The sequence below is a fragment of the Pararhizobium sp. IMCC21322 genome (assembly GCF_030758295.1).
GTDB lineage: Bacteria > Pseudomonadota > Alphaproteobacteria > Rhizobiales.
In genome coordinates, this window is sequence record NZ_CP132335.1 from 4033093 (window position 1) to 4263778 (window position 230686).

The following is a 230686-nucleotide window of genomic DNA, read 5'->3' on the forward strand; positions in this document are numbered from 1 at the left end:
CTTTCGGCCTTCCGGTCTGGACAGAAAACAACGCCACATCGGGTGCAATTGGTGAATCGTTGATTGGCGCTGGCTGGCTTCACAGCACATTTGCTTATCTTTCCTTCAACTTCAGCTTTTGCGGCTGAATCATAGTTGATGGCAAACCGCTTTTGGGCGGATTTGGCAATGCGAGTGAAATCAGTGTCACCTACACGGAAGAGCAGTCTGCAAGCAGACCGGCGCTGGGTGAGTTGATAAAGCGCCTCGCCAATCACGGCATTCACATCAACTATGATTGACCCGTCACTTCCGGCACGTCATCAGATTTGCGTCCCTGACGGATCGCAAACCAGATTGCACCAGCAATCAGCAGCAGATTGATGCCCAACAGTAACGCTGAAACCGGTCGATCCAGGAATATCCAGTATCCATCCTGAGAAATCAGCAGCGAGCGCCGCAGATTATTTTCTAATAATGGCCCCAGAATGATGCCAATCACCACAGGCGCTAACGGGTAAGACGCCGCCCTCAGCAAAATACCGACAAGCCCAAAACCAAGCATCACAAACAGGTCAAACACCGACGCCTGCAGCGCATAGGTTCCAATGGAACACAGCAGCAAAACCGTCGGGATCAGATAGACTTTTGGCACCCGCAAAACATAGACAAATAGTGGCGTTGCCAGAATGCCGGCAATCAACAGGAAAACATTGGAAGCCAGGTAAACCAGAAAAATACCGCCAACAATTTCAGGCTGTTGTTCAAACAAGGTTGGCCCGGGGAAATACCCCAAAATCAACAATGCTCCAATCAACACTGCGGATGACGCGTCACCGGGAATCCCCAACGCAAGAGATGGCACCAATGTGCCCCCCACGGTTGCATTGTTGGAACTTTCAGTCGCGACAACGCCGCCTTCGGCCCCTTCCCCATATTTCTCCTCCGGCTTTGCCATAGCCTTTGCCACCGCATAGGCCGTGAATGAGCTGATCACGCCACCTGCCCCCGGAAGCGCACCAAAAAAAGCACCGATGACAGATGAGCGCAGCAGGTTTTTCCAATGGCGCAGCGTTGTCAAAACGGACCGGAAACCAGGACGAGCCACCGTAATTTTGGGCTTTGCCAGCAGATCACCGCTCATGCACTGATAAGCCATCTCAGAAATGGCAAACAAACCAACCACAACTGCAACAATGTGAAACCCGTTCAGCATGTGGTGAGTACCGAAGGTAAAGCGATATCCGGTTGAAAATTCATCGGTGCCGATGGTCGCCAGCAACAAACCAAAGCCGCCGGATATCAATCCTTTTATGAGCGAGCCATCGGAAATAACGGCAATGGCGATAAGCCCTGTAATGGCCAAGGCGGTATATTCAGGCGGTGCAAAATTGCTGGCGACCCGCGCCAGTGCCGGCGCTGCAAAAATAAGCACAAGGCCGCCAAAAAGCCCGCCCAGCGCCGAGGAGGAGATTGCAATACCAATCGCATCCGACGCCCGTCCCTTTTGCGCCATCGGGTAGCCGTCAAACAGCGTGGCAGCCGCCAATGGAGTACCCGGAATACGCAACAAAATAGCGGAAATCGAGCCCCCACAGGAACCGCCAACAAAAATGGCGATAAGAAATCCCATGGCCGCAACAGGTGGCAGACCAATGGCAACAGGCAACAGCAGAATAATGCCCATCAAAGGGCCAAGGCCCGGCAAAGCGCCAACCAGAAGCCCAAACAGAACACCCAGCAAGGTCAAGCCCAGCGCCAGCGGCGTCATGAACAGACCAAAACCCGAGATGAGAGAGTCAACCAACATGGTCTAGATCACCATGGAATGTTGAGGCCATAAATGCCACCGGGCAACACGACCTTCAAATGGGCCTCAAAAAAGTAGGCCAATGTGAAGGAGATGAGAACTGCGATTACAAATATGCGCAAGGATGGGCGTGCGCCACAGACCAAAAGCAATGCAACAATCATGGGCGTTGTGGTCAAATGATAGCCCAGAACACCTAAAAGCCCCAGATAAAGCGCAAAAACCCCCAGCAGCGCCAGGGGCCGATAAGCCTGTTCAATTGGCAGCCTATCGGCATCTGTGTCAGCTGAACGTCCCTTGAACCCACTCACAGCAGCTTGAAGGATCAACAACAAGCCAATGAGAATGGCAATTGCACGCGGATACGCCGCTGCGTTGTCATAGGGACCGCCGGTTGCGATCCCCTGCTCTGTCATCGATGTATGAATCTGCTGGAAAACCACCGCAATGATGATGGCAAAGAACACGATCACCAGCCAGTTCAACTGCTTTTTGCCCAACATTGCGGTTGTTATCCTTTAACGCAGTTTCTTCAGTTCTTCTTCTTCCCAGGCCAGTGCATTGCTCATTGCACCAAGTTGCCCGGCAACAGGACCGACGATTTCTTCATATTTGGTATGGTCCCAATCCAGCGGCACAAAGCCTACGCGTGAAATCTGTTCTTTCACATCATCCCGGTTCATGGCCCGTTTCATGGCCGCCCTCAGAACATCTGCAACTTCATCTGGTGTGTCCTTGTGCACAAGCCACCATGTCCAGCCCATCGGTGCAAGCCCGGACAGGCCCAGATCAATTTTCAGGTCCGTAATGCTTGGGGCGCCATCATAAGAAGCCTTGGCACCTGGCAATTCAGACAGAACCAGCAGAATTTCAAAGCCTTCCTTGTCCTGCAGATACGCACCCACATTGACGAATGAGAAATCCAGAACGCCGGCTTTCAGATCTTTGCGTGCATCGCCATCGGTTTTGTAAGGGATGTTCTGCGCAACAACACCATAGGACTGCAATACTTTGGCAATCACCATATGCGGCAGATTATTGCGTGATCCTGATGAGTAACGCAGCTTGCCGGGATTGGCTTTGCCATAGGCCATCAACCCTTCGAAATCCGTCCACCGGGTCTCTCCTTTTCGCGCACCAATGGAAAATGCATTGGAAACTGCAGAATGCAGGGGTTTGAAATCCTCATATGTCCAATCAGCATTGCCGAGAACCGGCTGCAAAACCAATGGCGCAACGTAACCGTCAAAAATCGTGTAGCCATCTGCCGGGCGGTTCATGGCTGTAATGAAAGCCTTTGTACCTGCTGCACCCGGCGTGGAAATCACCGGCACTGATACACCCAGTTCCTCACCCATTGCCTTGGCAATCACCTGGCTTACAGACAGCGCGGTCCCTGCAGACCACGGAAAAATATTCTCCACCGTCCGCTCCGGAAATTCAGCATGGACCGGGCTGACCCCCAAAGTCATGGCCGCAAGTGCACCTGCGACGAATAGTTTTTTCAACATAAAATCCTCCCTTTAAAGTTGGCCGTTAAAACTACGACCGGTTCATCAACTAAGTCTGCACGTCACAGCGGTACGGCCATACGTGCTTCTTCCAATCCGTAGTGAGCGAATATTTCTTCCGGCGCATTGTGCAGCTTTAGATGATCAACAATGCACTGGTTGAGCCGCGCCACGGTGGCCGGATCGTCAATTGCGCTTTCCTGTTTCGGATCAGAAGCCAGATCAAACAGGCACGATCCCGCACCCCAATTGGCAACACAGCTCGCACCGGTTTCGCCAACATCAAGGTCTAGAGTATATCGCATCACTGGTGCGCCCTTGGTAAAATCAAAGGGCGGCACAAGCTCCACTGACTTCAATTCCTGCACAGAGAACAGTCGCTCCAGATGCGCTGGCATAACGGTGTAGGCCTGCAACGGTGCCTCTTGCGCCTCATCCGGGAACCGATAATAGCTGTAACGCCCATCAGTCACGCAGATTGGCCCTGCAAACATCCCAAGAATAGCTGATTCACGACCGCTAGCCTTGTCATCCAGAAGTGGCCTTAGGGAATGTGCGGTTACTTCTTTCGGGATCTCGACATCATGGAAATCCAAAATCGTCGGCATCAGATCAGTGGTTTGCGTCAGCGCATCGCAGCGACTGCCTTGCTCGCTGCCGGAATCCGGGTGCCAGATCATCAGCGGAATGTGAGAAATCTCTTCATAATAAGGCATCTTGTTCTTGGCCCACCACTCATGCTCTCCCAGCAGATAGCCATGATCTGTGGTCAGCACCAGGGCAGTATCAGACCAGGCATCTTCCCGGTCAAACCAGTCCAGAAGCTTCCCGAAATATTCATCGCACATAGCCACCAGCGCGGCATAGTTTGCGCGTATTTCAGCGACTTCTTCAGCAGAATCTGTCACTTTTTCGTAGAGCGGCCAGTCCAGAACCTTGCCTTTGTAGCCACTTTCATAGGCTTCGCGGAACCGCGCAGGCGCAGTGAATGGCTCATGTGGGTCAAAGCACTCCACCTGCAGAAACCAGTCATCAGAGGATTTGTTGTTGTCCAAAAATTCAAACGCACTTTTAAAGCATTTGGCGGTTGGATAATCCTCCTCCTCCTTCATGAACAGCGTGTTGATTGCATGCCGTGACCGGCGCCATCCGTCAGTGCCAGAGTTTCCCTTCGTCACACTGCCCGTCTTGGACAGGTCGGCCATTGGGTAATGACGGCCATCAAATTTTTCACGCAAACGCTCAACCGGCGGCTGGGACAATGCCTTGATCGTGTCATATTCCTGTCCACGAATGAAATCCCAACTGTCAAAAGCATTCACATAGCCGGTGCCGCCATTTTCAAAATAATGCAGATGGTCTGATACAATGTGGCTGTAAACACCGTTTTCGCTCAGCAGTTTGGCGAAGGAATTGTCAAAAGGCTCCAAAGGCCCCCATGGCCGGTGCATGAAATTAAGACGGCCCGTATGCATGTCACGACGCGCCGGCATACAGGGAAGCGAGCCGACATAATGCTTGTCAAACGTCTTGGAGCGTTTGGCAAAACGGTCGAAATTCGGCGTCGCAATCGCTTCGCCACCATAGGCACCAAGCGCTGCACGGTTAAGGGAATCAAACAGAACAAAAACTGTCCGCATACGCCACTCGTCCTCCCAAACGAAAATTCTTCTGGCAGAAGTTAAACAAATTTGCGAAATTCAAAAAATGAAAAGTTTTACCCTCATCCATAGAGAAATTGAATGGATCGCAATCTTCTGACATTTCTTACAATTGCTGAAACCCGAAACATCACGGCTGCGGCCGTGCAGTTGCACATCACCCAACCGACTCTCACCAAACGCCTTCAACAATTGGAAGCCCAACATAAATGCCGTTTGGTCGAAAGGCTCCCCCGCGGTGTGCAGCTCACCCCGTCAGGTCAACAGCTCTTGCCTTACGCACGTCGTATTCAGAACGAGTTTTTGCAGGCAACCGAAGCAGTTCGCTCATTTGAGTCTGGCCATCTGGATGAGTTGCGCATCGGGTCTGGCCCCCTCTTTCAGATGCGCTATCTTGCGTCCGCCTTGTGCAAGCTCATGTCCGAGTTTCCAAAAACCAGCATCACTTTGTCAACAGATCTGAACACCACAAATCTGCCAAAAATCCGCGAAGGCAATCTGGATTTGATGTTTGGAACAACTGAGCATCTGGGGGACGATGACCAGGTCACGTTCCTTCCTCTCACCACAGTTGAGCAGGGTATTTTGTTACGGGCACATCACCCGGCACTGAGCGAAACGCCGCTCCACCCACGCCACCTGGCCAACACAAAATGGATTTTCTATAGTGACGGGCTGGATAATGAAGAGATGATGCGGACCTATTTCGAGGCACAGGGATTGCCCGCTCCAAACATCATCATGCGCATCTCGACGTTCACCCTGGGGTTTCAACTGGTGGCCCAAAGCGACTATGCCATGATCCTGCCAGTCCAGCTGGAACCCATTCTCGACGCGGGCCGTGTCAGGCTGATAACCCCTGATCCGCCCATCAGTCGCAAGCTGGCCGGAGCCTATATGCGACGATCTTCCCGCCAATACCCTATCATCAACCGTCTTGTGGAAATCGTGGCAGACGCCACTCGGGAAGCTGGAGAACCCGCATAGGCTATTTGCAGATCGCATTCATAATCAAAGCTGCAATACCTTGACCAAACAACAGCGTAACGTTACGCTCTGTTAAAAACGTAACGTTACGCCGCATAGTATCAGACCCCCGGAAGTAGCAGTTGCGGTGTGTAGTCAAAAAGCGATGGAGGAAACACATGTATTCAAAACAAATCATTCGGTCCTTGAACACCAGGCCGGACCATATCTCGCAGGAGCAGAAAAACGCACTCGACGAAAATGGCTTCTACGCAGTGGAAAACGTTCTGACGCCCGAAGAATGCGCCACGATGGCGCAGGCGTTTGAAGATATTATCGCCAGCGAAAAGGACCAGGGCGGCCATGAGGTTCACATAGAACCGGGGGCAAGACGCATTTCCAATATCTTCAATAAATCAGATGCATTCGACAAATGTCTCGAAATCCCGGAAGTGCTCGCTGCGTCCAATTATCTGCTCGGTGAATTCAAGGTTCACGGCGCAAACCTGCGCGATCCCAACAAGGGTTTCGGTCATCAGGATTATCACACTGACGTCCACAAGAAATTTGCCGATGATTGGTGGGTGCTCAACGCTGTCGTCGCATTTGACGATATCACCCTGGAAAATGGTCCAACCCGGGTTGTCCCCGGCTCTCACAAATGGGTTCCAATCAACGTTCCTGTTGTAAATCAGGGGGATTGGGAACCGGATGACGTGCCAGCTGATCTGAAAAGCGACGTCCCGGAAGATCTCAGTGCCGCCCATCCTCAGGAAATCTTTGTCACTGCGAAAGCCGGTTCGGTGGTCCTTATGAATTCGTCCCTGTGGCACAGTGGAACGCTTAAACATTCCGATGCCCCGCGCCGCGTGCTGCACCTCACCTACACCCGCCGCGATCTTCCACAACAACTCACCCAGATAGATTACCTGACACCGGAACTATATGAGCGCATGTCACCGGAACATCGTTACCTTCTGGAAATCGAAGCTCAGGACAATAGCGGTCAGATTCTGCGGCAACCGAAACGTGAACAAGCCGGTTGGTGGAACTAGGATCGGACGAACTCTCTGCTTGCGCTGCTCTTTTGTGTAGCAAGCGGAGCCACTTGTCGTATATGCCAATTGAAACTCAACGAACTGCGAAACACAGGGTCCAGTCTCAATGGCAACCATGAAAGACGTCGCCCGCAGGGCCAAAGTCAGTGTCACCACTGTCTCTGCCACGCTCTCAGGGGTCACACCAGTAAGCCCCGAGTTGAAACAGCGTGTACTGACTGCAATTGAAGATCTTGGATATTACCGGAACTCAATTGCCAGCGGCTTGAAAAGTGGTCGCACGTCCCTGATCGGATTGATTGTGCCTGATATCACCAATCCCTTTTTCACTGAATTTGTTGAAGACGTTCAACGCCATGCCATTGAAAACGGCCAGACTTGCCTGTTGGGCATCAGCGATGCCGATACGAAGCGGGAGAAAAGCCTGCTGCGCCACATGCGATCCAATCAGGTCGCAGGCACAATTCTATGCCCCACCGGAGGCGCGCAGGACTACCAGACCTTGAGCGCTGATTGTGGCCCGATGAAACTTGTTGTCGCCAACAACGCCATACCTGGCATGGCATTTGATACAATCATGCTGGATAATTTTCAGGCAGCAATCATTGCCACACAGCATATTCTATCCTTTGGCCACCGGCATGTCGCAATCGTCAACGGCCCGATTGCGCAGGAGCCAGCAAAGCAACGTCAGAGAGGATTTCAACAAGCTATGGCAGGCGCTGGACTGACGATCCCCGCGAACTACATGGAGCACGGAGATTTTCGCGAACATACCGGTTATGTAGCGGGTCAAAAACTACTGGCCCTTGCCGACCGGCCGACCGCGATCTTTGTCGCAAACAACCAGATGCTGATCGGCGTCATGCGCGCAATAGCTGACAGCAACCTTGCTGTGCCGACGGATATTTCGGTTGTCAGCGTCGACGATTTTTCCTGGGCGACCGCATTCAGGCCAGCGCTTACAATTGTCCGTCAGCCCCTTGCGGCCATGGCGGCAACGGCTTTCTCAGTCTTGCAGGAGCGCATCGCTGGTAAGGGCGCAGAGCTACATCACGCAATCTTCCAGCCGGAACTGGTTATCCGCCAATCCTGCGCGTCCCCACCCTGAAATTGTGTTTCCAGCGCCCCCCTTCGTCAAGGAAGTGTAACTTGGTCCAATCGATCGAGCAGCCGGCTTAGCTCGCGCAGGGTCGTCTCATCCGGCATGCATGTCGGTGGGCGAACGATCGCAGTCTCAAACACACCTCGACGCTGCAAGATTGCCTTGTGGACGTGGTAAAACAGATCTCCGGACTGAAATCCAAGTCGACTAACCGGCAAAATACAGTTTTCAAGAAGTATCTCTGCATCATCCTCATTGCCTGCTTCCAGACAAGACCAAACAGCCATGAATTCCTTGGCCTGGCTGGCAAACGGCATGGTGCCACGCCCTCCCCGTCGATATTCTTCCACCAGTGTTCCACCACCAGCACCACCAAGCACAGACAGCCGCGTGCCCACAGCTGTGGCCATTCGCGCAGCCTGTGTGACCGTTGGTTGTGTTTCCACCTTGATCGTGTCGACCTGCGGCACCTGTTCTGCGATCGCAAGCGCGAGTGCGGGCGGGATCGGCGATTGCGGAACGTCCTGCAAAATAATTGGCAGGCTGGTTGCCGACGCAATTGTACCGATATGATTGGTGACCGCTTCAGCATCCATCGGGAAAAAGTCCGGTGGCCAGATCATGAGCCGGTCAGCACCAGCGTTCTCCGCATCCTTGGCCAGTTCTACAGCCAGCGCCGTTCCAGGTGCGGACGTGTTCATGATAACCGGCACACGCCCCGCCACCTTGTCGACAACGGCAGACAAAAGCTGGCGTTTTTCGTCTCGGTTCAGTTTGAGAATCTCACTGCCAATAGCAACGCCGATACCGTGAACACCGGCATCAAGCGTTTCTTCGATCTCACGCGCAAGGCTGTCAAAATCGATCTCATCCTCGGAGTCAAAAGGGGTTAGAAGTATAGGGACGATGCCCTGAAGGCCGCTCATCTATGTGTCCTTTCCCTGTCCAAAACGAAAACCTCACTCAACATGTCTCTAACCGGTCGGCCTTCATTGTCGCTTATCATCAACGGCTCCATCATGCGCCACCAACGCAGCATGGTTTGCGTTGGCTCAATGTCAACTCCGGGGAAAGGCGTTTTGCGTTGTTGAAAAGCAAAAACCTCCGGGCCATAGCGATAGATGGCAAAGGTTTCCACCCCGGCAGCGCGCATCTCGGCAATCAGCTCGGGCCACACCTGAGCGTGGGCCCTGTCATACGCAGCCTCGCTTCCGCCGCGTAACCTCATACGCCAGGCTTGCCGATAATCCGTCATGCCTGGAACCGGTTATCATCAATAAAGTCCCAGACAATATCATAGCCAAGGCCAGGCATGTCTGGAAGTACAATCTCGCCATTGGCATCCATGGGATCACAGTTCCGGCCCAAATAGGGATGTGGCGCATCATAATTGACACCGGGTGCCAGAAGACCCTTCTCATACCATTCACTGGTATCTTCCGATGTGGCCCCCATGACCTGAAGATTGCCCCAGCCAGCCATGTGAATCTCGCACCGTATGCCATAGGCTTCACAAACGATGGCTGTTTTCCGGCAGCCGGTGATGCCTCCCCTGCGAACATCCATACGGCTCATGTCCGAGGCCCCGCGCAAGATCCAGTCAGCGCGGGTGAAAACCCCTCCCGCAGCAATTTCAGGGGCCAGAATGGGTATCGACAATTCGCGACAAAGACGGACATAACTCTCGACCCGATATTCCGGCATCGGGTGTTCGAACCAATAAAAGTCGAGCTTTTCCAACTCGCGTCCGACTTTGATTGTCTCTTCAATGGTGTGGTAAGTGCCCCAAACGTCATACATAAGCACCATGTCCGGGCCCACGGCCTCTCGAACAAGATTCACCGTTTCGATGTCCGCGCGAATGTTCGACGGGCGCCCATTTGTCGGCTGTCCGGTATCCGGGTCCCAGAAATAATGCGGATGAATCTTATAGGCCTGATACCCCTCGGCCTGACAGGCCAAGGCATGTTCGGCATAGACTTGGGGCTTGCCGATGTTGGGATAGGTAGAGGCATAGGCCTTCACTTTGTCCCGCGCCCCACCCATGATTTTATAAACCGGTTGCCCGAAAACGCGCCCCGCCAGATCCCATAAAGCCAGATCAATGACGCTGGACGCGATCTCCGACAAATTAGCCACCCACATCCATTTCCAAACCGTTTCACGGTCAAACGGATCGGTCCCGATCAGCATATTGCGAATACGGCCCTCGATCAAAGCCTGTTCGTCACGCGTCATGCCATCCTGATCGCCATGCTTGCCACCACCGAAGAAGTAACCCGATACGCCCTCGTCTGTGTCAATGCAGGTAACGGTTTGAATGACTTCCGCATTTGGGATCAACTGGCCGTGGCCGATATCCCAACGGTCAGCATGGGTGCGAAAGCGGATAACGCGAACATCAGAAATTTTCATGGCTTGCCCTGCCCTACCAGATCGCAGCTTCGCTCTGCGTATCGAACAGGCGCAGCTTGCCCTCAGTCACGCGGATATGCACGGCATCGCCCGGCGACAGAGTTACACGGTCCCGCGTTGTCATCACAAGCGAAACGCCATCCATGCGCAGGGTCAGCTGTGTTTCCGCACCCGTGGGTTCAATCAGGCCGACTGTCGTTTCCGCCCCGCTGTCGGCCAGGACAATGTCTTCAGGCCTAATTCCTGCAGTGACAGCCGAACCGTCTGGCAGGCTATCAGGCGCAGGCCCCAAAGTGGCACCGCTTTGCGTAATGACAGTTCCATTCTGCACGGTCGCATCGATGAAGTTCATGGCGGGCGATCCGATGAACCCGGCGACAAAGACATTGACGGGCCTGTCATAAAGCTCGAGCGGCGACCCCATCTGTTCCACATGACCACCGCGCATCACGACAATTTTGTCAGCCATGGTCATGGCCTCAATCTGGTCGTGGGTAACATAGACGGTGGTCGTGCCAAGGCGCTGATGCAACTCCTTGATTTCCGACCGCATCTGCACTCTCAGCTTGGCATCAAGATTGGACAGCGGCTCATCAAACAGAAACACTTCAGGGTCCCGGACAATGGCCCGCCCCATGGCGACCCGCTGACGCTGACCGCCTGATAATTGCTTCGGGTAACGCTCCAACAGCGGCAGAAGGTCTAAAATCTCGGCGGCAGCACGGACCTTTCGATCGATCTCAGCCTTCGATTCCTTTGCCAGCCGCAATGAAAAACCCATATTCTTGGCAACCGTCATATGCGGGTAAAGCGCATAATTCTGAAACACCATCGCAATATCTCGGCGCTTGGGCGGCAGGTGATTGATAACCTGATTGTCCAGACTGATCTGACCGTCACTGATCGTCTCAAGCCCAGCAATAGCACGCAGGAGTGTTGATTTACCGCAGCCTGATGGACCGACCAGCACGGTAAACTCACCATCATCCACTTGAAGGTCGATGCCGTGCAAGACTTCCACAGCGCCATAGGATTTGCGTATATTATTGAGCGTGACGGATCCCATCTGTCGCTACCTGCCTTCCATATGTGCGCCTGCAATCACAGGCGCGAATTGATCTTCGACATCCGGTTGTGGCCGGTTGCCTGCAATATCGTTGGGAATTGTGACGCGGCCTTGGGAGAACACAGCCGGAGCCCCCATCAACCCATAAAGCTGGGATTCCGCACCCCGATCCACAAACTCCACCAGCGCATCCGCCTGTCGCGCTGCAGCCAGTGCCAAAGCCCAGGGCTGTTCGCAGGTATTGTGTAAAATCACTGGCACATTGGCAGCATCGGCCATGTCGAGAATGCGCAACGTCTCACTGATCCCGCCTGCCCAGGCGACATCGGGTTGCAGCACATCGACCAGCTTCTCTCGCAAAAGATCCGCGCAATCCCAGCGTGAAAACGCAAAATTGCCCAGAGCAAGCGAAACAGACGGGTCCATCTCGGACTTGATCCGCTTCATTCCCTCAATGTCGTAAGGCGGAATAGGATCTTCGATCCAGTGCAGGTTCAAATCATGCGCCGCATCCAGAAACCGCAATGTATAGTCAGCATCCCACGCCATGAAGGCATCAATCATGATCGGCACATCAGGGCCTGCCACATCTCGAAACTTGCGCATGTAATCGACATTGGCCTGCAAACCGGTCTGGCCGGTTTCGGGGCCAAATGGAGCTGCGGCCTTCAGGCCGCGCCAACCGGCTGCCCCATGAACTTCCGGCTGTGGCGTGGTGACATAGACCGGCAGCGTGCCCGAAAGCGTGCTTTGTGCCGTACCGCCCAACATCCCGACAAGCGATTGACCCTGCGTTTTCGCTGCCAGATCCCACAGCGCGATATCGACACCCGATACCGCCATCATCGAAAACCCCGACCTGTCGCAGGGCAGCAGAGAGAAGAACATCTGGTCCCAAAGCGATGCAATATCGCCAATCTGCTCACCCACCAAAAGACGCGACAGATGATCATTGACGATCATGGCCACGATCTCTCCGCCATTGGTGCAGGACCAGCCGGTCGTTCCGTCCTCGGTCACGACACGCACGAACACCTTCTTGGTCGGCCACATCCAACTGGAGCGCTTTTCGCCAAACCTTGGAAAACGCGACATCGGTGACGCAACGCGTGAGGTCTGCAGCACCTGTTTTTGAAAGCCACGATCTATGGCACGGGCTTCGATTGAGACAATTTTCATCCCTTCACCGCCCCAGCCAGAAGACCGCGTGTGAAATAGCGTTGGCCAAAGAAGAACACGACCATGATCGGCATTGCCACAAGCGTAGCGGCAGCACCCACCTTCTGGAATTCCAGCGTGAACAATTCAACGAAACTTGCCAGCCCGATTGTCACGGTCTTGTTTGCGCTTGATTCCAGCAGGATCGAGGCAAAAGCAAACTCAGACCACGCTCCGACAAAATGCCACATCGCCGCAGTAATCAGCGCGGGCGTTGCCAGCGGAAGCACCACCAAGAACATTGCCTGCAAGCGGCTGGCGCCATCCATCATGGCGGATTCCTCCAGCTCCACGGGAATTTCACGCAGGCTTGAGGCGATAATCCAGGTCGCAAAGGGCAGACCAAAAGCGGAGTAAAGCAAGATCAGACCAAGCAGGCTGTCCTGCAAGCCCAGGGTGTTCATCAGCCGATAGGTCGGCAGCAGCAAGGCCGCTCCCTGGAACATCCGGGACACCAGAAGACCACCCAGTATCAGGTCGCGTCCTGGAAACTTCAGCCGCGCAAAGGCATATCCGGCGAATGTTCCAAGAATGACGACGATAATGGTCGACGTCACTGCAACGGTGAAGCTGTTCGAAATCAGCGTCGGCCAATTCAGCAATTGGCTCGATTGAGATCCGCTGTCGAACAGGTCACGATAAGCTTGTAAGGTCGGCTCTTGGGGCCAGAACGCAATCGGCAACTGTGCCAGCTGGTCGGGCGTCTTGAATGACGCCAAAAACAGCCAGAAAATCGGAAACAGAACATATAAGGCGATAACGACACCGCACAGACTGATGAAAGCCCAGTAATACGGGCGCGAGGATTCGTTCATGATGCAGCTCCCGATGCCCAGGACCTGCGGTTGACGTAGAGATACAGCGCTACGATCACCATCAACATAACCAGGTTCACCACCGACATGGCTGACGCGACGCCCCAGCTGAAAAATTCAAAGCTTTGTTGATAGATATATGTGGACATGATCTGGCTTGCATTTGCCGGCCCGCCACCAGTCATGATCCAGGGCAGAGCGAATTCGGCAGTGATCCAGATCATTGAAATGACCGTCACAGCCGTCAGCGAAAACGCAATGTTCGGCATCACCACAAACCGGAAACGTTCAAAGGCGTTGGCGCCATCCATACGTGACGCCTCGATCTGTTCATTGGGAACCGCCCGGATTGCTGCACACAGGATCAGGGCCACCAGAGGCATCTTGCGCCAAATCAGCACCACCACCAATGTCCACATCACCAGATCCGGGTCACCAAGAAATGATATCTGCTGTTCGGTCAGCCCGACCGATTGCATAGTACTGCCGATCACACCAACCTGACCGTGCAGCATCCACTTCCACGCCATGGCAGTCACAACATCCGGCAACACCCAGGGCAACAGTATCAGCGCCCGAAGCCCGGTGGTCATCTTGCTGTCAATGGCCAGAAAGGCTCCCACTGCAAGTCCCGTCAGCACACATAAGACAGTGCCACCAAGTATCCAGATAGCCGTGTTCTTCAGCACCAACCCGAACATTGGATCAGCAGCCAGGGCACGAAAATTACCCAGCGTGCCGAACCCCCGCTCCTGCCCCATGACGACCTGCGTCAGGCTCAGTGTGGCAACATCCCAGGTTGGCCCAATGACAAACGCCAGAACGGCGGCAACCACCGGCAAGATCATGAAATAGGCGAGCCAGCGGTCACTTGAGCTGTTCATAAATGCCCCTCGGGATGGCGCGAAAAAGGGCTGCGCAGCGGTCAGCCGCGCAGCATGGTTAAGTTTTTACCAACCCGGCTTTAGCCGCGCAGCAAATCGATCTGCGCCTGAGCGGCAGTCGTGGCGTCATCCATGGCCTCTTGCGGGGTTTTCAGTCCCAGAACGGCCTCCTGGATCGCCGTGCCAAGCGCACTTTCGACAGCTGAAACGCCGATGAACCTTGGCATTGGTTCAGCCCCCTCAAACAGCGTACCTTCATTGAAGGACTCCACCCAATTCGGCCACGCGTCCGCCAGCCCCTGCTCACTCCAGGCGACCTTGCCTGCCGGTATGCGAGCGATTTCAGGGTTACCACCCCAGATTTTGAGCTGCTCATTCTGTGACCAGAAATCAATGTACTCGACCGCGGCTTCCGGATTTTTGGCGCGTGCCGAGACCATCAGAATGGCCGTCGGATCCATAATCGCTGCAACCGGCGGGAAAGCACCACTTGGCGTGTCCGGACGCGGGAACGGTGCACCTGTCCAATTCAGACCCTCAGGCGTGCCCCACGGTGTGTTCAGCCACGAAAGACCGATCCACATCGCCGAGCGGCCCTGTGCAAAAAGTTGGGCCGTATCGCGGAAAAATGTCTCCGTCAGCGATGTTGCCTGAGGTGTAGACCCATCTGCGATAAGATCGACATAAAGCTGCAGCGCATCGACCATGCCGGCATCGTTTAGCGTCACCTTGCCTGATTCTTCATCAAACACGCGGCCACCATTGGCATAGGCAATGCCCTGGAAAATATTGATGTCGACGGGCGCCGTTGTCGCCGGAAAGGCGATACCGGGACGGTCAGGTTTGGTCATGGCTTTGGCGTATTCACGCACTTCCGACCATGTCCGTGGCGGACGATCAAACCCGGCCTCTTTCATCATATCTACGTTGATTGCAAGGAAGCTGGCCATATCAACATAGGTCGGAAGACCATAAAGCTTGCCTTCATGCATGCCAGAAGCCAGAACCTCTGGCACGATCCGATCTTTCCATCCGGCCATACGATCGCCTGCAATATCGTCAAGCGGCTGAATCATGCCGAAACCGGCGAATTCTGGAATGTCCTGCCCGAATGCGATAACCACATCGGCCATTCGGTTGGTCTGGAACCCGGCGAGCAGTTTTTGTCGCCGTATCTGACCATTGAAATAGGAATAGTTCAGGTTGATATCGGGCTGCTCGCCTGTGAACGCTTCATTACGTTTGGCCCATTCCTCCACCTCGGCGGTGGTTCCACCAAACTTCCACACCGAAAGGTCTCCAGATGCAGCCTGTGCGGATGTCATAGGCAATAGAGCCGCAGCCCCCACGGCCGCCGATGTGCTGGCCAGAAATTTCCGTCTGCTAAGCTTGTAAGTCATTTTCACTCCTCCAATGGCACTTTCTAAAAACCACGCCCGATTGCTCGTTCGCAAGATGACACTCGTATATCATTCCCTATTGCGCGACGTTACGATCAATGATACTCGTATGTCAATGAAAAACCGTTACCCCTCTTGCCATCATTGTGCCAAACCCCAGCGAGGTCGTTTCAAAACCTCGGAAGGGTACATGACATGAGAACTGGCAAGTCCAAGGTCACCCTGAAAGACGTTTCCAAAGCCGCCGGGCTGTCGCTCATCACGGTGTCACGGGCGCTGCGTCAGCCGGACACCGTCCATCCGGATACCCGAGAAAAAATCCGCAAGACCATCGAGGACATCGGTTATGTGCCCAACCTGGTCGCGCGCGCATTGGTGTCGCAAAAGTCCGATATGGTCGGTGTGGTCGTGCCGGTCCTCTACAGTTCCCTTTTTGCCGATTTTACGCAGGGCGCAGCAGGTGTGATGCGGGCCAACGGGCTTCAGATGCTTCTCGGCGTCTCCGACCGCGCCACCAGCAATGAAGAAGAGGCTGTGCGGACTTTCATCGCCCGCCAGGCTGATGCGATCATTGTAACCGGGTTCACCCACACCGATGCGTGCCGAAAGATGCTGACCAATTTTAACGGCCCTGTTGTCGAAACCTGGAACCTGCGCGATGAAGCCATCGACATTGTCGTGGGATATGACAACTTCCGCGCTGCCGCTGAAATGACCCGCTATCTGATCGGCAAAGGCTATCGTGAGATCGTCATGGTGGGCGGCGCATTTGAAAACAACGATCAGGCAACCGACCGCCACGCCGGTTTCGTGGCCGCGATGCACGAAGCCGGGCGTGAGGTAAGGCCCGACAGTATCGTCGCCGTTCCCAACCCCACCACCATTGAAAGCGGGGCGGAGTTGATCATGTCGCTGCTGGATCGTCCCGTGAAACCTGACGCGGTTTTCATTCAGGCGGAACTGCCTGCACAAGGCGCTATGCTCGCTTGCCTCTCCCATGGCATCCGCATTCCCGAAGATGTCGCGATAGCAAGTTTTGGAGATCTTATCCTGTCCGCTTTGCTTCCGGTGCCACTGACCACAATCAAGGTACGCTCCTCCGAGATCGGCAAGCGCACAGCAGAAATGGTTCTCAAACGCCTTAAGGGCGAACACATCGAAGAAACCGTCCAGGATGTCGGATACGATCTCGTAATCAGGAAAAGTGCATGACTTTGAAAGCTGCTGTTGTTGGTGCCGGCCATTTTGCCTATCGAATGCATATACCCGTCCTTGCTGGTCGAGATGAAGTGACACTCGACAGTGTCTGCCGGCTTGGATCAAAGGAGCTTGCACTCATACGCGATGAGTTCGGCTTCGCCTTTGCCACCGAAAGCTGGCAGGATATTCTGTCCCGTGACATCGACATTGCGGTCATTTCATCACCCCACCATCTGCATTATGAGCAGGCCAAGGCCTTTCTGGAAAAGGGCTGTCACGTGCTGGTCGAAAAGCCGATGACGCTGGATCCGGCGCAGGCCTGGGATCTCGTTGCCACAGCCGAACGCGCCGGGCGTCAGTTGCTGGTCGCCTATGGCTGGAACTACAAGCCGGGGCTTGAGAGGATGCGCGACATGGTTTCCCGGATCGGGAACATTGAGCATGTGGTGTGTCACATGGCGTCGTTCACCCGCGCAATATTTACCGGCGGCGCGCTGGGACAATGGTCACATGTAGCGATCCAGCCCGAGCGGTCCACATGGGAAGCCCCCGACAGCGGCGGCGGATTTGCCCACGGCCAGTTAAGCCATGCCCTTGGCCTTCTTTACTGGCTGACAGACCTGCGCGCAGCCTCGGTGCGCTCCATCCTTGGAAACGCCCCTTCGGGAATAGACTTGCATGATGCAGCCACCGTGCGGTTCGAAGGCGGCGCGACGGGTGTTTTGTCAGGAAGCTGCGGCATACCAACAGGACACGGCTTCGAGGTTGATATCCGTATTTTCGGGTCGGAAGGCTCTGTCCTGCTGGATATCGAAACACAGCGACTGGTGCTAAAATTGCCCAACAGCAAAACCGAGACTGCAGATCCAGCGCCGGGCGCCTGGAAATATAGCTGCGAAGGGCCTGCAAGCATGCTTGTCGACATCGCACTTGGACGCGGCATGAATCATAGCCCGGGCCATGTCGGCGCAAGGGCCGTGGAAACGCTCCATGCGCTGGTTGCTTCAGGGCGAGAAAACGGCACGGAACACCAAATTACAAGCACCCATCAAAAGGCAGAAATCGCATGACAGCTTTTTCCGTTCAGATCGCAATCGTGACATCCCGCGCCCAAGGTATCGGAAAGCAAGGCATCGGAAGGGCCGTCAGTTGACACCCCTGCCCGACGAGCAGCCCGACATCATCCTGGTAATGTCGGATGAGCATTCCCCGCGCTTTTCGTCTGTCTACGGTCACCCGATCGTACGCACGCCGAATATGGAGCGGCTTGCAGAAGATGGCATGACCTTCGACGCTGCTTACTGCGCATCGCCGATCTGCGTTCCCTCCCGCATGGCATTCATGACAGGGCGCTATCCGACCCGCACGGAAACATGGGACAACGGCACGCCCCTTCGCAGCGATATTCCAACCTTTGCACATGTGATGCAGCTGGCAGGTTATGAAACTGTTCTGATCGGCAAGATGCATTTCATTGGCACTGATCAGTTGCACGGTTTCTCCAAGCGGCTGGTCGATGACAGCAGGGTCTGTGGAACATGGATCGAAACAAACGACTGGAACGAACCCGATTTGCCCCGCCCCAAAGCACGGCAAAGGCTCCTGAACGCTGGCGCGGGCCGCACTGCGCATATTGAACAGGACGAGGAGGTGTTGAGCGCCGCTCTGAATTATCTCAACACGCTTCCGCCACGCTCACAGCGGAGCCCCATTTTTCTCTGTGTTTCGTTCAATGCGCCACATTTCCCACTTCGTGCGCCAAAGCACTTCGACAGCTATTGGCCAGACAATGTGGATCTTCCGGATATCACCCAGGCCGAACTCGATAATCAGCACCCGTTTCACAAACGTCTTCGCGGATATTTCGATCTGAACAATGTTGATGCTGACAGCACAGCTCGGGCGCGCGCTTCGTTTTATGCACTCGTGACATGGTTCGACGAGTTGCTTGGTCAGCTAATCGACACCATCGACACAGCACCAGGGCTGTCCCAATCTCCTCCTCTTCTGGCCTACGTATCAGACCATGGAGATATGGCCGGAGAGCATGGGCTTTGGTGGAAATGCAATTTCTTCGAAGACTCGGTTCGTGTGCCCATGATCGTGCGATGGCCGGGACAGATCGAACCGGGGCAACGCGCGGCAACACCGGTGTCACTGATGGATTTGAGTGTGACAATCGCCCACCTCGCTGGCCCATCAAAAGAGGCGGATATCTTCTTTGATCAGGCTGATGGCTGCGACATGCGCCCATGGTTTGATGGCGGGCAAGACCCGGATCGAGCAATCATGTCAGAGTATTGTGGCCATGCCGCCGCGCTGCCAATACGAATGATCCGGCAGAGTCATTGGAAATACGTCTACTATCATGGCGAGCCAGACGAGCTTTATAATCTGGCCAGTGATCCCGGCGAGAAAAGCAATTTGGCCGAAGAGGGCAAATTCGCAGAAACAGTCAGGAGACTGAAAAAGCAGGTGCTTGATGGCTGGGACGCAGATGCCATTGACCGACGGGTGCGGATTCACCAGAAGGAACGCGCCTTGATCTCATCAGTCGAAGGTCGCGGTGTGTTCGAGTGACCGTCGATCTCTCTCAGGTTGAGATTGTTGATGCCCATCATCATCTCTGGGAATTGGGCCGTTTCCCATATCTCTGGCTTGCGCCGAACGCACCACCGGCCCGTTTCGGCGATCATACCTCGATCAAGCGGAATTACCTCCCAGCGGAATATCGAGCGGATTTTGCCGGATTTAACCTGCGGGGCAGCGTTCACGTGCAAGCGAATTGCGGGGCCAATGATCCGGTTGCTGAGACAAAATGGCTGCAATCGCTTTCCCAAAGAACCGGCACGCCGAACGCGATCGTCGCCGAAGTTGATCTTTGCAGAACTGATGCGCCTCAACTGATTGCACGCCATGCAGCATCTCCCCTGTTGCGCGGCGTGCGCGCCATGGTCGCATGGGATGCTGACGGACGCTGGCGCTTTGCAGATCGCCCCGGAATTCTGCTGGACCCAGCGTTTCGGCGTGGCACGCAGGCGCTTATCGAATGCAATCTGAGCCTCGACCTCGTGGTTGTACCCAGCCAACTAACCGAAGTTGCAGACTTGGCCTCAGCAATGCCGGATCTGCGTATTGTGATTAATCATCTGGGGCAGCCAGAATCCGGCGCAGACGAGTCCGGCCAAGCAGGCAATGAAGACATTTGGTACCGGGGTATTGAAAAACTGAAGCCTCACGAAAATGTCTTCATCAAAGCGTCTGGCCTCTGGATAATAGACAAAAGCTGGCGACCGGATCGGCTGCGCCCTTTCGTGACCCACGTCCTAGCTACTTTTGGCGCTCACCGGGTCATGTACGGCTCCAACCTGCCCGTTGAAAAGGTCAACACCCCTGCTGCAGTTCAAATCAGGATATTGGCCGAGATTCTTGCTGATTTCCCAATCGATGATCTGCAAAAAATCTTGTCAGACACGGCAAAAGAATTCTATCGGATTTAGGTGGTCACACCATCAGGGCCATGGCAGCTAGGGCAACGACTTCAAAACCTTCAGACCAAACCAGCATGAATATTTTAGATGGTTTGGCTGGTCTCCATCCACGCTATAGCTCATGACTATTATTCCAAGCGCTAACAAATGAGATGATCCATGAGCAAACGCGTTGTTTTTATTGCCACGGGCGGAACGCTCTCATGCATCGGCAAGGATTCGCACGACCTGTTGGACTACACGGAAACCGATAGAAAACTCGACGCACGGCAGATCGTTGAAAAAATTGGTTCCGTCGATCCAGATATTGAAGTCGACGCGCACGATTTTCGATCAGTGGACAGCACCGAAATCTCGCCCGGTGATTGGTTTGACTTGGCAATGCTTTGTAACGAATTCGCCGCGTCACCAAAGAATTATGATGGCATTGTTATCGGGCATGGAACCGGCAGTTTGGAAGAAACGGCCTTCGCACTCTCACTGGTTCTCGATCTCAAAATCCCGGTCATTGTCACAGGAGCCATGCGCCCATCCAATGGCATGTCGTCGGATGGGGATCGCAATGTCGCATCGTCCATTCGTGCATCTGCATCCAACACAACGCGTGGACTAGGTGTTGTCGCTCTTTTGAACGATGAAATTCATACAGCAAAAACCGTCACAAAAACTCACAGCCTGTCAGTCAACGCGTTTCAAAGCCCCGGCCAGGGTCCCATTGGTCACATGGTCGGAAACGACGTAAAGCTGCACACCGAAATCCCGGTCAGCAGAACAATATTCAACATCGATTGCCTGAAAAACTGGCCACGCATTGATATCACCTACAGCTACGCTGGTGCCGATGGAGCCGCCATCAAGGCCTATGTCGAAGCTGGAGCTGCCGGCATTATCGCTGCTGGCTTTGCACCCGGAATGGCAACGCCCGCTGAAATTCAAGCCCTCAAACAGGCAGTTTTGCAGGGAGTGACAGTCATCATGGCCCATCGCGCTGCCGCTGGACCCGCCACCAATTCCGCAGCACATCGCCGAAATGGTTTCATTCCCGGAGGACTATTTTCGCCTCTAAAAGCTCGAATTCTTCTTGGCCTCAGCCTGGCAAATGGAGATCAACCGGAAACCATTCGGCAGACCTTCAGTGTCTGATTGTACCATAGCAGTTATCGTCGATGGCTTTCAGGCTGCGAAGCAGAGCATATGGGAGGGCTAGAATTGATGACGGCTCTGGTGTTCAGGTCAACATTCTCCGAATGTTTGTATAAACTTGTGTCTAACCATCCTGCAGATCATTGAAAAAATTGGGTTTTCGTATCTGTCCGGCAACCTGATTTGAGAGGCGGTCTGGTTGCGCAGCAGTCCGCATTTTTACACGCGTCAATGATTAGGCGACTGTCGCCTTTCAGAAGGTCAGCCATTAGCGTTGTCTGTAAATTTTGGGGTGCGTAACTAGAGTTAGTCGAGCCGATCTGGATCGTAACCAAGGTTCAAAAAGTCGCTCATAAAGCAGCGCTTGACGATGCTTTGTGTGTCAGCGTTATAGAACTGGTGTAGTCGGTCAGATGCACTGGTTTTGTGATGCATTCCCTTGGCTGTAGAATCGTCAAGGCTGATCCTGTCCGCCGGCACACCAGAGCGCACCAGAAAGTCACGAATTTCGGCGTTGTAGTCTTCAAAACTGATAACAGTGTCGTAACCGTTGACCTCAAAACACATCTGCTTTTGCTGCAAATCCCAATGGCTGTTCTTTGATAGTCCGCCTTTATCCAACCAGCGCACGAACTCATGAAAACCAGCCGAGTCAAGGCTGAACTCGCGATGTCTTCTTTTGTATTTTTCTCTGGAGAACTTATCAAGGAATGCGGACAGAACCCTTGAATACGGATTGCGAACGACCACGAAATACCTGAACTCATGAAGCCTGGAAATATCCGCCCGACCAAGATCTCCGATTGACGGAACCGCTATTTTTGCCCGCTTGGCATCACGGTTGCCGCCGCTGATCTTGGCATCGCGATTGCCGCCGCTGATACTGTCCATCAAAATAACCGTGGTTGAATTGGCGTTCTTCTGGATGCGGTTGTAGCAAAGGCCAAACTCCGTATTTAAGACGAACTTGCGCAGCGCAAATTTATTGGCGACCCTGCCGTCGAGGCGCTTTATCGCCCCGCGATGCGCCGAGCGGACCTTCAGACTGTCAATGAGTTTAAGCGGGAGTTTTAACATATCCCTCTTTTACAATCCCATTTTGCAATGTCCAGACATCACCGCAACGAAACGCCGCTGAGTGATTTTTTCTTACCGCTGGAACTGAGGTCCACCTATATCGACCCGCAGCCAACTAGCTTTCATGGGCTGCGTCGATATACCGGGGACCTTCTGGATTAGTGTTGTGATTGAGCATTTCGCCAGAAGTCGAATCTACAGCGGTAGCGGAAAGCAGCCCAGTCAACCGATACTCCGGAACAGCGTCAAAGCATGTGCAGGCCTGCGCCGACTTGATGTTGCAAACCTGAAATGATCATGGGTACAGGATAGCAAAATCCCTTACCTAAAAAATAGACTCTCTCACTTTGGATTTTTATATTATATCACAATGGCTTAGAAGAATAATGGTAGGCCCGGAGGGACTCGAACCCCCAACCAAGCGGTTATGAGCCGCTGGCTCTAACCAATTGAGCTACAGGCCTACAATAAATGTCGCAACGGGCGACAAATAGTCAGGGTGCTTGGCTATCGCATCTTGGCGCATTGGGCAAGATGGTTTCGCGGCCCATGGCACTCTTTCCTCAACGACATCGCAGTTACAGCCAACTTTGGCCAATTGAGACCACAATTCGCCGGTAACGGTTTGACATAATTTGAAAGAATCGGAGACTTTCCATGCGGCTTTTCCCGGCTTTTGCCACATTGGCCATAGCAACCGTTCTGGCCATAGCGCCTTATACTCTAAGGGCAGAAGACAAAATCCCCACCTTGTCTTTGACCGGCACGGGCTCGGTTTCTGGAAGCCCGGACATGGCGATTATTACCATCGGCACAGTGAGTGAAGCAGAAGACGCTGTCGCCGCGCTGGAAAAAAACACGGCCAGTACCACAGCTTTCATCGATGCATTGAAAGCCGCCGGAATTGAAGGCAAGGATCTGCAAACCAGCAATTTTTCCGTTGAACCGAACATCGTCTACCCCAGCAGCAAATCCAGCACGCGGCCAAATCGACCTGCGATTGTCGGCTATACGGTCCGAAACATGGTTACCGTGCGCATCCGCGATCTGAAACTCATCGGCAATGTGCTGAACGAGGCAGTCACCCTTGGCGCCAATTCCATCAGCGGTCCACGCTTTGCTGTAGACGAACCGGCAGCACTGGAAGCTGAAGCCCGCCGTATGGCCATGACAGCCGCCCTCGCCAAAGCACAGGATTATGCAGATGCGGCAGGCATCGCCCTTGGTCCCATTCAAATGATCAGCGAACAGGGAGGCTTTCAACCCCGTCCCGAGGCCATGATGATGTCACGCAGCGCCGCCGACAGTTCACCGGTTCCAGTGGAGGCAGGTGAAGTCAGCTACAGCGCGACCGTGTCAGTAGAATGGGCGCTGAAGCAATAAACTTTTGCTTATCAGGAGCCGTCAAGACGGCTCCTTCTGGCGCAATAACACTGCCGCAACAACATTGCCGCAACACCAATTTCTGGATCCTCGGAACAAGTCCGAGGATGACGAATATGGGCTAACTTTCGTGGTTTACTGGATGATGGCGCTTACTTTCAAACCCGTCATCCTCGGACTTGTTCCGAGGATCCAACAAGCGCAAAATCTGAGCCAAATCTAAAGCACCGGCACTAGCCACAGTCGACATGAATCAGATTATCAAAAAGATGGCTCAAGCGCCTTTAAAGACTCAGGCTTTTCCCCAGTCATTCACATCTGCTTCCAACTCAATCAGTTGCTACCAGCTCAGGCAACGGCCGAGGCTTCCCGTCTTCGTCGATAGCGACGAACGTAAAGGTCGCATCAGTGACCTTATGGCGCTCGCCCGTAAGAAAGCGCTTTGCAAATGCCTCGACATGGATCTTCATGGAGGTTCGCCCCACCTTGTCAATGTCACAATAAACGCACAGCACATCCCCGACCTTCATTGGCTGAATGAAATTCATGCTTTCGACCGACACGGTGACCACCCGCCCCATGGCGCGTTCCACTCCCGCCATACCACCCGCCTGATCCATCCGTGACATGACCCAGCCGCCAAAAATATCTCCATTGGCGTTTGTGTCTGCGGGCATCGCCATCGTGCGCACCGTTAATGTACCGCGCGGTTCTGCAGATGTTTCGCTCATGATTTGCCCTCTCGGTTGTGGCGGCCATTAAGCCAGATGCAGCACGACCTGCCGTTGATGCGGTCGGCTGCGATGTTCAAACAGATAGATACCCTGCCAGGTTCCCAAGGCAAGCCGGCCATTCATCACAGGCACACTCAAATGCGTCTGTGTCAGCGCCGCCTTGATATGAGCAGGCATATCATCCGGTCCCTCTGCGGTGTGAATCATCCAGCGCATCGACGCATCATTCCCATCGGGAACCAACCGCTCAAAAAAGTTCTGCAAATCCACCTGCACATCCGGATCAGCATTTTCCTGGATCGTCAAAGAACAGGATGTGTGCTGACAAAACAGTGTCAAAAGGCCAGACTCAACCCCGGCATTTTGCACAAAAATTTCTGCTGCGTGAGTGAATTCATAAAGGCCAGGGCCATCGCTGGATAAGGTGAGAATGGTTTGGGTCATAAAGCCGCCAGTGAATTGTTTTGGTATAGCTTAGCTGGCCTTTTGCAACGTGGGAATATCGGAAACTCCGCCGCCAGGCTTTCACGCAGCAAAAGAAGAAGCTTGATGAGAAAGACCAGGCCAACTTGCAACTTCGAACCAAACGCCTATTGCTACGAGAATGAGCCAACACCCCGTCAGCCACCCCATCCTGTATTCCTTCCGACGCTGCCCCTATGCGATGCGCGCGCGACTGGCCATTCTGTCAGCCGGTTTCAAGGTTGAATTGCGGGAAATCCTGTTGCGGGATAAGGCGCCCGAATTCATTGCCGCTTCACCAAAGGCGACGGTGCCGGTTCTGGTCTTGCCCGATGGTACAATTATCGACGAAAGTCTCGACGTGATGCTGCACGTCCTGGGTCAATCTGATCCGGAAAGCTTGCTAACGCCCACCGAAGAAACTTTGGCAGACATGCTGGCATTGATTTCGGAAAATGACGGTTCGTTCAAACGAGCCCTTGATCGATACAAATATGCCAATCGTTACGAAGGTGCAGATCCGATATCAGAGCGCAACATAGCATCCAGCTTCCTGCATACGCTTGACAACCGATTGCGCACTAACAGCGGCGGCTTGTTCGGCGCTCGATTATCGCTGGTCGATCTCGCCATCCTGCCATTCGTGCGTCAGTTCGCAAATGTGGACAGGCCCTGGTTTGACAGCCAGGACTGGCCAGACCTGATGAAAGCGCTGGAAGCCTTCACAGCCTCAGGGCGATTTGCGTCCATAATGCTGAAATATACAAAATGGCAGTCAGGGGACGAAGTTATCTGGTTTGGTGAAGCGAAAAACTGATTTTCGCGGTGAGCGGTCATCAGACGGTCGTGTGTCAGGTCTGCGCTCAAGCGCAGACCTGACAAGGTGTTTTAGTAGAGTTTAATTTGAGCGAAGCCTACGGCAACATTAACGCCGCTGGCGCCGGAGACGCTAAGCGGCTGCAAAGCAAACGCTTCTGATGATCCGCCAACAAGCACGTTAGCACCGAGCCCAACTGCGAACGCAGCTGATGCAGTTGCACCACTATACGTACCGGCGAGCGCACGCGGGGCGTACTTTTCTTCTTCGGCAGCCACGACCGTCCACAGAATAACGGCGTCGCCGGTCACACCGATATCAATACCGTATTTATCGATCGTACCCGTGTAGACCTCGACCGGGTAGCTGTCATTGGCTGGCGTGAAGGTACAGGCAAGGTCTTTGGATGAGCCGAAAATAAAACCAATGCCCCCTTCTACGTCGCAGGCAAGTTGACCAAGTTGAATGCCGCTATCAGCATGGCCGGTAGAAGCTATAGGAGTAGCGGCCAGGAGCCCGCCAGCAGCAGCTGCAAGAAGTGTTTTTTTGAATGTCATGATGTTTCCTTTCGACTTACCTACAACGCACCAATTGATAAAGAGTTCCGTGTCCGAGGCAACAAAGAACACGCTAACAGACACACCACCTCTTCCGGTTGTGATCGTCGTCGAATTAGATGATTTGAATTAATGAGAACTCAAGCCCGTCCTTGAAGTTAAATGGCTTGCAATCAGCGGGTCTTCCCTCTCAGCCAGATAAATGAGCAAGCTGATATCCAATTTTGCACTGAGAGTCTAAGCCGCCTTAGTGCATCAGCAAAATATGGCTGGCATATGGATTTTTAGCAGGCGCAGAAGAGCGAAGCGAAAAGCTCGTCCCCAAGTAACATGTCTCGCGGCAACGGATGCGTCTCGAACTTCTTCTTAACGGCCGCGTACATAATTGCGTCTTTCACCTGTTCCCAATCGTCTCGCAGCGAAAACGCCCGTGTGCGGCCAAGGGTACTGGCGTTTTTGAGCTTGCCGCAATTCTGAATGCGGTTTTGGTACCCCGCATCCTCAAACTTCTGCGCCTGAAAATAGTGCTCTACAGTGGGCCACCATTCATCCTCGAAAGCCACGCCAAAGGGTGCAAAATTGGAGAACTCGGCGTAAGGATTTGTCTGTGCATAAAAGTAAATTGTCATAGTCTCAAAGCCGGTCATTTACTTTCATGGCATTTAAGGCCAATTTGGAAAGCAATCTTGACCATTTTACAAGTCTGAGCATTTACATATCCAGCCACTCAACCTAAAATATGTAATAAACAATCAAACAGAGTCGGTGCGCCTTCTATGATAAAACGTGAATTGCTAATCACAACCGCTTTGGTTTCGGGCGTCTTGCACAGCGCAACCGCATACAGTGCTGATCTGTATCTTGAGGGCACGCCTGCACTACCAACCATCATTCCCGCAGTTTCAGGCCTGAATGGTAAGCTTGCCCTCTCCGGCGGGCAATTCGAGGATGATGAATTCGGCGTCTTGACCGGTGCCATCAGCGTCCCGCTTGGTTTGCGCTATGGTCTCCAGGGAGATGGCATTCTCGGTGTTCGTGACGGTGAATTTGTTGGCGGCGGCGGCGCGCATCTTTTCTGGCGCGATCCATCGGTCGGCCTGCTGGGCCTCTATGGCTCTTACACCCACCGCGAAGATTTTGACGGCTCTGTAAGCCGCGTAGGTGTAGAAGGTGAATATTACTTCGGTCAATGGACGGCCAAAACCCTTTTGGGTGCCGAATTCATCGACGCAGGCGCAGGGTTTGCTGAGCCTGATGACGGCTTCTTTGCCTTTACAGATATCTCCTATTACGTAAACGATGATTTTCAAGTCTCGGTCGGACATCGATATACCGCTGAACGCAACGCATTGGCGTTGGGTGCAGAATATCAACTGGATCAGAATTTGTTCTCCAATGGCGTATCTCTGTTTGCTGAAGGCCGCATTGGTGAAGATGACTATCATGCTGTTTGGGGCGGAGTGCGCGTTTACTTCGGAGACGACAAAAGCCTGATCCGCCGTCATCGCGAAGATGACCCCGATGGTTATGGTGATGAAGATCTGTTCGATCTGGAAGTTGAACTGCAGGGGTTTGATTCAGGCGAAGGCCCCGGATAGAGCATTTTTATATTGGAAAGTATTTGCGAAGGTCACCCTTCGCAAGAAATTCTCTAAAGCGTTGATTTGAACTCCTCAAATTTCCCGCTTGAATCACGTGGGATGTCACAAACGAGCGTAATGTCCACGTCGACCTGCTGACGAAAAGCATCGCATATCGCCATGCGAAATGCATTGCGATCAAATGAAATATCAGTGTCAGGCAATATTAAACTTATGCTCAAATGGTCCTCGCGGTCCTGAACAATTTGCCATTGTTGGAATGGGACAATCGCCTGAAATTCTTCGATGCGAAGAGAGGGCCAGAAACTTGTCCCATTTCCAAATCGAAACAGATGTCGTTCCCGCCCCATAATCTTCGAAAGCGTCCGACTGGACCTGCCACAGGAACATGACTCAGCCGATAAAGTTGCGTAATCTCCGATGGCATAGCGGATTAATGGCATTGCGAAATTATAGAATGGTGTAACCACCACCCTGCCCGTCTGACCGGGCTGCACAGCACTGTTTTCTCCATCAAGAACTTCTATCAAACAGAATTCCTCATGAAGATGAAAGTTCTTGTATTCAGGGCAACACACAGCCATTCGTCCGCATTCTTCAGATCCATAATTATTGATCAGTATCTCGCTCAAACAAGCCCTCAAGATCGTTTCGGTATGGGGTGTCAACATCTCGCCACCCAGCATGAGTGCCTCATAGTGCGGCGGTTCCGACTGTGTGTTTTGCGCTTCGAGCACAATACCCAATGCGGTATTGGGAGAGGCTCCCAGATAATTTGTTGGGTTTCGGCGCAACCAGGCCAACTTCTGTGCGCTATCGGTTAATTTATGATCAAGCCAATAGCCGGTACCCTTGGGGGAACCTCTTTGCCATTCTTGTTGCGTCGTGCCATCGGGCAAGTCAGATGCACCGGGCACTGTAGCGGAAAAATGCGCACATGACTTATCTGGATCGACTTTGTACCAATCAAGGCTCCGAGCAGCAGCCGCCTGGTTAGCTACGCGCTGAAGTGCGCTTGTCCGATGACGCAGAGGCATTCCAGTAGAGCCGGAGGTCTGCTGCTCAAAGGATTCGCCGGCCTGATCCGGCACCTGCCTTGCATAAAATTCGTCGGCGCGGGCCTGCGCCTCCTGACGTGTCAGTACAGGAACATCGCTCCATCGCGATAAATCCGGTTGATCGTCAACTGAAAACAGCGGCGCCAGTCGCTCCCTGTAAGCAGGTGTCTGTTGCCAGGCATGTATTAGAATTCGTTGAAGCGCTTTTCTCTGAAGGGCCTCAATACGCGCCGGTTCCCACCATTGGCTGCGCGCAAGCATTTGGGTGAATTGCAAAAAGGGATCAGACATCAAGCTGTGCTTCCCACTGCAATTGAAACGCAGATGACAACGGCATCAAATTATAAGAAAACCCGCATGATAAAAACAACCATGCGGGTTTCAAAATTCCCATCAAACCGTTTTTCCAGGATTTAACTATCCAGGAAACTCCGCAATTTGCGTGAGCGGCTTGGGTGTTTCAGCTTGCGCAATGCCTTGGCTTCGATCTGGCGAATACGCTCGCGGGTCACGCTGAACTGTTGCCCGACCTCTTCCAGAGTGTGATCCGTATTCATACCAATACCAAACCGCATCCGCAGCACACGCTCTTCACGTGGTGTCAAAGACGCCAGCACACGGGTTGTTGTTTCGCGCAGGTTGGACTGGATCGCCGCATCAATTGGCAAAATAGCATTCTTGTCTTCGATGAAGTCACCAAGATGGCTGTCTTCCTCATCACCAATCGGTGTTTCAAGAGAAATCGGCTCTTTGGCGATCTTCAGAACTTTGCGCACCTTCTCAAGTGGCATCTGCAGTTTTTCAGCAAGTTCTTCCGGGGTTGGCTCACGACCAATCTCGTGCAGCATCTGGCGCGATGTGCGGACAATCTTGTTGATTGTCTCGATCATGTGAACCGGAATACGAATGGTCCGCGCCTGATCAGCAATCGAACGTGTGATCGCCTGACGAATCCACCATGTTGCATAGGTGGAGAATTTGTAGCCGCGGCGGTATTCAAATTTATCCACGGCCTTCATCAGGCCAATATTGCCTTCCTGAATGAGATCAAGGAATTGCAGACCACGATTGGTGTATTTCTTGGCGATGGAAATCACGAGCCGCAGATTGGCTTCGACCATTTCTTTCTTGGCAAGGGCAGCTTCCCGCTCGCCCTTCTGCACGCCGGACACAATGCGGCGATACTCGCCAATGTCCAAACCGGTGACCGTAGCAAGTTCCTGAATTTCGGACCGAAGACGGCCGATCGTATTTTCTTCTTTTTCCGCAAATGCCTGCCAGTTCTTGCTTTTCAATCCGGAAATGTGAGCAACCCAATTCGGATCCAGCTCACGGCCCTGATATTCGGACAAAAACTCGTCGCGTTTGACACGGTAGCTGATAGCAAGCCGCATCAACCGTCCTTCGCGAGTCATCAATTGCTTGTTAATGTCGTAAAGCTGCTCAACAAGACTTTCGATACGATTATTGTTCAGCGCCAAAGACTTAACATCTTCAATCACCGACAGAGTCAGTTCGTTGTGAGCCACATGCTCGTCATCGGAAAGCGCCTTGTCCCGCAATTGCAGATCAACTGATTTGTCATGCAGTCTGCGCATTTCCTCATAAGTGGTCGCGATCTTGTCAAACATTTCGACAACTTGAGGCTTCAGCTCTGCTTCCATGGCGGCAAGCGAAAGATTGCCCTCATCTTCCTCGTCGTCGTCTTCCTCGGCAGCCCGATCTTCAGCTTCCTTGGCTGCAGCTGCCTTGCGCTCTTCCTCAGCCTTACGTTCTTCAGGCGTCTTGGCGCTGTGATCTTCCTGCAGTTTTTTGGCATCCGGACCTGCATAAGTGGCGTCCAGATCAATGATGTCGCGCAGCAGAATGTTACCTTCTGCCAGTTCATCGCGCCAGATAATGATCGCCTGGAAAGTCAGCGGACTTTCGCACAGGCCGGAAATCATCGCTTCACGGCCAGCCTCGATGCGCTTGGCAATGGCGATCTCGCCCTCACGTGACAACAGTTCAACAGAACCCATCTCGCGCAAATACATGCGGACAGGGTCATCGGTCCGATCGGTAGGCTCTTTTGCGGTGGTCGCTTTGGCAACAGATTTATTGCTGTCATCCACTTGCGCCAGTTCGCTGCTTTCGGTCTCTTCGGCTTCTTCAGCTTCTTCCTGCTCAACCACATTAATGCCCATATCGGACAACAAGGACATGGTATCTTCAATCTGCTCGGAAGTGACTTCGGCAGATGGCAGTACGGAATTCAGTTCTTCATAGGTGACAAAGCCGCGCTTCTTGGCGAGCTTGATCATCTTTTTGACGGCGGCATTATTCAGATCCAGCAACGGGCCATCTGATCCCTCGCCGCTTGTAGCTGGCGGAGGCGTGGTTTTTTTAGGTGCTGTTTCTGCTGTTTTTCCTGCCAAGGACATGCAAACTCTCCAAACGAAACGCCGGGTTGGTGTATGCCAAAACCCGGCTGCTCGGTTACATTATAAAAGAAGCAGGCCGATCATCATAAGCCACAGCAGCGTTCACATATCGCGCCCGTGAATTATTCATGAAGCCACCTACTCCGAAAAATTGTTTACTCACACCAGATTGACCGACTATAGCGTTTAACCATTCAGATAATTTTGCTATTCCGGCTACAACTGGCAATCAAACTTACCTTTATCCAGAACCACAGATTCCGGAGTGACCGGCAGTCGATTCTGTTTTCACACCTCTGTCATAGATTTCGGAGATTAATCTCCGATTAACCCTGACATCCATTGTCGGTTTTACCGACATATTCGAGACGCTTTCGCAGCGTCTTAACAAGATAGGAACAAAGCCCGCGATTTGAAGCCTTTGCACAAGAAATTTGCCCACTTTTGCGACTCAGTTCCCCAAAACGCGTATTCTGAGGCAAGGACCAAAAAGTAACTGCAGCGAATCACGTCAAGTTTCAAGGGGAATCAGCGATTTTTGTTGATTCGGCGCATTGAACAGGTGATTCGATCAAGTGACTCTGAACATTCAACATTTTCTGCCGATGAACAGCTGGTGCAAACTACGCCCCTTGCACCTTTTCCACCAAGACCTTTATCTTCTCCAAATCCGAAGGCAGTACAAGCGCTTTTTCAGCCCGCGAAAATGCGCTTTCTGACTGGCTTTTGGCAACCTTGGTCAACTCAGCACTTTCCAATTGTGTCAGTGCAAGAAACGCTTTTTGAAGCCGGACACCAACTTCAACAATTTCAGCGCCATCCCTGGCGATCGCTGTGAACGCATCACTGAACATTTCATCACACGACAATTCGGGCACATAAACTCTATCGAACAGAATTTCCGCTTTGTCATCATCATCATCCAATGGGCGCGCCCATGACGCAAACAGGCGCACCATTGTTCCGACAATGGCAATCGCAGTGCCCGGGTCATTAATACCTGGCGACAGCGCTCTGGCTGCAATTTCGGAAAGCACAATCAGACCAAAACGGGGGTCCTCATCATAGGTACGTTGATTCCCAATCAGAAAGGCTTCTATAAGCTCCTCGCGTAATTCCGTATCAATCTCACCATCGTTTCCCTCCAGAAAAGCCAAAGGCTTGCCGGGGCCGATAAAACTACCTGGAAGGGAAGCAATTGTGATTTTCAGCCCGCTTTTCTCTGCAATATGTTGCAAGGCTTCCATCTCTAAATGCTGGATGTATCCAACCTTCGCTGTCAGCAAAGGCTTGCCGCTGCCAGCTACATCCCCGTCTGTATCCAAAGCCGACTGACCGCCCAAATTTGGACTCAGACGGCGCCTTTCAAGAGCTTCAGTTGCAGCTGCTTCAACGGTCTCGATGGTTGTGCCCATTCGTCCCAGCCTGGCAATGCTGTCAACCCAGCGAACAAACGTCACAATGACAACAGCGAAGGTCATCAAAACCATCAAAAACAGTACGAAGTGGCCTGCCTTCCCGTAATAGCCGGTGGTCACCGCAATGGTGGCCACAATGCTGAAGATGAAAGCTCCGATAAAGCTCGACAACGCCAACTGAGACGTGTCATCGGCCACCACAAGCGCAAATGCCCTTGGCGTCGCTGAGCGGCTGGCAGATGCATAGGCTGAAATCATGGACGCGACCGCAAACGTCGCAACAGCCAGCATTGTATTGGAAATGATTGAGAGCAGCGTTTTCAAAGTTTCAGTTGTGATTTCCGGAACAAAAGAAGCCAGTTTGGTAAAATCAGCAGCATGCGCCAACAGAGCGCCGATCACAGCGAGTATACAATAGGCAAGTGGCTTGACCCACAACCGCTCGCGCAATCGGCGTACCAGAAACTCAATACGGCTGGTAATCAACTGACGCTCCCAAGTGGCTTTTTAATTTCAGAAACCAAAGCCTATCAGCGAGGCACGATTTACACCAGAGACTCTATCGAGACTGGCAGCGTGCAGGAGCGAATGGCAACGCCTCTGAACTATCGATAGGTTTTGTTCACCAAATATAATTACGCTTTTTTGCCAATACCGGCTCATCATTTATTCAAACAAGACGTTCAGATTGTTGTGCTCAATTGAATGAAAGTCCTTGTCATGCACCAATTCTATAAAATTGCTCCGCTAATCGGTGCATTTTGGAGTGCCTGCTTATTGTCGGCAGATGCGGTCGAATTGAATACGCAGGTCCACGCTTTCGGTGGCCTCGTTGCGGTTGAACAGGAAAAGGAATCTCTGTCCAATATGGTTATGGGGCTTTGGGGCACCGTTACGATCACATCGGATGGCAAAGCCAACGGCAGCGGCATCATTCGCTACGAAGGCGTCGCGCCTTGCGCATGGACACCCCCGGCACCGCAGAACGGCCCTGCCCCCTATTGCAAATTAGAAAGCCTGAAGGACGGCGCATTCACGATAACCGGTGAAGTCTCGGGAGAATTGCAGACGCAGCATCTGCTTACAGGCCTTTCAGAAATGGTAACCGGAGATACAAAGGCTTCTGCGCAGGACATCATCGATACCACGCCCCCCACGCTCAAACTTCAACTGACAATGACAGATGCCCCGAAGGAATTGATAGACGTCTGGGGACTGTCCGGCGGCGGACGGGAGAAACGCGGAACCGACGTGGCAACAGGTGGTCTGCTTGTCTCAACACTTTTTGACAAACCCTTCTTCCTCTCCCCTGTACCCAACGAAGCCGGCGAACGCGATCGCTACGAATTCTCCGGCACTTATCCCGGTGACTGGCCGATCAAAGGTGCAGGTGCCGTCTATTTCCCGGATCTTCCACTGAACAAGCTACCCAATGAAACCGCGTATGAAGTCTTCATCAATGGCGGCGTTACGCCCAATGGTTCCAAACTTGGCGAAGACACGTTGAATCTCGACGTCCTAACCCCCTGGTTTGGCGGCGCTTACAATAAATACTGAAAATCCATAACCGAACTTTCTACTGACCGACTAAAGACCAAGGATACCGAACTCATGAAATCGCTCACTCTAAAAGCCCTGTCCGTCGGACTGGTAATGACCGCCAGCCTCTCTTTGCAGGCCGAAGCGGAGCCAACATCCATGTTCATTCTGGATGCTTCCGGATCCATGTGGGGCCGACTGCCCGACAATCAGATGAAAATTGTGGCTGCACGCGACGCCATGAGCGAGTTGGTGGGAGCGCTCCCGGACAGTATCTCAACCGGTCTGATTGCCTATGGCCACCGCCGCAAAGGTGATTGTGGCGATATTGAAGTCGTTCAGGAAGCAACCCTTGGGGGCAGTTCAAATATTTCAGAAATCATCGCAACGCTTCAGCCACGCGGCAAAACACCAATTTCAGATGCCTTGAAACTGGCCGGTGAAAAGCTGACGGGAATTGAAGATCAGACAACAATAGTTCTGGTCAGCGACGGCATCGAAACCTGCGAAGGTGATCCCTGTGCGGTCGCAGAAGCGCTGGCAACGTCACAGGCCAATCTCAACATTCACGTCATAGGCTATGCCGTTGATCAGCCAACCAGAACCCAGTTGCAATGTGTCGCTGACAAAGGCAATGGCCAGTATTTCACAGCAGATGATTTGAGCGGGCTAAAGAATGCTTTGGCCAAAGTGACTGAAAGCATCCGCACTGCAGAACCCATCGCAGCACCTGAGCCGATCGTCGTCGCCACACCCGAAGTGGCAGACACTGGAAATGCCATCACCATTCAGATTGCCGGTCCAGGCACCATTCGCCTCGATATGGCCGCTTGGACCCAGGCACCAAAATATTGGAAGATCCTGGATCCCGAAACGGGCGAGGAAATCGCCAAGACAAATGAGAATGAAGTCTCGGTCATGCCCGGCGATTATCAGTTGGCCTGGCGCCATCTGGAACATGGCGCAGAGGAAGTCATGCTGCCGCAAATTGTAACCGTGGAATCTGGCAAGGTAACTGATGCACCAATCAAGACCGGCCTTCAACTGGTTCCCCCTGCCGAAACCGAGCCCCCTTATTATTGGCAACTTCTGCCAGAAGGCGCAAAAGTCAAAAAGTCATTCCGTGGCCGCGATGCCGCTGCCTGGTATTGGGTGTGGGATGCAGTCCCTGTGCCTGCCGGAACATACACATTGCTCATTCGCCAAAGCGAGCATGACCACAGCGAAGCCAATCTGGGTCGCGTCGTTCTGGAAGAAGGCCAGTTGCAGCAACTTCCACTGGACCAGGGTGTCAATGTTGCCTGGAACAGCGCCTGGGGCGACGATGTCTACAACATCATCTTCACCCATGAAAATGGTGACCAGATCAAAACGGACGCCCAAGGCCCGCTCTTTCTTGCGCCCGGCAAATACAGTGTAGCCCTGCGCCTGACAGAACATGGCCACCGCGCAGCGCCGTTTGGTACTGTCGAAGTTACCGAAACAGGCTTTGCTGATGCCATGCTGACATCCGGCATCACATTTGAAACCGCCATTGAAGGCAAATTCAAACTGATCGCAACAGATCTGGATACAGGTGAAGAGGCCACAATGACCAACCGCTGGGGGCCAATGCCGCTTGGTGCCGGTCGCTACAGCTTTGACCTTCATCTGGAAGGCAACAAGCGTCAGACCATTCTCCCGGAACTTGAGATCAAGCCCGGCCAGTTCATCACCGCAAAAATGTAAGAAGCAGCGAGATCAGCGCCTCAACAACAGCTTCAAATCATGGCCCGGGTCTGCAATCAGATCCGGGTCAGCTGTTCGGCCCATCTCGATCAATTTTTTGCCCGCCATATAGGCGCGCCCGTCATTCACGGCATCTACAGCCAACAATTCGTCACCATGGAAATACCAGAAGGACGGAGCACTCCCGGTCCTGTTTCGGGTCACCACGCGGTCATACCCCATATTCAATCCGGCTATCTGCAATTTGGCATCATACTGATCTGACCAGAACCATGGCTTTGCGACGTAAGGCTCCGTTGCGCCAGTGATGCTGCCTGCCGCAGCCTCCGCCTGAGCAATGGCATTGCCAACACTCTCCAGGCGAATATGGCTGTCACCATGTGGAAAAGATGTACAATCACCTGCCGCAAATATGCTCGCATCCAAAGTTTGGCACTGCGCATCAACCACAATCCCGTTTTCCACCTCAAGGCCAGCGGCCCGGGCAAGCCCGGCATTGGCATCAACGCCAATAGCAACAACAACCACATCCACATCCAGTTCGGAACCATCAGATAATCTGGCACCACGAACCCTGTCTGTCCCGATCAGGTAATCAAGACCAACGCCCTCGCGCAGATCAACACCATGACTGTGATGCAAAGCCCGGAAAAAGGCAGACGTTTCTGTACCGGCAACCCGCTGCAAAATACGGTCTCCCATTTCAATCAGCGTGACCTGCAAACCGCGCTTGGTGGCCGAGGCAGCAGCCTCCAGGCCCAGATAGCCGCCGCCAACAATCAGAACCCGTCCGGGTTTGCCATCGGAGCGCTCCCCTGTTGCAAACAGGCTGGCTGAAATAGCGTCTACGTCCTGCGCACTGCGCAAGGTGAAGACTCCCTCAAGGGCGCCGCCAATTTCTGCAGGCAGCTTGCGCGCAGCGCTACCGGTGGTCAGTGCCAAAGCGTCGTAGCCATGGGTCGCACCATCTGAGAAATCCAGACGTTGATTGACCCGGTCGATTCCTGCGACCTGCTTGCCTGTCAGCAGATCAATGGATTGCTCTTCATAAAAACTGGCGGGCTTCAGCAGCAGGCTGTCAAAGCTTTTGTCACCCAATAGGTAATTCTTGGAAAGCGGTGGTCGTTGATAGGGCGCAACCGGTTCTTCGCCAATCAGAGTGATCGCTCCATCATGTTTCAATGCCCGCAGCCGGGTTGCCAGAGAAACACCTGCCTGTCCGGCACCAACAATTGCAATGTCCATTCCACACCTGATCAAACGAGAACATGATTTAGGTTTGCAGTGGACACGATCTCCACGGCAGACCGCTGTTTATTGCTTTTGCGCTCTATCCCGTCAACGCTGCATTTGCAGCTGATCGACCGCTTCCTGCCTCCAACCCATGCGACCGAAGCACGCGCCATCATCCATTCTCGCTTGAGGGCAAGATGGTCGCTGTCGGCCAAACTGGCCAGCACGCGGCCATTACCCCACAAATTACAGGCCGCGCCTGGATCACCGGAACCCACCAACACATGCACGATCCAGACGATCCCAGGCCACAAGGCTACCGATTGAACGATACCTGGGGTGCAGGATAAGCATTTCAGAATGCATCTGTTTCCAGCAGGATGCACGCCTTGACGGCCATTTGATTGAGGCTCAGTCTGAACCGGACTCAGAACACACCATGGCGCATAGAGGGGCAACATGATGGAATCACTACTACCGATTATTATTCAACTGGTCAGCGGAGCCATCGGCGGAAATGTCGCTGGTAAGACACTCAAAAACCTGGACCTTGGCACGCTCGGTAACTCACTTGCCGGGATCGTGGGCGGAGGTATCGGCGGCCAGTTATTGACTGCAGTTCTGGGCATGAGCAGCGGAGGCGGCCTCGATATAGGTTCGATCATAACTCAAATCGTTGGCGGCGGCGTTGGCGGCGGCGTTATGCTGGCGATTGTCGGTGTCGTAAAAGGCATGATTAAAAAATAGACACAGTCGAGCACTGAATTGCGTCATCCCGTTTGCAGCATTTCCAGAGCCCAGCTTTTCCACATGGAAATTGCAAATTTGGAAAGAAACCCACCTCTCCTCACTGGAGTAAACGGTGCCTCACTTGCACAAACATGCAATTTATGTGAAAATTCACTGAATTTGATCACTTAAGGCATCTCAGTCATTATGCAGCCAGCGGATTTCAGAGTTTCGAAACTGCCAATGTTCCACTTGAATCTGTTGGAACGGCAGCACCGGCTGAATGCAAAACGCGTCTTGCGCCGCCACGGCATTGATCATCGCATGTGGCGCATCATGGTGATGTTGCGCGAAGAGGATCACCAGTCCGTGCATGATCTGGCGGCTTTTGGCGGCTTTGATCGGTCCACCCTCAGTAAAATCGTCGATGCAACAGAGGAAAGCGGTCTGGTTGCACGCCAGGTTGATGCAATGGATCGCCGTCGGTCCACTGTTAGCCTGACCGATAAGGGCCGCGCCATGATTGACAGGGCAGCACCCGATATATTGAAATTGTTTGACGCTTACTTTGAGGACTTTTCACCAGCCGAGGTGGAACAGTTGATGGAAATGATCGTCAAGCTGAAAACGGCCGTGCAAACCCACGGTCTGGAACTCGAAAGGGGCCTTCTTAGGGAGACCGCGTAACAGCAAATGGCCCACTTGCAGGCTCGTTACGCAATGGAGGAAATTATGCGTCTAATCATCAAAACCCTGCTTCTGGCAGGTCTGTTCAGCAGTATTGCTGGCATTGCTAATGCAAACACCAGACTTCTGGTCAATTGCTTCTGGCCGCCGCAGCACTATGTCTGCCAATCGGTTTTGCCCACATGGCTTGCAGAAGTTGAAGAAGCCACGGAAGGGCGGGTTCGCGGCATCATTCCGCCGAAATCCGTCGCCGCACCACCCGAGCAGTTGAATTCCGTTGAAAAGGGCATCGCAGATGTTGCCCCGCAGTTTAACGGTCTCATCCAGGGTCGCGTCACCGGACCATTGGTGGCCATGAATCCGTTCATCGCAACAACCGATGCACCAGCTATGTCGGAAGCTTTGTGGGAAACCCGAAACAAGTTTTTCCCCGACGAATTTGATTCCGTACATCTCCTGTCCATGTGGGTTATCACGCCCGCTGAGTTGTACAGCCAGACTGACGAACCATTGAATTCGATGGATGATCTGGTCTCTCGGAAAATCTGGGCTCTGCCAGGCGCACTGGCAGCAACAATGAAAAAAATTGGCGCTGGCGTTGTATCCGGGCCCGCAGTTCAGGCGAATGAAATCATCTCGCGTGGCGTGGTGGATGCCCATATTGGCCTCAGCCCGACAGCGGTCCGCGATTTCCGTGTGATCCCCTACACAAAATCCATGACCCGCTTCAAGGATGCCATTTATTCCACCAGCTTTTCCCTGATCATCAACAAGGATAAGTGGATGGAGATTTCGGAACAAGATCGTGCGGCGATCACAGAGCTTAGTGGTGTGAAATTTGCCCGCATGGCAGCACAGCACTGGATGGAAGCGGATCAAACAGCGCTTGAAGAGTTCAAGGAAGCGGAAATCGAAATCATCGACGCCGATCCGGCATTTGAAGCTGCCCTGCGCGAAGCTTCCAGTTTCGTCGCTGAAAACTGGATTGCCAAAGCCAATGAGGCTGGCATCGATGGTCAAGGCGCATACGACTACTACGTTAAACGCGTTCAGGAACTGTCTAAGTGACCCAACGGCCAAAGTCCGGCTACAGAAAAATGGCAGCAGGAGCGCTCTCGCTCCTGCTGCCAACCATGAAATTCATGTCCGCCGCCCTGCTGTTCGCTATGATGATTCTGACCTTTGTCGACGTGGTTGGGCGTTATGTGTTCAGTGCGCCTATCTTTGGCGCTGCAGAAATGATCCAGTTTCTTCTGGCAATGACTATTTTCGCCGGTCTCGGCCTCGTCAATGCCTATGATGAGCACATTGCCGTTGAACTGCTGGAAGGCCCGCTTCAGGCCCTAATGCCAAAACTACGCCCGTTTCTCATCCAGCTCTTTTCACTGATTGGCATGGCTGTCATCGCCTGGCAATTGGCTGTGTTCGCCGAAGAATCCGCAGTAAACAATCGAATTACCGTGGTTCTGGAATGGCCCCTCGCCTATCTGGCAGCCATTATTGCCGGCCTGTCGGCCCTCAGCCTGGTGGCCCAGATTCTAGGGCTCATTGACCGCCCCAAGCCAGCTGCTGAGGCCGGTTCCGACAAGCCGATTGGACTGGGTGATCTATGACAAGCGCGCTTATTGGCTTTGCAATCTTGCTGGCCCTTTGTTTCTTCGGCTTCCGGGTCGGATACGCCACCCTGCTTGTCGGCCTGGTCGGCTTTGCCACCCAAAGGGGCTGGGAAGCGGCCTTTGCCATGACCGGACAACAGGTCATCGAAGACGCAATGAACTACAATCTGAGCGTCATTCCCCTTTTCATTCTTATGGGTGTGTTCATCTACCGCGCTGAAATCAGCCGCGATCTGTATGACGCCGCCTATGCCGGTCTTGGACGGTTTCGAGGCGGCCTGGCTTTGTCCACAGTCGTCGCCTGCGCCGGGTTTTCCGCTGTCTGCGGCTCTTCGCTGGCCACAGCCGCCACCATGACAAAAGTCGCCATGCCGCCCATGCGCAAATATGGCTATTCCGACTCCCTCGCCTCCGGCACCATCGCTGCAGGTGGGACGCTTGGCATCATGATCCCGCCCTCTGTACCACTGGTCATTTATGCCGTTGTTGCAGAGCAGGACATTGGCGAATTGTTCATTGCCGGTGTGTTGCCCGGCATCTTGCTGGTATCGCTGTTCATGGGAGCTGTTGCCATAACCGTGCGGTTCAAGCCTGAATCAGGTCCGGCAGGCGACCCACTATCCGAAGAAGACAAGAAGCGTGCTTTCAGGGCCGTCTGGCCAATCATCGGATTGTTTCTTCTGGTTCTCGGCGGCATCTACGGTCGGGTTTTCACACCGACAGAAGCCTCGGGCATTGGTGCGTTCGGTGCAGCTGTGATCGCAATCATGCGTGGGCACCTGCGCACTCCCGGAGAATGGATCGACGTGCTGGGAGAAGCCGGCAAAACCACTGCATCCCTGTTCATTGTAATATTTGGCGCACTCGTCTTTGCTCAATTCATCAATCTGTCAGGCATGCCTTATGATCTGGTTTTCTTCGTCGAAGACATGAACCTGTCGCCGCTGGGTCTGGTCATTGTCGTTGCCATTATCGCGGTTCTGATGGGAATGGTCTTTGAATCCATCGGCATTCTGCTGTTGCTCGTACCCGTCTTTCTTCCAACCCTGATTCAAGCGGACGTGGATATGGTCTGGTTCGGCATTGTGGTAGTTCTGGTCACTGAACTGGGGCTCATCACGCCGCCAATTGGCATGAATGTCTTTGTGGTCAAATCGGTGATGCCAAGCATTCGTCTTGCGGATATTTTTCGCGGCGTTACGCCCTTTATTGTTGCCGATGTGATTGCGCTCATCCTGGTCCTGCTCATCCCGGCAATTGCCACCTTCCTCCCCGGTCTCATGCGATGATGTCCGGCACTATTATCAAGGGTTAGCGACATGGCTAAAGTCAAAAATATCCTCTTCATCATGGCCGACCAATTGCGTTGGGATTATCTGTCTTGCTATGGCCATCCGTATCTGGAAACACCGAACATTGATCGCCTGGCTCAAAAGGGCGTTCGGTTTGACCGAGCCTATGTGCAGTCACCGGTCTGCGGACCATCTCGCGCTTCATGCTATACAGGCCGCACGACATTCAGCCATGGCTCCACCTGGAATCAGGTCCCTTTGCCAATTGGTGAATGGACCATGAGCGACTATCTCAAGCCGGCTGGAATGAGGACGGCCGTCGTCGGGAAAACTCACATGACTCCCGACAAGGAAGGCATGGAACGGCTAGGCCTGAAGGCGGACACAGCCATCGGCACCATCATGTCCCAGCCGGGCTTCGAACCGTTTGAACGCGATGATGGTTTACACCCGGACGCAGGATTAAGACGACGCGGTGGCAAACTGGCCTATAATGACTGGCTTCGCGAGCAAGGCTATGACGGTGAAAACCCCTGGCACACCTGGGCAAACTCAGCCGAAGGCCCGGATGGGGAAATCCTCAGCGGCTGGCATTTGCGCAACTCACATCTGCCCGCCCGCGTTGCTGAACCGCACTCCGAAACTGCTTATATGACAGACCGTGCCATGGAGTTCATTGCAGAAACCGGTGATCAGCCATGGTGCCTGCATCTGTCTTACATCAAACCGCATTGGCCCTATATTGCCCCTGCGCCCTACCACGACATGTATGATCGCAACCAGTTTTTACCGGTGCATCGCTCTCAAAAAGAGCGGGAAACCAGCCACCCGGTCATTCAGGCCTTCTATGAAGAGGCGGTTTCAAAAACCTTCTCTGACCGTGAAGCCCGCGAGCGGGTCATTACAGGGTATATGGGCCTTGTGAAGCAGATTGATGACCATCTGGGTCGCCTATTCGCACATCTGGAAGAATCTGGACGCATGAATGACACCATCATTGTGTTTACATCGGATCATGGCGATTATCTCGGCGATCACTGGATGGGCGAAAAAGAGCTGTTCCACGAAGCCAGTGTTCGGGTTCCGCTCATCATCTACGACCCATGCGAAGCTGCAGACAGCACCCGTGGACAGGTGGAGACCCGGCTTGTAGAAGCCATCGACTTGCTGCCGACATTCATCGAGACAATGGGTATGGAGCCGCCCTATCACCGGCTTGAAGGTCGCTCTCTCTCACCTCTGCTTCACGGCAAGGCACCTGATGACTGGCGTAAAGCCGCTTTCAGTGAAATTGACTATGCATTCTACAATGTCCGTGAAGCTCTCGACATCCCGGCCAGCAAGGCCCGAGCCTATATGATCCGCACGGAGCAATGGAAATACGTCTATTTCAAAGGGTTCCAACCGCAATTATTCGATCTTGAAAACGATCCCGATGAATTTGATGATTTAGGGACCTCACCCGATCATCAGGACATTCGTGCCGACATGCAGGATTTGTTGCTGGACCGTTTGACCGACCGTAAAAACCGGGTCACTCAGACCGATGAAGCTGTGCTGAAAATCAGAGCTGGCGAAGGATCTTCCGGGATTATGATCGGCGTCTGGTAGCAGATTACAAACTGCTTGCAAAACCCCACCGCCACGGCAACACTGATCAGATAATCGGTGCTGCCGACAAGGGAGAGAATGTGAGCGAAACGCAACTGAATATTGGTGTTCTGGGCTGTGGCCCGATAGCTCAGTCCGCCCATTTCGAAAGCTGCACCAAGGCAAAAAACGCTCGCCTTTATGCCATTTGCGATGTCGCCGACGACCTGCGCGAACGCATGGCATGGATTCACAATCCCGACAAAACCTTTGCCAATTATGACACTATGCTGGCTGACCCGGCACTGGACGCTGTCATCATAGCCACATCCGATGCCTTTCATGTAGATGCCTCAATTCTGGCGCTGCAGGCAGGCAAGCATGTTCTGTGCGAAAAACCGGTCGCCACAGGCCTGGAAGAGACAGAACGCCTGTCCGCCGCAGTGCGTGACAGCGGTAAAATCTTCCAGATAGGGCATATGAAACGCTATGATGCGGGGCTTCAGGCGGCGCACGAATTCATAAAGGATGAGATGGGCAGCATGGTTGCTCTGAAAGCCTGGTATTGCGACAGCACCCATCGTTACGCCATGACAGATGCAGTTCAGCCTCTCATCATCGCATCCGATCAGGCTCGTAAGCCGGATCACAACCCCAAGGCTGACCTGGAGCGGTACTACATGTTGGCTCATGGTAGCCATCTTGTTGACACTGCACGCTATTTTGGCGGTGAGATAATCTCGGTCAATGCGCGCATTTCAGACAAAAAAGGCATGTATTGCTGGTTCGTAGATGTTGAATTTGCAAACGGTACTTTGGGTCATCTTGATCTGACCGTGGCCGTGCGCATGGACTGGCATGAGGGCTTTCAGATTTACGGTGAGAATGGGTCGGTTATCGGCAAGACATTCAATCCCTGGTATTACAAAAGTTCCGAAGTCGACATTTTCCGAGAGCGGGATGGTGCCTCAACACGCGTCCTGGGCGCTGACGGGCATTTCTACCGCCGCCAGGTCGAAGGTTTTGCAGAGACAATTCTAAACAACACCCCAATGACCGGGGCTGATATCGAAGACGGTCTTGCAAGCGTGCAAGCCATGCTGGCAATCAGGGATTCAGTTCACACCGGAAAGCCGGTGCAACTATCCCAAGCAAAGGGAACACTGTGATGCAGCTTGGTATCTTTGCCAAAACCTTTCCGGCAGACAATCCGTTACAGGCGGTCAATGCCGTACAGAAGGCAGGTTTCGTCTGCACCCAATACAATATGAGCTGTTCTGGATTAGCGTCCATGCCGGATGAGATCGATGACGCAACGGCCAATGCAGTCCGGGCTGCAAGCGAAGAGACTAACATCCCGATTGTTGCCGTCTCTGCAACATTTAATATGATTCACCCAGATGTAAGTGTTCGGAAAGAAGGGCTCCGCAAGCTGGAAGTCATTGCAGCTAATGCAAAGGCAATGGGAACCGAACTGTTGACGCTTTGTACAGGCACCCGCAATTCCGATGACCAATGGCAAGGCCACCCTGATAATGACAGCATGCGGGCTTGGAGTGATCTATTGCTTGCGATGGAAAGCGCAATCAAAATAGCCGAGACCCACGATGTCCATCTCGGTATTGAACCGGAACTGGACAATGTGGTGAATTCAAGCGCGAAGGCAATCCGTCTGATCCAACAACTCAAAAGCGACAGGTTGAAAATTGTGCTGGACGCGGCAAACCTCTTCGAACAGACCAGCCTTGCAGAGCAAAAGCATCTCGTTTCGCAGGCCGTTGAAACCGTGGCGGAACATCTCGTCATGGCTCATGCAAAAGACCGTATGGCTGATGGCAGCTTCACCACTGCGGGCAAAGGCGTTCTGGATTACACCCACTATCTGCAGGCATTGTCAGATAGCGGTTTTGAGGGACCATTGGTCACCCATGGGCTGCCAGCAGAAGATGCGCCAAGAGTTGCAAAATTTCTGCGCAAAAAACTGAAGCAGTTGCGTTGATGGATAATTATTCCCCGCTGCCCCTTATGCGCAGCGGCCAAAAAATTGCAGCCTTCCGGGCCAACCAGAAAGGAGTGCCCGTGGTACTCCAGCACGGTCTGGGCGCAGACCCGCTTCAGACCGTCAATGTTGTGCCTCTCAATGGCACACACTGTCATTATCTGATGCACTGTCGCGGGCATGGCGCTTCGGAACCCGGCCCTGTTGATCAATTCTCAATCGCCACATTCGCAGATGATCTGATTGCCTTTATCGACCGGCATATTCAGGCACCTTGCATTGTCGGTGGCATTTCCATGGGTGCCGCTATCTCATTGCGCCTGGCAATCAAACGGCCTGATCTGGTTTCGGCACTCATTCTAGCGCGTCCCGCCTGGTTCACGGACCCTGCACCTGAAAACCTCAAACCTCTCGTCGAAATCGGTGACTTGCTGGCCACACAAGATATCGCTGAGGCTAAAAGACTCTTTCTCGCCTCCCCTTCGGCATCCATTTTACAGCAAGGCGCGCCGGGCAATCTGACGTCGCTGATGAATATGTTTGACCGGACACCACAAGTCGTCACAGCAGAACTGCTGCGCCGAATTGCAAATGATGGTCCAGGTGTCACGGTCGCCGAAATCACAGACATAAAGGTGCCAACCCTGATCATCGCGAATGATAAGGACTATGTTCATCCCGTCCATCTAGCCGATGATTTGGCAACCGCCATTTCAGGCGCAATACGCGTCAACATTACACCAAAAACCGTTGACGAAGGGGCGTATGTCTCTGAGTTCAGCGGTGCGCTTGATCAATTTTTGAAAGACCATTCCTGATGCCACAGCCACCAAAAGACTGGATTGAACTCCTTCCAACAGATCATTGCATAGCCGAATTCTCGATTTGGTCGGCCAATCTGATGAACCTGTCTGCTGATTTGGAGCGCATATCTCCCCATGCGGACATCCTCCATCTCGATGTGGCAGATGGCCATTTTGCACCAGCGTTGCTGATCTTCCCGGATATGGTGGGTGCATTGCGAGAACAGACCGGCCTGCCGCTTCATATCCACCTGATGGTTGCTGACAGTGTATTGCTGTCTCAGATAGAGCAATTTGCCGAGGCCGGTGCCGATCTGATCAGCTTTCATGTTGAAAACAAAGCAGTCGCTGAAGACGCCTTTGCGCTTTTGGAAAAATTGGATGTTCCTGCTGGCCTGGTGGCGCGGGTTGAAACTCCCGTAACCGCTTTTGCGCCCTTCATGGAGAATATCCGGTTTCTGACTTTGCTTGGCACAGCCATCGGCGTCAAAGGCCAGGGTCTCGATGCAGCAGCGCCTGCCAGACTGGGGGAAGCACAATCTTTGATCGCAAATCGCGAGAGCGGAAAACGGTGTGTTCTAGCAGCAGATGGCGGCATTCGTGAGCACACGGTCCCCAATCTGATTGCCGCTGGCGCAGAGACAGTTGTGCTCGGATCACTGGCATTTGGCGCCGAAGATCTGGAAGCGCGCATATCCTGGTTAGCCGGGTTGCAAGGCCCAGAATGATAAAAGCGCCGTTTGCAATCGGCGTTGATCTGGGTGGCACGAGGCTGCGCGCAGCATTAATCACAGCCGACGGCAGCATTGTGAAGCGGGCTGAAACCGCGACCCTTGCGTCCAGTGGCCCAGAAACTGTCTTGCAACAGATTGAAGCACTGGCAAAAGAAGTCGCCCAAAGCGTCGAACCGCAACAGATTTGCGGACTAGGCCTGTGCGCTCCAGGTCCACTGGATACAAAGGCCGGGCTTGCCCTCTCTACGCCAACAATTACCGGCTTCACTGACTTTCCAATTCAGGCTTTTCTGGCGCAACGCGTTCCCTGGCCGGTTTTGCTGGAAAATGATGCAATCGCAGCAACCTATGGGGAATGGAAGTTCGGGGCCGGTCAAACCTTGGAAAACCTGGTTTATGTAACAGCCAGCACCGGCATTGGTGGCGGCGCTGTGGTGGATGGCAATCTGCTTCACGGCCGTAAGGGCATGGCAGCCCATTTCGGCCATATGACCATCGCGCCAGACGGGCCACTGTGTGCCTGCGGCAATAAAGGATGCTGGGAAGCATTGGCGTCTGGGTCAGCCCTCGACAAAATGGCCAGAACAATAGGCCTATCCGATGCCCGCGCCGTATTCGCAGCCGCCACCAACGATAATAAGGAAGCAAGACTTCTTGTTGACGAAACGGCCCAATGGCTTGGCATAGGGTTAGTCAATTTAATGCATCTCTACAGCCCGGATTGCATAATACTGGGCGGCGGGCTTTCAAACGGCTTTGACCTTCTGTCCATTGGAATTTCACACCGCGTAAAAAGCGCTGCAATGCCGCCCTTTCAGAATATCCCAATCGTGAAAGCTGCGCTTGCTGACAATTCAGGTCTGGTCGGCGCTGGTGCTATGGTGTTCGATCAAAATTGAATTGTACCCTGCAATCGTGCTTGATAAGCAAACCGGACATTCAAACCCAAATATTTCAACCCAGACACTCCAACCCAGACCTTCCAAAAATGAAAATGGTCTTTCCAATGATTTCACGACTGACGATTATCCTTTGCTCAGCACTGCTGCTGGCCGCCTGTGGCGAAGATGAAAAGGATTCCAGCTCGGGACAGGAGGCCGTACGCGGCCTGAAAACTGTGTTGGTGGAGGATCAACAACAAACCACGTCGCGGCGCTTCCCAAGCGTTCTGCAACCGGCTGAAGTCACCACCTTGTCGTTTGAAACTGCTGGCAAGCTGGGGCCGGTTGATTTGAGCGTTGGGCAGACTTTCAATGAAGGTGACATTCTAGCCCAATTGGATCGGACAGCCCTTACCCTGCAATTGGATGCTTCAAAAGCTGCCGCTGAGCAGGCCCGCATCAATGCCGAAAACGCTGCATCAACTTTTGAACGCCTTAATACGCTGTTGGAACGAGGCGTGACCACAAAGGCACAAGTGGATGATGCGCGGGCTAATATGCAGGCAACGGCTGCCCAGTTTGCCCAGGCACAAAAACAGGCAGAAAGCGCAGAAGAAAACCTGTCCAAAACCGATCTGATGGCCCCATATGATGGCGTGATCAATTCAGTGGAAGTGGAATCTTTTGCCAATGTCACTCTGGGTGCTCCGGTAGCGACCATCTACAAGACTGATAGTTTCGAAGCTTCATTCTCCGTCAGTTACACCGTCTCCCAACAGCTTGTGGTTGGAAAAGCTGTGTCCGTTCGGTTAGCCGATAATCCTGATATTGTTCTGCCAGGCATCGTTAGCGAATTGGGTTCGCGGGCAGATACCGTGTCTTCTTTCCCGCTGGTCATCAGTCTTTCCGAAACGCGCCCTGAGCTGAAGGCAGGCATGGCTATCGAAGTCTCAATTGAATTTCCTGTGCCCACTGGAAACGGCTTCCTGCTGCCGCTCACTGTTCTGCCACTGAATGGCCAACTGGACCCCGATGCCGGTCCGGATAATCCGACAGGCACCACGGTTTTTGTGTTTGACGAAGCCACCAGCACGGTTAAAAAGCGCGACATAACCATAGGCGGCGTGCGCGAAAACCAACTGATTATAATTGATGGCCTTGCCATTGGTGATCGGGTTGCTTCAGCCGGAGTTTCCTTCCTGCGCGATGGACAGAAAGTCGTTCCGTTGACTGACAGCCAGTAGGAGATCAGCCATGAATTTCCTGACCGGCTTCGGCCTCAACAATTCACGTTTGACCATTTTGGTTATGATCGCACTCATCCTTCAGGGGCTGATTGTCTATTCCGGGCTTTCCAAACGTGAAGATCCTGCAATTACCATTCGTACAGCGGTGGTCACGGCCCAATTCCCCGGCATGGCACCCAAGCGCATGGAAGACCTGATCGTCACACCGATTGAGCGTAAGGCGCGTGAAATTGCCGAGATTGACGACATCAAGACCCTGATCACCACTGGCAGCGCGGTGGTCAATCTCGAGGTTTCTGACGCCGTTGCCAAGGCGGATGTAGATGCCGTGTTTCAGGACATTCGCAACAAAATGCAGAACCTGAATGATGAACTGCCTCAGGGAACCGAAGGCCCCTTCATCAACACAGACTATGGTGATGTGTCCATTGCCTCTGTCGCAGTTACAGGCGAAGGCTATTCCTATGCCGAAATCTATGACGCAGCAGACAGGCTGCGCAACCAGCTTTACACACTGGATGGCATTGGCCGCGTTACCCTCTATGGCGAACAGGAAGAACGCATCTGGCTGGAAATTGACTCTCGCAAACTGGCAGCAGTCGGCGTTCAGATTACACAGGTCCTGAATGATTTGCAGGCTCAGAATGTGATTCTGCCAGCAGGCGAAATTGATGCAGGCGGCACCACGCTTATTCTGGAAGCAAATGGCGATCTGCAGAGCGTTGAAGCCGTGGAGGACGTGCTGACAAAGGTCAGCGGCCTGAGCGGCTTTGTACGGCTGAAGGAGCTCCTCACCGTCCGCCGTGGCTATGTCGATCCAAAGGCAAAGCCGGTTTACTTTAATGGTCAACCCGCCGTCACTGTTGCGGTCGAGATGACCGATGGTGAAGATATTCAAAAACTCGGGCTCATCCTGAAAGAAGCAGTCATTGCTCATGAGCTGACCCAGCCCATCGGCATTTCTTATAATTTTGCCACCTATCAGGAAGAGAAGGTCACCAGCGCCATCAACAATGCGCTGGTCAACGTGGCCCAGACCTTCGCTGTCGTGCTGCTGGTCATGCTGGTGTTCCTGGGCTTTCGCTCCGCGTTTGTGATTGCCAGCATTGTGCCCTTTGCCGTCATGTTTTCCATGATCGGCATGCAATATCTGGGCATCGAGCTGCAACAGGTCTCCATTGCCGCCATCATCATTTCGCTGGGGCTTTTGGTCGATAATGGTCTTGTCATCGTCGAAGACATTCAAGGCAGAATAAGCAAAGGAATGGTCCCCAAAGAAGCTGCAATGGCTGCAGGCAAACAATTCTCAGTTCCGCTGGCCGTCGCCTCTGTGACAACAGTTTCAGCCTTTCTGCCGCTTCTCATTCTGGAAGGCACAGAGGGCGAATACGGTTTTTCCCTTGGCGCTGTCGTAGGCACCATGCTGGTTGGATCCTGGATTTCCGCGCTCTACATTCTGCCTGCCCTTGTTGTCTGGTTTTCCAAGCGCAACACAGTCCCTGCTGAGCCGAAGCCCAGTCGTCTGGTGCGCGTATATGGCGCTGTTCTGGAACGCACGCTAGGCCTGTCCCTCATTGTTGTGCTGGCCTCCTACCTGCTGGTTGTTTTGGCAGCGACATTGTTCGGATCAGTCAAAAGCGAAATGTTTCCGCTTGGCGCCCGCAATCAGTTTCTGATCTATCTGGACATGCCAAAGGGAACCTCCATCTCAGCCACGGAAGCTGAGGCCCTTGCTGTTGAAAAATGGTTGTCAGACGAAACAGCCAACCCGGAAGTCTCAAACACAGTTATTTATGTGGGCGATGGTGGTCCGCGCTTCTATCTCGCGCTCAATCCGGCTGATACCAACCCCGCAAGTGCTTTCCTGCTCGTCAATACAGTCGATTTTGACGGGGCAATCACCGCCTCTCAGCGTGCACAAGAGTACCTGTTGAGAAATCACCCATCCGCTCGTTTCAAAGTCAAACGGCTCGCCATGGGTGGCTCTGAATCCGGTATTGTGCAGATCAAGATCACGGGACCGGATGCGGATCGCTTGCTGTCACTCGCCGACGAGGTTGAAACTGCTTTTGCATCCGCCCCCGGCCTTGTTCAAAATGAGAATGACTGGGGCAATAAAACCCTGAAAATCATTATCAACATCGCGCAGGACAAGGCCCGCGAACTGGGCGTTACATCCGAAGATATTTCCGACATTATGGAAGCCTATTTTTCAGGTGCAAAAGTGTCCGACTTTCGAGATGGCAGCGATGCAATTCCCATTGTCGTGCGTGCTTCACCCGTCTTCCGCGACAGTCTTGAGGATTTGAGAGATCTCTCAATCACGGCAAATGGCCAGCTTGTTTCGCTGGACCGGGTAGCAACATTTTCGCCCATTCTGGAATACTCCCAGTTTCGCCGGGAAAATCAGCAAAGGTTGATTACAATTTCCGCCAAGAGCGACACTTTGAGCGCCGGTGAATTACTGGCGCACGCTCAACCCAAACTGGATGCACTGAATTTGGGTCCCGGCTACAAGTTGCGCATTGCAGGTGAAACCGCCGACAGCGCCGACGTGAATGCAAAACTCGGTGCGGGCGTTCCGGCTGCCCTTACAGTCATGTTGTTTGCACTCATGTTCCAATTCAATTCGGCCCGACGCGTGGCTTTGACCTTCATGACCATTCCACTGATTATCATTGGTGCGCCGCTCGCTTTGTTGTTTGCGGGTCAACCTCTGTCATTCTTTGCTATTTTGGGCATGATTTCTCTGGCAGGCATCATCATCAACAACGCCATTGTGCTCATCGATCAAATTGACATTGAGCGCCAGACACACGAACTGCGTACAGCAATCATTGAAGCTGCCAAAAAACGTCTTACCCCCATAATGCTGACCTCATTAACGACCGTGTTTGGTCTAATGCCCATGGCAATCGCCGGTGGTGCGCTGTTTGAACCCATGGCAACACTCATGATTGGTGGCTTGGCCGTTGCCTCCATCCTCACACTCTTTTTCGTCCCAAGCGGCTATTATCTGCTGTTTGGAGGATGGAAAAAATCAACGGATAAAGAGGCAACGAAGAACACAAAGGTGCAGACCGCGTGACATCAGGGCCGGTTGGAGCATTTACTGGCCTGACAAAGCGCCAAACCCTTCAATGAGTGCATGAATGTGTTCATTGCTTTCCAGATCATGCTGAATTTCGACCAGCCTCGCGAAATTGGCTTCTGTTGCCTCTTCATTCAGTGCCAATTCTGCCGCGCGCAACTCATCACGTAAAACCGCACCTTTTTCGTGAAGCGCGAGCGCCTGACGCCAGCCCTCCTCCGCGTCAATGGGGTCTGCCTGTTCCCGCGTCTGCCACAGCCCCACCGAAGCCAGAGTGTGTTCCAGTCGGCGCAAAAGCGTTTCATAGCCGCGCCGCACCAGCGCATCCTTGATTGCTGAAGCATTCTGTTCGGGGTCTTCTGCCAGAATACCGACTAGAACCTGATGCAGCTTGTTCAACTCGCCCTGATCAAATTGCAGCGTAGAAAAAGCATCATCATGCCGGTCCAGCAGCACCGGATGATTGATCATCGTCATCAGCAGCACCGCATTGCGTGGTGAAATGATGGAACTGCGGTTTCCAGCAGCAAAACTTGAAACCAACGGGCTCTGTGACAGGCTGCGGCTGACAGAAAACGCGGCTTTGCGCCCGCCTGCCTTGGCCTTGCCGGCAAAGCCACCAGCGCGTCTGTTAGAGCCCTTCCCGGACGAGTGACCGAAGAACGCCTGAAGCCGCTCACGAAATTCCTGCTCATAATGGCGTCGGATCGTATCATTGGTCATGATGCGCGTCAGACCGCGTATCCGGTCTTCCAGCTCGGCCCGGCGCTCTGGCGTATCAAATACACCGTTTTCGGTTTCGCGCGACCAGACCATGTCGCTGAGTGGTTTGGCGCTGCGAATAAAAGTGTCCATCGCATCACGTCCGGCACTGCGCAGCAGATCATCAGGGTCCTGTCCGTCCGGCAGCAACACAAACCGAACGGTTTTACCGGGTTTAAGATGCGTCATGGCCATATCGGCCGAACGACCGGCAGCTTTGAACCCTGCCCCATCCCCGTCAAAACACAGAACAGGGCTGTCATTCATGCGCCACAACAACTGCATCTGCTCCTCTGTCAGCGCAGTGCCCATGGGCGCGACAGCGCCATCCAGTCCATGCGCAGCACAGGCAATGACATCCATATAGCCTTCAACCACCAACAGCGGCGCGCCATGATGCACAGGCTCGCGGGCACGGTGGTGATTGTACAGAAGATAGCTTTTGGAAAAGAGCGGCGTTTCCGGAGAATTCAGATATTTGGCCGGAACGTCTGCTGAAAGCGCGCGCCCGCCAAACGCGATGCAGCGCCCTCTTGCATCCGCAATCGGAAACATAACCCTGTTGCGAAAGCGATCATAGGAAACAGAAATGTCAGGCCCGGCAATCAGCAGTCCGGCCTCCACCATATCATCCTGCGAGACATCTTTACTGGCCAGGAACTGCTTTAATGCATTGCGGCTGTCCGGCGCATAGCCGATGCCGAATTCCTGCTGGATAGCCTGCGAAAGCCCCCGATCCCTGAGGTAGCGCCGCGCTGCGGCACCATCTGCACTTTGCAGCGCCTGCTGGAAAAAGCCATTGGCCAAATCCATCACTTCATACAGCGAGCCGCGCCGCTTGGCCCGTTTCTCAGCTTCCGGGTCACGCTCGGGCAGCGACAACCCCGCGTCACCCGCCAGCCGCTCAACGGCCTCTGGAAAAGAAACCCCTTCAGTCTCGGTCAGAAAACGAAAAATATCGCCCGACTGCCCACACCCGAAACAGTGGTAACGGGCACGGCGATCATCTGCATGAAAGCTTGGTGATTTTTCATTGTGAAACGGGCAGCAGGCCCAATAATCGCCCTTGGAGGGTTGGGACTTCTTGCGATCCCAGGTCACACGTCGTCCCACCACATCTGAAATATTCAGGCGGGCGCGTATATCATCCAGAAATCTGTCATCAAAACGCATGGGCGGTTTTCGGGCTCAACAGCAAGTCAGAGGAAAGACGTCAGGTAGCATAACCCGACGCCTTGAAAAATGCTCTAGCTGTGAAAAACACTCAAAGTCCGCATGGACAGAGCCGTATTACTGCAAAAGCTCTTTCACCACACCGCTGGCCTGACAGAAATCCATCTGGCCCGGATAGCGCTTTTTCAACGTGTTGATACATTTACCCATGTCACGCAGGCTGTTGGCACCAATATCGGCCACAACATCCTTAACGGCTTTGCGCACTTCTTCAGCGGGCAATTGGGTCGGCAGGAAGGAACGAATGATTTCCATCTCCTTGCGTTCCCGCTCGGCCAAATCAAGCCGACCAGCATTTTCATACTGGCGGGAGGATTCTTCCCGCTGCGTGATCATTTTGACAAGCAGGCCCAGAACTTCGTCATCACTGACTTTGTCCTTGCCGGTACCACGCAATGCGATGTCACGGTCTTTAATGGCAGCATTGATAAGCCGCAAGGTACATACCTGCTTCTTATCCTGCGCCTTCACAGCTTCATTCAAAGCTTCAGCAATTTGTTCGCGCATGTAGATCTATGACCCTTTTTTGCACTCAATATCACGAAGGCGCTTTTTTCCCGGCAATTTGATTCTCTATGAAAACCGTGCCGGTACCGCCTCTATACCATTTTTCGACAGAATTTGAAGCAATTCTGACCATCTTCTTGACGCTTATGTGTAGATTTTGCGACCGTTTGACAAGGCTTTGTCCGTGCAAAGTGTGCATAGCAGGCTTGAATTTCCTGCAAAGACATGCGATCCGACCCTGACGTGAGGCTAGGAAATGCGCTGTGTAAGCCCCGCCTGAGCCCTCTGACAGACAAAATGACCAGACCTAAGACGATTTGCCGCGTCAAAACCCGTTTCTGAAAGCCTTTGGAGTGTTTCATGCAAGCCACCAGCCAGACCGCGCCTGACAAAAACTTGCAAGGATGGCAGGAACCAGTTCCTACGGCCGCTCTGGTCCTTGCAGACGGAACCATCCTCTATGGCATGGGTTGCGGCACTGTTGGTGAAGCCGCAGGTGAGGTTTGTTTCAACACAGCTATTACGGGATATCAGGAAATTCTGACAGACCCGTCTTACGCTGGCCAGATCATCACCTTTACCTTTCCCCATATCGGCAATGTTGGCAGCAATGACGAAGATTTGGAAAGTCTCAATCTTGCGTCAGACCATGGCGCACGCGGCTGTGTTTTGAAGGCGGATATAACCGCTCCCGCCAATTACCGCGCCGGACAGCATTTCGACCAGTGGCTGAAAGCGCGAGGCATTGTTGGCATTTGCGGCATCGATACGCGGGCACTCACATCCAAAATCCGCGAAGGCGGCATGATCAACGCACTCGTCGTTCACAGCCCCACCGGCAAATTTGATACGGCCGAACTGACAAACAGAGCGGCAGACCTGCCCTCTATGGAAGGCATTGACCTTGCGAAGGACGTATCCACCCTGCAAACCGTGCAATGGGACGAAACACCCTGGGTTTGGGGGGAAGGCTACGGCCAGCAGATCAATCCGGATTTGCACATTGTGGCAATCGACTATGGCGTGAAACGCAACATTCTGCGGCTTCTGGCCGGTCTTGGATGCAAGGTGACCATTGTTCCAGGCACCGCCACTGCAGAAACTATTCTCGGTCACAAACCGGACGGTATTTTTCTGTCAAACGGTCCGGGAGATCCGGCAGCAACCGGTTCCTATGCCGTTCCAACAATTCGCACGCTTATTGACAGCGGGCTGCCCATGTTCGGCATTTGCCTTGGTCATCAGATACTGGCTCTGGCCTTGGGCGCAAAAACCAAAAAAATGCATCAGGGACATCACGGCGCCAATCACCCAGTCATGGACCACACCACCGACAAGGTGGAAATTACCAGTATGAATCATGGCTTCGCGGTTGATGAGGCAACCCTGCCCGACGGCGTGGAACCCACACATACTTCGTTGTTTGACGGCTCCAATTGCGGACTTCAGGTCAAAGGCAAGCCGATCTTTTCCGTTCAGCACCATCCCGAAGCATCACCGGGCCCGCAAGACAGCCACTATCTGTTCCAGCGCTTTGTCGATCTGATGAAGTCTGCCTAAGCCAGACTGTGCTGGTAGGCCTCTCCGGGCCGCAAAGTAATGAATGAACTGTCTTGCAACCCGCGCTCAGCACGAGCAGCCGCGAGCCGTTCAATCGGCTCCTCAATAGGCTCGTTTGTAAGCTGAAATGTGCCCCAATGGTGGGCAATGGACACTTGAGCGTTGCACAATATGTGTCCTTCAACAGCTTCTTCGGGGTTCTGGTGCTGCGCTTCCATGAACCAGCGCGGATCATAGGCACCGATTGGCAGAATTGCTGCATCGAACCTGCCATGCTTTTCAGCGGCGGCCCTATAATTGATCCCACCGTGAAAGCCGGTATCGCCAACCACATAAACTTTGGAACCGGGCGTTTCCACCACAAAACCGGACCACAAAGCCATGCGCCGGTCACGCGCGCCCCGCGCAGACCAGTGATGAACCGGTTCAAAATGAACGTTTACCTGATCATTGACGGTGGCAATATCCCCCCAGTTACCGGTCTTGATCCGGGCATCAGCAATATCCTCGCGAATGATCGTATCATTCCCGTGGGGGGTGATGATCAGCGGGTCATGCGCATTTACCAGAGCGGTCAGAGATGACATATCCAAGTGGTCATAATGGTTATGCGACAGCAATACGCAATCAATTGGAGGTAAATCCTCCAGTGATACTCCGGGTTTTACAACGCGTTTGGGCCCGACAAAAGATACGGGGCTGGCGCGCTCCGAAAACACCGGATCGGTCAGGAAATTCAGGCCTGCGACCTGAATCAGAAGTGTTGCGTGACCAATCATGGTGATGGTCAAATCCTCACGCTTCTTTTCCGGCACAGCCCCTTCAAACGGGCTCGGATAGGCCTCAGGCCATTTCGCCTTCTCCTCTCCAAACTGCCATTTCAGAAGATCTCTCAGTCCAAGCGGCTCCTGTCCTTTTGGATTGAAGAACACACGGCCATCAAAATTGGATGCAGGTGGTCCGGAATAGTAGGCGTTCCCTGGCTTTACCGAGGCAAACCAGGATCCGCCGCCGACAGCAGCTGCGATACCGGACAATGAGAGATATTTGAAAAATTTACGACGTGTCATGAACCCCAAGATAGGGTTGAGACCACACTTTTAAAGACCGCCTATCAAGACGCAACACTGTCACATCACATTTTTTGATTTCAGCAAAAGATCGCAATGAAAAACGAACCCTGTCATTTCATCGTCCAAACCGGGCATCAATTGGCTTCTGCAGCGTATTTCATCACATGGAAAATGAAATTTTGTTCAATCGTTCCATCAAAAAGGTGTGCCCATGGGCCACGTGCATACACAGCAACGTCTTCGCCTGAATGCGTTTCTCCGGCCATAGGAATGAGCGCCTGCTGCAGATAATCAGGATCGGTCACTTCTTCCTGAGTAATTGCAGGGCGAACACCGGCATAATTCATGTCTTTGCGCAGAACAGAACTCGCGCCATTCAGGTAACCAACAACCGTGTAGGGCTGGCCGTCCTTTGCGGTCTTTGGCGTGTCCAGATGCTTGATACCGGCTTTGTCAATGCCATAGCACAGGCCGGTAATCGGCGTACCGCGACCGCAATAGCCATTGAACGCAATGGCGTGTTCATGATCCGCGGTAACAATGATTAAAGTGTCTTGCGCATTGGTCAGCTCAGCAGCTTTAGCGACCGCCTCAGCAAAGGCCACACCATCTGTCACCGCGCGATAAAGGTTGCCATCATGGAGTGCATGATCAACACGCCCGGCTTCAACTGTCAGGAAGAAACCGTTTTCATTGTTTTGCAGACCTTTAATGGATGCTTCCACCATCTCGGCAAGCGACGGCTCGCCGGTGCGGTCATGTTCAAATTTCATGTGGCTGGATTCAAACAAACCCAGCACAGAGGCATTGTCAGCCATGGGCAAAGCGGCAAATTCAGTATCATTGAAGACAATCTGCACACCGGCAGACGCTGCCTCTTCAAGCAGATTTCGACCATCCGTGCGCTGACCGGGCTCGCCTTCAGAATCAGTCACATTGCTTGGCAGGAAATGGCGGCGGCCACCACCCATGGCAATATCAACAGTGCCAGCTTTCATAGCATCGATCAGCTGATCCGCGATATCCTTGACGGAGCACCCCTCAGGCAATGAAGTATTGTCTTCAAAATCACGATCAGCAGAATGTGCATATGCGGATGCAGATGTGGCATGGGTCAGACGCGCCGTGGAAACTACGCCGACAGATTTGCCCATCTCGTCCATCACGGACACAATGGATTTGACCTTGTTGGCTTCAACCTGGCTGCAGTCGCCACGGTTCAGGCCCTCGGAAACACCGATCACCCCCGCTTTGGTTTTTACACCAGCGTGCATGGCTGTGCCGGTACCTGCTGAATCAGGGGTCTGTGCGTTCACATTGTAAGTCTTGACCAGCGCAAGGTTCGGGAAATGCTCTTGAGGAAGAACAGCTTCGTCACCAAATCCCCCATCCTTCTGACCGTAATAGAGGCGGGTCGCGTAGTTTGTGCCAACGCCATTTCCATCGGAAATCATAAGAATGATGTTTTTTGCTTTCGCAGTGTTTGGCTGTTCTGCAAGCTTTTCTGCAAGTGTAATTTGCCCGGCCTGATACCAGCTATTGCTGGCCTGCGGTACGGCATCCTGTGCCAGTGCGGCTTGAGCCAGTACCGTTGAGGCAGACAAGGCCAGCGCAAGCCCGGTCATGATTCTTGCCTTCATTGGAACGTCTCCTTAAATTTCTATTGGAAGGTCGTTCGAACGAATTAGAACAACTGTGTGAATGGCATGTTACTGGTCGATAAATATCTCTATAAATCCGGCAGCGGGCCCGACAATGTCTTCAGAAACTGCACCAGATCATTGACCTGCTCATCATTCAAATTGAGCGGTTTCAACAGCGCTTCACCATCAGCATGCAGGCGCAGGCGTTCCATATCGATATTCGAATAATGCTCCGCCACCGCGTCCAGAGCTTAAACTGCCATTGTGCATGTAAGGTGCGGTCTCCGCGACACTGCGCAGACTGGGAACCCGGAATGCGCCAAAATTGCTGTGCTGCGTGATCAAATTCCGACATTATCGTCCAATTCGCTGCATTTTGTTTGATAATCAAAGACCCTGTTACAAAATGCGATGTCGCGCCATTCTAGGAGAAATAGTGCGTGTTTATTTGAACGCAGACACAAAAAGTATGCGCGAATAATTTTCAGTATTACACAATCAGGTTACTTTGTATTTTCTGCGCTATTTCCGACATGACAATATTAATCATTCAGGTGGCTTCTTTTCACTTTGCGTCTACGGGCGCTTTTCCATGCGGGCAAAACGCTTGTCGCAAGCCCTGCTCATGGGCGGAAAAGTTCCACGGCAAAACCTCGGCATCTGGAATCAGGCACTTCCGAAAGGGAGGCAAAAAAAGCCCCGGAATGTCCGGGGCTTTTTTTAACATACGACAATCGGTTTAGTTGAAATGCCAACTTGCGCCAACACGCGCCAGCCATGTGTTCTGAATACCGCCATAGCCCGAATCGCCATTGCCGCTCTGTTCCTGATCAAACCAGTAATACATTCCTTCAGCGCGCAGGCTGAGTTTTTCTGTTGCCATCCATTCAAGACCAGCACCAGCAACTGGTCCGACAATAATCTCGGCTTTCCGATTGAGTTGCACGGTATAACCGCCATTGGCGGTTGAACTGGCAAACGCGACGCCACCGGTTGCATAAATCAGGCTGCGATCCATCTGGATACCCAACCGACCACGCAAAGATGCAATCCCAGAAAGCTGCCCAGATATAAAGTGCGTATCATTCTCGGGAACAATAGAAGCCCCCACCCAAGGGTTCAGGCCAGCGTCCGCTTCGACACCAGCAATTACCATATCAGCAACTTGCCAGTTATAGCCAGCATGAGCACTAATCATATATCCGGCAAAATTCGGCGATGCAGAGTAGTTGGCCGAAGAAGATGGATCAGCATCGCCCGCATAATTGGCAGAGCCGTAGCCAACACCGCCACCTACATAAAAACCACTGAAATCAGCTACAATTGGCTCAGCATCATCCCCAGAAGCTGGGTTGAAGTAGTAACTTGCCCCAACGCGGGCTATCCAGGTATCCTGAATTCCACCGAAGCCTGTGCCACCATTGCCACTTTGCTCTTGATCAAACCAATAATAAAGCCCCTCTGCCCGAAGTGCGACATTGTCTGAGACCATCCACTCAATACCCGCACCAGCCACAGCACCTGTAATAATCTCGGATTTTCTGTTAAACTGAACCGTATAACCGCCCGAGCCCTGTGAACTTGCAAACGCCACACCACCGGTCGCATAGATCAACGCCTGGTCTGCCTGGAAACCAAGTCGTGCCCGCAATGATGCTATGCCACTTAAATGGCCCGCTACAAATCGTGAACTTGTAGACGTACCACTAATAGCCCCATTCCATGGTGCAACTGTGATATCACCCTCAAGGCCCAGCACAAAATTTGAAGCTGTTTTCCAGTTATAACCAGCATGTCCACCAACCAGATAACCTTCATTGTCGAACGAGCGGATGGTTGGTTCAGTAGTGACCGGCCCCGCCCTGCCCTCATATTCAGCACTGCCATAGCCGGTGTGGGCACCCACATAGAATCCAGAAAAGGCATCACCGGCGACAGAATACATGTCGTCCATCGGCTTGGAGCCATCAAAGTACCAACTGGCACCAACCCGGGCAACCCAGGCATCCTGAATGCCACCATACCCGGAAAATTCATCCATATTCTGCTTTTGATCAAACCAGTAATACAAGCCCTCAGCTCGCAACGCCAAAGCAGGAGTCAGCAACCACTCGATACCGGCACCCGCAACACCACCCAAAATCAACTCGGTTTTGCTGTTGTGCTGCGCAGTGTCACCGCCACCGGCATTGGAACTCGCAAACGCCACACCACCAGTCGCATAGATCAGAGTTTCGTCGAGCACATAACCAAGTCTGGCACGAACCGATGCAATCCCGGTTAAGTGCCCGAACACAGCATATGTGCCGTCCTCGGAGTAGGACCCTTTCCAAGGCGCAACTGAGATATCGCCTTCGACACCCAGAAGCACATTCTGCATGATTTCCCAATTGTGCCCGGCGTGCAATCCAAACAACATTCCGCGATTGTCAAAACCCTCAATGGGCGACCCCGAGCTCCATCTACCCTCGTAGTCAGAACTGCCATAGCCAGTATGGCCACCAACATAAAAGCCGGTAAAGGGGGTGCCCGCCAGCGGCGCCTCACCAACCGGATCAGCCGCATTGGCCAAGCTCATCGAAGCAACGAGCAGCAATGCTGCTGGTGCCACACCACACATCATCAGTTTCTTGTTCATGTCTTTCAATGCCCCTGATCTTCAGTTCCCAACCGCAAACCAACCTTCACCGGTGGGACTGAATATTAATCATTCTAAAAATGCTCGAAATGCTCGCTCAATAAAACCAATTAGCCCTGTCCAGGTTAGACCTGTCCAAGGTCGCAGAATCGCGCAAATGCTTATGTTCTGTTTGAATTAGGTTCAGAATCGACGCAAAAGTAAACACAAAATCCACTGATCAAGTGGCAAATCGTCGCATATTGGTTTTTTTGGAAAACATGGTGCAAAAAAGTGACACAAGAATGCCACTTGCCTGATCTCTAAGTTGTGCCTAACGATCTGAAATACTATCGGTTGTTTTGTTCAAATATTCATCTGACAGTGCAGACGGATTCTTATGACCGCTTGATGACGTCTGCCGACGGAGGCGCATCTGAGTATTTGACTTGGTCTGACAGGTGCGAATAGTTTATCGCCCATAGCGCAACCAGCAACAACCCGCCCACAGTCTGGATCGGCACGAGGTCTGAATCGGCACAAGGGCAAGTGGGTTGTCAACATTCGAGACCCCATTGTGTCCCAAAAACCCTTCAAAACCGCAACTCTGCCAGGCAACGAGAAAATCACGCCATCCAATCCCTTGCAGGATGCATTCATCAGGCTGGATCAATCGGAGCGGCTGCGTCAGGCTGGCAAATTTGAAAAAGCCCGGAAAACCTGTCTGGCATTGCTTAAGGATCATCCCAATTACATGGCCGCCCTGCACACGCTCGGGCTGATTTACGCTGGCATGTCAAATTATGAGCAGGCGCTGAATTGCCTGGTCCGTGCTGCCATGCAGAACCCGCGCAGCATTGCCACTCTGACCGCATTGAGCGGCGTGTATCTGGAGTTGAAAGCGCCTGAAACCGCAGCCTATACGTTGGAACAGGCCAGAGCACTCGATCCGAAGGATGTCAATGTATTGGTCACACTCGGTGAAATCTACCGTGCCGAAATGGAATATGAGGATGCCAAACAGGTATTCGCCGAGGCTCGGACGATTGATCCTGATCTGGCACCAGCCACCGCCGGATATGGATGGGCCTGTTCATCCCTTGGGGAAAATCGAGATGCAATTGCCGCCTTCGAACGCCTGCTCACCGGTGGCGACAAACGCTTTGAACCTCTCGCTGCGCTCGCGGCCCTGCCAACCCTATTGCTGAAGGTTGATCTTCTGGACGAGCTTGATGCCTATCTGAAAGGGCCTGACCAAAGCGATTCTGACCCCACGATGATTGCCTTTATCCGTGCTGCCGCGCTGGACAAAGCCGGGCGTCACCAGGAAGCCTGGGACGCCATGATTCCGGCGAACAAGGCAATGCTGAAAATTTCAAGGGATAACGCCGAGCGCACGCGCGAACGTCAGAGCAAAACCCTGTCTCTGTTGCGCTCGAATTCAGTAAAACCCGCTACAGATGCACAGGGCGAAACCAGCCCGACAACTTTGTTCATCCTTGGTCCTTCGCGGTCGGGCAAGACATCAATGGAAACGATGGTGGCCAATCTGAAAGGTGTCAAGCGTGGTTACGAAAACCCGTGCGTAGATACGGCCATCCGCCAGGCCTTTCAGGGTGCCGGTCTGTTGACAAACCGCTATTTTGAAGTGCTGCCACCTCAGCTCTATCCCCAGTGTCGAAAAATCTATCTTGAGGAATTGAACAGGCGCGCAGGCACAGCCAAAGTGTTCACCAATACACACCCTTCACGGATCAACGATGCGGCCCTGATGTCGATTGTATTTCCCAATACAAAGTTTCTTTTTGTCAAGCGCAACGCGGATGATATCGCTTTGCGAATCTTCATGCGCCACTACCAGAACGAAAACAGTTATGCATATGATATGGACATGATCCGCGAGCACATAGACTGGTATCATCAGATGATGGATTTGATGGAGCAGAAGAACCCGGAAAATGTGCGCATCGTCCGGTATGAGGATATGGTTGAGAACCCAGCCGCCGCACTGAAGGTCGCAGCTGATCTTTGCGGACTTCCAATGCCGAAAGATCCTGTTCTGTCAGTTGGCGATGATCGGGGATGCGCCGAACCCTACAAAGACTTGATTGCTGCAGCTTGACCGGCAGTATTCTGAGAGACAGGTCGGCTGATACAAAATCAGCTTCTTTCACTTTGTGAAGTGGCAGGTCTTTTCAGTCTATCCAGCCGCGTTCAGCCGAGTGTTGTAACGCGGTGGGTAAACTCCGGTCAGACTGGCACACGTTTCAACTCCGGATTCTTTGGCTGCCTCCCGTCAGACCTGGTGATCAGCGTCAGGCTTTGCGCCTGCAATTTATTATTCTGCGCTGCCCGGCCGGACCAATGGTGGCGACGTAAATTGCAAGGAGCACGATTTATGAATGCCCACCGAGTTTTACCGAAAATTTGGTCTTTGCGCGTTCCAAAAGCCGTTTGACACGCCGTCTTGAGACCCAGGAAAACAAATCTGCTGCGGGCACCAGACTTCGGTCTTCAAGGAATTTCAAATCAAAACACATGAGCTGCGGAGAGTGGCCGGGGCGATCGAGAACCGCAAGGTTTTCAATTCCAAGGCCCACATTTGGAACATCTGTCATCACGAAAAACGCAATCAATTCATCATATTGTTCCAGGATTTGCTCTTTGGAGAGCAATTCAAGAGCGATCTTTTTTTGCTCAAGCACTTTCAAATCATAAATCTGCTCTTCGTGACCGGAGCCGAGCTTTTCAAACACCAGTCCTGGGCCAAGATTGGTCTCGATCGATCCGAAAAAAGCCGGAAAAAACCGCGAATCATACTGACCGGCATTTTTCAGCAATTCAATAGACCGCAACTCGCGCTCATTGCCGTCCATATCCAGACGCCGACCCATCGACCAGAACCGTTTTCGATTTCTGGCTCGCTCACGGCCCTTGTAATGAACGACTTTGATCAGCTTTGAGTCATCATCCGGGTGAGAATAAGTGCTGCGGTGCGCACCCCGGCCGAGTAAAAACCGGTCATCAAGGACCGCATCAAATACATTCATGTCTTTACCGGAACCAGAACAAAAAATCACGCAATTGCGCGGCAGCTGCTGCCACGATTTCCAATTGTTTATTGTCTAGTGGAAAACCGTTGGCTTCACAAACGCATAGCAAAATCAGGTGCAATAGCGCCTATATCCGCGTATCGTCAAAGGTGTTGCATTGTGACGTGTCGCCTGTATCAAAGCCTCGGCGGAACCAGTGCTGACGTTGCTCCGACGTGCCATGATTGAAGCTCTCTGGAACCACATAGCCCTGTGTTCGATTCTGGATCGCATCATCCCCAATCTGCGTTGCAGCGTTAAGGGCCTCTTCCAGATCACCGCGTTCCAGCAACCCACGCTTTTCAGCGTTAAAGCCCCATACGCCCGCAAAACAGTCGGCCTGCAATTCCACACGCACCGACATGGCATTCGCTTCGGTCTTGCTCATGGTTCGGCGTGCCTTGTTGAACTGAGGCAGAACACCAAGAAGGTTCTGCACATGATGCCCGACTTCATGGGCCAGCACATAGGCCTGGGCAAAATCACCCGGCGCATCGAAGCGCTTGCGCAGCTCATCATAGAAGGACAAATCGATATAAATCTGCTTGTCACCGGGACAATAAAACGGACCCGAAGCAGAAGAAGCAAAACCGCAGGCAGACTGCACCTGTCCGGTAAAGAGCTGAAGACGCGGCTCTTCATATTCGCGGCCACTGGCGGTAAAGATGGCGTTCCATGTGTCTTCGGTCTCAGCCAGAACCGTGGAGATGAAGGCCTTCATCTCGTCATTCCGTTCAGTACCAGTAGATTGTTGTGTGGGCCGCGATTGCTCAAACGGGATACCGCCTCCCGAGCCACCGGACAGGCCGCCCAGCAGCTGCATCGGGTTTATGCCGAACACAAACCAGGCAACGCCAGCGACAACAACAAGCGTCAAAATTCCCTTACCGGATCGTCCACCTTTGCCCGAAGGCAAGCGCATGCGCCGGGAAGATGCGCGGCGTGTGGGCAAGCGAAAACCGCCCCCGCCCGATCCACGTCGGTCGTCAACATTTGAACTTTTGCGACGGCCTTTCCAGCGCATGGTAATTCCTTGATCTATGGCTCATTTGAACTGAAACGCGAGATTGGCCCAGAGTGGACACAGGAACAACCAATAATTCTTGGGTCTCGCCCTTCCACACCGGGTTCTAATCGCTTATAGCAGCGTCAAACATCCCTACACATCCGGCATAGGTCGCGTCCGGCCATCCGCAACCACAGACTTGCTAGAAGATCCACCATGCCAAAACGCACAGATATCAACTCCATCCTCATCATTGGTGCTGGCCCCATTATCATTGGGCAAGCCTGCGAGTTCGATTACTCGGGAACCCAGGCCTGCAAGGCGCTGAAGGAAGAAGGTTACCGGGTCATCCTGGTCAATTCCAATCCCGCGACAATCATGACTGATCCGGATTTGGCAGACGCCACTTACATTGAACCCATCACACCCGAAATCGTTGCAAAGATCATCGAAAAAGAGCGCCCCGACGCGTTGCTGCCCACCATGGGCGGACAGACTGCGTTGAACTGCTCATTGTCTCTGCGCAAAATGGGTGTTCTTGAAAAATTTGGCGTGGAAATGATCGGCGCAACTCCTGAAGCCATCGACAAGGCTGAGGATCGCGATCTCTTTCGCAAAGCCATGGATAAGATCGGTCTGGAAAGCCCCCACTCCCGCCTCGCCCACTCCATGAGCGAAGCAATGGAAGCGCTGGAAGTCATTGGATTGCCGACCATTATCCGGCCCAGCTTCACCATGGGCGGCACCGGTGGCGGGATCGCCTATAACCGCGAAGAATTTCTGACAATCGTAGAAAGCGGTCTGGATGCATCGCCAACCACGGAAATCCTCATTGAGGAATCCATTGTCGGTTGGAAAGAATATGAAATGGAAGTTGTCCGCGACAAGGACGACAATTGCATCATCATCTGCTCCATCGAAAATGTGGATCCAATGGGAGTGCATACCGGCGACAGTATCACGGTCGCCCCTGCCCTGACACTGACCGACAAGGAATACCAGATCATGCGCAACGCATCCCTTGCGGTGCTGCGTGAAATTGGTGTTGAAACCGGCGGCTCAAACGTTCAGTTCGCGGTCAATCCGGCAGACGGGCGCCTTGTGGTCATCGAGATGAACCCGCGTGTGTCGCGCTCATCAGCCCTTGCGTCAAAAGCCACAGGCTTCCCGATTGCCAAGGTCGCAGCAAAACTGGCTGTTGGCTACACGTTGGACGAGTTGGAGAACGACATTACCGGCGGTGCGACGCCAGCGGCTTTCGAGCCAACCATTGATTATGTTGTCACCAAGATACCGCGCTTTACATTTGAAAAATTTGCCGGCGCACAACCAATTCTGGGCACCGCCATGAAATCGGTTGGCGAAGTCATGGCGATTGGCCGAACCTTCCAGGAATCCCTGCAAAAGGCGCTGCGTGGCCTTGAAACCGGCTTAACAGGCCTCAATGAGGTGGAGATACCCGGCCTAGGCCTGGGAGATGACAAAAACGCCATTCGCGCAGCTCTTGGCTCGCCAACACCTGACCGGTTGCTGAAAGCTGCACAAGCTATGCGCCACGGCCTCAGCGATGACGAGATTTTTGCAGCCTGCCAGATAGACCCGTGGTTTTTAGGGCAGATGCGCGATCTGATCAATCTGGAGGAGCGCGTGCGTGCCCACGGACTGCCGCAAACCCCTGGTGCCCTGCGCAGCTTGAAAGCATGCGGTTTTTCGGACAATCGTCTGGCAGAATTGGCAGGTGTAGCGCCAAAGGATGTTCAGGAACTGCGTCACAGCCTGAATGTACGCCCGGTGTTCAAGAAGATCGACACCTGTGCCGCCGAATTCGCCTCGCCCACCCCTTACATGTACTCCACTTATGAAGTCCCCTTCGGTTCTGAACCTGTGGATGAAGCAGAGCCGACAGATGCAAAAAAGATCATCATTCTGGGCGGCGGACCCAACAGGATTGGACAGGGCATAGAATTCGATTATTGCTGCTGCCATGCCGCTTTCGCGCTGCATGATGCCGGTTATGAAACCATCATGGTCAATTGTAACCCTGAAACAGTCTCGACAGATTACGACACGTCGGACCGCTTGTATTTTGAATCCCTGACAGCCGAAGACGTTCTGGAAATTGTCCATACGGAAACCTCAAATGGCAGTTTGCATGGTGTTATCGTGCAATTAGGTGGGCAAACACCGCTGAATCTGGCCCAGGCACTGGAAGATGCAGGCGTTCCCATTCTGGGTACTCCGCCAGATGCAATTGATCTGGCCGAAGATCGTGATCGCTTCAAAGCACTGCTGGATCAGGTGAAACAGAAACAACCGGAAAACGGCATTGCCCGATCCGGTGAAGAAGCCCGCGATATTGCAGAACGGATCGGTTACCCGGTTGTCATTCGCCCATCTTATGTTTTGGGTGGCAGGGCCATGGAAATTGTCCGCGATACCGCACATCTTGAGCGTTACATCACCGAAGCCGTGGTTGTCTCTGGATCATCGCCAGTCCTGATTGACAGCTATCTGTCTGATGCCATTGAAGTAGATGTGGACGCTATTTGTGACGGCAAAGACGTCTTTGTTTGCGGAATCATGGAGCACATTGAGGAAGCTGGCATTCACTCTGGCGACAGCGCCTGTTCCTTGCCGCCATTCTCTCTGGGTCCCGACGTTCTGGAGCAATTGGAACAACAGACAAAAGCCATGGCTCTGGCCATTGGTGTCGTTGGTCTGATGAATATGCAATACGCCATCAAGGACAATGACATTTATGTCCTTGAGGTTAATCCAAGAGCCAGCCGCACAGTGCCGTTCGTCGCCAAAACCATTGGCATGCCGGTCGCAAAACTTGCCTCGCGTGTTATGGCTGGCGAACGTTTGGCGGACATGGATCTGACAAAACCTGTCTACGATCACATAGCGGTCAAGGAAGCCGTCTTCCCGTTTGCGCGCTTTCCCGGCGTCGACACGGTTCTTGGACCGGAAATGCGGTCAACCGGTGAAGTTATGGGGCTGGACAGCAGCTTTCCAATTGCTTTTGCCAAAAGCCAAATGGGCAGTGGCACCAAAGTGCCGGTCGGCGGCAAGGTATTCGTCTCTGTGCGAGACAAGGACAAAGCACGCATTTTGGACACAATTTCCAAGCTTCAGCGCCTTGGCTTCTCAGTTGTCGCAACAAGCGGAACCGCCCGTTACCTGACCGAACAGGGCATCACCTGCACCAAGGTCAATAAAGTTCTGGAAGGGCGTCCGCACATCGTCGATGCCATAAAGAACAATGAAATCGCCTTGGTATTCAACACCACCGAAGGCGCACAGGCCCTGACAGACAGCCGTTCCCTTCGTCAGGCAGCCCTGATTAACAAGGTTCCGTATTACACCACTTTGTCTGGAGCAATAGCTGCAACAGACGGAATTGAAGCCTTTGCAAGCGGGACGCTTGAAGTTCGAGCACTTCAGTCGTACTTTAGCTGATGTAAGTATCCGAGCTGGACCGCCTATTCTTACCGGAATGGGCGGTCAGCTTTTCTTTTTGTCTGGGCTTCACTGGCGCATGCGCATGCAATGCCAGTGACCCATTATTTGGAAAGGGGACATCTATGGACAAGATCCCTATGACTGCCGGCGGCAATGCAGCCCTGCAGGAAGAATTCAGACAGCGCACTCAGGAAGGGCGTCCGCGTATCATCGCAGCCATTTCGGAAGCACGCGCCCATGGCGATCTTTCGGAAAATGCCGAATATCACGCTGCAAAAGAAGCGCAGAGTCACAATGAAGGCCGCATCGCAGAGTTGGAAGACCAGCTTGCCCGCGCCGAAATCATCGACATTTCCAAACTGTCCGGCGATACGGTCAAGTTTGGTGCTACCGTAAAACTGGCTGATGAAGATACTGATGAAGAAATCACTTATCAGGTTGTTGGTGACGCCGAATCTGATGTGAAGGCGGGCAAGATATCCATTTCATCGCCTATTTCCCGCGCCTTGATTGGTAAATCTGTGGGCGATTCCATAGAAGTGTCCGCACCGGGCGGTGCGCGTGGCTATGAAATTCTGAGCGTATCCTTCATTTAGAATCAAACCCGTTTGCTTAGGGGTAAATGATCGTGCAATTGACCGATATTTTTCGTTACCCCATAAAGGGTCTTGCACCGCAGAGCTTGCCTTTCGCTGATTTGGAAGCTGGCAGACCTATGGCTGGCGACAGAAAGTTCGCGCTCGCCCATAGAGCTTCCAAATACGATCCGGCTGATCCGGTTTGGGTAAAGCGCAACAATTTTGTGGTTGTCGCTCTCACTCCAAAACTGGCAACCATCGCCACGCAATATGATGATGCAAACGGCACCATTACGGTGACCGACCATGATGGCGCAGATCATAGTTTTGATGTGTCAAAGCCAGACGATATGTCCCGCTTCGGGTCTCTGATTGAGAACTACGGCGGAGCTGCTCAACCGGCACCCTACACGCTGGCACATGTTCCCGGCGGCACCCTGGCCGATCGAGACACGCAAACCCTGTCATTGCACAACCGCGCCTCTCATGAGGCCGTATCCGCAAGCAGCAATATTGAACTGTCGAGACGCCGTTGGCGTGGCAATCTGTGGTGCGACGGCCTGCCAGCCTGGGAAGAGTTTTCCTGGATAGGGAAAGACATCAGCATCGGTTCGGTACGCTTTGCAGTTACGGAGCGCATCGAGCGCTGTGCTGCCACCAGTGCCAATACGTCAACAGGCGAACGCGATATAGATATGTTGTCTCATTTGTCCACAACCTATGGGCACCGTGATTTTGGCGTGTTGTGCAAAATTGTCTCCAGCGGCCGCATCCAGCCAGGCGACCAAATTCAGGTTCACAACTGATCCATTTGTATGAGGGAGCCGGTCAGTGGTCTTACGGATACTTGCCTATTGCGCCCTGTTGGTTCCGATCACCTTTACCGGCCTTGCAATAACAGGTCGCTGGTTTCGTCCAATGGACAGCTTTTCGCATTTTTTTCATTATTACGCTCTGGCTTTCGCTGGAATTGCCATCCTCGCTGCCCTGCTGAAACTCAAGGGACCGGCTGTGACGGCTGTCGTGTCACTCATCTGCACAACGCTGCTTCTTGGCCCCGCAAAACCCTTCGCATTTGCAATGGCAAAGCCGGAAAATGGTGTGGAAACCGGCACTTTGAAAATACTGACCTTCAATCTACTTTTTGCAAATGATCAGATCGACCGGGTCACGGAATATGTTGAGTTGCAAAATCCGGACATTGTCCTCCTGCAGGAAGTATCACCTATAAATGGTAAGGTAATTGAATTGCTGGAAGGCTACAGATTTCACCAAAGATGCCGGGTTAGCCCCGTTATGGAAACTGTAGTCTTGTCAAAAATGGAACCTACGGCTCAGGGATGTCTCCCAAACGCCGAGGCGCCATGGATGGATTTATCCCTGAATGGCAAACCAATCCGCACAATGTCCGTACATTTGAACTGGCCGTGGCCGTTCGGCCAATGGCCCAAGATTGATGACTTCAGAAATGATTTGGCAGCGTTACCCGAAGAACGGCCCATCATTTTGGGCGGCGACTTCAATGCAGTGCCCTGGAGTCAGGCAGTAAGAACGGTTGAAGGCATCACTGGGTCGACCATTGTGCCAGGATTTCGCGTTACGCTTTACGGATATAATACGCCGTTCAAAGTCCCGCTTCTGGTTCCCATTGACCAGATATTGCTGCCTGATGGTGCAACGGCCCAAAGCGCAATTGTAGGGCCTGAACTTGGGTCCGACCACCGGCCTGTGTCTGTGACATTCACTTTAAATGACTAGGGTCCAGACCCTTTAACGGGATTCCCAATTGTTTTGTTATGTGATTCAATCCCCTTTTTTGGAGGATTGCAAATGTCTGATTTGTTTTGGTTTTCCGATGCACAATGGGCTCGTATTGAACCACTATTGCCAAGCAACACACGTGGCTTGAAACGTGTTGATGATCGCCGTGTTTTGAGTGGCATTGTCCATGTCATCCGCTCCGGCGGTCGGTGGGTGGACGCTCCTGCTGATTACGGTCCCAGGAAAACCCTGTATAATCGGTTCCAACGCTGGGCAGAACGCGGCATATGGGAAGATATTTTCTCCGCACTTGCGGGGCGTGAAGATGTTCCGGACAGGCTCATGATCGATAGTACAATCGTCAAGGCGCACCGCTCTTCAAGTGGTGCAAAAGGGGGGCCTTGGCTCATGGTATCGGCTTATCAAAAGGCGGAAGAACGACCAAAATCCACTGCGTGACCGATGGACGTGGAAGGCCGTGTGTTCTGGCGATAACTCCAGGAAACACCAGTGATCACAAGGCAGCGCATCAATGTCTGGCAGCCATGCCACCTGCAACACATCTTATCGCTGACAAGGGCTATGACAGCACGGCATTTCGTGATTGGCTGACGTCCCGTGGCACTATTCCAGTCATTCCGCCACGCTCAAATCGCAAAATCCAATATCACTACGACAGGAAACTCTACCGTGAGCGAAACATCATCGAACGCACCTTCAATCGCTTCAAGGATTTCCGACGAATAGCAACCCGCTATGACCGAAAACTCAAAACCTATATGGCTGCACTGTGCCTCATCGCATCCGTGGTATGGTGGCTGTAAAGAGTCCGGACCCTAGCAACTGTATCCGTCATTGCGGTTGATGTTTCCATATCTGCCGCAATGACGGATACAGTTGCTAGAGCCTTTCGCTGCATAAATACCGCAAGCAGTGATTAGGATCGCCTGCTCTCATCGATCAGATTCAACACACTTGCTGCGCGCTCTGCCGCGTCGATCAGAGACTGTTTTGGTGTCTCGAACCATTCATCAGGATGCAACTCGCGGGTGACACGAACATGCGAAATCGCGTCGCTAAGTGTCGGAAACAACTCGGGTTTCTGGCGATGAAGGAATAGCGCAACGAGAGCCACAGACCGGCTGCGTCCGCCACGGCAATGCACGAGAACATTCCCACGCTTGCGGGTCGGATAGGATGAGCGCTCTGGCAAAGTTTGATCGAGAGAGCCTTCCAGAATGAAATAGGCACCAAGCATCATGTCGGCCGAGTTGCCGCCCCCATCTATCAGGCCGACCTTGTAAGTCCTGACAGGTGCGCTTCCCGCGCCGCGCTTTCCTGATTCTGCGGCATGTGTAAGCGTATCTGCATAGTTGATATCCAGATTCACAGCGCAATTAATAACTGTCGTAATACCATGTTCGTGCAATGCGTCGATATCACGGGCGCCTTCGGTGCCACTTATAAACAACGAGACGCCATCCGGCCCAAGCCCATCAGCAATGTGGCTGATCATTGGACGGTCAATCACAGGTGCCAATTTGCTCACGGAAACTCCTAAAGTTCAGCCGGGCAACACGTCGCATATGCGGGATGATCTCCGTTGACTGTCTGATCATTCCGGCACACTGATATCAGCAGTTCTTTGCAACCTGTCGAGTATTGCAATGCTGTGCACGCTATTCAAGAAAAATCCAACTGAACAATTGGGTTTCCGTCAAAGAATCAAAATGATCATGTTTTCAGTCGGTTGGTAGATATGGACAGAGCCAATTATTTTACCTAGGATACTTCAAGAAAGAGGCCTTCGTGGTGTCTCGGACCTGGTCTTCTGGTCAGATTTTTGCACAGCCGTGCAATACACACCGAACTCGGGTTTAAAGCGTGAAGCAGCCACAATCCAAATCTTTTGTGAACGCGCAGCAGGTTGCGGACCTTGCAGGGGTATCACGCTCCGCCGTCTCGCGAACCTTCACTGACGGCGCATCAGTTTCTTCCCAGACCCGCAAGAAGGTAATGAGCGCCGCAGAAGAACTTGGCTACCAGGTCAACCATCTTGCACGCGGGTTGATGAACAGGCGTAGCAAGATCGTGTGTATCATCTCCAGCGATATCGATGCGCCATATCAGGGAAAATTTATTGAAACATTGACCCGCCAGCTTCAGGCAACTGGCAATGTCGCGATGCTCGTCAATGCATCAGGCGACACCGGTCTGGAAAACGCCATGAACCTGACGCTTCAGTACCGTGCAGATGCCTCAATCGTATTATCAGGACAACCCAAGCAGAAGCTGATCGAGAACTGCATCAGCAACAGGCAAAGAGTGATCGTTGTGAATCGCGATCAGGCAGTTCTGGGGACCGAAAATATCGTTGTTTCAAACCGAAGCTCTGCTCGGGAGGCTTTTCACATGCTGCACCGTGTGGGATGTCGCAAACTTGCGTTTGTGACTTCCAGCCTTGGAACTCCAAGTTTGATATTGCGCGAGACTGCCTTCGTCGAAGAGGCCCGCAGCTTGGGTGTCGAGGTGTCCATCGCACGGGAAGGATCTACGACATATGCAACCGGCGCTGAGATTGCCCGAAAGCTGTTTAGTCGCCAATCCCGTCCCGATGGCGTGTTTTGCGTAACAGATATTATGGCGTGCGGTTTCATAGATGTGGCACGCACCGAGTTCGGGATTTCGATACCGGACGAACTCTGCGTCGTGGGCTTTGACAACATCGAGCAATCCGGGTGGTCTGCTTACAACCTGACGACGTTTCGGCAACCCTTGGAGGATATTTCGACCTATATTGCATCTTTGGTTGGCGATGTTCCAAGCGAATATACAAATGAACCGGTCCAGTTTTTCGCCGAGCCTGTCTGGCGCAGGTCTGTGCGCGCCAAATAGACGAGACCACCAGTCCCCTCAGTCCCGATCAAATCGTCACCGGACTGCATGTGGCTTTGCTCGATTGACCGCATCAAACGACCCTGAATATGTACTGTTCCGGGGCCAGACCTAAGCCCGGCCCCGGAATGAATGCGTCATCGTTTGTAGTGAATCCGCCAAAGGTCCTGCCAATCCTGACGCTTGTCAAAATCATCACTACCTGTGGCAGCGATATGCGGCGTCAGACGATCGGCGTAGGTAACGACGCCCGATACCTCGTCGGGATGCGGCGGCACAGCCGAATTACCGGACATCTTGCCGTCCTGCGTCATGGGCAGGACGCCCTCTTCGGTCATCATGTAATGCAGAAAGAGTTTCGCTGCATTTGGACTGTCAGAGCCGGTCGCGATCAGACCATACCCTGGCACTGCAAATCCTATGGATGGTTTCATGTCCTTGCACAGTCCCATCGCAAGACCCTCTGGACTGACATCGCGGTATTTGGCACTCGCAACAAGCCCAAAGAACGGCTTGTCCTGTCCACGGGTTCCAATTGCTTCGGCGGCACCGGAGGAGGAATCTGTCAACAGAGGCGCATTGGCCGCCAGTCGCTGGACCCAGGTAGCTGTAGCGCTTTGCTCACCTCTATCCAGCACCTTGCCAAAGTGCTCCTTATAGGCATCTGCCATTTCGTCATCAAAGTGGGTCTCCATCTGGTTAAACCAGTCACTAAAGGACGGCTTGTTCAGCGGGTCCTCCAGTGCAATGCGACGGTTCCACTCGTCTTCGGTAACTTCCCAGATGTTGCTGACCGGGCATTCGCCGCCATTCTCGTTATTGTAGGTCCAGAGCGCCGGATCACGCCAAACAACGAGCGGGTCACTGGACAATTCGCCGATTGTGTCCGCCATGTCGGGCGGGGTCCAACTTGTGACCATCCCCTCTGCCAGAAGAAGCGCCGACGCAGCTGCCGCATCAGCCGCGATGATAACATCGCCCACGACGTTACCGGCCTGAGATTCTCGCACGACGAGTTCGATTTGGGCTGGGCCCTTCGCCTTTGTCCCAATCGCCTCAATTCCATACTTCTCTGAGAAACCGGCAGCTGCCTTCTTGATCTTGCTGGTGCTGGAATAGATGGTGATACCGTCTTCCGCTTTGGCTGCTGCGATCAGCGCATCAAGGTCAAAGTCCTCGGCTATCGCAGGCACCGCGGTCAATGCGTATGCCATCGCTGCACTGGCGCAGGTGGCCCTCAGCCAACCTGTTTTGAAATTTTTTGTCGTCTTCATAGTCTTTCCTCCTTGAGTTTAGATTTCAAACGGGGTCTTCACCCCGCCCTTTTGCTTTGGTTGATTGAATTGTCGTGTAAATCGTAGCGCAACCCTTCTTGATCAAATACATGAAGGGCCTCGCCTGCCGCGCTGAATGTCAGATCTTCGCCGACGGGCCACAACGGTGCGATGTGTGTGGATGCGTGCAGCTTTTGCTCACCACAGGTCAGCTCCAGTATCCAGTTGCCGCCGGTCGGCAGGACAGCTGATAACTTGGCGTGCCCTGTCAGATCCCCGGGTGATAATGCCTCCGCGTTTTTGGACAAACGAATGCTTTCCGGACGCAGACCAATCGAACTGACGGGATCAGCACCCGCGTCATGACCAGACAGGAACATGCGCGCGCTTTCCTGGAGGTGACCGGCATGTCCCTCCCCCAGTTCGATGATGTTGATTGGCGGATTACCAACAAATTCTGCAACAAAGCGATTTGCCGGACGATCGTAGATGTCTTCCGGTGTGCCCACCTGCTGCAACGTTCCTCTGCTCATCACTGCAATTCGTGTTGCCAGCGTCATCGCTTCCCATTGGTCGTGGGTGACAAAAACAATGGTGGTACCGAACTCTGCGTGGATGCGCTTCAGTTCCGTGCGCATCTCCAGGCGCAGTCGTGCGTCGAGATTGGACAAAGGCTCATCCAGCAGCAGGACTTCGGGATTGACCGCCAGCATGCGCGCCAGCGCGACCCGCTGTTGCTGTCCGCCTGACAGTTGCGAAGGATATCGGTCCCGGTATTCTTCGATCCCAAGCGTCTTCATGACGTGCGACACGCGCTCTTCACGTTCTTTTTTGGGAACTTTGCGCAACCGCAAACCAAAGTCGGTATTGCCTTCGATAGTCATGTGCGGCCAGAGCGCGTAACTCTGAAAAACCAGTCCCATATCCCGTTTTTCAGGTGGAACAAACACGCCCTTATCGGCCGCGTCGAACACACGATCACCGACAGATATTTCTCCGGTAGTCAAATTCTCCAGACCTGCAATCATCCGCAATGTCGTTGTCTTGCCGCAACCCGATGGGCCAAGAAGACACATGAAATCTCCATCAGAGATCTCGAGATTGAGATCGGCGACTGCCATCACATCGCCCTTGTCGTACCGCTTGCATATAGATTTCAAGCCAATCGCCGGCATGTTAGCCCCCTAGTCCGTCAGCAAGGTTTGTCTTGGTTAGTTTCTGCGCGAGCAAAGTGCCAAAATAGGCAAGTGCGGAAATGATAAGTACCACCGCGTTCGCAGCCTGAGTATAGTTGTAGTCCAACAATCGCAGCGAAAAAGTTGTCAGGACATCGGTGCCGGGAACAGCAAGGATGACAAACAGGCTCAACCCGCGAATGCCCGAAATGAAGGGAAGCAGTACGCCTGCAACAAGTGCGCCCTTCTGAATGGGAATAACAATCAGCCACATGCGCTTGAACCATCCAGCGCCTGCACTTTGTGCCGCTTCTTCGGGCTCTTTGCCCAATTGCATCATCGCCGAAATGCCCGCGCGGGAGGCATAGGGCATCTGGTCTGCCATGAGTGCAAGGATCAAAATAGCAGCTGTTCCATAGAGCGCAGGAACGGGGCCGCGCTGAACGGCAAACAGCGACAGGTACCCCGCCGCAAATGCAATTCCAGGGACCAGGTAAGGGAAAAAGGTAACCTGCCGAAGGAACACCGATACGGCTTTGACATGCGACCGGACAACGACATAACCCACGAGAAGCCCCATTGTGCCGGAGCACAGGGATGCAAATCCGACGATCCTGAGCGTGTTCCACATGGCGGTCCAGAGATCGGGCGTCAGCAGAATGCCCGACGGAAATGCAACGAACTCCAGCCCGTGGCCGATCCAGTAGTCCAAAGTGAAGTTGCCCAGTGAGAAACTACCCGGCACGCGCATGACAGTCGACAATGTCAGGACCAGAAGTGGCAGGCCGACGCTGACCATAAAGATCAGTCCGGCAAACGCTGTTGCTGGCATCCGAAACGCACCAAGTGAGGATTTGCGGTCCATAGAGCCCTTGCCGCCCACGGTGACAAATCTCCGCGATTCCCGGACCAGCCGGGCATCTATCAGCAAAGAGACAATGCCCATCCCCATGATCGCCATTGCGATCACAGCCGCAACACCGGGCTGCCGGGATGAAATACTGCGATAAAGGGTTGTCGCCAGAACATCGTAGTCAACCGGCAACCCAAGCACATAAGACACGCCAAATTCGCCAAGGCATTTGGCAAATATCAATATGGTGGCTGACATCAGCGACGGCAGCATCAAAGGCAGGATTATCTTGCGAGCAACCACACTGGGGCTGGCACCGAGAATGCGCGCGCTGTCCTCCAACTGGCTGTCGAAGCGGCGCAATGCATTGCCAAACAGCAGAATGACAAACGGCGTGTAGTGCAGAGCAAGAATGATTGTGATGGGAACCTGGCCATATGCCAGCCAGTCTGGCGGCGTCAGCCCCATGCCCTCAAGCCAGCCCATCTGACCGCCGACTTCCCTGTTTTTGAAGGCAGTCCGCCAAGCCAACGCAAACGTCCAACTTGGCAACATGTAGGGCACGATTAAAGCTGTGGCGAACCAGCGGCGTGCAAACATGTCGGTACGGCTTAACAACCAGGCCAGAATACCGCCAACCGCAAGAGATACGGTGATCGCGCCCAACGAGATATTAAGTGTGTTCCAGAGCGGTTCCCAAAACAGATCCTGAGAAACTGGTGAAAAGAGTGCCCGGTTGAAATAGTAGCTTGTCAGGCCTCCAACCGGCACACCGGTACGCCGTTGATCGCCGAATTGCACCTCGATTGAGTCATAGAGCAGTGACACGATTGGCACGACGATGAGGTAGGCGAAGATCACCGTCAACAGAACCCCGATGATCGCTGTCGGCTCTCTCCAGGCTGTCATGACTTTGTAACGAAGTCTGGCGCTGAACGTCGCACTTTCGTTTTCGAGGCTATTCAGCGACTGTCGCTCCATCACACTACCCTGGAGGCTTCTGCGTTGCGGACCCGAAGTCTTCGAGGGCGCATATCAGGCAATGGATATGAAACGCGATATGCAATTTCTCTCCCAATACGCAGCACAATCCGTTCCCCGAGTGGCCGTCCGTGGTGCAGTCACTTCATAGCCAATGACCAATGCGCCCAGGACCAATTCCGATCAGCGTGAACGCTGGTCCTGCCAATGTCAATTTATTCTTGCACAGCTGTGCAATTTTAAAAATGGTAGCAGGCTCTTTGTATTTACAAACCGTTTGGAGTTATCAGATGCGCATCGGGCATCAAGTTCCGGCCTTTAGCTCAAAGGCACCGCTGGGTCATTTTTTACCCTGCCGATCGTCAGCGACGTGCGCACACTCTCGACATGAGGCGCGGCTGTCAGATCATTGACGATAAAGGACTGAAAAGCGTCCAGATCAATCGCAACACATTTCAGGATAAAATCCACATCGCCCGACAGCATGTAGCATTCACGCACAATATCCCATTTGCCAACGGCCCTTTGGAACGCCTGCAACTCCGCTTCACCTTGTGCAGACAGACCTACAAAAGCAAACGCAGTTAGCTGATAGCCCAGGCCCCGTTCGTTGAGCAGCGTCCTGTAACCTTCGATGATGCCATTCTCTTCAAGTGCTCGCACACGGCGCAGGCAAGGCGGCGCAGAAATGCCAACCCGCTTTGCCAGTTCAACGTTGGTCATACGACCATCGCATTGCAACTCGCCGAGAATTTTCCAATCAATTTCGTCCAGTCGGTCTTTCATGCCTACCATTTCGTAGCTACAAACAGGCCTGCTGGCAGCTCTGGCCAGGCACCAATCTGAGATATATTCTCTCTTTCCACTGCCCTGAAATGAAAGATTCGACAAGGGGTAGACGGCAAATCAGTCCTGCCGAACAGCGAAAAGGCACATTATGCACATTTGGGTGCTTACCGATGGCAAGGCTGGTGACCTGCAACCCTGTCTGGGAGTTGCCGGACGGCTGGCAGATATCTTCAGACTTGAGCAACAGGACGTGACAATCGAAGAGCGTGTAGTGAACCCCAAAGCACCTTGGGTTTGGTTCATGCCCCACGGCCCGGTCAATCCTTTCGCAAAACTTGATACGCAGGATAATCCGCTACGCCCGCCCTTTCCTGATGTTGCCATTGCCTCCGGCAGAAGGGCTGTTGCCTATTTGCGGAGCCTGAAGCAGCGCGCTCCAGACTGCCTGACAGTATTCCTGAAAGACCCATTGACCGGACACAAGGCAGCCGATCTCATTTGGGTGCCGGGACATGACCAGTTGCGCGGACCCAATGTTCTGGTCTCGGACACTGGACCACACCGCATCAGTCAGACAATGCTCGCGGAAAAGAGAGCAAACCCGCTTCCGCAGATCGCACATTTACCCCACCCTCGCCTGTCGATTGTGCTAGGTGGCCCCGCCCGCAAAACCATCTATTCGCCTGAAGATGTTTCAAATCTGGCAAAAGCTCTGGAGCCACTTGCAGCTCATGCAGGCAGCCTACTGATAACCGGTTCCCGAAGGACACCCAAAACCTGGCTGGAAGCGCTGACACAAATCATCAAATCCAAACCGGGAATTGTCTGGACCAGCGCGTCTGAGATGCCAAATCCCTATCTTGATTTCCTTGCCAATGCAGATGCCCTTGTTGTGACTGGCGACAGTCACAATATGATCAGCGAAGCACTGGCCACCGGCGTTCCGCTATATCTGTTTGCACCCAAACAGTTGTCACCAAAGCTCACTGCGTTTCTGAAAGCAGTTTATGCACACAAACTGGCACTGCCTTTGGACAAAACAAACAGTCAGACGCTTGAATTGAAGCAGCAGAAACCAATAGACTCCTCCGCAACAATCGCAGAAGAGATTCGCAAAAAGTTGAATGCTCGCAGCGCCAGCGCCACGAGCGAAATGAATGGAAACTGACATGGCTACCCAGCACGCAAAGCTTATCATCATCGGCTCCGGCCCAGCCGGTTATTCCGCTGCAATCTATGCAGCGCGTGCCATGCTGGAACCTGTTATGATTTCAGGCATTCAGCCCGGCGGCCAATTGACCATCACAACCGAGGTTGAAAACTACCCTGGTTTTGCTGAAACCATTCAGGGGCCTTGGCTGATGGAGCAGATGAAAGCCCAGGCCGAGCATGTCGGAACCAATGTCATCTCAGATCACATCACAGCGGTTGATCTGGCAAAGCGACCAATCGAACTGACTAGTGACAGCGGCACCCTTTACACCTGCGACGCGCTGATTCTGGCGACGGGTGCACAAGCCAAGTGGCTTGGTCTGCCTTCTGAAGAAAAGTTCATGGGCTTTGGTGTGTCCGCCTGTGCCACATGTGACGGTTTTTTCTATCGCGAAAAACACGTCCTGGTCGTTGGTGGTGGCAATACAGCCGTGGAAGAAGCTTTGTATTTGTCCAATATCGCGAAGAAGGTCACAGTCGTGCATCGGCGTGACCATTTCCGTGCAGAACAGATTTTGCAAAAGCGCTTGTTTGCAGCGCCCAACATCGATGTCATCTGGGATACCTATGTGGATGAGATCGTCGGCAAGGATGGCTTTCCGCCATCCGCGGAGGGTGTAAAGCTGAAACATATGCAGACCGGCGATGTGACAGATTTCCCGGTCGATGGTATCTTTGTGGCTATCGGACACGCGCCTGCCACCGAATTGGTGAAGACCCAGCTTAAGATGAAAGACAATGGTTATGTCTGGACCGAGCCAGACAGCACCAAAACAGATATCCCCGGTGTTTATGCTGCCGGTGACGTAACAGATGACATCTACCGTCAGGCTGTAACCGCCGCCGGAATGGGCTGCATGGCTGCGTTGGAAGCGGAAAAATACCTTGCAGAGCTTGCGCTTGTGCAGGAAGCAGCCGAATAAGACGCACACAGAACCATCATTTAGCGAAAGCAGCCCATGGATTGGGATAAACTCAGAATATTTCATGCGGTTGCTCAGGCAGGCTCTTTTACCCATGCCGGTGAAACGCTGCATCTCAGCCAGTCCGCCGCCAGTCGGCAGATCAGCGCGCTTGAGCAGGATCTGGGCATTTCGCTGTTCCACCGCCATGCCCGTGGCCTGGTATTGACCGAACAGGGCGAATTGCTGTTTCGCACGGCCCACGATGTTCTCATGAAGCTGGAGGCCGTTCAGACCCGCTTGAAGGACAGCAAGGAAAAGCCGAGCGGGACTTTGAGAGTTACGACAACAGTCGGGCTTGGTTCAACCTGGCTGGCGGCCCGAATCCGCCGTTTTGTCGAGCTCTATCCTGAAATCGAGTTGCAGATTCGCCTGGAAGACAATGATCTGAACCTCACCATGCGTGAAGCAGATGTGGCAATACGCCTGCACCGGCCCACAGAACCGGATCTGATCCAGCGCAAATTGTTCACTGTGCATTTCCACGTCTATGCGTCTGCCAAATATCTGAAGGAAAACGGACATCCCAAAGATCTTGCAGATCTCGACAACCACCAGACCATTGTCTTCGGTGAACCGGTCCCGCATTTTCTGCGCGACATAAACTGGTTACGAACAGCTGGACGCCCACCTAACAATCCACGCGTACCGACACTCACAGTCAACAGTGTAGTCGCCATCAAGGAAGCAGCAGAAAACGGTGCGGGAATAGCAATGATTCCCGATTATTTGCTGGATGAAAGCAATAAGCTGATCGATGTATTCCCTGAGGAAGATGTCCCCTCGCTCGATACATACTTTGCCTATCCGGCGGAATTACGCTCATCAGCACGGGTTCAGGCGTTCAGAGATTTCCTGATTGACCAATCCCAGCGGTGGCGCTTCTAGAAGACCTAGAGCCTTTCTTGTTTATACGGAAACGTTTGACCGGATTCGCGCGTTTGCTGGCAAGGCACAGGCCACGTGGTGGTCTTTACGACCACAAGTGGGCTGTAACGATGTCCAGCGAGCGCGCAAATCCGGCCTTCGGTGACCCAGAACAGCCCACCAGCAGCGTTAGCCAGCTTGCCCGATGCGACGCATCGCGCTGCGCTGACTGCCTTGCGGGATGAACTGTTTTGGTTCATCAAATGATTCCGTAAAAACAAGAAAGGCTCTAGCTATGCAATTAGTGCATGGCAGCCACGCAAACGCAGCGCTTGTGAATCCGTGAATTCGGCCTAAATTCTAACTGTAAGTTACGAAGTTATCGTTCTCCTCCCTCGATAACTTCCCCAAGTAACTTCCCAAAACTTCTGTTTCTACTCCTCCCCAGAAACAGACTTTTAAAAAACCGGGTCATTGCCTTTGGCGATGCCCGGTTTTATTTTGCCCAAAAACTGCAAAGAGATAGATGAAGTCGGTGCAGGGCTCAATTTAAAGCCCAAACACTTTGTCCCCGGAATTAATCCGAGGACAAGAGGGCGAGGCTAATCGCCAGATGGGCGCCAGCCCATCAAACACTGGCGCAAGACGCACGCAGCCTTTCTAATAATAAAGCTGATCTTCCGGCAAATCCTTGTAAAGGTGGGCAACTTGCTCCGCATAACCATTGAACAATTTCGTCGGCACGCGGTCTCCAGTTCCCAGAACCTCTTCTGTTGCCTGGCTCCAGCGCTTGTGTGGCACCTCAGGGTTCACATTTGCATAGAAGCCATATTCCGCAGGCAGAATTTCTTCCCAGAACGAAACAGGCCGTTCGTCAGTAAAACTCACACGCACAATCGATTTGATTGATTTGAAGCCGTACTTCCACGGGGTATGCAGACGCAGCGGCGCGCCAAATTGTTTTGCAATCGGTTTGCCGTAGGCACCTGTCGCTATAAAGGACAGATCATTGGTCGCTTCCGCCATGGTCAGCCCTTCAACATATGGCCATGGGTACCAGATCTGACGTTGCCCGGATGCAACTTTTGCATCTTTAAATGTCTCGAAACGAATGTATTTTGCCGACGATAGCGGCTTGGCGAATGCGACCAATTCTTTCAGCGCAAAACCAGACCAGGGAATAACCATGGACCATGCTTCAACACAGCGATGGCGATAGACGCGATCCTCCAATGGCATGGCACGCACCAAAGTGTCGAAATCAACTGTCATTTCCTTCTCGACCATCCCATCGAACGTGACTGTCCAAGGACGCGTCTCAAGCTTCTGTGCCTCTTTGAAGATCCGCTTATGGGACCCGAATTCATAGAAATTATTATATTGCGAGTTCAATTCTTCATCAGTGATTGGCTTGCCTGCGTCCGCGAAATCGGGGTTCATGCCTGCGGGATAAAGGTCAGCAGTTGGATCAGGTTCCGCAGCCTCCATCTGGCGATTCGGCAATGCCAAACCAGCAGCGGCACCAATACCGGCAAAACCTGCCACTTTGATGAGGTTACGACGATTGATGAAACTCGCCTCGCTTGACGCTTTATTCTCGGGGATTTCCCAACTTTTGGGGCGTTTGATAAGCATGACGTTCCCTTTTCTGCTCTTGTGCGTCTAGAATTGGGACAAAACACTGGAAAATCAAATAAACTGTTGGTGAGGTCGGCGTGTTTGATGCCGGTTGATACCACATGAGGGCCAGTCGAATTGAATCATACTTCGCTTGAAGTCACCCGTAACATGGCCAAAGCGCTGGGTCGGACGCAGTATTATACGCCGGACAGGATGCAGGCCTATCAGCGCAAATTGTTGGAACCGCTTTTACATCACGCCAGAAAGGAAGTCCCTTTCTACGCAACCCGGCTCGATCTGCTCTTTGCTGATGACGGATCAATCCGCTGGGACGCCTGGGGTGACGTTCCCACCTTCACACGCGCCGAGGCACAGGAGGCAGGCAACGCGTTGTTTGCCAAAACTGCTCCGGACCATGTCGGCGGATATACAGAAGGCCAGACATCCGGCTCGTCTGGCACACCTTTGAAGTTTCGGGTTTCAGCAACCTCCGGCGTCATAAATGCTGCTGCCGCACAGCGAATATTTGAGTGGCATGACGTTGATTTCTCGGGAAAAATGGCACTTATCATCGACCTGACAGGGCGCTTCCCGTTTCCAAGGGGTGCGACCGGTCGGAAATGGAATGTGGCAAATCCCAACGCGCCCGCCTGCCAATTGTCGTTGTCTGCAAATGTTTCCATGCAACTGGATTGGTTGCTGGCATCTGAACCTGATATTTTCGTTACCTATCCCTCTAATGCCACGGCCATCTGTGAACTGGCCGAGCAACGCGGGACCCCTGTTCCTTTTCATACCTTCGTCAGCCAGGGAGAGGTTTTCAACGAAGATTCGAAAAACTATCTTATGAAGGTTCACGGCCTCAAACTTATTGATCGATATGGAACATCGGAAACCGGAGCAATTGCCGCACAATGCCCGACCAGTAATCGCTTTCATCAGTTCTCCGAAGCGAATTTGATGGAAGTTCTCGATTTTGGTCGCAACGATCTGGTGAAGGAAGGGCGCGGAAGAATGGTCCTGACGCCGTTCTACAACTACGCCATGCCGCTCATTCGTTACGAAAATCAGGATCAGGTCGAAATTACGCAAACGCCATGCGCTTGTGGTCGTTCATTGCCTACACTTGAACGTGTACTTGGCCGGCAAAAGAACACTTTCACTTATATAGACGGCACGCGTTCCTGGCCTTTTTTGCTCAGGCATGAATATGCCCCATTTCTGCCGGCCCGTCAGTTACAAACCATTCAGAAGACAAAAACAGACATAGAAATCCGGTTTGTAAGGGATATCAGCAACACCACTCCCATCGACCGTAAGGGTCTGCAGGCATTCTTGCGTAAGAGATTGCATCCTTCTATTCAGCTTGAGATCGTTGAGACTCAGTCAATTTCAAGAGCAGCATCCGGAAAATATGAAGAATGGGTGTCGCTAGCGACCCAAATCTGATGATTTTCAGAAATTTCCAACTTTCAAAATTTTCTGGCTTTCAAAATTTCCGTCAATGAAGCGCAAGGCAAATGTGGTGCAGGAGACCGATGCGAGAGGGATAAACTGAGCCCGGCCTCACGGGTATCAACAGCAGTTTAAACACACAAAAAACTGCGCCGTAATTTTCTACAACGCAGTTTCCAGTATTGGTCTGCACAGAACTTTTACGTTCTGAGCCACTCGTCAGTTCTCACCCATCATATAGGATTGTAATCGATATCTTCCATTGTACAGGTATTATACCCTTCGCGGTCTTCATCTGGGCCAAGAAGATCGGGATCTGGAACACAGACACTTTTGCCAGAGCCAGCCGCATTGATAACCCCGAACAGATTATCTTCTTCCCATTCCGTCGGATCATCTTCACGATGACGGCGGATCAGAGATTTATCATCCCCAAGATACATCCGCACACCGGCCCAGGCACCCTGATAATCGTCTTCGCCAATTCGCCCTTCAGCAAACAGAGACACGCCGCTGGCAAACACCTGCTGATTGAGCTGATATTCGACACCCAGCGCCAAAGCATGCTTCTCGCCTGTGTAACGATGACCTACGGAGAGTTCGAGATTGTCCGTCGCGTAATAGGACAGGTCCGAGAAGGCGAACAGATTGGTTTCATTATAATTCACCGGCGCATCAATATCGATGAATTCAGCACCGATCACACTTTTGACCGTGAACTGGTTCCAGTAATATTCCCCTTCGACGCCGAGGCGCGCAATGTCGCCATCCACGGCCTCAACGGTTGTGTAAGAACCATATATTCCCAACAATGCATATGAGGGATCACGCCAGAACAGGTGACCACCGACACCACCAGTGAATTCCTCATCCAGAATGCCAACAGATCCGTCCAGCTGGAGACCGAAACGTTGGCCTAGCGGCAGGGAAACCGAGCCTTGCAGGGCGCCAAAGCCTTCTTCGTCCAGCGCACCGCCCTTAAGGGAAATTTTGCCATTCAAACCGGACACAGCGGGCAAAACAGTTGGAAGAACCGGCTCACCGGTCACATATAAATCGGCAGAAAACGCCGCACTGGATAGAATGCAACTGCCGAACAGGGCAGTTGTCGTCAGAAAGAAATTACGCCTCAACATCAACACACCTAAAATTTTGAACTTCCTGACCCTAATGTGAAACCGCATCCAACAACAAATGCCTTTTGGATCAATGAGATAAAGTAGAACAGAAAATTGGCATTCGTAGCCAAAATGACACAGAAACACGCTTAGATAGTTCCCAAATCATGGAGAATGAACATCTGTAAAAATACAACTTAAAGAAGTATTTAGTGCTGCCAATATTGGTTTAAGCAAAGTTGTTTTGGATTTTTTTAATTGGATAAGCAGGGCTCACCTTTGGTAGCGTCTTCGTATCAGGACTGTTTGGCGCGCCATACACATTGTCTTCTTCCCAATCCGCCGGATCATCTTCACGATGACGGCTCATGAGGAATGTTGTATCACTGGAATTGCTGCTTTTGTGCCCGTAGAATTGGTGCAAAATGCTGGTAAACAATCAACTGTTGGTGAGGGGGGCATATATTGCGCCACCTGGTACCGTTTGGTGACGAGTTGCACTGGGTCCAACAATGCTTGAAACCTACCGAAACAAGGCCAGCCGTGCTGGAAACGGATTAATAATGGGTGCAACCCCAAAAGACAGTGGACAAAATGTAGGCAAACTCCGGGGGTAGAGCACATGTCAAACGAACGCAGGGGTCTGTCGACTTGAACCCACAATCACTCGATATTGCCAAAAAAATGACAAAAGCGCTGTATCGGACGCAATATTATCCGCCTGATAGAATGCAGGCCTATCAGCGCAAACTGCTTGAACCCTTATTGCGTCATGCCAGGCAAGAGGTTCCATTCTATGCCCGCCGCCTCAACCCGCTTTTCGCTCAGGATGATTCAATGCGCTGGGAAGCCTGGGACGATATACCGACATTTACACGTGCGGATGCACAAGACGCAGGTGATGCCCTGTTTGCTAATTTTCTGCCGGAACATGTGGGAGGTTACGCTGAACATCAGACCTCAGGATCCACCGGCGCTCCGTTGCTATTCCATGTTTCCGCGACAGCCAGTTTGATGAATGTCGCCGCCTCCCAGCGCATATTTGAGTGGCATGAAATTGATCTGTCCGGAAAAGCGGCACTCATCGTAGACACGCAAAACAGATTTCCATATCCAAAAGGACAAATCGGTCGGCAGTGGAACGTTGCCAACCCTGAAGCGCCAGCCTGCCAATTGTCTGTCACCGAGCCAATTGCAAATCAATTGGAATGGTTGCTAAGCACGAAACCTGATATTCTTATCACCTATCCATCTATTGCCGTTGCAATATACGAATTGGCCACACAGCGCAAAGAAATTTTGTCCATTCATACATTCATTGGGCAGGGTGAAGTGTTTAACGAAGAGGCGAAGTCTTATCTTTGCGGCACACACAATCTCAAGCTCGTGGATCGTTATGGAGCGTCAGAACTCGGTGCAATTGCGGGACAATGCCCGACCGAAAACCGCCATCACCAGTTCTGCGAAGCAAACCTAATGGAGGTTCTTGATGTCAGCGGACATTCTTTGGTAGCCGAAGGGCGCGGTCGGCTTGTCCTGACGCCATTCTACAATTATGCCATGCCGCTGATCCGCTACGAAAACCAGGATTTGGTAGAAATTTCACAGACCCCATGTCCATGTGGCCGCACCCTGCCCTCGATCATGAAAATATTGGGGCGGGAAAGACATGTCTTTACTTACAGTGATGGCAGTCGATCATGGCCCTTTATGCTCAAGCATGAATATTCCGGCTTTCTGCCATCAAGACAAGTCCAGGCGATACAGAAGACGACAACGAACATTGAAATCCGGTTTGTCCGGGATCAAAGCTCCCACGTGGATATAAATATCGGAGGACTGCAGTCATTCCTGCGCAGCCGACTGCACCCCACTGTACAAATTGAGGTCGTGGAAGTTCCAGAGATTGCACGAGCAGCATCTGGCAAGTATGAAGAGTGGACATCGCTTGTTTCCTGAACCATTTGACGACATGATCCGTAGGGCATCAGTCCAATTGGGACCGATTGGGGTCTGGACACACCCACCAACACATCGATAAAATCATCTCAGTGACTTGGGAATATGGCGTCCCACGACTTTTACACCGAGTGTGGGATCAGCAACGCCACCGATGAAATCGTCGTCAAGGATACCAACAGATCAATCCAATGACGGTCTGAAGCGTTGCCCTGTCGGCTTTGTTGTTCTTAGAGAGCACCGCTCTTAAGAGAGGTTTTGCCATTCAGACCAGATACGGCGGGCAAAACAGTTGGAAGTGTAGGCTCCCCGGTGACATAGAGGTCAGCGGCCAGCGCAGTGTCAGATAAAAGTGAACCGCCAGCCAAGGCGGTCGTTGCAACACAGTCCGGCATGGCATGGCCCTTACAAACCCGGAAGGCCCACGAAGCTACCCTGCAATATTCCATCAAATCACAAGCAATTCGACCAATTTCACGGTCAGATCAGAGCTCATTCGGTGAATGGGTCCCGGTCAACTAACTAGCTTGGCTATCTTAGTTGTCGTCGATTATCAAAAACTCTGATTCTCCAGTACAGGAATTCAGGAACTCTCCGTCACCAACTTCCGATAAGGTTGGTACGCACGCGGAGTCGGAGCTATTCACGATTCCGAACAGATTATCTTCCGCCCAATCCGTCGGATCATCTTCACGATGACGGCGGATCAAGGATTTATTATCCCCCAGATACATCCGCACACCGGCCCATGCACCCTGATAGTTGTCTTCGCCGATACGACCTTCAGCAAACAGGGACACGCCGCTTGAAAAGACCTGCTGGTTCAACTGATATTCAACACCCAGGGCCAGCGCATGTTTTTCACCTGTGTAACGATGCCCGACAGACAATTCCAGATCATCCATTGCGTAATAGGACAGGTCGGAAAAAGCGAAAAAATTGGTTTCGTCATAATTGGCAGGAGCATCTACATCTATGAATTCAGCGCCGACCACGCCTTTCAGAGTAATCTGATTCCAGTAATATTCGCCTTCAACACCAATACGAGAAACCTCGCCATCGATACCGTCAATAGCCGTGAACGATCCATAAATGCCGAGCAGGCCATAGGCAGGATCACGCCAGAACAAGTGGCCACCGGCACTGCCAAAGAATTCTTCGTCAAGGGTGCCAACCGAGCCATCAATCTGAACGCCAAAACTTTGGCCAAGCGGCAGTGAGATAGAGCCGGACAAAGCGCCGAATCCTTCTTCGTCGAACAGACCGCCTTCGACAGAAATCTTGCCGTTCACCCCTGATACAGCAGGCAATACGGTTGGAATTGCTGGTGCGCCCTCAACATAAAGATCTGCGGCGAATGAAGCAGTGGATAGACCCAAGCCGCTGATCAGCGCTGTGGTCGTTAGAAAAAACTTGCGATTTGACACGTATGACTCCCGAGGCAAAGTAAGGCTTATATTTAACAAAGATATCTTGCGGGGGGAAACGCTTTGGATTTTTTTGTTGGGAATATCAGCTAGTGTGGCCCAAAGAACACTCTCTAAACCCTTCTTAATTATGTCAAAAGACACCTGATCGGACAAATTGTCACGATTTTCTTCTGGTTTGATAATAAGAAAACTGAAGATCCTCGATTGACCATTGTGTTACCTATCTGGATATCAATGAACATGTACAAATAAATGCTGTAACAACGGGGCCTGGATTATGTGTTCCGACGGTTTGAGTGGAGAGTCAGGCAATGGCTTGGGACGGTGAACTACTACAGAATGCAAGGCGGTTTACCGAGGCTCTGCAGAAAACACAAAGCTATACTGCAGACCGGATGCAATCATATCAGCGTGGCCTTCTGGAACGACTGGTGAGGCACGCCAGAGCCGAGGTTCCATTCTACGACACCCGCCTTGATCCGCTCTTTGATTCTGATGACAACATTGTCTGGGAAGCATGGAAAGACATTCCAACCTTTACCAGGACGGAGGCGCAGGATGTGGGCGCGGAACTTTTCGCCAAAACAACCCCTTCAAAAACAGGCGGCTACGGCGAGGACACAACGTCCGGCTCCACTGGAATGCCACTGCGGACCCGTTCCAGTGGGCTCATGAATTTAATGAGCGCGTCCATAAACCAGCGACTGTTCAACTGGCACAACATCAATGCTGATGACACAATAGGTTTCATTCTGGATGAGAAGAAAAAGTTCCCTTACCCGGAAGGCCGCGAAGGTGACAGCTGGAATTTGATCAATCCGCAAGCGCCCGCTTACAATTTGTCGGCTGGTTATACCATTGAACAGCAGGTCGATTGGCTCAGTCGTAAACAGCCGGATATGCTTTACACCAATCCCAAAAACGCACAGGCAATCGTAGAACTCTTCTTAAGCCAGAACCAATCCATTCCCTTTCACACAATCATGGTCCTCGGCGAGGTTTTGGAAGTGGAAACCATTGAGCTGATTGAACAGGCAGGCATACGGCTGATCAATCATTTTGGCACCACTGAAACCGGTCCAATTTCGGGCCAGTGTTCGCATGGACCCTGGCACCATCAGTACAGTGAAGTCTGCCTCATGGAGACCATCGCACCTGGCGACGGCAGTGACATCAGTTCTGGACGCGGCGAACTTGTGGTCACACCCTTCTACAACTACGCCATGCCCCTGATCCGCTACAAAAACGGAGATTTGCTGGATCGCTCTTCCGAGCCCTGCCCTTGCGGCAGAACACTGCCACGGATCGAGCGCATTCTAGGGCGCTCACGCAACATGCTCACCTTAAGTGATGGCAGCCGCATATGGCCCAACATCATGCGGTCGGAATATGATCCCTATGTATCACTCAAGCAGTTTCAGATGATCCAGCACACACCCACCCGCCTGGAAATGCGATTTGTGGTCGAAGATCCGTCACGAGCTGTAGATGTTGCGGGCCTGACATTGATGATCCAAAAAGCGCTGCATCCCGACATTACCGTCGACCTGACGCCATTGTCAGAACTGCCACGTGCCCCATCCGGAAAATTTGAAACGTGGATCAGCCATGTTAAGTGAAGAGATCTGCTCCCGATTTGGCAACAAGTTCCCTCAAGCCAATCAGCGTTTCAGTAATCGCCCAAACTCAGGGGTCAAACTCCGGCAAAATTTAGGAAATCTATGGACGACGGCTACGATCGATTTGTAAAACTGCTGGAACAAAGCCAGCACTTTCCGGCACCGCGATTGAAAGCACTTCAAGAGCGCGGGCTACGACGATTCCTGCGCCATGCATACGAAGAAGTGCCAGCCTACAAACGGCGTCTGGCACCATTGTTTTCATCCGGGCCTGAACCTGACTTGTCCAGATGGCAGGAAATACCCGTTTTGACGCGCTCACAAGCGCAAGAAGAATCAGAGGAACTTAAGGCAGCTTCTGTTCCCGAACAGGCAGGCGCAACGCAGACAAAACACACCTCCGGCTCCACCGGAACACCTCTGATTCACTATCGCAGCAAACTCCAGCAAACTGCAAATCAGGCCGTGCTGGACCGCCTGTTTCAATGGTATCAGATGGATGGCAGCAAAAGTCTGGCCCAACTGACAACTGACTACCACGACAGAGCTTCTTATCCCGATGGGTATGCAGGCCATGAATGGTTTCGTGGCCAGCCACAGGGCGATTATTTTCATCTCGACACGCTCAAGACGACCACCATGCAGCAATTGAAATGGCTCGCTCAAAAGGAAGCGGCCTATTTGAACACATTCCCCAACAATGCTCGTGGATTGATTGAGGCGGCGCAGGAAGCAAATGTTCCAATACCCCGCTTTGATGTGGTTCTGCTCAGCGGCGAAGTTCTGGAAGACGACACCCGGAAACTGATTGCTGAGACCACAGGTAGCGCTATCATAAACCTATTTGGAGCGAGTGAATCCGGGCGTCTGGCAGCAAGCTGTCCGGAACATGGTACGCTTCATATTCACGAGGAAATTTCGTTTCTGGAAGTGGTCGACGAGCAAGGCAAGCCCGTGCCTGACGGTCAGACAGGGCGTCTTGTCACAACCTCATTCTACAATTTTGCAATGCCACTCATCCGCTACGCCCTTGGAGACTACGGTGCCGTATCAGCGACCCCATGCCCCTGCGGACGCCAGGGACGAACATTAAAATTCGTCGCTGGACGTCAACGTAATCTGTTCAGATTTGTTGACGGCACGTCAAAATGGCCTGATATGAAACTACGAGAATTAAGGACAATCTACTCGTTCCGGCAAATGCAGGTGGTTCAGGATAAAATAGATCATCTGACCGTTTATATGGTCAAAAGTACCGATGGCAGCGTGCTTGATCACACAGCGTTGCAGGATGTCTTTCGACGCTCGCTGCACCCGTCTTTGAACATAACAATAAGGCTGTGCGACGAAATAGGTCGCACAGCCAGCGGTAAATTTGAAGACTTTATCTCAAATATCAGAACCCAAAGCGATCAGGGTCTGAGTTAGTCAATACCCTCAGAGCCACAGCTTTTGCTGTCGCGATCGCAAGCTGCCACATCAAACAAATCTTCGTCACCCCAGCCAACCGGGTCATCCTCACGATGACGACGCATCAGGCTCTTGTCATCGCCAAAATAGACGCGAACGCCTGCCCAGACCGCACTATAGTCATCTTCACCAATACGGCCCTCAGCAAACAGGGACACGCCATTATTGAATAGAGATTGATCGAGTTGATATTCAGCGCCCAGTGCAAGTGCATTACGGTCGGCTGTAAAGCGGTGACCAACGGAGAGCTCGAGATTCTCGTCAATGTAATAGGACACATCTGTAAAGGCGAAGAACCCATCGTCTGGCTCTACAAATGCACTACCAGCATCAATAGATTCTGCACCCAGAACAGTGCGTATCGTCCAATTATTGTAGTAATATTCGCCTTCAACGCCAAGACGCGCGACATGCCCGTCGAAATCTTCCCGGCGTGTATAGGAGCCATAGACACCTAACAGACCATAGCTTGGATCGCGCCAAAACAGATGAGCACCGCCGCCGCCGACGAAATCACCCTCACGAGCGCCCGCCATGCCATCTGCCTGCAGCCCGAAACGGGTTCCAAGCGGAACCGAAACCGACCCGGTCAAAAGACCAAACCCTTCGTCTTCAAAAGCGCCACCCTGCACGGCGATCTTGCCGTTTATTCCAGACACGGCTGGCAGAACTGTCGGCAGGGTTGGTTCGCCAACAACATATAGATCAGCGCCGAAGGCCGCGCCAGACAGAACACAACTGCTAACCAACGCAGTCGTCACAAAAAAGAAATTACGATTCAACATGGATCAGTCCTTACGATAATTCGTTGCGTCACAATGAACCGCAGATCCCGAGTCGACTAGTAGCTTTTTGGCAGTAAGTGCGAAATGCGGCAGGTCACGTTCAGAATGCGCTCAGCCGTAACCAAAAAGACACAAATTCGGCCACAATTTAGCCGTAAATTAGCCATTTTTCGACCAATTATTGCAGAATCATGAACTTTGAACTTAGGGTGCGGACTCTTTATGGGTGACGAAATGGCAGAACAAATGGCAAAGAGATGCAAGGAAATGCGCGCAGAGCGGGCTTTCTGCCCGGTCAAGCGCTTTGACGCCGCAGATCGCAGCCATTTTTCTGTCCATCAAGGATCGGGCCTGTTTGCCCGCAGCCCGCGTCGCAAAGACTTGAAAGTCTTCAGACTTCCTGCTTCTTTGCTCCTGGTCTGCAAACAAACCGATCCCGACTATTTCACCACCCATAATGGGTCCGCACCCTAGTCGCACGACGAAATTCCAGCGCAGTTCCAGAAATTCTTCACACACCATCATCTACGTAACTGGCTTAATTATAAATTACGAAGAGAACGTCATTAACTTCAAAAAATCTAGCAACTGCCTCACTGAATTCCGCGCCAACGACACAGAGAAATTTTTATTTGCCCCTTTTTCTCAAGGACGCAATTGCGCGATATACTGCGGCACAGGATTTGACGGAATCCAGCACTGGAGAATTCCCATGACAATAGATGACCTGTCCGGCAAAAAGCGACGGAATTCGTTGAAGTTCTGAAGAGTACGGAGACGCTGCCTGCAGTAAAAATGCAACTTTACGAGAGGCGATTGCAGGAACGTCTTATTCGCCATACACGGTCGAAATGCACACTTCTTCCAGACGCGAAGTCGCAAGTATCCATCGATTTCAATCAGCGTTCCAATTTGCGCATTTATATCAATGCAAATGCGACAGGCAGAAATCATCCTCATTGGGACACTCACTGACACAGGACAGGAAGCAGCATATCGGCCCTATCCAACCTGACACGCAAAAAGGCTCGCACTTATTGTGCGAGCCTTCATTCAATTCCAATCAGCAAAACGCTTTTTATGACAAACCGACAAGGATTATTAGAATATTGAGAAACTCTCGCCAGTACAGGTATTAAACCCGTCAGATGAATCCGAAATCGGTCCTTCGCCTGCCAGTTCACCCGCGTTTGGTACACAGGCTCCATTGCCATTTGCATTGACAATTCCAAACAAATTGTCTTCCGACCAGTCGGTTGGATCATCCTCGCGGTGACGGCGGATGAGAGACTTGTTGTCACCCAGATACATCCGCACCCCTGCCCAGGCACCCTGATATTCATCCTCGCCAATACGGCCTTCCGCGAAAAGCGCAACGCCGCTGGACAGTATCTGCTGGTTCAACTGATATTCAACACCCAGCGCCAGAGCATGTTTTTCGCCCGTATAGCGATGGCCCACTGACAGTTCCAGATCATCTGTTGCGTAATAGGACAAATCGGTGAAGGCAAAGAAATTGGTGTCATCATAATTCACAGGTGGATCAATATCGATGAACTCTGCACCCAGTACGGTTTTGACGGTGAACTGATTCCAGTAATATTCACCCTCGAAACCAAGCCGGGCAAGATCGGCATCCAATCCGTCAACAATCGTATAGGAGCCGTAAACACCTAGCAGACCATAGGCCGGATCGCGCCAGAACAGATGACCAGCCGCGCTGCCGAAGAACTCCTCATCCAGAACGCCGACCGAACCATCAACCTGAAATCCGAAACGTTGGCCAAGCGGCATTGATACAGAGCCTGACAAAGCGCCAAATCCGTTCTCATCCAGCGCACCGCCTTCCAGAGAGATTTTTCCGTTCAGCCCAGAGACCGCCGGCAGAACAGTTGGATATGCCGGCTCACCAACCACATAGAGATCAGCAGCCAGTGCTGCGCTGGACAGCGCAAAACTAGTGACTAATGCCGTTGTTGCCAAAAATAAATGACGATTAGTCATGTCACGACCTCACATGCTGACAATTGCTGATTTTTTCATACACCTTAAAAGCCCACAAAATGCAAATTCGTTCAATGCTGGATCACCTAAAAAAAACTCTGAGGTGCGAAAAACCAAATATGTCGCCAAAAAGCCACAGATAAACCACCCACGCTTGAAGTCTGGTATCTCAAATCATACCGGACTATCAATAACTTCCATATCTTTGTGAATGAAAGAAACATCTCATGGCGCTAAATGGTGCGGCCCTGGAAAATGCAATCCGCTTCGTGGAGGTTCTGCAAAGGACAGAGACCTATTCAGCTGCCAGAATGCAGGCCTATCAAAGAAGCCTTTTGGATCGGCTGATACGCCACGCAAAAGCCGAGGTTCCCTTTTATGCCACGCGGCTTGATCCGCTTTTCGGCCCTGATGACACCATCCGCTGGGAGGCATGGTCAGATATTCCCACATTTGCACGAACTGAGGCTCAGGAAGCTGGCGAGGCCCTTTTCGCCAGCAGCACACCGCCAGAGACAGGATCGTATAGCAACGGATTATCGTCCGGCTCTACAGGCATGCCGTTACGCACACGTACCAGCACCCTGATGAGCCTCATGTCCGCTTCTATCAACCAGCGGTTTTTCAATTGGCACGGCATCAATACAGACGAGCGCATCTGCTTCATTTTGGATACGCACAGCAACTACCCCTATCCTGATGGCAAGGAGGGCGCAGACTGGAATCTGATTAATCAAACGGCACCTGGCTTTAACTTGTCGATTGGCTATTCAGCCGAGCAACAGGTGGATTGGATCATCCGGAGGCAACCTGGTCTGCTATGTACTTTTCCCCGAAACGGCCAGGCCATCGTGGAAACTTTTTTGCAGCAGCAAATCCCGATTCCGTTTCACACCATGCTTGTCCTCGGCGAGGTGCTTGAGCCTGATACCAGGCACATAATCAATGAAGCAGGCATAAAAGTAATCGACCGTTTTGGCACCACGGAAACCGGCCCGCTTTCGGCTCAATGCACGCAAGGTCCATGGCATCATCAGTTCAGCGAAATTGCCTTGATGGAAACGTTATCACCGGATGACGGCAAGGTCGTTAACCACGGACGCGGTCAGCTTGTCGTAACGCCATTCTACAACTACGCCATGCCATTGATACGCTACAAAAATGGCGATCTGGTCGACCTGTCCGCAACTCCCTGTCCGTGTGGCCGCACACTGCCAAGGATAGAACGCATCCTGGGGCGGGAGAGAAATCTGATCACATTGAGTGACGGCAGTCGGATATGGCCGAACATGATGCGCACTGAATATGAGCCGTTTTTATCGGCAAAACAGTTTCAAGTCATTCAGCACACTCCAACCCGTCTTGAAGTCCGCTATGTAGCGGATGACGCCTCTCACGCCCCGGACCTTGAAGGCTTGACCACATTGCTGCAGAATAAACTCCACTGGGATATTACAGTGGAGTTGACGCAAGTGCCCAAACTTGCGCGTTCGGCTTCCGGAAAATTTGAAACCTGGATCAGCCATGTTAAGTGAAGAGGCGTGCGCGCCACTTGGCAACAAGTCACATACAGGCGAGCCAACGTTGCAGTAACCGCCAAATTCAACGCTTTAACTCCAGCAATATTTAGGAAATCTATGGACGATGGCTACGATCGATTTGTAAAGCTGCTGGATCAAAGCCAGCACTTTCCGGCGCAGCGATTGAAAGCACTTCAGGACCGTGGGCTGCAACGATTCCTGCGCCACGCAAACGAAGAAGTGCCAGCCAACAAGCAGCGTCTGGCACCTTTGTTTTCATCCGGGCCAGAACCTGATTTGTCCAGATGGCAGGAAATACCTATTTTAACGCGTTCACATGCGCAGGAGGAGTCACGAGAATTAAGGGCCGCTTCTGTTCCCAAACAGGCAGGGGCAACGCAGACAAAACACACCTCCGGCTCTACCGGAACACCCCTGATTCACCACCGCAGCGAGCTGCAGCAAACTGCAAATCAGGCCGTGCTGGACCGCCTGTTTCGATGGTATCAGATAGATGGCAGCAAAAGTCTGATCCAACTGACAACAGATTACGAGGATAGAGCCGCCTACCCCGAGGGTTATTCGGGGCGGGAATGGTATCGTGGTAATCCAGACGGGAAGCTTTTCCAACTCGACACGCTCAAGACGACCACAATGCAGCAATTGAAATGGCTGGACCGAACGGAAGCAGCCTATCTGACTACATTTCCCAATAATTTACGTGGACTCATTGAAGCGGCGCAGCAGGAAGACAGCCTCCCACCCCGCTTTGACGTGGTTCTGCTCAGCGGCGAAGTTCTGGAAGAAGAAACCCGGAAATTGATTGCAGACACAATAGCTGGCGCAGTCGTAAACCTATATGGGGCAAGCGAAACCGGACGTCTGGCAGCAAGCTGTCCGGAACACGGTACGCTCCATATCCACGAGGAAATCTCGTTTCTCGAAGTGGTCGACGATCACGGAACACCTGTTCCTGATGGCCAGACAGGGCGCCTTGTCACAACCTCTTTTTACAATTTTGCGATGCCACTCATCCGGTATGCTTTGGGAGACTACGGCGCTATATCAGAAACTCCTTGCCCCTGTGGACGCCAGGGACGGACTTTGAAATTTGTCGCGGGACGCAGACGTAATTTGTTCACATTCGTGGATGGCACATCAAAATGGCCCGAAATGAAAATGAAAGATTTAAGAGCAATCTACCCGTTCCGGCAAATGCAGGTTGTGCAGGATGAAATCGACCATCTCACCATTCATATGGTCAGAAGTTTCGACAACCGTGAGATTGATCACCAGGCACTGCAGGAGGTCTTTCGACGCTCGCTACACCCGTCTTTGAACATAACAATCAGACTGTGCGACGAAATACGCCGCACAGCTGGAGGTAAATTCGAAGATTTCGTTTCAAATATCACGACCGGAAGCGGTCAGAACCCGAGTTAACTAAGCACACTCAGAGCCAATACATACAATTTTTTTGTTGCTCGGCTCGGCTTCCACATCGAACAAATCTTCATCGCCCCATTGGGCCGGGTCATCCTCACGATGACGGCGCATCAGGCTCTTGTCGTCACCCAGATAGACGCGAACGCCTGCCCAGACAGCCTGATAGTCATCTTCACCAATACGGCCTTCTGCAAACAGGGATACGCCACTGTTGAACAAAGATTGGTTGAGTTGATATTCAGCGCCCAGCGCAAGTGCATTACGGTCGGCCGTAAAGCGGTGGCCAACGGAGAGCTCGAGATTCTCGTCAATGTAATAGGACACATCTGTAAAGGCGAAGAAACCATCGTCTGGCTCTACAAATGCACTACCGGCATCAATAGATTCTGCACCCAGAACAGAGCGTATTGTCCAATTATTGTAATAATATTCGCCTTCAACGCCAAGACGCGCAACATGCCCGTCGAAATCTTCCCGGCGTGTATAGGAGCCATAGACACCTAACAGACCATAGCTTGGATCGCGCCAAAACAGATGAACACCGCCGCCGCCGATGAAATCTCCCTCACGAGCACCCGCCATGCCGTCTGCTTGCAAGCCAAAACGGGTACCAAGCGGAACCGAAATCGAACCGGTCAACAGACCAAATCCTTCGTCTTCAAAAGCCCCACCCTGCACGGCAATCTTGCCATTTATTCCAGAAACAGCTGGCAGAACCGTTGGCAAGGTTGGTTCGCCGACCACATAAAGATCCGCGGAAAATGACATCGTAGAGATGAGCAGGCCGCTGATCAAAGCAGTTGAGCCGAGAAAGAGACGTTTACTTTTCATGATTTATCCATCGACCTGTTGAGTTTCGTTAACCGTGCAGCCACAGCGCCTCAGATGCAAGGGCCATTGTAAAAAATGCTTTAATTTCAGTTCGGTGTCACAAAATTACAACGTAGAAAGTGTTAACCTTCCGGCAGTGACGGCGGCATATTACCGGTATATATCGAAGCGATACTTTTTCACTTTGCTCGTGCGATCAGTTGCGCGACAATTTCCAAAACGGGTTCGAGGGGTTTGAAACATTGGCAGATACAATGACGACAGACAGCGCAGTCCGACAAAAAGCACGGAAATTTGTCGAGGTCTTGAAGACCACTGAGACATTGCTACCTGCAAAAATGCAGGCTTACCAGAGACGATTGCAGGAGCGTCTTATTCGCCATGCCAAAGAACAGGTGCCGTTCTATGAGAAAAGACTGAACCCGCTGTTTGGAACAAAAGACGCGATCAGATGGGAAGCATGGTCCGATATAGAGCCAATTTCAAGAGCGCAGGCACAAGCAGCAGGCGACACCCTGTTTGCCAGAAACACACCAACGCAGGCCGGAGACCATTCGGTTGAAACCACATCAGGTTCAACCGGAATGCCATTGAAAGTGCGCTCAAGCGGCTTGATGAGCCTTATGGCTTCGTCGGTCAATCAACGCATTTTCGACTGGCACAGCATAAACCCTGATAGTTCTGTCTGTTTCATTTTGGACGACACCGACCAGTATCCCTTCCCCGATGGGGTGCCGGGAATGAACTGGAACCTGGTGAACCCGAAGGCGCGTGCATACAATCTGTCGGTCGGTTACACCATCGCTCAACAAGCTGAATGGGTACATCGAAAACAACCGGATATTTTGTCCACATATCCCAAAAATGGTGCAGCGATTATCGAAGAATTGCAGCGACAGGGATTGGAGATCTCGTTCCACACAATGATTGTGCACGGTGAAATCCTGGAAGATGACACGCGGCACATCGCTGAGAATGCCAGTGTGAGAATAATCGATCGCTTTGGAAGTACTGAAACCGGCCCTATATCTGTGAATTGCCCGCTTGGTAACTGGCATCATCAGTTCAGCGAAGTTGCGCTGATGGAATCCAAGCCCACAGACAGCCAACCAACTGATTTCCATACACGCAGCGAGCTGATCATTACGCCATTTTATAATTATGCGATGCCATTGATCCGCTATGCAAACGGGGATCTCGTCAAGCTTGCTGAAATCCCCTGCCCGTGCGGACGCAGATTACCCAGAATTGAACGAATATGGGGACGAGAGCGAAATATGTTCACGTTTAGTGATGGCAGTCAGGTGCGACCCGACATGACACGCAGTGATTACGAACCCTTCTTATCTGCCAGGCAGTTTCAGGTCATTCAGCACACACTTACGCAGATCGAGGTCTTTTATGTGGTTGATAAGGCAGAACAACCAGTCGATTTATCCGGCCTGACACAAATTATGCGAAAAATCCTTCACGACGATATTCAGGTAAAAGCCACGGAGGTAAAACAGATCGCAAGAAGTTCGGCTGGTAAATTCGAGACATGGAAAAGCAACGTGGACACACATTCAAAAAACGCTCTCAAACGTTAATTCTGAGGGTCGCAGTAATCTAGCGTTAAATAAATAGTTCCAATAACAATTCTAACTGCCCATTTTATTGGTGTTCCATCTCCGATAAGCTGCTTAGCGCGCGTATTAAACCCGTCGCCGAGTTCGTCACCAGCCAAGCCCTTAGAATTCGGAACACATTCCGCATCAATTGTGAACAAATTTTCTGGCCTCAAGAAATCCAGATCATCCTCACGATGACGCCGGATCAGGCTTTTATCTTTTACCAAGCCAGAAACGAATTCCGCCCCAAGCACCCTGATAGTCATCCTCATCCGCAAATGACCGAGATATGTGAAGCCAAGTGAGTCAAAGCATTTTCTGGCTTCACCGACCACTTAAAAGCCATGCGAAATCTTGTTTGTTATCAGATCAACGCAAAAATTACACTGAACGATCAAATCATCAGAGAACTTCAATCACAGAACCGGCAACATCATATCACAGGTTTAGCGAACGAGTAGCTGGCCAATTTTAACCAAAATCAATCGCGCGGTTTGCCAAATCTGGTATCCTCTTTGGTGCAGGTATTAAAACCGTCACCGCTTACATTCAGCCTGTCAGCATCTGGAACGCATTCTTCGTCAATGGTGAACAAATCTTCCAGGCCCAGGAAATCTGGATCATCTTCACGATGACGCCGGATCAGGCTCTTCTCTTCACCAAGGTAGAAACGAATTCCGCCCCAGGCAGCCTGATAGTCGTCTTCACCCAAGCGTCCTTCAGCGAACAGAGACATGCCGCTGGAAAAGATAGTTTGATCCAGCTGAAACTCGACACCTAGTGCCGCTGCGTGACGCTCACCGGTGTATCTATGGCCAACAGACAACTCCAGATTGTCGGTTGCATAGTAAGACAAGTCACTGAAAACAAAGAAGTCGGTGTCGTCTTCTGAATCGTTATCGACAAATTCTGCGCCGACAAGCGCAGAAACGGTCCAGTTTTCCCAGTAATACTCGCCTTCCACACCAACGCGTGCCACATATCCATCCACACTGTCGAAATGTGTGTATGAGCCGTAAACACCCAAAAGCGCTGTGCTTGGGTCACGCCAGAACAGATGAGCACCACCACCGCCAACAAAATCACCATCACGAACACCGGCCATACCATCCAGCTGCAGGCCAAATGCATGCCCAACCGGCAAAGACAGCGCGCCTGTTACAGCCCCAAGTCCGTCTTCATCAAAAACGCCGCCATTGAGGGCAAATTTTCCATTGATCCCGGAAACCGCCGGTAAAATTGTCGGCTCTACAGGTGTACCCTCAAGATACATGTCCGCAGCCAATGAAGCTGTCGCAAAAGCTGCGCATCCGAAAAGACATGTTGAGGTCAGCAGAAACTTACGAATACACATGCAGGAATTCCTATTAAACGCTTGATTGAGGAAACAAGTTCCACACATCTGTAAATGATTCGTGAATTAGCGTCCGCGCTGAAGTCCAATAATATGAAATTATAGCAATTCCGACGGAGAAATGTGGCAATTATGTAACATTTTTATGGCATAGCCAATTTACAACGCTTGGACCAACACGGTGTCGGCAACGGTTCTGAAAGCGGCAAAACATCCATAAATATCCCGGTAGGAACTACAAACGGCTCGCACGAGATTTCGTGTGGTTTTAGGCTCACCGCAACCCGGCACAAAACCGCTGAATGCGCTGACATGCTTCGGTCAGGGCCTCGGTCGAGGTCGCATAGGAAATTCGGAACGCTGGCGAGCCACCAAACGCTTCTCCATGCACCACGGCAACACCCTCTTCTTCCAGAAGGGCCGTTGCAAAATCGCCATCGGTTTCAATCAACGTTCCACCGTCACTGGTTTTGCCAATGCAGCCGGCACAGGATGGATAAACATAAAACGCGCCTTCCGGTGTCGGGCACGACAGGCCAGTTGCCTGATTCAGCATGGACACGACAAGGTCTCTGCGGCCTTTAAACACTTCAGCCCTTTCGGGGATGAAATCCTGCGGACCATTCAGCGCTTCGACAGCCGCCCATTGTGAAATGGAGGTTGGATTGGAGGTAGACTGAGATTGTATCTTGCGCATTGCAGCCATCAGTTCCGCAGGACCGGCAGCATAGCCAATACGCCATCCCGTCATCGCATAGGCTTTGGAAACGCCGTTCATGGTCAAGGTGCGGTCTTTCAAAGACGGCTCTATCTGTACAGGCGTAACAAACTCAAAATCATCATAGACCAGATGCTCATACATATCGTCGGTCAGAATCCATACATGCGGGTGTTTGACCAGAACATCTGTCAGTTCTTTCAACTCATCGCGCGAATAGGCAGCACCTGTCGGGTTTGATGGAGAATTGAAAATGACCCATTTCGTTTTGGGTGTAATCACGGCTTCGAGTTGCGCGCCTGTGATTTTATAATTGGTGTCAGCTTTAGCCTCCACAATGACAGGTGTTCCGCCAGCCAGAAGAACAATATCCGGATAGCTGACCCAATATGGCGCGGGGATAATCACCTCATCACCGGGATTGATGGTCGCAACCATTGCATTGTAGATAATCGGCTTGCCACCTGGCGCGACAAAGCACTGGGAAGGTTCGTAGTCGATGCCATTTTCGCGCTTGAACTTTGCGGCAATCGCCTGCTTCAACTCAGGAATACCATCTACCGCGGTGTATTTGGTTTCCCCGCGATTGATCGCATCAATCGCCGCCTGCTTGATGTTATCCGGGGTATCAAAATCCGGCTCACCAGCACCCAGGCCGATAACATCACGGCCTGCAGCTCTAAGCTCCCGCGCCTTGGTGGTGACAGCGATTGTGGCAGAGGGTTGAACACGTGAAAGGGCGTCGGCGATAAAGGCCATGAGCTTGGCTCCGAGATTGCTGGCAAGTTGAAAAATCGCGGAAACATTAGTCCCGCCAATCTGTCCGCGCAAGACGCCAAACCATCAATTCGACACTCAAATTCATCATTTCCCCGGATAGGGCTTCCCTGACCTAAATCGCGTCCCTGACCGAAACCGGGTGACCAGGCGCATATGGCGTTACAGTCACCCGGTAAAATGCCCCAACTCGCAGCTCCACACTTGAATCAATCTGTGAAGCATTACTCCTCAAACTATTGAATCCAATATAATTCATCAAATGTATGGTCTGGATGGCGGTCACACGGCAACCCAGGCAATACAGCCAGCCATTATTTGTAGGATAGCGCAGTCGCCTTGCCCCGAAACACTGTGTAGGCAAACACTGTGTAGCCCAGAATAATGGGCAGCACGAACAGGGTTCCAACCAGGATGATGCCCAGACTTTCGGTAGCACTGGCCGCCTCATAAATCGTCAGCCGTTCGGGCACCACATAAGGGTAGAAGGAATAAGCCAATCCGGCAAAGCCTGTAATCATGGCCCCTGCCCCCATCACCAGCGGTGCCCAGGAAAACCGGTCCTTGGGAAACGGCATATGGCGCAGCATGAACCAGAGTCCGACAAACAAGCCCCCCGCAACCAGAGGCAGCGGTGCCAACAGCAATATTTCGGGGACAGAGAACCATTTGTCGAATATGCGGTCGCTTGCAAAAGGCGTGACCAGAGAAATGGTTCCCATGCCAAGAGCCATGACAATCAACGTGCGTTTGGCCCAGCTTACGGCCTTTTGCTGCAAGGCGTCCTCAGCCTTGTAAATCAACCACGCAGCGCCCAGAAACCCGTAAGTCGCACACAGTGCGACTGCAACACCCGTTGCAAACAGGATGGAAGGCCAGGATTGATCAAGCCCCAGCACATAAATGCCCAGCATATACCCCTGTGAAAGCGCCGTTATCAGAGAGCCGGCAAAAAAGGACAGGTTCCACCAGCGCTTTTGCTCGGGCTTCACCTTGGCCCGGAATTCAAACGCCACGCCGCGAAAGATCAACCCGATCAGCATAATCATCACGGGCAGATACAGCGTTGTCAGAATAACGCCATGCGCTGCAGGAAAGGCGACAAGCAACAGACCGACAGCCAGCACCAACCAGGTTTCATTGGCATCCCAGAACGGTCCGATGGATGCAATCATGCGGTCCTTTTCCTCCGGGGTGGCAAATGCAGTCAGCACCCCGACGCCAAGGTCGTAGCCATCCAGGACAACGTAAATCAGGATGGAAAGCCCCATCAGCCCGGCAAATATGACCGGCAAAACCTGCTCCCAGTTAATCATATCCATGATCTTACTCCGCCTTCATGGTGGGATCGACGGCCGGTAAAGGTCCACTGCCGGCAAGTCTCACCTGGCTTTTGTTCTCAGCCTCATCGCCCTTGCGCGCCAAATGAACTATGGCGCCGATGTAAGCAGTCAGCAGCAGTGCGTACACCAGCAGATAGGCCACCAGAGACGAGGCAACCATGCCGGAGCCAATCGGACCAACCGCTTCCCGTGTTGTCAGAACACCGCTCACCAACCATGGCTGACGACCGATTTCGGTCACGTACCAGCCTGCCAGGGTGGCAACCCAGCCCGAGAATGTCATCCCAACCAGAGCAATAGCCAACGGTTTGGCGATGTCGCGCCCTTTGCGCATCTGCCAAGCGCTTGTCCAGGACAGAAGCAGCATCAGCATCCCGATACCAACCATGATGCGAAAGCCGAAGAACACAGGCTTTACCGGCGGATGCAGTATCTCACCATCCGCGCTGACAAAGTCATTCAGACCCGGCACCACGCCATCCGCACTGTGCTTCAGAATTAGGCTGGCACCTGATGGAATGCCGATTTCCATATGGTTTTCGCGCGCTGCCTCATCTGGCCAGGCAAACAGCAGCAGAGGCACATTGCCCTGCGTTTCCCAATTGCCTTCCATAGCGGCAACTTTGGCCGGTTGATATTCAAGCGTGTTGAGCCCGTGCAAATCGCCAACAAAAATCTGAATGGGAATGATGACAGCAGCAACCGTCACGCCCAGTCGCAATGCAGACTTTACCGCAGGCCTTCGCTCGCCAAACAGCCACCGCAGCGCCGACACACCGGCAATCAGAAAAGCCACGGTCAGGCCGGATGCCAGCAACATGTGTATCAAACGATAGGGCAAGGAAGGATTGAAGATAATCGCCATCCAGTCCGTCGCATAGGCCACGCCGTCGCGAATCTCAAAACCCTGAGGCGTGTGCATCCAGGAATTCAGCGCAATAATCCAGAAGGCGGAAACCGTAGTGCCAAACGTCACAAGAAAGGTCGAAACCGTATGAACACGCGCTGATACCCGATTGAAGCCGAACAGCATAATGCCCAGAAAAACAGCTTCCAGAAAGAATGCCGTCAAAACCTCATAGGCCAGTAAGGGGCCTGCAATGTTACCCACGCGTTCCATGAACCCGGGCCAATTGGTGCCAAACTGGAAGCTCATGGTGATGCCGGACACCACGCCCATACCGAACGACAGAGCAAAAATCTTGACCCAGAAATGGTAGATATCCATCCACTTCATGTCGCCGCTGCGATTGTAACGCAAACGCAGATAAAACAGCACCCATCCCAATGCGATGGTGATCGTCGGAAACAGAATGTGGAACGAAATATTGGCCGCAAACTGGATGCGGGCCAGAACAAACGGATCAAGCGCACTCATGCTGTGTCCTTTCCGGCAACTTCAATTCGACCATCGGTTTTTGTCTTGTTTTTCCGGCCAGGCAGACTGGTCAAACGGTCTTTCATATCAAGTACCTTTTGAACCTTTGCGCCCAGCGTTAGCAGCGCCACCAGCCGCTCTGTGTCCAGTTTCTGGACATCTTCATACCAGCCGGTCAGCTGCTCAATCAGATCGTGCATTTCGCTCATCCGGCCCTGCGCATAAATATCCGCATCGCTGGTCGGGTTCTGCATCATGACATCACGCAACAGCGACAATGTGGGGTCCACTTCACGCTTTTTGCGCTCTTCCGCCAGATTGCGCACAATTTCCCAGATATCTTCCGGTGTCGTGAAATAGTCCCGCCTGTCGTCCGGCAGATGTTTCAGATGCACCAGGTTCCAAGCCTGCAATTCCTTTAATCCCATGGACACATTAGAGCGCGACACACCAAGTGCGGCCACTATCTGGTCAGCATTCATCGGATCTGGCGCGGCAAACAAGACAGCATAAATCTGGCCAACCGTGCGGCTTATGCCCCATCGACTGCCCATTTCACCAAAATGCAGCACAAAGGATTGTACCATCGGAGACAGGTTCATTGTAAGCTCTTATTGTAATTTCAGTAATTTCTGAAATGTATATAGGGCATTGAATCCTATCGGGAAAGAGGCACGATATTCATTTGACAAAATGCCGCGACACAGAATTTGATTTGTTCAACAGGCATCGGCAGCGCTACTAGGGTGCCGACCCTTTATGGGTGATGAAATAGCAGAACAAATGGCAAAGAGATGCAAGGAAATGCGCGCAGAGCGGGCTTTCTGCCCGGTCAAGCGCTTTGACGCCGCAGGTCGCAGCCATTTTTCTGTCCATCAAGGATCGGGCCTGTTTGCCCGCAGCCCGCGTCGCAAAGACTTGAAAGTCTTCAGACTTCCTGCTTCTTTGCTCCTGGTCTGCAAACAAACCGATCCCGACTATTTCACCACCCATAATGGGTCCGCACCCTAAGCTGCGCGCCAATTTCAGATTGCGCCACCCAGCGTGCTGGCCAAACCGACAATCAAACAGGTCACACATTTGCGGTTTCCATTGTCAGCCGCTTGCCTTAGGAAAATCAACCAACAACATCCCTATCGGAACGGAACCGGGCCCGTGAACAATTGAACAATCTGCGCGGCAGCCTTCTGATGGTCGCGGCCATGGCCGCGTTTTCGCTGGAAGATCTGTTCATTAAGTCTGCAACGACATCCCTACCCCTTGGTCAGGTGCTGATCCTGTTTGGTCTGGGAGGCATGATTGTGTTCATGATTCTGACTGCACGGCGCGGTGAGGTCTTGCTGCACCCGGCAATCCTGTCACGCCCGATTATATTGCGGTCCATTTGTGAAGTGACAGGCCGAATTTGCTTCACGCTCGCCCTTGCATTGACCCCCTTGTCGAGCGCATCTGCAATTTTGCAGGCGACCCCGCTGATCGTCATCATTGGCGCAGTCATCTTTTTTGGCGAGACCGTCGGCTGGCGGCGCTGGTTGGCAATTTTGATCGGGTTGGGCGGCGTCTTGCTGATTCTACGCCCGGGTCTGAGCGGGTTTGAACCAGCATCCCTGTTCGCAGTGCTTGGAACACTTGGCTTTGCCGGGCGGGATCTTGCCACCCGTGCCGCTCCCCAATCCATGTCAAACATGCAATTGGGCGTCTGGGGCTTTTTCATGCTTGTTGTTGCAGGATGTCTGATGCTCAACTGGACTGGTGGTATCATATGGCCAGGCGCTAACAATTTGTTGCAGATCGCGGGCGCAATTATCTTCGGCGTCATCGCCTACAACGCGCTTACAATAGCCATGCGCAGCGGAGAGATTTCAGTCGTCGCGCCCTTTCGTTACACCAGGCTGGTTTTTGCCATGGTGCTGGGCGTCGTCATATTTGCCGAAAGGCCGGATAGTCTCACCCTGCTTTGCAGTGCCATTGTTGTTGGCTGCGGCCTTTACTCGGTGTTCCGTGAAAGAAGGCTGCAACAAACCGCAACCTCCTGATGAAGTGGTAGTTCTCGGACACCGACGTTCGGAACGCCAGCTTTACATCAGCAGAACCATTCAGAGCATAGCTGTCAGAAAAATCGTAGATGATTGGCTGGTAAACGGGTGTTGCAACCCGGCAAAAAAATACCTTTTTACGTCAAAAATTTATCATATCAGCCAGTTACTTTAACCAGCGAACGACCCGACCTGCTCGTGGCATTTGACCCCAACATCATACTCAGAATGGAACTTTTGCTGATCAATTGATGAATCGCGTAGGAACTGACACCTGCGACGACAGCAATGATCACGAATTCGATGATCGGCGGCAAGTTGACCAACAGAAATAACGTTGCCAGCACAAAGATAATCGGGTGGTGAAACAGGTAGATAGTGAAAGAAGCATCCACCAGTTTACGGACCTTGGCGTTGGGTCTGTTGAAATGCTTGACGGCCAGATTTGAGATATAGCCAACGATCAGCAAAGCACCTGCGATGCCAGCAATCACATTGAGTGTATGCCCCAGTAAATCCGTATACGGGAAGACAGAAAGAACTGCCAGAACAATGCCAACGCAAGCCGCTGTCGGACCGGGCTTAACGAGTAAGTCCTGCATTTTCGAACTGTGGAACAGTATCACACCGAGGCAGAAATAGAGGATATAAGCATTGTAGTTGATGACCGCGTTTCCGTAGTACGGGCTTGCAGCTACGACCACGGATTGGACATAGGCAGTCGCAGCGCACAGACCAGCAAAACCGATGAATGATGCGATGCGATTGCGCGTGACCCAGCCCACCAGGCCATCAAGCGCTGCCCGCAGGTTAGCGCCACCCACCAGCGCATGGAGCATCGCCAAGCCTACACAATAAGCTATGAGGCTCCAAAGGAACCACAGGTGGGAAATCCAAGGTTCGCCGAACTGTGTCAGTTGGCCAGTTGTATAGGCCGATAAGTCCGCCCATGGCAGCGTTCCATTTACAGAGAGCGCTACGGATTGAACCACTATCTGAAACGGCAGAATGAGCAAAGTTGCACTGAAAAGTGGCACGCCCAGACGAAATAGCCGAGATTTCAGCCAGATCATCGGGCCCTTGCGATCCAGTAACATGATGGAGAAGAAGCCAGCCAGCAGGAAAAAACCAGGCATGCGGAATGTGTGGAGAAAACTGGACAACCAGGTCAGTACCTGACTTTTGTCGGGAGAACTCACCGCCCATTCATGGGCCAGGGAATAAATGACAGCCGCGTGAAACGGGATGCCGAGCATAAGATAGAGCGCCCAGGAGAAATCCCAGTGATGAAGGCGATCTTTATTACCACTTTGAATGTTGCTCATTGTAAGTCCCCATAGCACTTGGTGCCCTGTTTGCGTTTGCAACAAGGCCTCCATTATTAGCAAGAGAACATGAAATGATACCTATCGAACTTTGTTAAGAATTGTCTAACGAAGGAGGCAATCTCTGAAACGCCTGCCAAGGCACGCTGGGCGCACTGATAGGTCGAGGCTTCCAACGTTCCAAGAGTTCTCGGAACCACCGTTGCAGCTTTTATCCACTACAGGCCCCCGGTGGATGCTTACGATTGCTCGAATGCGCGGACAAAAATGGATAAGTGTAAATACAAAAGAAGAAAGCCCGCCGATGGGTATCGGGAGGCTTTGAAGGTGGAGCTTTTGTGGCCCGCATCACCCAACCATTGGCCATTTTATTTTTGTTATTGGCGGCTGTAAGGTCGGTGGTGTTTGTGAGCCGTTAAGCTCAGATCCCGTCACCCTGCTTAGGGGGCGCGTTAGGCGACGAGATCCTTGCCGCAACAAAGCGTATCTGTTGCGCTCTTCCAGCTATTATTTGCCGGAAAGATCTTTGGCCAGACCAGTGTAACCTGGGGTCATGGCATCAGGTGAGCTGTCATTGGCTGGGTTGTATACATTTGCAGTAGCTGCAGATGCGCCCAGTGCAATGGAGCCGAGGATCAGGATTGGTGCTGCGATTTTACGAAATGTCATTTTATTATTCCTTGTTCTTGCTTGACGTTTATTAAGTGTTCCGGTTGCCGGTCATCTCATCTGTCAGGTTGGGGTGCAGAGAGACAATCGGCATCCGGTAGAGGGCGTGTCTGGCTTATTTGCCGGACAGGTCTTTGGCCAGACCAGTGTAACCTGGGGTCATGGCATCAGGTGAGCTGTCATTGGCTGGGTTGTATACATTTGCAGAAGCTGCAGATGCGCCCAGTGCAATGGAGCCGAGGATCAGGATTGGTGCTGCGATTTTACGAAAAGTCATGTTGTTATTCCTTATTGTTGATTTTCGGTTGTCGTCTTGTTTTGTTTGTTGCGAGTGGTGTTGGCCTCTCGATGAGTTGGATTTAAGGAAGAAGTTCTGAGATTTAAACAGCGACAATTCGTTCGCGAAACATGAACATTCACAGACGCGTGAGACCGGCAGGGCCAAACCGCAGAACTCTGCGGATCGCCAAAATCGACCTCACAGAAATACAGAAACACCTCACAACCCTGTGTATCGATGTGACAAAGCTGTGTTTGAAAAATTGGGGGAATTCGCCGTGCATGGCGGAAAAATCAGTCGGGCAACACAACATCATATTGAAATTTTGGTAGCAAGCGTCCCGGAATTGACCCCGATGGCGAAGACCCAATCTGAATTGCACCCATATGCAGATAAAACGGCACCGCATTCGGATCACCATCGAGTGTAAATCTGCTGATCCCCAGGTCGCTTGCCCTCGCAACGACCCATCGGAACAAATGTTTCCCAACACCTTTCCCAATTGCGCCCGGCTCTACGAACAATTTTTCCAGAACACCCACCGGAGGCGAAACTTCCAATTGTGCCATCCCCAAGATGACGCCGTCCACTTCCGCAACAATCAATTCTGATGTTCGTAGAATTGCGTCTGTCAGCGTGAGTTCATCTTTGCAGGCTTCCATAAAAGCTGAATCATAGCCCCAATAGGCTTTTGAGCTGAGGCACAAGTCTGTCAGGCTTTGGCATTCTGAAGAAATCGGCGGGCGTAAAATCACAATACCTAAACCCCACACTGATTCAGGCCCGAGAGGCCCGTGATACGATCAGCGTCAACCCTGCAAAACATCTGCGTAATCCGGATGTCGTTTAAACTGGACCATTGCGAACGGGCAAAGCGGTATGATTTTTACACCGCGCTCCCGTGCCAATTCAACACCACGCTTTACCAGTGCGGCTGCAGCTCCGGTCCCTTCCATGAAGTCATCTACGCCCGTATGGTCAATAATCCAGGTGGTGGTGCCTGCCTTGGAGAAGGTCATCTCTCCCGATTTTATTGGCACGTCATGACCCTCCTTTGGCGCATAGAGAGAAAACAGGCCTTTTGTCTCACCTTCACTAAACAGGATTTCAAATTCGGCCATTATCAGTCTCCTTGTCACAGCTCAGCCCCACATGGCTCAAAAGTTCATCACGGGTCAGCGCAAATTGCGCTTCAATCCAGATTTGCTCCAATCGGGCAAGACTTTGGCCCAGATCCGGCCCCCGCTGTATTCCCAATTGCATCAGATCAGCAGCCTTTACAGGAAAGATTGGTGGCTGCCAGTTTTCCAGTGGCTTGGCCCAGACGCCATATTGGTGCTTTGAATTCTGCTCAAAACAGCTCAACAGATAGAGCGCGTCATCAATTACCGCGGCACCAAAGCGGTAAACTGCATGTCGCACCTGAAAAGTATCCGCCAAATCACATTGATCCAGAAAGGCGATGACCTCGTTCAGCAAATCAATACGGGCACAGTCTGCCTTGGAGAATTTCAGCTTACGAACGGCCAGTTGTAAAGCCTCTGGTCGGTGCCGCCATAGAATGAAGGCTCGCATCGACCAGTCGGACCGGTCACATTTCGCCAATGCCTGATAATCCGCACCATCTACACCAAGCTCAATGGCATCAAAAATCGCGGCCCCTGCTTTCACAGCCAGACTTAACTGATCGGCCCGCGGGGCGCTAAAGGTTTTCTTCAACTCGGTTTGAATGCGTTCGGCCGACAAATGGCTTAATAAGGAAACACCTTCATTGGCCGCGGCAAGACCCGGGCCATCCAGGGCTCCATCTCCAAAATGAGCGGAAAACCGAAAAAATCGAAAAATCCGTAACGCATCTTCGGCAATGCGATGTTGCGCATTGCCGATAAACCGCACATGGCCCTCGCGGCAATCCTCAAGACCGGATACCAGATCATGAAGCACGCCGTCCCGATCGACACAAAGCGCATTCATGGTGAAATCCCTGCGCTCCATATCGCGCTGCCAATCCGTACCAAAACGCACGACCGCGTGCCGGCCATCGGTTTCAATATCCTCGCGCAAGGTCGTCACTTCATAGTGCACGCCCTTCCCGATAATTGTCACCGTGCCATGGGCGATGCCCGTTGGCGCTGTCCTGAAGCCTGCTTTTTCTGCACGCGCAATCACCTCATCAGGGTGGTGCACACTGGCAAGGTCAATGTCGTTGACCTTTATGTGCCTCAGCGCATTACGCACAGCGCCGCCGACAACGCGCACATACTGCGCAGTGCCACCAAGCACCTGCATCAGATGCTGAAGCTGTTCATCCTGCAAAAACGAGTTTTGAAAAACGCTTCGGTGCGCCTTGTATCGTGCCACAGCCTACTCCGGACTTGGAGCGTCCGGTTCGACAATCGTACCCGGCAGCAAGCGACCATCCTCAAAGCGAGCTGGCTGGTAGACACCATCAGAGGCAAACCCGGTGAAGTTGGTCAACACCACTATCACGACAACCGTCAACCCGGCTCCCAGGACCGAAAGCCAGCCCAACGCTTTGACAGTCAGGCTTTCGCGGATAGCGCTCCGGCCCATGCTAAAATAGATATAGCTCACATACAGCACAAAAGGGACGGCGAATAGAAGAGCGTAAGTCAGATAGAATCGCGTCATGTTGGATACAGACTCTCGTAAAGCGTTTTAAGGATTCCTGCGGTTACTCCCCAGATATAGTGCGTCTTGTAAGGAATTGCATAGGCTTGTCGTTTGACCCCGTTCCGATCAAGCTCCAGCCTTTGATAATTGCTACCAGTCATCAGAAAATTTAGCGGCACTTCAAAGATGGCACTCACCTCATCTGGATTTGCAGACAGGCTTAAAGGTGGCTGTATCACACCAACCACAGGTGTGATTTCATAACCACTGCCCGTGGCGTAACGATGCATGCTGCCAAGCAATTGCACCTGATCGGACATCAACCCAATTTCCTCGCGCGCTTCGCGCAAAGCGGTCAGAGGAGAAAACGCATCACTCGCATCGACCCTTCCTCCGGGGAAAGCAATCTGCCCGGCATGGGCCGACAGGGTTGCAGTACGCTGCGTGAAAAGGACCGTTGCGCCAGCCTCATGCTGAACGACTGGAATGAGAACAGCAGCGGGTTTTAAAATCTCTGGCGGCGGGGGACGCTGTAAATCCAGCATGTGATCGCCGGTCTCGACATGCGGCATCCCCGGTCCGAAGGCAGCAGAAAACCGTTCCCGGAAACGGCTCAGCACAGGATCGGGCTGGCTGGCGTCCTGTGGTGCAATTGCATCCATCATTCCGTGTCGCTATCCATGGCCTGACCCAGATCGGCCGCCCGCATCATCGGGAAAAATCGACCGCAGCTGGTAACACCGAACCAGTCCTCACCGTCGATCAGGGCTTCACCACCATAATCAGCCAGTTGATACAGCAAAGGACGTCCAAGCCGTGCTTCCAGCCGCCCCCGGATCAGGCAGTAAGGCGTCAGGCCACCTGTCTGCGCATCAATGTGAAAACGCAAAGGATGGTCTTGCGATATCACAACCACATCATCGACATTCGTGCGCAACGTCAGAGCGTCTGTCCCGTCATCCAGCGCCACCTTGTCCAGTTCAACACCTACAAACGGCACATCATCGACCTGAAGGCCAACTTTTTCCACAGGTGTGACCAGCAAATACTGTCCATCTTCTTCGTGGCGCAGCACCGAGGCGAACAGTTTTACGAGCGGCATGCGCCCTATGGGTGTCCCCATATAAAACCAGGTGCCATCTCTCGCGATTCGCATATCAAGATCGCCGCAAAACGGTGGATTCCAGAGATGAACTGGCGGTTTGCCAGTCCTGGCATGATGGTTTGCAGCGCTAAGAATGCTGTCATAGCGCGCTTGCCGCTCACTCATATCCGGCCCGCCTTCTTCCGATCCTGCCACTTTTTCCCCGCTTATAGCATTCCAACGCCCGTTCCCGGCCCTATGTGTATCTAGGCAGACTTGAGGAAAACTGCAAAAGCAGACGACATATTTCCTGCCAATTTGTAATATTTAAGGCCTCGACGCCTGTGCTGGTTTCGCCCAAGATGCCAGCAATCAATCCGTGCAAAAGGGGATGCCATGAGTGACACAACCACTGTGAGCGATGCAGCACCAAATCAGCTCAATGAAGCTGATATTGTGGCACAGGCCGACAAGGCAGCCGAAACTCTTCTGAATGTCAAATCCGCCATAGGCAAGGTGATCTATGGCCAAACCGATGTGGTCGAGCAGGCGCTGACAACTGTTTTGGCCGGTGGCCACGGTCTGCTGGTTGGTGTTCCAGGCCTTGCCAAAACAAAGCTTGTCGACACAATGGGCGTCGTTTTGGGTCTTGATGCAAGGCGCATCCAGTTCACCCCGGATTTGATGCCCTCCGACATTCTTGGCTCCGAAGTTCTGGAACAGGGAGATGATGGCAGTCGCAACTTCCGTTTCATCAAAGGGCCCATCTTCGGTCAGTTGCTGATGGCTGATGAAATCAACCGCGCCAGCCCCCGAACCCAATCCGCCCTCTTGCAAGCCATGCAGGAATACCATGTCACTATTGCTGGTGAGAGATTTGATCTGCCCGCACCATTCCATGTTCTGGCAACCCAGAACCCGTTGGAACAGGAAGGCACATATCCATTGCCGGAAGCACAGCTTGACCGGTTCCTGATGCAGATTGACGTACTCTATCCCGAATTGGATGCAGAACGTCAGATCCTGTTGGAGACAACGGGATCACGGGATGCAATACCAAAAGCAGTGCTCACACCGGAAAGCCTCATTGAGATGCAGACCCTGGTGCGCAACATCCCGGTCGGTGAGAAAATCGTTGATGCCATTCTGGCACTTGTGCGCGCAGCGCGCCCGGAAGGCAATGATGAAGATGGTCTCACCCGTCATGTTGCCTGGGGCCCCGGTCCCCGCGCCGGCCAGGCATTGATGCTGACGTGCCGCGCCCGCGCCCTGTTGGATGGCCGACTTGCGCCCTCCATGGACGATGTGGCAGCGCTTGCCGGCCCGGTTTTGCAGCACCGCATGGCAGTGACCTTTGCAGCGCGCGCAGACGGGATTACCGTTCGCAAACTGATCTCTGACCTTGTTGGGACCCATCTTTGAGAACCCTGCTGGATCATAGAGAACGCCTGGAGCATTGGACCAATTCGGCATTGCGGGGTGCTCGCTGACTTATGGCATGGCCGACCACTTCCTCAGACAATACGAAGACTGCGCCGGTTGATTCTGACTTGCAGATTCATCAAGCACGCGAAGTGGCGGATGTGTTACCGGACATTCTGGTGGCCGCTGAACGGATTGCAAACACTGTGACGCTTGGCATGCATGGACGCCGCAAATCAGGTCCCGGCGAGGATTTCTGGCAGTACCGTCCTTACACCTATGGTGAGCCTGCAAACCGTATCGACTGGCGTCGTTCTGCCAGTCAGGAAGAATTGCAGATACGCGAGCGCGAATGGGAAGCGGCACATACCGTATGGCTTTGGCCCGATATGACCGGCTCCATGGGCTACCGTTCACATCTATCCGACACCGCAAAGCGTGATCGCGCATTGGTGTTGACCCTGTCCTTAGCCATGGTTCTGACACGCAGCGGAGAACGTGTTGGCCTGCTTGGCGCTATGCCGGCACGCGCCGATCGCAAGGCTGCAGAAGCCATTGCCGATATGCTCGGTGCTATGAAAGACCCCACCGCATTGCCGGTTGGGGCGGCACCAAAACGTTTTACCGATGTCGTGGTATTCAGTGATTTTCTGGATACAGTTGATGATGTGAACGCGGGCATTGCCCGATTGTCGGCACTTGGCGCGCGCGGTCACCTGATACAAATCAATGATCCTATTGAAGAAAGCTTTCCATTCACCGGCCGTGTGCAGTTCAGCGAAGCGGAAAGCGGCCTGAAACTTACCGCTGGACGCGCTGAGGTCTATCGGGCAGCCTATCAGGCAAGGCTTGCCGAGCGCCGCGATCGTCTTCAGGCCTTCTGTCGCAAAATGGGTTGGACCTTTGCCATCCACCATACTGACCGCTCAATCAGCGAAGCTTTGATGGCGCTCTACACACGTCTGACCGATGATGGCACCTCAGATGCCCTTCCCTCCGAACAGATAAGCGGAGCGCTATAGATGCCAATTGCGTTCGCAACCCCCTTCCTCCTGACGGCCCTTGTGCTTCTGCCTGTCATCTGGTGGCTTCTGCGCCTGACACCTCCCAAGCCACGCGATGTGCAGTTCCCGCCTACGCGTCTGCTGTTGGAGATCATTAAACCTGATGAGACACCGGCGCATAGCCCATGGTGGCTCACGGCAATCAGACTGGCGCTTGCGGCGGCAGTGATCCTGGCTTTAGCCGGGCCTTTGTGGCAACCGGATGAAAATCGCGCACCGCTGGCAGGCAATGCCCTGCTCATTGTCGACAACGGATTCGCCTCCGCGCCCGACTGGACCGCACGTATGGAAGCGGCTGATCGAATTATAGATGACGCAGCGGAGAATGATTATCTGATCGCCTTGTTGCCAGCTATTGTGGCGGTCGGCACATTTTCCGCCAATGCTGGCGTGCAACTCCCACAATTGCTGTCGCCTGCCGAGGCGCGAAGCCTCATACAAACTCTCGAGCCCCAGGCTTTACCGCTCAACCGCGCGATCCTGACAGATAATCTGCGCGCGTTTCTATCCAGCCCCGAAGGTGGACAGATCGAACAGATCGTATGGTTTTCAGATAAATTAGCCACCAAAGGCGAAAATGATCCGGAAGGCACAGCGGATCAGGCACTCATCAGCGCCTTGAACGACAGCGACTTACCGGTGATCCTGTTGCGGGACAACCAAACCCTGCTGGCGCTCAATCCTCCGGTAAATGGCGTGGCTGAAATGACGGTTTCGGCAAGCCGGCTGGATCCAACCGGGCAAGATTCAAGACTGGTCGAAGCCTATGATTTGCAAAACCGGCTCATCGCCACCTCCGAACTGACGTTTGACGAAGAAAGTTCATCCGCAGAAACGTCACTCGATCTGCCCATCGAATTGCGTAACGACATTGCGCGCATTGAAATTTCGGGTGCTGGCACTGCGGCAGGTGTCCAATTGCTGGATGACAGGTTCCGTCGCAAGGTCGTCGGCATACTGTCAGGCGAAGGCGCTGAAGCCTCACAACCATTGTTGTCACCGGCCTATTATGTGCGCCGGGCACTTGTTCCCTATGCCGATCTTCGGGTCGAAGCAGACGCCAACATTGCCACTTCCATCGAAGCCTTCATCAATGAGGGCGTGTCCGTCATTGTCATGACCGATGTTGGCACACTCCTGGGCGATGCCGGCAACCAGTTGCAAAACTTCATAAATGCTGGCGGGCTTGTCATTCGCTTTGCCGGTCCACGCCTTGCGTCAACTGAAGATACGCTCGTACCCGTTACATTACGCTCGGGTGGACGCATTCTGGGGGGCAGTCTGTCATGGGAAACACCCCAGCAACTGGCCGGCTTTTCAGATCAAGGTCCCTTTGCCGATATTGAGTTGAACGAACAGATTCAAGCTGAAACCACTGTGCGACAACAAGTTCTTGCAGAGCCGGATGCTGGCCTGTCTGACCGCACCTGGGCTTATCTTGAAGACGGTACGCCACTGGTGACGGCCCGCCAGATCGGCAATGGCTGGCTGGTTCTATTCCATGTGACAGCTGACGCGAGTTGGTCGGACCTGCCATTATCAGGCCTGTTTGTGGATATGCTTCGCGTTACACTGCCATTGGCACGCGTACAGGAAGCCAGCGGAACCGCGCAATTGTCCAACACCACGCAAAACAGCCAATTGGTGCCATTCCAGTCTCTCACAGCAACGGGTTTGCTCGCACCATCGGAAAATGCAATCAAAGCCATTCCTGCCACCGGCGCTGTTGTCGCAACGCCTGATAACCCACCCGGCTTTTATGGAGTGCCGGAACGCTATCGCGCAGTCAATGTGTTCGAAACTGACATCACGCTGACAGATCTCAACACAAACGATCTGACCACCGAGACGATTTCCAATTTTGCCCCGGCCACAACGATGGATCTGAAACCGGTTTTCTTCACCTTGGCGCTGTTGTTGCTATTGGCAGACGCCTTGGCGGTCCTGATTATGCAGGGCGTGTTTGCGCGCCTGTTCCGGGCCAGAACGCTTGCCCGCGGAACGGCAAGAACCGTCATACTTGCTTTGGCATTCAGCGGCTTTCTAGCTGTGGACCACGCGTCAGCGCAGGAAAGTAGCGCGAATGAAGATGTCACAGCGCTTCAACGGGCGCTGGAAGACGCGAATGAAACCCGCCTTGCCTATATCATCACCGGCAACCGGGAAATTGACGATATTTCGCGGCAAGGCCTATCCGGCCTGAGCCAGTTTCTGGCAAGCCGCACATCACTGGAACCGGCCTATCCGCGAGGACTGAACCCGGAAACCGATGAACTGGCTTTCTATCCGCTGATCTACTGGCCGATAGATCCGCAATCTGAACTGCCAAGCCTGGCTACCATGGCCCGGATTGATGCGTTCATGAAACAGGGTGGCTCTGTGTTGTTCGACACCCGCGATCAATTGTCAGGTTCTGGAACATCCGGGTTCGGCGCAAGTCCTGCAAGCAGCAAACTGCGCAATATGCTGGCCAGTCTGGACGTACCACCCCTGGAACCCGTGCCACCTGGCCATGTTCTCACCAAATCTTTCTTTTTGTTGTCAGTCTTTCCAGGGCGTTATCTGGAAAGTCCGCTGTGGGTTGAAGCACGCAATCAGGATGGCACCAACGAAAGTCGGGTCGCCGATGGTGTTTCGTCGATCATGATTACAGCCAATGATTTTGCAGCCGCATGGGCCGTATCAGTTGATGGTCGACCATTGTTGCCAACAGTGCCAAACAATCCGCGCCAGCGCGAACTCGCCTTCCGGACAGGTGCCAATATCGCCATGTACACTTTGACCGGCAACTACAAGGCAGATCAGGTTCACCTGCCCGCTCTGCTCGAACGGTTGGGGCAATAAAGATGACCTGGTCCCTCGCATTTGAACCTTTGATCCCGCTCTGGGCGCTTCTAGCAGCTGGCATTGCGGCCCTCGTTTTAGCGCTGCCGGGTCTGGCCTATCGATTGCGCGGAGCCCCGTTGCGCAGCCTTGCTCTGGTCGCGCTTGTTCTGGCGCTCGCCAATCCGGTCGTCGAACGTGAAGAGCGTGAGCGGCTGACGAATGTGGCCAGCATTGTTGTAGATCGAAGCGAAAGCCAAAGCCTGGACGGACGGGGGGAACAAACCGAAGCAACTCTGAAGGCTCTGAAAGAACGCCTTAGTGCTCTGGATAACGTTGAATTGCGGGTCATTGATGCAGGTGAGCGGCGCGTGGCAGACAGCGATGGCACAGCCCTGTTCTCAACCCTAACACAGGCGCTGGGCGATGTGCCGCCGGAACGTCTGGCTGGCACATTCTTCATCACAGATGGTCAGGTTCACGACATTCCGGCAGATGCAGATACAATCGGACTGTCCGGTCCAATCCACGGCCTAATCACCGGTCACGAAAACGAACGTGACATAAGGGTGGTTCTGGAAAGCGCCCCCCGCTTTGGCATTGTTGATGAAACCCAGACTGTGCGCCTGCGCATTGAAGATACAAGAGCACCAGCGGGAGCCGGGCTCCGTCCGGAAATGCCGTTGACCGTCAGCCGCGATGGAGAAATCATAGACACCTATTCCATACCGGTCGGTGTCAGCGTGCCGGTGACCATCGAGATTGCTCATGGCGGCCTGAACCTCTTCCAGTTCCAACTGGCGCCCATTCCCGGCGAACTGACCGAAATTAACAACACGGCTCTGTTACAGGTGGAGGGCATTCGCGAAAATTTGCGCGTCTTGCTGATTTCCGGCAAGCCCCATGCCGGCGAGCGCACCTGGCGTAATTTGTTGAAATCAGATGCCTCGGTTGATCTTGTGCATTTCACAATTCTGCGCCCACCGGAAAAACAGGACGGCACGCCCATCAACGAGCTATCCCTGATTGCCTTCCCGACGCGGGAATTGTTCTCCGAGCGCATTGATGAATTCGATCTCATCATTTTCGATCGTTACGAGCGGCTTGGCGTTCTGTCACATGTCTATTTCTATAATATCGCCGAATATGTAGCGCGTGGTGGCGCTGTGATGTTCGCAGCCGGTCCCGGTTATTCAAGCAGCGATTCCCTGTTCGACAGCCCGCTCTCATCCATCCTGCCAGCAGAGCCCACTGGCACAGTTCTGGAACAGCCATTCCATGCGCGCGTCAGCGATGTTGGCAAACGCCATCCGGTCACCCGTGCCCTGCCCGGTGCAGATCAGGAACCACCTGACTGGAGCCGCTGGTTCCGGTTGGTCGACGTAACCCCATCCCGGTTCGATGGCACGACAAATACCATCATGACAGGCACAGATGAGCGGCCCTTGCTGATGCTGTCTCGTTATGGCGAAGGCCGCCTGGCTCTCATGCTGTCCGATCATGCCTGGCTCTGGGCGCGCGGTTTTGAAGGCGGCGGCCCTCATGTGCAGCTTTTGCGCCGCCTTGGCCATTGGCTGATGAAAGAGCCCGATCTGGAAGAGGAGCGCCTGACCGCGACCGCTGAGGATGGCCGTCTGGTCATCCAGCGCCAGACATTGGAAGATCTGGTTGAAACCAGCCCCGATCTTACAATTCAGATCGAAACGCCGCGCGGCGAAACCCGAACCACCAATCTGACACTCCAGGAGCCCGGCATCTGGCAAAGCACAACGCCAGTCGAAGATCTTGGTCTTTACCGCGTCAGTGACGGCACGCGGGAAACACTGGTGCAGGTTGGACCGGACAACCCCCGTGAATACCGCGATGCGCTCAGCACAACACAGCCATTGACGCCGCTTTCCGCTTCAACGGGTGGTGCAATCGTCCGCGTCGCGGCCTCAGAGGGTGACGCAATCAGTGTGCCCCGTATTCTGCCCGTGCGCAGCGGAGGCGCATTATCAGGTGGTGGCTGGATGGGGCTTCAAATGAATGATGCTACCAGGCTGATTGGCATTGACCGGCTGCCTTTATTCGCGGGCCTGCTAGGCCTTGCACTGTTGCTCGGCCTGTTATCCGCAATGTGGTATCGCGAAGGCCGTTGAACCGGTTCAGAGCGGGTTAGCACCCTTAACGTCACCGGAAGCTGTAAATTCTGTCCCATCCGGCAAAACGCATACCAGCAACCGTGCAGGATCAACCGGCCCCGGCAATCTGATCTGACCATGTGGAATGGGGCGAAACCCGAACGGTCCATAATAAGGCTCATCACCCACCAGTATGATTGACTGATATCCTGCTGACCGAGCCCGCTCCACAGCCTGACGCATCAGCAATTTCCCCGCACCTTTGTTCTTGTATTCCGGTGTAACCGCCAAGGGCCCAAGCAACAGGCTTGGTGTGCCGCCAATGGTGATGTGGCTCAGAACAACGGAGCCAACAATCTTATTGCTTTGGGTACTATGCGCCACAAAGCACAACTCATCCGCTAGCGCAGCCGTTTCGCGAATGCGAAAAGCCGTACGGGCAAACCTGCCAGGACCAAATGTTTTCTCGTGAAGTGCATGTATCACAGTCTCATCGGCCGGGGTCTGCAGGGCAAGCGCGTAATCAGGAGTAGTGAGCATATTTTAAACCGCTGGAAAAAAGTTCAGATAACAGTCCTGCGGTTTGATGCCTCGTCTATACGACCGGGGCTTCGTCACAGGCAGGACGCACGATTGTGCATGCGCGCAAAACGCATGCGATCAGTCGTCGTCGGTTTCCAGCAGGGACGCAATAATATGTCATAACACTCGAATTCACCCAGAAGATGCGCGGCTATACCAGCGCCCACTCATCTACGCAAGAAAACAATCCATCAGCAAATCGTGTTTGACCCGACACCGCACCCGTGATCAATGGCGGCCATGGAACTCTGGATCATCATTTCAATCGGCGCTGCATTTTTGCAGAATCTGCGCTCTGCCCTGCAAAAGTCGCTCAAAGCAGAATTGAGCAATTGGGGCGCAACAGCCGCGCGCTTTGTCTTTGCAGCGCCCCTTGCTGCCGCGATTGTCATTGGTCTCAGCGCCCTAAGAGAAACAGCGCCACCCGTGCCAGGTACCACGTTCTTCCTCTATGGCGCGGTGGGTGCGATAGCCCAAATATCTGCCACAGCCTTGTTGCTTCACCTGTTTTCCTTCCGCAACTTTGTTGTCGGAACCATTTTCTCCAAAACTGAAACCATACAAAGCGCAATCCTTGGCTTCATTCTGCTCAGCGAAACCCTTTCAGGTCATGCTGTACTGGCAATTGCCGTCAGCATGATCGGCCTGATTCTGTTGTCCCTGCCGGAAAACGGCATCAGTCAGCGCAATTGGATTGATAAGACTGCCCTGCTCGGTCTTGCCTCTGGTGCCTGCTTCGCCATAGCGGGTGTGTCTTACCGAGCGGCATCGCTGTCATTACCAAGCGGTGACTTTCTGATTCGGGCCTCTTTAACGCTCTGTTTTGTCACCCTGTTTCAGGCCGTGCTCATGATCATCTTTCTGAAGTATCAGGAACCAGGGCAATTGCGCCGCCTTTTCATGGCCTGGCGCATCAGTGCGCTTGCCGGAATCGCGGGCGGTCTTGCCTCGTTAGGCTGGTTTGCTGCCATGACCCTGCAGCAGGCCGTATTGGTCAAAGCCGTCGGTCAGATCGAAATTATATTTTCCTTTGCAGCCAGCATTTTCTTTTTCCGCGAAAGCATTCGGGGTCGCGAAATTGCAGGTATCGCATTGATCTCTATTGGAATTCTGCTGCTGGTTCTTTTGGGTAGCTGAAACCATCCACAAAAACGTGATGTTTGGGGCAGTTGGTTGGGTTTGACTCAGTCAACGCTATTTGCTTACGTTCAATTTACTTATTTTTTGGAGCGCGTCATGCTTAAGCAGATTTTCCTTGGTTCGACATTCGCAGTGTTTGCAGTCGGCACCGGTTTTGCAGCCGATCTTCCGGCTTATCCCGCACCGGTCATGTATGATCCAGTGCCGGTTTATAATTGGACCGGCTTCTATGTGGGTGGTTTGATAGGTGGAGTGACCGCTGATTTTGAAAACGGCCCGCCAAATCCTGGCCCAACAGGCGATGCAGGCGGTTTCACGATCGGCGCGCAGGTCGGTTATAATTATCAGCTGAACTCGAGTTGGGTTGTCGGTGCTGAAGCGGACATTTCCTACCAGGATATTGAAGCCAGTTCATCAAATGGCAGTTTTGAAGAAGACTGGATGGGCACTATCCGCCTGCGAGGTGGTTACACATTCAGCCGGTACCTGGTTTATGCCACTGCCGGTGTGGCCTTCACCCATCGCGATGCAAGCGTAAGCGGATCTGGAAGCGGCGATGATACCATTGCCGGGTTCACGGGCGGTGTCGGTGTGGAAGGTAAATTCAACGACCGTTGGTCGGCGAAACTGGAATATCTTTATGTGGACGTTCCGGATGACAGCTTCTCTGCAGGAGCCTCATCCGTGGTTGGTGGATCTTCCAATCATGTTGGCCGTATTGGCCTCAACTATCATTTCTAAACAAGGGGCAACATCATGAAAGCACAGACATTCATTCTTATAGCGTCACTCAGCGTTCTGCTGGGAGCCTGTGGCTCAGGCGGTTTCGGCTGACATACAGCCCACTGCTAATATTGATTAGGGCCGATGTAACAGTAACGCCACTGAGGATTTCACGTCTTCAGCATTGCTGACGTGAATTTTAAATTGCCTGAGCAGCGGATAAGTCCGCTGCTCAGGCTTATTTGTCGTGACCGCCAGACATGCCCCGCGACAAAGTGAATCAATTTCTTACGGTCTGCGGCCAACATCCTCATAGATAATGAATATCCATCACCAGACCGGAGTTGCCACTTCATTGTTGCGCCATTCCTCTATCCGCCGCATCGTGCCGGGTGACATATCTTTCGGCAGATCGTCCATTGGGAAAAACCCGATTTCTGCAATCTCCCGGTTGGGCACGTTTGGTGTGTGTTTCTGTATCCAGTCCGGACAATGAAACAACACGACATGATCTCGCGCAGAAGCGTGTGCGTTTTGAAAGACGCTCAGAAGTCTTGGCGGACCTGATAACGCAATCCCTGCCTCTTCGGTCAACTCCCGCCCCACCGCATCAAAAGCATGCTCTCCGGGATCAATCGCACCACCGGGGAAATACCAGCCATTCACATAGGTGTGGCGCACCAAAAGCACGCGCTCACTGTCATCAACCACCAATGCCCGAACCCCCATTGTCATGCCCCGCGTAAACCGGGAGATTGTCAGGAAAGCCGTCTGCGTAAGCTTCTGACGTCTGGTGAGTTTCATGAAATTGATTCCTGTTGAAAAGCTCAGATAAAAGGCAATAGCAAACCAAAAGTGTAAGTACCAACGACAGTGAAAATGTACGATCCGAGCACTGGAGCGCGCGCCTCAAATCCCTCGCCTCAATTGACTGGATTTACAGACATTCGATTGCTAATACCATAGGATGTTTCAGCTAGCCCATTTTTCCGATCCTCATTTAGGCCCATTGCCCAAACCCTCACTTTGGCAGCTTTTGTCCAAGCGCCTGACCGGATACATCAACTGGAAGCGTAATCGGGCAAAATCCTTTTCCGACCTCTATCTGAACGCCCTCATTTCTGATCTTGCAGATCAGCAGGCCGATCACATTGCTCTCACCGGGGATCTGGTCAATCTGGCTCTGCCGGAGGAGACACGCCTGGCTGGCATTTGGCTACGACGTCTGGGCACAGCAGACCAGGTCAGTGTGGTGCCCGGCAATCACGATGCCTATACAGCCCACGGGTTGCAGAACGCCTTGCGAGAGTGGTGTCCCTACATGCTTGGCGATACGAACAGCCAGACACCAACTTTCCCCTATCTGCGCCATCGTGGCCCAATGGCAATCATCGGTTGTTCAAGCGCGATAGCCACACTGCCCTTTATGGCCACTGGCACCTTTTCCGCATCTCAGGAAGAAGCTACAGCAAGATTGCTGCAACAGACCAAAGACTGTTTTCGTGTGGTTCTGATCCATCATCCGCCCTTCCCTCATGCAACCCCGTTTCTTAAACGACTGATCGGCGCAAAGCGGTTCCGCAATATGATTGCAGAAAATGGCGCTGATCTTGTGTTGCATGGACACACACATATCCACAGCCATCAGCAGATTGCCGGACCCAAAGGGGTCGTTCCTGTTATCGGCGTTCCGTCAGCTTCTAATGGACCGGGACACAAAAAACCGGCTGGCTGCTACAATTTGTTCTCAGTCCAGGGTGAAACCGACAATTGGCAAGTCTCGTGGCAAACACGCGGCATTCTTGATGACAAGGGAACCATCGGCCCGGTCGGAGAGAGTAAGAATTTCTAAAGCGCTGCCGGGGTCTGGAACCAGGCAGCCAGAAACAACGCCACAGCTCCGACAAAAAGACCGAGTGCAAAAGCCAAAAACAGCTTTACCCAATCAGTTCTGGCCGGTGCTGGCTGAATAACAATCGGTGCAGGTACGGAAACAGGGTGTTGGCTGACCACTGCTTGATGGGCCGCAACTGGTATCTGAGTTTTAACGGGCACCACAGTCTGAGCCACCTCCGATATCTGCTCGGTGTCCGGTTGAGGCGGCTGCGGTTCTAGCTGCGGTTCAGCCTGCAGTTCGGGGCTTTCCACTGGGTCAACAATGTGACCATCTGAACGCTGTTGTACAATTCTCTCTGCCACATAATCGGTGACCGCATTGGCAGTATCCTCAAGACTGTCGCTTTCAAACAGAGTGATGCGGCCATCGCGCGTGTCCTTCATGAAATGGAAAGTCTGGCCACCGTCCGTCATCACCACAAAACTGGTCAAATCCACCCAGAAGCGGGGTGGTTTGCCCGGCAACAGAGCGAACGTAAAGGCATCCTGTCTGGCCTTTGCAACTTTGGGGATTTCTGTATAGACCGTGCGCAAACTTTGCGCCAAGGCATCCAACCGCATCTGACTGCGAATTTTATTTGCCAGCTTACCCGCAAGACTGGTCGCGGCGGGCGCAGCAGTCGGTTCCTGATCGGAGACGTCAGACAGCGTGTCCGCCAAACGTGTTTCGCGGATTAGCCGTGTCAGTTCGCGTATTTTGCCGCTGATAAGCCCGGCATCACTTTGCGCCATGGCAAGGGCTGCTTCTCTCTAAATTAGCTGTCTTTTACCAAGCCCAGCATTAAGTGTCTCAAGGTAGTTGGAAAATATGAATAAATTATCCAATTACCAGTGAATCAGACTGCGAATATTTTTCAAAAAGTCAGTGTTTTCATCTCGGCATTCGACTGAACGCACATATCCAGAACTTGCTGCAAACGCGCACCGCGCTCAAAATCCGGATCCTGCGCAAGACCCTGACCCAGAGAATCTACAAAACGGGAAAAGTTGCTCTTGACCTGCGGCGCCTCAATGCGCTCCCACGCCTGATTGTGGATATTCGATCCCCTGCAAATATCAAGATGATTCCAGCTTTGATCCAGATCGATGCGAATAGCCCCCTGATCTCCATGAATGGACAGCTTCAGGGTGTTGGCATGGCCAGTGGCAAAGCGGCTGGCATGTATCACGCCAACAGCACCATTTTTCAATTCTACATTCATCACCGTGCTGTCATTTGCTGTCAGTGGATAATCACCGATGCGATCTCCCGGTGCCTTGTTGAAGGTCTTCAGCATGCAGGAAATTGCTGCAGGATCACTATCAGCACCGTAGCTCGCCAAATCCAGAATATGAATGCCGACATCACCCAGCACACCAAGACTGCCATGCTCTTCTGACAAGCGCCAAAGCCACCGTGCTTCCGTGCGCCAATCACCCCAGTAATTGCCCACGAGCCAGCTTTGACGGTAACTCGCCTCAAAATGCCGCACGGCCCCGATCTGTCCAGACCGCACCAGATCGTGCGCATGCTGCACAGCACTGGCATTGCGAAATGTCAGATTGACCATTCCAACAAGCCCTGCCGCGCGGACCGCATCAGCCATTTCCCGGGCCAGCGGATAGGTTACAGCCAAAGGCTTTTCGCAAAACACATGCTTGCCGGCAGCAACCAATTGCATGGTCGTAGGATGATGCACAGGATCAGGTGTGACATTCGCGGCGGCATCAAATGCACCCCATTCAATGGCTGCACCCAGATCGGAAAACTGCGTCGCAATACCGAATTCTTTGCAAAAGCGCTGCAGATTTTCCGGATTGTTGTCGACGGCTGCCACAATTTCGCAGCCAGGAATGTCGGAAAAGGCTCTGGCATGAGTCCGAGCCATGTCGCCTGTGCCAAGAATGAGAAGTCGTTGCATATGGACCCTAATTTGGAACGTCGTCTAAACCTTAGCGAAAACCGGCTTCGCCATCCTTGTGCAACCTTGGGCCTTTTTCCACCAAAGGCTCCAATGCCTGCTCAACAGGGCGGTTGGTGCCATCATCTACGCCAGTCCAGGCCGGCGCATCAGAATGAGCCCAGTGGACAGCATTCTTCAACACCTGTTTGACATCTTCATTGTGATAAATCGGGTAGGTCTCGTGGCCTGGTCGGAAATAGAAAATCTTGCCTGCGCCGCGCTGATAGGTCAGACCGGAGCGAAACACTTCCCCACCTTCAAACCAACTTACGAGCACAGTTTCCATCGGCTCGGGGACCGTAAACGGTTCGCCATACATCTCTGCATTGGGCAAGTCGATATAAGCACCAAGCCCCTGCACAATCGGATGCGCCGGGTTGATCACCCACAAGCGCTCGCGCTCACCCGCCTCACGCCAGGTCAAAGAACAGGGTGTGCCCATGAGCCGTCGGAATATCTTGGAAAAATGCGCCGAATGCAGCGCGATCAGGCCCATGCCCTCCCAGACCCGTTGCTGTACCCGGTCGACGATATCATCAGCCACATCACCGTGGGCAGCATGTCCCCACCAAATCAGAACATCGGTCTCCGCCAGCCGCTCCACAGTCAGGCCGTGCTCAGAATCCTGGAGCACCGCCGTACTGGCAGACAGGCTATCATCTTCATTCAACCCATCCGCAATTGCAGTGTGCATGCCGTCTGGATAAATAGTCTGGACGACCTGACTGCTCTGATCGTGGACGTTCTCGCCCCACACAAGTGTCCGAATGGCCATGGTCAGTTGCCTCAGTGCAAAATGAACTAGTGGAAGGCTTTACCCTTACAGAACAACAACTTCTGCGCCAACATTGACTCGACTATAGAGGTCCACAATATCCTGATTGAACAGACGGATGCAGCCGGAAGAAACCGCTTTGCCAATGCTCCACGGCTCATTTGTTCCATGAATACGATACAGCGTGTCACGGCCATCTTCATACAGATACAAAGCGCGCGCGCCCAGCGGATTTTGCAAGCCTGGCTCCATACCGCGGCGATACTGTTCCAACTCGGGTTGGCGATCAATCATTTCGCTGGGCGGTGTCCAGGTCGGCCAATGCTTCTTGGCACCAATCTTTGCACGGCCACTCCAGGAAAATCCCTGCCGACCTACGCCGATACCGTAGCGCACGGCCTGGCCATCGCCACGAACCAGGTACAAATGGCGGTTCTGTGGATCGATAACGACTGTTCCCGCAGGCTCCGCACCGCGATAATTGACGAGTTGTCGCTGATACTGTCGTGGCACACGCTTTGTGTCCACTGCCGGAATTGGAAAAGGTTCATTCGGCAACGGCCCATAGGCACTGCGATAGGAACTGCTTTCCTGGATCTGGGACCATCGGTCTGAAGAACCGGAACATCCAGCCAGCCCAAGCGCTGCTGCACCCAGCAAAAACGCCCTGCGGGTTGCTCCATGTTTCCCGCTCTCAACGCCAGCGAGTTGTGATGCCTGTTTACTCAACGCTCGGTCCTTCCCAGAACTATACTTTGTTAACAAGTTTTACCGTAACACAGTACCAATAAAGATTTCGTTAGCTATACGGATTCGCGGAAAAACAGATGAAAAGGGGTTGATGGCCCCTTTGCCGTTCCATTCCATCGCCCAAACTGCTCGGCCAACAACTCCATCGCAACCAGTATTTCCCCTTCCGGGTCCTGATCGATAATCACGTCAATAACGCCCCGCTGCAGAAGGGCTTTTCGTTCCGGCGTAATTTCATGGGCAATAAAGGTCACCTCATGCTCGCAGGACTGCATGATAAGCGCCTTTGCAATGCCCTGATTGCCAGCAGATACGCTATAAATGCCCCGAATACCGGGATTATCTCTTAGCAACACCGCCACTTCCGTCGCCAGAGATTCGATTTTTTCCTGAGTCTGTATCTCTTCTATAATGCGGCAGGCCGGATATCGTTCCTTCAAAAGCTCATAAAAGCCGTTTCGCCTTGCATGATGGTCCATCAGCTGATAGCTGCCCGCAACGATAACAATGTCACCGCCTTCAGGCCCCAAAAAGCGCCCCATCAAATCACCGGCCACACGACCAGTCTTGAAATTATCCGGACCGACATAGGCCCGGCGGTCGCTCGTTGAAATATCACTGACGAAACTGAGAACCGGAATAGCAGAGGCTGCCGCGTCAACAGCTTCTTTCACCTGCGGATGCTCATTCACTGAAATCAGCAAAGCGTCGGCCTGCCCACTCATCCGGCGAATAAGTGCTGCGGTTTTATCCGGCGTAAGAATATCGAAGTAATGCAGTGACAGTTGAATATTGTGTACGGAAAATACCTGGTTGGCGCGCAATACGCCTTGGCGTACCCGTTCAAAGAAAGGGTTGCTGGGATGCTGGGTCACCACAGCCACGCGTAAAATGCGGGTCGGACGTCGATCCAGATTGCGGTCCAGTTTCAGCTTGCGTGCCCATTCCATGACCACGCGTTCCTTTTCAGGATTAACGCCGCCACGATGGTTCAACACCCGGTCGACCGTTGCAATACTCAACCCGCAGGCTTCAGCTACCTGCTGCAGGGTTGGCTTTTGTCCCATAGTCCATGCGCTCCCAACTGCGCCCGTCTGCACACTTCGTTGGCTCAGGCTTGATGGGTTTCCATCAACTTCACCCGATCTGTCAATGCCCTTCTCGCCTAAGCTTTGGCCAAAATGCAGTCAAAACTCAATTTCGGGAGAAAAATACCGATTATGACCCTGGATTTTCACATTTCTAACCTCCCTTCACGACTTCCAAGGGTTCAACCATGACCGGGATTGCGCTTCTGGGTGCTGGTCGTATCGGACAAGTTCATGCCAAGGCCATTGCCGAGGCCGGTGCGACCCTCGTCAGTGTCTATGATGTCATGCCCGAGGCCGCCAAAACATTTGCAGATAGGTCCGGCGCAACGGTCTGTGACAGCGCCGACGCCGCCATTCAGCATCCTGGTGTAGACGGCGTTTTGGTTGCGACATCCACCGACACGCATGTCGATCTTATTCTGGCTTCTGCCGATGCTGGCAAGGCTGTGATGTGCGAAAAACCCATCGGGCCCAGCCTCACTGAAGCACGGCGCTGTATTAACGCATTGGGCGAAAGGGCGGACAGGGTGTTCATCGGTTTTAACCGGCGTTTTGACCCCGGACACGCCAAGGTCAATGCCGCTGTCCTGGGCGGCGAAATTGGCACCCTGGAGCAACTGACCCTTACCAGCCGCGACCCCTATCCGCCCCCCTTGGAATACATTCCTGTATCTGGCGGGCTTTTCCGCGACATGATGATCCATGATTTCGACATTGCCCGCTGGATGCTGGGTGAAGAAATTGTCAGGATTTCAGCTGAAGGCAGTGTCGCCGTGGACCCGGAAATCGGCAAGCTGGATGATGTCGACACGGCCATTGTGTCAATGGTCAGTGAAAGCGGCAAACAGATCGTCATTCTAAACTCACGTCGCGCCGTTTATGGTTACGACCAGCGTATTGAAGCGTTTGGCGCAAAAGGCATGCTGATTTCCGACAATCCGTCTGACACCAGCGTCAAGAAGTTTGGCCCCGAGCACTTTGCTGCACCTGACGCCTACGCGACCTTCTTTATGGATCGATACACTGTCAGCTACCGACGGGAAATTGAGGCTTTTGTCCATATGATTCAGACCGGTGGAAAAGCGCCGGTCACGGCGAAAGATGGATTTATGGCCAGCTACCTGGCCGAAGCAGCCACCCTGTCCAGCAAATGGGGACGCTCTATAGAGCTGGACATTGAAGGTCAGGCGACTTGGGGCAATCGCTCCCCATGATGGCAAGCCGGAACGATGGAACAAAAGCGCTGATCACCGGCGGAACGCAAGGTCTTGGCTTGGCGATTGCGCGCCGCTTGATTGAGGAAGGAGCCACCAGCCTCGTCATCAGCGGCCGTGACATGGCACGCGGCGAACAGTCAGCGGCTGAACTGAATGCGCTGGGTGCAAACTGCACCTTCATTCCGGCAGATGTGTCAAAGCTGGATGATTGCAGCAAACTCGTCGCCCGCAGTATAGCGGCCCTTGGTCAGGTGAATGCACTGGTCAATTCAGCAGCTGACACTGGCCGTGGTTCCATCACCGACACCACGCCCGACGTGTTTGAAAACCACTTCAACACCAATGTGCGCGGGCCGTTTTTCATCATGCAAGGTGTCATCAAACACCTTCTGGCAGAGAAAAGTCCCGGCAGCATTGTCAATATTCTGTCCATGTCAGCCCATGCGGGTCAAAGCTTCATGGCGCCCTATTCGGCGTCAAAGGCAGCTCTTTCCACCCTTACAAAAAATGTTGCCAACGCCCACCGATCAGACCGCATTCGCTGCAACGGCATAAATGCAGGCTGGATGGACACACCCGGCGAAGCAAACATTCAAAAGATCTGGCACGATGCCGACGAAGACTGGTTGAAAAAGGCCGAAGCCGCCATGCCAATGGGCCAATTGGTGAAGCCAGACCAACTGGCCGCACTCATCGCCTATATGCTAAGCCCGGAAGCAGGTGTAATGACCGGTTCCATCGTTGATTACGACCAGAACATCGCAGGCGCTTTTCCTGAATAGGAGGCCATAAATTTGCCCAGGTAATCTCCACACAGGTTCCATGCGACCCGCCAGAAAGATTCTCAGGTCCGATACGCAACCTATATTTCAATTGTAGGGCACATCCGCTATCTTCCATCAATCAATGGTAAAAAATTTCCGGTATCTGCAATGACTTCACGATCTCTCTTCAGCAAATTCTGTATCACCGCATTTCTCACCGCATTGCTGGTTCAAACATCGTTTTTGACAGGTACTGCCGGCGCGCAACAAAGCGATGCCCAGCAAGACATCAGATCGGAATGGGCTCAGGGAATTGTAAATTTGTTCGGCAGCGAAGTGTCATGGCCACTGCCCGAATGGCAAACAGGTCCTGACCCAAAAAAAGACAGCGAGATTTACTAAAACAACAGCGACGATCGCTTTCTATGGGAATTCATTCCCAAGGGTGAAAATTTTTCGAGCTGGAACCAACTCTTTGCAATTCTGGCACAGCGCAATTCCGGGTTAACCTTTGATCAGGCATTCCAAAGCCAAATCAGCGTGTATATGAACACATGCACCCGGCAAAATCTTGACATTCAAGAGCTTGAACGACGTCAACGACATATAATTTTTGTATTCCTCTGTTACGACAGTCCCCTTGGACCCAAGGAAATGGGCTATGGACCGGGAATCGGCGAAATAGGTCTATTTTGGATCGGGGAAGATGATGGTGTGATCATCAAGATATACCAACAATGGCGAGGCAATAGCTTCGTACTTGAAGATCCCTCCACCTGGCCAGCGAGTCAGCAAACTGTCCAGCAGACAATCGGGAAATTCGGCAAAATTGAAGTGAAATAGATTTCCTGAACTCCATCGCCAGGACCGCGCAAACACCTGATCGACAGGTCTTCAAAAACGATGAGATCGTGACCCAGGGAAAAACTGCGCCAGCTGCCCCAATAATTATTTGTAGCAGGCAAACCCGCAGGCGTCTTTACAAATTGGCTTCCAGCGCATTATGCGGTCTTACATATTTTAATTAATACTATCAGATATTTACGTGAAATAAACTCATCTACTAAGAATTTAGTTGACAATTCTTCCCCGCTTCCGCGATGGTTGCGCAATGCCAGCACAAGGTTGGTATAACGCAACTTTGGGAGGAAAAAGATGCGGAATATATTACTAAGCGCAGTGGCGGCGTCAGCCGTAATTGCTGCCTCATCACAGGCATTCGCCGATTCGGCTGCGGCCAAAAAATGGATCGATTCCGAATTCCAGCCATCAGCCTTGTCGAAGGCTGATCAGATGAGTGAAATGGATTGGTTTATCGGCGCGGCCGAGCCATTCAAAGGCATGGAAATCAACGTTCTTTCCGAAGGCATTCCAACACATTCATACGAGTCGGAAGTTCTGACCAAAGCCTTTCTGGAAATCACCGGTATCAAGGTGAATCACCAGATTTTGGGTGAAGGTGAAGTTGTTCAGGCCGTTCAAACGCAAATGCAGACCGAACGAAATCTGTATGATGCCTATGTGAACGATTCCGATCTGATCGGCACCCATTCCCGTCTTCAGTTGGCTTACAATCTGACAGACTGGATGGCCGGTGAAGGCAGCGACGTGACCAACCCCGGTCTCGATCTCGACGACTTCATGGGCACACAATTCACCACAGGCCCTGATGGCGATCTCTATCAGTTGCCCGATCAGCAATTTGCAAACCTTTACTGGTTCCGCAAAGACTGGTTCGACCGTCAGGAATACAAAGACGCGTTCATGGCCAAATATGGCTACGAGCTTGGTGTTCCTGTAAACTGGTCGGCCTATGAAGACATTGCAGAGTTCTTCTCAAAAGATGTGAAGACCATCGATGGTGTCGAAATCTTCGGCCACATGGATTACGGCAAACGCGCACCCGATCTGGGCTGGCGCATGACTGATGCATGGTTGTCGATGGCTGGTGCCGGATCAAAAGGCGAGCCAAATGGCGTGCCGATTGATGAATGGGGCATTCGCATGGAAGCCGGTTCTTGTAACCCGGCCGGTGCTTCTGTTTCCCGTGGTGGTGCAGCAAACGGCCCGGCGGCCGTTTATGCGATCCGCAAATGGGATGAGTGGCTGCGCAACTTTGCACCTCCTGGTGCTGCAAGCTTCGACTTTTATCAGTCCTTGCCTGCTCTCAGCCAGGGCAATGTCGCTCAGCAGATCTTCTGGTACACAGCTTTCACTGCAGACATGGTGAAGCCGAAATCCGAAGGCAACAACACAGTTGATGATGCTGGCAAGCCATTGTGGCGCATGGCACCATCTCCTCATGGCCCCTATTGGGAAGAAGGCCAGAAAGTTGGTTATCAGGATGTGGGATCATGGACGATCCTGAAATCCACACCTGTTGATCGCGCAAAAGCTGCATGGCTCTACGCTCAGTTCGTTGTTTCCAAAACTGTCGATGTGAAGAAGTCCCATGTGGGCCTGACCTTCATCCGTGACAGTTCGGTCAACCACGAATCCTTCTCCGAACGCGCGCCAAACCTTGGCGGCCTGGTAGAGTTCTATCGCTCTCCCGATCGCGTTGCCTGGTCTCCAACTGGTATCAACGTACCTGATTATCCAAAACTGGCACAGATCTGGTGGCAGCAAATTGGTGATGTGAACTCAGGTGCATTCACGCCGCAGGAAGCTATGAACCGTCTTGCCGAAGAGATGGATATCACCATGGCACGGATGGAGCGCGCTGATGTGGCCGCCAATGTCTACGGTGGCTGTGGTCCTCGTCTGAACGAGCCAAAGGATGAATCCGAATGGCTTGGTAAGGGTGGAGCAAAAGCGAAACTCGACAATGAAAAACCTGACGGCATAACCGTCAATTACGACGAACTCGTTGCTCGCTGGGCAAGCAACTAAGTCTCGCCTTCAACAACAAGACCAGCCGGAGCACATGTTCCGGCTGGTGCTCGGCGAGCCACACAAATTCCATCGCTCTCATTGGCTGATCTGTTCTTATGACATTACAAACCAAAGACATCGTCAAGAAAGTCGCCGGTGTCACACACATCAAGCCAACCAGCCTTGTTCTGGAACCCGGCCACTTTAATGTGCTTCTGGGAGAAACAGGATCCGGTAAAACATCACTCATCAAAATGATGGCAGGTCTTGATCCCATCGCATCCGGCACTGTTCTCATGAACGGTCAGGATGTGACAAAACTGACAACCCAAAAACGTAAGATCAGTCTGGTGCACCAGTTCTTCGTGAACTATCCGCACATGACGGTCTACGACAACATTGCCTCCCCCTTGCGGGTTGCAGGCATGAACAAAACAGAAATCGCCGATCGCGTTGAAGAAGCTGCCACCATTCTGCAGTTGAAGCCCATGCTGCAACGACGTCCGCATGAATTATCCGGCGGGCAGCAACAACGTACGGCTCTGGCCCGCGCGATTGCCAAGGACAGCACAGCCGTTTTCCTGGACGAACCGCTGGCCAATCTGGATTACAAGCTGCGCGAAGAACTGCGCGATCAACTGCCGGAACTGTTTGCTGGCCGTGGGGCGGTCGTGGTCTATGCCACATCCGAGCCTGAAGAGGCTTTGCTTCTTGGCGGCTACACCGGCCTTATGCATGATGGTCAGGTCACCCAATTTGGCAAGACTGCTGACATCTATCGCAATCCAAGCAATCTGAGATCCGCCCAGGTCTTTTCCGATCCGCCGATTAACACTGCGCAGATCACCAAAGAGGGCAGCCTTGCGAGACTGGATGCTGATACGTCCTGGCCGTTGCAGGGTGCTGCTGCTGATATGGCCGATGGAACTTACACCGTTGCCATTCGCCCGATTCATGTTCTGCCCTATCAGGATGTACGCCATAGCGTCCCATTGAACGGCACAGTTCAAATTACCGAACTCAGTGGCTCAGACTCCAGCGCCCATTTCAATATGCGGTCCAACAGTTGGGTGTCACTGGCATCCGGCGTTCATGATTTCCAGATCGGTGAAGAGCATCTTTTCTTCATGGACCCTTCGCATTGCTTCTATTTTGTGCCTGATGGCACGCTCGTGGCTTGAGAGAACAGACCATGGCACGCATCACACTTTCAAAACTTCGTCATTCCTACATGGCAAACCCGCAGGGACCAGAGGATTTTGCACTAAAGGAAATCGATCTCAGTTGGGAAGATGGCGGCGCCTATGCATTGCTCGGCCCCTCCGGTTGCGGCAAATCTACTTTGCTCAACATCATGTCCGGACTTGCCAGACCCTCGCATGGACGCGTTCTGTTTGATGATAAGGATGTGACTGATCTTCCACCGGACGCGCGCAATATTGCCCAGGTATTCCAGTTTCCCGTCATCTACGACACTATGACGGTCTATGACAATTTTGCCTTTCCCTTGCGCAATCGCGGCGTGAATGAAGGCACTATCAAAACCCGCGTCCATGCCATTGCCGAGATGCTGGAGGTCGTGCCGTTGCTCTCCACTCGAGCAGCCGGCCTGTCGCCTGACAACAAGCAGAAAATCTCAATGGGCCGCGGCCTCGTGCGCGAAGATGTGAATGTGGTGATGTTTGATGAACCACTGACGGTGATTGATCCGCATTTGAAATGGAAGCTGCGCTCGAAGCTGAAGGAACTGCACCATAAAGTGCGGGCTACCATGATTTACGTCACGCACGACCAGACAGAGGCACTGACCTTTGCCGACAAGGTTGTGGTCATGCAGGATGGCGAAGTCGTGCAGATCGGGACACCGGTCAATTTGTTTGAACGGCCCGAACACACGTTTGTCGGTCACTTTATCGGCTCACCCGGCATGAATGTGCTGCCATGCAAAGTGGATGGTCAGGCCGCTACTTTCGCCGGGCTCCCAATTCCGCTTGAAGGCGGTTTCGACGCTCCCAAAAGCGACAGCACACAAATTGGGGTGCGCCCTGAATATGTCTCCATCACACCGACCGGAATTCCGGCAATTGTGCGCAAAGTTGCAGATATCGGTCGCCACATTGTTGTTGAAGCGGTGGCTGCCGAGACGCACATCCGCGCTGTCATACATGACAGTGCACCTGAGACTGGCGAGACAATCCATCTGAGCTTCCAACCAGCGCAGACACGACTTTATTGCAATGACTGGCTGATCTCGCGCCCGGAATTTTCAGGCAGCAGTCCGGGCACTGCCGGATCAGAAAACCTAGCGGGAGCCGCCTGATGAAAACTCAAAACCAGAAAGCCTGGTTCTTTGTCCTTCCGGTTCTGATACTGGTCGCCTTCAATGCGCTCATTCCAATGATGACCGTGGTCAATTACTCGGTTCAGGAAACCTTTGGTAACAATGTATTTTTCTGGCAGGGGCTGGACTGGTTCCAGCAATTGCTGCGCTCTGACCGGTTTCACGCGGCCCTTGGCCGGCAGTTTATGTTTACCGGTATCATCCTGCTGATCGAAATCCCGCTCGGCGTTATCATTGCGCTGTCAATGCCGCGCAATGGATTTTGGGTGCCCGTCTGCCTTGTGACAATGGCGTTGCCCATGTTGATCCCCTGGAACGTAGTCGGTGCCATGTGGAACATCTTCACACTGCCTGATATCGGCCTGCTCGGTTATTTCATGAACAACACGCTGGGCATCGATTACAATATGACGCGCAGCCCGTTCGCAGCCTGGGCCACCATCATCACGATGGATGTCTGGCACTGGACCTCCCTTGTGGTGCTGCTCAGCTATGCCGGTCTGGTGTCCATTCCCGATGCCTATTATCAGGCTGCCAAGATTGACGGTGCTTCCAACTGGGCCGTCTTCCGCTTCATCCAACTGCCGAAAATGAAGCAGGTTCTGACCATCGCCATTTTGCTGCGCTTCATGGACAGTTTCAATATCTACACAGAACCATTTGTTTTGACCGGTGGTGGACCGGGCAACTCCACAACGCTTCTATCGATTGATCTGGTGAAAATCGCCCTTGGCCAGTTTGACCTTGGACCAGCGGCAGCCATGTCGCTGATCTACTTCGCAATCACGCTTCTTGTGTCATGGCTGTTCTACACGCTGATGACCAAAGATGATGCCAAATAAGGATAAATGAGATGAGCAAACGATACATCATTCCAATTCTCTATATCCTGTTCCTGTTGCTACCAATCTATTGGCTGGTAGCGATGAGCTTCAAAACGACCGGGGAAATTCTCTCTGGCTTCTCATTGTTTCCGCAAACATGGACCTTCGACAATTATAAGGTCATCTTCACCGATCCGACCTGGTATTGGGGCTACATTAACTCCATCACCTATGTGACTCTGAATTCAATCATTTCGGTCGCCGTTGCTCTGCCCGCGGCCTACGCATTTTCGCGCTACCGCTTTCTGGGCGACAAACAATTGTTCTTCTGGTTGCTGACAAACCGCATGGCTCCGGCAGCGGTGTTTGCCCTTCCCTTCTTCCAGCTCTATTCAGCCGTTGGTCTGTTCGACACCCACCTTGCCGTGGCGCTGGCACACTGTCTGTTCAATATTCCCCTGGCGGTCTGGATTCTGGAAGGCTTCATGAGCGGCGTCCCGAAAGAGCTTGATGAAACAGCCTATGTGGATGGCTATTCCTTTCCGCGCTTTTTCATATCCATATTCCTGCCTGCCATCAAAGCGGGCGTGGGCGTAACAGGCTTCTTCTGCTTCATGTTCTCATGGGTGGAATTGCTGTTGGCCAAAACCCTGACCGCAGTTGCTGCAAAGCCAATTGCTGCCACCATGACCAAGACAGCCTCAAGCGCCGGCTATGAACTGGGCCTGCTTGCTGCGGCAGGAACCCTGACAATCATTCCAGGTGCCATCGTAATTTACTTTGTTCGAAACTACATCGCCAAGGGCTTTGCCCTTGGGCGGGTTTAGGAGGGCACGACCATGCTCAGTTGGATGGCCTGGACCTGGCCGACCGCCTTTGTCTTCATCGGCATTTTTTCTGCAATGGGTGTGCTCACCGCCATTGAAATCCGCAGCCCCGGCGGTGCCGAACGCAAAGGCGTTCTGGGGTTGGTAACAACACGCGGCGACCGTCTTTTCATATCGCTGCTGGGATCGGTCTACATCATGCTGGCATGGTTGGGCTTCCTTGGCATGCCGCTTTGGTGGCCGCTGGGCATATGTATTGCCTGGATCATTTTTTGCTTCTGGAAAGTATAGACTCCACGGAAGAACCGGCAAATTAGGAAATTTCATCAATGTAGGGTAGGGCGTGTGACAGGATACAATGTCGGTTAACAAAATGAGAAGACGCAAGACCCACGAATTCCTGACGGAAGTGGAATTGGAATTTATGACGTTGCTGTGGGAACACGGCGACGGGTCTGTGCGTGACGTTTTGGCCAATATGGAACCTGGACGCGATCTTGCTTATACGTCCGCCGCGACGATTTTGCGCATTCTTGAGCAAAAGAATTTTGTTACCAGCGAGAAAATGGGCAAGATACTCATTTACAAGCCCATTTTGACAAAAGATGTCTATCAATCGCGCCTTTTGAAAGATCTCTCAGCCAAATTATTTGATAATACGCCAGCTGCATTGGTCGCGCGACTTGTCGACGACGACGATTTGTCACAAGATGCACTGGAAGAAATTCGAGCACTTCTGGGGAGGAGGCTTGGGGATGACGCTAATTGAAGCGGTCTTAAGCACATATTTCGATATCAATGTGTTGTTGATGGCGACGGCAGGCCTATGGCTTTTCGCGCGTTTTCTGATGAAGCGTTTTTCGTTTCGATACGCATTCACTTCTCAGGCAAGCCTGCTCAAATTTATCATTCTGGCTGCAATTTCGCTGCCAATCCTGTTTTCGATTTGCGTCAACCAGGCATTGTTGTCCGAAAGCGTGCCAATTAATCTGTCAGATTTCGTGGTGTCCCAATACATCAAGGGCAATCTGCACATGAGCCCATTGTCGTTGGAGGCGGTCCTGACAGCGCGGCAAACCCTGACTGCGGAAATCACCTCGCTTGACCATCCCATTACAATTTCAATTCTTGTGGGCATGTTGCTGTGCGCGCTTTACATGGGCCTTCGCTCAATCCTCACAGCTGTTAAACTGCACACTTCACTTCAGTCTGCCTATCCATGGCGCCGCTTTGGAAATGTGTACTTTCTGGTCAGTGATATGGTGCGTGTACCCTATTCAACCCGCACATTCGGCAAACGGTATATCGTGCTACCCTCGTCCATGCTGGCTCGGTCCACTGATTTGAAAGTCGCCGTCGCCCACGAATTACAACATTTGCGCCAGCGCGATGTAGAATGGGAAATCAGTGCAGCCTTGTTAACGCCCATATTCTTCTGGAACCCGGCGTTCCATTTCCTCAAACATCAGATTGAGGAATTGCGCGAATTGTCATGTGATCAGCAGGTCCTGCGCCGTGCCGGCCTGTCCGCACGCGACTATTGCGACTGTCTGCTTCGGGTCTGCGCCAATCGCTTCGAACGCCCCTCGGTCTTTGCTTTGCAAATCCCTAAGGTGTCGCTGGTTGAAACTCAAAGCCGCTTGCTGCGCAAAAAACCGGCGCGCCTGCTTGCCAACCGTGTGCTCTGTGCATTGGATTGCAATGCCAAACGCCAGTCCCGCACAACAGTGACAATTGTCGCGGCCCTGCTCTTGTCCCTGTCAGGCCTGATGGCATTCGCTATTCAAAAGCCCAATGATTGGAGCCACGACCGTTTGATGCTGTCCACAATTGTCAATCTGGACAGGCTGGAACAACGCAATTCAACTATCTTGGGACCGCAATTCTAGCGGTACCCAGCACCTTCGACAACACGATACCACCATCAGCGACGACTGAAATCATATCGGCAAGCGCATCCATATCCAGCTCATCTCGAGGTGGATATTGAGTAGCTATGGCATCCAATTTGGTTCGAAATCTAAGACACCAGTCAAGCATGACCTGACGATTGAAGCGCAGCACTTTATCATCAAACAAACGCTCGCTAAAACAAATACTAGCCATCATTCAACCTGGATGTCCGTTGGACAGATCGTCCAGCATCTCCGCAAAAAGCTTCAGTCCAATAAGCAATTAATGCAAAGGATCATCATCAAGTTCGATCGCTCTGTCGAAGATTGTATCAATGATGGCAGCTTCAGTGTCCGCGTAGCGTTGCAGCAAAGCCAGGGCGAGTTCGTTTTTATCCTTGAAGTGATAGAAGAATCCGCTTTTTGTGATCTCGGCTTCTGCAAAGATCTCATCAATGGAAGTTGCTCCAAACCCTTTGGTCAACACGCCGGTCTCTGCAATGTTCAGCAACCGCTCCCGCGTTAACTGTCCTTTCCGCATTTTTACCACCTCCCGATTTCATTGTACCAAGGGTCAAGTTTTTAAGCTAACACGCCAGGCAAAAGCATCCAGATCTGATTAACTATCTGATTTATTTAAATAATATAAAAATATAAACTTTACCGCAAAGATTCTATTCTTCCGAAAGTTGAAAGTCCATGTTCCCGCCAAGAGTTCCAGACCGATGACGCCTACCAGAAACTGCAACTCGATGTGTTCACAATCTTTTGTCTAAGGAGAGAAAAAATGATTACCGACAAACAAGGAAACACACTCTCTGGTGCCAGCACCGGTTCAGCTGAGTTATTTGACCGTTCCGTTGCGGCGTTCAACATTTACCGTGGTGACCCGGTGGCTCTGCTGGATGAGGCCATTGAACAGACGCCAGAATGCGCCATGGCGCATATCACCAAAGCGCATCTGTATGCGTTGGCAACCGAACCTGATGCCACCGCAGAAGCGAAACGGATAGTCGATACCGCCAGGACACTTGGTATGAATGATCGGGAAAAGTCTCATATCAAAGCCCTCGATTTACTGCTCGCCGGTAACTGGACCGCCGCCGCCATCGCCCTTGATCACCACAACAACACTTACCCACACGATCTGGTCGCTCTTCAATGCGGACATCTGATGGATTTTTATCGGGCCAACGGTCGCAATCTGCGTGACCGGATTGGTCGTGTACTGCCCAAATGGTCAAGCGACATGCCAGGCTATTCGATCCTGCTTGGAATGCACGCATTCGGCCTTGAGGAAACTGGCGATTATGCCCGTGCCGAAGACATCGGGCGCAAGGCAATCGACCTGCAACCCCTGGACTGCTGGGCGCATCATGCAGTGGCGCATGTAATGGAGATGCAGGGTCGCGCGGAAGACGGCATTGGCTGGATGATCGCCCGCGAGCCTCATTGGACAGGCGAAGATAACTTTTTCAAGGTTCACAATTGGTGGCACCGGTCCCTGTTCCATCTTGAACTGGAGCAGAATGACGAAGCCCTGCGTCTCTACGATACAGAGATTGGACGGCACCAAAGCGCTGTAGCCCTTGATCTGGTAGATGCTTCCGCCCTGTTGTGGCGACTTCACCTTACAGGTCATGATGTTGGCAATCGCTGACAATCTGTTGCCGCCGCCTGGGATGCTTATGCCTATGGCAACAGCAACGGCAACGGCTACCCCTTCAACGATTGGCACGCAGTGATGGCCTATCTGGGTGCGGGGCGGCAGGACCGCGTCGACCAGATACTGACCGGCTATCGCAACAGTCCCGATAATGGATCAGAAGTCAGCAAATGGGGAAAACAAACCGTAGTTTCGCTGGTCGAGGGCTTTGCCGCATTCTGGCAGGCAGACTATGAAACCACTGTTGATCGGCTTCACGGCGCCCGCTTTATCGCCAACAGTTTTGGCGGCAGCCACGCGCAACGCGACATCATCGACTGGACGCTGACCGAAGCTGCCATTCGCGGCCAGATGAAGGGCGCTTCCGAGGCACTGGCCAATGAACGCATTGACCTCAAGCCACACAGTCCGGTGAATCGCAATTTTCTGGCAAGAGCCAGCTCAGGTTCAGGCAGCGTAAACGAAGCGGCCTGACAAAAACTTTGAGCATGAGCATTTTTTCCAAAATGCTCATGCTTGTCGTCGCACGCTCACACAAGAGCAGGCAATTTTAACAACCCTGATAAACCGGTTTTCTGCGCTCTTTCCACGCCTGCAAACCTTCATGCACGTCCTTGGTTGCGGCCATGCGTGCAAACTGCTCGCGTTCAATGTTCAACCCCTCATCAATGCTTGTATTGATCCCTCTTGTCATCGCGCCAATAATCCGCGCCACCGCCAGAGGTGAGTGTTGCAACACCCGGTCAGCCAGTTCAAAAGCCGACGACATCAGTTGATCATGCGGAACGATTTTGTTGATCAATCCCAGCTCATAAGCGCGCCGGGGAGAAAATGCCTGGCCCGTCAGCAGAAGTTCCAATGCCCTTTTCCGGCCTGCCAGCCTTGGAAGCCGCTGGGTGCCACCAAAAGTTGGCGGAATGCCTATATTGATTTCCGGTTTGGCAAACATCGCCCTGTCACTGGCAACAGCAAGGTGAACGGCTTCGGTCATTTCGCATCCGCCCCCATAAGCCAGGCCGTTGACCGCTGCAATCATCGGCTTTGGAAAACTCTCCAGCCGAGCTGTCATTATCTGTCCGCGTTTGCAAAAGTCCCGAACCGCGATTTCAACACCTGATTTGATGCTCTCCGAAAACTCATAAATATCTCCACCGGCACAAAAAGCGCGCTCCCCTGCTCCGGTCAGGATGACCGCGCCCACAGCATCATCCTTTTCTATCAGGTCGAGATGCTCCATCAGATTGTCGATGGTCGCATAATTCAACGCATTCAGTTTCTCCGGGCGGTTCAATGTCAAAATGGCAATACGGCCACGGGTTTCATATTGAATATGCTGGGACATTCATTTCTCCTTCATCGCTACGGGAAGGATAGGCTCGAAAACAATTGTATTACACTCACTGGTTAGTATACTTCGTGAAGCAGCATGGAGATATGGGCTATGAAACAACCAGCCAAAGAACGTATTATTGATGCCGCAAATCGCCTGTTTTATGCCGAAGGCATTCGGGCCGTCAGTGTAGATGCCGTTGCGGAAAAGGCAGGCATCACCAAGAAAACGCTCTACTATCATTTCCGCAGCAAGGACAATCTCATCGAGGCTTATCTAACCGCTCGGGATCAGCCAAATCTGGTGCTTTACGAAAAGTGGTTTGATGAGGCCGACGGAACGGTGGCGGACAAGATAGAAGCCATTTTCTTGCAGCTGGCGCAATCTGCACGGCATCCGAAGTGGAAAGGATGTGGCTTTCTGCGAACCGCCGCCGAACTTGCAAACAAGCCCGGTCACCCGGCCATGAAAGTCGGTGCTGCCCACAAAAAGAAACTTGAAACACTGCTGGCGGACAAAATTAGGCAGGCAGGGATTGTGGATGCGGCCGCTTTGGCACGCCATGTCGTATTGCTGCTGGACGGCGCGTTCTCGACAGTGCTGATACATCGGGATCCCGAATACATTGAGGCAGCGGGTAGTGCCGCAAAGTCGCTTGTATTGGCCGCAAATTCCAGCCAGGTTTGATAAACCTCAGGACCAAATAAAATTGGTATCCGGGAGCCAAGGGTTCTTAAACGAAGGATGGAATTGTACTGATGGAAGCACACAACTCACGCATCCGCAAAGCCACGCTTGCAGACGCGGAGGCGGTCGCGACATGTATTGACGCAGCCTATGCACGCTATTCAGATCGTATAACTGACCTGCCGCCTGTGTCTGATGGTTGCGCTGACGAGATCAAACAGGATCGCGTTTGGGTTGCCATTCAGGACAATGAAATTGCAGGCGCATTGTTTCTGGTGCCCCAAGACGGCTTTATGAAACTGGCCAATCTGGCGGTGCACCCAGAACATGGCGGCAAGGGCTTGGGAACAGAGTTGATCGCCTTTGCAGAGCAAGAGGCAATCAGGCGAGGATACACTGAAATGCGCCTCAACACACATACACTCATGCCAGAGAATGTAACGCTTTATAAAAAGCTGGGCTGGGTCGAATTTTCAAGAAATGGCAATACAGTCTCTTTGAAAAAGCGGCTGCCGGCAGGCTGAAAGCATTACCTCAACCGTCTTGTCTAAACGCTTGATTTGACTCTCACATCAATCATGCGTTCTGCCGACAAACTTGCACGAAGACCGGCATCACTGCCAGCGCGCACCCTGCCGTGTCAACTCCGCCTGAATGGCGCTCACAGGCAAGTCTGTCAAAGCGCAAGCCTGCTTCACTGACAGCGCAGCTGCGATGCCAGCGCCCTGCCCGCCCACGGCGCAACAGGCCATGTTACGGGTCGCCGCATGGCTGATGCGGTCACCGCCTGTGCAGCGTCCCGCAATCAGAAGGTTCTGCACGCGTTTGGGCAAAAGATTGCGATAAGGCATGTGGAAATAGCGCCCCGTGGTCGGCAGGATCAGAAGCCCGTAACCGTCGATGAATTCCGGGAAAATGCCAATACTGTCTTGAAACCGGGCTTCCTCGCGCACATCCTGCTCGGTCATGTTGTAAAGGCAATCAACCTTGCGCGTGTCACGAATGCCGATGGACATGCCAAAATTGCGCAGGCGAATGCCATCACAGCCAGGAGAAAAGGCGCGCAAGGCTTCAATCGCCATCATCGCCTGCTTGCGTCCCTCAATCTCCCAGCGCGTCAGCGATTGAGGGTCTGTGCCATCCACACCATCCAGATGCACCAGGTTCATATAAGTCATTTCGCCGGTGTCGTGCACCGCGCCCCAGGTGCCCGCAATAGTGGTCAGATGGGGCGGTATCATTCCTGCCTTGATCGCCTGATCAAATGGCTTTTTCAGGAACGGGGAAAACAGGGCATCTTCCTTGCCGGAGGTTTCCAGTTCCCACTCACCGCCACCGGCCCAGTCCGCATAGGTTTGCGGATTGGCCTTCACGCCTTCCAGAAATTTCTTCTTGTCAACGCCAGCGACATGAAACATCACGGATGCCGCCATCAGTTCTTCAACCAGTGGCTTTGTTGTTGGCGCGCCCGCACGAGCTGCCACATCAGCATCCCCTGTCGCATCAATCACCCGCTCAGCCAATATGGCCTCACGGCCCGCCTTGCTTTCGGTAATGATCCCGACAATGCGCTCCCCTTCCATGATGGGAGCTACAAACTGGCGATGCAGCATGGGGTGAATGCCAGCCTCTTCCACCATCCGGTCGGCGACAAGTTTAAAACCTTCACTATCAATTTCGTAGCTGAGAGACTGGCTTTCCGGCACTGCCGCGCCATGCGCCTTGGCGCTGTCTTCAAACTCGCGGACAATACCATTGCTTTCCACAGTCTGCTCATGGCGATACCAATGCATGCCTTCAACACCGACGACGGTGATGTTGCCACCAAAACAACCAAACCGCTCAACGAGAGTTGTGTCTACTCCGGCACGGGCAGATGCCAATGCAGCCGACAACCCACCTGGCCCTGATCCGACCACGAGAACGTCCGTTTTATGCACCACGTCGATCTGGCGTTCCGGCTCGGTTATGGTCTGCATGCTCTGGCCCTCAACGATTGGCGGTTACCGCACAATCTGTTGCAAAATCAGACGCCTTTTTCCATGAAAAAATGAGTAGCCGCTAACGTAGGTCATCTGCTTCAGGCGGATACCAGTATTGCACAACGTCAGACCCCTTTTCGATGACGACGAAATTATTGGCAAACACCCGGTAAGGTGCGCTCCATTCGCCATCCGGCCATTTAATACGGATTTCCGCCCGCTCGGCAACGCCGGTCCCCACATGAATGAAACCCAGATGTCCGGAGGCATGACCGCCACCAACTTGCACTTTTCGCACCCGCGTATCATTGCCGGATTTAACATTGATGGTCGCACCAACAGCATCACGGTTAGCACCACGCTGGCGCAATTCGATTTGCAGCCAGTTCCCCATGGGTCGGGGTCCGAACTCTGTATGTGCGCCACGGTTCTGAAACAGGCTCACCGGCGCTTCGCGATTGACCACAACCAGATCCAGCATCCCGTCCATGTTCAGATCAACCACCGCACCACCCCGGCCACGCCGGTTAAGCGCGATGCCAGACAAGGCACCCGCTTCAACAAAGTTGCCATCAAATGTGCCAAGCAGTAGATTGTCCGGATCATAGGCCGCAAAATCCGGCATGGTTTCCACATTCCCCTTGGCAATGAACAAATCCTGCCGACCATCATTGTTGATGTCGTCAAACTCGGCATGCCAGCCGGTGGACGGCTTCAAATCTTCGCCCGTGTAAGGCCTGTGCGCGGTTGCACCCCTTTCATAAGCCACATCCCGATAGACAGGACTGGCTTCATCGGCTTCATCGTCCAAAACTTGCAGTTTGGTGTCGCCCATCGATGTCAGTGCATATTCTGGCAGGCCATCAGCATCCAGATCGGCCTCCGCAATGCCCATGCCCCAGATGCGAACAGTCTTCCAACCATCCGCCCGGCGATAGGCGCGGGCCGGACGTCCTGGGCTGACCCGCCAAAGCTGCTCTTCTCCATCGCGGTAATATTGCCGGTCATTTGTCATGCGCAAGGCGGGTTCACCGGACCGGTTCCAATCCGTGAAGATCATCGACAACGTACAAAAGCCCGGCGTCAGCATTTGCGGCTCTGCATAAGTTGGAACATCCCCGGTTCCAGGCCTGATCAGAACATTGTCATGGCAGGTTCCCCAGGGGGAGCCAGCAGCCGAGCGATCCACATAATTACCGAAAGCCAAAGTCGGAAACTGCTGTTCCATCTCAAAAGTCGCGGCGAAAGCCGTTGACCAGGCCCGTCCCCCATCAAAGGCCAAAGCACGATTGGCGCGGGTAAAACGGCAATCCGGACCTCCCTTTAAAATCACATTCTCACCAACGCGCAAGGCGATCAGATCCGTATGATCATCATTGTCGATGTTCAGCGGGTAGAAACCGGTTACGCCCGTCAGGCTACCATCCGGCAATCCACCTTCAACGGCTTCAAAGGCCAATGGTCCCCCTGCGCTGGATTTGTTAGCAAACAATTGCGCTTCACTGGTGCCGCCCGCTATTGCCATATCAGGCAGGCGGTCTCCATTGCAGTCAAATGTAGCAACGCCGCCACCGACAAAATACTCCCACGGACCGGTATACCGGTGCTCAACGCCCGCCTTCGCCGCCACTTCTTCCAAAACCGGCACATCCATCGTCAGCGCTTCCGTTTCGGCAACAACGGCCTCCTGCGCAAACGAATGGGTCAGAAATGCAGCAGATATCACCAGCATCAACCCTGTCTTGTACGTCCTCATCATTGTTCAATCACCAATGTTTTGAGATAGGCAATAAGGGCTGATCGCTCCGCATCCCCAAGATCGAGATAGGCGTCACGCGCATCGCGCCCGGCCCCGCCATGCGCCTGGATCACCTCATCGAAAGTTGTCATATCACCGCGATGACCGTAAGGGGCGGTCGACCCGACACCCCACAATTCGGTTGTCTGAAAAACATCCCGCTCCACAAAACGCTGTGACAGCAACTCATTGCCAAAGGCCGAAATCTGACGATCCGTCATCTTGTGGCGCTTCAAATCACCAAACAACGGCACCATGATCTGGCCCTGCTCATTTTTGGGTAAGCTCTGCGCCCAGTTCAGCAGGCTCAAATCATAAACCGCGCCGCTTTGCGTTTCATCACTGCGCAATGTGCCCGCAGCATCCAACGGACCCGGGTCTTGAAACTCCAGACTGTTCAACGGGAGCGCTGGCACGTGGCAGGACGCGCATCCGATGGTCTGAAACATTTCTGCCCCCTGCTTTGCAGCAGTCTGCCAATCGAGGCTTGTCGGCACCATCTCGCCCGGTGGTGGCAGGGTCGCCTGCCAGGCCACCAATGCAGACACATCGCCGAAGGTCAGCTCGTCACTCTTACTGTCCTCGTCAAAATCCACCTCGCCGGTCCAACGCGCACCAAAACGCTCCACCGACTGCATGCCATGGTGATGGTTCAGGGCATTGACCGTAAACTGCCGCAGGGAGGTCATGACACCCTTTTGGCTGAAGGGCCGGATCACCAGATCCGTATCCACCCCATCAATTTCCTTCAGCTCAAGCAGGCCATCGGGCTTTGCCGTTATCCAGCCAAATCGAACACCCTTCGAAACAAGGGTCGCGCGCTGCGCCTCACCGCTCTTCCGAGCCAGCGCCAGAGCTTTCCGACGAATGAGCTGAAGATCAACCGACATCTCGCGCGCCAAAAGCTCAACCAGACCGGCACCAAATAAGTGATTGGTGTTGCGCTCATTGGAAAATTGCGGATCGGTTGTGTCAAAATCAGCGTTGTTGAACCCTTCGGACACAAACACATTAACGGTGAAGTCTCCCGCACCACCCATCACCGGGTCATTGTGACAACTGGCGCAGGAATTACCATCCAAACCGGCCATGCGCTGGAATGTGGCAGGTGCCGCCCGTTTGCGCTTGGTTGGAATAATGGCCTGCGTCGCCATGGGTCGGCCGGCACCATCAAGCGTGGTGAATCGGGCAGCAAAAAGCGTTTCACCGAAGGCAATCAGCGCATCCAGCTCTGATTTGCTCAGAACACCGGCAAACCGGGTCTGATCCACATGCTCAAAAACAGCACGCTCCGACCATGGGGCGGGCGTTTCGCCATAGGCCAACTGCGGTAACGTGATCGACAGGGAAGCAGCCGCCAAGATTGCGAGTCGACTAAATGACTGCTGCATCAGCAATCTCCTCATCCAGAACCACCAGCGCGGTCAGGGCACACCCTTCAGCCACAAGAGGTTTTTCATCGGCAAAACAGTGAATGTCAATGCTGGTTCCCTCGCCGGCAACCGCTCCCTGCAACGCCTTTCGAATAGACGCTTCCATTTGGTCGAACACAATTGTTCCCTGCCCGATCAAAGCTACCGGGAACGCGTCAACCAATGCGAAAAGACTGACCAGACCAGTGCCGATAGCCCGTCCGGCCTCTTCAATGGCATGTACGGCCTTCGGATCGCCAGCATGCGCCAGATCAGCAATTTGTTTGATATCGATATGCGTGGACGGCGCTGGCGGCAGCGCATCCTCGGGACGTCCGAGCGCCGCCCGCTGAATTGCGTAGTCCCCGGCATAGGCTTCAATGCAACCGCGTCGTCCGCAGCGGCACAAGGCACCTCCCGGTTGAAACACCATATGTCCAAATTCAGTACCGGACGTGTTCAGCCCATTGATGATGTTGCCCCGTAGAAACAGCCCCATGCCCACACCATAAGACAGCATGATGCTGGCAAAACTGGTGCCGTAGCGTTCCGGTTCGCGCCGGTTAAGCGCGCGGGCCATCAAATCGCAATCATTGGAAACAGAGGCCGGCACACTGAATGCCTGGCGCATCCAGCCCGCCAGAGGCAAATCGCGATGATCCGTAATAGGTGACCACAGCAGATATTTCCCGGACACATCCGTGACGCCCTGTATGCTCACAGCGATGCGCATCAACAGTCTTTCATTCTGGCCGGATGAATTCAGAGCTTCCCGCAAGCAGCCAACCAGCGCATCACGGATCGATTCCCGCGACAAATCAGCGCTGGACAGCTCATGCGTGGTTTCCGAGATTGTCGCTCCGGAATAGTCAACAACCGCAGCAGACACCCCGTTCAGCTGGAAAATGACCACACCAATCAGCGCCGCCATGGGGTTGACCGAAAGAGCAACCTTGGGTCTTCCACGACCGGAACTGGATGACGCCTGATTTGCATCAGCTGGCTGAATCAAAAACCCATCGGCAATCAGATCGGACGTGATCGCCGACACAGTTGCCGCACTTAAACCGGTTTTCCGGCCAATATCAGTGCGCGACACAAGGCCACCCATCCGCACAGATGATAGAATCAGCCCCCTATTCCCGCGCCGCACCTCATTGGAGCGTATGACAACAGTCACAATCCCTATTCCATCCCTGATTTAAACTTGGAATTGCAGCCTCCCGAATTGCAGCAACCCATTTAATACTGCGGCGAATTTTGATTTTTCTTTGAAATTTGCACCGCTTGAATTTTCAAGTTGACACAGCTTGGTGTTTAAGTCACTATTTTTTTCGACCCTCGAATTAAATAGGGTTAGGCTCGCTATGGGAAGCGTTCCGGTTAAATTTGTGCCCCACCCTGCAATCAGGGAGGCACGTGGAGGAGAATATCATGAAGAAACTTACAGCCGCCCTCATGGGCGCTGTCTTTGTTGCTGGCTTTGCCGGTAGCGCAATGGCAGAAGGCAAAACAATTGGCGTGTCCTGGAAAATCTTCCAGGAAGAACGCTGGAAGCGCGATGAAGCTGTGATCAAAGGCATCGTCGAAGCAAATGGCGATACATATATCTCTGCGGATGCGCAGGGTTCAGCAGGCAAACAATTGACGGACGTTGAGTCGCTCATTTCTCAGGGTGCTGACGTTTTGCTGATCGTACCATTTGACAGTGAAGCTATTTTGCCAGCTGTTCAAAACGCTGCAGATGAAGGCATTCCGCTGATCGCCTATGACGTTCAGATCGAGCATCCTGATTCACTTTACATTACCTTTGACAATGTCGGCGTCGGCCGCCTGATGGCTCAGGAAATGCTGAAAGTAAAAGATGAAGGCAATTTTGCATTCATCAAGGGTGACCAGGGCGATCCAAATGCGACCTTCCTGTTTGAAGGCATTATGGAAGTGCTGAAGCCAAACATCGATGCAGGCAAAATCAAGAATGTTGGTGAAGCTTTCACGGATGGCTGGAAGCCTGAAAATGCGCAGCGCAACATGGAACAGATGCTGACTGCAAATGACAACAACATCGATGCAGTTGTTTCTGAAAATGACGGCATGGCTGGCGGCGTTGTTGCAGCTCTGGCTGCACAGGGTCTTGCAGGTTCCGTACCTGTAACCGGCCAGGATGGCGATCTTGCTGCCATCAACCGCGTTGCTCTTGGCACACAGCTTGTATCCGTTTGGAAAGATTCCCGTGCGCTTGGCAAAGTAGCTGCAGAAGCTGCTCTGATGCTGGCCGAAGGAAAATCCATGGCAGACATTCCGAATGTTGCCCCGTTCTCCGGTGGCAAACGCGGCGTGGAAGTCAATTCCATCCTGCTTGCACCGACAGCAATCACCAAAGACAACCTCAGCGTCGTGATTGATGCTGGTTGGATCGACAAGGAAACTGCTTGTAACGGCGTCACAATGGGTTCCGTTGACGGCTGTTAATCAGCACACAGATCTCATTTGATCTGACTGAAAACGGGCCGCACTTCCACCTGGATGGTGCGGCCTTTTTCAAAACACGCAGAATTCTGCTATTTTAAAACCCTTTACTACCGGCTTGGCTGACATCAGCCATTGCGGGCCTGTTCAACGCAGACTTGGGGGGAACCATGTCCGACAACACAATAACGACCCAGAGCGGAGCCGACCAGAAGGATGGCGCGATAGTGCGTTTCTTACGCGCCACTGAGGTTGATACAAGAATGCTTGGAATGGTCGGCGCGCTTTTGCTGATCTGGATTGGCTTTCATCTGTATGGCCAGATCTTCAACGGTTTCGGCGCTTTTCTGACGTCACGAAATCTCTGGAACCTCTCGGTTCAGACATCATCCATTGCCGTAATGGCAACCGGTATGGTGCTGATCATCGTCACGCGACATATTGATTTGTCCGCTGGCTCGCTACTGGGCGTGACAGCTATGGTCATGGGTGTGGTGCAGGTGTGGGTTTTGCCGGAGATGCTGGGCCTCAACAATCCCATGATCTGGATCATCACCGTTCTTGTCGGCATTGCGTTCGGCGCCGCCATTGGCGCGCTGCATGGCTTTCTCATCGCCTATATGGGCATACCAGCCTTCATCGTCACCCTTGGCGGTCTTTTGATCTGGCGCGGGTCTGCCTGGTGGGTAGCACGCGGCGAAACAATTGCGCCTGTGGACAGCACATTCGCCCTCCTTGGGGGTGGCCCCTTCGGAACCATTGGCGCAACAGGAAGCTGGATTGTGGGCGCGCTCGCCATTGTTGGCATTGCCGCCCTGTTGCTCATGGGGCGCAGACAGCGCATCCGTTTTGGATTTCCACTGCGTCCGGTTTGGGCAGAATGGACACTTGGTCTTGTCGGTTCAGGCCTGGTCCTGGGTTCGGTTCTGGTCATGAATTCATATCTTTGGCCAAAAGGCGTTGTCAGACGCTACGCTGAAGCCAACAACATCACTGTCCCGGAGGGCGGCCTCGATATCTCTCACGGCTTTGCCATTCCGGTTCTGATTGCCATTACAGTCGGCATCTTCATGACATTCCTGGTCACACGCACACGCTTTGGCCGCTACGTGTTTGCAATTGGTGGCAACCCTGAAGCTGCAGAGCTGGCCGGCATCAATACAAAACGCATGACCCTGATGATTTTCTCTCTGATGGGCGGCCTTGTTGGAATATCAGCTGTTATCGCAAGCGCTCGCTTGAATGCAGCGACCAACTCTCTGGGGCAACTGGACGAGTTGTACGTGATCGCGGCGGCGGTTATCGGCGGGACCTCCTTCGCAGGTGGCATCGGGACAATCTACGGTGCGATGCTGGGGGCATTGGTCATGCAATCACTGCAATCGGGCATGGTTCTGGTCGGCTTCGATTCTGCTGTCCAGCAAATGGTTGTCGGGGGCGTTCTGATCTTTGCCGTCTGGCTCGATACCATCTATCGCAAAAACTCGGTTTAAGGGAGGAAGCGACATGACAGATACAGCAACACAAGTTGAAGCCGTGGATGGCTCCGCTACACCATTGATCGAAATGAAGGATATCTCGATTGCTTTCGGCGGCATCAAGGCGGTGGATCATGCATCTATCGACTTGTATCCGGGAGAAGTTGTCGGGCTGCTTGGCCACAATGGCGCCGGGAAATCCACCCTGATCAAAATTCTCTCCGGGGCCTATGGGCGCGACACCGGTCAGATATTTGTGCGTGGTGAAGAAGCCACAATCACCAACCCACGCCATGCCAAGGATTATGGCATTGAAACCATCTACCAGACCCTTGCGCTGGCGGATAATGTGGATGCGGCGGCAAACCTGTTCCTGGGCCGAGAATTGCTGACCCGCTGGGGCACACTCGATGATGCTGCCATGGAAGATGAGACCCGCAGAGTGATGGGTCGGCTCAACCCGAACTTTAAAAAGTTCAAGGAGCCGGTCAAATTACTCTCCGGTGGTCAACGCCAGTCAGTGGCCATTGCCCGTGCCATTCACTTCAATGCGCGCATTCTCATCATGGATGAGCCAACGGCGGCTCTAGGTCCGCAGGAAACCGAGCAGGTTGGCCAGCTCATCAAGCAGCTCAAGAAAGATGGCATCGGCATCTTTCTCATCAGCCATGATATCCACGATGTATTTGATCTGGCAGACAGGGTATCGGTCATGAAAAACGGCCAGGTTGTTGGCTCCGCGTCAACCAAGGATGTCACCAAGGATGAGGTGCTTGGTATGATCATTCTCGGCAAATGCCCTCCAGGTGCGACACCCGGTCCAGGTGCATCCAGCGACTGATAGTCATGAAAAAGCCGGGCAGAAAATCTCTGCCCGGCCATCACTAATTTTCAGAAAGCCGACTTTTATTCGCCGGGAGGCGGTCCGCGCCTGTCGCTGATGATAGACGCATCACACATCTGATCCGGATCTGTAAGGCTGCAACCAGTCTCGGCAACAAAGCAGCCAATCGTCTGGTTCGCTCCAATTTCATTGACATGATAGTGATAGCCAAGCCCATCCGTAAGGTGGCCTCGGCAAGCATCCAGATCGGATGGCTCAGCGCCATCGGCATCTGCCCGCGCTGTCATTGGGTAACCATCCAGCGCAATACCAATAATAGCGGCGTGTCCGGACACACTGCTTGTTTCCGGGCTGCAGCCCCCTGCTGCATGATAGTGATAACCCGCATTCGGGTTCACATGTCCTCCACAATCATCGAAAGGCGCTAGCGTGTGTGCGGCAAGAATTGCATCCACAGGAGCTGGCGCGTCAAATTTGACACCGTTAAAGGCCAGACCAATTCCACCCAAGCCATTCACGCGACCTGGCGTTTCCTGATCCACAGGATGAAGCGGCAACACATATGTGGTCAACACTTCCTCATCCATATAGGATGTCAGGCATTCAACGCAGTAATTATTGTAAGCAGCATCGACATCAGGTCTTGCAGCAGCCTCACAAGCCGCTTTGCTGTCCGTTACCCGGATATTCCCATTGGCAGGATCAAACAATTGCCAATCAGTGTCACCGTAGAATGCCGCCAGATTTTCAACAAAGCCACCATCTGCATCATAGCGTTTGCCTTCGTGGAGCCAGATCCCTGCTTCGTCAGGACCATCTGAGATGTTGCGTGGACACCATGGGCCCATATCATTCTCTGTCAGATTGGATTTCACGGTGATGCTGAGACAGCTTGTTTTGGTGCCGCCGGACAAGGTGCAATCAACGATTTTGGGTTCGCCAACAATAACGCCGTCATCGAACATGGCGATCATGCTGTCGACAGCCGCGCTGTCTTCATGAGCAAAACCGGAAGTCAGACTTGCTGCCAACAGCAACAGTGAAACAGACAGGGCACTCGCAATTCTCATGGTCATGGCTCTCTTTCTTCCAAGATGCACCCGGCGCCTTCAAGTACAGGTCCCTTCAGGTGCAGGCGATTGTCACCAAATATTGCGGGCGCAATACAATTCTAGCACGAACGATGGCTAAATTAGGAACACGTTCAATCTAACATTTAGATCGATAGCCCTTCACAAACTTCGGAGCAAGCTGCAAGAAAAGCCGGGCAAAGGGAGAGACTTTGCCCGGAAGTTTGCACCCCGCTTTTAGTCTGGCTTAGCGGCTGCCACCGCGTTTGCCACCACGACCAGCCTGATATTCTTCAGGTGAAATCTGGCCGTCTCCATTGGCATCAAGCTCGGTAAACCGGGCTTCCTGGCGTTCCAGGACGCGGTTTGCGCGTGCCGCGATATTGTCAGTGAAGACTGAAATCGCGGTCTTGAACTCTTCTTCAGACACATTGCCATTATCGTCAGCATCTGCGCGCTGGAACATACGTTCCATGCCGCGTTCACCACGTTCGCCACCACGACGCTCTTGTCGGTCTGCATGGCGCTTTCCGCGCATCTCTGACCGGTCACCCGCTTCTTTCCGACCTTCGGGACGGTCTGCTGCATGGGCTTCGCGCATCAATTCATGGGCAGCTTTCAATTCTTCCAGCGTAACGGCACTGTCATCATTTGCATCAACGGTTGCAAACATCGCGAGCAGATGGGTTTCCACTTCCGCTTCGGTCACGGTTCCGTTGCTGTCCTGATCCATACCCTGCATCATCTCTTGGGCAAATCCACCCATGCGGCCATGTCCGCCACGGTCTCCGCCGCCCTTGCCACCAAAGGCCTCTGCGCCAGCGGTCAGGCCAATAGCGCCGATCAGTGCAACAGTGGTTGCTGCAATGCTTGTTTTCAGGATTCTTTTATTTGTTGTCTTGGTCATTTTGTACTCCGATTAAGTTGGGGTGTATCCGTCACGTCTCGTTGTGACTGCCTCAACATGGGGAGCATTTGTCGCAGAACTATCCTTCAAAACACCCCGGTTTGCATCAAATTGTGTATGTTCTTCACAGTGATACAATTTGCGACAACTAAAGATTTCGCATAACGCAAAACCGGTCTAAAACTTCATCATGGAAGAACAGGCACCACATATTCTTGTTGTCGACGACCATCGCGACATTCGCGATCCACTGGCACAATATCTGAAGAAAAACGGCTTTCGGGCGATGACAGCCGACGGCGGTGCAGCCTTGCGTCAAACGGTCAAATCCCAAGCCTTCGATCTGATCATCCTGGATATTATGATGCCTGGAGAAGACGGGCTGACCCTGTGCCGTTTCCTGCGCGAAACCACAAACACGCCCATTATTCTGCTCACAGCGGTCATCGAGGAAACAGACAAGATCATTGGCCTGGAAATGGGAGCCGATGACTATGTCACCAAGCCGTTCAACCCGCGAGAATTACTGGCCCGCATCAAGGCTGTATTACGCCGCTCTCAAAGCCTGCCTCCACAGCGCGAACCACGCGACGGCAAGCATTATCATTTCAATGGTTGGGTTTTTGACACGACAACAAGGCAATTATGCAAGGATGGCGGCCCTGATGTCGGCTTGAGCACGGGTGAGTTTTCCCTGCTTTCCATTTTTGTTGATCGCCCGAACATGGTGCTGACCCGTGATCAGCTGATTGACCTGACGCGCGGTCGCAACGCTGGTCCATTTGATCGTGCCATCGACAATCAGGTCAGCCGCCTGCGCAAGAAAATAGAAGAGGACCCCAAAAGTCCAATGCTCATCCAAACCGTTTGGGGCGGCGGCTACAAATTTGCCGGCACCGTGGAACAAGCATGAGCGCGACCTCCCGCAAATCCTGGCGGCGTTTTATCTGGCCACGCGGACTGACCGGACAGATCATCATTCTGATCATACTGACAATTCTGATTTCTCAAATCATCAACATCATTCTGGTGGCAGGAGAACGCGCTGACGCATTCCGGCGCGGCGCAGCGGGCCCGCTCATCGGCCAGATCATCATTGCTGCAGAGCTGTTGCAAAATACTGATGAGGCTACCGAACAACGATTATTGGCAGCGCTTAGCAGTTCAGAAAGACGCCTTACCATTGATGCGCAACCGCTGGCGCGCGAAACAAATGGCTCCACACTCACAAAGCGGCTCGAAACAAGACTGCAACGGGAATCCGGCCTGACGGCACGTATCGAGGCCCGTTTTGTCGAAAAGAGGTTTCAACGCGACAGCGAAGAGAGGGAGGCCAGAAGTGAAGCCAGACGTGAAGTCTGGCGCGAGATCAGACGACAGCACAGAAACGAAAGATCACGGCCTGACAACCAAAACCGGTTACGACCATTGCAGGTTGACAGGTTCATCGTATCGCTGGAGTTATCCAAAGACCGCTGGCTGAATACGGTTTTGCGCCTTCCTGGACGCGATCTGGAATGGCTGCGCACCAGCCTGTTTTACAACATCGCTTTGGCATTGATCCTGTGCGGCATTGCCATTTGGTTCCTGCGCCGTGTCACGCGGCCCATGAAAGATCTGACCGTTGCGGCCGATGCGCTGGGACGCGGTGAAGATGTTCCCTTGCTGCCAGAAACCGGCCCACTGGAAATCCGCCGCGCAACATCTGCCTTCAACGCCATGCAGGATAGACTGACCCGCTTCGTCAAGGACCGCACACAGATGCTGGCGGCAATCTCCCATGATCTGCGCACGCCGATCACAAGCCTGCGGCTGCGTGCTGAATTGCTGGATGATGAAACGGCCAGAGACAACATGATCCGCACCCTTGATGAAATGCAGACGATGACAGAAAGTGTGCAGGCCTTTGCTCGCGACGATGCGGCCAGCGAACCCATTTCAGATGTTGATATTCTTGCGCTTCTGGAGGAATGCGCGTCAATTTTCAGAGCACAGGGCGGGCAGATTGACCTCACGGTCAATGCAGCACCAATACCGCTTTTGCGGGGCCGCCCCATGTCATTGAAGCGAGCCATCAATAACCTTTTGGAAAACGCAATTGTTTACGGCAAACGCGCTGAAATCACTATCGACTGCAACCCAAAATCAATGATTGTACAGATTCGCGACTTTGGCCCGGGAATACCACAGGACCGCATGGAGGAGATGTTCAAACCCTTTGCGCGGCTGGAGAGTTCCCGTAGCCGGGAAACCGGTGGTACCGGGCTGGGCCTTTCCATAGCGCGCTCAATCATTCACGCACATGGCGGCGAAATCAGCTTGCAAAACGCCAGCGAAGGCGGTCTCATTGTCACGATTGACCTGCCATCAGCACAGTAGAGTTTCGTGCCTGTTTCCTTAGCCACACCATTTTTGATCATTGCCCGCAACGCCCAATGGGTTCTGGTGGCCGGCCTTGTTGGTGGCATCGCGTTTCCGGCAGCTGCAGGCGTTCTGCGCCCCCATATTCCGGAAATGGTGGCTATCATTCTGTTTGTCTCCGCACTGCGCATAGAAGTCAGCGCCTTGCATGTAAACAGACGTCAGGCGCTGGCAGATGTTGCCGTCGTCCTGACGCTGCAGCTGATTACACCGCTGCTTGTCTTTGCAATCCTCACGGCCCTGCCCGTGCCGGAACTGTGGCGGGATATTCTGACCGTGGTTTATGCGGGCGCCTCAATTTCAGGCGCGCCAGCCTTTGCCATGCTGATGGGGCTGGATGGTGCCAGGGCCATGCGCCTTCTCATCATCGGTACGACTTTGCTGCCTTTGACCTCCTTCCCGATTTTTTCCCTGTTGCCGAATGTGGCAACGGAAACATCGCTTTGGTTGGTCTCGCTTAAATTGCTTGGCCTTATAGGGATCGCCGGCATTGCCGCCCTGCTGCTAAGACGCCCGGTCACCAAAGCGCTCGGGGAACGGGCACCACAAATTCTGAACGGCATAAACACCCTTGCACTGGCCATCTTTGTGTTGGCCCTGATGGACGCCATTCAACCGGTATTGCTCACCAATCCGCTGCGCGTCTTGTGGGTTCTTGTGATTTCCTGCATCGCCAATCTTGGTGCTCAAATTCTACACGCCACCATCATCACAATGCGGGCACGCGCCAAAGGCAGATCACCAACGGCTTCCGAGCTAACTCCTGCCGTGCCGTCGGGCAACCGCAATCTGGCGCTGTTTCTGGCAGCGCTTCCGGTTGGTGTCACGGCTCCATGGCTGCTGTTTATCGGTTGTTTTCAGGTGCCGATGTATCTCACCCCGCTTGTGATGCGGCCTCTTTTGCGATGGCTTCAGGGGAACGAGGCCAAAGCGACGCCAGAATCCTGACCACAATCAGCGTAAACACCACCCGGCCCACCAGAATGACCCAGATATTGGCACCCAAGGCCAGCATGATGCCGGTATCCTCAATCAATCCGTGAGACAGGGACAGCCAGCACAGTGCCAGTGTCTTCGCACGCAGCGAAAAATTCTTCTCACGGGATTCGCCGATAATCAGCCCACCACCATACATCAGCCCAAGCAGAACACCGATAGTGGTTAAAGGCGCAATCTCGCGGTTAAGGCCTGACAAGCGGATCAGTGGAATAGAGGCTCTGGTGAAGAGGTCGGTAAACCCGGTCTTCTCGCTGATATCAAGCGCAACAAACAGCACGACAATAATCACGAGAACCACCAGCATGGTTTTTGCGGACGCGACCGCATATTGCCAATGGCTGATATCCTCACTGCCCCCGGCCGTAAACAGCGACAGATCAACCGGGCCCTGCAGAATGGACAACCAGTCACAAATCCAGAACACCATGACACCATAGACAATGGCCCCGAAAAACCGCAGCAAAACGGTTCCGATAAAGGTCACGCCGGTACGTTTGACGATGGCCTGTTCAATGGGCAGCGCGTGGGCAATCAGCATGATGGATGCCAGAATACTGAGCTGTGCCATGTTCATCTCAACACCGGCCAGCACTGGCAGAGCGCCAAAGCCTGCATAAATGCCAACCAGCAATGCACTGCCCCAGACAATACCGGTTTCGGCAGGCAGGCCCATCAGACCCATCACTGGCTCAAGTGCGGGTCCCATGGCATCAATCAATCCATAGACCTCAGCAATTCGAACCAGAATAAGCACCGGAATCATGACCTTGCAAAGATCAACAAAGGTAAGCCAGCTCTTATCAAACAGTCTTTTGAAATAATTGGACATAAATGCGCCTGTTGTGGACAAGTGCTTTTAGACGAAAAGCACAATCAGGCCCAACACTAAAGCGACAAGACGCCACAGAAAAAAACGTGGTGCAATCGCAGCAAAGGATAGAGCCACAAGTGCCACCAAAACCTTGGCAGCCGCAAACAAAGCGATCAGCGGTTCAGACCCAAGCCCGATCAATCCCGGATTGGCAATCATGCCAAGGGGAATGAAATAAAGACCCAACCCCAGCGCCATAGCGGTTAGCGCGACTTTCAGCCAGTTCTCTTCCACCATTCCCGCAGCAATAAACACGGCACCACAGACGGGCGGCGTGATGGTTGACAGCAGAGCAAACCAGAACACAAACAAATGCGCCTGCAATGGCTCAAGACCCAAATCGATCAAGGCAGGTCCAGCCACCGATATACAGATCACATAGGCCGCCGTTGTCGGCACCTCCATGCCGAGAATCAGACAGGCGAAAGCCGTCAGCAGCAAGGCAGGCCACAACATGCCGCCGGAGCCGGACAGGATCAGCGATGTGATTTTCACACCGAGGCCCGTCATGCCCAGAACTCCGATAATGATGGAGGCACACAGAATAATGGATGCAATCAGAGCCACCTGACGTCCGGCATTCATGAGCACCGCTTCCACACGCGCCAATGTGCGCCGCCAATCAAACGACAAATTGCTGTCCACCAGCAGCAAGACGGCCCCGGCGATCATCGCCAGACTGGCGGCATATTGTGGTGTCACTTTAGCGCCGAACATGCCCCAAAGCAGCACGCCAAAGGGCACCAGGAAGAACGCCGATGTAATAGCCACCTGCCGCAATGAGGGCTGGTCTTCTTTGGGCACACCGCGCAGGGGAAAGCGCAGGAAAAACATATCAATGCCCACCCAGACAGCGGCAAAATACAACAGCGCGGGTAACAGTGCCGCCAGAATGATCTGCTCGTAAGGCGTGCCGGTCAGCTCCACCATGACAAACGCCCCGGCCCCCATCAGCGGCGGCATGATCTGCCCGCCGGAAGATGCCACGGCCTCAACGGCTGCCGCCAATCGTTTGGGATAACCAAGCCGCGTCATGGCAGGCAATGTAATGGCACCCGTGGACGCCACATTGGCAGAGGCCGAACCGGAGATGGAGCCGAACAACGCAGAAGACAGAACGGACACTTTGGCAGCGCCGCCGCGCAACCGTCCCGCCGCAGCCGAGGCCACATTCATGAAGCCCTGCCCCGCTTCACCGGCATTCAAAATGGCCCCGAAAATCACGAAGATCGCAACAATGCTGACCGAAACGCCCGTCAACTTGCCCCAGATCCCACCCTCGGCAATTGTCAGTGTTCCCAGAAAGCTTTGCAGCGGTATACCGGCGTAGCCAAACTCGCCGGGAATGTGCTGGCCAAACAGCCCGTAGGCCAGCGCCAGCGCGGCAACCGTCGGCAGCGGCCAACTGATGGCACGTCGTGCCATTTCAAGCGTGACCCCCAACAGAACAACAGCCACACCCAGTTGAAAATCACCGGACAGAGTACCGTATTGGTCACCCAGCATATCCTCATTCAGCGCAATCCAGATGCAGTCAGCCACGCCCAGCACACACAACACTGTGCCACTGATGCGCTGACGTTGCGTCTTGGCCATGAAGATAAGCACCCATGGCAATGCCAGCGCCATATGCAAGGGACGGCTGAGAAGATTGGGCACAAGTCCGGAGAAAATCAGCCAGATATGAAACCCGATGGACATGGCTCCAAGCGCGCACCAAAAGAGGCGCGCTGTCCCAGACAGCGCGCCTTCATCAGAAGCAATTGAGAGTGACTTAGTTGTCACGCCTGTAAATTACCTGTGTGCGTTACTTCTGCGCGTCGGAAAGTGGAAAATCCATTTCCGTGTAATAGCGCAGCGCGCCGGGATGAATGGCGCTGGTGATGGTGCCCATCAAGTTTTGATCCACGCCATTCCACCAGGCAGCATCTTCACCCATTTTGGTCTTTTGGTCCCAATAGGTCTTGGTCAGTTGGTAGGCCGTATCATCATCCATATTGGTGGTGGTATAGGCCACAACCGGCAGTGATGTGGTTACGATGTCAGCCTCCTGCCCGGCATATGTGCCAGCGGGAATCACCAGCCGCGTACGTTTGGTGGCGGCAATCTGCTCATCATCCAGAGATAGAACCTTTACGCCAACACTGGCTGCAGCCTCGATGACATTTGGCGCAGGCCAGGAACCAGCCGTGACAAATCCGTCAATCTGACCGTTCTTCAGCGCCGGTACAGCATTGGACAATTCCACATCCGGCAGATTGACCTTTGTTTCCAGACCAAACAGGCCCAGATATTTCGCGCCCTCACGCGCACCGAAAGAACCCTTGCCAATCAATATGGTCTTGCCTTCCATATCGGCGAAAGAATTGATGCCCGCATCTTCGCGTACGACAAAATGCATGGTCAGCGATGGAATCGGGAACAGCGCTCTGATCTCATCAAATTTCGGGTTGCTCTTGCCTTCAAACATGGCCTTGCCACCCTGCGCCAGACCAACAAGTGCTGGCGGCGTAGTGAACACATAATTGCCTGGCCGGGCAGCGGCTTCCATGACGTTCTGAACCGAACCCTGGCTTTCCTCAACGGTGACAATCACATCGCCATTTGTTCCTGCCTTCATGGCCTCGGCAATCTGCACCGCCATCTGATAATAGGACGAACTGGATGATGCAGACTTGTAGGTCACACGCGTCTCTGCATGGCTTGCAAAGCCCGTTGCAGCAAGCAATCCTGATGCCAGAGCCAAGCTCTTGAAAAGTTTCATAAAATTTCCTCCAGAAGTGTTTTGTCGGTTTGTAGTCATTGCATGCTGACAGCCTATGACATATATCCGCGTCAAAACAAGCCTCCTCACATCCTCTCAGGCGTATTGCGCCAAGACCAAAGTCTGGGTTCAACTCCATGCTCGATTCCGCACTTCCACTCATTTCAGTCAAGAACCTTGAAAAAACCTATGATGGCGGGTTTCAAGCCTTGAAAGATGTCTCTCTGGACATCGAACAAGGGGAAATTCTGGCGCTGCTCGGCCCCAATGGCGCTGGCAAAACCACCTTGATTTCCGCCATCTGCGGCATTGTGACGCCGACCGGCGGCACAGTCACCGTCGCAGGCCACGACATCATCAAGGACTATCGCAAAACCCGCGCCATGATCGGCCTTGTGCCACAGGAACTGACCACAGATGCCTTCGAAACTGTATTTGCAACGGTCAGCTTTTCACGCGGTCTGTTCGGTAAAAAGCGCGATGATGCTTTTGTCGAAAAAACCCTGAAAAGCCTGTCGCTCTGGGACAAGAAGGACAACAAGATCATCCAATTGTCCGGCGGCATGAAACGCCGTGTGCTGATTGCCAAAGCCCTGTCTCACGAACCTGAAATTCTTTTCCTTGATGAACCAACTGCCGGGGTGGATGTGGAGTTGCGCAAAGACATGTGGCAGGTCGTGCGCGAATTGCGCGAAAGCGGCGTCACCATCATCCTCACCACCCATTATATTGAAGAAGCCGAGGAAATCGCCGACCGCGTTGGCGTTATTGCCCATGGCGAAATCATTCTGGTCGAAGACAAGGCAGAATTGATGGCAAAGCTTGGTAAGAAAATGCTGATGCTGGACCTGCATGAGCCGCTCAAAGCGCTGCCGGATGCCCTCAACCGCCACGGTCTGAAACTGGCAGAAACTGGCGAGCAAATCATCTACACCTACAACACACAGGGCGAGCGCACAGGCATAACCTCCCTGCTGCAGGACCTCTCCGATGCGGGTATCCGCTTTAAAGATCTCAACACCAAGCAAAGCTCGCTTGAGGAAATCTTTGTCACGCTGGTTCACGAGGATTCAGCGCAATCAAATTCAAAAGCCGAGACAAAGGCCAAAGACCCGGCGGAGGCCACATAAATCATGAATCTCACTGCTGTCAGAGCCATCTATGCATTCGAAATGAACCGCATGTGGCGCACCCTGTTTCAAAGCCTCATCTCGCCGATTTTATCGACCTCGCTCTATTTCGTGGTGTTCGGATCGGCCATCGGCTCGCGCATTCCGGAAATTGAGGGCGTGAGCTACGGCTCCTTCATCGTGCCGGGCCTTATCATGCTGTCCCTGCTCACCCAGTCGCTGTCCAATGCCGCCTTTGGTATCTACTTCCCCAAATTCACGGGCACGATTTACGAATTGCTGTCAGCGCCCATTTCGTCGTTTGAAATTGTACTGGGTTATGTGGGAGCCGCCGCGACCAAATCGCTCATTCTCGGCGCGATTATTCTGGCAACAGCCAGCCTGTTCGTGGAACTGCAAATTGCGCACCCGTTCATCATGCTGCTGTTTCTGGTGCTGACCGCGCTGACCTTCAGCCTGCTCGGCTTTATCATTGGCATCTGGGCCGATAGTTTTGAAAAACTGCAGATCGTACCACTGCTGGTCATCACACCCTTGGTGTTTCTGGGCGGCAGCTTCTATTCGGTCAACATGTTGCCCCCCATCTGGCAGACGGTGACGTTCTTCAACCCGGTGCTCTACCTTGTCAGCGGCTTTCGCTGGAGCTTTTATGAAGTTGCCGACGTTGATGTGACCATCAGCCTCGCTGTCATCACCCTGTTTCTGGTGAGCTGCATTTCCATCGTCTGGTGGATTTTCAAGACGGGCTATCAGGTCAAGCAATAGGCTGCACAAACAAAAATCCCGGCTCCAGAGGAACCGGGATTTTGAATCTTGTTTCAGGCCGTTAGGCCAATCTGTTGAATCAGATCATCAGGCGGCGGATGTGTGCAAACGTCCATAGAACAATGGGGTGGATGAAACCGACCGCAATGTTTTTGCGCCGTACAGAACGGCCAGATCAGCCAGCGGCTCAACCAGAACAACCAGCATGTAGGCGGCTGCGAAAGAGGCAACGGAACTCAGGCTTTCTGCGCCAAAACCCTGACCGTAAAACGCCCAGAATGCGACCCAGGCAACCACACCACCCTGATAGGCGGTTGAGAGCGTCAGTGCCTGTTTGTAGGACAGATCCACATAGGCCGTCTTTGGTGCAATGATGCGTTTTGCCAGCGCGCTGATAGCCCACAATGGCAGCAGCAGCGTTGTAACATTCATGCCGTATTGCGGCAGATCAATCGGTGCGAAGAACACTCCCTGTGCCAGCAGGCCAAGCGCCAGACCAATGGCCGCCGCGCCGCCGCCAAACAGCAGATACAGTGTGGACCCCAGAATGAAGTGAACTTCCGATACGCCAACCGGATAATGCGGCAATACCTGAAAGAACACGAAAACAATCATTGTGGCCGCAACACTGCGCATGGCCAGAGCGGACACGCCGCCATCATTGCGAATCGTATCCCAGGCCATTTTGCCAACCAGCGCGGCAGCACCGGCTGATGTGGCATAGCTCAGGGCAATTTTAGCGCCGTCAACGACGCCAGGTTCAATATGCATTTTAGTCTCCTTTGCGCACCCGCCGTGCGCCTCGTGTGAATTGGTCTTGCGACCGGTTTGGATGGCAGGTTTCCTGGCTTGTGCCTTGCGCCTCACTCACCTTCCCGGCGTTCGCCAGTGGCATATCGAGTTTGGCAGTCACATACAGTTGCGGGGGCAGCCACGGATTTAATCCCGATTTGGGTAGCTCGAACCGTGTTCCCTTATCTCATCCCGCCCGCCTGTGGCGTTCGGGAACCATCGACCACTGTCTTGGCGCAAGATGGTTTGTGAGTAAAGCGGGAAGGTCAGATTGATGCCAGGGTCATCATCAGGCGTTCACGCCGGGAAATCATGTCATCGGCCCGGACTGTTCCCCATGCGCTATATCTGCAATCAGTGCCCGGAAAGGCGCATAAAAATCCGACTTTGTGGTTTCAGAAGAGCCTGAAACACGCGGCCGAATTTCTGCACCTCACACAGCCCGCAATTTCAAAGACTCTTAAAGAACTTGAGGAAATTGCAGGCGTTACCCTGCTTGAACGCGGTCGCGGCGGCGTGTTGATAACTCCCGAGGGCGAGGTTTTCTTAAGGCACGCCGCCACCAGCCTCAACGCGCTGGATCAGGCCTTGAACAGCGTATCTGCACTGCAAAAGGGGGAACAGGGTTCCCTTGCAGTCGGCGCACTACCCAGCGTTGCAGCACGGCTGATGCCATTGGCAACACAAATTTTCAAACAGGATTTCCCCCACATCACCCTTCTGCTTGAAGGGGGCCAACACAGTTTTCTGGTGGATCGTCTGCGCCGGAACGATTGATCTGCTGATCGGTCGGCTTGGCAAGCCCGACCAGATGAAAGGCATATCCTTCACTCAGCTCTATATGGAAGATGTTGTCGTGGTCTGCTCGCCGGATCATCCACTGACCAGGTCCAGTCGGCTCGCCGATATCTCATCCTATCAAATCATCTACCCCACACCAGAGTCAGCCATTCGCCCGCTGGTGGACCTGATGATGATTGCCAATAATATCAATACCTTCTCCAATCGTATTGAATCAGTTTCTGCGACATTCGGACACGGCCTGACCCTGACCAGCAACGCCTTATGGATCATCTCAAGCGGCGTAGTCGCCACAGACATCGCCAACGGAAGACTGGTCGCACTACCAATCGATATGCGCCTCACCAACGGCCCCATAGGCATCATGACCCGCGCCGAAGAGGACTTGTCACCGCTCGCCCAAGTGTCTCGCCAAGCGGCGATAAAAGCGGTTGAGGAATTGCGGTTGCGTTGAAGGATGTGTTGAATGTTCGAAGATTAGGTTGCAGCTTACATGGACGGGAGGCGGTCATTCGCTGCGGCTGTTTAGCAATTCCAAACGGTCGGGCAAGCAGACGATCAACTCCCCGTATTACTCAGACAACACTGCGTTGATGAACGGCAGCATAAAACTTCTCACTGATTCATATTGGTCTGCTTGAAGTAACTGTTCCTTGGTTTCAGGGTTTACTTCACGCCCGTCCAATTTTACGCCATGCAGACTACCCGTCGCAAGAACCAGCTGGCTTCCAGATGGTCTTTCATTAAGCGCAAAATTAATCATGCGTTTCGAATTTTCTGGGTCAGGATCTTGTTGGAGCGGTGTATCAATTACGATTGGACAAAAACAAGAAGTAGAAAATTTGTCTATCGTATGCAAAATAGCATAATTGTAAGCGAGGATAAGTCGTGGCGCTTTGTTGCCCGTCTCTCGAATTGTCGGTCTGATGTTATCCCACATGTTGCTTGGAACATTATCAACACGAAGTTTTTTGCAGAACATACGAAGCTTATCAGCATAAAATTTGACGATTTTTTCTCTGTTCTCCTTTTTGTCAAACGAGCCCATTTCCTTTTTTGCAGCGGCAATTTTTTCGTTTAGCGCGCCAATATCACCGTCGATTGAGCGTTCCTCCCGCTCAAAGGTATGGTCCAGAATGCGCTCACTTTCATCGCGCAACATGTCGCCTAACTTGATCTGTCCTCTAGTCTCCTCAAGGATTGATTGAATGCGATCTATGCTAACTTGCATTGATGGCACACTCTTTAAACGCAGAACAATTTCAGCATTCAGCTTGTCGACCTTCGCTCGCGCTTCTAGAAGTATAATGCGGCATGCGTCCGCGTCATTGTGCAAACCAAACCTGTTAGCAAAATCGTTTTCATGCACTGTGCTGCAAACTGGGCAAACGATCTCTGCATCACTTAGCTTTTTTGAGAACTTTATGTCAGCCTCTAGTTCTGACAGCACCCTAGCAGCAATTTCGACCTCTTCTCGTGAAGCTGTCCTTCGAGCCTGCAGTTGTGAAATCTCAATTCGAACCTCATCATAAGATTTCTGCAATACGTTTTGCTCTTTCAACAGAGCGTTAATCCTGTCTCCAAAGGCTCCTACATCCAATGCGATCCCAACTCGCTTGCGCTTGTCATTAAAGCGTTGTTTAGCTTTAGACAGCGCAGTTCTTTCTTGAGCCAGTTCTCCTCTGGCTGCAGTTGCTTCATCCCTTGCGGCCTTCAACCGATAGTACTCTTTGGGACGAATTCCAGTGTGATAGCGGGCTATGTCGTTCTTGTAAGCGCTAATCATTTCAAGACCAGAGAACGAAGACCACGTGTCTACCCAACCCTTTTCTTGATCAAGGTAAAATGGAAGAAAGCAGAAAGCAGGTGGAGGAACGGCATTTCCCCCCCCTTGAGCTTCGCAGTTATCTCAAAGTCCAGTAGCTCTGCAATTTTTGGCGCTAGATCCTTAACTACTGAATTTCCGGTCCATGTTAGTGTTCTAACCTCATCAAACAACGCAAAACGCCCTGCTTGTCGGAGCATAAAGAACGCACTACCGTCAATTTCGAACTCAAGCAGTGTTTCGACTTTTGCATTCTTCCAGGGTTCTGGCGTTCTAGACGGGTCAGCGCCCAGCGTCGCGTACAATGATTTTACGAGGCTCGACTTGCCAAAATCATTGTCGGCAACGACCGTAGTTGTCAGGCTGCTAAAATCCTCAACTCTTGCTTTCTTTTCTTGATTTGATAGCAACCAGAGTTTTCTGAATTTCAGCCTTTTCATGCCGCTTTGTCCTCAAGTTTCTAATAAGAGTTTTGTAATTTTCTAGCTTAGTCGATTGAATACGCTTCATATAAGATCATCGCCTCTATTCGTTCGTCCGATGCGGTCATCAACTCAGCACGAGCTTCCACCGCCACAGCGGTAAAGACGAGGCTCAGCAAGTCGTTTAAGCTCAAACCTTCAAAGTCGTTATCTTTGATAAAGCTGGAAATTCTACGCCTTATTTTTCGCACTGCTTCATTTGGGTTGAGAACTGCAACACGGTATGAGTTCCACTCGCGTCGCAAACGTATTTTTTTTGGCGCAGGTAAGTGTATATCAGCTGAAATCTCTTCCCATTTTGGACAATTCACGGTTGATGAAACGGCTTGTAGCCAGCCGTTTGCGTCAAGCCGAGTTATCCCACGACGCGACACCACCTCATCGAAATCGCTAAGGTCCACGTTTGTCGCACGGGACTTTCTGTCACATTCATCAGAAATGGCCTTGAACACTGCTGACAACGAAAATTCAGCTTCGCCGAGATTTTCAACGACAAAAGCGTCTAACTTACCTTTTGCGTGTGCATCTGCATCATCCAGACTCAAGTCTGTTCGTGAAACCCAGAGAAGCTCGCTTTTGATCGTACTTTCGCCTGAGAATTCTTCTTCCAGCTTTTTAGTAATCTCTGCCAGTTTGCCTTCGTCACACTCAGTCAAACAGAACTTGTTCTTACTGGATGGAGCAAAGTTTGTGGGCGCATTCGACAAAAAGGTAGCCGACTCCACACTGTCACCAAATGCAACTGCATTTTCATACATCTTCCCCAAAAAAGAACGGGTATCTTTGTCTTTCTTTTTGTCGCGTTTAGTCAACGCCGCGGGTGTCCAGTTACCGCTCTTCTTTGATTTTACTTGATAAAACTGCACGTTCTGAGGAGCACATTGATCGTCAAAAATTGCAATTGGCCTGCTGCCGGTTCCGTGGACAGGCACTTAAGCTAACATTGCCACCTCCTCGAACTCAACGGGGCTGAGATATCCGATCGTCGAATGCCTCCGTTTTGGATTGTAGAAGCGTTCGATGTAGTCGAACACATCTGCCTTGGCGTCGTCGCGCGTCCGGTAGACCTTTCGGGCCGTGCGTTCCGTTTTCAGCGAGGAGAAGAAGCTCTCCATCGCGGCGTTGTCCCAGACATTTCCTGAGCGGCTCATCGAGCATGTGATGCCATGATCGGCCATCAGCCGCTGGAACTGCTCGCTGGTATACTGACTACCCTGATCGGAGTGGTGCAACAGGCTGTCGGGCTCGCCTCTTCGCCAGATCGCCATGATCAGCGCATCGGTCACGAACTGCGCGCTCATGCTGGCACTCATCGACCATCCCACGACCCGGCGCGAGAACAGGTCGATGACGACGGCAACGTAGAGCCACCCCTGCGCAGTCCAGATGTAGGTGAAGTCGGCTACCCACTTCTGGTTTGGCGCTGGCGCATCAAAGGCCCGATCAAGGATGTTTTGCGACACCGGCGCCATCCTTTCGCCCGCATCCTTCGGCAGCCCGCGCCGACGAGGCCGGGCTCGCAGCCCGCTTTCGCGCATCAGCCGCTCAATGCGATGGAGCCCGCATGACAGGCCTTCGGCCAGAACGTCGTGCCAGACCCGGCGTGCGCCATAGGTGCGGTCACTGCTCTTGAAGCTCCGGTCGATAACGGTGAGGAGTTCCTCGTCGCGCCGGGATCTCACGCTCGGGCTCCGGTTGAGCCAGGCGTGGAAACCCGAACGTGATACATCCACAGCGGCGCACAGCCATGCCACCGGCCAGATGCCCCGGTGCTTCGCGATGAAGGCGAACTTCATGTCACTTCTTTCGCGAAGAAGGCCGTGGCCTTTTTTAGGATGTCACGCTCCGCCTTCAGCTTTCTCACTTCGCGTCGAAGCCGCTCGATCTCAAGCTGCTCGGGCCTCATCTGGCAATGGCCGGGAAACGCATATTGCGGATCAGCCGAAAATTCCTTGATCCATTTGCGCAGCACATTCTCGTGCAATTCGAGATCCCGCGCCGCCTGGGCGGCCGACACACCACGTTCCCTGACAAGCCTCACCGCTTCAAGCTTGAACTCGCGACTGAACTTTCTTCTCTGCATTGGATAACTCCGATTCCATCAAAACACCTTAACTCGGTGTCCACGGAACCGGCAGCAGGCCAAATATCGTCGTGATATTCAAACACAAGCGCATAGTCGCCACCCAACTTGTGCCTTTCTAAGACGAGAACCAATCCACAAAGAGCTTGGTAGTGGTATCGACTATTTGTGTGCGCTCCACTATCTTCGCGTTGCGGCGTGGAAGTCAGCTTTTTTTTCAGTTCAGTCAAACGCAGATCTCGCAATAAAACAACTCTGAGATGAAACCTCACCTAAATTGACTTTTCATGCAAGAGGCGCAGCTAATATCCATCGGAGACGACGTTTGCGACCAATACTTCACCGGTCATCGCGGCCTATTGTGCCAAAGCACTTGATTTTAGTGGGATGCTGTATCTGATCATCGTTGCTTCACCCTCCAAAATGTTTCGCTCTGGCGGAATGGCGGATTTGTCGAGCCGCGTTGCAGCATCCTCTTGCCCCGTCGAAGGTCGGGTTTCAGCCGAAATCACTTACCTCATTATCGCCCCCAAACCACAAGAACCTGCAATCAGGTCCTTCCAATCATTCACCTGAGCCGTAAAACTTCTCAGTTCGTGACGACCTAGCGGATAATGCAATCACAAATGCTAGCAACCGTCGCACCGTCAACATCCCCACCGCTCAAACACCTATAAGCGTCTCAATCATCGCGCCCGCATCTTTGGGCAGACCATCGCCGCGCCATGCGACATGCCCGTCGGGGCGGACCAGCACCAATTTCGTTTCGTAAAGCGAGGCTATTTCCGCATCGTCCACGAATTCTGTCTTCAACGGGACGTTCCGCACCGATGCAGCCTCCACAAGGGGTGCTAGGTCCAAACCTTCTTCAAAACAAAGCAGCATAAATCCGGGTCCAAACAAATCCAGGGTCGAGCGGCCATCTGCCAGCCAGGCGTGGGGCGCGCGGTGTCCGGGTCGCGCAGTTGGCGTATAGGTCATGACGTCAAAAGGCGGCTCTGGCGTGCCGTCTGGCACAATGATGGGTGATCCCTCATAGCGGTAGCCCAGCGGCACGCCTTCCATGTCGTATTCACGGTCAAAGTTCTCAGCGTAGATTGTATCGCCGATGGCTTGCCGGAGTGCAGCACCTGCTTCGGTGTCCTCGTCGGCACCCTCGCCTTTCGGCAATCTGCTGAACTGGTTGTAGTTGCGCGCAGCTTCATCAACGATGTTTTGGGCCACTGGCCGCCGCTCGATATCGTAGGTCTCAACCAGTTTGCTGCCGCCCCACCCCTGCAACACGGCAGCCACTTTCCAGGCTGCATCGACCGCCTCCTGAATACCGGTGTTCATGCCAAAACCACCGGTGGGCGACATCTGGTGCACCGCATCACCGCAAAGAAGCACGCGCCCTGCCTGAAAACGCTCGGCGACAACCCGGCGACGTTCCCACGGTAGAATGGAGAAAATCTCAAACGCGAAGTCGCGCCCGACGGCGCGGCGCAAATGCTGGCCCATTTCCGCGATAGACGGGATGTGACCATTCTCCAGCCGCATCAGCGAGAACCGCCAAAGATCATCGCCGTTGATTGAAACGATATCGCCCCAGATACCCTGACCGTCGGTCAGCCATTGCATGACCGCTCGTCCGTTCTTGAACAAGGCATCATGATCTGTAGACCGGAAGAAGGCGTTGACGTTGAAATTCAACGACATGTCACCCTCAAGACCAATCCCCAGAAGGTCGCGGACAGTGCTGTCGGCCCCGTCACAGGCAATCATGTAATCAGCCCGAACGCTTATGGTTTTGCCATCTTTCAGGGAGCTGATCTTGGCCGTTATCCCATCATCATCCTGCTCAAAGGATTGAAGATCGTGAGAATATGAGAAAATTGCCCTGCCGAGGCTTTTTGCGTGATCGCGCAGGATGGGATCAAAGAATATCTGGGAGCAACGTTGAATGGCCTCGGGTGAATTGACGCATGTCTCGTCCTTGCGTGCCGGAAAATCATAATGGGCCATTTGATAGCCGGTGGTCGCAGTAACAAAGCGGATGGACCGTGGAAAATCCTCTGGAACCGAGCTGTCCTTGACCTTCTGCGATATGCCCCAGCGGCGGCAAAACTCGACGGTCCGGACGCCGACCTGGTTCATCTTTGGATGATTGATGGTGCCGTCGCGGCGCTCGATCACCAGACATTCAATGCCGCGCCAGGCAAGCTCAATGGCGCAGGCGAGCCCCACCGGGCCAGCGCCGACGATCAATACCGGAACCCGAATTTCGACGTCCAAATTCTCTGCCATATCAATTTCCCCCTACGCTTAAATGAACCCAAATTGTTAGCCGTCCGGCAAAGCAGTATGAATCGGCTCAAATTGTGGAAGCCTTTGATGAATGCAAGGCTGATTATGTTCAGTCACCCGTTTCCGGCACCCATTTCAGGCACTCATATCAGGCACCCGGTAGACAAGCGGCGCATGTGGCTCTGGCGGAAGCTCAATGTCGATCGCATCACCCGGTCGCACAAGGCCGCCCTGCAGAACGATGCTCATAACCCCGGTCTTGCGCACCACCCCATTGGGCGTGACTTCCTTGCAATGTTTCAGAAGGCCGGATTGGAAACTGTCGATTTGATGGCATGGATTACGCAGACCGGTCAGCTCGATCACAGCCTCCGATCCAAGCTTGAGACGCGTACCCGTTGGCAGGCCGAGAAGATCAACATGCCGTGTGGCGATATTCTCACCCAGATCACCGGGACGAACAGCGTGCCCATGCTCGGAAACGGCGTCGAAAAGCTCGGTTTGAATCAAATGAACCTGCCTGAGATTAGGCTGTTCCCCAAACCGTTTGATGTGAAAAAGATGCTGATCCGTCGCACCGGCATGAGCGTCGCCTTCAACGCCGAAACCCTCGATCAGAGTAATGGCGTCTTTCGGAGATTTGCTAAAATCATGTTGGCCGCCCAACTGCACGCTAACAACATGAGGAGCATCAGAATTTTTGGCGTTGTTTGGTGTGTAGGAGCGTTTTTCCTGCATGTTTCATCTCAAATCTGAACATGCGTTGGTTGACGTTAACGCCTACGGAGCCTCTTTCGAAGCTCAATGAATTTTTAGCTGATATGGCAAAAGAGAACAAGACGAAGTGCCTGGCAATCAAGACACAAGCCCACAAAAAAGCCGGCGATCAGGTTACCCCAATCGCCGGCTCAATCATTTACCTAAGCGGCAAAACCCTCAGTTCGTAGCAACCTGGCTGATGCGGCCATCCTTGAACGGTGCGTATGGCAGGTTTTCGACCAGATAATCGGCCAGAACCTGATCCAGGCCGGGGCCGAAATCATAGGCGTTCATGCCTTCTGTTTCGAACACCTTGTAGCCATCGCCGCCGCTGCGCATGAAGTTGTTAGACACAACACCATAGGTTTTGGCAGGGTCGATGGCGGTCCAATATCCATCTTCCATGACTTCCACAGATTTGATGCGGCCTTCATTCGGGGCAACGCTTGGGTCCCAGCTGAATTTCACACCCGATACCTGCGGGAAGCGACCTTTCACTTCTTCCACCTGGCTGACACCGTTTTCCAGCGCGGCAATCACATCCGAGCCTTTCAGCTGAAATGTGGAAAGCGTGTTCTGGAACGGCAGCACAGTCAGCACTTCGCCCATGGTCACAGGGCCTGCATCGATGGATGAGCGCAGACCACCAGAGTTGGTAATGGCGATCTGGATGCCCTGATCGGCGACGCGGGTGAGCATGGCATCGGCCACCAGATTGCCCATTTCGCATTCTTCGACACGGCACACGGCGCGGTCGCCCTGAATGAGGCCAGCGGATTCAGACACCACCTTGTTGCGGATTTCATCCAACGGACCAGCGAGTTCGGAAATACGCTCCTTGGTGCCGCCATCTTCAACCACTTCACCATCCATGATGATCGGCTCGCCCTTGGCGTCCGTCACAACGCCATTATCATCAAAGGTTACATCCAGCGCGCCCAGGAATTTGCCGTAAGCATAGGCCTGCACGATGGCGGTTGGTGTGCCGTCCGGTCCGTCCACCATGGTGGGATACGGGCCAGCAGCCCTGTCGGAAATATTGGACAGGAATGTGTTGGAGTGACCGCCCACAATCACATCAATGCCGCCCACTTCGCGGGCCACTTTCTGATCCACGAAATAGCCTGAGTGAGACAGGACGATGATCTTGTTGACGCCAGCCGCTTCCATAGCCGCCACTTCGCGGGCCACAGCTTCGGATGGATCGGAGAACACAACGTTCTTGCCCGATGAGGACAATTCGCCGGTGTCTTGCGGGGTCAGGCCGATCAGGCCGATTTTTTCGCCGCCACGCTCAATAATGGTCGATGGCATCAACTTGCCAGCCAGAGCAGGCTCGGCGGACACATTGGCATTGGACATCAGCACTGGAAAATCCACCGCATCCATGAAACCGGCCAGCACTTCCGGACCGTCATCAAATTCATGATTGCCAACGGTCATGCCGTCATAGCCAAGCTTGTTCATCATCTCGGCGGCAACTTTGCCCTTGTAATAGGTGTAGAACAGCGAGCCCTGGAACTGATCGCCGCCATCCACCAGAATGCTGTTATTGCCCATGCCGCGGGCTTTTTCCACGCCGGTGACAAGGCGGGCATAGCCACCAAAGCATTCGCCCGCTGTGTTGTCTTCCGCGCTGCAGGGAGAATCATATTTGCTGATTGGCTCCACGCGGGAGTGGAAATCATTGGTGTGCAGCACGGTCAGCGAATAATCCGCCTGTGCTATGCCGCCAAGCGCCACAACGCTGGCGGCTGTGAGACTGAGTAGGGTTTTCATGAAAATGCTCCTTCAATTGAACTGAACGTCCATCGCGGCAAGATGTGCAGCGATCTTCATAGATGATCGACTAGGTTCGGCAGCCTTTGTGCCACAGCATCTGCAAGGCTTTATGACAAAAGCATAGTCCACAAATCCAAAGCCTGTGAAGAGACTTCTTTGGCGCTCACCAACATTCATGTGGGCGAGCGCGCAGCGGCCCTTGCGATTGACGCGCAAACAACGTCAATATGAGCCAATGCAAGCTCATGCGGGGGCATATGGCTGAGACGAAACACCCAATAAGGCGTCTGCTGGATGGCCTTTATACCGGGGCCGGAATGCTGGCTGCTATATGCCTGTTCATGATTCTGGTTATCATCGTTGGGCAAATGGTGGCACGCTGGATGGGCACCCCCTTCCCCGGCTCGGCGGAATATGCCGGCTATTTCATGGCGGCCTCGTCGTTTCTGGCCTTTGCCTATGCGCTCAACAAGGGCGCGCATATTCGGGTCAGCCTGTTTCTCAGCGCGCTGGGGCGTTACCGCCATTGGGGCGAAGTGTGGTGCATGGCCATTGCCACTGCGGCCACCTGCTATCTGGCCTGGTACGCCATTCGCGGCGTCAGCCTGTCGATCAAATTCAACGATATCAGTCAGGGGCAGGACGCAACGCCCCTATGGATCCCGCAAAGTGTTGTCGCCTTTGGCGCCGTGCTGCTGGCAATCTGCTTCATTGATAATCTGGTCACCCTGCTGATCAGCCGCCGCGATAACATTCGCGCCGACGCATTGGCGGGGGACTAGAGCCCATCTTGTTTATATGGAACCATTTGATGCACCAGATCAGTTCATCCGGCAAGGCAGGCAGTGAAGCGCGATGCGGCGCATCGGGCGAACTGGCTAACGCGGCCGGTGGGCTGTTCTGGTTCACCGAAGGCCTGCTTTGCGCGCTCGCCGGACATCGTTACACCCCACTTATGGTCGTGATGACCACTGCGTGGCGCGTGCCTCGCCGGCAAACGCGCAAAGCAGGTCAAATGCTTCCATATAAACAAGAGGGGCTCTAACCTTGGAATTTGCTGCCACCGGCGTTTTTCTGTTCGTTCTGTTTCTGCTTTTAGGCTCCGGCGTCTGGGTGGGGCTTGCTCTTCTGGGCGTTGCTTTTGTCGGCATGGAACTGTTCACCACCCGCCCGGCAGGCGATGCCATGATGACCACCATCTGGTCCGCCTCCTCATCCTGGACACTGACAGCTCTGCCGATGTTCATATGGATGGGTGAAATATTGTTTCGAACGCGCCTGTCGGAAGATATGTTCAAGGGCCTGTCGCCCTGGATGGCCAAACTGCCCGGCGGTTTGCTGCACACCAATATTGTTGGCTGCACCGTCTTTGCCGCCGTCTCCGGCTCCTCTGCCGCAACCTTGACCACGGTCGGCAAAATGTCGATCCCGGAACTGCGCGCGCGCAAATACCCCGAGAAAATGATCATCGGCACATTGGCCGGGGCTGCCACATTAGGGTTGATGATCCCACCCTCTTTGACCCTCATCGTCTATGGGGTGACGATCAATGAATCCATCACAAAACTGTTCATTGCAGGCATCATTCCGGGCCTCATTCTGGCGCTGATGTTCATGGCCTATGCCAGCCTTTATGGCGTCTTTTCCAAGGATTATGATCCAACGCCCGAGCCGGATATGACCTTTATAGAGCGGGTCAAGAACTCACGGTTTCTGATACCGGTCATCCTGCTCATTCTGCTGGTGATCGGTTCCATGTATCTGGGCTATGCCACCGCCACCGAGGCCGCAGCCTTCGGCGTGCTTGGCTCCATGGCGCTGGCAACATTACAGGGCTCGCTCAACTGGACCAGTTTTAGCCAGAGCCTTTTGGGTGCCACCCGCACATCGGCCATGATTGCGCTTATTCTGGCAGGCGCGGCCTTCCTGTCATTGTCCATGGGCTTTACCGGCCTGCCGCGCGCGCTCGCCACCTTCATTGCATCTTTGGAGCTGTCACGCTTTGAACTGCTGATGGCGCTGCTGCTGTTCTACATTGTCATTGGCTGTTTTCTGGATGGCATTTCCAGCGTGGTGCTGACCATTGCCGTGGTGGAACCGATGATCCGTCAGGCCGGAATTGATGTCATCTGGTTCGGCATCTTCATTGTCGTGGTCGTGGAAATGGCGCAGATCACCCCGCCCATCGGCTTCAATTTATTCGTGCTGCAAGGCATGACCAACCACGAGATGAACTACATAGCCAAAGCCGCCCTGCCCATGTTCGGAATTATGGTGGTGATGGTGTTCATACTGATCCTGTTTCCCGACATTGCCACATGGCTGCCGGAAAACATGCGTCAGCGTTAGCAAGTCACCTCAGGCGGGGCGTGATTTCGCCCCGTCCGAAAACAGGCTCTTGCCGTTCTGTTCAATAATCTGGCGGCCCTTTTGCAGGGTAAACTTCACTGCATCATCTTCACTGTTGAATGTATCGGCCCGCACAAAGGGACGCTCTAGCGTTTCGCCGTCAATCTCTTTGGTAATGGTGCCGGCAACCCGCCATGTGCCACCTGAACTTTGCGGAGATGGAATAATCAGGCAATCCTCAAACGGTTCGGCCTCGTGCTTGCTGCCGCCACCGGACCCGCCGCCATCGCCGCCGCCAAACAATTTCTTCAAAAATCCTGCCATGCCCGTTTCATCCCTTATCTGCTTAAGTTCAATCAGCGCTTTTCAATCGCCATTGCCATGATAGAAAGGCATATCAAACCGCTTGTGAATCCTACTATGCCAGAAAAACATATTATTGCCATGTGGTCCGGCCCGCGCAATCTGTCAACGGCCATGATGCGAAGCTTTGAAAATCGCCCCGACACAATCGTCTGGGACGAGCCATTCTATGCCGCCTATCTGCAAGACACCAATCTGCCCCACCCCATGGCAACCGATATCATTGCCCATGGTGACCCGGATTGGCGCTCCGTCGTGGAAGCGTGCCGCCAGCCAGCGCCAAAGGCGGAGATATTCTACCAAAAGCAGATGACGCACCACATGCTGCCAGCCTATGACCGCACATGGATTGCCGGTCTGTCCAATGCATTCCTCATTCGTGATCCGGCCCGTGTGGTTGCCAGCTACGGCCAGAAACACGACGCTGTTTCGCTGGCCGATATCGGCTTTACAGAACAGGCCGCCCTGTTCGACCTGATCTGTGATCTGACCGGTAAAGCCCCACCGGTCATCGACGCCACTGACATACGCAACAACCCGGAGGCTGCGCTCAAAGCGCTTTGCCCGGCGCTTGGCATTCAATTCTCAGCGCAGATGTTATCCTGGCCCACTGGGCAACGCAGAAGTGACGGTGTCTGGGCAGCGCATTGGTATGACAGTGTGGTCAAATCCACCGGCTTTGCCCCGCCTGACCGGACGCAGCCAAATGTGCCGGACCAGCACAAAAGCATTGTCGAGGAAGCAATGCCGATTTACGAACATATGAAGCAGCATGCGCTGTCGTTCTGATTGCAGGACTGTCTGAATGAGCATGACCATCCGCCCGACCATTCTGGCCGACAAAGAGGCCATTGAACCCATTCTCGAAGCGACTTACAGCACATTACTGCAAGGCTTCTATGATGCCGACATTCTCACGCGCGCCGTGCCCATGATGTCGAGGGCGCAACCAGCGCTCCTCACCAGCGGCACCTATTACGCCCGCAACCATTGACGACCAAATCGTCGCCTGTGGCGGCTGGACCCTTGCGGTTCCGGGCAGCACGAAAGTGCAGGATGCCAACATTGCTCATATCCGCCATGTTGCAACCCACCCGGATCATGTGAGAAAGGGATTGGCCAAAGCCATTATGGCCCACTGCTTTGAAGAAGCGCGGGCAATCGGCGTGACCCAATTCAGCTGTTTCTCCAGCCTTGCCGCCGTCACCTTTTACGAAAGTGTGGGTTTTATCGCTGGCGAACAGCAGACCGTTTCCTTTGCGCCCGACCTGCCATTTCCAATGATCGTCATGACGCTGGAATTCTGATAGCGGCTTACCGGTTGGCCAGATGATGTGAGATCATCAAATCCAGATGCGCACCACCGCCATTTTTGAACAGGGTGATATCCGCATCGGAAACGCGCCCCTCAGCACCGGCTACAAGCGCATATAAATCCGCCAGCACATCCTCGCGCTGAATAATGCCGCTTTGCAGTGGGATTTTATATTCGCCAATGTGATCCAGCGTCGTGTCAAAGCTGTCAGCAAACAAACGCGCTCGTGTCAGTGCCACATCATCCGCCTCGCGCATGGCAGGCGCAAAGGCTCCCACAAGGTCCAGATGCGTTCCTTCTGACAGCAAAGCCCCTTTGATAATGGGCTCTTCGCTCATCGTCGCGCTGCAGATAATATCCGCTTCGGGAAGAGCCGCGTCCAGATCGGAAACGGATTCCACGGCGATACCAGTCCGGCTTTGCAACTCTGTTGCAAGCGTTGTGGCCCGCTGTATTGTTCGGTTCCAGATCAGCACTTTTTCCAGCGCAGGTCGCGCCGCTAAATGCGCTTCAATCAACGGCCCTGCCATATTGCCAGCGCCCACCATGAGCAGGGTTTTGGAGTTCTCACGTGACAGCAATGTGCTACCAAGCGCGCTGTCAGCGGCAGTTTTCAGGCGTGTCTCTGCCGGGCCATCAATCAGCCCAATAGGTGCGCCGGTTGCCTCATCAAACATGATAACTTGTCCCTGCACCGATGGCAGAGCCGAGCTTTGCGACGGATTATCGGGGTAGATTGTAACCGCTTTGGTACAGGCTCCCAGCCCCTCAATCCACGCAGAACGCACCAGATATTTCCGGCCGGCCTGTTCCAGAAGCGTATCATCCACCAGCGCTTTTGGCAGTGTATGGCCATGACGCAATGCAGCGATCAATGATGGCCAGTCGATGGAAGCTTCCAGCATATCTGCGGTGAGGATTTGCATGAATGGGTCCGAGATTCTTAGGTGTTGAATTCAGTGTGGTATCATGGATTCTCGGAACAAGTCCGAGAATGACGGGGATAGAATGTCGCGCATAGTCTCTCCCCCTAGAATTTTCCAAACACCATCGTGTTCATGCGCTGCATCAAGGCCCCTCGGCGTCATTCTCGGACTTGTTCCGAGAATCCACCAGCACCAACCCCAGATCTTCAGCATTCAAAACAAAAGCCTTGCCGAAACCACCATTGAGATAGGCATTTTCCACGGCGAACCGGAACAGAAAAAAATCTCCGAAATCGATATAAAGCGCCGCTTTGGGATGCTGTTTCAGATATTGCGCCCGTGTCTGCGCATGATCCTCGGACGCCTTGTCCAATCGTGTGGCTTTCGCCTGCAAGGTGATGCGTGGATGCGCAAGCGGATCGCCCTTGCCCGGCTCGCCCACCAGCACAGAACAGGATGCATTCTCGATCAACGCTTTTGTGTGATAGGCCAGCGTCGACATCAGCGAAATTGGCCGACCATCAACATCCAGAGCAAACGCAATGCGACTGGCCAAAGGGCAACCGGTACCCGGCTCCAGCGTTGCCAGCGCAGCAAAGCTGGCCTCGGCCAACAAACGCCTGCCCAGTGCGCGCGCCTCATCATCAGTTTCCCGGATAGGGCTTTTTGGCTCAGCCATTATCATGCTCAAATTTGTCGGGTCCACATCCAATTAGAAAAGTGAGCCCCCGGCGTGGCCGGGAGCCCTCAGCACAATCAGCCTGTGCAGCTACATGGCTTTGTAAGCGTCGACGGCGGCTTTACCGGCATCACCCGCTGAATCCAGCCATTCTTGGGTCATGGTTTCACCAAAACCCAGCAATTCCGCCTTCAGTGCGTCACCAGGTGCGGCAACTTCCATGCCGTTTTCAGCCAGACCATCCAGATAGAACTGCGTAAGTTCTTTGGCTTTTGCCAGACCAGCGGCTTCTGCTTGGGCACCGCACTCGGTAACAGCAGCCTTATTGGCATCGCTCAAAGCATCCCATGCATCCTTGTTAACGAACACAGTATTGCGTGGAAGCCAGGCCTGCACATCGTAAAAATGGGTAAGTTGCTCCCAGACCTTTCGGTCATAGCCGGTGGAACCTGAGGAAACGAACGCTTCGGCCACGCCCGTTGCCAGAGCTTGTGACAGTTCCGCCGCTTCAATCTGGACTGGCACCATGCCCGCAAGCTCAGCAATCCGGGCTGTCGCGGCATTGTAAGCGCGGAATTTGACGCCTTCCAGATCACTGACTGCAGTCACTTCCTTTTTGGCGTAAAGGCCCTGAGGTGGCCATGGCACAGCATAAACATATTCAAGGTTCTGCTTTGCAAGCGCTTCTTTTACAGCGCCGGAAGCTGCTTTCCAAAGTGCAACGGAATCGTCAAAAGACGTTGCCAGAAACGGAATGGAATCAACGCCAAACAGCGGGTCCTCATTGGCATGAGCCGACAGCAGCCGCTCGCCTATCGGAGCCTGCCCGGTCTGTACTGCACGTTTGATTTCACCGCCCTTATAGAGCGAGCCACCAGGATGGGTGACAATCTCAAGATCTCCACCTGTCGCTTCGGTTACACAAGCAGCAAATACTGCGCCATTTTCCGAGTGATAATTGGATGCGGCATAGGCCATCGGCATATCCCACTTCTCAGCATAGGCCCCAGCTGTGGAGGCACCGACAAGCGCGATTGCAGCCGCGCTGAGGGTTAAAGTTGTTTTCAAGCTCATAGCTTTTGTCCCCTGTTTTGATTCATGATTCCCGAATAGACATTCAGGCAATCGACGAAGAGATCGACCAGTGTCGGCACGCCCGACAAGCAATCTGAGGCGATGCGACCAGTTTTTGCGCTGGCTGTCAATCCGACATTGGGCGTGCTCGGAGGCACCACTTTATTGCTCCCTCGCAATCGGCTTGCATCAATCATCTAACATCGCATCCTGCGTCATTTCATGTCAGACTGATGATCAATCTCAGCCGTTTGGGTATGTAAGCATGACACAGAACACGGGGGCACAAATTGGCCTGCTTATGCTGGAAAGTCGCTTCCCCCGGTTCAAGGGAGATATCGGCCACCCGGACACGTTCGATCCGCCCGCTTTGGTGGCAACCATTCGCAATGCAACACCCAGGCGCGTGGTTGAGGATCAGGCTACTGGTCTGGTCCAGAACTTTGCCAATGCCGCAATCAAACTGGAACAGGCCGGTGCAAGCCTCATTACAACCAGCTGCGGTTTTCTTGTGCTCCACCAGAAAACACTGGAAGCCGCCGTCACCGTGCCACTTGTCAGTTCCGCGCTGCTGGCCGTTCCCATTGCCGCTGAGCAACTCCGTCCAAATGGTTTGCGACCGGCCATTTTGACAATTTCGTCTGAAAACCTGACCGACGCACATCTGCAGGCGGCTGGTTGTCCATTGGAAACGCCCATTGGAGCCCCGGATCCGAAGGGGCATTTCTGCACGCGAATTCTGGGCAATCATGAAACCATGGATAAAGACATCGCCAGACAGGAAGTCATCACCGCCGCGACACATCTCATGAACAGGCACACAGGCATCGGCGCGTTGGTGCTGGAATGCACCAATATGCCGCCTTATGCGGCAGATCTGGCACGGCTGCTCAAAATACCCATCCTGTCCCTATCCGGCCTGTTACCGCTCTGCCAGACCGGGTTGAGCTTCGAAGCCGCAACGCGCAAAGCGCTGGCGATGTAACAACCGACATGTTATATTCATAAAAACATATATGTTGGGAGTATTTCATGACCTTGGATCGCCGCAAATTTCTCGCCGGAGCCAGCCTGATGGGTGCAGCCGCCACATTGGGTCTTAACCGCCCGGCCTTTGCCGCCAGCGAAAAAATGTTGGGCAATGGCAAAATTACCATTCTCAGCGATGGCCATATGAGCTTCCCAACCGACTTCATGTATCCCGACGTGGCCGATGACGCCATGAACGCGCTTCTGACCGATCACAATTTGCCCACAGACCGGCTGGAACCGCCCTGCAATCTAACGCTCTATCAAACCGGTGACCGCACCATCTTGTTCGATGTCGGCGGCGGCAGTCAGTTTCTGCCGACCACCGGCCAATTGCCGGATGCTCTGGATGCCATTGGCCTCAGTCCTGAAGACATAACAGATGTCATTTTCACCCATGCCCACCCTGATCATCTTTGGGGATTGCTGGATGATTTTGACGATCTGCTTTTCCCGGAGGCCAACTACTACATATCGGAGCCGGAATGGGCTTTCTGGACTGATCCGGAAACTGTCAATAATGTGCGCGAGGACCAGCAGGGATTGGCCGTCGGCTCCAAGCGCCGTTTGGAAATCTTGTCGGATCAAATCACTCTGTTCAAGCCGGAAAGCGAGATGCTCAGTGGCATTTACGCACACGACACATCCGGTCATACACCCGGCCATTGCTCTTTCGAAATCCGGAACGGATCAGACCAATTACTGGTGCTGGGCGATGCGCTGGCCCATCCATTCATTTCCTTTGAGCACCCCGAATGGCCGTTCGGACAGGATATCAGCACTGAGCGCAGCATCATTACAAGAAAGCGCCTGCTGGATTTCCTGGCGACACGGCAAATGGAATTGATCGGTTACCACTTGCCCCACCCGGGCTTTGGTCGGGCAGAGCGGCACGACTCTGCCTATCGTTTCGTGGCGACATGAGGCTTTAACCCTGCATAATTGCGCTGCTTGCCTCTCTGGCAGTCAAATATTTCCTTTTAAGCGACCCTTTCGCAAACCATTGCCTCTGCCAAACCAATCGCAGGGTGTACCACACTGCCCTGTTTGGATTTGGGGCCTTGTATGTTCGACCTTTTGGAAAATTTGCGTGAAACCTATGAGACGGCAACACTGGTGGTGTTTGCCGCTTTTGGGCTTGGCATTCTGTTTGGTATCATTGCGGAAATCAGCAAATACTGCATGCGTGCGGCAGTTGCTGAATGGGCAACACCATCACAAGACAATAAGCCAGCCAGATATAGCACAGGCTTGATCGGATTTGCCGTTCTCGCGGCGCTCATCGGCACACAGGCCATGCATTACACCGGCCTTATCGACTTGTCGCAAAGCATTTACTGGTCTGTCCCCATCCGCCCATTGTCCCTCATCGTTGGCGGCCTGCTGTTCGGCATTGGCATGGTGCTCACAGGTGGCTGTGTCAGCCGCCTTCTGGTACTGGCAGCTTCTGGAAATGCCCGCGCTGTCGTGACGCTTCTGGTTACCGGCATTGCGGCCTACGCAACCTTGCGCGGCATTTTGGCTTTGCCAAGAATTGAACTGGAAAACCTCATCGCAAGTGAGGTCACTCCATCTGCCCTGTTTGCAGATAATGAAAGCCTCATCACTGTATTTTTCGGCCTCGTAATGGCGCTGGCAATTGGTGTCATTCTCAGCACCAGAGGGCGCGGCTTTGGACGCGCAGCGCTGCCAGGCATTGCCATTGGTCTGCTGGTGGTTCTGGGATGGTTCATTACAGGTGTTGTGGGGCTGGACGATTTTGAACCGACCCAACTGACATCACTCAGCTTTGTCGCGCCAATTGCGGAAAGCGTGCAATATCTGATGATCTTCACCGGCGACACAATACGCTTTTCAATTGCATTGGTTGGTGGCGTTTTGGTAGGTGCTTTTGTCAGCGCGGCCATATCCGGCCGCTTCCGCTTTCAGGGCTTTGTCAATGAGCGCTCCGTGTTGCGCTACCTCAGCGGTGCGGTGCTGATGGGTTTCGGCGGAGTGACTGCGCTGGGCTGCACAGTTGGCCAAGGCGTAACAGGCCTTTCAACCGTCGCACCATCATCGCTGATTTCACTTGCTGCCATTCTGGTGGGAAGCTTTGCCACGATGAAACTGCAGGCTTCGCGCCGCCCGCAGGGCGACGCGCTTTCAAAGCTTATTCCGGCGGAGTAGCTTTAGACTTCAGGACCTATCCGAACAAATCATCGGTCATCGCTTCATACCAGCTTTCAGATTCCTCATAAGTTGTCCTGCGAAGCTCATCACTTTCACCGGTTTGTGAGATAAAGCTTTCAACACTTTCAATTGATTCAGCTCCTGCCTGATACCGCGCACCAACCTTCACGCCATCATTGGGCGCAATCAGGCTCCAGCATGTATTGGCAAAACGGGCTTCAAACATACGGCTGTCGGTAAGCTCTGCCCGAATATGATTGGCTGCCACCTTGGCCTGACTGTTGGCGGAGAAACCCGATTTCGGCATGGCAGATGCAACAGACGCATCCCCAAGAACATAAATCGCCTCATCGGCTTTCGTTTGCATCGATGCCGGCACAATCGGTGCCCAGTCACCATCCGTCACACCAGCATGCATGGCAATCGCGCCAGCCTTTTGCCCCGGAATCACACTCATTGCATCTGCTTCAAACGTGTCAAAATCGGTCTCGACAGACATGTTCTCGGTATCAACATTTAGGATACCACCATGAATATCTGACCCAATCCACTCCACCATCCCCGGATAGTGTTTCTCCCACCCTTCAGAAAACAGGCCCTGCTTTGAAAACTTCTCTTTGGGATCCAGTACAATGATTTTTGCAGTCGGGTTTGTCTGTTTGAGAATATGGGCGATCATGGAGACGCGCTCATAAGGACCGGGAGGGCATCGATAGGGATTTGGTGGCGGCACCATGATGTAGGTTCCACCCTCAGGCAATGCCTCAACCTGCGCTTTGATGATTTGAACCTGGGTCCCCGATTTCCAGCCATGAGGCACGCGGCTTTGCGCCTCAACCGAATAACCCGGAACGCTGTCATATTTCATGTCGATACCGGGCGACAGCACCAGTCTGTCATAGCCAATACTGGCTCCGGACCCCAGCGCTACGGTTTTCGCAGCACCATCCACCCCTACAGCCCAGTCATGCACGACATTGATGCCATGTTCGGTCACCAGCCTGTCATAGCCATGCCCGGTGGAGGCAAAATCACGAAAGCCGCCCAGATAAAGATTTGAAAAGAAGCATGTGTAATAGCGTTTGTTGGGCTCAACCAGCGTCACGTCAATCTCACCGTTTGAATCCTTGGCAATATAGCGTGCGGCCGTCGCACCACCGGCACCGCCACCAACAACCACCACTTTGGGCTTTGCTCCGAAGGCAATGTTCGGCGTGGCCAGAGTGCTCAATGACGCTGCTCCCAAAAGCGTATTAAACTTCCGCCTGGAAAGTTTTGATGAAATGGACATGCGTTTCCTCCTCATTCAGTTGGTAAAGTCGCAAAATAAGCAGCAAGCGCCGCCAGTTGTTCCTCATCCAGGCCGCTTGCAATTGTCTGCATGGCAATATTTTCCAGGGTTTTCGATTTATAGCCCTGCATCACCGCCATGAAGGTTTCTTCCTCAAGGCCCGCAATGGATGGAATTTGCCGCCCGTCATCACTGCCAGCAATGCCAGCACTGTGGCAGGACGCACATTCCGCCGCAAGATACGCGCCATATTCCACATCACCGGCAGAAGAAGCGTGAACAAAACCAAACAGCAACAAGCCCGAAACTGAAATGTATCGGGCCATATTCAGATATCTCATTGACGGTTCCCCAACGGCCAGACCTGTTTCAAAGGCTCAAGCGCGGAGCCATGAACCAGCGCATGCAGGCCAATCCACGCGCCCAGATACATCCCCACCAAGGCTATCGGTGCGGAATAGGCCAATGCTGACGCTGCTGAAAGGCCCTGCCCCACTGTGCAGCCCAGCGCGGTAACGCCACCAAACCCCATGAGAACACCACCCAACATTTGCCGACGCATTTCACGGGCGTCATCGCACACTTCCCAGCGAAAATGCCGTTGGATGAGGGTAGTAATTGCAGCTCCGACAACGACACCAGCAACGGCACCGATGCCAAATTTCAAACTCGCGCCCGTCATTGTCATCACATAGATCAGAGTTTCGCCCAATGGCGCAGAAAACGTAAATGATTCAAGAGGGTAAGCTTCAAACGGATCATACGCCAATACGCCTGTGGCAAACCAGCCAAAGGCAATGGTCAGCCCCACCAGCGCAGCCGTGAAAAGCACCCTGACATTCTGCCGCAGCGCTTTGGAAGACAGACAAAACCCGGCGAGCAAGACGGCCAGAAAAATGCCAGAAATGCTGGCTGGAACGCCAATGAATTGTTCAATTGCAAATGCAAAACCGGCATTGCTCGGGTCAACATTTCTGGCAGGCACACCAAGACCGATCCGCAGATAGGCCGCCGCGCCACCTATCGTGGCATAGGCGGTAATGCCCATCACAAGAAAAGTAACAATTGACTTCAAATCTCCGCCGCCAATGCGGGCCAGAGTTCCAAATCCACATGTCCCGACAAGTGACATGCCAAAGCCGAAAATCAGACTTCCCACAAGGGTGGCAACCAAAGTCGTCGGTGATGCAAGATAGAATGTCCGGGAAATATCAATCAGGCCACTGCCATGCAGCCCATAGGTCGCAAGTGCGCCAATGGCAATTGCAAGGCCCCACATACGCAAGCGCAGACCGTTTCCGGCAAGCACTTTGTCTTCAATGGCCCCAAGCGTGCAAAACCGTCCCCAACGCGCCGCAAAGCCAAGGACCGCACCGCCTGCCAGCCCGCAAAGAGCTGCAGTCGTGCCCGGCGACAGCTCCTCCATGCTGCAGACCTCCCGACATATTAGTTTTTTTGAATATATACGATATCAACCTGATTTGCAATCAGAGGGTAGGCAACTGCTCAGCAATTATCCTCACAGAACAGGTCATAGACCAGCCCGATCATCCGCTCCACGCGCTCATCAGCCAGCGAATAATACATCACTTTCCCCTCGCGGCGGGTTTTGACCAGACCTTCCAGCCTGAGGCGTGCAAGCTGCTGCGAAACCGCAGCTTGGCGGGCGGACAACAACTCTTCCATTTCGGTCACCGAGCATTCGCCCTCGACAAGACGACACAGGATCATCAATCGCCCTTCATGACCAAGCGCCTTGAGAAAATCGGTTGCCTCTTTGGCGCTGTCCATCATGGCATCCATGGATTTACCATCGCGCAGAACCGGCACAGCATTGGAGGATTGAGAACGGCTATCAGTTACAGACATGTCGAGCACACCAGTCAGGTTTTTGTGGCGCTGCCCAACGCCAGTGGGTCCGAAGTCGGCGCCGCAGAATCAAGCGGAGGAACAGATCCTGGGGAGGAGGCAGGTAGCTTTTTTATGAGATCAGATAACATCCACCAAAACAACTCGTCACCGGGATATCCACGAATGCGGCCCAGTTCAACACCATCTTCAACCAGCACAAAGCTGGGCGTGAAGCGTTCAATCCGGATGCCGCGCAGATCGTCAGGCATAGGTTCGTGAATATCGACACTGCGCAACGGCGCCCGTTTGCCCTCATCTGTTTTGGGATAAATCGGACCAATTTCCGCATGCCAGCGTTCGCACCATTGGCAGGCTTTTTGCTCCATCATAATCAGCTCCGCAGCTTTCGCCGGAACAACCCAGAAACAGGTCATCAAGCCCAACGCCAGCAGCGTGTGAATGGGTTTTCCGAATCTCAACAGCAGGCCTTTCTGAAATAGTCTTTTACGCATTTCATAACTTTATAGCAGCTTTCGCGATTGCTGAAAACAAAAACAAATTGTAATATCTGAATATGAACTGTGCCGCACGGCGTATTTGAGACGGCTCAGACAGGGTGGAACAAGCAGCATGGACCTTACTGTATCATTGAGCGGCGCACTGGCGGCCGGGCTGTTGTCCTTCGCCTCCCCGTGCGTGCTGCCACTTGTCCCTCCCTATCTGTGTTTTCTGGCTGGCGTCAGTCTCGACGAACTGACCGATGACGAACGGCCGCCAGTGCTGATGGGCCGGGTTGTTATGGCATCTTTGTTCTTTGTGCTGGGCTTTGCCACAGTGTTTGTTGCCCTGGGGGCAAGTGCTTCCCTGGTTGGATCTTTTGTCACCCAGCACCTGACCACACTCAGCTATGTTGCAGGTGTCATCATAATCATTCTTGGCCTGCATTTTTTAGGCGTTCTGCGCATCGGCCTGTTGTTTCGCGAAGCCCGGTTTCAAGTGCGCAACAAGCCTATTGGCCTGCTGGGAGCCTATGTGGTCGGGCTGGCGTTCGCATTCGGCTGGACACCTTGCGTCGGCCCGGTCCTGGCCACCATATTGCTGGTTGCAAGCACAAGTGGCGATCCTTTGAATGGAGCCATCTTGCTGTTTACCTACGCCCTTGGCATTGGCATCCCGTTCATTTTGGCGGCTTTCTTCGCCGGGCCATTCATGCGCTTTATGGGCCGCTTTCGCAGACACATGGCCATGGTTGAAAAAATCATGGGCGGCCTGCTGGTCGTGACCGGAATTCTGTTTCTGACCGGATCCATGCAAACTCTATCCTATCTCATGCTCGAGTGGTTTCCAGCCCTCGGCCAGATCGGTTAGATCGGTTAGATCGGTTAAAACTGAAATAAACCTTTGGAGGATAAGATGAAATCTCTGTTTGCAATTCTAACGGTTGCTTTTCTGGGTCTTGGCACCCCTGCCCTTGGCGCTCAGATCGGCGATGATGGGCTTCACAAACAACCATGGTTCAGCACGACATTCCGGGATATTGCCGAAGATATTGAAACGGCAGAGGCCGAAGGAAAGCGGCTGGCGATGATCTTCGAGCAGCGCGGCTGCATCTATTGCGAACGCCTTCATGAAACCGTGTTGTCAGACCCCGAGGTCGCCGCCTACATTCAGGAGCATTTTATTGTCGTCCAGTACAACATGTTCGGCGATGAGGAAGTCATCGATCTTGATGGCCGCGAGTTGACCGAAAAGACTGCAGCACGCGCCTGGAGCGTTGTCTTCACACCAACCATCATGTTCTTGCCAGAGACCGTGCCTGAGACCGTGCCAGAGGGCATGACAGCCGCGCAGGCCGCTGTCGCCACCATGCCCGGTGCGTTTGGTAAATGGACGTCCCTCCACATGTTCCAATGGGTTGTTGAAAAAGGTTATGAGACGGACGAGCACTTCCAGAAATACCATGCAAGAAAACTGGAAGAAGCCCGCGCCAGCGGAGCTTTGGTCGAATGACTGAAACGGCCAACCGCGAAAAATATGCTCCATATCTGCTGCAATGCAGCACAAGAACCTATTCATAAGTTTGAATTTGTGATTGCCTTTTGCAGGTGGTTATTGCATCCTCACGGCAGCAGTTAAGGCTGCTTAGGGGAGAAAATTATGAGATATGGAAAACTGCGCGCAGGTGCCACGACACTCGCTGCCGCCGGTCTGGGCGCCGGTCTGGGTGTTGCATTGTTCGGAAGTGCTATGGCCGCTGAGATAGCGCCAAAGCAGGTGGTTTACGATGAAGGCAAGGTGTCAGCATCTCTGTCCGGCATGCCGGGTGATGTCGAGGCTGGTCGCAAAGTGATGACAACACGTGGTCAGGGCAATTGCATTGCCTGCCACGAGGTGACTGCGCTTAATGAAGTGCCCTTTCACGGCGAAGTTGGCCCACCACTTGATGGCGCTGGCGAACGTTGGACTGAAGCGGAATTGCGCGGCATTGTCGCCAACTCCAAGATGACCTTCGAAGGTTCAATGATGCCATCCTTCTATAAGGTCAGTGGCTATATTCGACCCGGAAACGCCTTTACGGGAAAAGCTGCGAAAACAGCGGAATTACCACCTCTTCTGACAGCTCAGCAGATCGAAGACGTGGTGGCATATCTTCTGACACTGAAAGAATAATCCAGCGTCAGAATTGCCTTTAAGATAGGAGACAGATCGATGGAACTCACAAGACGCAAGGCCTTGATGCTGGGAGCCGGTGCAACCGCTCTTGCATTCATGCCGTTTACACCTGCCACAGCTGCCGTTGAAGATGCGATAGCTGAATTTACCGGCGGCGCAGATGTAAGCGAAGGTGATATTACCCTGACAACGCCGGAAATTGCAGAGAACGGCAATACTGTGCCGATTTCAGTTGACGCGCCGGGTGCGGTGTCAATTGCCATTTTTGCCGCTGGCAACCCCAGCCCTGACGTGGTGACCTTCAATTTCGGTCCATTGGCAGCCTCGCACAGTGCGTCCACCAGAATGCGTCTGGCTGGCACACAGGATGTGATTGCGATTGCCAAGATGTCGGACGGATCATTCGTGCGTGCAGCGAACCAGGTTAAAGTAACAATCGGCGGCTGCGGCGGTTAAGATAAGGAGACGGGCTCATGGCCAAAGGTGTAAAACCACGTGTGAAAGTTCCAAAGTCGGTATCGGCTGGCGAAACGATCACCATCAAGACCCTGATCAGCCACAAAATGGAATCAGGCCAACGCAAAGACAAAGAAGGCAATCTCATTCCGCGTTCGATCATCAACCGTTTCACGTGTGAGTTTAACGGTGAAACAGTAATCGACGTGAATCTGGAACCTGCTATCTCGACCAATCCGTATTTTGAATTCGAAGCCAAGGTTCCCGAAGCTGGTGATTTCAAATTCACCTGGTACGACGATGACGGCTCAGTCTACGAAGAAACAAAATCCATCGCGGTGAATTGACGCGACCGACTGAATAATGGGGAGGAAACACATGCGATCGATCTCACTGAGGATTTTGGCCTCTGTTACCGCGCTTGCGGTAATGGGAAGTCTGAGCGCAATGGCCGAGGAACTGCCGGAACTGGTCATTAATGAAGACATTGAAATGGTGACCCGGACCAAGGCTCCGGCTCATCTGGAGAATCTCGACGAGGTTCGTTCCGGATGGACATTTCGCACGAAGGAAACCCAGGCATTCCAGATGGATGATTTCGATAATCCCGGAATGATCTTTGTCGATCAGGCTCTGGACACTTGGGAAACCGTTGACGGGGCAGCAGGCAAATCCTGTGCCTCCTGTCACGAAGGCCCTGAAAGCATGGCAGGCATGCGGGCATCCATGCCGAAGTGGAACGAAGACGCTGGCGCCGTCTGGACCATGGAAATGTACATCAATGACTGCCGCGAAAACCGCATGCAGGCAGACGCATGGGGCTGGAAGTCGCAGCCGATGCTGAACATGAATGCACTCATTTCCCTGCAATCCCGCGGAATGCCGGTGGACGTCAAGATTGACGGCCCTGCCCAATCCACATGGGAAAAGGGCAAGGAAATGTATTACACGCGGTATGGTCAGCTGGAGCTGTCCTGCGCCAATTGTCATGAAGAGAATTATGACAATTACATTCGGGCTGATCATCTGTCCCAGGGCCAGATCAATGGCTTTCCGGTCTACCGCCTGAAGCAGGCCAATCTGATCACGTCCCATAATCGGTTCAAAGGCTGCATCCGCGACACCCGCGCAGAAACCTTCAGCGAAGGTTCTCCGGAGTTTGTTGCGCTTGAGCTTTATGTCAGCTCACGGGGCAATGGCCTGTCTGTTGAAGCACCATCTGTGCGCAACTGATTTGATCGCCACACCATAAACCCTGGCCGCTTTGAACATATCCCAAAGCGGCCAGCAGTCGGCAGCCGGCAAGCTATGGAAAACAGATCACGTTTCGTGCCGCTGTTCAGATGTGCGGCACCCCATTTACACGGTCAAACCGTGCTGAATTTTTGATCCTAAAATTTCCACCCAAGACCAATTGAGGTGACATTGTCATGATTTCCCGCCGTCATTTTCTTCAGGCCGGCATGGCCGCTTCCGCACTGTTGGGTCCATCCAGCTTTGGGCAATGGTCTGCGCTGGCTGCGACGCAGGCGCTGACCCAGCAACAGCTCCTCGATTTTGACGATTTCGGCAATGTGACACTGGTCCACATTACCGATATTCACGCTCAGGCAATGCCGATCTTCTTCCGCGAGCCATCCATCAATATTGGCGTAGGCGCTGTCGAAGGCCTGCCACCACACATTACCGGTGACGACTTTCTGAAAAGCTTTGGCATTGAGGCTGGCAGTCCGGCTGCCTATGCCCTGACATCTGTGGATTTCACCGCGCTTGCCAAAACCTATGGACGCATGGGCGGTCTTGACCGTGTTGCAACCGTGGTGAATTCGATCCGCGCTGACAGAGACGCCAACATGCTGCTGCTGGATGGCGGTGATACCTGGCAGGGCTCATACGTCTCCAACCAGACCAATGGTCAGGATATGGTGGACATCATGAATGTCCTCAAACCTGACGCCATGACAGCCCATTGGGAATTCACCTATGGCGAAGATCGGGTAGCGGAGATTGTTGAAAGCCTGCCCTTCCCTTTGCTCGGCTCCAACATTTTCGACAAGGAATGGGACGAACCAGCCTATGAGCATACAAAATTCTTTGACCGTGGCGGCGTCAAAATTGCGGTCGTTGGACAGGCCTTTCCTTATTTGCCAATTGCCAATCCGGGCTGGATGTTCCCATCGCTCTCCTTTGGCATTCGTGAAAAAGTTCTGCAGGAAAATGTCGATGCCGCACGGGCTGAAGGCGCTGAACTGGTCGTGCTGCTCTCGCATAATGGTTTTGATGTCGACCGAAAGCTGGCGGGCCGTGTGACCGGTATTGACGTTATTCTGACCGGCCACACCCATGATGCACTGCCTGAGCCAGTGCTGGTCGGTCAGACATTGCTTCTGGCCTCTGGCTCAAACGGTAAATTTGTGTCCCGACTCGATCTTGATGTGCAGGATGGAGCCGTCAAGGGATTCAAATACCGGCTCATCCCGATTTTCTCCGATGTGCTGGAGGCCGATGAAACCATGGCTGCCAAAATCGCGGAAACGCGCGCGCCCTTCGACGGTGAATTGTCTCGAATTGTTGGCAACACCAAATCCCTGCTCTACCGACGCGGCAACTTCAACGGTACGTTTGATGACCTTATCTGTCAGGCGCTGTTGGAAGAGCGCGAAGCCGACATCGCCCTGTCACCCGGCTTCCGCTGGGGACCAAGCCTGCTGCCAGGTCAGGACATCACCATAGAAGACATCCATAATGGAACAGCCATGAGCTATCCAGCGGCCTATCGCAGTGAAATGGATGGCAAGCTGATCAAGGATATTCTGGAGGATGTTGCAGATAATCTGTTCAACCCGGACCCTTACTACCAGCAGGGCGGCGATATGGTCCGCGTCGGTGGCATGGGCTACACCATAGATATCGACAAGCCCATTGGCAGTCGCATTTCAGACATGACAGTGCTGAAGACAGGCGAAGCTGTAGACCCGTCGCAAACATATATTGTTTCAGGTTGGGCCAGCGTCAATGAAGCGACACAAGGTCCTGCCATCTGGGATGTGGTGGAAAACTACCTTGCCCGTGAGCAGACAGTCGACATTGCAGAAAACCGTTCCGTCATCCTGCGTCGGAGCTAGGGCCTTTCTTGTTTATACGAACTCAATCGGGAGCTCAAATTGAGTCCAGACCCTGGCGCAATCACTGTTTGACCTGATTGAAAAAATGCAGATAGTCGGTCTCTAAAGCTTTCATCGGAGACCAGACCTTTATGGCTGACCCTGAAGTTATTCACCTTGCGCCTGGAAAAATTGCCAACGTAGTCACCTATCTGGAGATGACAGAAAAGCCCGAATGGGCAAACACCCATATCAGTCATCCAGGCCTGAACCTGCGACAAGACCGCGCGTTTGATCTGATCCGATATCGTGCCTTGTTCCGCGCAGTGGGAGAAGAATGGCTTTGGAGTTCCAGGCTTGCTTGTGACGATACAAAACTCGCCAGCCACCTTCATGCTGAGAATGTTGATTTATTCGAAGTGATGTTTCAAGGCAGTGTGGCCGGAATGGTGGAGCTGTGTCGCCACAGCCCGGAAGATATTGAGGTGTCTTTCTTTGGCTTGAAGTCCGATTTTACCGGTCAGGGTCTTGGCCGCGACCTGATGCAATTGGCGCTGAACCAGGCGTGGACAGCTGAGGCGCAAAAGCTGTGGCTCCACACCTGCACTTACGATCACCCGGCAGCCTTGAAATTCTATCAAAGCTGTGGCTTCACCCCGACAGGCTTTGCTGTGGAAATCATGGACGACCCGCGTTTGCTTGGCCTCTTGCCCGAAACAGCGGGCTTGCATGTGCCATTGCTGAAACCATCTAGAGTTTAAGGAGACGTCATGAGAACAGCGCTTGTAACTGGAGGAGCGAAAGGTATTGGTGAAGCCATCGCAAAATCTTTGGCAAACGACCACGGCATGCAGCTTGTACTTTGGGGCCGCGATGAGCGCGCCCTCGTGAAAGCCTGCGATGCACACGCGGCCAATGGAACATCGGCCAGCTACGCTGTCGTCGATATGGGCGATATGGTTTCCATCCAGACCGGGCTGGATCAGTTGGCAGCTCAGAAAATCGCTATTGATGTTCTGATCAACAATGCCGGAATTCTGACGGACGAGCCATTATTGCAAATGGCGGATACCAACATTGTTGCCCACATTGCAATCAATGCGCTTGGTCCACTGCGACTGATCGGCGCGCTTGCTCCCGATATGGCCAAGCGTGGCTATGGCCGGATTGTGAATGTATCCTCTGGCTGGGGGTCTTTTGATGAGGGGCTGGGACCGGGTGCATACGGAATTTCAAAGGCACTTCTGAATGCAATCACCGTAAAGACCGCCGCAGAGCTTCCGGCTCATGTCGCGGTCAATGCGGCCTGCCCTGGATGGGTGCGAACGCAAATGGGCGGTGCCGGGGCAAATCGCAGCGTCGAGGAAGGCGCCGACACGCCGGTTTGGCTGGCAACCCTGGAGGAGCCGGCACCAACCGGGCAATTCTTCCGCAGCCGCAAGCCAATCAAGTGGTAACGGGAGTGGCCGATCGTTTGATAAGCGCCGCAGATGCGGCGCTTGCAAGCACTGCATAAGCGTAAAACCAAAGCCCGAGCTGCGTGGTTGCTGTCGCAAACCCACTCGTCTTTGCAGCAAAGATAACGATGGCGACAAGCAGGACATCCATCATCGACCAGCGACCAACCATGGAAATGTGCCGGAAAGCAATGGATGCCTGTCCATTTTGCGAATAGCGACCAATGGCTTCAAGAAACAACACAAACAGTTTTGCGACAGGGAAAATCAGAGAGAAGGCCCCCACCACAAGTGACAGGAACACGTCACCATTTTGCCAAAGTCCTGCAACGATTTGCAGAAGCGATGGTGTTTCGGTGAAAAAATAGAGCTTTTCCAGCACCAGAAGCGGCAACAGGATACCTGCTGTAAAAGACAGCGCTCCCGACATCAGAAAAAAGGCAAGCAACCAAACAAACATCGGTTGCAAATGCGCCTTTACGGCGCAAGATTCAAGTGTTTTTACAGACGTCCGGCCCGCCTTCAGGAATAGCTAACCTGGCGGGTCAGAAATTCGGCGACACGATAATCAGCCGTTGCGGTGCCGCTGATTGGCAATCTCGTCCATATCTTCCTGTTCAGCCCAATCGGCTTCCAGTTTGGACTTGGCCATGTCCCGCTCTGCCAGCAATTCGACCTTCTTCAGATCCTCAACCGCTTCTGAGAGGGCATCGTGAGCAACTGTGCGTTGCTTGTCGAGATCCTCAATCGAGGTGATCAGGTTTTCGCGGCGCTGGGCAGCTGCCTTGGCAAAAGTCGAGTAGGCATAATGGCCTATATCCTCAATTCCGGTGCGCTTTTGTTCGGAAACAATTTGCGCATCCAGCTCATCTGCCATGACCTGAAAATCGGCAATCATGCTCTCAATCTGAGTCAGCTGCCGACGCTTTTCATCTACCTGAAATCGCTTTAACTTAATCAAGCTTTCCCGAGACTTCATACTCAATACCCCTTAAAAGTCTCACGACACATTACACGGTCGCGCTTTCTTCTGCCGTACCTGTTCCGGGTGCATCCAACTCGGCAGCACTAACCGGCGCGTGGGACAAAATCTCCCGTAGCATGGCAAAACTCTCGTCAATAGAAGTGGCATCATGCTGGCTTTGACTTAAGAATTTCTCAATTTGAGGTATAATTTTGAGTGCTTCGTCGGTTAATGCGTCACTGCCTGTCCGATAGGCCCCCAATCGGATCAGTTCCTCCATATCACGGTAGCGTGCCATAAGACGCCGTGCCTGACCCACCAGTTCCTGATTTTCAGGGCTGAGCGCCTCTGTGAACGTCCGGGAAACCGAGGACAACACATCTATGGCCGGGAAGCGCCCACGCTCGGCAATCTCGCGGGACAGCACCACATGGCCATCCAGAATACCCCGCACCGTATCAGATACGGGTTCATTGGTATTATCGCCTTCGACAAGCACCGCGAACAGGCCAGTAATATTGCCCTGCCCCTGCTTGCCGGGGCCTGCACGTTCCAGCAGACGCGGTAACTCGCTGAAGACGCTGGGCGGATATCCTTTCGTTGTCGGAGGCTCACCGGCCGACAGGCCGATCTCTCGCTGTGCCTGGGCAAAACGCGTCAGATTATCCATCAGACACAAGACTTCACGGCCCCTTGCACTGAAATATTGTGCCAGCGCCAAGGTGGTGTGTGCTGCCTGGCGCCGCATAAGTGCAGGCGCATCAGATGTTGCAACCACCAGAACAGAGTTCTTCAGTCCTACACTGCCAAGCGTCTTCACCAGAAAATCCTGAACCTCGCGGCCACGTTCACCAATAAGGCCAATGACCGCCACATCCGCACTGCCGTTTCTGGCCAGCATGGACATCAACATGGACTTGCCGACGCCGGAGCCAGCAAAAATCCCCATTCGTTGACCGGAACAACATGGAAGAAAAGTATTGAAAGCACGTATTCCCAAATCCAGCGGCACTTCCACGAGACTACGCTCATGCGGCGGCGGCGGCGGCTCCGAAAGGTTTTGCGCAATAGCGCCTGTCTGCAGGGGCCCCTTGCCGTCTATCGGGTTTCCCAAACCATCAACCACGCGGCCAATCCAGGCATCGCATGGATGAAGAACCGGTTCGGGTTCCAGAAACTCCGCTACATCCCCGGGTTTAATGCCGGTCAACGGCCCATAAGCGAGGCAAATAGCAAGTCTGTCCCGGAACCCAACCACTTCGCAAATCAGGTTTGGCTGTTTCGACCTTTTCAGCGCAATCGATAGTTGCGCACCAATTGCAAGATGGCCAATGGGTCCGGACACTTCGACAACCAAACCACGAATGGCCGAAACCCGACCATAAGCGCGGATCATTTTCAGTTTGGACGTCTGTTGAATTAACGATTTCAAGCCAGTGCAATTCCAATTTGTTGCAAATTGCAAGAAGACGAAATGAAAAGTACCTTAACAAACAATTTCGAAAAAACGCTGTTGGTAACGAATCATTTACGAAAAAGCTTAACAATAGGGGCAATCAAATCATTTGCCGGTGTAATTGACCAGAGCGTTTTTCACATCGACATTTTTGGCAGAAGCCCTGGGGAAATTCAGGCAAAGTGGATTCAAATGAATCTCTTAAACAGGTTTCTTAAAGTAATTTATTAATTAATTTTGTGTCAAAAAAACGTTAAAAATCAATATGGTTAGAGTTTATTTGATAAGTTTTTCGGAACGGGGTTGCGTCAGAGAATCAGATTCTGTTAACCATTGTAAATTAGGATGATGATTAACAGTCGAGCAGCGACCAGATCCAACGCAAAAGGCCATTGCCATGCGTTAACAGGTTAGATGCTGACGATGTGGAATGAGTGGAAACACTTGTTCGGGCGATACGTCCAGAAGGACTAATTGGCTTAGGACGAGAAACGATACATTGAACGGCCAGCGGCAATAACAGCGGTTCAATGTTCCTAGAAGGGATAGACGATGCGGGTTCTGTTAATTGAAGACGATAGCTCTACGGCGCAAAGCATCGAGTTGATGCTGAAGTCGGAAAGCTTCAATGTGTATACAACCGATCTTGGGGAAGAAGGCATCGACCTTGGGAAGCTGTATGATTACGATCTGATCATGCTCGACCTGAACCTTCCTGACATGAGCGGCTATGAAGTGCTTCGAACACTCCGCGTCTCGAAAGTCAAAACGCCGATCCTGATCCTGTCCGGCCTTGCCGGCATTGAAGATAAGGTTCGTGGCCTCGGCTTTGGTGCTGATGATTACATGACCAAACCCTTCCACAAGGATGAATTGGTCGCACGCATCCATGCAATTATCCGTCGGTCCAAAGGCCACGCACAATCGGTCATCACGACAGGCGAATTGAAGGTCAATCTGGACACCAAAACAGTGGAAGCTGGCGGACAGCGTGTTCACCTGACCGGCAAAGAATATCAGATGCTTGAGCTGCTTTCGCTGCGCAAGGGAACAACCCTGACCAAGGAAATGTTCCTCAATCATCTGTATGGCGGCATGGACGAGCCAGAGCTGAAAATCATTGATGTCTTTATATGTAAGTTGCGCAAGAAACTGTCTGTAGCCACCGGCGGCGCCAACTACATCGAAACCGTTTGGGGACGTGGCTATGTGCTGCGCGAACCAGATGTTGAAGAATTGCGCGAAAGCGCCTGATCTCCAAAATTCTGACACAGTCGTCAAACCGAAACCCCCTTCATCGGGGGTTTTTGCTTTTGTAGTCTGAAGCGGACTGATGATGTGCAGTGGGTCGAATGTCAGGCAACCAGTTTCAAGCGGCAACCTTGAGCCGGTAGGTTATTTGGTTGAGACAGGACCGCAAAGCACTGCGGTCGAACTTTGCAAGACAATGATCAAACCCGGCCTCCAATGCTCTGTCTTTCGATAATGACGATACGAGTGATGACACGGCGACCAATGGAATGCCGGCCCAGTCCGGGTTTTCCTTCACCCTTTTGGCAAGCAGAAATCCGCTTTTGTCCGGCGCATCCAGATCGCAGACAATGGCGAGAAATGGCGCGTCAGCCTGTAGGCTTTCCAATGCTTCTGAAACACTCTCAACAACGGTAACATCGTATCCACCAGCTTCAATAGCAGGCGTCAGCATTGATTTGAAAAACGGGTTTTCTTCCAAAAACAGGACTTTTGTATCTGGGCCTGGAAGTGAAGCTGGTTTCTGTTGGGACGCTGCGTCAGTCAAGACAGGCGAAGGAGACGACAGCTCTGCGAACCCGTTTTTGGCCCTGTTGAGCACGATCTTTTCATCATCTCTGGTTTTTGCCAGAATCAATGATGAAATTTGAGCCGGAGTGACAGGAATTCTGATGACGAAGACCGTACCTTCTCCCGGTACGGAATAAACCCTGATAGAGCCGCCAATTGTCTCGATGGAATTGCACGCAACATCCAGACCGACGCCACGACCGGAGAGCCGCGTCACGGTCTCGCATGTCGACAATCCCGGTTCGAAAATCAACTGCGCGGCGTCCGCTTCATCCATGTTTGAATATTCAGCATCATTTATGAGACCCAGAGCGAGTGCCTTTTGTTTGATCTTGTTTGTATTCAGCCCCTGACCATCATCAAGCACCTCAATAACAATATCACTGCCATGCCGAACAGCCGTAACCCCTATAGTCCCCTGTGCCGGTTTCCCCAAAGCAAGACGTGCGTCAGGCGCTTCAAGACCATGATCTGCGGAATTCCGAACCATATGTGCCAAAGGCGCTTTGATCAGATCAATGATCTGGCGGTCGACCTCAATTGCCTCGCCATCCAGAACCAGCGCGATGTCCTTGTTTAGTCTGACAGCAAGATTCTGTGTCATCGGAAGCAATTGACGCCACGCGCTGCCAATAGGTTGAACCCGTGTATCAACAACGATTTTTTGTAGATGTGATGCAATGTCAGCCAGGCGGTTGACCGCTGTTTTCAACTCGTAATCATCAGATCGACGCGCAATTTCCAACAAATGAGCACGTGTCGTAATCAGATCAGTAACGGTTGATACAAGCTGCTCCAGAGACTCAACTTTGACACGCAGCATTTGTCGCGATGCGGTTGCCTCACCTGCTTTTGAAATCGAAGAAGACGGCAGAGCCGGTTCAACTGGCACAACGACCTCTGACGCCTCGTCAAACAACCGGTCCAGATCGGACTGTGACAGGTTTCTTTGGCCCGGCGGCACCACGGAAGCACCGGCCGAACCGGAATGCCCGCCAGCCATTTCTTCCAGTTCCGCAATAAGCAGACTGTCATCACCGGCTGGCTCGACGCCCTCGTGGACTTCGATTTGGCTCAGCAAATGCTTGATGCTTTCCAATGACTTGAAAACCAAAGTCACCCCATCAGGTGAGATGGTGGTGGCATCCAGACGGAACCGGTAAATCATCGATTCTGCAGCATGGGACAGAGCTTCCAGCCGCGGAAGATTGAGGAAGCCACACGTTCCCTTCATTGTATGAACCAGACGGAATACTGTGTGCAGCAAATCCACATTGTCGGGATCCTGTCTGAAATTAGCCAACCCGACATCTATAAGATCGAGGCACTCATGGCTTTCCGTCAAAAAGTCTTTGAGGACTTCGTCCATACCAATTTCCCCGGCAAACGCCTTTGGAACACAGGTGTAAGTAACGACAAACTTCTTAATATCCGCTGAAATCCAACAGTAAAATCGGCAGAACTACACCGACCTGCAAAACAGAGTGCGAGGATATCAAAGTGGGAGAAGCTCAAAGTCGGACGAGTGTCCCAGCGAACCAGACATAGCGAATAGCCACATGCGAGTGTCTGGTTAAAGAAGGATCAGTTGGCAACAATAGTCACTTGTTCGCCATCCAGATCAAACCGCACACGCATATCGCAGGCATCAGCCAACAGCGCTGCATAAATCGGTTGAACAGCATGCGCATCCACACCTTCCAGCGTTTCAGGCAAGGTCTCAAACCAGTCAGCATGGCCGGGAAGGCGTGCAGTCCGTCCAGCACAAACAAGTTTCAATCCCTTGTCCCCTTCGGCTGTGACGGTCATATCGCCTCCACGCGGAATGGCTGACAGACCCACCAGAATGAGATTGAGCAGAAGTTTGACTTCGTTCTTTGGTCGAATAGCCCGTGGCATTTCCCAGATCAGATTTGCTTTTTCAAACCCCATCATCAATTCCGCTTTGTCACGCGCATCATCAAGGTCAATTTCGGCACCTGCAGAACCTGCTGCGCCGAAGGCAATACGGGAAAAGGTCAGTTTGGCCGACGCCTGTGCGGCGCTTTTGCGGACCAGATCGCCGGCAATCTCACGCATCTCAGCGTCTTTTTCCTCATCCAGGACTTCCAGGCCATTGGCTATGGCTCCCACTGAGCCAACAACGTCATGGCATACACGGCTGCAAAGCAAAGCTGCCAGATCAAGAGCTGAAAGATTGGACATAAAGAAACCCGCTGGTTGTAAAGACTGTTCTGCGTCCTGATTCGGTACATGTCAGACACGATATTTGTATAAGCTGCGCCGGGCGACAATCCAACCCTGACAAAAACTGCCCAAGCTTGGCCAACCCTGACCAAAACTGTGTATCAGCTTATGGCACGAGTTTCTTGATAAGAAACGGCCACTGAGCTTGGGCTTTCTCCATCAATTCAACAGGATTTTGCTGCCATGCAATCCGGTTCGCATGGCTGTGAAACAGAAGCACCCTGTCATCCTGCAACAACCAGATTTGGGGGCGTCCCTCTGCCAGACCGCTTCTGGCAACAGCCATGGCACCATAACCGCCAAATTGCGGTTTGTAGATTTCAGGAGCATCTTCAAATGCCGCCCTGTTACCGATGTTTGAGAACCACCATAGGGCACCTGAATGGGTGAGATCGTGCTCGGGTTTGCCCAATTCAGGCTGACCGTTAACGAAATAACTCAACGGATCGACACCGCCCAGTGCCAGGCCTGTAAATTGATCTTTGACAATCGTGTCAGACAGAAATCCAGATGGCGCAAAATCACGGCTGAGGCCGGACGGCAAGGTTTCCTGAGCCATGGACACACCAATCCATGCCAGCAGAAAACAAATCTGCACCGCCATCACAATACCCAGCAGGTACCCCTTCGGAATTGTTACAAATTGCCCATACTTCATCATGAGAAAAACCTATCGAAAGACAGATAACATCCTGTTAATGCAGGTAAACTAATAGGCGTTGAAAGAGCGACCGAAAAAGATTGGTGCAGGTCGCGAGCAGTTCTTTTGGGCAGAAACCCGTTCGCCCCATGCTTGCCACATGCACGAGATAACGTTGCGAATCAAAACTGGGCTAACGGCACCGTTACAGTTCGAAAGTTTCGCACAGAGACTGGCTGCATTGGGCTATCGCAAGCCACCTAATGCCTTTATAAATGCATAATGAACATCGGAGACCAATTTATGAAATCGCGCTTTCACTTCCCGTCATGGCCATCGGTCCAAGTGGCTCAGGCGGCCCGAGCGGCCATAATTGCAGTCTTCATGAGCCTGTCTGTCTTTTATCTGCTGCCTCAGGCAATCGGCATTTCACCAGCGCATGCGCAAAACAACACACCCTTGTCTGAAACCTATTCATCCAACGAAATTCTGAACGCCGGACATCAGTTCTTTGGCGATGTTTCAGGTGGTCTGGCAAGTGTTGTAGAGCGCGCATTTCAGAGCTACGGCCTGCCCAACGCCTATATTTTGGGAGAAGAAGGCTCCGGTGCCATCATCGGTGGCCTCGTTTATGGCGAAGGTTTGATGTACACAAAAGGTGCAGGCGACCATAAGATTTTCTTCCAGGGGCCCTCAATTGGCTGGGACTTTGGCGGCAACGCTTCACGTGTGATGATGTTGGTGTATAATTTGCCCACGGTTGACCACGCCTATCAGCGCTTTGCAGGCGTCAATGGTTCGGCCTATATCGTGGGAGGTGTCGGCATGACTGTCATGGCGAACAACAACATTATCATGGTGCCGGTAAGAGCTGGCATAGGCGCACGGCTTGGCTTGAATGTCGGCTATTTGAAATTTACACCACGGGCGACATGGAATCCGTTCTAACAACCAAACCCGTTCGATTAGGATCACAACATGATTGAGGCAGCACTGTATTTCGCATTGGGTGCTCTCAGCGTAAGCCTGCTTCTGTTCGTTATTTTGCCGATCGTTTCCGGCCGGGCGCGGCGTTTGGCCATTCACGAACTGGAGCGTCAGGCACCTGTTTCCTTGTCTGAAATTACTGCCCAGAAAGATCAGATGCGCGCACGGTTCGCTGTCGAGTTAAACCGTCAGGAAAAGCGCGCAGACCAATTGCAGGTGGAATCCCAACAGCACCTCGTAACCGCTGAAAAATGGCGCATATTTGCCGAGCGTGTCGAACAGGAATTTGAAAAACTCAAAAATGAATATGCAGGCCTGAAAAAGAAAATCAGCACTGCGGAAGTCACCCTGGAAAAGCAGAAAGAAATCGCGAAATCTGCTCTGAAGACCATGACAGGCCAGGAAAAGAAACGGCTTTTTGAGCTTGAGGAAGAAGTTGAAGAACTCCGCTCGGAAAAGAGTGCTGCCAATGTGCGTATTGTTTCCATGCAGACGGAGCTTAACAACGCACAGTCCAGGGTCGCTGAAATGGAGCGGCATATGCCGTCTCTGGAAGAGTTGAATCTGAGAAAAGAGCTCAAGGCCCTTGCCGAAGATGTTAGTGCCTTCGTTAAAAGCACGCCTCCCCCCGCGCCAATTGCGCAACCGGCACCTGTTGTTGCCGCGAAACCTGCACCTGCCATTGTTGCCAAACCTTCAGTTGTTGAGCCCCCCCTTGCTGTGAAGCAGGCTCCCGCCGTAATCGCGGCACTTGATAAGCCAAAAGCAGATACGCCAACCCCAGTTGTTCCAACGTCAGATGTTCCGAAGGCAGATGCGCCAAAGTCAGACAGGCTGACGCCAGATAAGCCAGCGCCAGAACCGAAGACCCCAGCAAATCAGATTGAAAAGGCCGCTGCATCTATGGCCGTCATTCCAGCATTTCTGAAGCCAGCCGCTGAAAGGCAATACCCCAATCCAAGCCCGATCAATCACAAGCCTGAAACCGCTGCGCCAGCTTCGCAGGCCACCGACACCGCCAGTCCCAAAATCGCGACTTTTCAATTTGGTAGATCAAACGCCAAATTGACATCCGCAGAGCCACAGAAAACCAGTGCCTTCGCAGCCGATACAACACCTCCGAAACCGCAGGATACATCTGTGGAAACAGTGCCAAAAAACACTGTTGTAACCTCAGAAAAGCCCATCGAAGCGCCTGCTGTCTCAATGGCGATCAATGGCAAGGCAAGCCTCTTGAAAGAAGAGGTAACAGCAAACAGTCCGGGTATCACAGCCGCTAAAACCGGCGATCAGGAAGTCACGAACACAGCGATTGTTTCAGGCAGGCGGCTTAAACAGGATAAGCCGTTCAAAACCAAGAAGTCCGGTTTTGCAGGTGTTATTGCAGCGGTTTCCAGGAACAACAAAGGCGCTATGTCTTCCGGAGCCAATGGCAAGGTGAAACCTAGCCCGTTGCACTATAATGGCAAAATGAGCGGTAAGCAGATGGCAGCTAAACCTGCCACGCTGGCGAGGCCTGCCGATAGTACCGGTGCCGAAGCGATTGGAGCCAAGCCAGAAAGCGCTGCTCAAAATGTGGCCGAGGCCACACCGAAAGACAGCATCGCGGCCAAAAATCGCAAAAAGATCATGAAATTTGGAAAGAAGGTTCGCCGCATAAAAACGGCAACTGCATCTTCCTGAGAATCAGGTGCTGATCGTTTCACACCGAACTCATTCCAGACGTGTCACAGCTTCACGTTTGGCGGCTCTTACAACCTCTTTTATGGCATTGGTGTTTGCGGCGGCAACAGTATCACCCGCACTAGCTGACCAAAAAACCATCGCAAACCTGCCAACACCGGTAACCGAAAACCTTTATCATCCCTATGATGAAAATCGCGCCCTGCTGGGGCAAAAGCTGTTCTTTGATCCGCTTTTATCCGGAAACCAAAATATCTCCTGTGCGACTTGCCATCATCCTGATCTTGCGAGCGGGGACGGCCTCCCCCTTGGCATTGGAGAAGGCGGTGCGGGAATCGGAAAGAACCGAACGATTGGGTCCGGCCGGGATTTGATCCGGCGGCGGGTGCCTCGAAACTCACCGGCGCTTTTCAATCTGGGCGCTCTAGAATTCTCGTCTTTGTTCCATGACGGACGTGTGGAGATCGATGAGAAAGACCCCTCCGGTTTCGACACACCAGCCGATGAGGACACGCCAACCGGCCTGATGACCATACTGGCAGCGCAGGCGCTTTTCCCGTTGACATCTGGGATTGAAATGGCGGGTCAGGGCACTGAAAATGACATTGGCCAGGCTCTTGAGGATATTTACGGTAATCCCTGGAAGGGTGTTTGGGCCAAGGTGGAACAGCGCTTGCGCCAGAGCGAACCTTATCTGCCATTGTTTCAGGACGCTTTCCCCGAAATCCAGTCAGCCAAAGACATCACAATTGTCCATTACGCAAATGCCGTTGGCGACTTTGTCAACGCAGAGTGGCGCAGTTCCCAAAGCCCGTTCGATCGCTACATGGCGGGTGAACAGCAGGCTCTGACGGAACAGCAGAAAATCGGCCTGGACCTGTTTTACGGCAGAGCAAACTGCGCATCCTGCCACAGTGGCCCGTTTTTGACTGATCAGAAATTCCACGCCATAGCCATGCCGCAAATCGGGCCCGGCCGGGTGGCACGGCTCGAGGCTATACGCCATGATCGTGGCCGCGCCGGCGCAACCAATCTGATTGAAGACCGGTACAAGTTCCGCACTCCGAGCCTGCGCAATGTCGCCCTGACAGAGCCTTACGGCCATTCTGGCGCCTATGCGACGCTGGAGGGCGTGGTGCGCCACCATTTGGACCCTGTCTCAAGCTTTGAGCGTTTCTCCCTGCGTTCGGTCGCGCTTCCCCAGCATCCCAGGCTTTCAAATGAAGACGGGTTCATCATGCAGGACCGACGCGAGCGCCGCCGCATCCTGGCGGCCAATGTGTTGAAACCAATATCTCTCAAGGATGAAGAGGTCGATGCGTTGATTGCCTTTTTGCAAGCACTCACGGACACCAGTGCCACGTCCGGAAGGCTCGGCATTCCCGTTTCAGTTCCAAGCGGTCTGCCAATCGACTGAACAACAATCCCGCTCAACAGGCGATCAGCATTTTCACCCTAAACTGCAGCACGAAACTGCAACCCGGAACTGCAGCATGTAACAGCAGATTGTCCGGACCTGTCGTGCCCGGACAATCCTGTATGTTTGGGAGCGAGCACATGCGAGGGATCGCATGAGAATACTAGCTCGCTTGTGTCTCGCTCAAAGTTTCGAGCAATTCGTCGATCAGGCTGGATTCAGTGTCATCTGTATCCTCAACTGCGGAAAGCAGTTCGCTAAGCGGATCGGACCCTTCAATACCACCAGGCGGTGGTGGAGGCGGCCCCTTTCCAGATTGCTCCTGAATACCCAGCAACGCCATAAATGACTCTGGAGAAAACTGTCCTCCAGGCGGCCCGGATTTCTCCCGGTCCGCTGCTGTCAATTCACCATCGCCATCCGCATCCAACAGGGAAAATAATTCCTCTGGATCGCCAGAATCGGCAGAACTTGCCGTCCCTGCCGCGCGTTCAGCTTGGCTTACCTTGAACTCTTCAAATGAGATGCCACCGCTTTTATCTGTGTCGGTTGCCTCAAACTTGGCATCCATCCGTTCCTTCATTTCGGCACGCATGGCCGAAAAATCAAAGCCGGATGAAGATGCACCACCAATCATCACAATGATTCTCCTTTCAAAAAGAGTTTCAGATGATCAGGACTTCACGAGCGAAGCCCGTAAAGTAAACTGCAAAGAATATGCCAGTTTTAGAACACGTTCAGAAAAAGGTTTTATGGAGCGCCCCGGCGCATTTCATAACGCTCAACGACAGATCCGTCGGCCCGGTTTATTACCAGAACGGTGTAACTTTCCGGGCCATTTTCAAAGCTTGCGACCAATTGGCCACGGGACAGGCTGACATCAATCAGAACACCAAGATCAGATGGTAAGGACAGCGTCGCCGCAATTTCAGGCAAAACCATATTATTCGTGGCCGCCGCGGCATCATCGCTTTCGCTTGTCTGCGTGATGCGGTAGTACAACGCTCCAAACACCGCGATAAAGCCGAGCACCATGATGAGACTGGAGCCCATCAGCAATCGCCTCAGCTTTATCCGCACCCGCTCAACAGCCGGGTCGAGCGGTTTTTCTTCGTCATCAAGAGGGTCGATCTGAGCCATGGCTGAAAATGTGTCCAATGCGCCGGCAGAGCGGCTTGAGTTTATAGTTGACGCGGTTGAAACCGGGCAAAGGCTGGATGCAATCATTGCTGCGAAAGCGGGACGTCTGTCCCGCAGCCGCTTCAAGACGCTTATCAAGCAAGGCTGCGTGCGCGTGAGCGGGGAAGTGGTAGACGCGCCGAATGCCCGTGTCAACGCGGGCGATGTATTGTCCGTGGACATGCCGGAAGCGGAAGATCCGGAACCGAAGGGAGAAGACATTCCCCTGACCATTCTGTTTGAAGATGAACATCTGGTTGTCATTGATAAACCTGCCGGTCTGGTCGTACATCCAGGCCCCGGAAACTGGACCGGAACTCTTGTCAACGCGCTCATTCATCATTGCGGGGACAGCCTGTCCGGCATTGGTGGCGTACGCAGACCGGGCATTGTTCACCGCCTCGACAAAGACACAAGCGGGGTTATGGTTGTTGCCAAAACAGATGATGCCCATCTGGGCCTGACGCAGCAATTTGCCGATCATGGCCGGACAAACAATCTTGAGCGTGCCTATCAGGCCTTGGTCTGGGGCGCATTGGAGCCGGCCAAGGGCACAATTAACGCGCCAATTGCCCGCTCGGACAACAACCGTTTGAAAATGGGTGTGGTGAAACGCCGGGATGAAGACGACGAACGCGGCAAGGACGCCATCACTCACTTTAAGGTTCTGAAACGCTATTTTACAAAAGAAGGCGCACCAACAGCGTGCCTGGTAGAGTGCCGACTTGAAACCGGACGAACACACCAGATCAGGGTTCACATGTCTCACGCAGGTCACCCTTTGGTGGGCGATGATGTCTATGGATCAGGCTTCAAAACCAAATCGACTATTCTGGGAGATCAAGCAGAAAAGACGGTCAACAAGTTCCGCAGGCAGGCGCTTTTTGCCGCCATGTTACAGTTTGAGCACCCGATAAATGGTGAAATCATGCGCTTTGAAGCCGATATTCCAAAAGATATGGCAGCGCTGATCAACGCATTTACCTAATATTTACAGTGGCTTAACAGAAAAAAATTACTTTATCGTAATATACCGATGACTCATCTATCATCTGCCACAATTGAACCTATATAGTGATGTGGGAGCGTTGCGCCGAGGGTTGGTCCCCAGGGCAGCGCTAAAAGTCTTGCCGCGAGTCGGAAGACATTTAAACAAGGGGGTGCTTTATGGCCCGAGCTGTTGTTGCGACCGGAAATGTTCCATCTGTTCCGTCATCGGAAGGTGGATTATCAAGATATCTGGCAGATATTCGCAAATATCCGATGCTGGAACCCAATCAGGAATACATGCTGGCCAAACGCTTTTTGGAGCACGAGGATCGTGGTGCTGCTGAAGAATTGGTTACAAGCCATTTGCGCCTCGTCGCAAAAATCGCCATGGGATATCGTGGCTATGGCCTGCCCATCGGCGAAGTCATCTCGGAAGGCAATGTCGGCCTTATGCAAGCGGTCAAGAAGTTTGACCCGGAACGCGGCTTCCGGCTTGCAACCTATGCAATGTGGTGGATCAAGGCATCGATCCAGGAATACGTCCTGCGCTCATGGTCCCTTGTCAAGATGGGTACCACCGCGAACCAAAAGCGCCTGTTCTTTAACCTGCGCAAGATGAAGAGCCAGATTCAGGCATTGGAAGATGGTGATCTCAACCATGAGCAGGTCGAGAAAATCGCCACCAAGCTCGGCGTTTCGGTTGAGGAAGTCCATTCCATGAATCGTCGTCTTTCCGGCGATGCGTCCTTGAATTCGCCTTTGAAGGCGGATGATGGAACCGGCGAATGGCAGGATTGGCTGGTTGATGAAAGCGAAAGTCAGGAATCCATTGTTGCCAATCAACAAGAGCTGGATCAGCGCCGTATCATGCTGAAATCTGCTATGGAAACCCTGAATGAACGCGAGCAGCGCATTTTCCAGGCACGTCGCCTTTCGGAAGATCCAATCACGCTGGAAGATTTGTCGGGAGAATTCGGCGTCAGCCGGGAACGTGTCCGGCAGATCGAAGTTCGAGCGTTCGAAAAGGTGCAAAAATCCATGCAGACAGCTGCGTTGGAAGCTGCACGTGGACGTACCGCTCAGTTGGAAGCCCATACAAGCTAAAACATAGACTAGCTGGATCATAAAATTGCGCGTTTGCCGCTCACGGTTTTGAAAAGAGCCGAATTGACGTCAGGCAAACGCGCAGACTGCAACCAGTTGCCCGTTCTTCACTTCAATGCGAAGTGAAAAACAAGCCAAACGCGAAGCACATTGTAAAGACGCTTATCCGCTGTCCCCAGTGGAAAGTGATCCAGCCCGGACAGCAGAACCAAATCCTTTGGCAGATTTGCGTGCTGAAAGACTTCCAGCGTGGAGTCCGTTGGTGTCACAGCATCAGTCGCTGCATGCATCAACAGCAATGGTCGGGGTGCAAGTTTGCCAACAAAGTTGATCGGCATGAAACTGCAGATGCTCTCTGCTGTATCGACAGGAAACTCCATGATGGCATCATCAGGAAGTTGATCGCGCATGTGCGTCGGGATCGGTACAATATCAAACCGTTGAACCTTCATGGACTCGCCGGTTTTCGCCTTGTGCTCACGCCCACGCTTCAACATGTCCTCATACTTCTCCCAGGCGCCCTCTCCCGCATGCTGCAGCTTTGACTTTTCCAGGCCCTTGCCCCAGCCAGTCAATCGCATTGCCCAGATCATTGACCTGATTCATGCAGATAACCCGGCCACGCTCACCACCACTCTCTCCGCAGCCGCGGCTGTCGAAACGAATAGCGATATAGCCCCAATCACATAGGATTGGACAAACCGTTGCCATTGATCCGTCGATTTTCGAGCCGCCAAAGCCATGACTCGCGATGACAAGTGGACGCTTTTCACCAGGTTTCAAATCGTCAGGCTGGTGCATGACACCGACGATATCGACCTCATCCGACTTGAACGAAATATTGGTTTCCATCAACGAAACCCTCCCAGGAAAGACGACCAATGCGCTAGGATCACGCACTCAATTTCCCGAAATTTAGTCCGCTGGTCTGCGAAGGTTCAATATCGTTCCGAGGGAGCGTCATAACAATGAGTTATGTATAGTGGTGTGAATTTGGGGCTGGCCCCAATAGGTCCCTAAGAAATATTCGTTTTAAATATGAGCCGGTTCCAGCCAGAAGCCATCGCCCCTCGGCACAACATACCCAACGCCAGGATGGGCCAAATGCATACCGGCTATTCGAAGCCGCTCCTTGCTTGCCCGTTCAAACATGGCAATCCGGGTCGCTGCGGCTGTCTGCGAGTCAACATCAAAGGCAATACACGCCTTTGGTTGCGGCATCTGGAAGGCCTGAACGTGCACAATATCGCCCCATATCAACAACCCGTTCTCAACATCGCCGATCTGGAAGCCACTATGGCCGGGCGTGTGGCCCGGAAGCGGCACGGAATTCACGCCGGAAACGACTTCAGTCTCCCCGATAAAAGTGGAAGTACGGTCTTGGTATGCATTCAGGACAGCACCAGCCAGATCGAAAAAAACTTTAAAGTCTTCCGGAGTTTTCTCACGGTTTTCCGCGTTGAGCCAGAATTCCCGATCAGTGTCATGGATTTTAAGCTCAGCGTTTGTAAACACAGCTTCCCCCTCGTCAATGAGGCCGCCAATATGGTCTGGATGCAAATGGGTACACAGCACCATATCAATATCGTGCGGCGCGATGCCCGCCAGTTTCATGCCGTCGAGCAATTGTCCGGTGCCCGGAATGGCGGCTTTCCCACCTGAATCAATCAGGATCGTCTTATCGCCGTCTTGATAAATATAGGCGTTCAGGCTACCAGACACGGGCCCTTCCGTTAGACCGATATTGGCAAGACATTTCGTGACTTCCGCATCGGATATGCCGGAAAACATTTCAGGGCCAAGCAGCAACTCGCCATCGTAAATTGATGTGATTGTGCCATTTCCGGCAGCAAATTTCTTAATACTCGGCATGATGTCCTCGCGAATTGAAATGGTGTCGCTAAAGGACTTCAAACAACAAACATTTGTCAAGTTGACGCAAACAAAATTCAGGATTTCAATGTGCCTAAGCTGACACTCTTTGATCTGGACGGCACCCTTGTGGACAGTGAAATACTGTCGAACCAGGTGCTTGTGGATGTTCTGGCGGAACAGGGCATGAATTTTTCACTGGATGAGGCCGTCAAGCGGTTTCGTGGTGGTAAAATGGCTGAGAGCCTTGCCGATGTTGAAACCCATTTCGACCGCAAGCTGCCGGATGATTTTGTCCTCCATTTACGGCAAAGAACAGCTCAGGCATTCGAAGAAAAGCTGCAGCCCATCGATGGTGCTTTGGACTTGGTTAGTTCCATCAATTCGCAAATCTGCATCGCCTCTAACGGTCCGCCGGAAAAAATCAGATTAAGCCTGACCATAACCGGCCTCCTGCCCTTTTTCGGTGACCGTCTGTTCAGCGCCTATGAGATTCAGGCCTGGAAACCCGATCCGGAATTATTTCTGAGTGCAGCCAGAAAGCTTGGCTTTGCGGCCTCTGACTGCGCCGTTGTTGAAGATAGCCTGCCTGGCATTCATGGCGGACTGGCAGCCGGAATGAAAGTCTTTGCTTACTTCCCCGACACAATACCAACATCTTTGCCGGATGACGTGTTGGTGGTCAGACACCTATCAGAGTTGAAAGCGCATCTGTAAGCTGTCAACAGCAAGGCAAAACTTACACCGGCGGGCTCCACAGCCCTTGATGTTGTCAATTCTGGCGCTACATTTTTGGCAACACAAAGGAGAACTAAATGAAACAATCACGTCGTGAATTTCTGTCAACTTCGGCAATAATTGTCGCGGGCATTACCCTGCTGCCATACGCAGCCAACGCCGCTGGCCATGCCAGCGACATGTTTACAACTGGCGCAGGAGACATCAAAGTCCATCCTGTCAGTCACGCCTCCTTTGTCATGGAAACACCCATTGGCACGATCTATGTTGATCCCGTCGGCGAAGCATCTGCCTATGCCGGTTTCCCGGCAGCCGATCTGGTGCTCGTGACCCATGAACATGGTGATCACTTCAATCTGGAAACACTGGCGGCAGTCACTGGCGAGAACACACAGATCATCACCAATCCGGCCGTCTATGGCAAACTTGCAGATGATCTGAAAGCCAAGGCATTCCAGATCGCCAATGGTGAATCCACCACATATGAAAGCCTGAGCATTGACGCCATTCCGGCTTATAACACCACGGAAGAACGTTTGAATTTCCATCCCAAAGGCCGCGACAATGGCTATGTACTGGGATTTGATGGCTTCCGCGTTTACATTTCCGGCGACACGGAAGACATTCCTGAAATGCGCGCCTTGGAAAACATTGACCTGGCCTTTGTCTGTATGAACCTGCCATTCACAATGGATGTGGCTGCAGCCGCTTCAGCAGTTGCTGAGTTCAAGCCGAAATATGTCTATCCCTACCACTATCGTGGTCGTGACAATGGCACGCAGGACCCGGCAGAGTTTGCCACACTTGTGGGTGAAGCCGCCGAAGTCAGAATGGGCGGCTGGTACGGCTGACATTGACAGCAAGACCGAGGAGACGGGTTATCACCCGCTTCTTTTGGAACGACACATTGGTTGACAAATAACGCGACCAACAGTAGTGAGCGGCAAGGGAAAAGGTCCCTGCCGCTCGCTGGCTCTGCCACGGTGAAACCTTTGAAACTCTCCCATCTCCCGATTTCAGTTTGCGGAGCAATGGCAATGCGAGCACCCTGCAAGACCGCATCCAAACGCTGAAAGAGGTTTGCGATGAATGGGTTAAATACACGCCCCCCGCTGGACGAGTTGAAAGCACAGGCAAAACGTCTGCGCACAACTCTGCAAGCGCAGGGAACAATAATCAGCCACAGCAAAGCGCTGGAACTTCTGTCTCATCAACATGGCTACAAAGACTGGAACACCATGCATGCAGCTATTGGTAACCAGCCACCGCCAGACCGATTAAACCTTGGAGACAGGGTGCACGGTCATTACCTTGGCCAACCCTTCAAAGGGGAAGTTCTGGGTGTACAGACAGGTGCAACACCGGAGCGTCTACGGGTTACATTTCTGTTTGATTAACCGGTGGATGTTGTAAAATTTGACAGTTTCTCGGCCTTCCGGAAACGTGTCAGTTGCACCATTGGTCGATCAGGTGCGACAGCTGAAACAACCTCGGACGGTTGTCCTCAGCTAAGCCTGTGGACTTGACCAGACGGCAACAATTTGTCGGGCGCGCCACATCAGGCGGGCCCGATTTACTGTCAGCTTGAATTCCGCGCCTGCAAGCCACACATTGGTCCAACACAGGTAACAACAGGACACAGTGCCATGCTGCTCGACACACCCATTTGCGATTTTGGCTGGAAAGCGCCCGACTTTGAACTGTCAGATTCAGATGGCGTCAGCCACTCGCTGAACAAATCCATGGGCGAAAACGGGCTCTTGATCACCTTCATCTGCAACCACTGCCCTTATGTTCATGCTGTCATAGAACGGCTTGTGGCCGATGCAAAAACCCTGCAGCAAGAGGGCATCGGTGTGCTGGCCATCATGTCGAACGACTACCGCAATGTGCCTGCCGACAGCCCTGCTCAAATGAAACTGTTTGCCAGACAACACGGATTCACGTTCCCCTATCTGGTTGATGAAAATCAGAGCGTCGGGCGTACTTATGGGGCAGTCTGCACGCCCGATTTCTTTGGGTTCAACAACAAGGCAGAATTGCAATATCGAGGTCGCCTTGACGATGCGGGCATGAAAGACGCTGCAAATCGAACTCCTGAATTGCTGAATGCCATGCGCCAGATTGCCAAAACGGGTAACGGCCCCCGGCAACAGACCGCTTCCATGGGGTGTTCCATCAAATGGCGCTAGCAGCACCGAAGCCAGAACTATGGTAGAAATCCGGTAAACCATTGGAGGGAACACCATGGCTATTGAGGCATGGACGGGCGTTGTCGGGGCGCTCGTGGGCGGTTTGGCTGCCATTTCAGGTACATGGCTCACACACATCCTGCAAAGCCGCAAACAATCGCGCATCGATCTGGCCAGAAAAAAACTTTTGACAACCACATTGAAGGGAGCCGAAGGCGCAGGCTGGATGAGCATTCAAACCCTTGCACAGATTGTTGGCGCTAATCTGGATGTTACCAGGGCGCTTTTGATCGAGATTGAAGCGCGTGGCTCGATGAAGACCAACAAGGAGATGTGGTCTCTCCTCTCCCGCAATCCCTTGCCCAGATCGTCCGAAGATTAGGGTCTGAACTCACTCTTCCGATTGGCCCAGACCCTAAGCCGGACTCAGTTCAAAGGTCTTGCGATACGCGCCATATCAGGCACTTCATCAATCAGGCCGCGTTCCTTCATGAACGCAGCAAAACGCTTGTAGCGCGCTGCATCAAAGGCGAACGGACGTTTGGCGAACCTTGGAATCGTGTCAAACCATGCACGACGGTTCAACTCATCGTTCAAATCAGGATGCGCTTTGACAAACAACTCCAAAGCTTCCTCGGGGTGGTTTGTCAGATAGATTGTGGCTGTTTCAACAGCGCTCAGAAATTTGGCAAAACGCGCATCATCTGTCTTGTCCATATGGGCAATCAGGATCAACTCATCATACACAGGAACACCATGTTCTTCCGGGTAAAACGCCCGTCCGGGGCGCTCAACAATATCCATCTGGTTAAGCTCAAAATTGCGGAAGGCACCAATTACTGCATCAACATTGCCAGTGATCAGTGAAGGCGAAAGTGAGAAATTGACGTTCACCAGCTCCACATCATCAAGACTGAGACCTACACCCTGCAGCATGGCACCCAGCAGAGCATCTTCAAAGCCACCAACTGAAAACCCGACCTTCTTTCCCTTCAGATCCGCGATGGACTGAATGGGGCTGTCTTCCAGAACCACCAGGGAATTAAGCGGTGTTTCCACAAGCGTTCCAATCCAGGCAACCGGGAGGCCTTCCTTGATCTGAAGATGCAGGCTTGGCTGATAGGAAATTGCAATATCACCCTGGCCGGCTGCCACAAGCCGTGGTGGCGCAGATGGATCGGCAGGGGCAATCAGTTCGACCTCCAGGCCTGCTTGCTCAAACAGGCCCAGTTCCTGCGCCACAATAAGCGGTGCATGATCGGGATTGACAAACCAGTCCAGCAAAACGGTCAGTTTTTCCTGAGCATGAGCCCCCGACAAACTGGAAATTAGAAAGAGAACACTGAAGAAGTAACGCATGTAAGAAATCCTGTTTATGTGGCGTTGATTGATTGTGGCTGGTGTTCCGGCATCCAGAACACCAGTCGGCGCGTCAGTCGGTCGGTCCCGAAGCGCAACAGCACCACGAACACCGCTAGAATAAAAAGTGAAGCGAACATCAAATCTGTCTGCATTCGGCCATTGGCATGCAGCATTACAAAGCCAAGCCCGGCAGAAGACCCGACCCATTCCCCCACGACGGCGCCAATGGGCGCAAGGCTGGCACCAACCCGCAGTCCCGATGACAAGGACGGCAATGCGGATGGCAAACGTAGGTGGAGCAGACTTTGCAAAGGGCTGGCCCCGGCAATACGCCCCAGATCCAGCAAATCCGGGTCTGTGCGCCGCAAACCATCAAAAAAGGCCGATGTGATGGGAAAATAGATAATCAGCGTCGCCATGATAACCTTCGACGCAAGCCCGAAACCGAACCAAAGCACCAGCAGCGGTGCAATGGCAAAGACCGGCAGGGCCTGTGTCGCCAGAACCACCGGAAACACCATCCGCTCTGCCGATGGTGACATCGCCATGAAAAGCCCTGTCGCAACGCCCAGCACGAGGCCCAGCAACAAGCCAAGCAGAATTTCGCTTGCGGTGATGGCCGCATGACCCAACAGATAGGAAAAATTATTGGCCAGGCTGGCAGCGACCCGAAAGGGTCCCGGCAGCATAAAGGGTGGCAGATCAAATAGAACGACAACCGCCTGCCAGACAGCAATCAGCAAGGCGCAAACAACCAATGCGCGCAAAAGCACGCCAGTAATTCGTCTGTGTGTTGTGGTCGTGTTCACGCTGTGTGTCACGCGAGTGGAGCCCTCAAAAACAGAGGACCATGCGGAAAGGTACGCAAACGGAGAATACAGGTCTTCGTCCCTTCGCCGGCATGATCCGGATCAGGTTCAAAGGGTCCGGAAACGCGCGGTCCAAATCCGATATCGGATCATGAACCTGCTTCCATCTCAGCCCCGTTAACGCCGGGACACCCCTCGAAACAACTTTAGCTTAGTCAGATTTTCTTTGCGCTTCAAGCGCCAGATCAGTTTCCTCGGCTCCAGGCTTCCAAAGCCTGTGCAAACACGACTTCACCTTCGCGCCCTTTTTCAAGTGTGACGATAGCGCGCTTGTCGTTTTTGTAACGAACTGGCAAATCAAACCAACTGCCTTCACGGAGCAGCTTCAGATTATTCACCTCATTCTCAGGTGTCGCGGAAAGCGCCAGCCAGAACAGCGTGTCAGAGACTTTGACGCCAGCCGATGCCAGCAATTCGCCTTGTGCTTCCTCACTGCCTTTCAGCAGCAATGCAGGAATATCTTCAATTCCACCGCCCACAAATCGCGGCGGCGCCTGATAGGATATTTCTACCAGGTGACTGGCGGAGGCAAGGGAATCATCTTCATTTTTGCGAATAATGATATCGAAGAACAAGCGGCGCTGGGGGATTTCCACCCGCCCAATAATGATTGGAGATCCATTGTCGTCTCCAAGGCTCCAGGATGTGCCACCGGCAACAGCTCTTGAATCCTCGGCTGTAGCACCTTCTTCGTACAAAATGGCACGTTGCGGCAACACGCCTTCGCCGACGGCGGATCCATCATCACCCTGTTCGACGTCAGGGTTCATTTGTCCTGAATCATCGATGATGCGACCATCATTTTTCGAAGACTCAGCATCTTCGTTGGCGTTGATCCGCCTTGGGCCATCGCCAGCAGCAGCGCCTTCGCCGATAGCAGGTTGCAATGGACTGACATCGCTCGATCCATAATCAAGCCAGTTTTCAAAGGTTGTCATCACCTTTTCCTGGTTCTGGAATGCCCACCAGCCGCCGCCACCAAGTGCAACGAGAATCAGAAGTATGAGAATCCAGGGCCAGATGCGGCGTCTTGGACGTTCGCCGGGATAAGGCTGACGATCATCATAATATGTATCGGAGTTACCCCTGCCGCCACCGCGTCCTCCGCGTTGGTCACGCTCAGCGCGCGGGTCAGGTCGATCAGATACTAATTCGGGCTCATCATAATAGTCATCCTGCTCGTCAGCTGCATCATCCATATACGGATCATCCAGCGCCGGCGCGTCGTAGTAGTCTTCCCGACCACGACGTCGCGACAATCCTTCGCGTTTGTTGCGCGGCGCTGCAGGTTCCGGATCAGGCGCCCGTGAACGCACAGGCTCGCGCTGGGTTGGTGCAGCTCTCAGCGGCGGTTCGTCAAGACTGGGTTCGTTCAGGGAACGGGCTGATGCAACGGCAGCATCAAACGCCGCCACAGATGGTTCTTCCCTCTCAGCAGGTTCGGGCCTGCGCGGCTGGGGTTGTGGCGGGACGGGCGCCGGAGCAGCCTCGGGCGGCGCAGTTCTGCGCATATCTTCAGCTTCGTCCTGAACCTGACGGGAGGAACGTTGTGCCCTGAACTGGGCTTCCTCTTCTTCCAGTTGCGCAAGGCGCGCAGCATTTTCGCGCTCGGAATCGGTTATGATCTTGCCAGACACATAATCTTCCTCGACAGAGCGAATACTGTCTTCCAGCTCCAGCCTTTGCCGCGAAACCTCTGAAGGCGGCAATGGTGGGTTCATGGCATCAAGCTGTCTGCTGATTGCAGTGCGTGCGCGGTCATAAACGGACCGTCGCGCCTGTCCCGTTGCCACAGGAAGAGCCTCGATTGTTTTTCTCAAAACCTTATAGAAATCAGCCATACGCTTACACTTTATCCATTAGTCTTCAGCCGATGCTTGGGCTGCCCGCCCCGGGTTTCCGATCGGGTGATCAAAACCCTAACATAACCTTAATCATGAAACGGATCATGCACAAGAATTGTGTGATCCCGTTCTGGGCTGGTTGATAACATGGCAACCGGCGCGCCGATTAATTCTTCGATCCGGCGCACATATTTTATTGCCTGTGCAGGCAGTTCAGCCCAGCTTGTTGCACCGGCAGTGGTGGCATTCCACCCTTCAAAACTTTCATAAATCGGCTCAACGCGACGCTGCCCGCCTTGTGAGGCAGGAAGATGATCGATCAATTCGCCATCAAGCCTGTAGCCGGTACAGATCTTGATTTCCTCAAGCCCGTCCAGAACATCAAGTTTGGTCAATGCAATGCCTGTCATCCCGTTGGTGCGAACGGTTTGGCGTACCAGCACCGCGTCAAACCAGCCACAGCGCCGTTTACGACCTGTAACGGTGCCCCATTCATTGCCGTGCTCACCCAGATACTCGCCGGTATCATTCAGCTGTTCCGTCGGAAAAGGCCCCTCACCAACCCGCGTCGTGTAGGCCTTGGTAATACCCAGAACGTAGCCGATCGCGCCAGGCCCAAGGCCAGACCCTGTGGCTGCTTGTCCCGCTGTCGTGTTGGAGGATGTGACGAACGGATACGTTCCGTGGTCGATGTCCAGCAACGCGCCCTGCGCGCCCTCAAACAGGATGCGCTTTCCGGCCCTGCGCTCGTCGTCGAGCAATTTCCACACAGTATCCATGTAAGGCAGAACTTCATCCGCGACCGATTCTAACTCGTCAAACAGGCTTTGTGGATCAATCTCGTCATAGCCAAGTCCGCGCCGAAGCGGATTATGATGGCTCAACAGACGGTCAATCTTGTCGGGCAATGTTTTCAGATTGGCCAGATCCATCACCCGGATTGCGCGCCGCCCAACCTTGTCTTCATATGCAGGCCCGATGCCGCGCTTGGTTGTACCTATTTTGGTACCGGTGTTTGAATTCTCGCGCACCGCATCCAGCTCGCGGTGCAAGGACAGGATCAGCGTTGCATTATCAGCAATACGCAAAACGCTGCGATCAATGATGATATCCTGCGCGCGCAGCCGTGCGATTTCTGCAACCAGCGCATGCGGGTCAATGACGACGCCATTGCCAATGACCGATAGCTTGCCGCGCACCAGACCTGATGGCAGCAGGCTCAGCTTGTAGCTGACCCCATCAATGACCAATGTATGTCCGGCGTTGTGCCCTCCCTGAAACCGAACCACGATATCCGCGCGTTCGGACAACCAGTCCACAATCTTACCCTTGCCTTCGTCGCCCCATTGCGAGCCGACGACAACCACATTGGCCATGTTGAAAGCCTCATATTAAAAAATTGAAATTCCCGGACTTTGCATCCAGCGCCCATGCGCATACGCAATTCCGAGCGCCTTGGCAAATCTGCAGGCAAGGAAAGTCCCGGTTTTAAACAAATTCATCCAAATTTTTCACAGCTTCCCTAAGGTTGGTTCATTCAGAGCGCTCAAACGGGATTTTGAGGCTCACCAACCTCAACAATATGACCATCGGGATCATAAAACCGGAACACCCTTTGTCCCCATGCTTGTTGCTGTATGTCGTGTATCACATTGAGCCGATCAGCAATTCGGTCAAATGTGGCGTCCAGTTCATCATCTTCAAAATACAAAACCAGATTCCCCCGGCCATAAAACCGCGCGTTTTTAGAATCTCCAGTTTCAGCATCCCCAGCTTCAGTATCCCCTGTTTCGGTATCATGGCCATAGATGATGCGGTGAAGGGACATACCTTCATGCAGCACAAACCCATTGTCAAATTGTACGAAATTGCCGTGGTCGTGCAAAATATTCAGTCCAAGCACATCTCTGTAAAAGGCTTTTGCGCGCGCCAGATCTGCCACGAAAGGAATTGGATTGATAAATTTCACGGCAGTTGTTCGTCCCATGGTCACGCGAAGCGATTATGGTATAGAAAGACCTCAAATCCCACCGGTCCGATAGTCCGGTCCTGGGCCTGTAATTCACATCTGGTGTCAAATCCGATTTGGGTCGACTATTTTGCATTCCTCTCCGCTGAAAAATGCCTTCCTGTGGTTGTTCAATCAACCCTATCTGCTGCTGGCAACCACAATGCTGTGCTGGTCAGGGAACGTGGTTCTTGCCAGAGCTGTCGCGGGTGAAATACCGCCGATCATGCTGGCTCAAATTCGCTGGATCGGGGCAAGCCTGCTGCTGATGCCATTTGCATGGCGCTATGTCAGACATGACTGGCCTGTTATCCGCAAGCATTTGCCCCTTATGCTGCTTTTAGCTTTCACCGGCATAACCAGCTACAACACGCTCGCCTATCTGGGTTTGCAACACACCACAGCTTTGAACGGTCTGCTGCTTCAGTCAGCAGCCCCCCTGGTTATCGGGTTCTGGTCTCTCGCCCTGTTTGGCGATGCGATGACGCCGCGTCAACTGGCAGGAACGCTCATTTCGTTGTTTGGCGTTTTGATTATCCTGACGGGCGGTCAGCCTGAAATTCTACTGTCGCTGGACTTCAATACAGGTGACATTCTGTTCTTCTGTGCCTTGCTGTTTTACGGAATTTACTCCTCCGTCCTGCGCAAGAAACCAAGGATGCACTGGGTCAGTTTTCTGTGGGTCACAGTGGTGTTCGGCGCCATTATGTTGCTGCCTGCGTTCTTCTGGGAACTGGAAACCGGCACACCAACCGAACTGTCCTGGCGCAGTTTTGCTGCCTTTGCCTATGTCATTCTGTTCGCAAGTCTGTTGGCGTATGGTTGCTTCAACCGCGGCGTAGAGTTGATTGGCGCCAACAGGGCTGGCCCCTTTTTCCACCTTATGCCGTTATTCGGATCATTGATGGCAATTCTGTTTCTGGGAGAACAACCCGCTTTGTTTCATGCAGCCGGATATGGGCTTATTCTGCTGGGTGTCATATTGGCGCAACGCAAAAGTCGATCAGCTTTGCAGTGAAAGACATGGGTGCAGTGAGACACGTAGGTGCTATGAAATACATGAGTGCAGTCACGCATCTGCATAAAGCTGATGCCTGACGCATTTTTTTAAGAAGATGATTTCTGGATCAGACCGCTGCATCACCGGTTTCGCCCGTCCGAATACGAACAGCACTTTCAAGTGGCAGCACAAAAATCTTGCCGTCTCCAATATTGCCTGTCCGTGCCTCATTGCTCAGCACTTCCATGACCCGCTCGCTATAATCATCAGAAACCGCAATCTCCAACTTTACCTTCGGCAGATAGTGGATAGCATATTCGGCACCGCGATAGATTTCTGTGTGCCCCTTCTGGCGTCCATAACCCTTAACCTCTGTCACGGTCAGACCACTGACCCCGACTTCCGATAAGGCTTCACGAACAGGATCCAGTCTGTGCGGCTGAATAATGGCAATTATATATTTCATAAATAACTCCTGATCTTGTTCGCTTACAACCTGTATCCACTCTCACCATGGGTGGAAAAGTCAAGTCCTTCAAGCTCTTCGTCTTCATTGACCCGCAGGCCTACCAGCGCTTTGGTGATCCACACAATAATGATGGTCGCAATAACCGACCAGGCAAGTACCGATCCAACGCCCAGCAGCTGAACCGCGAATTGACCACCAATGGTGGTGCCGTCCAGACCCGTTCCGCCTGGCAATCCTGCAAGGAACGCGGTCAGAAGTGTACCCAGCGCACCGCCGATACCGTGGACAGCCAGCACGTCCAGAGAATCATCTACTCTCCATCTGTGCTTCACCAGATCGACCGCAATGTAGCAGACTACGCCGCCCGCCAATCCAAGCATCATGCCGGCCATTGGGCCAACGAAACCCGAGGCGGGTGTGACAGTGGCAAGTCCGGCAATTGTGCCGGTCACCATGCCGACGAGGGAGGGTTTTCCAAACCGCACCCACTCAATCACAACCCAGACAAGCGATGCGGTCGCAGCCGACATATGCGTTACAAGCATTGCCATTCCGGCATCGCCATTGGCACCAAGCGCACTGCCCGCATTAAACCCGAACCAGCCGACCCACAACAAAGACGCGCCAACCATAACCATCCAGGGCGCGTGTGGCGGTTGCACCGTTTTGGGAAAGCCACTGCGAGCACCAAGCATGACGGCAATCACCGCCGCCGAGGCACCGGCCGTTACATGAACCACGATGCCCCCGGCAAAGTCCATCACACCTCGTTCGGCCAACCAGCCGCCACCCCAGACCCAATGGGTCACAGGTGCGTAAACAAGGAGCAGCCAGGCTGCACTTATAATGAGCACCGCAGAAAACTTGATGCGTTCCACAAAAGCGCCCACCATCAAAGCAGGCGTGATGATCGCAAATGTCATCTGGAACGTGAAAAACACCGTCTCTGGCAGCGTGGTTCCATCATAGACTGTGTCTCGTCCCACACCGTTCAGAAAGGCTTTCTGCAGCCCTCCAATCCAGGCCGAGCCCTCAGAAAAAGCCAGGGAGTAGCCGACAACCAGCCACAAAACAGAAGCAAGGCAAGCAATTGCCATGCAATGCATCAGCACTGACAGGATGTTTCTGGATTGCACCAGCCCGCCATAAAACAGGGCAAGCCCCGGCAATGTCATTAAAAGCACCAAGGCAGTGCTCGTTAGAATCCAGGCTGTATCTGCAGCGTCCATTATTCCCCCCACGGCTAATATTTAGGCAGTTGCCAGTTCAATATTGCGCCGGGCCGGGACAGTCAATGACCGCTGCAGGATATGTTTGGTTCAGCGCCCTTTTTAAAGCGTGAAGTTCAGCGGCTTGACCTGCTGAACGTTTTCCAGCGCGTTGATTGTTGCCATGACTTCAGCGTTGACTTCCTGATCAACAGCCACAAGCGCAATGGCATTTCCGCCTTCAGAATCCCGGCCAAACTGCATATGCGCAATATTGACGCCAGCTTCACCCAGCACGGTTCCGATACTGCCAATAAATCCGGGACGATCATCATTGGTGACATACAGCATGCGGGGCTTCAATTCGGCTTCCATATTGATGCCCTTGATCTGAATGATCCGCGGCTTGCCATCTGCAAACACCGTACCGGCAACAGACCGTTCCTGACGTTCGGTGATCACGGTCAGGCGAATATAATTTTCATAAACGCCCTCCTGGGAGCGGCGCACCTCTTCCACCCTGATGCCACGTTCCTTGGCAATAGCAGGCGCAGACACCATATTGACCGTCTGCAATTGTGGCTGCAGAACGCCCGTCAAAGCTGCAGCGGTCAGTGCCCGTACATTCATCTCGGCCACATCTCCTTCATATTCAATCCGAATACCCGAGATGCCGGATTCAGTCAGTTGACCGGCAAACGAGCCAAGCAAATCAGCCAGTTTGACAAATGGCGCCAGAAGCGGTGCTTCTTCAGCCGAAATTGAAGGCATGTTCAGCGCATTGGTAACCGCACCATTCAGCAAATAATCAGACATTTGCTCAGCCACCTGAATAGCCACATTTTCCTGTGCCTCTGTAGTCGCCGCCCCCAGATGCGGGGTGCAGACAACATTTGGCAAGTTGAACAAGACACTGTCGGTCGCAGGCTCCGTTGCAAACACGTCAATAGCTGCGCCACCAACCTTGCCGGACTTCAAGCCATCAGCCAGCGCATCCTCATCAATCAGCCCACCGCGTGCGCAATTGATAATCCGAACACCCTTCTTCATCTTTTCAATGGCCGCAGCATCAATAATGTTGCGGGTCTTGTCTGTCAGCGGCGTATGCAGCGTAATGAAATCCGACCGCTTTAACAACTCATCCAGATCAACCTTTTCCACGCCGATTTCCATTGCACGTTCCGGTGACAGGAAGGGATCGAAGGCAATGACTTTCATTTTCAGGCCAATGCCGCGTTCCGCAGCGATAGATCCAATATTACCGCAGCCGATCACACCAAGGGTTTTTGCGGTCAGCTCAACGCCCATGAATTTGGACTTTTCCCATTTTCCGGCATGGGTCGAGGCATTTGCTTCCGGCAGTTGACGCGCAACCGCAAACATCATGGCAATGGCATGTTCAGCCGTTGTGATGGAATTTCCAAAAGGCGTATTCATGACAATGATACCCTTTTGCGTCGCCGCCGGAATATCAACATTGTCAACGCCAATGCCAGCCCGGCCAATGACTTTCAGATTGTCAGCAGCAGCGATAATTTTTGCGGTGGCTTTCGTCGCGGAGCGGATGGCAAGACCATCATAATTGCCAATAATCTCGGCAAGCTTGTCTTTGTCTTTTCCAAGATCAGGCTGGAAATCAACATCAAGACCCCGGTCTTTGAATATCTGAACAGCCGTGGCTGACAGTTTATCGGAAATCAGAACGCGTGGCATTTTTTTAGTCATAAGTCTCTCCATAAAGCCGCTTCGGTTCCAAAAGGCAGGACCGGGGCCAGAATCAATCTGAATTGGTCTGAATTAGTTTAGGAAATTTGGGGAATCAGGCGGCTTGTGACAGCGCAGTTTTCTGCGCCGCAAATGCCCAGTCGAGCCAAGGCAAAAGTGCTGCCAGATCGGACTGTTCAACGGTTGCACCGGCCCATATACGCAAGCCCGGAGGGGCATCGCGATAGGCACCGATGTCATACGCCACGCCTTCCTTATCCAGCGCAGAAACCATAGCTTTTGCAAACGCAGACTGATCATCTTCAGACAAAGCGGTGACTGCCGGTTCCACGATTTTCAAACACACAGATGTGTTGGATTGAGTGGCGGGGTCAACGGCCAGAAAATCAATCCAGGGCGTTTCAGCAACCCAATCGGCAATGGTTTTTGCATTGGCATCAGCACGGCCACGCAGGCCATCCAGACCACCGACGGACTGCGCCCATTCCAGCGCGTCCAGATAATCTTCCACACACAGCATGGAAGGCGTGTTGATGGTCTCTCCATCAAAAATGCCCTTAATAATTTTGCCACCCTTGGTCAGGCGAAAAATCTTCGGAAGCGGCCAGGCCGGCGTGTAGCTTTCCAGCCGTTCGACGGCCCGCGGCGACAGGATCAGCATGCCATGAGCAGCTTCTCCGCCTAGCACTTTCTGCCAGGAATAGGTCACAGCATCCAGCTTGTCCCAGGCCAAATCCTGCGCAAAAGCAGCAGACGTGGCATCACAAAGGGTCAGACCTTCACGGTCAGCAGGTATCCAGTCACCATTTGGCACACGCACACCGGAGGTTGTACCGTTCCAGGTGAACACCACATCATTAGCAAAATCCACAGATGCCAGATCCGGCAATAGACCGTAGTCCGCAGTCAATGTGCGCTGGTTGTCGAGTTTCAGTTGTTTGACAGCATCTGTTACCCAGCCGGAGCCAAAGCTTTCCCAGGCCAGAAGATCAACACCACGAGCGCCCAGAAGCGACCACATGGCCATTTCAAAAGCGCCCGTGTCGGAGGCAGGCACGATCCCGATAAGATAATCATCAGGCACCTGCAGAACGGAGCGGGTCAGGTCAATCGCCTGCTTCAGCTTGGCCTTGCCTACTTTGGCACGGTGCGACCGCCCAAGAGCGGCATCAGCAAGCCCATCCAGCGACCAGTCAGGTCGTTTGGCACAGGGACCGGATGAAAAATGGGGATTATTAGGACGCAACTCAGGTGTGCGATGCCCGGCCGTCTGGCCAGTATTTGCATGTGTCATGCTACCCTCTCAGATAGATAGCCTCTCGGTGGGGAGAGGTGGCCCACCGCCGGGGATAATGGAAAGCCCGGATTTCCGCAATAGGGAAAGTGATCTGACCTGTCGATTCATTTTGAACGTTGCAGGAACATATCGCTAATTTGCAACCAGCCCATACTGCGAGATCGGGTTCTGGGTCCATTCTCCAAATTCCAAATCATTGACGGTCGCCACTCAACTTCAAGTTAAGGAATGATTCAATCTGTTTGATGTAAGTATCTTTAGAGATTTGCTGTTAAGTCAGATCTTCGAAAGGTTTACTAATGTTCAAAGAAATTCTGATCGGTCTGGTGCAAGCACTTGCGATCATGACATTGCTCTCATTTTTTTATGGAGCCGCACAACGGTCAATCTCTAATCTGCCAATGAGAAGAATTGCGACCGGATTTATTTTAGGTCTTGGAGCATTGTTCGCGATGGCCGCACCTACAACCTTTGCGGACGGTGTTATCGTCGACGGACGAACCGTGTTCGTGGGTGTGGCGGCGGCTTTCGGTGGCGTGTTGTCAGCCTTGGTTGTTGTTGTGATGGCAGGCTCGTACAGACTTTACATCGGAGGATTGGGCGCATATGCCGGATTTGCCGGCATAGTGATCGCAGCTCTCATCGGATTGGCCTGGCACTTCGCTACAAAAGAAGGGAATCAGGGAAAACTCAGAAATCTCTTTTTCCTTGGAGCTGCCATACCTTTGAGTGTTATCGCGGTTTTCATACTACCGATTGATCTTGCATTACGACTCTCATCAACTATTTTGCCTATCTTGATCCCTTACTCGATTATGAGCACGCTCATTTTCGGCATCCTTTTGCAAAGGGAGCAAAAGCTTGTTTTCACAGAGAAGAAATTACGTGAAGCGGCAGATAACGACTTTCTGACCGGACTGCTTAACCGCAGAGCATTTACCACCCGCGTCCAGGACACGTCGTCCACCGATACATCAATATCGACTTTGGTCATTCTGGACCTGGATCACTTCAAGAACATCAATGACGAATTTGGTCACAGTGCTGGAGACCAGGCGCTGATACATTTCGGCGATCTGCTGACCCAGATATGCAGAGGATCTGACACCGTCGCCAGAATTGGCGGTGAAGAATTCGCCGTGTTCATGAACAGAACCAATGCCGAACAGGCAAAAATCGCTTTAGACCGCATTCTCAATGCCACAAGACA

At 52.9% G+C, this 230686-nt stretch carries 222 protein-coding genes, 1 tRNA gene, 2 pseudogenes and 2 riboswitches (2 of these 227 running past the window's edge); of the genes and pseudogenes, 111 read left to right on the forward strand and 114 right to left on the reverse strand.

Annotated elements, in window-relative coordinates; all coding sequences use genetic code 11:
- Positions 1-128, forward strand: the 3' portion of a protein-coding gene (locus RAL91_RS19090; protein ID WP_306257840.1) for a hypothetical protein. It extends 97 nt beyond the left edge of the window; only the last 128 of its 225 coding nucleotides appear in the window; its start codon lies off the left edge, out of view; its stop codon occupies positions 126-128.
- Between the two features lie 143 nt (positions 129-271).
- Here the strand turns inward: RAL91_RS19090 and RAL91_RS19095 are convergent, their stop codons facing one another.
- From RAL91_RS19095 to RAL91_RS19110, 4 genes are all read right to left on the reverse strand, one after another.
- Positions 272-1789, reverse strand: coding sequence for a tripartite tricarboxylate transporter permease (locus RAL91_RS19095; protein WP_306257841.1), 1518 nt, complete (start codon positions 1787-1789; stop codon positions 272-274).
- 8 nt (positions 1790-1797) lie between these two features.
- Positions 1798-2292: a tripartite tricarboxylate transporter TctB family protein gene (locus RAL91_RS19100; RefSeq protein WP_306257842.1), complete on the reverse strand. Its 495-nt coding sequence runs from the start codon at positions 2290-2292 to the stop codon at positions 1798-1800.
- 15 nt (positions 2293-2307) lie between these two features.
- Entirely contained in the window at positions 2308-3300 is a 993-nt protein-coding gene (locus RAL91_RS19105) for a tripartite tricarboxylate transporter substrate binding protein (protein WP_306257843.1), read from the reverse strand.
- Positions 3301-3362: 62 nt separating this feature from the next.
- On the reverse strand, positions 3363-4940 hold the full coding sequence (locus RAL91_RS19110) for a sulfatase (protein WP_306257844.1): 1578 nt from the start codon (positions 4938-4940) through the stop codon (positions 3363-3365).
- Between the two features lie 102 nt (positions 4941-5042).
- Here RAL91_RS19110 and RAL91_RS19115 point away from each other — a divergent pair, with 102 nt between their 5' ends.
- The 3 genes from RAL91_RS19115 (at position 5043) to RAL91_RS19125 (ending at position 8096) form a co-directional block, all read left to right on the forward strand.
- A complete protein-coding gene (locus tag RAL91_RS19115) occupies positions 5043-5948 on the forward strand; it encodes a LysR family transcriptional regulator (protein ID WP_306257845.1) in 906 nt (301 codons plus the stop codon).
- 158 nt (positions 5949-6106) lie between these two features.
- The gene (locus tag RAL91_RS19120; protein WP_306257846.1) at positions 6107-6982 is read left to right on the forward strand and encodes a phytanoyl-CoA dioxygenase family protein; all 876 of its coding nucleotides are present in this window, start codon (positions 6107-6109) and stop codon (positions 6980-6982) included.
- A 109-nt stretch (positions 6983-7091) separates the two neighbouring features.
- The gene (locus tag RAL91_RS19125; protein ID WP_306257848.1) at positions 7092-8096 is read left to right on the forward strand and encodes a LacI family DNA-binding transcriptional regulator; all 1005 of its coding nucleotides are present in this window, start codon (positions 7092-7094) and stop codon (positions 8094-8096) included.
- Between the two features lie 26 nt (positions 8097-8122).
- On the opposite strand, the gene RAL91_RS19130 is transcribed toward RAL91_RS19125, so the two are convergent.
- The 8 genes from RAL91_RS19130 to RAL91_RS19165 all read right to left on the reverse strand — a co-directional run bounded on the left by RAL91_RS19130 (position 8123) and on the right by RAL91_RS19165 (position 15888).
- Positions 8123-9016: a dihydrodipicolinate synthase family protein gene (locus tag RAL91_RS19130; RefSeq protein WP_306257849.1), complete on the reverse strand. Its 894-nt coding sequence runs from the start codon at positions 9014-9016 to the stop codon at positions 8123-8125.
- Positions 9013-9345, reverse strand: coding sequence for an L-rhamnose mutarotase (locus RAL91_RS19135; protein WP_306257850.1), 333 nt, complete (start codon positions 9343-9345; stop codon positions 9013-9015). Before RAL91_RS19135 ends, RAL91_RS19130 begins: the two co-directional genes overlap by 4 nt.
- Positions 9342-10505 carry an enolase C-terminal domain-like protein gene (locus RAL91_RS19140; RefSeq protein WP_306257851.1) on the reverse strand — a complete coding sequence of 388 codons (1164 nt, stop codon included), beginning with the start codon at positions 10503-10505 and terminating at the stop codon, positions 9342-9344. The genes RAL91_RS19135 and RAL91_RS19140 overlap by 4 nt, the downstream gene beginning before the upstream one ends.
- 13 nt (positions 10506-10518) lie before the next feature.
- The gene (locus RAL91_RS19145; RefSeq protein ID WP_306257852.1) at positions 10519-11571 is read right to left on the reverse strand and encodes an ABC transporter ATP-binding protein; all 1053 of its coding nucleotides are present in this window, start codon (positions 11569-11571) and stop codon (positions 10519-10521) included.
- A gap of 6 nt (positions 11572-11577) precedes the next feature.
- Complete coding sequence (locus tag RAL91_RS19150; protein WP_306257853.1) at positions 11578-12750, reverse strand: enolase C-terminal domain-like protein; 1173 nt, start codon at positions 12748-12750, stop codon at positions 11578-11580.
- Positions 12747-13604 (reverse strand): carbohydrate ABC transporter permease, encoded by an 858-nt coding sequence (locus RAL91_RS19155; protein WP_306257854.1) that lies wholly within the window; start codon positions 13602-13604, stop codon positions 12747-12749. Before RAL91_RS19155 ends, RAL91_RS19150 begins: the two co-directional genes overlap by 4 nt.
- Positions 13601-14488, reverse strand: a complete 888-nt coding sequence (locus tag RAL91_RS19160) for a carbohydrate ABC transporter permease (protein ID WP_306257855.1) — start codon at positions 14486-14488, stop codon at positions 13601-13603. The genes RAL91_RS19155 and RAL91_RS19160 overlap by 4 nt, the downstream gene beginning before the upstream one ends.
- An 80-nt stretch (positions 14489-14568) precedes the next feature.
- The gene (locus RAL91_RS19165; protein ID WP_306257856.1) at positions 14569-15888 is read right to left on the reverse strand and encodes a sugar ABC transporter substrate-binding protein; all 1320 of its coding nucleotides are present in this window, start codon (positions 15886-15888) and stop codon (positions 14569-14571) included.
- 195 nt (positions 15889-16083) lie between these two features.
- On the opposite strand from RAL91_RS19165, the gene RAL91_RS19170 reads away from it, so the two are divergent.
- The 5 genes from RAL91_RS19170 (at position 16084) to RAL91_RS19190 (ending at position 21722) form a co-directional block, all read left to right on the forward strand.
- Complete coding sequence (locus tag RAL91_RS19170; protein ID WP_306257857.1) at positions 16084-17100, forward strand: LacI family DNA-binding transcriptional regulator; 1017 nt, start codon at positions 16084-16086, stop codon at positions 17098-17100.
- Complete coding sequence (locus tag RAL91_RS19175) at positions 17097-18158, forward strand: Gfo/Idh/MocA family protein (protein WP_306257858.1); 1062 nt, start codon at positions 17097-17099, stop codon at positions 18156-18158. The genes RAL91_RS19170 and RAL91_RS19175 overlap by 4 nt, the downstream gene beginning before the upstream one ends.
- 79 nt (positions 18159-18237) lie before the next feature.
- Positions 18238-19668, forward strand: a complete 1431-nt coding sequence (locus tag RAL91_RS19180; protein ID WP_306257859.1) for a sulfatase-like hydrolase/transferase — start codon at positions 18238-18240, stop codon at positions 19666-19668.
- A complete protein-coding gene (locus RAL91_RS19185; RefSeq protein ID WP_306257860.1) occupies positions 19665-20588 on the forward strand; it encodes an amidohydrolase in 924 nt (307 codons plus the stop codon). Before RAL91_RS19180 ends, RAL91_RS19185 begins: the two co-directional genes overlap by 4 nt.
- Positions 20589-20738: 150 nt before the next feature.
- Complete coding sequence (locus tag RAL91_RS19190) at positions 20739-21722, forward strand: asparaginase (RefSeq protein WP_306257861.1); 984 nt, start codon at positions 20739-20741, stop codon at positions 21720-21722.
- A gap of 306 nt (positions 21723-22028) precedes the next feature.
- Here RAL91_RS19190 and RAL91_RS19195 read toward each other — a convergent pair whose 3' ends face one another.
- Positions 22029-22799 (reverse strand): sulfotransferase family 2 domain-containing protein, encoded by a 771-nt coding sequence (locus tag RAL91_RS19195; RefSeq protein ID WP_306257862.1) that lies wholly within the window; start codon positions 22797-22799, stop codon positions 22029-22031.
- 387 nt (positions 22800-23186) lie between these two features.
- Positions 23187-23263: transfer RNA gene (locus RAL91_RS19200), tRNA-Ile, on the reverse strand.
- A gap of 193 nt (positions 23264-23456) precedes the next feature.
- Between RAL91_RS19200 and RAL91_RS19205 the strand changes: the two genes are divergently transcribed.
- Positions 23457-24182: an SIMPL domain-containing protein gene (locus RAL91_RS19205; protein WP_306257863.1), complete on the forward strand. Its 726-nt coding sequence runs from the start codon at positions 23457-23459 to the stop codon at positions 24180-24182.
- A gap of 329 nt (positions 24183-24511) precedes the next feature.
- Here the strand turns inward: RAL91_RS19205 and RAL91_RS19210 are convergent, their stop codons facing one another.
- Entirely contained in the window at positions 24512-24913 is a 402-nt protein-coding gene (locus tag RAL91_RS19210) for an acyl-CoA thioesterase (RefSeq protein WP_306257864.1), read from the reverse strand.
- 27 nt (positions 24914-24940) lie between these two features.
- On the reverse strand, positions 24941-25360 hold the full coding sequence (locus RAL91_RS19215) for a secondary thiamine-phosphate synthase enzyme YjbQ (RefSeq protein WP_306257865.1): 420 nt from the start codon (positions 25358-25360) through the stop codon (positions 24941-24943).
- Between the two features lie 160 nt (positions 25361-25520).
- Here RAL91_RS19215 and RAL91_RS19220 point away from each other — a divergent pair, with 160 nt between their 5' ends.
- Positions 25521-26195 (forward strand): glutathione S-transferase, encoded by a 675-nt coding sequence (locus RAL91_RS19220; RefSeq protein ID WP_306257866.1) that lies wholly within the window; start codon positions 25521-25523, stop codon positions 26193-26195.
- Positions 26196-26266: 71 nt separating this feature from the next.
- On the opposite strand, the gene RAL91_RS19225 is transcribed toward RAL91_RS19220, so the two are convergent.
- Together RAL91_RS19225 and RAL91_RS19230 are read right to left on the reverse strand one after the other, a co-directional pair.
- Positions 26267-26752 (reverse strand): DUF992 domain-containing protein, encoded by a 486-nt coding sequence (locus RAL91_RS19225; RefSeq protein ID WP_306257867.1) that lies wholly within the window; start codon positions 26750-26752, stop codon positions 26267-26269.
- Between the two features lie 284 nt (positions 26753-27036).
- Complete coding sequence (locus RAL91_RS19230; protein ID WP_306257868.1) at positions 27037-27399, reverse strand: NADAR family protein; 363 nt, start codon at positions 27397-27399, stop codon at positions 27037-27039.
- A 129-nt stretch (positions 27400-27528) separates the two neighbouring features.
- On the opposite strand from RAL91_RS19230, the gene RAL91_RS19235 reads away from it, so the two are divergent.
- On the forward strand, positions 27529-28350 hold the full coding sequence (locus RAL91_RS19235) for a hypothetical protein (RefSeq protein WP_306257869.1): 822 nt from the start codon (positions 27529-27531) through the stop codon (positions 28348-28350).
- 53 nt (positions 28351-28403) lie between these two features.
- Here the strand turns inward: RAL91_RS19235 and RAL91_RS19240 are convergent, their stop codons facing one another.
- The 3 genes from RAL91_RS19240 to RAL91_RS19250 form a co-directional block, all read right to left on the reverse strand.
- Positions 28404-29702: a phenylacetate--CoA ligase family protein gene (locus RAL91_RS19240; RefSeq protein ID WP_306257870.1), complete on the reverse strand. Its 1299-nt coding sequence runs from the start codon at positions 29700-29702 to the stop codon at positions 28404-28406.
- Positions 29703-29824: 122 nt separating this feature from the next.
- Positions 29825-31834, reverse strand: coding sequence for an RNA polymerase sigma factor RpoD (gene rpoD, locus RAL91_RS19245; RefSeq protein ID WP_306257871.1), 2010 nt, complete (start codon positions 31832-31834; stop codon positions 29825-29827).
- Between the two features lie 623 nt (positions 31835-32457).
- Positions 32458-33738, reverse strand: coding sequence for a DUF2254 domain-containing protein (locus RAL91_RS19250; RefSeq protein WP_306257872.1), 1281 nt, complete (start codon positions 33736-33738; stop codon positions 32458-32460).
- A gap of 291 nt (positions 33739-34029) precedes the next feature.
- On the opposite strand from RAL91_RS19250, the gene RAL91_RS19255 reads away from it, so the two are divergent.
- Complete coding sequence (locus RAL91_RS19255) at positions 34030-34809, forward strand: hypothetical protein (RefSeq protein ID WP_306257873.1); 780 nt, start codon at positions 34030-34032, stop codon at positions 34807-34809.
- A gap of 54 nt (positions 34810-34863) precedes the next feature.
- Positions 34864-36519, forward strand: coding sequence for a VWA domain-containing protein (locus RAL91_RS19260; RefSeq protein WP_306257874.1), 1656 nt, complete (start codon positions 34864-34866; stop codon positions 36517-36519).
- A gap of 12 nt (positions 36520-36531) precedes the next feature.
- Here RAL91_RS19260 and RAL91_RS19265 read toward each other — a convergent pair whose 3' ends face one another.
- Positions 36532-37764, reverse strand: a complete 1233-nt coding sequence (locus tag RAL91_RS19265; protein WP_306257875.1) for an NAD(P)/FAD-dependent oxidoreductase — start codon at positions 37762-37764, stop codon at positions 36532-36534.
- Positions 37765-37943: 179 nt separating this feature from the next.
- On the opposite strand from RAL91_RS19265, the pseudogene RAL91_RS19270 reads away from it, so the two are divergent.
- The 14 genes and pseudogenes from RAL91_RS19270 to RAL91_RS19335 all read left to right on the forward strand — a co-directional run.
- A pseudogene (locus RAL91_RS19270) lies at positions 37944-38102 on the forward strand (proline racemase family protein); the annotation flags it as partial.
- Positions 38103-38214: 112 nt separating this feature from the next.
- Positions 38215-38499 (forward strand): hypothetical protein, encoded by a 285-nt coding sequence (locus RAL91_RS19275; protein WP_306263009.1) that lies wholly within the window; start codon positions 38215-38217, stop codon positions 38497-38499.
- Positions 38500-38724: 225 nt separating this feature from the next.
- A complete protein-coding gene (locus RAL91_RS19280; RefSeq protein ID WP_306257876.1) occupies positions 38725-39168 on the forward strand; it encodes a MarR family winged helix-turn-helix transcriptional regulator in 444 nt (147 codons plus the stop codon).
- Between the two features lie 45 nt (positions 39169-39213).
- Positions 39214-40236: a hypothetical protein gene (locus RAL91_RS19285; protein WP_306257877.1), complete on the forward strand. Its 1023-nt coding sequence runs from the start codon at positions 39214-39216 to the stop codon at positions 40234-40236.
- Positions 40233-40781 carry a TRAP transporter small permease gene (locus RAL91_RS19290; RefSeq protein WP_306257878.1) on the forward strand — a complete coding sequence of 183 codons (549 nt, stop codon included), beginning with the start codon at positions 40233-40235 and terminating at the stop codon, positions 40779-40781. Before RAL91_RS19285 ends, RAL91_RS19290 begins: the two co-directional genes overlap by 4 nt.
- Complete coding sequence (locus tag RAL91_RS19295) at positions 40778-42073, forward strand: TRAP transporter large permease (protein ID WP_306257879.1); 1296 nt, start codon at positions 40778-40780, stop codon at positions 42071-42073. Before RAL91_RS19290 ends, RAL91_RS19295 begins: the two co-directional genes overlap by 4 nt.
- 30 nt (positions 42074-42103) lie before the next feature.
- Positions 42104-43687, forward strand: coding sequence for an alkaline phosphatase family protein (locus RAL91_RS19300; protein ID WP_306257880.1), 1584 nt, complete (start codon positions 42104-42106; stop codon positions 43685-43687).
- An 80-nt stretch (positions 43688-43767) separates the two neighbouring features.
- Positions 43768-44835, forward strand: a complete 1068-nt coding sequence (locus RAL91_RS19305) for a Gfo/Idh/MocA family protein (RefSeq protein ID WP_306257881.1) — start codon at positions 43768-43770, stop codon at positions 44833-44835.
- Positions 44835-45665, forward strand: a complete 831-nt coding sequence (locus RAL91_RS19310) for a sugar phosphate isomerase/epimerase (protein WP_306257882.1) — start codon at positions 44835-44837, stop codon at positions 45663-45665. Before RAL91_RS19305 ends, RAL91_RS19310 begins: the two co-directional genes overlap by 1 nt.
- A gap of 80 nt (positions 45666-45745) precedes the next feature.
- Positions 45746-46483 (forward strand): alpha/beta fold hydrolase, encoded by a 738-nt coding sequence (locus RAL91_RS19315; protein ID WP_306257883.1) that lies wholly within the window; start codon positions 45746-45748, stop codon positions 46481-46483.
- Positions 46483-47196 (forward strand): ribulose-phosphate 3-epimerase, encoded by a 714-nt coding sequence (locus tag RAL91_RS19320; RefSeq protein WP_306257884.1) that lies wholly within the window; start codon positions 46483-46485, stop codon positions 47194-47196. Before RAL91_RS19315 ends, RAL91_RS19320 begins: the two co-directional genes overlap by 1 nt.
- Entirely contained in the window at positions 47193-48101 is a 909-nt protein-coding gene (locus tag RAL91_RS19325) for an ROK family protein (protein WP_306257885.1), read from the forward strand. Before RAL91_RS19320 ends, RAL91_RS19325 begins: the two co-directional genes overlap by 4 nt.
- A gap of 107 nt (positions 48102-48208) precedes the next feature.
- Positions 48209-49327: an efflux RND transporter periplasmic adaptor subunit gene (locus RAL91_RS19330; RefSeq protein WP_306257886.1), complete on the forward strand. Its 1119-nt coding sequence runs from the start codon at positions 48209-48211 to the stop codon at positions 49325-49327.
- 10 nt (positions 49328-49337) lie between these two features.
- Positions 49338-52418, forward strand: coding sequence for an efflux RND transporter permease subunit (locus RAL91_RS19335; protein WP_306257887.1), 3081 nt, complete (start codon positions 49338-49340; stop codon positions 52416-52418).
- 21 nt (positions 52419-52439) lie between these two features.
- Here the strand turns inward: RAL91_RS19335 and dnaG are convergent, their stop codons facing one another.
- Positions 52440-54356 (reverse strand): DNA primase, encoded by a 1917-nt coding sequence (gene dnaG, locus RAL91_RS19340; protein WP_306257888.1) that lies wholly within the window; start codon positions 54354-54356, stop codon positions 52440-52442.
- 117 nt (positions 54357-54473) lie between these two features.
- Positions 54474-54923 carry a GatB/YqeY domain-containing protein gene (locus RAL91_RS19345; RefSeq protein WP_306257889.1) on the reverse strand — a complete coding sequence of 150 codons (450 nt, stop codon included), beginning with the start codon at positions 54921-54923 and terminating at the stop codon, positions 54474-54476.
- A 360-nt stretch (positions 54924-55283) separates the two neighbouring features.
- On the opposite strand from RAL91_RS19345, the gene carA reads away from it, so the two are divergent.
- Complete coding sequence (gene carA / locus RAL91_RS19350; protein WP_306257890.1) at positions 55284-56483, forward strand: glutamine-hydrolyzing carbamoyl-phosphate synthase small subunit; 1200 nt, start codon at positions 55284-55286, stop codon at positions 56481-56483.
- Here carA and RAL91_RS19355 read toward each other — a convergent pair.
- From RAL91_RS19355 to RAL91_RS19370, 4 genes are all read right to left on the reverse strand, one after another.
- A complete protein-coding gene (locus RAL91_RS19355) occupies positions 56480-57553 on the reverse strand; it encodes an MBL fold metallo-hydrolase (RefSeq protein ID WP_306257891.1) in 1074 nt (357 codons plus the stop codon). The two genes, carA and RAL91_RS19355, sit on opposite strands and share 4 nt — an antisense overlap.
- 137 nt (positions 57554-57690) lie before the next feature.
- Complete coding sequence (locus RAL91_RS19360) at positions 57691-59196, reverse strand: alkaline phosphatase (RefSeq protein WP_306257892.1); 1506 nt, start codon at positions 59194-59196, stop codon at positions 57691-57693.
- Positions 59197-59285: 89 nt separating this feature from the next.
- Positions 59286-59411 (reverse strand): hypothetical protein, encoded by a 126-nt coding sequence (locus tag RAL91_RS19365; RefSeq protein WP_306257893.1) that lies wholly within the window; start codon positions 59409-59411, stop codon positions 59286-59288.
- A gap of 527 nt (positions 59412-59938) precedes the next feature.
- Positions 59939-61837 (reverse strand): outer membrane protein, encoded by a 1899-nt coding sequence (locus tag RAL91_RS19370; protein WP_306257894.1) that lies wholly within the window; start codon positions 61835-61837, stop codon positions 59939-59941.
- Positions 61838-62393: 556 nt separating this feature from the next.
- Here RAL91_RS19370 and RAL91_RS19375 point away from each other — a divergent pair.
- Positions 62394-63938: a tetratricopeptide repeat-containing sulfotransferase family protein gene (locus RAL91_RS19375; RefSeq protein ID WP_306257895.1), complete on the forward strand. Its 1545-nt coding sequence runs from the start codon at positions 62394-62396 to the stop codon at positions 63936-63938.
- Positions 63939-64212: 274 nt separating this feature from the next.
- Here RAL91_RS19375 and RAL91_RS19380 read toward each other — a convergent pair whose 3' ends face one another.
- Positions 64213-64866 (reverse strand): YrbL family protein, encoded by a 654-nt coding sequence (locus tag RAL91_RS19380; RefSeq protein WP_306257896.1) that lies wholly within the window; start codon positions 64864-64866, stop codon positions 64213-64215.
- 130 nt (positions 64867-64996) lie between these two features.
- On the reverse strand, positions 64997-65932 hold the full coding sequence (locus RAL91_RS19385; protein ID WP_306257897.1) for a neutral zinc metallopeptidase: 936 nt from the start codon (positions 65930-65932) through the stop codon (positions 64997-64999).
- 198 nt (positions 65933-66130) lie between these two features.
- On the opposite strand from RAL91_RS19385, the gene carB reads away from it, so the two are divergent.
- The 5 genes from carB to RAL91_RS19410 all read left to right on the forward strand — a co-directional run bounded on the left by carB (position 66131) and on the right by RAL91_RS19410 (position 72542).
- Complete coding sequence (carB, locus tag RAL91_RS19390; RefSeq protein WP_306257898.1) at positions 66131-69376, forward strand: carbamoyl-phosphate synthase large subunit; 3246 nt, start codon at positions 66131-66133, stop codon at positions 69374-69376.
- A 125-nt stretch (positions 69377-69501) separates the two neighbouring features.
- Positions 69502-69975, forward strand: coding sequence for a transcription elongation factor GreA (gene greA, locus RAL91_RS19395; protein WP_306257899.1), 474 nt, complete (start codon positions 69502-69504; stop codon positions 69973-69975).
- A 38-nt stretch (positions 69976-70013) separates the two neighbouring features.
- On the forward strand, positions 70014-70763 hold the full coding sequence (locus tag RAL91_RS19400) for an MOSC domain-containing protein (protein ID WP_306257900.1): 750 nt from the start codon (positions 70014-70016) through the stop codon (positions 70761-70763).
- Between the two features lie 25 nt (positions 70764-70788).
- Entirely contained in the window at positions 70789-71715 is a 927-nt protein-coding gene (locus RAL91_RS19405; protein WP_306257901.1) for an endonuclease/exonuclease/phosphatase family protein, read from the forward strand.
- A gap of 72 nt (positions 71716-71787) precedes the next feature.
- Positions 71788-72542 (forward strand): IS5 family transposase gene (locus RAL91_RS19410; RefSeq protein ID WP_371932440.1). Its coding sequence is split into 2 segments (ribosomal slippage): positions 71788-72129 and positions 72132-72542, totalling 753 coding nucleotides; the frame shifts between segments, so codons are not numbered across the junction.
- Positions 72543-72655: 113 nt separating this feature from the next.
- Here the strand turns inward: RAL91_RS19410 and RAL91_RS19415 are convergent.
- A complete protein-coding gene (locus RAL91_RS19415; protein ID WP_306263011.1) occupies positions 72656-73234 on the reverse strand; it encodes a dual specificity protein phosphatase in 579 nt (192 codons plus the stop codon).
- 368 nt (positions 73235-73602) lie between these two features.
- Here RAL91_RS19415 and RAL91_RS19420 point away from each other — a divergent pair, with 368 nt between their 5' ends.
- The gene (locus RAL91_RS19420; RefSeq protein WP_306257903.1) at positions 73603-74613 is read left to right on the forward strand and encodes a LacI family DNA-binding transcriptional regulator; all 1011 of its coding nucleotides are present in this window, start codon (positions 73603-73605) and stop codon (positions 74611-74613) included.
- A 137-nt stretch (positions 74614-74750) separates the two neighbouring features.
- On the opposite strand, the gene RAL91_RS19425 is transcribed toward RAL91_RS19420, so the two are convergent.
- From RAL91_RS19425 to RAL91_RS19440, 4 genes are all read right to left on the reverse strand, one after another.
- Positions 74751-75887 carry a substrate-binding domain-containing protein gene (locus RAL91_RS19425; protein WP_306257904.1) on the reverse strand — a complete coding sequence of 379 codons (1137 nt, stop codon included), beginning with the start codon at positions 75885-75887 and terminating at the stop codon, positions 74751-74753.
- A 38-nt stretch (positions 75888-75925) separates the two neighbouring features.
- Entirely contained in the window at positions 75926-77062 is a 1137-nt protein-coding gene (locus RAL91_RS19430; protein ID WP_306257905.1) for an ABC transporter ATP-binding protein, read from the reverse strand.
- A 1-nt stretch (position 77063) separates the two neighbouring features.
- Positions 77064-78824, reverse strand: a complete 1761-nt coding sequence (locus RAL91_RS19435) for an ABC transporter permease (RefSeq protein WP_371932557.1) — start codon at positions 78822-78824, stop codon at positions 77064-77066.
- Positions 78825-79214: 390 nt separating this feature from the next.
- Positions 79215-79682, reverse strand: a complete 468-nt coding sequence (locus RAL91_RS19440; protein ID WP_306257907.1) for an Lrp/AsnC family transcriptional regulator — start codon at positions 79680-79682, stop codon at positions 79215-79217.
- A 151-nt stretch (positions 79683-79833) separates the two neighbouring features.
- Here RAL91_RS19440 and RAL91_RS19445 point away from each other — a divergent pair, with 151 nt between their 5' ends.
- From RAL91_RS19445 to RAL91_RS19455, 3 genes are read left to right on the forward strand one after another with little or no spacing between them, the layout of a single operon-like run.
- Positions 79834-80853: a mitochondrial fission ELM1 family protein gene (locus tag RAL91_RS19445; protein ID WP_306257908.1), complete on the forward strand. Its 1020-nt coding sequence runs from the start codon at positions 79834-79836 to the stop codon at positions 80851-80853.
- A gap of 1 nt (position 80854) precedes the next feature.
- Positions 80855-81820, forward strand: a complete 966-nt coding sequence (trxB, locus tag RAL91_RS19450; protein ID WP_306257909.1) for a thioredoxin-disulfide reductase — start codon at positions 80855-80857, stop codon at positions 81818-81820.
- A gap of 36 nt (positions 81821-81856) precedes the next feature.
- Positions 81857-82747, forward strand: a complete 891-nt coding sequence (locus RAL91_RS19455) for a LysR family transcriptional regulator (RefSeq protein ID WP_306257910.1) — start codon at positions 81857-81859, stop codon at positions 82745-82747.
- Positions 82748-83386: 639 nt separating this feature from the next.
- Here the strand turns inward: RAL91_RS19455 and msrP are convergent.
- Positions 83387-84361, reverse strand: coding sequence for a protein-methionine-sulfoxide reductase catalytic subunit MsrP (gene msrP / locus RAL91_RS19460; RefSeq protein WP_306257911.1), 975 nt, complete (start codon positions 84359-84361; stop codon positions 83387-83389).
- 120 nt (positions 84362-84481) lie between these two features.
- On the opposite strand from msrP, the gene RAL91_RS19465 reads away from it, so the two are divergent.
- Entirely contained in the window at positions 84482-85795 is a 1314-nt protein-coding gene (locus RAL91_RS19465) for a phenylacetate--CoA ligase family protein (RefSeq protein ID WP_306257912.1), read from the forward strand.
- Positions 85796-86034: 239 nt separating this feature from the next.
- On the opposite strand, the gene RAL91_RS19470 is transcribed toward RAL91_RS19465, so the two are convergent.
- Complete coding sequence (locus tag RAL91_RS19470) at positions 86035-86937, reverse strand: hypothetical protein (RefSeq protein WP_306257913.1); 903 nt, start codon at positions 86935-86937, stop codon at positions 86035-86037.
- Between the two features lie 633 nt (positions 86938-87570).
- Here RAL91_RS19470 and RAL91_RS19475 point away from each other — a divergent pair.
- A complete protein-coding gene (locus RAL91_RS19475; RefSeq protein ID WP_306257914.1) occupies positions 87571-88878 on the forward strand; it encodes a phenylacetate--CoA ligase family protein in 1308 nt (435 codons plus the stop codon).
- 536 nt (positions 88879-89414) lie between these two features.
- Here RAL91_RS19475 and RAL91_RS19480 read toward each other — a convergent pair.
- Entirely contained in the window at positions 89415-90305 is an 891-nt protein-coding gene (locus RAL91_RS19480) for a hypothetical protein (protein ID WP_306257915.1), read from the reverse strand.
- A gap of 314 nt (positions 90306-90619) precedes the next feature.
- On the opposite strand from RAL91_RS19480, the gene RAL91_RS19485 reads away from it, so the two are divergent.
- Both RAL91_RS19485 and RAL91_RS19490 read left to right on the forward strand, forming a co-directional pair.
- Positions 90620-91927: a phenylacetate--CoA ligase family protein gene (locus RAL91_RS19485; protein WP_306257916.1), complete on the forward strand. Its 1308-nt coding sequence runs from the start codon at positions 90620-90622 to the stop codon at positions 91925-91927.
- Positions 91928-92029: 102 nt separating this feature from the next.
- Positions 92030-93355 carry a phenylacetate--CoA ligase family protein gene (locus RAL91_RS19490; protein WP_306257917.1) on the forward strand — a complete coding sequence of 442 codons (1326 nt, stop codon included), beginning with the start codon at positions 92030-92032 and terminating at the stop codon, positions 93353-93355.
- Here RAL91_RS19490 and RAL91_RS19495 read toward each other — a convergent pair.
- A complete protein-coding gene (locus RAL91_RS19495; protein WP_306257918.1) occupies positions 93352-94182 on the reverse strand; it encodes a hypothetical protein in 831 nt (276 codons plus the stop codon). The genes RAL91_RS19490 and RAL91_RS19495 overlap by 4 nt on opposite strands.
- 246 nt (positions 94183-94428) lie before the next feature.
- Here RAL91_RS19495 and RAL91_RS19500 point away from each other — a divergent pair, with 246 nt between their 5' ends.
- Positions 94429-94656 (forward strand): hypothetical protein, encoded by a 228-nt coding sequence (locus tag RAL91_RS19500; RefSeq protein ID WP_306257919.1) that lies wholly within the window; start codon positions 94429-94431, stop codon positions 94654-94656.
- A gap of 627 nt (positions 94657-95283) precedes the next feature.
- Here the strand turns inward: RAL91_RS19500 and RAL91_RS19505 are convergent.
- Positions 95284-96186, reverse strand: a complete 903-nt coding sequence (locus RAL91_RS19505; RefSeq protein ID WP_306257920.1) for a hypothetical protein — start codon at positions 96184-96186, stop codon at positions 95284-95286.
- Positions 96187-96413: 227 nt separating this feature from the next.
- Between RAL91_RS19505 and RAL91_RS19510 the strand changes: the two genes are divergently transcribed.
- Together RAL91_RS19510 and RAL91_RS19515 are read left to right on the forward strand one after the other, a co-directional pair.
- Complete coding sequence (locus tag RAL91_RS19510) at positions 96414-97721, forward strand: phenylacetate--CoA ligase family protein (protein WP_306257921.1); 1308 nt, start codon at positions 96414-96416, stop codon at positions 97719-97721.
- A 102-nt stretch (positions 97722-97823) separates the two neighbouring features.
- Positions 97824-99149, forward strand: coding sequence for a phenylacetate--CoA ligase family protein (locus RAL91_RS19515; RefSeq protein ID WP_306257922.1), 1326 nt, complete (start codon positions 97824-97826; stop codon positions 99147-99149).
- On the opposite strand, the gene RAL91_RS19520 is transcribed toward RAL91_RS19515, so the two are convergent.
- Positions 99150-99983 carry a hypothetical protein gene (locus RAL91_RS19520; RefSeq protein WP_306257923.1) on the reverse strand — a complete coding sequence of 278 codons (834 nt, stop codon included), beginning with the start codon at positions 99981-99983 and terminating at the stop codon, positions 99150-99152.
- A gap of 254 nt (positions 99984-100237) precedes the next feature.
- Here RAL91_RS19520 and RAL91_RS19525 point away from each other — a divergent pair, with 254 nt between their 5' ends.
- Complete coding sequence (locus RAL91_RS19525) at positions 100238-101572, forward strand: hypothetical protein (RefSeq protein WP_306257924.1); 1335 nt, start codon at positions 100238-100240, stop codon at positions 101570-101572.
- A 502-nt stretch (positions 101573-102074) separates the two neighbouring features.
- Here RAL91_RS19525 and RAL91_RS19530 read toward each other — a convergent pair.
- From RAL91_RS19530 to RAL91_RS19555, 6 genes are all read right to left on the reverse strand, one after another.
- Positions 102075-102947, reverse strand: coding sequence for a hypothetical protein (locus RAL91_RS19530; RefSeq protein WP_306257925.1), 873 nt, complete (start codon positions 102945-102947; stop codon positions 102075-102077).
- A gap of 274 nt (positions 102948-103221) precedes the next feature.
- Complete coding sequence (locus RAL91_RS19535; RefSeq protein WP_306257926.1) at positions 103222-104424, reverse strand: pyridoxal phosphate-dependent aminotransferase; 1203 nt, start codon at positions 104422-104424, stop codon at positions 103222-103224.
- Between the two features lie 332 nt (positions 104425-104756).
- Entirely contained in the window at positions 104757-105764 is a 1008-nt protein-coding gene (locus RAL91_RS19540; RefSeq protein WP_306257927.1) for a cytochrome d ubiquinol oxidase subunit II, read from the reverse strand.
- A 4-nt stretch (positions 105765-105768) separates the two neighbouring features.
- Positions 105769-107163, reverse strand: coding sequence for a cytochrome ubiquinol oxidase subunit I (locus RAL91_RS19545; protein ID WP_306257928.1), 1395 nt, complete (start codon positions 107161-107163; stop codon positions 105769-105771).
- On the reverse strand, positions 107160-107765 hold the full coding sequence (locus RAL91_RS19550) for a GbsR/MarR family transcriptional regulator (RefSeq protein WP_306257929.1): 606 nt from the start codon (positions 107763-107765) through the stop codon (positions 107160-107162). The genes RAL91_RS19545 and RAL91_RS19550 overlap by 4 nt, the downstream gene beginning before the upstream one ends.
- Positions 107766-107904: 139 nt before the next feature.
- Positions 107905-108243 (reverse strand): hypothetical protein, encoded by a 339-nt coding sequence (locus RAL91_RS19555; protein ID WP_306257930.1) that lies wholly within the window; start codon positions 108241-108243, stop codon positions 107905-107907.
- 83 nt (positions 108244-108326) lie between these two features.
- Here RAL91_RS19555 and RAL91_RS19560 point away from each other — a divergent pair, with 83 nt between their 5' ends.
- Complete coding sequence (locus RAL91_RS19560) at positions 108327-109199, forward strand: DMT family transporter (protein ID WP_306257931.1); 873 nt, start codon at positions 108327-108329, stop codon at positions 109197-109199.
- Between the two features lie 158 nt (positions 109200-109357).
- Here RAL91_RS19560 and RAL91_RS19565 read toward each other — a convergent pair whose 3' ends face one another.
- The 9 genes from RAL91_RS19565 to RAL91_RS19605 all read right to left on the reverse strand — a co-directional run bounded on the left by RAL91_RS19565 (position 109358) and on the right by RAL91_RS19605 (position 115377).
- Positions 109358-110524, reverse strand: a complete 1167-nt coding sequence (locus RAL91_RS19565; RefSeq protein ID WP_306257932.1) for an acyltransferase family protein — start codon at positions 110522-110524, stop codon at positions 109358-109360.
- A 507-nt stretch (positions 110525-111031) separates the two neighbouring features.
- Positions 111032-111193, reverse strand: a complete 162-nt coding sequence (locus RAL91_RS19570; RefSeq protein WP_306257933.1) for a hypothetical protein — start codon at positions 111191-111193, stop codon at positions 111032-111034.
- Positions 111194-111308: 115 nt separating this feature from the next.
- A complete protein-coding gene (locus tag RAL91_RS19575; protein ID WP_306257934.1) occupies positions 111309-111470 on the reverse strand; it encodes a hypothetical protein in 162 nt (53 codons plus the stop codon).
- A 296-nt stretch (positions 111471-111766) separates the two neighbouring features.
- Positions 111767-112228: a GNAT family N-acetyltransferase gene (locus tag RAL91_RS19580; protein ID WP_306257935.1), complete on the reverse strand. Its 462-nt coding sequence runs from the start codon at positions 112226-112228 to the stop codon at positions 111767-111769.
- A 54-nt stretch (positions 112229-112282) separates the two neighbouring features.
- On the reverse strand, positions 112283-112594 hold the full coding sequence (locus tag RAL91_RS19585) for a GNAT family N-acetyltransferase (RefSeq protein WP_306257936.1): 312 nt from the start codon (positions 112592-112594) through the stop codon (positions 112283-112285).
- The gene (locus tag RAL91_RS19590; RefSeq protein ID WP_306257937.1) at positions 112581-113834 is read right to left on the reverse strand and encodes a CCA tRNA nucleotidyltransferase; all 1254 of its coding nucleotides are present in this window, start codon (positions 113832-113834) and stop codon (positions 112581-112583) included. Before RAL91_RS19590 ends, RAL91_RS19585 begins: the two co-directional genes overlap by 14 nt.
- A gap of 3 nt (positions 113835-113837) precedes the next feature.
- Entirely contained in the window at positions 113838-114125 is a 288-nt protein-coding gene (locus tag RAL91_RS19595) for a DUF6111 family protein (protein WP_306257938.1), read from the reverse strand.
- Positions 114122-114772, reverse strand: a complete 651-nt coding sequence (locus tag RAL91_RS19600) for a CoA pyrophosphatase (RefSeq protein ID WP_306257939.1) — start codon at positions 114770-114772, stop codon at positions 114122-114124. Before RAL91_RS19600 ends, RAL91_RS19595 begins: the two co-directional genes overlap by 4 nt.
- Positions 114769-115377 (reverse strand): DUF1285 domain-containing protein, encoded by a 609-nt coding sequence (locus RAL91_RS19605; protein WP_306257940.1) that lies wholly within the window; start codon positions 115375-115377, stop codon positions 114769-114771. The genes RAL91_RS19600 and RAL91_RS19605 overlap by 4 nt, the downstream gene beginning before the upstream one ends.
- Before the next feature lie 210 nt (positions 115378-115587).
- Here RAL91_RS19605 and RAL91_RS19610 point away from each other — a divergent pair, with 210 nt between their 5' ends.
- The 4 genes from RAL91_RS19610 (at position 115588) to RAL91_RS19625 (ending at position 122641) form a co-directional block, all read left to right on the forward strand.
- On the forward strand, positions 115588-116613 hold the full coding sequence (locus RAL91_RS19610; protein WP_306257941.1) for a MoxR family ATPase: 1026 nt from the start codon (positions 115588-115590) through the stop codon (positions 116611-116613).
- A 128-nt stretch (positions 116614-116741) separates the two neighbouring features.
- On the forward strand, positions 116742-117635 hold the full coding sequence (locus tag RAL91_RS19615) for a DUF58 domain-containing protein (protein WP_306257942.1): 894 nt from the start codon (positions 116742-116744) through the stop codon (positions 117633-117635).
- On the forward strand, positions 117636-120521 hold the full coding sequence (locus RAL91_RS19620) for a DUF4159 domain-containing protein (RefSeq protein WP_306257943.1): 2886 nt from the start codon (positions 117636-117638) through the stop codon (positions 120519-120521).
- 2 nt (positions 120522-120523) lie between these two features.
- Positions 120524-122641: a hypothetical protein gene (locus RAL91_RS19625; RefSeq protein WP_306257944.1), complete on the forward strand. Its 2118-nt coding sequence runs from the start codon at positions 120524-120526 to the stop codon at positions 122639-122641.
- A gap of 6 nt (positions 122642-122647) precedes the next feature.
- On the opposite strand, the gene RAL91_RS19630 is transcribed toward RAL91_RS19625, so the two are convergent.
- Positions 122648-123163, reverse strand: coding sequence for a GNAT family N-acetyltransferase (locus RAL91_RS19630; protein ID WP_306257945.1), 516 nt, complete (start codon positions 123161-123163; stop codon positions 122648-122650).
- Between the two features lie 282 nt (positions 123164-123445).
- Here RAL91_RS19630 and RAL91_RS19635 point away from each other — a divergent pair, with 282 nt between their 5' ends.
- Positions 123446-124342 carry an EamA family transporter gene (locus RAL91_RS19635; RefSeq protein ID WP_306257946.1) on the forward strand — a complete coding sequence of 299 codons (897 nt, stop codon included), beginning with the start codon at positions 123446-123448 and terminating at the stop codon, positions 124340-124342.
- A gap of 99 nt (positions 124343-124441) precedes the next feature.
- Complete coding sequence (locus tag RAL91_RS19640) at positions 124442-125086, forward strand: outer membrane protein (protein WP_306257947.1); 645 nt, start codon at positions 124442-124444, stop codon at positions 125084-125086.
- A gap of 312 nt (positions 125087-125398) precedes the next feature.
- On the opposite strand, the gene RAL91_RS19645 is transcribed toward RAL91_RS19640, so the two are convergent.
- The gene (locus tag RAL91_RS19645; protein WP_306257948.1) at positions 125399-125872 is read right to left on the reverse strand and encodes an NUDIX domain-containing protein; all 474 of its coding nucleotides are present in this window, start codon (positions 125870-125872) and stop codon (positions 125399-125401) included.
- Positions 125873-126035: 163 nt separating this feature from the next.
- On the opposite strand from RAL91_RS19645, the gene RAL91_RS19650 reads away from it, so the two are divergent.
- A complete protein-coding gene (locus RAL91_RS19650; protein WP_306257949.1) occupies positions 126036-126920 on the forward strand; it encodes a metallophosphoesterase in 885 nt (294 codons plus the stop codon).
- On the opposite strand, the gene RAL91_RS19655 is transcribed toward RAL91_RS19650, so the two are convergent.
- From RAL91_RS19655 to RAL91_RS19675, 5 genes are all read right to left on the reverse strand, one after another.
- On the reverse strand, positions 126917-127696 hold the full coding sequence (locus RAL91_RS19655; RefSeq protein WP_306257950.1) for a hypothetical protein: 780 nt from the start codon (positions 127694-127696) through the stop codon (positions 126917-126919). The genes RAL91_RS19650 and RAL91_RS19655 overlap by 4 nt on opposite strands.
- A gap of 122 nt (positions 127697-127818) precedes the next feature.
- Positions 127819-128865, reverse strand: coding sequence for a Gfo/Idh/MocA family protein (locus tag RAL91_RS19660; RefSeq protein WP_306257951.1), 1047 nt, complete (start codon positions 128863-128865; stop codon positions 127819-127821).
- 31 nt (positions 128866-128896) lie between these two features.
- Positions 128897-129682, reverse strand: a complete 786-nt coding sequence (locus RAL91_RS19665) for a ThuA domain-containing protein (protein ID WP_306257952.1) — start codon at positions 129680-129682, stop codon at positions 128897-128899.
- A gap of 45 nt (positions 129683-129727) precedes the next feature.
- A complete protein-coding gene (locus RAL91_RS19670; protein WP_306257953.1) occupies positions 129728-130411 on the reverse strand; it encodes a L,D-transpeptidase in 684 nt (227 codons plus the stop codon).
- Between the two features lie 74 nt (positions 130412-130485).
- On the reverse strand, positions 130486-131499 hold the full coding sequence (locus tag RAL91_RS19675) for a LacI family DNA-binding transcriptional regulator (protein WP_306257954.1): 1014 nt from the start codon (positions 131497-131499) through the stop codon (positions 130486-130488).
- Between the two features lie 209 nt (positions 131500-131708).
- Between RAL91_RS19675 and iolG the strand changes: the two genes are divergently transcribed.
- The 11 genes from iolG to RAL91_RS19730 all read left to right on the forward strand — a co-directional run bounded on the left by iolG (position 131709) and on the right by RAL91_RS19730 (position 142259).
- Positions 131709-132737, forward strand: a complete 1029-nt coding sequence (gene iolG, locus RAL91_RS19680) for an inositol 2-dehydrogenase (RefSeq protein WP_306257955.1) — start codon at positions 131709-131711, stop codon at positions 132735-132737.
- Complete coding sequence (locus tag RAL91_RS19685) at positions 132734-133522, forward strand: SDR family oxidoreductase (RefSeq protein ID WP_371932441.1); 789 nt, start codon at positions 132734-132736, stop codon at positions 133520-133522. The genes iolG and RAL91_RS19685 overlap by 4 nt, the downstream gene beginning before the upstream one ends.
- A gap of 636 nt (positions 133523-134158) precedes the next feature.
- Positions 134159-134347, forward strand: coding sequence for a hypothetical protein (locus RAL91_RS19690; protein ID WP_306257956.1), 189 nt, complete (start codon positions 134159-134161; stop codon positions 134345-134347).
- 312 nt (positions 134348-134659) lie between these two features.
- On the forward strand, positions 134660-136396 hold the full coding sequence (locus RAL91_RS19695) for an ABC transporter substrate-binding protein (RefSeq protein ID WP_306257957.1): 1737 nt from the start codon (positions 134660-134662) through the stop codon (positions 136394-136396).
- Between the two features lie 98 nt (positions 136397-136494).
- Entirely contained in the window at positions 136495-137559 is a 1065-nt protein-coding gene (locus RAL91_RS19700; RefSeq protein WP_306257958.1) for an ABC transporter ATP-binding protein, read from the forward strand.
- Positions 137560-137570: 11 nt separating this feature from the next.
- Positions 137571-138698 carry an ABC transporter ATP-binding protein gene (locus tag RAL91_RS19705; protein WP_306257959.1) on the forward strand — a complete coding sequence of 376 codons (1128 nt, stop codon included), beginning with the start codon at positions 137571-137573 and terminating at the stop codon, positions 138696-138698.
- Entirely contained in the window at positions 138695-139561 is an 867-nt protein-coding gene (locus RAL91_RS19710; protein ID WP_306263014.1) for a carbohydrate ABC transporter permease, read from the forward strand. The genes RAL91_RS19705 and RAL91_RS19710 overlap by 4 nt, the downstream gene beginning before the upstream one ends.
- Positions 139562-139572: 11 nt before the next feature.
- Positions 139573-140370: a carbohydrate ABC transporter permease gene (locus RAL91_RS19715; protein WP_306257960.1), complete on the forward strand. Its 798-nt coding sequence runs from the start codon at positions 139573-139575 to the stop codon at positions 140368-140370.
- Positions 140371-140382: 12 nt separating this feature from the next.
- Entirely contained in the window at positions 140383-140661 is a 279-nt protein-coding gene (locus RAL91_RS19720) for a DUF2160 domain-containing protein (protein ID WP_306257961.1), read from the forward strand.
- A gap of 82 nt (positions 140662-140743) precedes the next feature.
- Positions 140744-141139 carry a BlaI/MecI/CopY family transcriptional regulator gene (locus tag RAL91_RS19725; protein WP_306257962.1) on the forward strand — a complete coding sequence of 132 codons (396 nt, stop codon included), beginning with the start codon at positions 140744-140746 and terminating at the stop codon, positions 141137-141139.
- The gene (locus RAL91_RS19730) at positions 141126-142259 is read left to right on the forward strand and encodes a M56 family metallopeptidase (protein ID WP_306257963.1); all 1134 of its coding nucleotides are present in this window, start codon (positions 141126-141128) and stop codon (positions 142257-142259) included. The genes RAL91_RS19725 and RAL91_RS19730 overlap by 14 nt, the downstream gene beginning before the upstream one ends.
- On the opposite strand, the gene RAL91_RS19735 is transcribed toward RAL91_RS19730, so the two are convergent.
- Positions 142237-142479, reverse strand: a complete 243-nt coding sequence (locus RAL91_RS19735; RefSeq protein WP_306257964.1) for a hypothetical protein — start codon at positions 142477-142479, stop codon at positions 142237-142239. The genes RAL91_RS19730 and RAL91_RS19735 overlap by 23 nt on opposite strands.
- 66 nt (positions 142480-142545) lie before the next feature.
- Complete coding sequence (locus RAL91_RS19740) at positions 142546-142803, reverse strand: TetR/AcrR family transcriptional regulator (protein WP_306257965.1); 258 nt, start codon at positions 142801-142803, stop codon at positions 142546-142548.
- A gap of 246 nt (positions 142804-143049) precedes the next feature.
- Here RAL91_RS19740 and RAL91_RS19745 point away from each other — a divergent pair, with 246 nt between their 5' ends.
- Complete coding sequence (locus RAL91_RS19745; protein WP_306257966.1) at positions 143050-143922, forward strand: tetratricopeptide repeat protein; 873 nt, start codon at positions 143050-143052, stop codon at positions 143920-143922.
- 84 nt (positions 143923-144006) lie between these two features.
- Positions 144007-144402, forward strand: coding sequence for a hypothetical protein (locus RAL91_RS19750; protein ID WP_306257967.1), 396 nt, complete (start codon positions 144007-144009; stop codon positions 144400-144402).
- A gap of 76 nt (positions 144403-144478) precedes the next feature.
- On the opposite strand, the gene RAL91_RS19755 is transcribed toward RAL91_RS19750, so the two are convergent.
- Positions 144479-145270, reverse strand: a complete 792-nt coding sequence (locus tag RAL91_RS19755; protein WP_306257968.1) for a crotonase/enoyl-CoA hydratase family protein — start codon at positions 145268-145270, stop codon at positions 144479-144481.
- A gap of 99 nt (positions 145271-145369) precedes the next feature.
- On the opposite strand from RAL91_RS19755, the gene RAL91_RS19760 reads away from it, so the two are divergent.
- Positions 145370-145945: a TetR/AcrR family transcriptional regulator gene (locus RAL91_RS19760; RefSeq protein WP_306257969.1), complete on the forward strand. Its 576-nt coding sequence runs from the start codon at positions 145370-145372 to the stop codon at positions 145943-145945.
- Positions 145946-146016: 71 nt separating this feature from the next.
- Entirely contained in the window at positions 146017-146469 is a 453-nt protein-coding gene (locus tag RAL91_RS19765) for a GNAT family N-acetyltransferase (RefSeq protein WP_306257970.1), read from the forward strand.
- 90 nt (positions 146470-146559) lie between these two features.
- Here RAL91_RS19765 and RAL91_RS19770 read toward each other — a convergent pair whose 3' ends face one another.
- The 4 genes from RAL91_RS19770 to RAL91_RS19785 form a co-directional block, all read right to left on the reverse strand.
- Entirely contained in the window at positions 146560-147924 is a 1365-nt protein-coding gene (locus tag RAL91_RS19770; RefSeq protein ID WP_306257971.1) for an FAD-dependent oxidoreductase, read from the reverse strand.
- 82 nt (positions 147925-148006) lie between these two features.
- Positions 148007-149686, reverse strand: a complete 1680-nt coding sequence (locus RAL91_RS19775; RefSeq protein WP_306257972.1) for a CRTAC1 family protein — start codon at positions 149684-149686, stop codon at positions 148007-148009.
- Complete coding sequence (locus RAL91_RS19780) at positions 149683-151116, reverse strand: di-heme oxidoredictase family protein (RefSeq protein WP_306257973.1); 1434 nt, start codon at positions 151114-151116, stop codon at positions 149683-149685. Before RAL91_RS19780 ends, RAL91_RS19775 begins: the two co-directional genes overlap by 4 nt.
- On the reverse strand, positions 151100-152317 hold the full coding sequence (locus tag RAL91_RS19785; RefSeq protein WP_306257974.1) for an ROK family protein: 1218 nt from the start codon (positions 152315-152317) through the stop codon (positions 151100-151102). The genes RAL91_RS19780 and RAL91_RS19785 overlap by 17 nt, the downstream gene beginning before the upstream one ends.
- A 254-nt stretch (positions 152318-152571) precedes the next feature.
- Between RAL91_RS19785 and RAL91_RS19790 the strand changes: the two genes are divergently transcribed.
- The 3 genes from RAL91_RS19790 (at position 152572) to RAL91_RS19800 (ending at position 155925) form a co-directional block, all read left to right on the forward strand.
- Complete coding sequence (locus tag RAL91_RS19790) at positions 152572-153609, forward strand: substrate-binding domain-containing protein (RefSeq protein ID WP_306257975.1); 1038 nt, start codon at positions 152572-152574, stop codon at positions 153607-153609.
- 167 nt (positions 153610-153776) lie between these two features.
- Positions 153777-155099 carry a sugar ABC transporter permease gene (locus RAL91_RS19795; protein ID WP_306257976.1) on the forward strand — a complete coding sequence of 441 codons (1323 nt, stop codon included), beginning with the start codon at positions 153777-153779 and terminating at the stop codon, positions 155097-155099.
- Between the two features lie 13 nt (positions 155100-155112).
- Entirely contained in the window at positions 155113-155925 is an 813-nt protein-coding gene (locus tag RAL91_RS19800; RefSeq protein WP_306257977.1) for an ATP-binding cassette domain-containing protein, read from the forward strand.
- 65 nt (positions 155926-155990) lie between these two features.
- Here RAL91_RS19800 and RAL91_RS19805 read toward each other — a convergent pair whose 3' ends face one another.
- Positions 155991-157004 (reverse strand): YHYH protein, encoded by a 1014-nt coding sequence (locus RAL91_RS19805; protein WP_306257978.1) that lies wholly within the window; start codon positions 157002-157004, stop codon positions 155991-155993.
- Between the two features lie 241 nt (positions 157005-157245).
- Complete coding sequence (locus RAL91_RS19810; RefSeq protein ID WP_306257979.1) at positions 157246-157905, reverse strand: EF-hand domain-containing protein; 660 nt, start codon at positions 157903-157905, stop codon at positions 157246-157248.
- Positions 157906-158095: 190 nt separating this feature from the next.
- Between RAL91_RS19810 and RAL91_RS19815 the strand changes: the two genes are divergently transcribed.
- Genes RAL91_RS19815 through RAL91_RS19825 form a run of 3 tightly spaced genes read left to right on the forward strand, consistent with a single transcriptional unit; the run spans position 158096 to position 161274 of the window.
- Positions 158096-158818, forward strand: coding sequence for a response regulator (locus RAL91_RS19815; RefSeq protein ID WP_306257980.1), 723 nt, complete (start codon positions 158096-158098; stop codon positions 158816-158818).
- On the forward strand, positions 158815-160284 hold the full coding sequence (locus RAL91_RS19820; protein ID WP_306257981.1) for an ATP-binding protein: 1470 nt from the start codon (positions 158815-158817) through the stop codon (positions 160282-160284). The genes RAL91_RS19815 and RAL91_RS19820 overlap by 4 nt, the downstream gene beginning before the upstream one ends.
- A 6-nt stretch (positions 160285-160290) precedes the next feature.
- On the forward strand, positions 160291-161274 hold the full coding sequence (locus tag RAL91_RS19825; protein WP_306257982.1) for a hypothetical protein: 984 nt from the start codon (positions 160291-160293) through the stop codon (positions 161272-161274).
- Here the strand turns inward: RAL91_RS19825 and RAL91_RS19830 are convergent.
- The 3 genes from RAL91_RS19830 to RAL91_RS19840 form a co-directional block, all read right to left on the reverse strand.
- Positions 161201-162154 (reverse strand): nucleoside recognition domain-containing protein, encoded by a 954-nt coding sequence (locus RAL91_RS19830; RefSeq protein WP_306257983.1) that lies wholly within the window; start codon positions 162152-162154, stop codon positions 161201-161203. The genes RAL91_RS19825 and RAL91_RS19830 overlap by 74 nt on opposite strands.
- A 27-nt stretch (positions 162155-162181) precedes the next feature.
- Positions 162182-163897 (reverse strand): TRAP transporter fused permease subunit, encoded by a 1716-nt coding sequence (locus RAL91_RS19835; RefSeq protein WP_306263016.1) that lies wholly within the window; start codon positions 163895-163897, stop codon positions 162182-162184.
- 106 nt (positions 163898-164003) lie between these two features.
- On the reverse strand, positions 164004-164960 hold the full coding sequence (locus RAL91_RS19840; protein ID WP_306257984.1) for a TAXI family TRAP transporter solute-binding subunit: 957 nt from the start codon (positions 164958-164960) through the stop codon (positions 164004-164006).
- Between the two features lie 137 nt (positions 164961-165097).
- Between RAL91_RS19840 and RAL91_RS19845 the strand changes: the two genes are divergently transcribed.
- Together RAL91_RS19845 and RAL91_RS19850 are read left to right on the forward strand one after the other, a co-directional pair.
- Positions 165098-166090 carry an ABC transporter ATP-binding protein gene (locus RAL91_RS19845; RefSeq protein ID WP_306257985.1) on the forward strand — a complete coding sequence of 331 codons (993 nt, stop codon included), beginning with the start codon at positions 165098-165100 and terminating at the stop codon, positions 166088-166090.
- Between the two features lie 3 nt (positions 166091-166093).
- Positions 166094-166855 carry an ABC transporter permease gene (locus RAL91_RS19850; RefSeq protein ID WP_306257986.1) on the forward strand — a complete coding sequence of 254 codons (762 nt, stop codon included), beginning with the start codon at positions 166094-166096 and terminating at the stop codon, positions 166853-166855.
- 87 nt (positions 166856-166942) lie between these two features.
- Here the strand turns inward: RAL91_RS19850 and RAL91_RS19855 are convergent, their stop codons facing one another.
- On the reverse strand, positions 166943-167626 hold the full coding sequence (locus tag RAL91_RS19855) for an energy-coupling factor ABC transporter permease (RefSeq protein WP_306257987.1): 684 nt from the start codon (positions 167624-167626) through the stop codon (positions 166943-166945).
- 45 nt (positions 167627-167671) lie between these two features.
- Positions 167672-167883: riboswitch (cobalamin riboswitch) on the reverse strand.
- A gap of 76 nt (positions 167884-167959) precedes the next feature.
- Here RAL91_RS19855 and RAL91_RS19860 point away from each other — a divergent pair.
- Positions 167960-168424: a LysR family transcriptional regulator gene (locus tag RAL91_RS19860; RefSeq protein WP_306257988.1), complete on the forward strand. Its 465-nt coding sequence runs from the start codon at positions 167960-167962 to the stop codon at positions 168422-168424.
- Positions 168372-168902 (forward strand): LysR substrate-binding domain-containing protein, encoded by a 531-nt coding sequence (locus RAL91_RS19865; RefSeq protein WP_306257989.1) that lies wholly within the window; start codon positions 168372-168374, stop codon positions 168900-168902. Before RAL91_RS19860 ends, RAL91_RS19865 begins: the two co-directional genes overlap by 53 nt.
- 117 nt (positions 168903-169019) lie before the next feature.
- Here the strand turns inward: RAL91_RS19865 and RAL91_RS19870 are convergent, their stop codons facing one another.
- The 8 genes from RAL91_RS19870 to RAL91_RS19900 form a co-directional block, all read right to left on the reverse strand.
- Positions 169020-170234 (reverse strand): hypothetical protein, encoded by a 1215-nt coding sequence (locus RAL91_RS19870; protein WP_306257990.1) that lies wholly within the window; start codon positions 170232-170234, stop codon positions 169020-169022.
- A 29-nt stretch (positions 170235-170263) separates the two neighbouring features.
- On the reverse strand, positions 170264-170713 hold the full coding sequence (locus tag RAL91_RS19875; protein ID WP_306257991.1) for a hypothetical protein: 450 nt from the start codon (positions 170711-170713) through the stop codon (positions 170264-170266).
- Between the two features lie 47 nt (positions 170714-170760).
- Entirely contained in the window at positions 170761-171687 is a 927-nt protein-coding gene (locus RAL91_RS19880) for a dsDNA nuclease domain-containing protein (RefSeq protein ID WP_306257992.1), read from the reverse strand.
- Positions 171688-172838, reverse strand: a protein-coding gene (locus RAL91_RS19885) for an IS3 family transposase (protein WP_306257993.1) whose coding sequence is annotated in 2 segments (ribosomal slippage) — positions 171688-172589 and positions 172589-172838 — 1152 coding nt in all. Because the reading frame shifts where the segments join, the coding sequence is not laid out codon by codon here. It lies immediately after the preceding gene.
- Positions 172793-173110 (reverse strand): dsDNA nuclease domain-containing protein, encoded by a 318-nt coding sequence (locus RAL91_RS25140; RefSeq protein WP_371932442.1) that lies wholly within the window; start codon positions 173108-173110, stop codon positions 172793-172795. Before RAL91_RS25140 ends, RAL91_RS19885 begins: the two co-directional genes overlap by 46 nt.
- Positions 173111-173501: 391 nt before the next feature.
- Positions 173502-175124, reverse strand: a complete 1623-nt coding sequence (locus tag RAL91_RS19890) for an FAD-dependent monooxygenase (protein WP_306257994.1) — start codon at positions 175122-175124, stop codon at positions 173502-173504.
- Positions 175125-175259: 135 nt separating this feature from the next.
- Positions 175260-175862, reverse strand: coding sequence for an MOSC domain-containing protein (locus tag RAL91_RS19895; RefSeq protein WP_306257995.1), 603 nt, complete (start codon positions 175860-175862; stop codon positions 175260-175262).
- A 198-nt stretch (positions 175863-176060) separates the two neighbouring features.
- On the reverse strand, positions 176061-177662 hold the full coding sequence (locus tag RAL91_RS19900; protein WP_306257996.1) for a bifunctional UDP-sugar hydrolase/5'-nucleotidase: 1602 nt from the start codon (positions 177660-177662) through the stop codon (positions 176061-176063).
- Positions 177663-177922: 260 nt separating this feature from the next.
- On the opposite strand from RAL91_RS19900, the gene RAL91_RS19905 reads away from it, so the two are divergent.
- Genes RAL91_RS19905 through RAL91_RS19915 form a run of 3 tightly spaced genes read left to right on the forward strand, consistent with a single transcriptional unit; the run spans position 177923 to position 180014 of the window.
- Complete coding sequence (locus RAL91_RS19905) at positions 177923-178447, forward strand: TRAP transporter small permease (RefSeq protein WP_306257997.1); 525 nt, start codon at positions 177923-177925, stop codon at positions 178445-178447.
- Positions 178448-178476: 29 nt separating this feature from the next.
- Positions 178477-178710, forward strand: coding sequence for a hypothetical protein (locus RAL91_RS19910; protein ID WP_306257998.1), 234 nt, complete (start codon positions 178477-178479; stop codon positions 178708-178710).
- Positions 178711-178712: 2 nt separating this feature from the next.
- Complete coding sequence (locus tag RAL91_RS19915) at positions 178713-180014, forward strand: TRAP transporter large permease (protein WP_306257999.1); 1302 nt, start codon at positions 178713-178715, stop codon at positions 180012-180014.
- Positions 180015-180023: 9 nt separating this feature from the next.
- Here the strand turns inward: RAL91_RS19915 and RAL91_RS19920 are convergent, their stop codons facing one another.
- Positions 180024-180338 carry an HlyU family transcriptional regulator gene (locus RAL91_RS19920; RefSeq protein ID WP_306258000.1) on the reverse strand — a complete coding sequence of 105 codons (315 nt, stop codon included), beginning with the start codon at positions 180336-180338 and terminating at the stop codon, positions 180024-180026.
- A gap of 96 nt (positions 180339-180434) precedes the next feature.
- Here RAL91_RS19920 and RAL91_RS19925 point away from each other — a divergent pair, with 96 nt between their 5' ends.
- The 3 genes from RAL91_RS19925 to RAL91_RS19935 are packed head-to-tail and all read left to right on the forward strand — an operon-like array spanning position 180435 to position 181684.
- On the forward strand, positions 180435-181166 hold the full coding sequence (locus tag RAL91_RS19925; RefSeq protein WP_306258001.1) for a hypothetical protein: 732 nt from the start codon (positions 180435-180437) through the stop codon (positions 181164-181166).
- A 16-nt stretch (positions 181167-181182) separates the two neighbouring features.
- Entirely contained in the window at positions 181183-181371 is a 189-nt protein-coding gene (locus RAL91_RS19930) for a hypothetical protein (RefSeq protein ID WP_306258002.1), read from the forward strand.
- Positions 181372-181378: 7 nt separating this feature from the next.
- Positions 181379-181684, forward strand: coding sequence for a GNAT family N-acetyltransferase (locus RAL91_RS19935; protein ID WP_306263018.1), 306 nt, complete (start codon positions 181379-181381; stop codon positions 181682-181684).
- A 7-nt stretch (positions 181685-181691) separates the two neighbouring features.
- Here the strand turns inward: RAL91_RS19935 and RAL91_RS19940 are convergent, their stop codons facing one another.
- The 4 genes from RAL91_RS19940 to RAL91_RS19955 all read right to left on the reverse strand — a co-directional run bounded on the left by RAL91_RS19940 (position 181692) and on the right by RAL91_RS19955 (position 184568).
- A complete protein-coding gene (locus RAL91_RS19940) occupies positions 181692-182618 on the reverse strand; it encodes an ornithine cyclodeaminase family protein (protein WP_306258003.1) in 927 nt (308 codons plus the stop codon).
- A gap of 142 nt (positions 182619-182760) precedes the next feature.
- A complete protein-coding gene (locus RAL91_RS19945; protein WP_306258004.1) occupies positions 182761-183297 on the reverse strand; it encodes a HugZ family protein in 537 nt (178 codons plus the stop codon).
- A 90-nt stretch (positions 183298-183387) separates the two neighbouring features.
- The gene (locus tag RAL91_RS19950) at positions 183388-184371 is read right to left on the reverse strand and encodes a TRAP transporter substrate-binding protein (RefSeq protein ID WP_306258005.1); all 984 of its coding nucleotides are present in this window, start codon (positions 184369-184371) and stop codon (positions 183388-183390) included.
- Positions 184368-184568: a hypothetical protein gene (locus tag RAL91_RS19955; RefSeq protein WP_306258007.1), complete on the reverse strand. Its 201-nt coding sequence runs from the start codon at positions 184566-184568 to the stop codon at positions 184368-184370. Before RAL91_RS19955 ends, RAL91_RS19950 begins: the two co-directional genes overlap by 4 nt.
- Positions 184569-184636: 68 nt before the next feature.
- On the opposite strand from RAL91_RS19955, the gene RAL91_RS19960 reads away from it, so the two are divergent.
- The 3 genes from RAL91_RS19960 (at position 184637) to RAL91_RS19970 (ending at position 187569) form a co-directional block, all read left to right on the forward strand.
- Positions 184637-185356, forward strand: a complete 720-nt coding sequence (locus RAL91_RS19960) for an aspartate/glutamate racemase family protein (RefSeq protein WP_306258008.1) — start codon at positions 184637-184639, stop codon at positions 185354-185356.
- Positions 185357-185403: 47 nt separating this feature from the next.
- Positions 185404-186324 carry an MBL fold metallo-hydrolase gene (locus RAL91_RS19965; RefSeq protein ID WP_306258009.1) on the forward strand — a complete coding sequence of 307 codons (921 nt, stop codon included), beginning with the start codon at positions 185404-185406 and terminating at the stop codon, positions 186322-186324.
- A 141-nt stretch (positions 186325-186465) separates the two neighbouring features.
- Positions 186466-187569, forward strand: coding sequence for a YeeE/YedE family protein (locus RAL91_RS19970; RefSeq protein ID WP_306258010.1), 1104 nt, complete (start codon positions 186466-186468; stop codon positions 187567-187569).
- A gap of 16 nt (positions 187570-187585) precedes the next feature.
- Here RAL91_RS19970 and RAL91_RS19975 read toward each other — a convergent pair whose 3' ends face one another.
- The 5 genes from RAL91_RS19975 to RAL91_RS19995 form a co-directional block, all read right to left on the reverse strand.
- The gene (locus tag RAL91_RS19975; protein ID WP_306258011.1) at positions 187586-188863 is read right to left on the reverse strand and encodes an NAD(P)/FAD-dependent oxidoreductase; all 1278 of its coding nucleotides are present in this window, start codon (positions 188861-188863) and stop codon (positions 187586-187588) included.
- Between the two features lie 11 nt (positions 188864-188874).
- A complete protein-coding gene (locus RAL91_RS19980; protein ID WP_306258012.1) occupies positions 188875-189204 on the reverse strand; it encodes a c-type cytochrome in 330 nt (109 codons plus the stop codon).
- Positions 189201-190289 (reverse strand): YeeE/YedE family protein, encoded by a 1089-nt coding sequence (locus RAL91_RS19985; protein ID WP_306258013.1) that lies wholly within the window; start codon positions 190287-190289, stop codon positions 189201-189203. Before RAL91_RS19985 ends, RAL91_RS19980 begins: the two co-directional genes overlap by 4 nt.
- Before the next feature lie 80 nt (positions 190290-190369).
- Positions 190370-190732 (reverse strand): ArsR/SmtB family transcription factor, encoded by a 363-nt coding sequence (locus RAL91_RS19990; protein WP_371932443.1) that lies wholly within the window; start codon positions 190730-190732, stop codon positions 190370-190372.
- A gap of 14 nt (positions 190733-190746) precedes the next feature.
- Entirely contained in the window at positions 190747-191226 is a 480-nt protein-coding gene (locus RAL91_RS19995) for a transcriptional regulator (RefSeq protein WP_306258014.1), read from the reverse strand.
- A gap of 118 nt (positions 191227-191344) precedes the next feature.
- Between RAL91_RS19995 and RAL91_RS20000 the strand changes: the two genes are divergently transcribed.
- The 9 genes from RAL91_RS20000 to RAL91_RS20040 all read left to right on the forward strand — a co-directional run bounded on the left by RAL91_RS20000 (position 191345) and on the right by RAL91_RS20040 (position 198404).
- On the forward strand, positions 191345-192082 hold the full coding sequence (locus RAL91_RS20000) for a cytochrome c biogenesis CcdA family protein (RefSeq protein ID WP_306258015.1): 738 nt from the start codon (positions 191345-191347) through the stop codon (positions 192080-192082).
- Positions 192083-192127: 45 nt separating this feature from the next.
- Entirely contained in the window at positions 192128-192724 is a 597-nt protein-coding gene (locus tag RAL91_RS20005; RefSeq protein ID WP_306258016.1) for a thioredoxin family protein, read from the forward strand.
- Positions 192725-192871: 147 nt separating this feature from the next.
- Positions 192872-193384, forward strand: coding sequence for a sulfur oxidation c-type cytochrome SoxX (gene soxX / locus RAL91_RS20010; RefSeq protein ID WP_306258017.1), 513 nt, complete (start codon positions 192872-192874; stop codon positions 193382-193384).
- 39 nt (positions 193385-193423) lie between these two features.
- Positions 193424-193843 carry a thiosulfate oxidation carrier protein SoxY gene (gene soxY, locus RAL91_RS20015; protein ID WP_306258018.1) on the forward strand — a complete coding sequence of 140 codons (420 nt, stop codon included), beginning with the start codon at positions 193424-193426 and terminating at the stop codon, positions 193841-193843.
- A 17-nt stretch (positions 193844-193860) separates the two neighbouring features.
- Complete coding sequence (gene soxZ / locus RAL91_RS20020; protein WP_306258019.1) at positions 193861-194190, forward strand: thiosulfate oxidation carrier complex protein SoxZ; 330 nt, start codon at positions 193861-193863, stop codon at positions 194188-194190.
- Positions 194191-194221: 31 nt separating this feature from the next.
- Positions 194222-195076, forward strand: coding sequence for a sulfur oxidation c-type cytochrome SoxA (gene soxA, locus RAL91_RS20025; protein WP_306258020.1), 855 nt, complete (start codon positions 194222-194224; stop codon positions 195074-195076).
- Between the two features lie 197 nt (positions 195077-195273).
- Complete coding sequence (gene soxB / locus RAL91_RS20030; RefSeq protein WP_306258021.1) at positions 195274-196968, forward strand: thiosulfohydrolase SoxB; 1695 nt, start codon at positions 195274-195276, stop codon at positions 196966-196968.
- A gap of 131 nt (positions 196969-197099) precedes the next feature.
- On the forward strand, positions 197100-197708 hold the full coding sequence (locus RAL91_RS20035; RefSeq protein ID WP_306258022.1) for an N-acetyltransferase: 609 nt from the start codon (positions 197100-197102) through the stop codon (positions 197706-197708).
- Between the two features lie 9 nt (positions 197709-197717).
- Positions 197718-198404 (forward strand): SDR family NAD(P)-dependent oxidoreductase, encoded by a 687-nt coding sequence (locus RAL91_RS20040; RefSeq protein ID WP_306258023.1) that lies wholly within the window; start codon positions 197718-197720, stop codon positions 198402-198404.
- Here RAL91_RS20040 and RAL91_RS20045 read toward each other — a convergent pair.
- The 3 genes from RAL91_RS20045 to RAL91_RS20055 form a co-directional block, all read right to left on the reverse strand.
- Complete coding sequence (locus RAL91_RS20045; RefSeq protein WP_306258024.1) at positions 198394-198864, reverse strand: paraquat-inducible protein A; 471 nt, start codon at positions 198862-198864, stop codon at positions 198394-198396. The two genes, RAL91_RS20040 and RAL91_RS20045, sit on opposite strands and share 11 nt — an antisense overlap.
- Positions 198865-198972: 108 nt before the next feature.
- The gene (locus tag RAL91_RS20050; RefSeq protein WP_306258025.1) at positions 198973-199383 is read right to left on the reverse strand and encodes a flagellar FliJ family protein; all 411 of its coding nucleotides are present in this window, start codon (positions 199381-199383) and stop codon (positions 198973-198975) included.
- 31 nt (positions 199384-199414) lie between these two features.
- Entirely contained in the window at positions 199415-200800 is a 1386-nt protein-coding gene (locus tag RAL91_RS20055; protein WP_306258026.1) for a FliI/YscN family ATPase, read from the reverse strand.
- Positions 200801-201376: 576 nt separating this feature from the next.
- On the opposite strand from RAL91_RS20055, the gene ctrA reads away from it, so the two are divergent.
- The gene (gene ctrA / locus RAL91_RS20060; protein WP_306258027.1) at positions 201377-202078 is read left to right on the forward strand and encodes a response regulator transcription factor CtrA; all 702 of its coding nucleotides are present in this window, start codon (positions 201377-201379) and stop codon (positions 202076-202078) included.
- A 115-nt stretch (positions 202079-202193) separates the two neighbouring features.
- On the opposite strand, the gene RAL91_RS20065 is transcribed toward ctrA, so the two are convergent.
- The 3 genes from RAL91_RS20065 to RAL91_RS20075 all read right to left on the reverse strand — a co-directional run bounded on the left by RAL91_RS20065 (position 202194) and on the right by RAL91_RS20075 (position 205553).
- The gene (locus RAL91_RS20065) at positions 202194-204014 is read right to left on the reverse strand and encodes an ATP-binding protein (RefSeq protein ID WP_306258028.1); all 1821 of its coding nucleotides are present in this window, start codon (positions 204012-204014) and stop codon (positions 202194-202196) included.
- A gap of 215 nt (positions 204015-204229) precedes the next feature.
- On the reverse strand, positions 204230-204850 hold the full coding sequence (gene chpT, locus RAL91_RS20070) for a histidine phosphotransferase ChpT (protein WP_306258029.1): 621 nt from the start codon (positions 204848-204850) through the stop codon (positions 204230-204232).
- Between the two features lie 148 nt (positions 204851-204998).
- Positions 204999-205553 carry a YHS domain-containing (seleno)protein gene (locus tag RAL91_RS20075; RefSeq protein WP_306258030.1) on the reverse strand — a complete coding sequence of 185 codons (555 nt, stop codon included), beginning with the start codon at positions 205551-205553 and terminating at the stop codon, positions 204999-205001.
- A gap of 363 nt (positions 205554-205916) precedes the next feature.
- Here RAL91_RS20075 and RAL91_RS20080 point away from each other — a divergent pair, with 363 nt between their 5' ends.
- Genes RAL91_RS20080 through RAL91_RS20090 form a run of 3 tightly spaced genes read left to right on the forward strand, consistent with a single transcriptional unit; the run spans position 205917 to position 209619 of the window.
- On the forward strand, positions 205917-206480 hold the full coding sequence (locus RAL91_RS20080; protein ID WP_306263022.1) for a DUF1134 domain-containing protein: 564 nt from the start codon (positions 205917-205919) through the stop codon (positions 206478-206480).
- A gap of 30 nt (positions 206481-206510) precedes the next feature.
- Positions 206511-208202, forward strand: coding sequence for a hypothetical protein (locus tag RAL91_RS20085; protein ID WP_306258031.1), 1692 nt, complete (start codon positions 206511-206513; stop codon positions 208200-208202).
- 7 nt (positions 208203-208209) lie between these two features.
- Positions 208210-209619, forward strand: coding sequence for a cytochrome-c peroxidase (locus tag RAL91_RS20090; RefSeq protein WP_306258032.1), 1410 nt, complete (start codon positions 208210-208212; stop codon positions 209617-209619).
- Between the two features lie 163 nt (positions 209620-209782).
- On the opposite strand, the gene RAL91_RS20095 is transcribed toward RAL91_RS20090, so the two are convergent.
- Positions 209783-210256: a hypothetical protein gene (locus tag RAL91_RS20095; protein WP_306263024.1), complete on the reverse strand. Its 474-nt coding sequence runs from the start codon at positions 210254-210256 to the stop codon at positions 209783-209785.
- A gap of 113 nt (positions 210257-210369) precedes the next feature.
- Positions 210370-210759: a hypothetical protein gene (locus RAL91_RS20100; protein ID WP_306258033.1), complete on the reverse strand. Its 390-nt coding sequence runs from the start codon at positions 210757-210759 to the stop codon at positions 210370-210372.
- Between RAL91_RS20100 and RAL91_RS20105 the strand changes: the two genes are divergently transcribed.
- The gene (locus RAL91_RS20105; RefSeq protein ID WP_306258034.1) at positions 210758-211786 is read left to right on the forward strand and encodes an RluA family pseudouridine synthase; all 1029 of its coding nucleotides are present in this window, start codon (positions 210758-210760) and stop codon (positions 211784-211786) included. The two genes, RAL91_RS20100 and RAL91_RS20105, sit on opposite strands and share 2 nt — an antisense overlap.
- A 179-nt stretch (positions 211787-211965) precedes the next feature.
- Positions 211966-212892, forward strand: a complete 927-nt coding sequence (gene rpoH / locus RAL91_RS20110) for an RNA polymerase sigma factor RpoH (protein ID WP_306258035.1) — start codon at positions 211966-211968, stop codon at positions 212890-212892.
- A 107-nt stretch (positions 212893-212999) separates the two neighbouring features.
- Here rpoH and RAL91_RS20115 read toward each other — a convergent pair whose 3' ends face one another.
- The 3 genes from RAL91_RS20115 to RAL91_RS20125 all read right to left on the reverse strand — a co-directional run bounded on the left by RAL91_RS20115 (position 213000) and on the right by RAL91_RS20125 (position 214764).
- Entirely contained in the window at positions 213000-213389 is a 390-nt protein-coding gene (locus tag RAL91_RS20115) for a S9 family peptidase (RefSeq protein WP_306258036.1), read from the reverse strand.
- A gap of 4 nt (positions 213390-213393) precedes the next feature.
- Positions 213394-213744: an alpha/beta hydrolase gene (locus RAL91_RS20120; RefSeq protein ID WP_306258037.1), complete on the reverse strand. Its 351-nt coding sequence runs from the start codon at positions 213742-213744 to the stop codon at positions 213394-213396.
- A gap of 180 nt (positions 213745-213924) precedes the next feature.
- Complete coding sequence (locus RAL91_RS20125) at positions 213925-214764, reverse strand: MBL fold metallo-hydrolase (protein WP_306258038.1); 840 nt, start codon at positions 214762-214764, stop codon at positions 213925-213927.
- Between the two features lie 90 nt (positions 214765-214854).
- Between RAL91_RS20125 and RAL91_RS20130 the strand changes: the two genes are divergently transcribed.
- The 5 genes and pseudogenes from RAL91_RS20130 to RAL91_RS20150 all read left to right on the forward strand — a co-directional run bounded on the left by RAL91_RS20130 (position 214855) and on the right by RAL91_RS20150 (position 218076).
- The gene (locus RAL91_RS20130) at positions 214855-215481 is read left to right on the forward strand and encodes an HAD-IA family hydrolase (protein ID WP_306258039.1); all 627 of its coding nucleotides are present in this window, start codon (positions 214855-214857) and stop codon (positions 215479-215481) included.
- 98 nt (positions 215482-215579) lie between these two features.
- Positions 215580-216353, forward strand: a complete 774-nt coding sequence (locus RAL91_RS20135) for an MBL fold metallo-hydrolase (protein WP_306258040.1) — start codon at positions 215580-215582, stop codon at positions 216351-216353.
- 234 nt (positions 216354-216587) lie between these two features.
- Positions 216588-217028: pseudogene (locus RAL91_RS20140) on the forward strand (glyoxalase superfamily protein).
- Positions 217029-217148: 120 nt separating this feature from the next.
- Positions 217149-217694, forward strand: a complete 546-nt coding sequence (locus tag RAL91_RS20145; RefSeq protein ID WP_306258041.1) for a thioredoxin family protein — start codon at positions 217149-217151, stop codon at positions 217692-217694.
- 55 nt (positions 217695-217749) lie between these two features.
- Positions 217750-218076, forward strand: a complete 327-nt coding sequence (locus RAL91_RS20150) for a hypothetical protein (protein ID WP_306258042.1) — start codon at positions 217750-217752, stop codon at positions 218074-218076.
- Between the two features lie 44 nt (positions 218077-218120).
- On the opposite strand, the gene RAL91_RS20155 is transcribed toward RAL91_RS20150, so the two are convergent.
- From RAL91_RS20155 to RAL91_RS20175, 5 genes are all read right to left on the reverse strand, one after another.
- Positions 218121-219053 (reverse strand): ABC transporter substrate-binding protein, encoded by a 933-nt coding sequence (locus RAL91_RS20155; protein ID WP_306258043.1) that lies wholly within the window; start codon positions 219051-219053, stop codon positions 218121-218123.
- Between the two features lie 14 nt (positions 219054-219067).
- The gene (locus tag RAL91_RS20160; protein ID WP_306258044.1) at positions 219068-219865 is read right to left on the reverse strand and encodes an ABC transporter permease; all 798 of its coding nucleotides are present in this window, start codon (positions 219863-219865) and stop codon (positions 219068-219070) included.
- 62 nt (positions 219866-219927) lie between these two features.
- Positions 219928-220071: riboswitch (TPP riboswitch) on the reverse strand.
- A gap of 39 nt (positions 220072-220110) precedes the next feature.
- Positions 220111-221766 (reverse strand): hypothetical protein, encoded by a 1656-nt coding sequence (locus RAL91_RS20165; protein ID WP_306258045.1) that lies wholly within the window; start codon positions 221764-221766, stop codon positions 220111-220113.
- Positions 221767-221855: 89 nt separating this feature from the next.
- On the reverse strand, positions 221856-223145 hold the full coding sequence (locus RAL91_RS20170; RefSeq protein WP_306258046.1) for an adenylosuccinate synthase: 1290 nt from the start codon (positions 223143-223145) through the stop codon (positions 221856-221858).
- Between the two features lie 170 nt (positions 223146-223315).
- The gene (locus tag RAL91_RS20175) at positions 223316-223738 is read right to left on the reverse strand and encodes a VOC family protein (protein WP_306258047.1); all 423 of its coding nucleotides are present in this window, start codon (positions 223736-223738) and stop codon (positions 223316-223318) included.
- Positions 223739-223868: 130 nt separating this feature from the next.
- Between RAL91_RS20175 and RAL91_RS20180 the strand changes: the two genes are divergently transcribed.
- Positions 223869-224795 carry a DMT family transporter gene (locus RAL91_RS20180; protein WP_306258048.1) on the forward strand — a complete coding sequence of 309 codons (927 nt, stop codon included), beginning with the start codon at positions 223869-223871 and terminating at the stop codon, positions 224793-224795.
- 109 nt (positions 224796-224904) lie between these two features.
- Here the strand turns inward: RAL91_RS20180 and RAL91_RS20185 are convergent, their stop codons facing one another.
- The 4 genes from RAL91_RS20185 to RAL91_RS20200 form a co-directional block, all read right to left on the reverse strand.
- Entirely contained in the window at positions 224905-225243 is a 339-nt protein-coding gene (locus tag RAL91_RS20185; protein ID WP_306258049.1) for a P-II family nitrogen regulator, read from the reverse strand.
- A gap of 23 nt (positions 225244-225266) precedes the next feature.
- Positions 225267-226475 carry an ammonium transporter gene (locus RAL91_RS20190; protein ID WP_306258050.1) on the reverse strand — a complete coding sequence of 403 codons (1209 nt, stop codon included), beginning with the start codon at positions 226473-226475 and terminating at the stop codon, positions 225267-225269.
- A 102-nt stretch (positions 226476-226577) separates the two neighbouring features.
- Complete coding sequence (gene serA / locus RAL91_RS20195; RefSeq protein ID WP_306258051.1) at positions 226578-228179, reverse strand: phosphoglycerate dehydrogenase; 1602 nt, start codon at positions 228177-228179, stop codon at positions 226578-226580.
- 94 nt (positions 228180-228273) lie between these two features.
- Positions 228274-229473 carry a phosphoserine transaminase gene (locus RAL91_RS20200; protein WP_306258052.1) on the reverse strand — a complete coding sequence of 400 codons (1200 nt, stop codon included), beginning with the start codon at positions 229471-229473 and terminating at the stop codon, positions 228274-228276.
- Between the two features lie 302 nt (positions 229474-229775).
- On the opposite strand from RAL91_RS20200, the gene RAL91_RS20205 reads away from it, so the two are divergent.
- Positions 229776-230686, forward strand: partial view of a GGDEF domain-containing protein gene (locus RAL91_RS20205; protein WP_306258053.1) — the 5' portion only. 184 nt of this gene lie beyond the right edge of the window; 911 of the gene's 1095 nt are visible here — the first part of the coding sequence; its start codon is at positions 229776-229778; the stop codon falls past the right edge of the window.

Excerpts from the sequence above, each read along its gene's own strand:
- RAL91_RS19095 (WP_306257841.1), bottom strand. The coding sequence starts at position 1,789 with ATGTTGGTTGACTCTCTCATCTCGGGTTTTGGTCTGTTCATGACGCCG.
- RAL91_RS19100 (WP_306257842.1), bottom strand. The coding sequence starts at position 2,292 with ATGTTGGGCAAAAAGCAGTTGAACTGGCTGGTGATCGTGTTCTTTGCC.
- RAL91_RS19105 (WP_306257843.1), bottom strand. The coding sequence starts at position 3,300 with ATGTTGAAAAAACTATTCGTCGCAGGTGCACTTGCGGCCATGACTTTG.
- RAL91_RS19110 (WP_306257844.1), bottom strand. The coding sequence starts at position 4,940 with ATGCGGACAGTTTTTGTTCTGTTTGATTCCCTTAACCGTGCAGCGCTT.
- RAL91_RS19115 (WP_306257845.1), top strand. The coding sequence starts at position 5,043 with ATGGATCGCAATCTTCTGACATTTCTTACAATTGCTGAAACCCGAAAC.
- RAL91_RS19120 (WP_306257846.1), top strand. The coding sequence starts at position 6,107 with ATGTATTCAAAACAAATCATTCGGTCCTTGAACACCAGGCCGGACCAT.
- RAL91_RS19125 (WP_306257848.1), top strand. The coding sequence starts at position 7,092 with ATGGCAACCATGAAAGACGTCGCCCGCAGGGCCAAAGTCAGTGTCACC.
- RAL91_RS19130 (WP_306257849.1), bottom strand. The coding sequence starts at position 9,016 with ATGAGCGGCCTTCAGGGCATCGTCCCTATACTTCTAACCCCTTTTGAC.
- RAL91_RS19135 (WP_306257850.1), bottom strand. The coding sequence starts at position 9,345 with ATGACGGATTATCGGCAAGCCTGGCGTATGAGGTTACGCGGCGGAAGC.
- RAL91_RS19140 (WP_306257851.1), bottom strand. The coding sequence starts at position 10,505 with ATGAAAATTTCTGATGTTCGCGTTATCCGCTTTCGCACCCATGCTGAC.
- RAL91_RS19145 (WP_306257852.1), bottom strand. The coding sequence starts at position 11,571 with ATGGGATCCGTCACGCTCAATAATATACGCAAATCCTATGGCGCTGTG.
- RAL91_RS19150 (WP_306257853.1), bottom strand. The coding sequence starts at position 12,750 with ATGAAAATTGTCTCAATCGAAGCCCGTGCCATAGATCGTGGCTTTCAA.
- RAL91_RS19155 (WP_306257854.1), bottom strand. The coding sequence starts at position 13,604 with ATGAACGAATCCTCGCGCCCGTATTACTGGGCTTTCATCAGTCTGTGC.
- RAL91_RS19160 (WP_306257855.1), bottom strand. The coding sequence starts at position 14,488 with ATGAACAGCTCAAGTGACCGCTGGCTCGCCTATTTCATGATCTTGCCG.
- RAL91_RS19165 (WP_306257856.1), bottom strand. The coding sequence starts at position 15,888 with ATGACTTACAAGCTTAGCAGACGGAAATTTCTGGCCAGCACATCGGCG.
- RAL91_RS19170 (WP_306257857.1), top strand. The coding sequence starts at position 16,084 with ATGAGAACTGGCAAGTCCAAGGTCACCCTGAAAGACGTTTCCAAAGCC.
- RAL91_RS19175 (WP_306257858.1), top strand. The coding sequence starts at position 17,097 with ATGACTTTGAAAGCTGCTGTTGTTGGTGCCGGCCATTTTGCCTATCGA.
- RAL91_RS19190 (WP_306257861.1), top strand. The coding sequence starts at position 20,739 with ATGAGCAAACGCGTTGTTTTTATTGCCACGGGCGGAACGCTCTCATGC.
- RAL91_RS19195 (WP_306257862.1), bottom strand. The coding sequence starts at position 22,799 with ATGTTAAAACTCCCGCTTAAACTCATTGACAGTCTGAAGGTCCGCTCG.
- RAL91_RS19205 (WP_306257863.1), top strand. The coding sequence starts at position 23,457 with ATGCGGCTTTTCCCGGCTTTTGCCACATTGGCCATAGCAACCGTTCTG.
- RAL91_RS19210 (WP_306257864.1), bottom strand. The coding sequence starts at position 24,913 with ATGAGCGAAACATCTGCAGAACCGCGCGGTACATTAACGGTGCGCACG.
- RAL91_RS19215 (WP_306257865.1), bottom strand. The coding sequence starts at position 25,360 with ATGACCCAAACCATTCTCACCTTATCCAGCGATGGCCCTGGCCTTTAT.
- RAL91_RS19220 (WP_306257866.1), top strand. The coding sequence starts at position 25,521 with ATGAGCCAACACCCCGTCAGCCACCCCATCCTGTATTCCTTCCGACGC.
- RAL91_RS19225 (WP_306257867.1), bottom strand. The coding sequence starts at position 26,752 with ATGACATTCAAAAAAACACTTCTTGCAGCTGCTGCTGGCGGGCTCCTG.
- RAL91_RS19230 (WP_306257868.1), bottom strand. The coding sequence starts at position 27,399 with ATGACCGGCTTTGAGACTATGACAATTTACTTTTATGCACAGACAAAT.
- RAL91_RS19235 (WP_306257869.1), top strand. The coding sequence starts at position 27,529 with ATGATAAAACGTGAATTGCTAATCACAACCGCTTTGGTTTCGGGCGTC.
- RAL91_RS19240 (WP_306257870.1), bottom strand. The coding sequence starts at position 29,702 with ATGTCTGATCCCTTTTTGCAATTCACCCAAATGCTTGCGCGCAGCCAA.
- rpoD (WP_306257871.1), bottom strand. The coding sequence starts at position 31,834 with ATGTCCTTGGCAGGAAAAACAGCAGAAACAGCACCTAAAAAAACCACG.
- RAL91_RS19260 (WP_306257874.1), top strand. The coding sequence starts at position 34,864 with ATGAAATCGCTCACTCTAAAAGCCCTGTCCGTCGGACTGGTAATGACC.
- RAL91_RS19265 (WP_306257875.1), bottom strand. The coding sequence starts at position 37,764 with ATGGACATTGCAATTGTTGGTGCCGGACAGGCAGGTGTTTCTCTGGCA.
- RAL91_RS19275 (WP_306263009.1), top strand. The coding sequence starts at position 38,215 with ATGGAATCACTACTACCGATTATTATTCAACTGGTCAGCGGAGCCATC.
- RAL91_RS19280 (WP_306257876.1), top strand. The coding sequence starts at position 38,725 with ATGTTCCACTTGAATCTGTTGGAACGGCAGCACCGGCTGAATGCAAAA.
- RAL91_RS19285 (WP_306257877.1), top strand. The coding sequence starts at position 39,214 with ATGCGTCTAATCATCAAAACCCTGCTTCTGGCAGGTCTGTTCAGCAGT.
- RAL91_RS19295 (WP_306257879.1), top strand. The coding sequence starts at position 40,778 with ATGACAAGCGCGCTTATTGGCTTTGCAATCTTGCTGGCCCTTTGTTTC.
- RAL91_RS19300 (WP_306257880.1), top strand. The coding sequence starts at position 42,104 with ATGGCTAAAGTCAAAAATATCCTCTTCATCATGGCCGACCAATTGCGT.
- RAL91_RS19310 (WP_306257882.1), top strand. The coding sequence starts at position 44,835 with ATGCAGCTTGGTATCTTTGCCAAAACCTTTCCGGCAGACAATCCGTTA.
- RAL91_RS19320 (WP_306257884.1), top strand. The coding sequence starts at position 46,483 with ATGCCACAGCCACCAAAAGACTGGATTGAACTCCTTCCAACAGATCAT.
- RAL91_RS19325 (WP_306257885.1), top strand. The coding sequence starts at position 47,193 with ATGATAAAAGCGCCGTTTGCAATCGGCGTTGATCTGGGTGGCACGAGG.
- RAL91_RS19330 (WP_306257886.1), top strand. The coding sequence starts at position 48,209 with ATGATTTCACGACTGACGATTATCCTTTGCTCAGCACTGCTGCTGGCC.
- RAL91_RS19335 (WP_306257887.1), top strand. The coding sequence starts at position 49,338 with ATGAATTTCCTGACCGGCTTCGGCCTCAACAATTCACGTTTGACCATT.
- dnaG (WP_306257888.1), bottom strand. The coding sequence starts at position 54,356 with ATGCGTTTTGATGACAGATTTCTGGATGATATACGCGCCCGCCTGAAT.
- RAL91_RS19345 (WP_306257889.1), bottom strand. The coding sequence starts at position 54,923 with ATGCGCGAACAAATTGCTGAAGCTTTGAATGAAGCTGTGAAGGCGCAG.
- carA (WP_306257890.1), top strand. The coding sequence starts at position 55,284 with ATGCAAGCCACCAGCCAGACCGCGCCTGACAAAAACTTGCAAGGATGG.
- RAL91_RS19355 (WP_306257891.1), bottom strand. The coding sequence starts at position 57,553 with ATGACACGTCGTAAATTTTTCAAATATCTCTCATTGTCCGGTATCGCA.
- RAL91_RS19360 (WP_306257892.1), bottom strand. The coding sequence starts at position 59,196 with ATGAAGGCAAGAATCATGACCGGGCTTGCGCTGGCCTTGTCTGCCTCA.
- RAL91_RS19365 (WP_306257893.1), bottom strand. The coding sequence starts at position 59,411 with ATGGAACGCCTGCGCCTGCATGCTGATGGTGAAGCGCTGTTGAAACCG.
- RAL91_RS19370 (WP_306257894.1), bottom strand. The coding sequence starts at position 61,837 with ATGAACAAGAAACTGATGATGTGTGGTGTGGCACCAGCAGCATTGCTG.
- RAL91_RS19380 (WP_306257896.1), bottom strand. The coding sequence starts at position 64,866 with ATGAATGTATTTGATGCGGTCCTTGATGACCGGTTTTTACTCGGCCGG.
- RAL91_RS19385 (WP_306257897.1), bottom strand. The coding sequence starts at position 65,932 with ATGCGCTGGAAAGGCCGTCGCAAAAGTTCAAATGTTGACGACCGACGT.
- carB (WP_306257898.1), top strand. The coding sequence starts at position 66,131 with ATGCCAAAACGCACAGATATCAACTCCATCCTCATCATTGGTGCTGGC.
- greA (WP_306257899.1), top strand. The coding sequence starts at position 69,502 with ATGGACAAGATCCCTATGACTGCCGGCGGCAATGCAGCCCTGCAGGAA.
- RAL91_RS19415 (WP_306263011.1), bottom strand. The coding sequence starts at position 73,234 with ATGATCAGCCACATTGCTGATGGGCTTGGGCCGGATGGCGTCTCGTTG.
- RAL91_RS19425 (WP_306257904.1), bottom strand. The coding sequence starts at position 75,887 with ATGAAGACGACAAAAAATTTCAAAACAGGTTGGCTGAGGGCCACCTGC.
- RAL91_RS19430 (WP_306257905.1), bottom strand. The coding sequence starts at position 77,062 with ATGCCGGCGATTGGCTTGAAATCTATATGCAAGCGGTACGACAAGGGC.
- RAL91_RS19435 (WP_371932557.1), bottom strand. The coding sequence starts at position 78,824 with ATGACAGCCTGGAGAGAGCCGACAGCGATCATCGGGGTTCTGTTGACG.
- RAL91_RS19440 (WP_306257907.1), bottom strand. The coding sequence starts at position 79,682 with ATGAAAGACCGACTGGACGAAATTGATTGGAAAATTCTCGGCGAGTTG.
- RAL91_RS19445 (WP_306257908.1), top strand. The coding sequence starts at position 79,834 with ATGCACATTTGGGTGCTTACCGATGGCAAGGCTGGTGACCTGCAACCC.
- trxB (WP_306257909.1), top strand. The coding sequence starts at position 80,855 with ATGGCTACCCAGCACGCAAAGCTTATCATCATCGGCTCCGGCCCAGCC.
- RAL91_RS19455 (WP_306257910.1), top strand. The coding sequence starts at position 81,857 with ATGGATTGGGATAAACTCAGAATATTTCATGCGGTTGCTCAGGCAGGC.
- msrP (WP_306257911.1), bottom strand. The coding sequence starts at position 84,361 with ATGCTTATCAAACGCCCCAAAAGTTGGGAAATCCCCGAGAATAAAGCG.
- RAL91_RS19470 (WP_306257913.1), bottom strand. The coding sequence starts at position 86,937 with ATGTTGAGGCGTAATTTCTTTCTGACGACAACTGCCCTGTTCGGCAGT.
- RAL91_RS19485 (WP_306257916.1), top strand. The coding sequence starts at position 90,620 with ATGGCTTGGGACGGTGAACTACTACAGAATGCAAGGCGGTTTACCGAG.
- RAL91_RS19490 (WP_306257917.1), top strand. The coding sequence starts at position 92,030 with ATGGACGACGGCTACGATCGATTTGTAAAACTGCTGGAACAAAGCCAG.
- RAL91_RS19495 (WP_306257918.1), bottom strand. The coding sequence starts at position 94,182 with ATGTTGAATCGTAATTTCTTTTTTGTGACGACTGCGTTGGTTAGCAGT.
- RAL91_RS19500 (WP_306257919.1), top strand. The coding sequence starts at position 94,429 with ATGGCAAAGAGATGCAAGGAAATGCGCGCAGAGCGGGCTTTCTGCCCG.
- RAL91_RS19505 (WP_306257920.1), bottom strand. The coding sequence starts at position 96,186 with ATGACTAATCGTCATTTATTTTTGGCAACAACGGCATTAGTCACTAGT.
- RAL91_RS19510 (WP_306257921.1), top strand. The coding sequence starts at position 96,414 with ATGGCGCTAAATGGTGCGGCCCTGGAAAATGCAATCCGCTTCGTGGAG.
- RAL91_RS19515 (WP_306257922.1), top strand. The coding sequence starts at position 97,824 with ATGGACGATGGCTACGATCGATTTGTAAAGCTGCTGGATCAAAGCCAG.
- RAL91_RS19520 (WP_306257923.1), bottom strand. The coding sequence starts at position 99,983 with ATGAAAAGTAAACGTCTCTTTCTCGGCTCAACTGCTTTGATCAGCGGC.
- RAL91_RS19525 (WP_306257924.1), top strand. The coding sequence starts at position 100,238 with ATGACGACAGACAGCGCAGTCCGACAAAAAGCACGGAAATTTGTCGAG.
- RAL91_RS19530 (WP_306257925.1), bottom strand. The coding sequence starts at position 102,947 with ATGTGTATTCGTAAGTTTCTGCTGACCTCAACATGTCTTTTCGGATGC.
- RAL91_RS19535 (WP_306257926.1), bottom strand. The coding sequence starts at position 104,424 with ATGGCCTTTATCGCCGACGCCCTTTCACGTGTTCAACCCTCTGCCACA.
- RAL91_RS19540 (WP_306257927.1), bottom strand. The coding sequence starts at position 105,764 with ATGGATATGATTAACTGGGAGCAGGTTTTGCCGGTCATATTTGCCGGG.
- RAL91_RS19545 (WP_306257928.1), bottom strand. The coding sequence starts at position 107,163 with ATGAGTGCGCTTGATCCGTTTGTTCTGGCCCGCATCCAGTTTGCGGCC.
- RAL91_RS19550 (WP_306257929.1), bottom strand. The coding sequence starts at position 107,765 with ATGAACCTGTCTCCGATGGTACAATCCTTTGTGCTGCATTTTGGTGAA.
- RAL91_RS19555 (WP_306257930.1), bottom strand. The coding sequence starts at position 108,243 with ATGTGTGACCTGTTTGATTGTCGGTTTGGCCAGCACGCTGGGTGGCGC.
- RAL91_RS19565 (WP_306257932.1), bottom strand. The coding sequence starts at position 110,524 with ATGAGCAACATTCAAAGTGGTAATAAAGATCGCCTTCATCACTGGGAT.
- RAL91_RS19570 (WP_306257933.1), bottom strand. The coding sequence starts at position 111,193 with ATGACATTTCGTAAAATCGCAGCACCAATCCTGATCCTCGGCTCCATT.
- RAL91_RS19575 (WP_306257934.1), bottom strand. The coding sequence starts at position 111,470 with ATGACTTTTCGTAAAATCGCAGCACCAATCCTGATCCTCGGCTCCATT.
- RAL91_RS19585 (WP_306257936.1), bottom strand. The coding sequence starts at position 112,594 with ATGGCCGAATTTGAAATCCTGTTTAGTGAAGGTGAGACAAAAGGCCTG.
- RAL91_RS19595 (WP_306257938.1), bottom strand. The coding sequence starts at position 114,125 with ATGACGCGATTCTATCTGACTTACGCTCTTCTATTCGCCGTCCCTTTT.
- RAL91_RS19600 (WP_306257939.1), bottom strand. The coding sequence starts at position 114,772 with ATGATGGATGCAATTGCACCACAGGACGCCAGCCAGCCCGATCCTGTG.
- RAL91_RS19605 (WP_306257940.1), bottom strand. The coding sequence starts at position 115,377 with ATGAGTGAGCGGCAAGCGCGCTATGACAGCATTCTTAGCGCTGCAAAC.
- RAL91_RS19610 (WP_306257941.1), top strand. The coding sequence starts at position 115,588 with ATGAGTGACACAACCACTGTGAGCGATGCAGCACCAAATCAGCTCAAT.
- RAL91_RS19620 (WP_306257943.1), top strand. The coding sequence starts at position 117,636 with ATGCCAATTGCGTTCGCAACCCCCTTCCTCCTGACGGCCCTTGTGCTT.
- RAL91_RS19625 (WP_306257944.1), top strand. The coding sequence starts at position 120,524 with ATGACCTGGTCCCTCGCATTTGAACCTTTGATCCCGCTCTGGGCGCTT.
- RAL91_RS19630 (WP_306257945.1), bottom strand. The coding sequence starts at position 123,163 with ATGCTCACTACTCCTGATTACGCGCTTGCCCTGCAGACCCCGGCCGAT.
- RAL91_RS19635 (WP_306257946.1), top strand. The coding sequence starts at position 123,446 with ATGGAACTCTGGATCATCATTTCAATCGGCGCTGCATTTTTGCAGAAT.
- RAL91_RS19640 (WP_306257947.1), top strand. The coding sequence starts at position 124,442 with ATGCTTAAGCAGATTTTCCTTGGTTCGACATTCGCAGTGTTTGCAGTC.
- RAL91_RS19645 (WP_306257948.1), bottom strand. The coding sequence starts at position 125,872 with ATGAAACTCACCAGACGTCAGAAGCTTACGCAGACGGCTTTCCTGACA.
- RAL91_RS19650 (WP_306257949.1), top strand. The coding sequence starts at position 126,036 with ATGTTTCAGCTAGCCCATTTTTCCGATCCTCATTTAGGCCCATTGCCC.
- RAL91_RS19655 (WP_306257950.1), bottom strand. The coding sequence starts at position 127,696 with ATGGCGCAAAGTGATGCCGGGCTTATCAGCGGCAAAATACGCGAACTG.
- RAL91_RS19660 (WP_306257951.1), bottom strand. The coding sequence starts at position 128,865 with ATGCAACGACTTCTCATTCTTGGCACAGGCGACATGGCTCGGACTCAT.
- RAL91_RS19665 (WP_306257952.1), bottom strand. The coding sequence starts at position 129,682 with ATGGCCATTCGGACACTTGTGTGGGGCGAGAACGTCCACGATCAGAGC.
- RAL91_RS19675 (WP_306257954.1), bottom strand. The coding sequence starts at position 131,499 with ATGGGACAAAAGCCAACCCTGCAGCAGGTAGCTGAAGCCTGCGGGTTG.
- iolG (WP_306257955.1), top strand. The coding sequence starts at position 131,709 with ATGACCGGGATTGCGCTTCTGGGTGCTGGTCGTATCGGACAAGTTCAT.
- RAL91_RS19685 (WP_371932441.1), top strand. The coding sequence starts at position 132,734 with ATGATGGCAAGCCGGAACGATGGAACAAAAGCGCTGATCACCGGCGGA.
- RAL91_RS19690 (WP_306257956.1), top strand. The coding sequence starts at position 134,159 with ATGGGCTATGGACCGGGAATCGGCGAAATAGGTCTATTTTGGATCGGG.
- RAL91_RS19695 (WP_306257957.1), top strand. The coding sequence starts at position 134,660 with ATGCGGAATATATTACTAAGCGCAGTGGCGGCGTCAGCCGTAATTGCT.
- RAL91_RS19700 (WP_306257958.1), top strand. The coding sequence starts at position 136,495 with ATGACATTACAAACCAAAGACATCGTCAAGAAAGTCGCCGGTGTCACA.
- RAL91_RS19705 (WP_306257959.1), top strand. The coding sequence starts at position 137,571 with ATGGCACGCATCACACTTTCAAAACTTCGTCATTCCTACATGGCAAAC.
- RAL91_RS19715 (WP_306257960.1), top strand. The coding sequence starts at position 139,573 with ATGAGCAAACGATACATCATTCCAATTCTCTATATCCTGTTCCTGTTG.
- RAL91_RS19720 (WP_306257961.1), top strand. The coding sequence starts at position 140,383 with ATGCTCAGTTGGATGGCCTGGACCTGGCCGACCGCCTTTGTCTTCATC.
- RAL91_RS19725 (WP_306257962.1), top strand. The coding sequence starts at position 140,744 with ATGAGAAGACGCAAGACCCACGAATTCCTGACGGAAGTGGAATTGGAA.
- RAL91_RS19730 (WP_306257963.1), top strand. The coding sequence starts at position 141,126 with ATGACGCTAATTGAAGCGGTCTTAAGCACATATTTCGATATCAATGTG.
- RAL91_RS19735 (WP_306257964.1), bottom strand. The coding sequence starts at position 142,479 with ATGATGGCTAGTATTTGTTTTAGCGAGCGTTTGTTTGATGATAAAGTG.
- RAL91_RS19740 (WP_306257965.1), bottom strand. The coding sequence starts at position 142,803 with ATGCGGAAAGGACAGTTAACGCGGGAGCGGTTGCTGAACATTGCAGAG.
- RAL91_RS19745 (WP_306257966.1), top strand. The coding sequence starts at position 143,050 with ATGATTACCGACAAACAAGGAAACACACTCTCTGGTGCCAGCACCGGT.
- RAL91_RS19750 (WP_306257967.1), top strand. The coding sequence starts at position 144,007 with ATGGCCTATCTGGGTGCGGGGCGGCAGGACCGCGTCGACCAGATACTG.
- RAL91_RS19755 (WP_306257968.1), bottom strand. The coding sequence starts at position 145,270 with ATGTCCCAGCATATTCAATATGAAACCCGTGGCCGTATTGCCATTTTG.
- RAL91_RS19760 (WP_306257969.1), top strand. The coding sequence starts at position 145,370 with ATGAAACAACCAGCCAAAGAACGTATTATTGATGCCGCAAATCGCCTG.
- RAL91_RS19765 (WP_306257970.1), top strand. The coding sequence starts at position 146,017 with ATGGAAGCACACAACTCACGCATCCGCAAAGCCACGCTTGCAGACGCG.
- RAL91_RS19770 (WP_306257971.1), bottom strand. The coding sequence starts at position 147,924 with ATGCAGACCATAACCGAGCCGGAACGCCAGATCGACGTGGTGCATAAA.
- RAL91_RS19775 (WP_306257972.1), bottom strand. The coding sequence starts at position 149,686 with ATGATGAGGACGTACAAGACAGGGTTGATGCTGGTGATATCTGCTGCA.
- RAL91_RS19780 (WP_306257973.1), bottom strand. The coding sequence starts at position 151,116 with ATGCAGCAGTCATTTAGTCGACTCGCAATCTTGGCGGCTGCTTCCCTG.
- RAL91_RS19790 (WP_306257975.1), top strand. The coding sequence starts at position 152,572 with ATGAAGAAACTTACAGCCGCCCTCATGGGCGCTGTCTTTGTTGCTGGC.
- RAL91_RS19795 (WP_306257976.1), top strand. The coding sequence starts at position 153,777 with ATGTCCGACAACACAATAACGACCCAGAGCGGAGCCGACCAGAAGGAT.
- RAL91_RS19800 (WP_306257977.1), top strand. The coding sequence starts at position 155,113 with ATGACAGATACAGCAACACAAGTTGAAGCCGTGGATGGCTCCGCTACA.
- RAL91_RS19805 (WP_306257978.1), bottom strand. The coding sequence starts at position 157,004 with ATGACCATGAGAATTGCGAGTGCCCTGTCTGTTTCACTGTTGCTGTTG.
- RAL91_RS19810 (WP_306257979.1), bottom strand. The coding sequence starts at position 157,905 with ATGACCAAGACAACAAATAAAAGAATCCTGAAAACAAGCATTGCAGCA.
- RAL91_RS19815 (WP_306257980.1), top strand. The coding sequence starts at position 158,096 with ATGGAAGAACAGGCACCACATATTCTTGTTGTCGACGACCATCGCGAC.
- RAL91_RS19820 (WP_306257981.1), top strand. The coding sequence starts at position 158,815 with ATGAGCGCGACCTCCCGCAAATCCTGGCGGCGTTTTATCTGGCCACGC.
- RAL91_RS19830 (WP_306257983.1), bottom strand. The coding sequence starts at position 162,154 with ATGTCCAATTATTTCAAAAGACTGTTTGATAAGAGCTGGCTTACCTTT.
- RAL91_RS19835 (WP_306263016.1), bottom strand. The coding sequence starts at position 163,897 with ATGTCCATCGGGTTTCATATCTGGCTGATTTTCTCCGGACTTGTGCCC.
- RAL91_RS19840 (WP_306257984.1), bottom strand. The coding sequence starts at position 164,960 with ATGAAACTTTTCAAGAGCTTGGCTCTGGCATCAGGATTGCTTGCTGCA.
- RAL91_RS19845 (WP_306257985.1), top strand. The coding sequence starts at position 165,098 with ATGCTCGATTCCGCACTTCCACTCATTTCAGTCAAGAACCTTGAAAAA.
- RAL91_RS19850 (WP_306257986.1), top strand. The coding sequence starts at position 166,094 with ATGAATCTCACTGCTGTCAGAGCCATCTATGCATTCGAAATGAACCGC.
- RAL91_RS19855 (WP_306257987.1), bottom strand. The coding sequence starts at position 167,626 with ATGCATATTGAACCTGGCGTCGTTGACGGCGCTAAAATTGCCCTGAGC.
- RAL91_RS19860 (WP_306257988.1), top strand. The coding sequence starts at position 167,960 with ATGTCATCGGCCCGGACTGTTCCCCATGCGCTATATCTGCAATCAGTG.
- RAL91_RS19870 (WP_306257990.1), bottom strand. The coding sequence starts at position 170,234 with ATGATTAGCGCTTACAAGAACGACATAGCCCGCTATCACACTGGAATT.
- RAL91_RS19875 (WP_306257991.1), bottom strand. The coding sequence starts at position 170,713 with ATGAAAAGGCTGAAATTCAGAAAACTCTGGTTGCTATCAAATCAAGAA.
- RAL91_RS19890 (WP_306257994.1), bottom strand. The coding sequence starts at position 175,124 with ATGGCAGAGAATTTGGACGTCGAAATTCGGGTTCCGGTATTGATCGTC.
- RAL91_RS19895 (WP_306257995.1), bottom strand. The coding sequence starts at position 175,862 with ATGCAGGAAAAACGCTCCTACACACCAAACAACGCCAAAAATTCTGAT.
- RAL91_RS19900 (WP_306257996.1), bottom strand. The coding sequence starts at position 177,662 with ATGAAAACCCTACTCAGTCTCACAGCCGCCAGCGTTGTGGCGCTTGGC.
- RAL91_RS19905 (WP_306257997.1), top strand. The coding sequence starts at position 177,923 with ATGGCTGAGACGAAACACCCAATAAGGCGTCTGCTGGATGGCCTTTAT.
- RAL91_RS19910 (WP_306257998.1), top strand. The coding sequence starts at position 178,477 with ATGCACCAGATCAGTTCATCCGGCAAGGCAGGCAGTGAAGCGCGATGC.
- RAL91_RS19920 (WP_306258000.1), bottom strand. The coding sequence starts at position 180,338 with ATGGCAGGATTTTTGAAGAAATTGTTTGGCGGCGGCGATGGCGGCGGG.
- RAL91_RS19925 (WP_306258001.1), top strand. The coding sequence starts at position 180,435 with ATGCCAGAAAAACATATTATTGCCATGTGGTCCGGCCCGCGCAATCTG.
- RAL91_RS19930 (WP_306258002.1), top strand. The coding sequence starts at position 181,183 with ATGAGCATGACCATCCGCCCGACCATTCTGGCCGACAAAGAGGCCATT.
- RAL91_RS19940 (WP_306258003.1), bottom strand. The coding sequence starts at position 182,618 with ATGCAAATCCTCACCGCAGATATGCTGGAAGCTTCCATCGACTGGCCA.
- RAL91_RS19945 (WP_306258004.1), bottom strand. The coding sequence starts at position 183,297 with ATGGCTGAGCCAAAAAGCCCTATCCGGGAAACTGATGATGAGGCGCGC.
- RAL91_RS19950 (WP_306258005.1), bottom strand. The coding sequence starts at position 184,371 with ATGAGCTTGAAAACAACTTTAACCCTCAGCGCGGCTGCAATCGCGCTT.
- RAL91_RS19955 (WP_306258007.1), bottom strand. The coding sequence starts at position 184,568 with ATGATTGATGCAAGCCGATTGCGAGGGAGCAATAAAGTGGTGCCTCCG.
- RAL91_RS19960 (WP_306258008.1), top strand. The coding sequence starts at position 184,637 with ATGACACAGAACACGGGGGCACAAATTGGCCTGCTTATGCTGGAAAGT.
- RAL91_RS19965 (WP_306258009.1), top strand. The coding sequence starts at position 185,404 with ATGACCTTGGATCGCCGCAAATTTCTCGCCGGAGCCAGCCTGATGGGT.
- RAL91_RS19970 (WP_306258010.1), top strand. The coding sequence starts at position 186,466 with ATGTTCGACCTTTTGGAAAATTTGCGTGAAACCTATGAGACGGCAACA.
- RAL91_RS19975 (WP_306258011.1), bottom strand. The coding sequence starts at position 188,863 with ATGTCCATTTCATCAAAACTTTCCAGGCGGAAGTTTAATACGCTTTTG.
- RAL91_RS19980 (WP_306258012.1), bottom strand. The coding sequence starts at position 189,204 with ATGAGATATCTGAATATGGCCCGATACATTTCAGTTTCGGGCTTGTTG.
- RAL91_RS19985 (WP_306258013.1), bottom strand. The coding sequence starts at position 190,289 with ATGGAGGAGCTGTCGCCGGGCACGACTGCAGCTCTTTGCGGGCTGGCA.
- RAL91_RS19990 (WP_371932443.1), bottom strand. The coding sequence starts at position 190,732 with ATGTCTGTAACTGATAGCCGTTCTCAATCCTCCAATGCTGTGCCGGTT.
- RAL91_RS19995 (WP_306258014.1), bottom strand. The coding sequence starts at position 191,226 with ATGCGTAAAAGACTATTTCAGAAAGGCCTGCTGTTGAGATTCGGAAAA.
- RAL91_RS20000 (WP_306258015.1), top strand. The coding sequence starts at position 191,345 with ATGGACCTTACTGTATCATTGAGCGGCGCACTGGCGGCCGGGCTGTTG.
- RAL91_RS20005 (WP_306258016.1), top strand. The coding sequence starts at position 192,128 with ATGAAATCTCTGTTTGCAATTCTAACGGTTGCTTTTCTGGGTCTTGGC.
- soxX (WP_306258017.1), top strand. The coding sequence starts at position 192,872 with ATGAGATATGGAAAACTGCGCGCAGGTGCCACGACACTCGCTGCCGCC.
- soxY (WP_306258018.1), top strand. The coding sequence starts at position 193,424 with ATGGAACTCACAAGACGCAAGGCCTTGATGCTGGGAGCCGGTGCAACC.
- soxZ (WP_306258019.1), top strand. The coding sequence starts at position 193,861 with ATGGCCAAAGGTGTAAAACCACGTGTGAAAGTTCCAAAGTCGGTATCG.
- soxA (WP_306258020.1), top strand. The coding sequence starts at position 194,222 with ATGCGATCGATCTCACTGAGGATTTTGGCCTCTGTTACCGCGCTTGCG.
- soxB (WP_306258021.1), top strand. The coding sequence starts at position 195,274 with ATGATTTCCCGCCGTCATTTTCTTCAGGCCGGCATGGCCGCTTCCGCA.
- RAL91_RS20035 (WP_306258022.1), top strand. The coding sequence starts at position 197,100 with ATGGCTGACCCTGAAGTTATTCACCTTGCGCCTGGAAAAATTGCCAAC.
- RAL91_RS20040 (WP_306258023.1), top strand. The coding sequence starts at position 197,718 with ATGAGAACAGCGCTTGTAACTGGAGGAGCGAAAGGTATTGGTGAAGCC.
- RAL91_RS20045 (WP_306258024.1), bottom strand. The coding sequence starts at position 198,864 with ATGTTTGTTTGGTTGCTTGCCTTTTTTCTGATGTCGGGAGCGCTGTCT.
- RAL91_RS20050 (WP_306258025.1), bottom strand. The coding sequence starts at position 199,383 with ATGAAGTCTCGGGAAAGCTTGATTAAGTTAAAGCGATTTCAGGTAGAT.
- ctrA (WP_306258027.1), top strand. The coding sequence starts at position 201,377 with ATGCGGGTTCTGTTAATTGAAGACGATAGCTCTACGGCGCAAAGCATC.
- RAL91_RS20065 (WP_306258028.1), bottom strand. The coding sequence starts at position 204,014 with ATGGACGAAGTCCTCAAAGACTTTTTGACGGAAAGCCATGAGTGCCTC.
- chpT (WP_306258029.1), bottom strand. The coding sequence starts at position 204,850 with ATGTCCAATCTTTCAGCTCTTGATCTGGCAGCTTTGCTTTGCAGCCGT.
- RAL91_RS20075 (WP_306258030.1), bottom strand. The coding sequence starts at position 205,553 with ATGATGAAGTATGGGCAATTTGTAACAATTCCGAAGGGGTACCTGCTG.
- RAL91_RS20080 (WP_306263022.1), top strand. The coding sequence starts at position 205,917 with ATGAGCCTGTCTGTCTTTTATCTGCTGCCTCAGGCAATCGGCATTTCA.
- RAL91_RS20085 (WP_306258031.1), top strand. The coding sequence starts at position 206,511 with ATGATTGAGGCAGCACTGTATTTCGCATTGGGTGCTCTCAGCGTAAGC.
- RAL91_RS20095 (WP_306263024.1), bottom strand. The coding sequence starts at position 210,256 with ATGATTGGTGGTGCATCTTCATCCGGCTTTGATTTTTCGGCCATGCGT.
- RAL91_RS20105 (WP_306258034.1), top strand. The coding sequence starts at position 210,758 with ATGGCTGAAAATGTGTCCAATGCGCCGGCAGAGCGGCTTGAGTTTATA.
- RAL91_RS20100 (WP_306258033.1), bottom strand. The coding sequence starts at position 210,759 with ATGGCTCAGATCGACCCTCTTGATGACGAAGAAAAACCGCTCGACCCG.
- rpoH (WP_306258035.1), top strand. The coding sequence starts at position 211,966 with ATGGCCCGAGCTGTTGTTGCGACCGGAAATGTTCCATCTGTTCCGTCA.
- RAL91_RS20115 (WP_306258036.1), bottom strand. The coding sequence starts at position 213,389 with ATGTTGAAGCGTGGGCGTGAGCACAAGGCGAAAACCGGCGAGTCCATG.
- RAL91_RS20120 (WP_306258037.1), bottom strand. The coding sequence starts at position 213,744 with ATGGAAACCAATATTTCGTTCAAGTCGGATGAGGTCGATATCGTCGGT.
- RAL91_RS20125 (WP_306258038.1), bottom strand. The coding sequence starts at position 214,764 with ATGCCGAGTATTAAGAAATTTGCTGCCGGAAATGGCACAATCACATCA.
- RAL91_RS20135 (WP_306258040.1), top strand. The coding sequence starts at position 215,580 with ATGAAACAATCACGTCGTGAATTTCTGTCAACTTCGGCAATAATTGTC.
- RAL91_RS20145 (WP_306258041.1), top strand. The coding sequence starts at position 217,149 with ATGCTGCTCGACACACCCATTTGCGATTTTGGCTGGAAAGCGCCCGAC.
- RAL91_RS20150 (WP_306258042.1), top strand. The coding sequence starts at position 217,750 with ATGGCTATTGAGGCATGGACGGGCGTTGTCGGGGCGCTCGTGGGCGGT.
- RAL91_RS20155 (WP_306258043.1), bottom strand. The coding sequence starts at position 219,053 with ATGCGTTACTTCTTCAGTGTTCTCTTTCTAATTTCCAGTTTGTCGGGG.
- RAL91_RS20165 (WP_306258045.1), bottom strand. The coding sequence starts at position 221,766 with ATGGCTGATTTCTATAAGGTTTTGAGAAAAACAATCGAGGCTCTTCCT.
- RAL91_RS20170 (WP_306258046.1), bottom strand. The coding sequence starts at position 223,145 with ATGGCCAATGTGGTTGTCGTCGGCTCGCAATGGGGCGACGAAGGCAAG.
- RAL91_RS20185 (WP_306258049.1), bottom strand. The coding sequence starts at position 225,243 with ATGAAATATATAATTGCCATTATTCAGCCGCACAGACTGGATCCTGTT.
- RAL91_RS20190 (WP_306258050.1), bottom strand. The coding sequence starts at position 226,475 with ATGGACGCTGCAGATACAGCCTGGATTCTAACGAGCACTGCCTTGGTG.
- serA (WP_306258051.1), bottom strand. The coding sequence starts at position 228,179 with ATGACTAAAAAAATGCCACGCGTTCTGATTTCCGATAAACTGTCAGCC.
- RAL91_RS20200 (WP_306258052.1), bottom strand. The coding sequence starts at position 229,473 with ATGACACATGCAAATACTGGCCAGACGGCCGGGCATCGCACACCTGAG.